The following is a 230,686-nucleotide window of genomic DNA, read 5'->3' as shown; positions in this document are numbered from 1 at the left end:
AGCTTTTATCCGTTGAGCGACGACCCTTCCATTCGGAATCGCCGGATCACTATGTCCTGCTTTCGCACCTGCTCGACCCGTCAGTCTCGCAGTTAAGCTCTCTTATGCCATTGCACTCTGCGGTTGATTTCCATCCAACCTGAGAGAACCTTTGAACGCCTCCGTTACTCTTTCGGAGGCGACCGCCCCAGTCAAACTGCCCACCTAGCACTGTTTCCGTGGCTGCAAACCACAGATTAGAATTTCGACATTGAATGGTTGGTATTCCACCGACAACTCCAATACAGCTAGCGCCATATCTTCATAGTTTCCCAACTATCCTATACATGCAATGCCAAAACCCAATACCAAGCTACAGTAAAGCTCCATGGGGTCTTTCCGTCCTACTGTAGGTAACCGGTATCTTCACCGGTAGTACAATTTCACCAGGCCTCCCGTCAAGACAGCGCTCAAATCATTACACCATTCGTGCAGGTCGGAACTTACCCGACAAGGAATTTCGCTACCTTAGGACCGTTATAGTTACGGCCGCCGTTCACCGGGGCTTCAATTCGGAGCTCTCACTCCTCCTCTTAACCTTCCGGCACTGGGCAGGTGTCAGCCCATATACATCGCCTTACAGCTTAGCATAGACCTGTGTTTTTGTTAAACAGTTGCTTGAGCCTCTTCACTGCGACCCCCAAATGCTTCATAATGCGTAATTACTAACATCCAGGGGCACCCCTTCTCCCAAAGTTACGGGGCAATTTTGCAGAGTTCCTTAACGAGAGTTAGCCTGTCCGCCTTAGATTTCTCATCCTGACCACCTGTGTCGGTTTCGGGTACGGGCAGTTATACCTTAACGTTAGAAGCTTTTCTCGGCAGCGTGGGATTTGTGCATTCATCTTACGACTATATATCACACCTCAAGTCTAATCTAGCGGATTTTCCTACTAGACCACTCTACATGCTTTTACGGGAACTTCCGTTCTCCCGCGCACATACCCTTCTGCGTCCCTCCATCACAAAATATAACTGGCACAGAAATATTAATCTGTTTTCCATTCGCCTACGCATTTTAGCCTCGGCTTAGGTCCCGGCTTACTCAGGGAAGACAAGCTTTACCCTGAAAACCTTGGTCTTCCGGCGAGGGGGATTCTCGCCCCCTTTCTCGCTACTTATTCCTGCATTCTCACTTCTGATACCTCCAGAGTTGCTTACGCTTCTCCTTCAACGGCCTACAGAACGCTCTCCTACCAATTGCTTGCGCAATTCCACAGCTTCGGTTTATAACTTAGCCCCGTTACATTGTCGGCGCAGAGACTCTCGACCAGTGAGCTATTACGCACTCTTTAAAGGTATGGCTGCTTCTAAGCCAACCTCCTGGTTGTTTGTGAATCTCCACCTCCTTTCCCACTTAGTTATAATTAGGGACCTTAGCTGGTGGTCTGGGTTGTTTCCCTTTTGACAATGGAAGTTAATTCCCATAGTCTCACTCCTGAGCTTTGAATTATGGTATTCGGAGTTTGATTGAATTCAGTAAGCAATATGCCCCCTAGTTCATTCAGTGCTCTACCCCCATAATTAAACACTCAAGGCTGCACCTAAATGCATTTCGGAGAGAACGAGCTATCTCCTAGTTCGATTGGCTTTTCACCCCTAAACCTACCTCATCTCCCAACTTTTCAACGGCGGTGAGTTCGGGCCTCCACTGTGTCTTACCACAGCTTCACCCTGGACAGGCTTAGATCACCAGGTTTCGCGTCTACGCCCAGCGACTATGTCGCCCTATTCAGACTCGGTTTCCCTTCGGCTCCGTTATACTTAACCTCGCCACTGAACGTAACTCGCAGGATCATTCTCCAAAAGGCACGCCATCACTCCGAAGAGCTCTGACCGCTTGTAAGCACACAGTTTCAGGTTCTATTTCACTCCCCTCCCGGGGTTCTTTTCACCTTTCCCTCACGGTACTATACGCTATCGGTTAGTAAGAGTATTTAGCCTTACGAGATATGGTCCTCGCAGATTCACACAGAATTCCTCGTGTTCCATGTTACTTGGGAGAGAACATACATTCTAATGAGTTTACCTGTACAGGATTATCACCTTCTACGATCTAGCTTTCCAACTAGTTCCAGTTCGGTCATTAGATATGTTGAATATCTTACAGTTCTTCAAACGTTCTTCCCACAACCCCATATAAGCAACGGCTGTATCCTTGACACTTATATGGTTTAGGCTCATCCCCGTTCGCTCGCCGCTACTTGGGGAATCGTTTTTACTTTCTTTTCCTCGAGTTACTTAGATGTTTCAGTTCACTCGGTACCCTCTTTCGTGCTAAGACTCCATCTTAGCAGATTGCTCCATTCGGAAATCTTGGGGTTGGCGCTCGTTTGCAGCTAACCCAAGCTTATCGCAGCTTACCACGTCCTTCATCGGCTCTTACTACCTAGGCATTCCCTGTGTGCCCTTAATTATTTTAACCTATTTTGTTTTTGTTTAATTTGATTGACAGCTAACTCTGTTTATATAAACAAGAGTTAAAATTGTATTTTATCTACTATATAGTTTCCAATGTCCATTTGATAAGTTATCCAGCGCTTAATACGCTGCAAGAACATTATCAATAGAATAGAGAAAGAGAAATGATCTCCTTAGAAAGGAGGTGATCCATCCGCACGTTCCCGTACGGATACCTTGTTACGACTTCACCCCAATCGCTAATCACACCCTCGGAACATCCCTCCTTACGGTTAGGCCTGTTACTTCAGGTGCAACCAACTCTCGTGGTGTGACGGGCGGTGTGTACAAGACCCGAGAACGTATTCACCGCAACATAGCTGATTTGCGATTACTAGCGATTCCAACTTCATGTACTCGAGTTGCAGAGTACAATCCGAACTAAGAATAGTTTTATGAGATTAGCTTACCCTCGCAGGTTTGCAGCTCTCTGTACTACCCATTGTAGCACGTGTGTAGCCCAGCGTATAAGGGGCATGATGACTTGACGTCATCCCCACCTTCCTCCTGCTCATCGCAGGCAGTCTCGCATGAGTCCCCAACTTAATGATGGTAACATACGAAAGGGGTTGCGCTCGTTGCGGGACTTAACCCAACATCTCACGACACGAGCTGACGACAGCCATGCACCACCTGTCACCAAGTTCCTCCGAAGAGGCACGAAAACATCTCTGTTAACTTCTTGGGATGTCAAACGCTGGTAAGGTTCCTCGCGTTGCGTCGAATTAAACCACATGCTCCACCGCTTGTGCGGGTCCCCGTCAATTCCTTTGAGTTTCATACTTGCGTACGTACTCCCCAGGCGGATTACTTATCGCGTTAGCTTGGGCGCTGAGGTTCGACCCCCAACACCTAGTAATCATCGTTTACGGCGTGGACTACCAGGGTATCTAATCCTGTTTGCTACCCACGCTTTCGCGCTTTAGCGTCAGTATCTGTCCAGTAGGCTGGCTTCCCCATCGGCATTCCTACAAATATCTACGAATTTCACCTCTACACTTGTAGTTCCGCCTACCTCTCCAGTACTCTAGTTTAGCAGTTTCCAACGCAATACGGGGTTGAGCCCCGCATTTTCACATCAGACTTACTAAGCCGCCTAGACGCGCTTTACGCCCAATAAATCCGGATAACGCTTGCGACATACGTATTACCGCGGCTGCTGGCACGTATTTAGCCGTCGCTTCTTCTGTTGGTACCGTCACTGACTTCTTCCCAACTGAAAGCACTTTACATTCCGAAAAACTTCTTCGTGCACACAGAATTGCTGGATCAGACTTTTGGTCCATTGTCCAATATTCCCCACTGCTGCCTCCCGTAGGAGTAAGGGCCGTGTCTCAGTCCCCTTGTGGCCGTTCACCCTCTCAGGCCGGCTACCCATCATCGTCTTGGTGAGCCGTTACCTCACCAACTAACTAATGGGACGCAAAGCTCTCTCACAGCGCATATAGCTTTCATAATCAGATCATGCGACCCAATCATAATATCCGGTATTAGCATTCGTTTCCAAATGTTGTCCCAGTCTGTAAGGCAAGTTCTTTACGCGTTACTCACCCGTCCGCCACCTTCACCCGAAGGATCAAGTAGACTTGCATGTGTTAAGCATTCTGTCAGCGTTCATCCTGAGCCAGGATCAAACTCTTCGTTCAATCTATTTACTCAGTTTTTTAACTGATTGTTTACACCTATTTATTGTTTGTTGATTTTTTCTTCTTTCTCTATTCTGTTGTTAATGTCCTTATTTTCTTTATTTAATTTATTTCTTCTTTTGTTCCGCTTTCCTGCGGCACATTGATTATAATATCACAAATACTATTTTCAGTCAACAACTTTTTTTCAATTATTTTCAAATATTTTTTCTTTATCTTTAAACCCTGCTAATAACAGTAAGTTTCAGCAATAATTTTTTTTAAAATCTAATTATTTTTTTGTCCTTCACTGATTATTTCAAAAAATAATTTAGAATTTTTTTATAAATTATCAAAAAATATTTATTTTATAAAAATCTGGTGTTGGAAATCTAAAATATACTATTAGTGAAAAAATTTAAAAATATAAAATTAAATCAAATAAAAAATCTACTACTACTTTTTTTAAAATTCTAAAAAAAATTAGTACTTAAATAATTTTACTAGTAGTAGTTTAATTATTAGTATTAATTAATAGTCTTATTAGAGTCGACATTGTCGAGTGGTTCGACTCGAGATTTTCGAGTAGTTCAGCTCGAAACTTTCGAGGGGATATAAAAAAATATTTACTAAACTTACAACTCGTCCCAGAAAAGTTTATGAGGATTAAAGTCGAAAAAATAAAAGGCTGCAAAAATCAGTTAATAAATCACTAATTTTTAACAGCCTCAACAATTTTTTAAATTTTTCTAGTATATTCTTTCAACCATTTTTTTTCTTCTTCACTCAAGAATGGGGAAATTTTTTCAAATACTATTTGATGATAATTATTCAAAAATTCTTTTTCCTCTTCATTCAAAAGTTCAGTAACTACCCCATCTAAATCCAATGGAGCATAAGTCATTGTTTCAAAAGTCATAAATTGACCAAAATCTGTTTTTTCAGCATTTCTCACTATCAATTCATTTTCGAGTCTAATTCCATGTGAACCTTGAATATATACTCCAGGTTCATTTGTTACTGTCATTCCTGCTTCCAGCACTTGAGGATTATACTGCCATCTTATACTATGAGGTCCCTCATGTACATTCAGAAGAAATCCAACTCCATGCCCAGTTCCACATTTGTAATCTATTCCTCTTGACCATACTGGTCTTCTAGCCAATATATCTAAATTTGTTCCTGTAATTCCATACATAAATTTAATCATTGAAAGTGACAGCATTCCTTTTAGTACCAAAGTAAAATGTTCTTTCACTTCCCCACTGCATTCTCCCAATACAAAAGTTCTAGTTATATCTGTAGTTCCATCTATGTATTGTCCTCCCGAATCTACTAAAAGAAGATTTCTTGGTGCAAGTTGACTGTTAGAATCTTTATTGGCACTATAGTGCATCATAGCAGCATTTGCTTCATATGCTGAAATTGTATTAAAACTTGGTTCCTTATAATCAGCCCATTCTTTTCTAAAGGATTCTAGTTTTTCAGCTGCACTCATTTCTGTTATTTCTTGACCTCCAATATTTTTTTTAAGCCAATACATAAATTTTGTAACTGCAACTCCGTCTTTTATATGAGCATTTTTAAGATTTTCTAATTCTATGTCATTTTTACAAGCTTTCATAAGAGTACTTGGATTTGGTTTATCTAATATTTCAGTTTCTGCTGGAATACTATTATAAATAAGATAATTTACTTTAGCTGTATCTAAAAGAACTACATCATTTTTTGCTATAGTTTTCACATCTTCATATATAGAAAAATAATCTTTTAATTGGATATTTTTATCAATAAAATATTTTTCAACCTCTTCTGTTATTTTATTTTTATCTATATACAATACAGCTTCTTCAATAGAAATCATAGCATATGATAGAGAAACAGGATTATTTTTCACATCTCTCCCTCTCATATTAAAAAGCCATGCTATATCATCAAGAGAAGTTAATATATGCTTATTAGTATTCAAATTTGACATTTTTTTTCTTACTCTTTCAATCTTACTTTCAAAACTTTCACCACAATATTTTTCAGCTAGTATAAAGACATCTGACTTTGGAAGAGCTGGTCTGTCACTCCACATCTCTCCTATCAAATCATATCTATCTTCTATTTTTATTTCTTTTTTTCCAAATCCAGTTTTTATATCAAATACATTTTTTCCTGATAAAACTTTTCCATCAAATCCTAGACATTGACCGTTTTTAAGATTTTTTCCTATGTATTCAATGTATGTTGGAACATTCTCTTCTCCCATTTTAAAAAGAGTTATTGTACTTTCTTTAAGCTGTTTCTCAGCCTGTATAAAATATCTTCCATCAGTCCAAAGCCCAGCTTCATTTTCTGTTACTACTATTGTTCCAGCTGATCCTGTAAATCCTGATATAAACTCCCTAGATTTAAAATATTCTCCTACATACTCACTTTGATGGTAATCTGAAGAAGGAACAACATACACATCTATTCCTCTTTTCTTCATCAATTCTCTCAGTTTAATGATTCTTTCTCTTATAATGCTCAAAAAATTCACCTCTGTTTAATATTTTTTTATTCAACAGTAACAGATTTTGCAAGATTTCTTGGTTTATCAACATCCAAACCTTTTGCTACTGCTGTGTAATATGACAACAGTTGCAATGGGATCATAGATAATAATGGAGCTACCATATTATCTATGTCATCTATAAGTATCACTCTGTCAGATACATCTAAAATTTCTTTATAATCTGCCTTTGTAACAGAAATAACAAAGGCTCCTCTTGCTTTCAGCTCTTTGATATTAGATGCTACTTTTTCCACCATATCTCTTTGAGTTGAAACCACTACAATCATAGTTCCTTCTTCAATAAGTGCTATTGGCCCATGCTTTAATTCTCCAGCTGGAAAAGCTTCAGTATGAATATAAGTTATCTCTTTCATTTTTAGAGATCCCTCTCTTGTTATTTTTTCATCTATTCCTCTTCCAATATAGAAGCCATTTTTCTTATCTTTTATCTCTTGAGCTATTTTTTCTATCTTTTCTTTATTAAAGAACATTTTTCCTATTTTTTCACTTAAACTATAAATTTTATCCAAGTAACTGTCATATTCTTCTAAAGTTACTCTTTTACATTTAAATGCTACATAAAGTGCAAGAAGATAAAATGTCACTACTTGTGTTGTATAGGCTTTTGTTGAAGCTACTGATATTTCAGGTCCAGCAACAGTATACAATACTATATCTGCTTCTCTTGAAATAGTTGATCCAACTACATTTGTTATTGCCAGAGTTTTTGCTCCCTTGCTCCTAGCCAATTTCAATGCCATAAGAGTATCAAGAGTTTCTCCAGACTGACTTATAAATATAACAAGATTCTCTTCATTTAAAAAAGGATCACTATATCTAAATTCAGATGCAATATCCACGTTTGTTTTTATTTTTGCCATTTTTTTAAAGAAATATGCTGCCTGCAATCCAGCATGATAAGCTGTTCCACATGCAATTATATCAATTTCTTTAATTTTTTCAAAATCAATTTTTTCAAATGCTTTTCCAAAGTCTACTTTTCCATCTGGTTTTATATAGACTTCCAGAGTTCTTTCTACAACAGCAGGCTGTTCCTCAATTTCTTTCAGCATAAAATGGGGATATCCATTTTTACTTGCTTGTTCCATATCCCATTCTATCTTAGTAACTTCTTTTGTTATAGGTTTTCCAGCTTTATCAAAAACAGTTACCTTACCTTCTTCTATAACAGCTATTTCATCATTTTCTAAGAAAATAACATCTCTTGTATATTTTAAAATAGCTGGAACATCTGATGCAATAAAATTTTTATCCTTTCCTAAACCTATAATTAAAGGACTCTCTTTTCTAGTACAAATGATTTTATCAGGCTGCTCTTCATGTATTATACCTAAAGCATAACTTCCTCTTATTTTATCCCTTACTTTCATTATTGTTTCTAACAAATCTCCTGTATAAAGATAAGAAAAAAGTTGTGCTGCTACTTCACTGTCAGTATCAGAAGAAAAAACGTATCCTTTCTCTATAAGTTCATCTTTTAATACAGCATAATTTTCTATTATTCCGTTATGAACTACTGCTACTTTTTTATCACAACTGCAGTGAGGGTGCGAATTGACATCTGTTGGTACTCCATGAGTAGCCCATCTAGTATGTCCTATTCCCACATTTGAATAATGTCCTGCACCTTTAAGTGATTCCTTGAGATTATCCAGCTTTCCACTTTTCTTCTCTACAAAAAGATGTCCTTTTTCAATGATTGCAAGCCCAGCAGAGTCGTACCCTCTGTATTCAAGTTTGCTCAATCCATCAAGTATTACTTCTACTGCCTTTTCATCATTTCCTACATATCCGATAATTCCACACATATGCAACCTCCTATTTAATTTAAAATGTCCATAGGAGACTTGTTACAGTTACCTCTTTGTTCCATAAGTTGCCCTATAGCTTTGTTAGTAACGGTTGTAACCACCTCTGAGAAACCCGCCGAAATTTCGATTATCTCAGTCCTCGTCAACTTTTATAAAAAGTTCTGGCGCTTGTCTTACATTAGTCCCCTTGTCAGATTATTATATTATAAATAAAGGGGCTGGTCAACTCTTTTATTGACCAGTCCCCTATAAATACTCTCAAATTTTATTTTTTTATCTGTTATTACTTAGCATCTTTAGCTTTTTTCAACTCTTCAGCCAGTAATGGAGCTATTTTGTTAGCATCTCCAACAATTCCTAAGTCTGCAACATTGAATATAGGTGCATCTTTATCTTTGTTTATAGCTACTATATATTCAGACTCTTCCATTCCTGCAACGTGTTGGATTGCTCCAGAAATTCCACATGCGAAGTAAATGTCAGGTCTAACTGTTTTACCAGTTTGTCCAACTTGTCTGTCATGCTCGATATATCCAGCATCAACAGCTGCTCTTGAAGCAGATACAGTTGCACCAATTTCTTTAGCTACAGATTCTAATGCAGCAAAGTTCTCAGCTGAACCGATTCCTCTTCCTCCAGATACAAGTATTTTAGCTTCAGAAATATCTACTTTATTAGCAGTTTCTTTAACTATTTGAACAACTTTAACTTTCATTTTAGAAGTATCTAAAGATACAGAGAAGTTCTCTATTTCTCCTTCTCTTCCTTCTACTCTTGGAGCTTTTTGCATTACTCCTGGTCTAACTGTAGACATTTGAGGTCTATGATCAGGACAAACAATAGTTGCCATTAAGTTTCCTCCAAATGCAGGTCTTGTCATTTCCAATCCTTTAGTTTCTTCAGAAATTTCAAGTTTTGTACAGTCAGCTGTAAGTCCTGTAGCCATTCTTGAAGATACTCTAGGTGCTAAATCTCTTCCTAAAGTAGTAGCTCCAAATAGAACGATTTCAGGTTTTTTAGCATCAATTATAGCTTTAAATACTTGAGTATAAGCTTCAGTATCATAAACTTCTAATCTAGCTTGATCAACTACAACAACTTTGTCAGCTCCATATTCAACTAGAGTTTTTGCTAATCCTGCAACATTATACCCTATTAAAGCAGCTGTTACTGGTACATTTAATACTCCAGCTAATTCTTTAGCTTTTCCAATTAATTCTAAACCAACAGTTTGAATTACCCCATCTCTTTGTTCTGCAAATACTAATATTCCTTTATAATCACTTAAATTCATTATCCTATCTCCTTTTCCTAAGGTTCATTTGTTAAATAACAAATTTTTCTTTTAATTTTTCAACAATTAAGTTTACTGCTTCTTTTGCTTCTAATTCAAATACTTTACCAGCTTGTTTAGCTCCTTTAGTAAATGATTTTTTAACTTTAGTAGGTGATCCATTTAATCCAATGATTGCTGGATCTATTGTTATATTATCAAAAGTCCAAGTTTCAACTGGTTTATCAAAAGCTTCAACAATTCCTCCAACTCTCATATATCTAGGTTGGTTAGCTTCTGATAATACAGTAACTAGAGCAGGTAATTGAACATTTACTAAGTAATATCCATCTTCCACAACTCTTTTAATTGTTAATGAATTGTCTTCTGTATTATATTGCATATCTTTTACATAAGATACTTGAGGTAATCCTAGGTGTTCAGCTATTTGTGGTCCTACTTGTGCAGTATCTCCATCAATAGCTTGTCTTCCTGCGATTATTAGGTCAGCTTCTATATTTCTTAAAGCAGCTGCAATAGTATTAGAAGTAGCTAGAGTATCTGCTCCTCCAAATTTTCTATCTGTTAAAAGGATAGCTCTATCTACACCCATTGCATATGCTTCTCTTAGGATAGCTTCTGCTTGAGGAGGTCCCATTGTGATAACTGTTACATGAGCTCCATATTTATCTTTAAGTTTTAAAGCTTCTTCCAATCCACCTTTATCATCTGGGTTCATGATACTAGGAACTCCATCTCTGATTAGTGTCCCTTTTACTGGATCTAATTTGATCTCAGTTGTGTCTGGAACTTGTTTTATACAAACTACTATTTTCATCTTCCATCCTCCATATATTAATTCATATACTTTTTTCTCTATTGGTTAATTATTTTAAAAGATTTCCTGCTATTACCATTCTTTGAACTTCTGAAGTTCCTTCATATATCTCAGTGATTTTAGCATCTCTCATCATTCTTTCTACTGGATATTCTCTAGTGTATCCATATCCTCCATGTAGTTGAACTGCTTTAGTAGTAACTTCCATAGCAGTTTCAGCTGCAAATAGTTTAGCTCTTGCTGCATCTACTGTGTATGGTAGGTTGTTGCTTTCTCTCCATGCTGCTTTGTAAACTAAAAGTCTTGAAGCTTCTATTTTAACTTCTAAGTCAGCTAATTGGAATTGAGTGTTTTGGAATTTAGCAATAGCTCTTCCGAATTGTTTTCTCTCTTTTACATATCCAACAGTTTCATCTAAAGCACCTTGAGCAATTCCTAATGCTTGAGAAGCAATTCCTATTCTTCCTCCATCAAGAGTCATCATAGCAATTTTGAATCCTTTTCCAACTTCTCCTAGTAGGTTTGATTTAGGGATTCTTACATTTTCAAATATCAATTCACAAGTTGATGATCCTTTGATTCCAAGTTTCTTTTCTTTTTTACCTATAGAGAATCCTGGAGTTCCTGTTTCTAATATGAAAGCTGAAATTCCTTTTAATCCTTTTGATCTGTCAGTCATTCCAAATATAACATAAACATCTGCATATCCTGCATTTGTTATGAATATTTTAGAACCATTGATAACCCATTCATTTGTAGTTTCATCTAAAACTGCAGTAGTTTGTTGTCCAGCAGCATCTGTTCCAGCATTTGGCTCAGTTAATCCAAAAGCTCCTAACCATTCTCCGCTTGCTAGTTTAGGAATATATTTTTGTTTTTGCTCTTCAGTACCAAAGTGTAATATTGGCCAAGTTCCTAGTGAAGTATGTGCAGATACAATAACTCCAGTAGTTCCACAAACTCTTGAAAGTTCTTCTACTGCCATTGCATACATTACATTATCTCCACCTGCTCCACCATATTGTTTTGGAATAGGGATTCCCATTAACCCGATTTCAGCCATTTTTTTAACTGTTTCAACTGGGAATCTTTCTTCTTCATCTACTTCAGCAGCTAAAGGTTTTACCTCTTTTTCAGCAAATTCTCTTATCATTTGTCTGAAAAGTTCATGTGTCTTAGGTATATTAAATTCCATTATCTTAATCCTCCTACTAGTCTTTGTTATCTAACTATTTTTTCATTATTTTTGCTTGACCTTTTAATACTTCTTTACCATCTTGATTTGTACATACTGTTGATAATATTACTCTGTTTTTTTCTGGAATCAACTCTATAATCTCAGCAGTCGCTGTGATAGTGTCTCCAAAATAAACTGGTGCTGTGAACATTAGTTCTTGCCCCATGTAGATACTCCCCTCACCTGGGAGTTTTGTTCCTAATACGGCAGATACTAGACCTGCAGTTAGCATTCCATGTGCTATCCTGTGTTTGAAAATAGTTTTTTTTGCGTGTTCTTCATTTAAGTGAGCTGGATTTATATCCAACGTAATACCTGCATAAAGAATAACATCAGCCTCTGTAATTGTTTTTGTTACTTGAGCCTTCATACCTATTTTCAAATCTCCGAAATTCATATCCCCTCCAATCCATCATTCATAAATTTCTTTGATTAATAAAAAAACAGTAGATATAAATATATTATATAGATATAAATATATTTTATTATAGCACTTTTTCAAAAAAAAATTAACCAAATATTTTTAGTTCAGTTTTGTTCGGAAAATGTACTATCTTGTTTTATATGTATCTAATGCTTTTTTTACATACACACAACCTGTCAATTGTACTCTATTATAAGTTATACCAATATTTCAACTCAAAGTCAAGAGCTAGGGAGCACTTTATGTTTTTTTGTTCATTTTTTGCGTTATAATTATTAAAAAATAATCAAATCATAAAAAACACTCTTTCTTATTCTCCACTTTAAAAAAATATATTTAAAGAATATAATCGTCAGATAGAAATTTAAATGAACAATGGTCTCTCACTTATTAAAATTATAAGATAAAATAGTATTTAAAATTATAATACTAGTCCCATTTTTTCCGCTTTAAATATTTTCCCATCCATAGTTTTCAATTCATTTGAAATCAATGGTTTAAATTCCATCTGTCCTAATATATCTTTTTCTATATCTATACCAGGTGCTATTTCTATCAATGTTAATCCTTCTGGTTTTAGTTCAAAAACTGCTCTTTCTGTTACATACTTTACTTTCTTTTTATTTTCTTTTGCTAGTTTTCCACTGAAAGTAATTTGTTCAACATTTTTTACAAATTTTTTAATTTTTCCCTCTTGAAGAATTTTTAAATTTCCATCAGCTATTTCTAACTTTAATCCACCTGCTGTAAATGTTCCACAGAAAACTACCTCTTTAGCATTTTGTGTAATATTTATAAATCCTCCACATCCAGCTATTTTAGGTCCAAATTTTGATACATTTATATTTCCATCTCCATCACATTGTGCCAAACCTAAAAATGCCATATCCAATCCTCCTCCATCATAGAAATCAAATTGGTAAGGCTGATCTACTATACATATTGGATTTAAAGATGCTCCAAAATTAAGTCCTCCTGCTGGAGTTCCACCAATAGCTCCTGGTTCTACTGTTGGAGTAAAATACTCTTCTTGTCCCTCTTCATTAAGTACAGCAGCTATTACTTCTGGCATTCCTATTCCATAATTTATTATTTTCTTTTCCCTAGAAAGCAGCATTGCACATCTTCTTGATACTACTTTTCTCTCATCTAATGGTACAGGCTCTACTTTTTGTGGTTTATCAGATATTATCCTAGTCACATATCCAAGATTAAAATCTTCTGCTAATGTTTGTTTGTGATTTTCAGGATTTTCTGCCACTACTACATAATCTACAAGTATTCCTGGGATTTTTACATTTTTAGGTTGAATTACCCCATTTTCTACTTTTTTCTTTACTTGAACAATTATTTTTCCACCAGCATTTTTTACAGCCATTGCTATTGATAATGTTTCTAATGTCAATGGTTCTTCTTCAAATGAAATATTTCCATCTTCATCTGATGAAGTTCCTTTTAAAATACCAAAATTTGGCTTTTGTCCATGAAAAAATAATACTTCTCTTCCATTCAATTTTAATTTTTCAACAATATCCTTTGTTGTGATACTATTAAGTTTTCCTCCTTGGATTTCTGGGTCCACAAATGTCCCTAATCCAACATGAGAGATAGTCCCTGGTTTTCCAGCTGCCATATCTCTAAACATTTGAGCAATTACTCCTTGTGGCAGGTTATATCCCTGCATATCATTGTTATTTACCAGTTGTGCCAGACCTGGAGCTAATCCCCAGTGCCCACCTATAGCTTTTTTTATCATTCCTTTATGAGCAAAATGATTCAGACCTTTTGTTTTTCCGTCACCAAATCCAGCAGCAAACATAAGATTAAGATTTTTTGGTGTACCTTCTTCCAAAAAAGATTTTTCCATCTCTATAAATATCTCTTCTGGACTTCCTATCCCTACAAAACCACATACCAGTAATAACGAATCATCTTTTATTATTCTGGCAGCTTGAGATGCTTTAATAAACTCAGCCATTTAACTCACTCCTTCTATAATTACAAAAATACCTATCAGAATATTTTTGTATTCTTTTTTAGAACTAAGTCATGCCATTTCATACATCAGATATGATTCTAATTTGTTAGTAGGATTATAGTACACACTTATCGGAAAAGTCAATAGATGTATCCAAAAATAAATTGCTATTCTTTTTATAAATATTTTTTTCTTCACTGGAGAGAATTTTTTATTTTATAAAATTATGTTATAATACTTGAGTTGTGGATAACTTTTATATATTATTCTTTTTTCTTTTATGAATTTAATTCATACAGCATATGATAAAAAAGTATTTAATTTTCTGCCCTCAGAGAGGTATACTCTAAGTATAAATAAAACTATAAAAATCTAAATTTTAATTATTTGAAAAAGGAGGGGATTCTTATTAATATAAAACTTTTGAATTACTTTGTAGAGATAGCTAGACAGGAAAGCTTTACAAACGCTTCTAAAAAGTTATATATATGCCAATCTGCTTTAAGTAAGGCTATAAAAACTTTTGAAAATGAATTAGATATTATTTTAATTGACAGAACATCCAAAAGCTTCAAACTAACTCCAGAGGGACAGCTTCTTTATGAAAATGGTACTATTGCTTTAAAAGTTATCAATGAACAGCTTACTAAGCTGCAAGATAGTATAAGTCTGGAAAAAGGAAATATTAAAGTGGGAGTACCTCCAGTAATAAGTACTATATATTTTACATCTACTATTCAAGAATTTAGAAATATGTATAAGAATATCAATCTAAGCGTTATTGAAGCTGGAGCTAATACTGTTAAAGATAAAGTTGAAAAAGGAGAGATAGATATTGGTGTTGTTATTCTTCCTTTCTCCTCTCAAGATTTTAATATAACTCCTGTATTTATGTCAGACAATGTTGTTGTTGTCCACAAAAAGCACCCTTTAGCTTCTAAAAAAGAAGTTGCTATGGCAGAAATAAAGGATGAACCTCTCATCATCTTAAATGAAACATATATGCTCCATGACAGAATAAAAGCTTTATGTTCTAAGGCAGGGTTTGAACCAAACATCATTTGCACTAGCTCACAATGGGATTTCATTGCGGAAATGGTGGCTCTCAATCAGGGAATAAGCATACTTCCTAGACCTATACTTAGTAAATTCCACTCTAAAAATATTAGACTTTTAACCATTAAAGAACCTGAATTTCCATGGAATGTAGCACTTATTGTAAGAAAAGATAAATATGTATCCAAAGCTATAAAACTTTTTATAGAGTTTGTAAAAAATATAGATTTATAATTTCATTTAACCCCCTTAATTTCATTTTTATAACTTTGTATGATTTTTTTTCATACAGCAAATGAAATTCTAGTATTTTACTTTGATGATTTATTAGAATATAATTTTAGCATAAAACTATCAGACCATTTTGTATATTAATTATAAGTTTTGTTCTAATTTGTTGCTTTAAAAAATCATGAAGAGTAAAAAAAATTTAGGGAGGAAAATATATGCTGGGTATACTTTTAGGTTTATTATTATTAGTTTTTCTTTCATATAAGGGATATTCTATTATATGGGTAGCTCCACTTTCAGCTATCGTTGTTGCTTTATATGGATTTGGATTTAATGGACAAGTTTTACTGGAGTCATATACTGAAAATTATATGGGTTCTTTAGCTGGATTTACTAAATCATGGTTTCCTCTGTTCTTTCTAGGAGCAGTTTTTGGAAAAATGATGGATGTCACTGGAGCAGCTCGTGCAGTTGCACATCTCCTTGTAAAATTTGTTGGAGCTAAAAGAGCTCTCCTTGGAGTTGTTGTAAGTTGTGCTGTTCTTACTTATGGAGGAGTAAGCCTTTTTGTTGTAGTATTTGCTATATACCCACTTGCTATATCTCTTTTTAGAGAAGCTGATCTGCCAAGAAAACTGATCCCTGGTGCTATTGCACTTGGTGCATTTACTTTCACTATGACAGCTTTTCCAGGAAGTCCTCAATTAAATAATATAATTGCTGGAAGATATTTCAATACTACACCTTATGCTGCTCCTATTATGGGAATAGTTGCTGGATTAATAATGCTTATATGTGGATATTTATATCTATATTGGAAACAGGAAAAATTAGTAAAAGCTGGAGAGCGTTTTATTGAACCATCTAACAGTGTAAAAGAAGAAGAAGGAGATCTTCCTAATGAATATCTTTCTTTAGTTCCTCTTATCACAGTAGTTCTTGTTCTTTATATACTAAGTAAAAAAGCTGGTATGGCTATAACACCAGCAAGTATTTTATCACTTTTATGTGGAAACATAATTGTTGCTCTATTAAATTTAAAAAAATCTAAATTCTTTATCAAAGCATTAAATGAAGGTGGAAATGGTTCAGTAATAGCAATACTTAATACTGCTGCTGCTGTTGGATTTGGTGGAGTAGTAAGAGCTGTTCCAGGATTCCAAGTACTTACTGATAAACTTCTTGGAATAGATGCAAGTCCTTTAATCTCAGAAGCCTTAGCTATAACTCTTCTTGCAGGAGCTACTGGTTCATCTTCAGGAGGTATGGGAATAGCTTTGGAAGCTCTTGGACCTCAATATATGGCAATAGCTGCATCTCAAGGAATAAGTGTTGAAGCTTTTCATAGAATAGCTACAATAGCTTCTGGTGGATTAGATTCACTTCCTCATTGTGGTGCTGTTATAACTCTTCTGGCAGTTACTGGTATGACTCACAAAGATTCATACAATGATATTGGAATGGTTACTTGTGTTATTCCTCTAATCGCATTGGCTGCAGCTATAATTTTAGGAATGATGGGAATAGTATAATTTAGAATTGAATACAAAATATTGATAAGAAGCAGCTGTAAATTACCTTTCAGCTGCTCTTTTTTTCTCTTCTTAAAATTCTAATTTTAATTTATAATTAAATTTGATATAATGCAATGGGAGGGAAAAACATATTATGATCACTAACGAATTTGAAACTATTATAGACCTTTTAAAAAAAGATATGAAAATAATCCAAAGAACTGATCACTTCGCTTTTTCTTTGGATTCACTTCTTATCTCAGAATTTGCATCTATTACTAAAAATATTAATAATATTGTGGATTTAGGAACTGGAAATGGAGCTATTCCACTTTTTCTTTCTAAAAAAACCAAAGCAAAAATAACAGGAATTGAAATACAGGAAATATCAAGTGACCTTGCAAGAAGAAATGTAAAACTTAATAACCTTGAAGATCAAATTACTATTATTAATGATGACATGAAAAACTGGAGAAAATATTTCACTACCCATACTCTAGATATGGTAGTTTCAAATCCTCCATTTTTTAAATTTAACGGCAACGAAGAACTTTTAAATGACCTTACACAATTAACACTGGCAAGACATGAAATATCTATTACACTTGATACTCTTATAGAAACTGCTGCTGGTTTATTAAAAGATAAGGGATATTTTGTTCTTGTTCATAGAGTAGACAGACTTATTGAAATAATCGAACTTATGAAAAAACATCTTATTGAACCTAAGAGAATTCAGTTTTGTCACTCTAAAAATGATAAAGAGGGAAAAATATTATTACTAGAAGGAATCAAATATGGCAAGCCTGGACTTAGAATACTGCCCCCATTATTCACTCATGATAGCAATGGACAATATTCTTCTGAAGTTTTAGAAATGTTTAAATAATTTATATTTTCATTCTTGGGGAGGAAGATTTTATGAATGAAAACAAGGTTCTCGTATTAGCTAACTTAGTAGGGAAAATAGCATTACAAAGTGGTGCTGAAACTTATAGAGTGGAAGATATAATAAATAGAATATGCAGGCATTATGGGCTGAATGCTCAATGTTTTGTTTCTATAACTTGTATTATTACCTCTGTAAGAAACTACAAAGGAGAACTTTTCTGTTCTGTGGAAAGAGTTCCAAACAGAACAACTAATTTAAATAAAGTTCATAGTATAAATCAATTAGTAAGAGATATAAAAAAATACTCTTTTGATGATTTTGCTAAAAATATAAATATAATAGATAAAGAAGTTCCTTATAAAAAATATATGTATTTTTTAGCTTACTGTTTTGGAGCTTTTTCTTTTGCACTTCTTTTTAAAGGAAAATTTAATGATGCCTGCTGTGCTTTTATAAGTGGAGGTCTTATATTTGTAATATCAGATTTTGCTACAAAGCTTCAGTCAAATAGTTTCTTCATAAATACTTTGGGAGGATTTATTTGTACAATCTGCTCTTATCTTTCATATAAAATTGGTTTCACAGATACAGTTTCCTATTCAATCATTGGTGCTATCATGCTCCTTGTTCCTGGAATAGCCCTCACAAATGCTATAAGAGATCTAGTAGCTGGAGATCTTCTTTCAGGAATATCTCGTGCTGTAGAAGCCTTTCTGGTAGGAGCAGCTTTAGCTATAGGCACTGGATTTGCACTATTTATTCTTGTAAGATTTGGGGGTATATAAAATGCTGTTAGAAATTTTATGGGCTGCTGCAAGTACTTTTGCTTTTGGTATTATATTCAATCTTAAAGGAAAAAAATTATTCTGTGCAAGTGCTGGCGGAGCATTAGGCTGGGCTGTATATATTTTCTTTAAATATAATGGAAGTTCTATTCCAGCATCATTTTTATATTCTTCTATTGCTATTACTATTTATTCTGAGATAATTGCCAGATTTTTAAAAACACCTGTTACTTCTACTTTAATAGCCAGTCTTATCCCACTGGTACCTGGAAGCGGAGTGTATTTTACAATGTCTTATTTAGTTGAAAATAAGATAGAAGAAGCTGTAGCAAAGGGAACTGAAACTATTCTTATTACAGTTGCTATTACAGTTGGAATAGTATTAGTTTCTACTTTTTCTCAAATATATTATAAAATAAGGAGATATAATAAAATAAAGAAAAAAATAAATTTGAGAAATTCTGTAAAATTAAAAAAGCAAATAAATAAGTTCTAATAAAAAAAGAAGCTCTGCCAAAATTTTTCTATCAAGCAAGCTTCTTTTTTATATTTTAATTAAACTCTATATTGAATATAAAAAACCCTCTCTCCTTTTCAAATTTCATACTATATTTGAGCTGAAGAAGTTCTAAAATATTTTTTACAATAGAAAGCCCTAATCCTGTTCCACCATATTTTCTATTTCTTGAAGAATCTATTTTATAAAAAGGCTGAAAAATTTTCTCAAATTTTTCTTCTGAAATATCATCTGCACTATTTGAAATCTTTAAATTTTTATTTTTATAGCTTATTTCTATTATCCCTCTGCAGTCTGTATATGTAATTGCATTAGTTAAAAGATTATTCAATATAATTGAGAGTTTTCCTAAGTCTTCTATAATTATTCCATCTTCCATATTTATAGTAAGACTTATCTTCCTTTCTTCTATATCAAGTCTATACTTATTTAAAATCCCCTCTATAAACTCTTTTATTTTTATCTCTTTTTTTTCTATTTCAAAGAAATTAGCTTCATATCTACGATAAGAATTTAAATCTTTAATCATCTTATTAAGGTGAATACCTTCATCAAACATAACTGAATATATTTTTTCTATTTCTTTAGGATCTCTAATCATTTTATCTTGAAGCATTTCAATATATCCATTTATAATAGCAATAGGAGTTTTAAGTTCATGACTTATTGAATTCATAAGATTTTCATTGGTCTCAAGTTCTTTTTTTAATTGTTTATTTACTGTATTAAGTTCATCTATATTATTTTTTAAGGCCTGTGCCATAGTGTTTATATTTTTCCCAATTCTTGTAAGTTCATCATCACTTTTAAATTCAATAGTTTTTGAAAAATCAAGATTTGATATTTTTTTTGATACTTCCTCTAAAAGTATTATAGGACCTGACATTTTTTTGGAAATAAAATATGCCAGTATAAGTACAACTGGAATAATAAGAAGTGTCACATAAAAATATGCAGATAAAATTATACGGTTTATTACTTCAGGTATTACCATTAATGATGATATCAAAATATATTTCTCTTTATCTACTTTCTTGATAATATATATATTATTTAAAAGATGTGTTTTTTTTACATATCTTACAGCAATTTCATTAATATGCATACTTTCTAAATCAATTTTAAGATCTCTATTATTTAGATATTCAAAAACATAAGTTTTTGGTTTATCAATTGATAAGTCTACAATATCAACTTTTATATTTTCTGTTTGTTCTATTTTTTTCTTATATTCATCTGAAAACGAATTTATATTTACAAATTCAGTTATTTCTTTCAATTCCCTAGCTTTTTCATTTTTAATATAATCATTAACATACAAAGTATGAAATCCATATATTATAAAAAGAGGCATATATGTGACTATAACAAGTATTAAAAATATCTTATAGAAAATCTTCTTCATAAATAATCATATTCCTTTTCTTTATTTTATTTCAAATTTATAACCAACACTTCTTATAGTTTTAATATATTCTCCTCCAATTTTTTTCCTGAGATTTTTTATATGAACATCTATTGTTCTATCATTTCCAACAAAACCATATCCCCATATCTCTGTAAGCATTTTTTCTCTGCTTAAAGCTATATTTTTATTTTTTATAAAGTACATTAGTATTTCATATTCTTTAGGAGCAAGATCTAAATTTTTTCCTTCTTTAGTTACATTATGAGAAACATCATTTATTTTAAGTTTTCCTATTTCTATTTCATTACTATTATTAATAATAGTTTTATTTTTTAAAACTGTCTTTACTCTTGCTAAAAATACTTTATTGCTAAAAGGTTTTGTTATATAGTCGTCTGCTCCTATTTCAAAACCAAATACTTCATCATTCTCATTATCCCTTGCTGTTATGATTATCACTGGAACAGAGCTATATTCTTTTATTTCACGGCATATACTCCACCCATCTTTTTTAGGAAGCATTATATCTAATACTACAAGATCAAAAGGCTTCTCATAAAAAATCTTCATTGCCTCTTCTCCATCAGCTGCTTCTGTTACTTCATATCCCGCTGTCAGCAGATATACCTTTAAAATATTTCTTATTTCTTTCTCATCTTCTACTATCAGAATCTTTTTCACAATTCCTCCATCAACCAAAAAAGTCTTGTTTCCTAATTATATCATATAAAAAAATTATTAAAAAGCTAATACTTGCTATTTTATTTTTAAATAAAATAAAAACCGATTCCTGAATTTCAGCAGAAATCGGTTTTCTTATTAATCATCTTTCATATAATGAAAGTTATTTTATTAGAATGTAGTTGTAAATCCTACTACAGCAACTGGCTGCCATCTCCAATCTTGTGCATCACTTTCATATTTATAACCATTTGTGTATTCTGCTCCTAGAGATACATAAGTTTTAAATGAATCAGTTACATTGTATGAAGTAATTATTTGAGGCCAAGCATATAATCTATATTTTGAATCTTCATATGTTGTTTTATCTGCTGTGACATTAAAGTTATTATCTCTATATTCTCTTGCAAGAACATTTTCTGAATTCCAAGAATATGGATCAAATCCACCTTCAAAATAGAAATCTACATTAAGTTTTCCATTTGAATATAAGTTAGTAGTATTATATAAGTATGCCTCTACATCTACTCCAAAGTTATCATCTACTGTGCTGTTTGTTCCAGTTTTTTGGTCTTTTCCATAGAAATGTTGAGTTGCGTATACATTAAATTCAAATGAGAATCCTAATGGAAATTCGTGCATTGTATATAAGTCTACACCTAATTGATTGTCATAATCATCATTGTTTGCAGCCCAAGTATATCCATATTTTGGAGCTACTACAAAGTCTGTAGTTTTTACAAAATCATTATTGAACATATAGTCAGCAAAATTGAATCTTGCTTGGTATTGTAATTCTTGAGAATCATCATCTTGTCCATTATCTTGATAATGAATTCTTGAAGTAAGGTTTACTTTAGAATCTCCTAAATTTCCATGATTATAGAAATATCTGAATCTTGCTTCTGTTCCATTCATTCCTTTATCTTCATCATTTCCTGTTGAATTCCAGCTGTTATAATCTCTTATTCTGTATTCCAAAGCTTGGTTTTCAGTCATGTTAATTTTACCTTTTAATTCAACTCTTCCATAGTTATTATTTTTTCCATCATTCTTATAGTTCAACTCTTCAGCATCACCATAATATTTATAATGTAAATTTACATAACCATTTGGTCTGAATACTTCAGGTTTATCTCTGTAGACAATAACTTCTTTTTCTACAACTTGTACTGGTGCTTCCTCTGTTACAACTGGAGCAGGTACAATTTCTTTAGCTTGAGCCATTGCTGCTACTGCTAAAAATGCACTAACTAATAATAAAGATTTTTTCATAAAAATACCCCCTGTACTTTTTTATATTAAATTATATATGCCTATTAGCATAATAATAATTTACTTAAGGCAGTTATCATCTGGGAAGTTCATCACTGCCTCACCTTTAAACCAAGAAAAATTAGCACTATAACTTTTTCTTTTATAGTGATAATATAATATGGAATTATGAATAAATTGTGAATGAAATATATTTTTTTATACATATTCTTTCACTATAGCAACATTATAAAAACATAAAATTGGAAAAATAAAATTTTATTTTACCATAATATATCAATATTTTTCTCACTTTGAGAATATATATTATATGAATTTTCTCTTATTTTATATTTAAATAGTACTTACTTTAGTTTCTTATTTTGAGAATGTTTTTCTCACTTTGAGAATTAAATTTTCATTCCCTTTCATAAAAAAGTCATATATATAAACTTTTAGTTTGTTTTTAGAATGTTTTATCCTATTTTTTCATTGGCACAAAAAATGCTTATTTAATATATCAAATCAATAAAAATCTATTGGAGGTTTGTTATGAAGCCTATTATAGTAATAAGTGCATCTTATAATTTAAAAAATTCAGAAAAAAAATATTTTCTTCATGATAGTTATGTTAAAGCTATTAGAGCAGCTGGTGGAATACCTCTTTTAATTCCTATTACAGCTGATGTAGAAGAAATAAAAAAATATATATATATCTGTGATGGTCTTATTCTTCCTGGTGGAGAAGATGTTTCTCCTATATTTTTAAAAGAAAATCCCATTAGAAAAATTGGAATGATATCATTAGAGCGAGATTCATTTGAATTTGAACTCTTAAAAGAAGCTAAAATACAAAATAAACCCGTTTTAGGAATATGTAAAGGATGTCAACTAATTGCTCTGGACAGTGGTGGAAAAATATATCAAGATATATATTCTCAATGTGAACAAACATTTGAACATAGCCAGTCTGAATCCCAATTAAGTGAATTTTTTCATACAGTATTACTAGAAAAAGATAGTTTTTTATATAAAATTTTTGGTAAAGAAAAAATATGGGTTAACTCTTGGCACCATCAAGCAGTGAAATCTGTTGGAAATAAATTAAAAATAATTTCTAAAGCAGAAGATGGAATAATTGAAGGTATTGAATCAACAGAGCAAATGATTTTTGGTGTTCAATGGCATCCAGAACTTTTATTTGAAAAATATCCAGAACAACTACTGATTTACAAGTATTTTATAAAAACATGCAAAAAAAATCTGAATTGATTTAAAATAAATAAGGGAGGATTTTGTTATGGAAATATTGAATGTGGTTGTTGGTTGGTTATGGGGAGCTCCTGCAATTATTTTACTTTTCTCAGTAGGGCTTCTTTATGCTGTAAAAACAAGATTTTTACAATTTAGAAAATTAGGATATATTTTAAAAAAGACTGGAGGAGCTATTTTTCAAAAAAGTTCAGGACATGGTACTCTTTCACCATTTCAAGCTGCAGCTACAGCTATATCAGGAAGTGTTGGAACTGGTAATATGGCTGGTGTTGCTGCTGCGATAGTTTCTGGAGGTCCTGGAGCTGTTTTTTGGATGTGGATTATTGCTCTTCTTGGAATGCTTACAAAATTAGTTGAATGTACTTTAGCTGTTTTCTTTCGTGAAAAAGATGACAAAGGAAATTTCTATGGTGGACCTATGTTTTATATGGTTAAGGGAATAAGTCCAAAATGGAAGCCTATAGCTGTTTTCTTTGCTATAACAATAATAACTGGAGGTCTTGGAACTGCTGCTTTTCTACAGCCATATACAATCGCTGAATCCTTGAAAAATATGTTTGGAATACCTGCATGGATCTCCGTAACAGTAGCTGCTGTTGGCACTGGTATGGTTATTCTTGGAGGATTTAAATCAATAGGACGTTTCTGTGAAAAAATGGGAACTTTTATGTGTGTTATTTATATAGCAGCTGGATTAACTTGTCTTGCATTAAACTTTAGAAATATTCCTGCTGCTTTTGGATTAATATTCAATCATGCTTTTTCAAGTTTTCAGCCAGTAGCTGGTGGTGCATTTGGAATTGCAGTTACTAAAGCTATGAAATTTGGAGCAGCACGTGGTACTTTCTCTAATGAAGCTGGAGCTGGTAGTTCTCCTATGGTTCACTCAACTGCAACAACTGACCATCCTTTTAAACAAGGTATGTGGGGGGCATTTGAAGTATTTGTAGATACTATTTGTGTATGTTCAATGACTGCTTTAGTAATTTTAACAAGTGGTATTGATATTTGGGGAAGTGGTTTAACAGGTATAAATTTAACAATGGCTGCTTTTGAAAGTGCCCTTGGAACAAATGGTATATATCTTGTAGGGTTAAGTTTATGCCTATTTGCTTTTTCATCTATGTGTGGATGGGAATTCGAATATGAAACATCTATTGTATATCTCTTTGGCAACAAACATATAAAATTATGGCGCCTTTTGTGGTTAGTTCCTTCATTTCTTGCATTATTACAAACACATGAAAGTGTATGGGCTGTTGTAGATCTTTGTTCTGGTCTTTGGGTTCTTCCCAATGTAACTGCATTATTATGCTTAAGTGGAGCATTTATGGTAATATATAAAGATTATGAAGATAAATATTTCAATAAAACAAAACCTCTTGGAGGAAAAATAGAATATAATGGAAATTACTTTGATTGTTCAGCTGAACTTACTAATCAGCAAGCATTAGATGAAATAAAAAAATAATTTCAGAATTATAAAATGGCAGATTTAATATCTGCCATCTTGTTATTTTTTATTCTTTTTATAGTGATGCATAACTGCTTTTTTCATAATAATGTCTGTCATTACCTATGATAAATAAAACTGTTCTGTCCTTTATAGAATCTATAACATCTCTCGAAATGGTAGTAGGTATAGCTGGACATCCTTCACTTCTTCCAAGAAATCCATATTTTTCTATAAAATCAGGCTCTGCATAATCTGCTCCATGAACAACTATATTTCTGCTAAGAGCATTTGAATTTATTCCAGCTTCTAACCCCTTTAATCTCAATGAATATCCATTACTTCCAACATATGAATCATTAGTCATATAAAATCCCAATGAACTCATATATGAATTTTTATTATTTGAAAAATTAAGAGCTGAAGTTAATCCAGAATTTTTTCCATGTGTTACATATGTACTGTAGGCAACTTTTCTTTTATTAAGATCCAACACAAAAAATCTTTCAACATTTGATGGTTTTGTATAATCTACTATTGTAAGAAGTCCTTCTCTTTTATCTGGTATCTGCATGTAACCTTTATATGCTTTTCTGAAAATTGTGTACTCAACTTTTTGATTTAAATTTAAATCACTATACATTTTTTTTATATATCCTTCCTCAAGGTTTCTTTCTGCTCCAAAAGACAAAGTGCTAAACAAAGTTAACGCTAACAAAACTTTTTTTATCATAAATATACACTGTCCTCCTAGAAAAATTTTTTATATATAGAAAGTTTACATTGAAATTATATTTTTTTTCCGTTAAAATGTCAATAGAAATAAATATATAGAAAGGAGTTTTTTATGTATTTGAAAAAATTAAAAATTGTCAATTGGCAGTGTATAGAATATACAAAATTAGATTTTGAGAATCTTATGCTTTTTATAGGCCCAGCCAATAATGGAAAATCTAGCATTATGTCTTCTATAATGTTTTTTTTAGGCTATCGTAATTTAAGAACAAAAGATATACGAAATCAAAATATTCCCTTGGAACTAGAAGGGAGTTTTTCTAACTTCTCAAGAAAAACTTTCAAAGAATTAAATAATTATATATACAATAAAGAATTAAAAATAAGAATAATTAAATATCCTAATCGTGAAACTCAATATAAGATAGTTAAAAATAGAGAATGGAGTGAAATAGATTATGAAACATATATAAATATTGTTTCCAATATCCCTATTCTCTTTATTCCACCTTTTGCAGAGCAGGAACAAGCAGAACATTTTATCACTTCTTTTTTAAACATTTTGAAAAAAAGAAATATAGACGAAAAATTTGTATTAAAAGAAATGAAAAATCTCTCTGACACGTTAATGGCTGAATATGTAAGTAAGGGATTATACAGAACATTATTATTTGAATTATTCAGAGCATTAGCTACTGAATCTAAAAAAATTGAAACAAGTATAATAGGAAATACCATGATATTCTTTGAAGAACCTGAATTATATCTTCACCCTCAGGCAGAAAAAGAATTATATGATTGTTTTATTGCTCTCAGCAAATTAGGAGTACAACTATATATTTCTACACACTCAAGTAATTTTATAAGTTTAAAGCATTATAAATCCATATGTATTATAAGAAACAGCAACAATGGTAGCAGAGCTTTTCAATTTAAAGGAAGACTTTTCTCTGGGGATGAAGTAAAATACTTTAATATGAACTATTGGATAAACCCTGATCGAAGTGAACTCTTCTTTGCTAAAAAAGTCATTTTAGTAGAAGGACAAACAGACAAAATCGTTCTTGGATATCTTTCTAAAAAATTAGGAATTTATAAATATGACTATTCTATTCTTGAATGTGGTAGCAAAAGTATCATTCCACAATTTATAAAGCTTTTGAATGCTTTTAAGTTACCATATATTGCTGTTTATGATAAAGATAACCATTTTTGGAGAACTGAATTAGAAATAGAAAATTCAAATATAAAAAATCACTCTATTCAAAAAAGTATCAATTATGACTTTGGTAATTTTATAGAATTTGATAATGATATAGAAGAGGAACTTTATAGTGAAAAAAGAGAAAGAAAAAACTATAAAAACAAACCTTTTAACGCACTTAAAACAGTTTCTGAAGAAAACTATATAGTACCAGTTCAATTAGAACAGAAAATAAGAAAAATATTTAGTTAAAGAAAATATCTTGGGGGGATCATATGGCTAGCTTAATTTTTCGTAAAAAGAAAAAGAAACGTACTTTACCAAAAATTATTTTAATTATTATAATAGGAATCATATTTTTTAAAGTGAAAGTAGATAAAGAAGTTGGAAAAGAATTAGATAGTTTTAATAATGTAAAAATTTATTTTAACGGATTCCCAACAAAATCTTTTGGAAGAAACCTTTCTGAGGATAGTTATAATATTGGAATGAAATATCAATGTGTTGAATTTATAAAAAGATACTATTTTGAATATTATAACCATAAAATGCCTGATACTTATGGAAATGCTAAAGATTTTTATAATGCCGAATTAAAAGATGGAGATATGAATGTTAAAAGAGGATTACTGCAGTTTTCTAATCCTAGTTTCAAAAAACCTTCTGTTGGAGATATAGTAATATTTAAACCATACATTTTAAATCCTTATGGTCATGTTGCTATAATATCTAATGTTGAAGATGATAATATTGAAATTGTTCAACAAAATGTTTGGAAAAAAACTAGAGAAAAATTTAAACTTACTTATGAAAATAATAAGTGGTCTATAAACTCTAAAAGAATTATTGGAAGATTATCTCTTCCTGAATAAACAAAGATTGAGCCTGACAAAATAATTGAGTCAGGCTCTTTTTATTAAAAAACGTTTTATTTTAGTTTTATTTATTTTATTTTTTAACTTTTAATAAGTAAATAGTTCATTTTTTTATTTTTTTATTAAAATTAAAAAAAATAGTTTACTAACCAATATGCCTATTTATCGCTAATTGTAAAGTAGTTTACTTTTAAGTTTATTAAAATATACAAAGAGTTTAAAATTTGATGCTTTTCTATCTATAAATAAAAAAATAAATCTTATATAATTCAAGTATCAAACTCTTATAAAGCTTTAGGAGGTAAAAATTGAAAAGAAATAATAAAATTGCAATTTTAAATCTTTTAATTACAAAGAAAAAAATAACAAGAAATGAGTTAGCTGAAATCTTAGGAATATCAAGAATGGCTGTGAGTAAGCTTGTAAAATCTCTCATAGAAAGAAAATATATTGTTGAAACTGATACTGTTGATACTCCTAAAACAGGCAAAAAACCAAAATATCTCTACATAAATTTAGACAAATTTCAAAATATAATGGCCATTTATTTTGGATTAAGTAGTGTAACTATATCTATTGCAGATATTTATGGAAAAATTTTAACAACAGAATCAATTTCTATTGGCTCTAAAACAGATGTATTAAATACTACACTAAAAAAAGTAAGTGAAATATTAAAAAAATATAAAATTATGCTCATAAGTATAGGAATGAATGGAATAGTTGATTCTTTTAGAGGGATAGCAGAAATCTCTACATATTACCATTGGAAAAATTTGAATTTAAAAGAGATATTTGAAAAAAATTTCAATATAACAACTATAATTGAAAATGGAGTAAATCTTATTGCTTTATCTCAATCTAAAATTTATGAAAACCAAAAAGATTTTGTAATACTTAATATTGAAAACGGCGTTGGTTCCACTATATCAAAGTATGATCCAGTTTCTAATAAAAGAAGCTTTGAACTTAAAGAAATAGGTCATATTCCTTTTGATTATTCTGAATCTTCTCTTTTATGTGTTTGTGGAAATAAAGGATGTCTTGAAACTGTCATGGCTAACTGGAGAATAGAGGAAAAAGTCTACACTAAAACTGGTAAACATTTTTCTTATGACAAAATAATTGAAGAAGCTAACAAGAATAAATCTTTTTTTAGAGATGAGATATTAACTTTATTAAGACCTCTTTCTTATATAATTTTATGGATAAACAATCTTATAACGCCTGAAAAAATTATTATCACAGGTAAAATTACATTTATTGATGATTTCTTTTGGAAAGAACTAAAAAGAATATTAAAAAATAATTCTCTGGATAAAACAAAAGAAATAATTATAGAGAGATCTGATTATAATGATAACCTGATAATAAAAGGAGCGATCCAATATGGAATTGAAAATATAACAAATTCACTATTCTTTGAAAGTATGTTTAAAGGAGAAAGTAATGAATAATAAACCTAATATTATTTTAATAACTGCTGACCAGCTTAGAGCTGATACATTAGGTTATATGAATAAAAAAATAAAAACACCTGTATTAGATTCTCTAGCTGATGAAGGATATATTTTTACAAATTCATTTTGTACAAGTCCAGTGTGTACTCCTTCAAGAGCTGCTATATTCACAGGAAGATACCCAATGAATACAGGAGCATGGAATATTGGTACATGTCTTGATGAAAATGAAACTACTTTAGCAGATATTCTAAAAGTCTATAATTATTATAATGTAGCTGTTGGAAAAATGCATTTAAGACCACAACTTAAAGATTTTAATAATAATTTTGAAGATGTGGATTTCAGAGATAGAAACAGAATAAAAGATAATACTTATTATGGATTTGACAAAACTTTTATAACTGAAGATGATAAACAAGGAAAATATCTAGACTATATAAAAGCAAAAGGATATGATCTTGCTGTTGGTAAAGGCGAAGATGGCATAAATCCCCTTCCAGAAGAAATGAATCAAACTTATTGGATAGGTATGAAAAGTTGCGAGGAAATAATAAATCATGATTTCAAATCTCCTCTTTTTATGTGGACAAGCTTTGTTGATCCTCATCATCCCTTTGATCCCATAGAAAAATTTGCTTCATTATATGAAAATACAATTATTGATAAACCTATTTCAAAAAATTTCCTATGTAATGGAAGACCTGAACATTTGCAAAAACAAGGAAAAAATGGATATTGGCCTGGGGGTGGAGAACAACATAACTTCTCTGATGAAAAAATAGAAGAATTTACAAAATATTATTATGCTATGATTTCTTTTATAGACCAAGAAATAGGAAAAATTCTAAAGTCCTTAGAAGAAAAAAAACAGTTAGATAATACAATAATAATTTTTACAAGTGATCATGGAGAATATATGGGGGATTATGGACTTTTACAAAAGGGTCCATTTATGTATGATAATCTAATCAAAGTTCCATTATTAATCTGGGGTAAGGGAGTTTCAAAGGGAATCTCAGATGCTGTTGTTGAAAATATCGATATTGTTCCTACCATCCTTGAATTAATAGGAAGTAATATTCCTTATGGAATTCAGGGAGAAAGTTTAAATACTTTGATTAAAAATATTTCTTCAGCTAGAAAAAAATCTTCAGCAGTTATTACATATGATGCTAGAGATAGAGGAATTATGATAAAGACATATAGGGATAAAAGATACAAATTAAATTTATTTCTCAATGAAAGTTATGGAGAACTTTATGATTTAAAAAATGATCCTTTAGAGAAAGAAAATTTATTTTTTAATGAAAATTTTAAAGAATTAAAAAGTGATCTTCTATTAAAATTCTGTTATAGAATGATGGAATGTAGTGATCCTTTATCTGAGAGAACTGCCAACTGGTAATTCTCAACATATTATTTAAGGAGGGAATATGGTTTTTACAATAGTAACATTTATATTATTCACTGCTCTTGTAGCTATAATTTCATGGTATTTAACAAAAGATGATAATCTTAATACTGAAAGTGGTTATTTTCTTGGAGGAAGAAGTTTAAGTGCAACAGTTATTGCTGGTTCTATGATGTTGACAAATCTTTCTACAGAGCAGATGGTTGGATTAAATGCTCAGGGATTTAAAAGTGGATTTTCAGTTATTGCTTGGGAATCTGGTGCATCAATTGGTATTGTTATTCTTGCCCTTTATTTTCTTCCAAAATATCTTCAAGGATCAATTACTACTGTTCCTGAATTTTTAGAAGAAAGATATGATAAAACAGTAAGAAATATTGTCAGTATATTTTTTCTGCTCACATTAGGAGTAGCATTTCTTCCTACTGTACTTTATTCTGGTTCTATTGCAATGATGAGATTATTTAATATCCCTGAACTGCTTAATATTTCTCCTGAAAGTGCTATTATTCTTTCAGTATGGATGATAGGAATTATTGGAAGTATTTATGCTATATTTGGTGGATTAAAAGCTGTAGCTGTTTCAGATACTGTCAATGGTGTAGGATTAATAATAGGAGGATTAGCTATACCTGTTCTTGGATTTATATATCTAGGTGAAGGAAGTATGATAAAAGGTATTGAATATCTATTTCAACATAATCCAGAAAAACTTAATGCTATTGGTTCAAAAGATTCTCAAGCTCCATTTGGTGCAGCAATTACTGGAATGAGAATCATGGCTGTCTATTATTGGTGTACAAATCAAGCTATAATTCAAAGAGCTTTAGGAGCAAAATCCCTGAAAGAAGGGCAGAAAGGTGTTCTTTTAACAGCTTTTCTGAAAATAATAGTCGCACCTTTAATACTTGTTGTTCCTGGAATCATTGCCTACAATATTTATGGCAATCAAATTAGTGGAGATATTGTATACCCTGTATTAGTTAATAAACTTCTTCCCAGCAAATTATCTGGTTTCTTTGGAGCAGTCTTATTTGGAGCAGTTTTGAGTTCTTTTAACTCCGCCTTAAATTCAGCTTCAACTATATTTAGTTTAAATATTTATAAACCATTATTCAATCCAAATATTTCAGAAAAAAATCTTATAAAAGTAAGCAAATACTTTGGTACTGTTTTAGCTGTTTTTTCAATGATTGTGGCTCCATTTATCTCAAAATCATCAGGAGGACTGTTTGAATTTATTCAAAAAGTTGCTGGACTTTTTAGTGTTCCTATTGCAATAATTGTATTAGTTGGTATATTTTCTAAAAAAACCAGTGCTCTAGCTGCTAAAGTTTCTATGGGCTTCTTTGTCATTGTTTATGGATATACACAATTTATCAGCCCTGTAAAAATACATTTTCTATATGTAATAGCAATTCTATTTGTTATTTGTCTTTTCCTAATGTATATTGTTGATAAAATTATTCCTCCTAAAAAGGAATATTCTCTTCCTATTAGATACGAGGTATCTGTTGAACCTTGGGAATATAGATATACAGTATCTGTAATGCTAATGTCTCTTCTAGTTTGGATATATGTTGTATTTTCAAAAATAGGTTTGCTTTCTCAAAGTGAAAATCTAAAGGGACGAATAGGAATAATAACATTTATATTTATTGTTTTAACTTATATTATCTGTATTTTTACTCGAAAAGTAGAAAAGAAAAATTAATTAAATTTTAATTAATAAAAAAAGAAGCTAACCTAGAAGTTAAAGTAAAATTTTTAAACTTACTTTTTTCTCTTAATTAGCTTCTTTTTTGCATAATTATTTAAATTCTTTTTCTAAGCATATCCAATTCATTTAATTCAGTATCTATAGTTATCTTAACAAATGAGTTAGGATTTGCTGCCTCTACCTCTTCTCCCTCTTTTCCTCTTGTAATAAGAGTCATTTTAGGAAGAGTTATCTCTCTTACATTTATTCCTGGACTTACAACTTCCAGCTTTTCTCCAACTTCTAATCTATTTCTTATAGCAAGAATATATTCATTTTCAGAAAGTTTTTTTTCTACTTTTGCCACTAATTGATGCGACTGGCTGTATGAATTTCTATCATTATAATTTTGTCCATCTACTCCTGGTCTTCCCATATAAAATCCATCTGTATACGATCTATGAGAAACAGATTCTAACTCTTCCAACCATTTAGGATTGAATTTATAGTTTCCAGAATAATAACTGTCTATAGCATCTCTATATACTTTTACACAATTAGCTACATAGTATATTCCTTTCATTCTTCCTTCTATTTTAAGTGAATCCACTCCAATATCAAGAATTTTATCTATAAATTCTATTGTGCATAAATCTTTTGAGTTAAATATATATGTTCCATGATCATCTTCAAATACAGGCATATATTCTCCAGGTCTTGTTTCTTCAACAAGAGAATATTTCCATCTGCAAGATTGAGCACAATCTCCTCTATTAGCATCTCTTCCTGTCATATAGTTGCTCAGTAGACATCTTCCAGATATTGACATACACATAGCTCCATGGATAAATACTTCAAGTTCTATATCAGGTACTTTAGCTCTTATCTCTGCTATGTTATCTAAAGATATTTCTCTTGCCAATACTACTCTTTTTGCTCCAAGATCTCTCCACATTTGTACAGAACGCCAGTTTGTATTACTTGCCTGAGTACTTACACTGATACGAAGATTTGTATTCTCTCTTACTATTTGAAATACTCCTAAATCAGCAACTATTACTCCATCTATTCCAATTTTTTCTAAAAATTTTACATAGTCAGGCAAAAGATCCAATTCATCATTATGTGGTATTATATTTAAAGTAACATATACTTTTTTTCCTAAATTATGTGCATAAGATACAGCTTCTTCTAATTCTTCATCAGAAAAATTGCTGCTCCCTGCTCTTAGGTTAAACATTTTTCCTCCTAAGAACACTGCATCAGCTCCATAATGGATAGCCATTTTAAACTTCTCCATATTTCCTACTGGAGCTAGTAATTCTACTTTTTTCACTTTATCATTCCTCTCTCAATTATTCTACTTTATTTGTATAATCCGTAAACTTTGTAAGTTCATGGAAAAATCTCAATTTAACTGTCCCTGTTGGACCATTTCTATGTTTACCAATGATTACTTCTGTTATACCTTTATCATCTGTTTCTTCATTATAGTAATCATCTCTATACAAAAACATTACCATATCAGCATCCTGCTCTATGGCTCCAGACTCTCTCAAATCTGAAAGCATAGGTCTTCTGTCTGCTCTTTGTTCTGTAGCCCGTGACAACTGTGAAAGAGCTATAATAGGTACATCAAGCTCTCTGGCTATTCCTTTAAGTGATCTTGAGATATCTGATATCTCCTGTTGTCTATTTTCTGTTTTTCCACTGCTTCCTTTTATCAGCTGTAAGTAATCAATAAGTATCATATCTAATTTCCCTGCAGCTTTTAATCTTCTGGCAATAGCTCTTATTTCAAGTACCCCTAAATTAGGTACATCTGCTATATTTATTTCTGTATTAGAAAGTTTTCCACTGGCTATTCCTAGTCTTCCCCAGTCTTCTGGTGCTAGGAATCCTGTTTTTATTTTTTGAAGACCTACTCCTGCTTCTACAGCAAGAAGTCTTTGAAGCAACTGAGAACTTGACATCTCCATACTGAATAGAAGTACTGCTTTCTCACTTTTTAATGCTGCATTAAGAGCAAGGTTAAGTGCAAAGGCAGTTTTTCCCATTGCTGGTCTGGCTGCAAGTATTACAAGGTCAGATGGCTGAAATCCACTTGTCATCTGATCAAAGTCTGTAAATCCTGACGAAATACCAATTGTAGTTCCTTTATTTGCATATACTTTTTCAAGTCTGAGAAATTCATCTGACATAGCATCTCTTATTTTCACTAAATCTTTTGATTCGCTGTTTTCTGATATCTTAAATATCATTCCCTCTGCTCTATCTAAAATACTTTCAGCTTCTTCATAACCACTGTATGTCATCTCTACTATCTTAGTTCCAACATCTCCCAATCTTCTTAATATAGCTTTTTCTTTAACTATTTTTGCATAAGCAGTGATATTAGCAGCAGTAGGAACCTCTTCTACTATATCATAGAATATCTGTTCCCCTCCTACTTCATCAAATTTTTCATTTTTTCTCAATCTATTCATTACTACAAGAGGATCAAGAGGCTCTCCTTTATTGTAAATTTCTCTCATAGTTTCATAGATTATTTTATGAGCATTTTTATAAAAATCATCAGGAGAAAGTATCTCTATTATATCACCAAATACATCTTGTTTAAGGAATATACCTCCTAAAACAGACCTTTCAGCCTCTAGGTCGCTTGGAATTTTTCTCAAATTTTCAATTTCTGGCATTTTTTCTCCTTATTTTAACAAAAAAATTATTGAGCTTTTGCTATAATTTTAACTTCAGCTTTTACATCAGTATGAAGTTTTATAACTGCAGTATGTTCACCTAAACTTTTTATATTGCATTCTATTTTTTTTCTATCAATAGCTACTCCAAAAATTTGTTCTATTGCTGCTGCAACTTCTTTATTTGTAATAGCTCCAAATAGTTTCCCATTTTCTCCAATTTTTACTCCAATTTCTATTTTTTTAGATTCAAGCTGTTTTTTCAATTCAATTGATTTTTCTTTATCTTCTTGAAGTTTCTTTTCTTCTCTTTTTTTTCTGTTTTCTATTTTTTTTAATTCTTCTTCAGTTGCTATCATACCTTTTTTATTTTTTATAAGAAAGTTATGTGCATACCCATCAGAAACTGTTATTAAATCTCCTTTTCTTCCTTGCCCTGCTACATCTTGAGTCAGTATAACTTGTATTTTTGCCATTTGATTTTCCTCCAATTATTTTTTTTCATTAAATAATACTTTATCTATCTTAAACCCTGAAACTACCCCAATCACAAAAGTTAGGAATGGGAACATTACAGAGGTAAAAATTGCTATAAAACTATTTAAAATTCTTATTTTTAATATTTTATTTAATGCTGTATAAATACTTTTTAATCCAAAGAATATAAATATTACTTTTCCTATTTCCATTAAATTATTTATATAAAAATTATCTATTTTAAATATTTTTGCTGCAAAAAATGTTGTTATATAAATTAGTACCCATCCATATGAAATTTCCCAGTTTTCATAATTTTTCTTATCTAAAGAAAAATATGTCATAAATGAACATAGCATTGAATAAGTAAATATAAGCCATAATGAATTTAATTTTATTTCTTTAAATATCACCTGAACATCTTCCATACTAAAATTTGTTCTCTGTTGATACATCTCCATTATTGTTCCTATATTAGCATCTATATCTTTTTTAACAAGGAAAAATATCCCCACCATAAATGCTGTTACCACCACTGCAGTAATAGTTATCCTGTCAAATTTCTTTACAGAATAGTTTATTTTTTCAAAATAATAATAAAAAAGTTCTATTACTATAAAAAATCCTATGTATATACTTAAAAGCATGGGGTTCATCAATATTATAAGCATAATGGCAATAATATTGATCAATACTTTTTGTCTAAAATCTAATTCTCTCATTTTTTTTATCTTATAAACTGGCAATAAGAAACTAAATATTGGCATCATAAGAGAAATCATAAATAATGCTGCTACTGCCATTCCATGAACTACAAACATTTTTCCCCCTGTTTTTATTGGTGTTTATCTCATAATCTCTCCACCAAAAAAATCTACTATTTTTTTAGTAAAATCATTTTCACCCTTGCTGATTTCTCTCTTTTTACCAACAAGTATATATTTTACTTTTATTTTTGGATTGATTATTTTCTTTACTACTTCTAAAAATACATCATCATAAGTACTTGTTTCCATTTGCTCTTTAGCAAAAGAATTTTCGCTTTCAAATCCAATAAATAATGTATCTCCCTCAATTTTATATGGCTTAGCACTTATTAAAAATGCCCCCAATGTTATTTTTTCTTTTTTAGCTTCTTCAACTATATCTTTCCACTGACTTATTACATATTCCAGTGTTATTCCTGAAAGATCAATAGTTTCTTCTGTACTTGAACTATTTTGATGTACTGTCACTGGTTTTTCAATTATTTTTTCTACTACTCTCTCTTGAACCACTGTAGCTTTAGTACTTAAAAGATTATTAATAACTACATAGCCAACCATTCTTTTATCTTCTTCATATTTAAATTTATTCAAAGAATCATAGACAGCTCCAATTATTTTTAATCCTTTATCTACTTCCAATTCTGATCTGCTCATAAGAGTTTTGCAATATTTAGCAAAATCCTTAAAGAAAAGTTCAATTTCCAAAGATTCACTCCAAAATTCATCAAGCATTTTTACAAGCTCTCTGTATTTTTTTTCTATGACATTATCTAAAAATTCCTTCATTTGCTTTACAGGAGTTACCCCAAGAACCTTTTCACATTTCTCTAAAGTTATCTCTTCATCTAAACAAGTTATCATAAGTCTTTCCAGTATAGAAGTAGCATCTCTCATACTTCCACCAGAATTTTCATAAATCAAATCAAGTACATCATCTGGTACAGAAACTCCTTCATTTTTAGATATTTCTCCAAGTTTTTCTTTCATTTCAGCTGGAGATAAAGTTTTAAAGTCATATCTCTGACATCTTGAAATGATAGTTGGAAGTATTTTATCTGCCTCTGTTGTTGCCAATATAAATATTACATGTTCAGGAGGTTCTTCCAATGTTTTCAAAAGAGCATTAAATGCTTCTTTTGTCAGCATATGTACCTCATCTATAATATATATTTTTTTCCTTCCTTTTGAAGGCTGGTAATTTATTTTTTCTTTCAATTGTCTGATTTCATCTATTCCTCTGTTAGAAGCAGCATCAATTTCAATCATGTCCATAAAACTTCCATCATTTATTGACAAACAATTTTCACATTTATTACAAGGTTCATCAGTAACACCATTTTCCAGGCAATTGACCCCTTTAGCTATTAGTCTGGCTATTGTAGTTTTCCCCACACCTCTAGGACCTGTAAAAAGATATGCATGGGAAGTTTTGCCATTTCTCAATGATGCTTTCAGAGTTTTTACTATTTCCTTTTGCCCTGCTATCTCTTCAAAATTTTTAGGTCTATATTTTCTATATAATGTTATATGCATTTCATCCTACTCCAAACCATAATTACTCATTTTTGTTCTTAAAGTATTTCTTGTTATCCCAAGTATTTCTGCTGTTTCTACTTTTTTTCCATTAGTCATTTCCAATACCTGATGGATAAGTTCTTTCTCTACTTTTGAAATGATATTCCCATAATAACCTTTCTGATTACCAGTTTTATACACTTCCATCTCTACCTTTACCCATTCTTTGAGAGCACTTGTCTGTGCATCTCCTTTTCTTTTTGTAACTTTTGTTCCCAACACATTACTTGGCAGGTCTTCTATAAGTATAGAGCCCCCTCTGCATAATGCCACAGCAGATTTAACTGCATTTTTAAGTTCATTAACATTTCCAGGCCAGTCATATCTTAATATTTTTTTCAAAGCCGGCTTACTTACACCTTTTACATTTTTATGAAGTTCTTCATTACATTCTATTAAATAATGGTCTATTATTAAAGGTATATCATCCTTTCTTTCTCTCAATGGTGGAATATTTACTTCAAGAACTTTTAATTTTCTGTATAGTTCATCAATAAATCTGCCTTGATTTATAAGTTCTTCAAGATTTTCACATGTACTGGCTACTACTCTCAAATCAATTTTTATAGGTTCTGCTCCTCCCATTCTAAAAAACTCTCCTTCTTCTAAAAAATAGAGTATTTTAGATTGTAAATCTAAGCTCAGTGATTCTACATTTCCTAAATGGAGTGTTCCCCCATTAGCTTTTTCAAGATCTCCTATTTGAGAAAAAACAGCTCCTGTAAATGCTCCTTTTTCATATCCAAACATCTTTCTTTCTAATAACTCATTCTGAAAAGAAGTACAGTTAATACTTATAAGAGGCTCATTTGACCAATCACTAAATTGATGAATAGACTTTGCTACACTTGTTTTTCCAGTTCCCTTTTCTCCCACTACTAAAACAGGTACTCTGCTACTTGCAACTTTCCCTATCATCTTGTAAAGTTCTACTATTTCTTTTGTCTGTCCTATGAGTTTATCTCCAGAACTCTTATGTTTATCCACTCTTTCAGCCAATAATTTATAATCTTTTACAGATTTTTCTATTATTTTTATAACAGTATTATTGTCTACTGGTTTTAGTATATAATCATATGCTCCAGCCTTTACACTCCCTGCAACCACTTTTAAATTAGAAGTTTCTCCAAGAATTATTATAACACCTTTTTTTTGATATTCTCCCACTTTTTTTACTAAATTAATAAGAGCTTCTTCCTGAAGATTTCTTTCTTCTATAACTATAGTTTCATACTTTTTATTTTTTAAATATTCTATAAAATCAGTTATATTTTCTGCAAAAGTTAATTCATTTTCAAAATTATTTTCTAATTCCTCTTTTAAACTTTTATCTAATCTAAACCCTAGAAGAATCAAACCATCCACCTCACAAATTAATTTTTTCCTCTTAATGTAAAGTTATATTCCAGTATAACATCGCCTTTTACGTTCATTCCATTTTTACTCAAATATATTTTCCAAGTTCTTCCTATCTCTTCTATAGCACTATTGATTTCTGGAACTCCACTTCCTTTTTCAAGGAATAAAGAATTTACATTTCCATTTTCATCAATATTCATTCTTATCTTTACTGTTCCATGAAGTCCTCTTAGCTGAGCACTTTCAGGATATACAGGTTCCCTGTTGGTATTATCCCATCTAGCAACAATATTTCCATCTTCTGTTCCAAGCCTATATCCACTTGGCAAACCTTCTACATCTCCATCTGCTTTCAATATTCTTTCAAATTCCAAGTCTTTTCCCTCTTCTGAGTTAAAGGCAAGCTTTCCATCTTCCTCAACTAAGAATTGTTCCTTTCCCTGGATATTCATATCTGAATCAGATGCTAAATCTAGTTTTTCTCCAACAAGATTATCTTTTGAAATTACCCCTTGTTTATCATCAGTTTGCCTTTTAGGAATTGTTTTTACTTTTTCTCTAACAACAGAATGGCTTATGTCATTTATTCCAGATAAAACATCTATTTCAGGACCAGATATAGATTTAGCTATATCACTTAAAGTTGGCTTCTTTTCAGGTTCTTTTGCTTTTACCTGAGTGGTAGGTTCTTTTTTTACTGTACTTTCTTTCTTGACCTGAGTTTCAACTTTTTCTGTCTTTTTTCTAGTTTCAGCTGTCAGATTTTTAGTTTTAGAGTTAGTATTTTTAGTTCCTTCCATCTTTATTCTGCTGTTATTATCATAAGAAACTAATCCAACTTTAATTTTTTTATCTACTATAGTTTCCACTGAAAGACCAGGTATAAGCAGTATGATAAGCAGGTTTAGAAGTATAGAAAGACCAAAGCTTACATAATCAACTCTTTTCATAATTCTCTCCTTATTTATTTACTGCTTGCTGTATCTATATCCAGCGAGGCTGCTCCTGCTTCTTTAGAAATAGTCATTATTTCTACTATAAATCCATAATCTAGACTTTTATCAGCACTTATTACTATATTTTTTTCCTCAGATTCCTTCAGTTTATTTTCAAGTTCTGCTTTTAAGTTATTCTTATTAACTTTAACTTTCTGATTTTTACCTTTATCTTTAAAATTCAAGACAATTTCTTTATTTTTATTTATTGCAACTTGTATTTCTTTTATATTCTTTATCTCTCTGATCGTAGACTGCGGCAGGTCTATTTTGATCCCACTGTTAATATCTTCAAAAGTAGTTGCAACCAGAAAAAATATTAATAAAAGAAACACAACATCAATAAGGGGAGTTATTTCTAATGCTAATTCTCCCTTTCCACGTCTTTTTGTTCTTTCAATTTTCATAATTTCTCCTATCTTCTGAAGTAGTTTATCAATTCTGTACTAGTTTTTTCCATATCATTTATTGTTTCATCTATTTTTTTATTAAAATAATTATAGAAAATAGTAGCAGGAATGGCTACAAAAAGTCCTCCAGCAGTAGTAAATAATGCTTCTGATATACCTTTTGCCAAAACAGAAGCATCTCCTGTTCCATGGACAGATACTGCCTGAAATGCCTTAATCATTCCTGTAACAGTTCCTAATAGTCCTAATAAAGGAGTTATATGAGCAACTAATGAAAGCATCCACATGTGTTTTTCTAAAAGAGGTACCTGTGCCATTGCACTTTCTTTTCCCTTTTCTTCCAACATTACAGGATCCTTACTGTTGCTTTTATAATATTGTATTAATATATCTTTTAAAACTCTAGCTGCTGAAGCTTTTTGATTATTAAGTAAAACTATTGCTTCCTTTACAGACCCTTTTTCTATAAGCTGTCTAAGTTCTGGATTTATTTTATTGAAACTATCTCTCTCACTTAATTTAAAATAAATAAATCTCTCTATTACTACTGCCAGTCCTATGATAGACATAGCTAAAATAAAATACATTAGAATTCCACCATTTTTAATCCAATACATATCTATTTCTCCTTTATACTCTCTTATGTAAATTTAATTAAAGTGCTATAATTAAAACTACTACTCCTAATGCTCCTATTACATATTTAAGGAATGATTTTTTCTCCACTCCTTGTGATAACTCATCTTCTAAAGCTGATTTCTCATTTTGAACTACTTTTATTTTTTGTTGTTGATTTTTAAGATTTTCTCCTGATAACTCAACTGAGCCAGAATCAATTTTTTGTCCTTTCAGCAACATTTCTTTCGTTTCTATCTCTTTCATTTCAAGCTGTTCTTTGTTTACACCAGTTACTTCTTTGTCTATTGCAGTCACACTGTCTTCTGCACTCACTACAAGGGCACTTAATAAAAATAAAGATACTACTAATTTTTTCATTTATTTTCCTCCTCTTTAAAAAAATCTGCATATTTTTCTGCTTTTTTAGCATTGATTGCTTTTAATTCTAAATAATATTTTTTACCATCTACTTTATTTTCAGCTTTTAAAGCAAAATAGATCATTTTTTCAAGAACAAATTCTTTGTATATAAGTTTTTTATCAAGAGCATAAAGTTCTCTATACAATGTTTCTGCATCTTTTTCTTTTCCCATTTTTTCACTTAACTGGGCTGCTTTTAATTTTGATACTTGAGAATACTTTCCATCATACATTACATATCCTTTTGTATAACCTCTCAAGGCTTCTTCATTTTTCTTTTCTATTTCATCAATAGATGCTATTTGGAACAATACAAGATCTTTATAGATACTATTCTCCATATTATTTACCTGTTCATAGTATTCTCTTGCTTTTTTATAATTCTTTTCAGCAAATAATTTAGAAGCTATATTTACAGAAGCATAATCTTTATATTTGCTACTTTCTAAAAGTTTTTCATATTCTTTCATTGCAGCTTCTTTGTTATTCTGTTTCTCATAAATAAGAGAATTATAATAATTTTTAGTGTCTATATTTGTAATATTCTCTATGTATTTTTTAGCTTCCTCTATATTATTTTTACTTAAATGAATATCTAATATTTTAGAAGCTGTGCTTTCTTTAACTACTTTATCCTCTGAAGTTGAAAGAAGTTCTTTATAATTTTCTAGTGCTTTATCATTATTATTTCCACTTTCATATACTTCTCCTGATAATATAAGAAGATTATCTCTCATTTTACTTCCAGGATATTTTGCAAGAAATGTCTCCTTCTCTTTTTCAAAAGTTTCATTCTCTCCTAAATTAATTAAAGTAGTGAGATACCAATAGTATGCTTTTTCTCCATACTGTCCATCTCCATATTGTTCTGCAACAAGTTTATATTCCTCTTTAGCTTTTTCAAAGTTTTTTTCAGCATAATAAGTATCTGCTATTTGAAATTTTCCATAAGCTTCAAATTCAGGAGTTGTAGAAAGTTTATTATAATACTCTCTGCTTTTTTCAAAATTATCTATTCTAAAATAACTGATAGCTAATTTATCCATTATTTCATTTTTTCCTTCTGGATTCTCTAATGTAAGATACTCTTCTCCATATTTTATAGCATCTTCATATTTTCCCCACAAGAAATAATTTCTCATCTTATTAAACTTCACCTTTGTCAGAAGTGCTGCATCAGAAGTTGTATCTGCTTCCAATTGGTTAAAAGCTGTATCTGCCTCTTCATATCTTCCCATTCCTACAAAAGCTATTCCCTTCAAATATATGTTATCTTTTGTATTTTCTGTCCCTTCATCATTAAGATATGTAAGCATTTCATCATATCTCTGTTCACTTAACAGTGAAACAATAAGATTGTTTAAAATACTGAAATCCCTATCTGAAGCCAAAAATTCTTTATATACATCTATTGCTTCTGATACTTTATTTCTTTTATAGTATGCTTCTCCTACAGAAAAATATATATTTCTTTTATATTCTTTATCATCTGGATATTTAGTCTTATACTCATTGAATCTTTTTGCAATATCATCAATATCTCCAACTTTATTATCTATAACTATTATTCTGTAAAGATTTTCTTTATTAGAATTTCTTGCATAAAGCCTTCCATAATAATCTTTTGAAAGAGCATATTCTCCAATTTCATAAGCTGAATTGGCTATCATTAAGTTAATGTTATCAGTATCTTGCTGATTTACAACAACTCTTTTTACTTCATCTCTATTTCTTACTATTTTCTTATAGTTTTTTAATCTGTAATCAATCGCGAATATATAATATATAGACTGATTATAATAAGTAGTATTTCTTAATCCTTCAAAATATTTTTGAGCTTCTTTTAATCTGTTTAATTTATATAGTGAAAATCCATATCCATACATAAGTTTTGGATCATTTGGTGTATTAGTTTTTGAATAATAACTTACAGCTTTTTCATATTCTCCTCTTGTAGCATAAAGATCTCCTATCATTCTCATTGCTTCTCCATACTCTTTAGTATTTTCAAGCATAGCAAGATATTTCTGCATAGAGTTGACATCGCCTCTATTGCTATATATCTCTATTAAGCTCAATATAGACTTTTTCCCATATGAACTCGTCTTATCTTTATTTGTAACTTTTTGAAAATATGTTACTGCATCTTCTGTTGAATTTAATTTATAATAAGCTGAACCATATAAATAATTCAAAAGAGATTGATTTTTATTTTTATCTTTTCCATTTGAATATTCATTTAAAAATATAAGAGTTCTCTTATAGTCTGCTTTATTATATGATGACATTGCCATACTCAAAACAGCTTCACTGTAATACTTTTTATTCAGTTGTATAACTCTTTGAAATAACTCTTCTGCTTTTGGATAATTTTCTTTAGCTAAATAAGTCATTCCTGAATCATACAATGCTCTTTCATAAAAATCTCCATTTTTATCTAAAGCTTCCATATAAAAGTCACTATTTTGTACATCTCCTAATGCAGTATAACTTTTCATAAGATAAAAATTAATCTCATCTTTTTCTTTTGCTTTTATATCATTATTCATTAAAATGATTTTAAAGTACTTTATAGCATTGTTATAATCTTCCTGAAGAAAGTATGTTTTTGCTATTCTATCTTGAATATTTCTTGTATATCTAGAATCAGGGTATCTTTTTAAAAAGCTCACAGACTCTGTTATGGCCATTGAGAATTTTTTCTGTTTATAAAGTTCATCCAGAAATGCAATATCTTCTCTCTCTGAGGCAGCTAAAATGATATTCGTGCTTAATAATAATGCAAGTATCAAGTGTATCTTTTTCACATTTCTCCTCCTTGAGTTTTGTATATTTCTTTTAAAAAACTCCTTATTTTTTCACTAGAAACAGTTGTATCAATACATGGTTCATTTAAAATTTTATTAAAAATCCCATAAACTTTTACAGGAAATGCATCATGTATTCCTGACATAAGATCTCTTTTACATGCTACTGCTGCTACTAAATCTGGTTTTAATTCCTTTATATGTTTCCTTGCAAGAGTTCCACCAGTAGCTATTCTCACCTCTATTGGAAATTCTTTTTTCATGCTCAAAAGTTCACCTATTACACATTGTCCACAATTCTTACAATTTTCTATATTGGAAGTTACTTTATAAGGACATGTATATTTTTGAACACAATGAGGAAGTAGAATCAACAATTTTTTTATATCCTTTTCTTTCAAAGAAGCCATTACTTTCTTATTATTGTAATTTAAAAACTTTACAGCTATATTATTTATCTCTATTTCTTTCTTTTTTCTATCTACAAATAAAAATAGCAGATAGTAAAAATCATATACTATTTTTCTAAAAAAATTACTGCTCATCTTTTTACCTCTTCAAAATTATTAAGGAAATTATATCATATTTAAATCTATATTTCAAACAATCAAAAATTAATCATTAAGAAAAAATAGAGCTAATATTTCCTATTAGCTCCCATTTAAAATTAATCTTTTAATGCCAATGGCATTACTATGTAAAGATAATTATTATCATTTTCTTTTTTTATTTTAACTGAACTATTTGAACTGATGAAATTAAGCATAATATTACTTTCTTTATTCAAGTTTTGGATAAAATCAGACAGAAATTTAGCATTAAGAGAAATTTTTATCCTATCTCCTTCATATTCTACTTCCAACTGTTCATTTATCTTTGCAATATCATTTACTCCATTTACTTTAAGATCTTTTCCTTCCAGTTCAAATGTTGCTCCATATTTTGATTCTGCATTATTTCTTACAAATATTATTATTCTTCTGAGAACTTTTAAAAATTTTTCACTATTTATAATAAGAGTTTTATTATAAGTATCATTTCCTAATATTCCTTTATAGTTAGGAAATGCTAAATCAATAACTCTACTTATTATAAGGGTATCTTCTAGTTTAAAATATACCTGCTTATTATAAAAATAGAATTTTATTTCTGTTTCTTCTATGCTTCTCAAAAGTTTAGCTAAAGCTTCAACTGTATTTAAAGGTATACTTACTCCAAGTTTGTCATTTACTTTTTCTAACTCTTTTTCTAAAAAAACAAGTCTGTAAGTATCAGTGGTTATAAATTTCAAATTATTTTCTTCACTTTCTAATCTTACACAATTTATAGAAAGATTATCACTTGAACTAGAAGCAGCAAATTTTACTTTTTCAAATATATCCGCCAATTCTACACTGTTCATTTTAAACTCTTCCTGTCTTTGAAAGAAATCAGCTTCGACAAGTATTTTAGGAAAATCTTCTGCTTCCATAAGAGAAAATTCAGAAGAAGAATCAGAACTCTCTATGAAAAGATTATTATCTCTTACACTTAAAGTCACAATTTCATCTTTTATTTCTCTTAAATACTCATCTACCAATTGATGTTGGAATACTATTTTTCCCTCTTCTGCTATCTCTTCACATCTCATTTCAGTTGTAATAGTAGTTTCAAGATTAGTTCCGCAAAAAAATAGATTTTCTCCTCTTGTTTCTATGTAAGCACAAGAAATTATAGGTTTTATTTTATTCTCGTTTATAGCTTTTTCAACTATTTTTAATCTTTTTAAAAAATCTTGTCTTTTTAATTTTACAATCACTTTTTTTCCTCCTGTTTAAGCTCCTAAAAAAGATCCCCTTTTAATTCCTTAGTGTATTTTGATCTAAGCTTTTGTAAAGTTTTTTTCTCTATCTGTCTTACTCTCTCTCTTGTTATATTAAGAGTATTTCCAATTTCTTCTAAAGTATGTATTTCATACCCATCTAAACCATATCTTAATTTTAATATTTCTTTTTCCCGTTCTTCTAGTTGATTAACCATATCCCTTACTTGCTTTCTTCCCATTTCATTAAAAATTTCTTCTTCCATAGAACAATCTTCCTGTTGAGCTAGAGTATCCTCCAAATAGATATCATCTCCTATCTGTGTGCTCAAAGACATTGGATCTTGGAAATCCATTATTATATCCTGCACTTTATCAGCTTCAATGTTCAATTCCATTGCTATCTCTTCCACTGATGGATAATTCCCTTCATCCTTTAATCTTGACATAACATAACGATTTACTTTATTTAACAGGTCATACTTATATGACGGAATTCTTATTTCTCTTCCTTTTACTATAACAGCCTTACTTATAGATTGTTTAATCCACCACACTGCATATGTTGAAAATCTAAATCCTTTTGTAATATCAAATTTTTCTATTGCATAAATAAGCCCTAAATTTCCTTCACTGATTAAATCTATAAAACTCAATCCTTTGTTTATATATCCTTTTGCAATATTAACAACTAATCTGAGATTAGATAAAATCAGCTGATTTTTAGCCTCTTCATCTCCAGCTTTAGCTTTAATTAAAAGGGTTAATTCCTCATCTTTATCTAATATTTTATATTTTCTTATATCTGCTAAATAAAGTGAAATAAGATCCTTCTCTATCATTGCCATTCCCCGCTTTTGTCAATTTTATTTTAGTAAAATTCCTCTTTCAAAGTTCTCTCCATAAGTTCTTCTACCATATTTCCAGCATTTGCATTTTTATATATAATATTGTATGTAGCTTCTAATATCGGCATTGAGATATTTAGTTTTTGAATTTGCTCATACACTGCTTTTACTGTAGGGACACCTTCAGCAACCATAGTCATCTCATTTAAAATAGTTTGTATATCTTGACCTTTTCCTAAACATTCACCAACGTGTCTGTTTCTACTGTGCTTACTTGCACATGTTACTATCAAATCTCCTATTCCACTAAGTCCTGAGAAAGTTATTTCTTTAGCACCACAAGCTTTTCCATATCTTATCATTTCAGCTATTCCTCTAGTTATCAAGGCAGCTTTTGTGTTATCTCCAAATCCCATTCCATCTGCAATTCCAGCTCCTATAGCCAAACAGTTTTTTACTGCAGCACCTAGTTCTACTCCAACCACATCTTCACTCAAATATACTCTAAATACTTTACTGTTAAAAAGTTCCTGTATCTCTGCTGCCTTTTCTTTTTCTCCAGCTGCAACTATAGTTGTTGGTATTCCTATTGCTACCTCTTCTGCATGTGTAGGTCCTGATAAAACCACTATATTTTTATGGAATTTTCCTTTTATTTCATCTTTCATTACTTCTGAAAGTCTCATTCCTGTTGTAACTTCTATTCCTTTTGCAGTATTTACAAGAAGCATATCTTCGGTTAAGTCATTTGAAAATCCTCTTATTACTCCTCTTAATACTTGCGATGGAACTGAAAAGACAACATATTTTATTCCTTCAAGAAGCCCTTCTTTCTCATATGTAACATTTAAATTATCTGGAAATTTTATTCCAGGTAAATATCTTTTATTTTCTCTTTCTTTTTGTATTTCTTCAGCTCTTTCTTTATTGAATTCCCATAAAGTAATATCATAACCTTTTCTAGCTAGTACCAATCCTAAAGCTGTCCCCCAGCTTCCTGCTCCTATGATTACTACTTTTTTCATGCCAATCACTCCTTATTTAAGCTTAAATTTATTTTCTGTTCCTTCCATAAGCCTTTTGATGTTAGTTCTATGTCTATATACTACAAAAACTCCTATTAAAGTAGTCATTATCAGAAGAGGTGTTTTCCCTATTCCATACCCTACTGGACTCAATGCTGTAAGAATTGGTAATGCTATTGCTGCTACAATTGAGCCTAAAGAAATATATCTTGTAAAATAAACCACTAAGATAAAAACTATAAGTAAAGCAAGAGTTACATTTGGTATTAAGAAAAGAAACACTCCCAAACTTGTTGCGACTCCTTTTCCTCCTTTAAAACGAAGAAAAAAAGAAAGTGAATGTCCTACAATAGTTAAAACTCCTATCAGCAACAACATATCTCCAGTTACTCCATATCTGCTGGCTATAAATGGTGGTAGAAATCCTTTCAATGCATCTGCTGCCAATACCATCAGACCATATTTAGGTCCCAGTACTCTATATGCATTTGTAGCTCCTGGATTTTTGCTTCCATGTTCTCTTATATCTATTTTTTTAAAATATTTTCCAATCCAGACACCATTTGGAAGTGCACCCATTACATAACCTAAAATTAAAAATAATATTTCTTTCATAATTTCTCTCCTATGTTTATATCTCTTCTGCATTGTACAGACTTCTATTAATTTTTAAATAGATTTTTTCTTATCTTAAATTATATCATATAAAAAAAGAAGTATAAAGCTAGAATTCAAAATTCTCTATATTTTGTACATAAAACTTCATTCTATCAAAGTTTTTAATCTTTATATTATACAAATTTATTTCAATAAAAGTCAGCTGTATATTTAATTTAAAAATATAATTAAACATATAAAAAATAGCTGCCCGTAAGCAGCCATTTTATATATTTAACTATTTTCCTTTTTTCTTAGATTTTGCAGCTTTTTTCTCAACAACTGGATTCATTTTTTCTAATAAATTTTTTCCAGCTCTAAATTTAGCAACTTTTTTAGCTTCTACTTTCATAGGTTTTTTAGTTTGTGGATTAACACAAGTTCTAGCAGCTCTTTCAGCAGCTTCGAATTTTCCAAATCCTATAAATGACACATTTTCACCTTTTACCAAAATTTCTTCAAGAGTATCTATAAAAGCTTTTGTAAGTTTGTCAGCTTCTACTTTAGTTTTTATTCCAGCTTTAGTTCCAAATAATTCTACAAATTCTTTTTTTGTCATTCCTATCACTCCCAACTATTTTATATGATATTGTGTTCCTACTACTATTACAGTAGCATTTTTTTTCAATAAACTCAATACTTTTCGTAAATTTTTTTATTTTTTTTTCATAAATATCGTTTTCAATATAAACACTAAGAAAATTACAATGATCAAATAGTTCCATATATTACCATTTTTTTCAAAATAAATATCAGATATTGTTTTGTTTTGAAGCTTAGATTGATCAAAAGGTAAATTATAAGCTGTTGCTATTCCTTTAAGGTTTAGAAGATAAAAAACTGGAATTTCATCTTTTAAAAATTTTCCTACTAACCCTCTTTTCATATTTGTATTTTTATCTAAAATTACTTTTGAATTTACTATAATATCTACACTATCTCCAATTGATAAAAGATTGCCTCCTATATTTACAAAGGCTTTTATTTTATTATTACTTTCTTTTACGAAATAATTATATCTTTCCTCTATATTTTTTTCTAAATTTTCATTATAAAAAAATTCGAGTCCATATCCTTTGTTTTTCTCTATTATTTTTTCTTTTATTTCATCTTCAAATTCTTTTCCAATATCTCTTATCCCTCCCAAAGAAAATCCTCTGCTCCTATTTTGAATCATTCCCTTAGAAAAAAGATGATTTTCCATATCAAGATATGTAAAATTTTCAATATTTCCTCCATATGTAGAAGCTCCAACTGAATTTACCATTATCGCATTCAACCCAAGAGTATCTGCTGCTGCTATTAAAGATAAGTTTAATGCAGGAAAAGAACTTGAAAGATTGGCTGCTATTGTATCTCCTTTTTTCAAGCCTTTTTCTTTAAATAGTTTTACCATAAGAGCTGCAAAATCAGGATTTGTACTTGTTCTTTTACTTTCAAGATTTCCCAGAGTAGTTGTTATTTCACTCCATTCTTCTCCAATAAGCCCAGTTTCATTAATATCAAAACTTTTATCTATCTCTATTCCTCTTCTTATTCTTTCATTTTTTATCTCTGCACTCATATTTTTCATTTTTGTAGAAGCTTCCATCATCTCTTTATAATAAGGACTTTTTACTTTTATTTCTTTACTTTTTAACCCATATTGGATAAAAATAAATAATAAAGCTACTACTGCAAGTGTTATATTATTAATCTTTTTATTCAATTAGCTCCACCTGCCTTGTAGATAACTTCTACTACAGCTTTTATAAATATTGAAAGCATCATAAGAGAAGACACAGTTCTCACTACTCCATGTTTCTCCATTTCCTGTGCCATTATTCCTGGAATTATTACTCCAATTACACTTCCACCTAAAATATAAATCTCATATTCATTTACTACATAGATATTGAAATATTTTAATATGAGCCTTATTATAAAACTTATCATAATACATAGTGCAAATTTTCTTCGTCCATAAATTATAGTGTAGTTAGATATAAACTTTACTATAAGAAAAGTTAGTATTCCAGCAGCTATAGTCATAACTATTCTTTGAGGTGTATTTATATAAAAAGCTATATATGCTGGTACAATTAAACCTCCAGGAGATATTTCTGTAATTTCATAAAATATTATACTCAATATGATACCAAATATTATTATGTCATTAGCCATCTATTATCTCCCCCTTGTTCTCCAGATAGTCTACTAATTTTTTTCCATGTCCACATATATTACCAACTGCAAAAATGAGTATTCCATCTTCTATTTCATCAAAATATTTTTCATTTTGTAATATTTCTATTTTATTTTCATCTACTTTATTTTTTAATAAGTATTTTTTAAAAAGATCTCTATTTTCTCCTGAAACTACTATTTTATCAAATTTACCTTCAACATTTTTTACAAATTTTATGTACTGCTCCCATCTGCTTACTCTATCTCCTCTGTTATTTACTAAAAGATATCTTTTATTTTTCCAGTAAGGTCTTTTAGATATTCTCTCTAAAATTATATCTGTAGAATTTGGATCATTTGCAGCCATAGCATTTACAAAAAACACTTCATGTCCCTTTTCATTTTTATATACTAAAGTTTTTAAACAACCTGGGTCTTTGTGATACTCTCTCATTCCCTCTAAGGCTTTTTCTTCACTTATCCCTATATATTTACATACCTCTACTGCTAAAGCCACATTATTAGCAAAATCAATCTCCCAGTATTGGTCTTTTTCATTTTTGTTTATAAATGCTTTAGAATTTCTTTTTTCAGCTTTTCTTTTAAAAAATTCAAAATATTTTTTATCACTTGTGAAAAAAGCTCCATTCTTTGGAATTGTGTTAGAAAGGGATTCGGCTATCTCATCTAAAGTTTTCCCCATTTCGTCAAGATGATCTTCTCTTACATTAGTAATTACTCCAATGTCAGAATCCAATATTTTATTTTCACATATATGCTGTAACTCTGGTTTTACAGCCATACATTCTAAAATCAGAACCTCTGCTCCTTCTTTATAAGCCCAATTTATTGCTTTTATCTGCTCTTTTATATTTGCTTTCCCTCTTCTATTTATTTCTTTTTCTTCTCCCAAAATAGAAATAGTCCTAGGAGATGTCCCAGTAGTTTTTGTGAATGTCTTATAGCCACCAGTACGTACTCCCGCATCTATAAGCCTGGAAACTGTTGATTTTCCCCTGATTCCATTTACATGGATGACATATTTAAAAGTTTTTCTCTGATTCATGGCTCTTTTTTTCTCAAAAAAAAGATATCCAATACAGATAAAACATAGTATAAGAATTATTTTTTCCATAATTTTACTCCATTTTTAAATATTTTAAGGTTTTCTTAAAAACAGTTTCATATTTTTCTTTTCTCACTTCTACTGTATCTTCTCTAGAACTTTCAATTGTTATTACTGAAATATTCATTTTTTCTGAAACTTCTCTATTTAAACTTCCTTTTTCTGCCCCTTGAAGAGGGATAAACCCCTCTTCAAGTAAGCTGAATATAAGTTCTGGATATTCATCTATTATATTTTCTTGAAAAATCAGGACATTTCCAATGTAAAAATTTGGATCTTTATTTTCATCATAATTGTAATAGGATTCATGATAGTCCAATATTATATTTGGTTTGTACTCTTCTATTACTTTTGTAATTTCCTGAGCTATTTTAGATGCTCTGTCATTATTATTCTGAAAAAAAGATCTGTTTAAATCCTGCATATAATATTCAGTTCTATTTCCGTTTTTTACTGCCTCTTTATTTGCTTCTGGAATTATTATAAGAGTTCCCTTTGAAATTTTATATTCTGCAAGCTCTTTAGCCATTTCTATTCCAGATATTTCATCACCATGTATTCCACCAATTACCATAACTATTGGCTTTCCCCTTCCAATTTTAAAATAATCAATTTCAGTTAATGAAACTTTTTCATTTGGATAGCATATAATAGAATTAAAAATAAATATAAACAAGATTTTTTTTATCAAATTTCTACCCCTTTTTGACTATTTTACCTCTTTCAGATATTGTCCTACACCATTTTCAAGAAGTTCAGAATAAGATGGAACTCCTCCCATTATGATTTCTTTTTCAGGTTCATTTTCACCCATTACTGTAACAAGTTGAACAACTCCTGTCAAGTGTCTTCCTACTCTTTCCTCTAAAGGATGTCCATTTTCATCATAAGGAACAAATAATCTTCCTAACTTTTGAGCTTCTACATATCTTGGATCTTTTCCTGTCAATACAAGAGCTTCATCTGTTCTTCCTCTAAGTCTTCCTTGAGCAGCATTTGCTGATTCCATAAGCACAGCATAAGTATCTGTATAATCTCCCAATTCTCTATGAGTGAGTCCCCTTAAAGATACTGGAGATGGTTCTAATCCAATTGCTATATCATCAAATTCCATATTCATAACAACTTGTGATGTTATTGGCATTGCTCTTTCATGAGATACTATAGCATTTATTACTGGATATTCAGGAGATGCTTCATGAAGATCAATAGTCATATCTATTTTATTTTTTCTTATCATTTCTGTTATTGCATAAGCCATTTTCTCTGTATAAGTTCCATCAGGTCTTCCAGGATATGCTCTATTGATATTCCTAGTTTCATTTCCTGAAAGCTGTTGTCCAGATGCTGCATGGATATATACATCAGGATCAGGCCATTGATCTAGAGGGTTAGTTGCTCTTGAACCATATCTAAACCATCTTTCTCCATATGGAGTTTTTAGGGTAAATCTTTGTGGTGATCCTTCTTGAGGGTCATTATGTGTAAGTCCACTTCCATTAGTTCTTGGAAGAATATATACAGTTCCTTTATCAACTTTCAAGTTCTCTATCATAAGTATCGCTGTCATATATCCTGAAGGTTCATTTCCATGAGTTCCTCCTAATACAAGAACACTTCCACCTTCTTCTTTTCCTTGAAGGATATAGACATCACTATCACCAGAAGTTCCTTTTAACGCTGGAAGATAATCACTTAATTTTTGCATTGAAGTTACTCCTTCCCCTTTTACTATAGGTTCTGGTTCCCTCATTTTTAAAAATTCTTTTCCTGCTAGAAATGCAACAATCAGAGAAAGAAAAATCATTGCAATTCCTGTTCCTCTATTTCCTTTCATTTTCTTTCCCCCTTATTTTATCATTAATATTCTCAATAATAGAGGAATTATAACAAGAGCTGCATTTACTTGTTTCATCAAATCTTTTTCCTCTAATAGATTTAAAACAACCATTACTAAAACATATAAAACTAAAGCTAAATATATATACATCATCATATTTTTATCACCTCATCCTAGTATATAATAGAACCTAATTGGTTAGAGAAGATTATCATAATTATAGAATAAACTATGATAACTACTGCTGGAACTGCTGCTTTTCTTAGTACAGGAGTATAATCTTTCATTCCCACTACCTGAGCTGCAAATATTCCTGCAAGTGCTGTAGGAGGCATCAAATCTCCAAGAGAAGCTATAAATGATATAGCTGAACCTGTAATAATCTGATTTTGTGATAAAAATACCATTAAGAAAGGTACTCCAAGAACTGAAGCTGCTCCAAATGATGATACGGCTCCAAATAATGGTATAGTTACAGCCATTGCAATATATATCAAAGATGGAGGAAGACTTAAACTGTTTACAACAATATATCCTCTCACTCCTGTCAATGTCATTACTTGAATAAACATTCCAACTCCCATCAGAATTCCCATTACTGGAAGAGTTTGATTAACTGCTTCTTTTGAAACTTTAAAAAAGTTTATTTTTTTACCACAGAAAAGTCCTGATATAGCACTCAATATAAATATTAAAGGCATTCCCAAACCAAATAGGCTTGGAGCAACTTTATCCATAGTCATTAAAAACATTGCTATAATGATAGGTATATACAGCTTCATTCCATATTCATCAATTGCTGTAAAATCTATTTCATTTTTTATCTCGCTATAATCTATTTTATTTACATGTTTTAGTCCAAGATACAATACTGAGAATATTGCTACTGGTACTGTCAATAATAATAGTGGAATAGTAAACCCAACATAAGGCATATCTATTCCTCCACCTATAATCATAGCTGGTACATTAACTGGAGGAGCTATCATACCTAATATTCCTCCAAGAGCTATGATAGTAGCTGTTTCTATCATAGGTATTCCTATAAGCATCAATATAGGGGCAACAATACTTCCTGCTGTCAATACAGATGCTGTTGATGATCCAGTTATCATTCCTGGAAACATTGAAATAAACATTAACAATACTAATAAAAGCCATGGTGTTTTATGAAACTTACGGATTATTGAAGCACTTAAAGCATTCAATGTCCCTATCTCTTGAATAACCTTCATAAAGATCATAGCTGTTGCTATTACAAGAATTGTATCAATATATCCAAAAGTTCCCTCAATTAAGTGTCTTACAGGAATACCTTTTCCTGCTATCAGTGTTGCTGTTATAGATGATAATACCATAGCTATACTCACTGGTAATTTCGCTGCAAAACATGCAATCATAAAGACAGCTACCATAGCTAAAAACAATATAAGTTCAAGTGACATATCTTCTTTCCCTCCTTTAAATAATAGGGGACAATGTATTGCCCCCTATTAATCAAATTATTCAAATGCTTTCTTCAAAGGTTCTACTGCATTAGTAATCTTTGGAACTGTATCCATAGGAATATTCTTTTCAGTTGACATCTTTGTAAATAAACCGTCTTTATTTCCTTCTTCTACAATGATTAAATAATCTACATTTGGTGCTGCTGCATTTACGAATTTGTCAGATAATTCTCCTCTTCTTGCTGCTCCACCAATGTGCATTCCAATTATTTTTATTCCTTTATCTCTTGCACCTTTTATTAATTTAGCAGTTCTGTCAAGTTCATCTTCAACTTTTATTCCAGCTGCTCCAAGACCTTTTGAACTTCCTCCAATAGCAAGTATTAAAGTTTTTTCATTTGTCAATCCTTCTGCTGTTATTGATTTGTCAAAGCCAGATTCTAATCCACCTTTTTTTAATAAAGCCTTTACCATTTGTACATCAGCACTTTGTCCTACTGAAGTAAGCATTATTGGTTTTTCAAATTTTGCTGCCATTGCTGCCATTGCTGTTAATACAAACATCAATACTGTTAATAATTTTTTCATTTTATTTATTCCTCCTGTATTTTATTATTTTTTCTTAATTTAATCACTTTTTATTAGAATCCAAGAGCTTTACCATCTCTTCTAGGATCTGCTCCTCCTCTAAGTTTTCCATCTTCTCCCATTGTTACACCTTGAACACATGGATATTCAAACCATTCTCCTTCTTCTACTACTGTATGTCCCATAGCCTTTAATTTTGCTATAACAGCTGGATCTATCCTTGTTTCATATACTAATTCTTGATAGTCATCATGAATTCTTGGGAAGTTTATTGCTTCTTGGATATCCATTCCATAATCAAGAACAAGACTTATTACCTGAGCTACTCCTGTTATTATTCTAGTAGACCCTGGAGCACCTAAACTCATTACTGGTTTTCCATCTTTTAATACTATTGTAGGACTCATTGAACTTAAAGGTTTTTTACCTGGTTCTACTGAGTTAGCTTTTCCATGTCCAGTATCAAAATCATCCATTTCATCATTTAAAAGTATTCCAGTTCCTTCAGCTACCACTCCTGATGCAAAAACATCATTGACAGTTTTTGTAACAGCTACTATATTTCCTTCTTTATCAACTATTGAATAATGTGTTGTATCTTTTGATTCATTCCATTTCCATGGATTTCCTGCCAAATAATCTTTAGATTTTTTCATATCCAATTTTTTTACAAGTTCTTTTGCATAATCTTTAGAAATTATTCCATCAACTGGAACATCTACAAACTCTGTATCTCCACAGAATTTTGCTCTATCAGCAAAAGCCATTTTAATTGCTTCTGAGAATAAATGATAGTATTCTGCTGATCCCGGTTTTATATTTTTCATATCATAGTTTTCTAAAATATTAAGAATTTGAATTATATGTGCTCCCCCTGATGAAGGTGGTGCTGATGTTATTATTTCATATCCTCTGTAATGTCCTACTAATGGATCACTCACTCTTATATTATAATCTTTCATATCTTCCATAGTTAGAGGTCCTCCAGCATCTTGTGCTGACTTTACTATTGCCTCTGCTATTTCTCCTTCATAAAAAGCTTTTTCTCCATTTTTCATTATTTTTCTCAAAGTATTAGCTAAATCTGGATTTTTCAATACAGATCCTACTTCAAATGGAAGCCCTCCATCTAAATATATTTCAGCTGTTTCTGGATATTGTTCTATCCTTTCAAAAGAATTTTTCATATCTCTATTTAAGACTGCTGATACTTTATATCCATTTTCTGCCAAATCAATTGCTGGTTGCATAACTTTTTCTCTTGACATAGTTCCATACTTTTCTAATGCATATAACATTCCTTTTACTTCACCTGGAACTCCTATAGATTTTCCACCAACAACTTTTTCATTTCCTATTACATTTCCATCTTTATCTTCTTTCCACATATCAGGTGTTGCATTTTTAGGTGCTATTTCTCTAAAATCTATAAATTTAGTTTCTCCAGTCTTAGCAAAACGGATTACCATAAATCCTCCTCCTCCAATTCCAGAAGATTGAGGCTCGCATATTCCTAATGCAAATCCAGCAGCAACTGCAGCATCTATTGCATTTCCACCTTGTTTTATTATCTCTACCCCTATTTTTGTTGCTTCATATTTCCCAGTTGAAACAACTCCATTTATACCTGTTGCATCTCTATCACTTCTTAAAATATTTCCTGCTGCATCATAAGGAACCCACTCTTTTGATTGTTGAACTACTGAAGCTGTCCCTTTATCTCCTAAATTTGTTTGAGTAGTTGTACATGCTGCTAATGACAATGCTAATGCTGCTATGACACTTGCAAAAAAGAATCTTTTTTTCATTATTCTTCCTCCCAATTTATTTATTTATTTTTATAAACTGCTTCTGAAACTTATTTCAGAAGCAGTTTTTATAACTTACATTTTTTATTTAAAATGCTGCTGCCTGCCCATCTCTTCTTGGATCTGCTCCACCTTGAAGAGTTTTTGTATCATAATCCATCATTACTCCATGAACTCCTCCAAAATAAGCATCATAACTATCTCTAACATTTATTTCATGTCCCATTTCTTTCAATTTATTATATGATTCATGTGATACTCTTCCTTCAAGATTCAATTTCCCAGATTGAAATTGAGCTATTCTTGGTGCATTAATAGCTTCTTGAATAGTCATTCCATGATCTATTACATTGCTTATAGTTAATGCTACTGCTGGTATAATTCTTGTAGCTCCTGGAGAACCTATTGTCATAAGTGGTCTATTTTTAGGGTCAAGAACTAAAGTAGGTGACATACTACTTAGAGGTCTTTTTCCACCTTCAATAGAGTTCTTCATATTTTTTTGAGGAACAAAATCATCCATTTCATTATTCATCATTATTCCAGTTCCAGGTACCATAACTCCAGAACCAAAGAAATAATTAATAGTTTGAGTTACTGCAACCATATTTCCTTCTTTATCCATTACAGAAAAGTGAGTTGTACTTCCACTTTCATATTTGCTAGGATCTCCAGCTTTTATATCTTTTCCAGCTTTTTCTAAATCTATTTTTTTAACAAGATCTTTTGCATATTCTTTAGATGTAAGACCTTTTAAAGGAACTTTTACATAAGCAGTATCTCCCATATATTCAGCTCTATCTGCAAAGGCTTGTCTCATACTTTCAGCCCATACATGCCAACTTTCAGGAGTATTATCTCCCATTCCTTTAAGATCATAGTTTTCAACCATATTTAAAAGTTGTACTATATGAGTTCCTCCAGAACTTGCTGGTGGGCAAGAAATAATAGTATAATCTCTATATTTTCCAACTACTGGTTCTCTCTCTTCTATTGTATAATTTTTAAGGTCTTCAACTGTCATAAGACCACCTTGCTTTTGAACTTCATCAGCTATTTTTTTAGCGATCTCACCTTCATAGAAAGCTTTTTTACCTTCTTTTGAAATCTTTGTAAGAGTTGCTGCTAAATCAGGATTCTTTATAGTATCCCCTATTTCATAAGGAAGTCCATCTTTTAAATATATTTCTGCTGCTGCATCAAATTGTGCAAGTTTCTCATAATTATCTTTTATTATACTTTCTAAATTTACAGTTACTGGAATACCTTCTTTTGCATATTTTATAGCTGGAGCCATAACATCTGCTCTTTTCATTGTTCCATATTTTTCCAATGCAGTTAAAAGTCCTGCTACTGTTCCTGGAACTCCTGAAGCTTTTCCTCCAACAGTTATTTCATCATTTACTACCTTTCCATTTTCATCAAGTACAAACATATCTGGTGTTGCTTTAGCTGGAGCCTTTTCTCTGTAATCTATGACTACTGTTTTTCCTGTCTTAGCCATTCTAATTAACATAAATCCTCCTCCACCTATTCCAGAGGCATTTGGTTCAAAAACACTGATAGCAAATGCAGTAGCTACTGCAGCATCTACAGCATTTCCGCCTTTTTTTAATACTTCTACTCCTATTTGTGATACTTCTGGTTTAGCTGCTGCTACTACTCCATTTTTTCCTTCAGCATGTCTTCCATAAAGATTTAATGGATGTGCTGCATTAGATACTGTAAAAATACTTGTCATTAAACCAACAATCACACTACCAACTTTCATAAATCTCTTCAACGAAATCATATGTTCCCCCTTTTTTATTTTTTTGTTCTATTTTAAAATGTTTTTATCTTTTTACCTACTATTAAGTATATTTCAAGATATTTGAAAAGTAAATCTTATACTCTTATTTCTCTTTTTCCTCTTTTTCCTCTCATCTTTTTTCTACTATTTTTACTTAAAATATGGTATCATTAATTTAATTTGTAATCATAATTAGAATTTAATGATTTTTAGATTTAAGGGGAATGATCATGAAAATTTTTGGGAAAAAATTTCATATTCAAATTCATAAAACAGAACTTTCATTGGGGATACTCATGGTATTAATAAGTATCGTTCTACCAAATTTTTTGTTATATAAAAATTTTGATATTTACGATTCACTAGAAAAAAGTATAGATTTCTGGGATAAAGAATATCTTCTTCATGCAGCTTTTGGATTAGTTTTTCTAAATACCATAAAAGCATTTCCAATATTTTTTTCTGTTTTCTTACTTATGGATTCTATAGATATTGAAATAAATGGAAAATTAAATAATACTTTGAAAGTCATCTTTGGAATGGTGATAATTCAAATAATTTATTTTATAATCTACAAAGTCTACTATGATATGGAGTATTATTTTGGTAAAGTATCAATACTTGAAATGATTTATCTTGCATTTCATTCAAGCAATCGTTTTAAAAATATCAATTTATTTAAAAGAAATATTGTTCTTCTTTTAGTTTTTACTGGTATTCAATGGCTTGATATTACAAAATACTTTTCTGTATTGGATTATAAATCAACTGGAGAAATATTTTTTGACTTGAAGAATATTTCATCATTAATGGAAGCTGATAACATTCTAAATTTAATTGGTTTTTTATTTTTTATACTTTTCTTTATTTTTTCTATAACTTTACTTCTTGTATTCTTTGAACAGGAAAGAAGGCAAAATATATACAAGAAAGAAAAAGATATGACAAAAGCTCTTTCAGATCTTAAATTACAAGAAGTTGAAAATAGATATCTAAAAGAAATTCAATATTTAGTTCACGATTTAAAGACTCCATTATTTTCTATGGGAACTCTTATTGAAATACTTGATATGCAGGAAGAAAATGAAAAGAAAAAAGATTATTATAATAGAATTGAAAAATCTTTAGAAAGATGTAATATAATGGTATCTGAGATTTTAAGGGATACTCATAAAAATCCGATTGATATAAATAAGGTATTTAATTTTATTCTTTCCTATCTATCTACACACAGATGTATTGAATTTTTAACTTATAATAATTACTGTACTGGAAGAAAAATAAAAGTTAATAAAATAGTTTTTTCAAGAGCCATAACTAATCTTATTATAAATTCTTATGAAGCCTTTACTGAATATGAAAATAATAAAATTGAACTTACTGTAAAAGATTATAAAAAATTTATACTTATAAAAATTGAGGACTATGGAAAGGGAATGTCTGAAAAAGAGTTAGAAAATGCTTTTATAAATGGTTTTTCAACAAAGAACTCCAGTGGAGTAGGTTTGAATTTTGTAAAAACAGTTATGGAAGAACACAAATGTAAAATATTTATTAAAAATAGAAAAAATAGAGGTATTGGAGTATATATTATTATGCATGGGGAGGTTTTAGAAAATGAAAAACAAAATTCTTATTATAGATGATTCTAAGGATATTATTTTTGCTATCTCAGAATTTTTTCTCATGAAAGATTGGGAAGTATATACTGCTCTTTCAATGGAAGAAGCTTTAAAAATAGTAAGTACTAAGGAGCTTGATATTATAATAATTGACTATCATATGCCATATATAAATGGAGTCCTTGGAGTAAAATTAATAAGGCAGATGAATGAAGATGTATCTATAATAGCTCTTACTATTGAAGGATTGGAAAATATTGCTGAAGAATTTTTTCTTGCTGGAGCTGATGATTTTGCTATAAAGCCTATTAAAGTTCTTGATTTATATTCAAGAGTAAATGTTCATCTTAACAAGAACAAAACTAAAGAGCCTTCTCCTGAAGTTTTAACAGTAAAAAAAGAAAAATATGGAGATTATAAAAAAGGTATAAGTGTAAATACTATTTCATTAATAGAAAATAAAATGAAACAGATAGATGCTTATACCACAATTGAAGAAATATCAGAAGCTACTGGTCTTGCTTCTCAGACAGTAAACAAATATATGAATTATCTTGTTGAAATAGAAATGGTTGATTTAAAAATTATTTATGGAAAAATTGGAAGACCCAGAAATGAATATTACTGGAAAAAATAAAAGAGCCCTTTAGGCTCTTTTACTATTTTTAAGCTTTTTTTCATATTTTTTCAATTCAATTAAAGCCTCTCCAGAAATAGGTAAAATACACACTATATTAATTACAGTCATTATTCCCAATCCAAAATCTGCCAAAGACCAAACAAAGAAATTTTGTTCTATTCCACCAATATAAACCATAAGAACAACTACTACATGATATACTTCTTTTACAATTGGTTTAGAACTTATAAAATTCATAGCATTTTTTCCATAATATGTAACACCTAATATTGTACTTAAAGAAAAGAAAAATAACACAACTACAGTAAATGGTATTCCTATCCATCCTATATGATTTTTTAACGATTCTTGAAAAAGAGTCATTCCAGAAAGTCCATTTACAACTTCTGTATCAGCTAATAAAATAACAAAAGCTGTTGCACTGCATATTACAAGAGTATCCACAAAAACACCTAGAGCCTGTACCATTCCCTGTTTAGCTGGCTCATCTATATCAACCACTGCTGCTGCATAGTTAGAATTTCCGCTTCCTGCCTCATTAGAAAATAAACCTCTTCTTACTCCCTGCATAATAATCCCACCAACTGCTCCACCTAAAAACTCTTTTCCTCCAAAAGCTTGGTAAAACACATTTCCAATCATTGCTGGAATTCCTGTTATATTAGTAACAATAACATAAATTACTACTATAAGATACATTATAGCCATCACAGGAACTATTTTATTAAGTGCCAATATTATTTTATCTTTTTTACTTTTTCCAAATATTATCAATCCAACAACAACAGCTAATATAACAGCTATTATTTTAGGATTAAATCCATAAGCACTAACTACTGATTCTGTTACTGAATTAGACATTACCTGTATAACTCCTATATAACATACAATAGATGCAACTACATATACAGCTCCAAGCCATTTCATATTAAGTCTTTTTTTTATTATCCAAGGAGTTCCACCTTGATATTCACCATCTTTTATTTTAGTTCTGTACATAACAGCAAGACTTGATTCAACAAAAGATGTTGATGCTCCAAGAAGAGCTACCAACCACATCCAAAAAAGTGCTCCTGGTCCTCCAATAGACACCGCTGCCACAACTCCAGATATATTCCCTGCTCCTACTCTGCAAGCTGTTCCTAAGAAAAAGGTTTCTAATGAACTGACTCCATCTCTTTTCTCATCTCCATTTCCCTTCAGTATCCTTACTATATCTCCAAATAATCTAAATTGCATAAACTTTGTTTTGAAAGTAAAATATACAGCTGTTCCTATCAACATAACAACTAATATATTTTTCCCCCACAACAAATTATTTACAAAATTGATTATTACTCTTATACTTTCCAAACTAATTTCCTCCTGACAATTTTTCTTAACTTATATATTAACATTATTTGATATAAATTAACACCTTCAAAATAAAATATTTTTTGTTCGTATTTTTTCAATAAAATCCTTTATTTTTAGTTCTATTATTATTTTTCTTATAAATAATTTGTTCGATATAAAAAAATATCATTTTAATTTCTATACTATTTTTTAATTTTTTTTCGTAATTTAAGATAGTAATTACAAATATTTATTCTTGACAAAAATCGTTCACAGTGTAAAAATATAATCGTTCATTTTTTATATAAGGTGGTGATCCAGATAAAAGAAAAAATTATATCTCTTATACATGAAAATAATATAATCAGTCAACGAAAAATATCTGAATATTTAAATATTTCTCTTGGTTCTGTCAATAAATATATTAATTCTCTTTTACATGAAGGCTATCTTATAAAAGAAAATATTTCATATAGAAAAACTAAATATATTATCACATATCTTGGAAATGAGCTTTTAAATTCCAATAATAATTCAATAAAAACTGCAGTTATTTTAGCTGCTGGAGAAACTTTAGATTTTGATAAACCTGTAGGATTTCTTGAAATATTTGATTCCACGCTTATTGAAAGAACTATAAAATTGCTGTCCAAATATAATATAGATGAAATAATAATTGCAGCTGGTTATAAAGCAGAATACTATAAAAAATTAGCTAAAAAATATCCAAATATTAAAATAGTAGAAAACAAAAAATATAAGACTACTGGAAATATGTATTCTCTATATCTTTTAAGAAAATATCTGCAGGAAGATTTTATTCTTTTGGAAGGAGACCTCATTTTTGAAGAAAATATAATCTCACTTCTGCTGAATTCTAAAGATAAGAATGTTACTATGATAGATACATCTATATCAGATAAAGAAGATTCTCTCTATGTTACTACTAAAAAAGGTGAACTCTTAAATATTTCCAAAGGTAAATACAGCCTTGAGAAGATTTCAGGTGAACTTATAGGAATCAGCAAATTAAAGTATAGTTCATATTTAAAAATGTTGGATAAGTTCACACAAATAGAAAACAAATTATTTTTTTATGAATATAGTTTTTTAGATAAAAATATTTTTTCTGATTTAAAATGTATATACTCTAAAGAAAATATTTGGGGAGAGATAGATAATCAAAAACAATATGAATACGTTAAAAATAATATAGTTAAAAGTTTATACAAAAAGGAGAAAGATTTATGAAAACAGCAGTAATACTTGTTGCAGGTATGGGAACAAGACTTAGGGGAATAACTAATGATGAAATTCCAAAACCTTTTTTAGCAATAAATGGATTGTCTCTCATTGAAAGGTCAATAGAGAAGCTCCTAGACTCAGGAATTAAAAAAATAATATTAGTAACAGGACACTTAGATTATTTCTTTGAACCTTTAAAAAAGAAATACAGCAGTGTTGTTACAATAAAAAACAATAACTATGCTAATACAAGCAGTATGGGAAGTTTCTATTGTGCTAAAGAGCTAATTGGGGATGAAGATATTCTCCTTTTAGAAGGTGATCTTATCTATGAAAAAAACTGTCTTGATATATTGGTTGCTTCCCCAGAAAAAGATACTATTCTCTTATCAGAAGACAAAAAAATGTCTGATGATTATTACTATGAGATCATAGACAATGGTATTGGAAAACTCACTTTCAATCTTTTTGAAATCAAAGGAGAGTATGGAGAACTTACTGGATTACAAAAACTATCTAATGAATTATGTCAGCTCATGTTTAAAAAATATGAAGATGAAAAAAATCTTAAATTAGGTTATGAATACTGTATGGAAAAAATAGCAAAAGAAAGAAAAATATTTTGTAAAAGAGTAGATGGTATTATCTGGTCTGAAATAGATGATGAGTTCCAGTTAAATAGAGTAATGGAAACTATTTATCCTAAACTATTAGAAAAAGGAGAAAATTAATTATGAAAAAACTATTTAAAATTTCTATACTTTTTATTCTTTCAGCATTTCTTTTTGGATGTGGAAGTAAAGAAAACAAAACTGTTTTAAATGTTTATACTGGTCTTGAAGAGGAATATCTGAACCATTATATTGAAATGTATAAAACAGATTTTCCAAATGTAGAACTAAATATAATAAGAGATTCTCAAGGAGCTATTGCTGCTAAAGTAATTGCTGAAGGAAATAACCCTGTAGCTGATGTCTTATGGGGAATGGCAAGTATAAACCTCATTGATCTTGCTAAACAAGGGAGATTAGCTGAATTAAAAAGTGAATGGCTTACAAATATTGATCCTGCCTACATTGATTCTATCAGTGAAAAACCGCAATGGACAGGGATGACTGCTTGGACTTCTGCTATTACAGCTAATAAGTATGAACTTGCAGCTAAAAATTTACCTATTCCTACATCATATATAGATCTTCTTGATGAAAAATATTCTAAAGAAATAGTTATGCCTAATCCAGCTTCTTCTGGAACTGGTTATCTTACTATATTAGGTTGGATAAGTATCTGGGGTGAAGAAAAAGCATGGGAATATATGGATCAGCTTCACAAAAATATATCTCAATACACTCATTCTGGTAGTGCTCCAGTTAAAATGGCTATGCAAGGAGAACAACTAATTGGAGTTGGAATGGACAGTGAAAGTATAAGACTTGGAAAAACTAATGAATCTATAGTCACTATTCTTCCTGCTGAAGGATATGGATGGGATATGGAAGGTATTGCTCTTGTAAAAAAAGATACAATTAAACCAGAAGCTGTTGATTTTATTAATTGGACTCTTTCTAAAAAAATGATGGAAGAATATTCTAAAAATATTGGACTAGTTTCATATAAAGGTGTAAATACTAAGCTTGAAGGTTACCCAGCAGATTTCAAAGAAAAATTAGCTAAAATAGATTTCAAATGGGCTTCAGATAATAGAGAGAGATTACTTAAAGAATGGGAAACTAGATATGGTAAAGGAGAATAAAATGCCTTATTTAGCTATAAAAAAAGTAAAAAAACAATTTAATAAAGTAGAAGTTCTAAAAGGTATTGATCTAGAAATAGAAAAAGGAGAATTTATATGTTTTCTAGGACCAAGTGGTTGCGGTAAAACAACTTTACTTCGTATAATAGCTGGACTTGAAAAACTTGATTCTGGAAGTATCTTGGTTAATGGAAAAGAAATAACTACTTTGGAACCTTCACAAAGAAATTTAAGTATGGTATTTCAGTCATATGCTCTCTTTCCCAATATGACAGTATTTGAAAATATAGAATATGGATTAAAAAATAAAGTAAAAGATAAACATGAAAGAAAAAACAAAATTATGGAAGTTCTTAAAATGGTAGGACTTGACCACATAACTTCTAAATACCCTGATGAAATGAGCGGAGGTCAACAGCAAAGAGTATCCCTTGCCAGAGCTTTAGCTCTTGAACCTAATATTTTACTACTTGATGAACCTCTTTCAGCTCTAGATGCAAAAGTAAGAGAATCTTTAAGAAAAGAAATAAGAGAAATTCAGCAGAAATTAAAAATAACCACAATTATGGTAACTCATGATCAAGAGGAAGCTCTTACAATGGGAGATAAAATTGCTATTATCAATGGTGGAGAAATTGTTCAGTTTGGAACTCCAGAAGAAATTTACAGCAAACCTAAAGATATATTTGTAGCAGATTTTATAGGAAAAATAAATTTTATCACTGATAAAAACAATGATATCTACACTATAAGACCTGAAGATGTAGAATACTTTACAGATGAAAAAGAAGAAACATATAAGGGTATTATAAAAAATATTGAGTTTAGAGGTGCTTTTTATAGAATTACACTAGAACTATTTGGAGATAATATCTATATTGATATACTATCTAAAGAAAAAGAAAAGCTGAATCTCAAAATTAATGATTCTCTATATATCAAATTAAATGAAAAAAATAGTATTTAGGAGATTTTATGAAAAAAGATAAATTTATAAAAATAGTCTTGTCTTCAGTTTTAGTTCTTTTTCTTGTTATTTCCATAATTTTTCCTATATTCAATCTTTTTATAAAAGCTTTTCAAGGAAAGAGTGGCAATTATATTGGTTTAAAAAACTTTGTTGAATATTTTAGCAGCCCAGTTACAGCGAGTTCTCTTACTAATAGTTTGGCAGTTTCTATAACTGTAACTATCTTTACAATAATTCTTGCTTTTCTTTTTTCATATGGAATAAATAGAAGTAATATGAGAGGAAAATCTCTTTTAAAAGGAATTGCTCTTTTGCCTTTATTTTCTCCAACTATGACACATGGTATTGCACTTATATATCTTTTTGGAAGGCAAGGGATTATAACAAAAGCTCTTAATCTTTCAATTTCTATATACGGATTCTGGGGAATAGTTTTTGCAGAAACTATTTTTATATTTCCAGTACTTTTTTTTATGCTCGTACTAGCTTTTGATTCAGAAGATTATAGAAAATATGAAATGGCAGAAATAATGGGAATAAGCAAATTAAAACAATTTTTTACAATAACTATTCCCAATATTAAATACACTCTAATAACTTGCTTTTTCTCTGGTTTTACTTTGAGCTTTACAGACTTTGGAGCTCCAAAAGTAGTTGGTGGAAATTATAATGTTCTTGCTACTGATATATTTAAACAGGTAATAGGACAACAAAATTTCTCTATGGGATCAGCTGTTGGAATACTCCTTATAATTCCTGCTTTTCTTGCATTTATATTTGATATTATCATCAAAAGCAAAAGCTCAAAAATAGATTCAAAGTCTACTAAATATATTATAAAAGAAAATAAAACAAGAGATATCTTTTTTAAACTTTTTAACTATATTCTAAGTTTAATTATAATATCTTTCTTTGGAATAGTTATCTTAGCCTCTCTTGTAAAAACATGGCCTTATGATATGACTTTATCTTTTAAATCATATAATTTTACAATAATGGGTGAAAGCATCTGGAAAATATTTGGCAACAGTATTCTTGTTTCAGTTTTCTCTGCAATACTTGGAACTATTTTATGCTTCCTTACAGCATATGTAGTTGAGAGAGAAAAAAATTATATTGTTATCAGAAAAATAGGATATTTTCTTTCTATCCTCCCTAATGCTCTTCCTGGACTAACAATAGGGCTTGCATATATTTTCTTCTTTAACTCTAAGAATAATATTCTGAATTTTCTATATGGAAGCTTTGGAATAATTATATTAGCAAATATAGTTCATTTTTTTGCAACACCTTTTTTGACTATAACTGCAAGATTGAAGACTTTAGACAGTGAGTATGAAACTATATCTAACATAATGGGAGTATCATGGTATAGAACTATTTTTAAAGTTATAATTCCTTTATCTATAGATTCCATCATTGAAAGTTTTTCATATTATTTTATAAATTCTATGATAACTATTTCAGCAGTTATTTTTCTTTATACAACCAAAACAAGGCTTATTTCTGTAATGATGATAAGTAAAAATGATGCTGGAGATATAGGAGCTGCTGCTGCAATATCTGTAATGATTATTCTTGTAAATATATTTTTCAAAGTAGTTTTTGATCTTTCAACAAAATATATAAGAAATAGAAGCTATAATAAAAAGAGAAAAAATTCAATAAAGAAAGAAAAGCAAGGAGAAAATTTACTTTTAACTGGTAAGGAAGTTCTTGAAAAATTGAATAAAATTTCTCAAAAAACGGGAGTAAAATATTGGCTTGAATTTGGAACTCTTCTAGGAAAAATTAGAGAAAATAATTTTATAGGACATGATATTAACTTTGACATTGGAATAATGAAAGAGGAACTTATTCCTAAGTTCATAATAGATATAGAGAGTGTAGGGTTTAAAAGAATTTCTTCATTAAGTCTAAAAAATGAAGGACTTAAAAACATCAAGTATGAGTATAAAGGAATTGAAATAGAGATATTCCTTTTTGATAGAGAAAATGATAAAGTCGTATGCTATCTTGAAGATAAAAATGGAATTATTTCAGCATATAAGCTTTCAAATTCTACATTGAAAGAAATTAAATTTATGGGAATAGATACTTACATTCCAAGAAATTCTTTAAAAAGACTTCTTGAAATATATGGAAAAAATTTCAATATCTCAGATCCTGACTGGAAAGAAGAAATGAGTCCTAGCAGATACATCTCTGAAAAAATCAAAGACATATAATTAATTGAATTTTACATTGGTATAAAACATTAGAAATTTTAAAAATTTTTTAATATTTTATACCTTTTTATTTTAAAAGAAAAAACTGACAAGAAGAAAAACTCCAAGTCAGTTTTTTTATAAACAAGTTATTTTGAATTTGTAACAATCTCTTTAAAATCCCATTTCCTTTAATTCAGAAACAAGCTGTACATAAAATTCTATTACATCAAATCCTTTATAATCCTGTCTTTTCAAATCTATAATATCTCCATGAGATATTCCTCTATGATATCTATTTCTTATAACCCCTTTAAAATTTCCCCACTTGGCAGAAGAAATACTTACCAAACCATCATTTTCTTCATCTACTTTCTTGATAAAACAATATGGTATAGTAAGCAAAACATCACTTAAACAATCTTTCATTACAGATATATAACTTTGATAATAAACTTCTGGAGAATCTATTACTTTTTCATTAAACTCCTTACTGTTATAAGTAGTGAATTGATGAATTGCTCCATAAAAATCTGGATTTTTATCTCCCAACTTTTTAAACATACTATCATAGAACTTAGCAACTCTTCTATGCAATTTTTCAGGCAGTCTGCACATTTTATCGACAAAAAGACACCCTCTATGTGGAGTACTTATAGTTGTAAGGGAAGCTGTATACTTATCCATCCCCAATATACTTATAGCATATCTTGAATCCAATCCACCTTTAGAATGTGCTATTATATTTACTTTTTCGCACCCTGTTCTCTCTATTACTTCTAATATTTTTTTCTTAATATCCTCTCCATTGTATTCAATAGTCCCAAAAGCTTCTTGATTTCCGTAATAAATAGATGCTCCATACTTTATCAATTCTCTTGGAATACGACCCCAATAATTAAAGTGCCTAAAATCTCTGAATCCTACTCCATGTACAAGTATTATAGGATATTTAGTCTTGCACATATCTGATTCTGCTCTTGTTTCCCTCAAAGAAACTTTATAACATTCAAATTCATACTCCCATTTTATAATTCTCAAAATATAGCAAAGAACTAAAATATTTATTATTGGTATCCAAATAGTAAGTATCAGTAGAACTCTCTTTCTAAAACTTAACCATTTTGAAGTAAAAAATATTCGAATAATTCCATTAAGAAAAAGAAAAAAATTTATTCCTAGAGCATATATTCCATTGAGCCATAATATTTCACTATTAGCTATTTTTTCTCTCAACAAAGGATATAGAAATATAATTATACATATTTGAGTTAAAAAACCATAAAAAGAATAAAAACATAAAATTCTCCCACCTATCATTATTCTCAATCGTTTTCTTGTATATTCTTCTTTTTTATATGGAAAAATATTAATATACATCCATAGAATAAATACTATTAAACTAATTAAGACTGACAGCAAAATATTTCCGTCATTCTTATAATAAAAATATATGAGCAAAGGAATATTAGCAGCAGCAGGTATGTAAAAAATCATAAATAATTTTTTTATCAAATGTTGTATCATCTTTTCCTCTTCTCCCCTTTCAATTTTAAAAAAGAGGATGACATAAAAGCTAGATTAAACTTTAGAAATAAAAAATTCTAAAATTATATTTCTGCCTGCAAGTCATCCTCTGGTAATAACTATTATTTTTTTATAATCTCTTCAGTAATATCTTTAGCATAATAAAAAGGATATTTTTCGTTAAAAAATTTCTCTCCTAAAATTTGAGTTTCCTTAATAAATCTTTTTATAAGATCATATTCTCCAGTAGTTTCAGTAGAAGTTTCAACTATTTGTAATTTTTTTACTCCTTCATCAGGCAATCCTTTTAATATTTCAATAATTTCATCTTTAGTATTCATATTGAGCCATTTCTTTATTTCAGGATTATTTTCCACTTCTAAAAAAATACTATAATACATATACCCCTCCATATTTAATATTATTTTATGAGCCCCAGTTCAGTCATCCATATAGGATTTTCTGTTTCCCATGAAGCTTCATTATGTCCACCTTCTACCATTAGATGAGGAAATACCTGAACTCCTTTAAAAGTCAATATTCTGCTTATAATAAGATTTTTTTCAGATTCTACAGCTAACTGTTTTTTAGAATGTACTTCATATCTTCCCCAACTGATATAAAATTTTGTAGCTGGATTTACTTCTGCTGCTGAAAGTTCTTCTACTAATTTTTTAAATATATGATCATAAAAAGGGGAAAGACAAGCTCCCATAGAAAATATATCTGATCTCACAGCAGTTCCATAGACTGACATAAGACCTCCCATAGAGCTTCCTCCAAGACCAGTAAATTCTCTTTCAGGCAGTGTTGGAAAATTAGCATCTATCATTGGTTTTAGAGAATCAGCCATCCAATCTATTAATATTTTACCATATCCTTTGACAGTTCCAAAATATTTATCTTTAAAAGAATAAGGAGAAAATTCCCAAAGTCTCTTATTTCCTTCATGGTTGCATTCTAATCCTACAACTATCATTCTTATATTGGAATTATCCAAGAAATCTTTTATTCCCCAAGATTTTCCATAAGTTGCTTCTGAGTCAAAAAATAGATTGTGTCCATCAAACATATACATTACAGGAAATCTTTCCCCTTCTTTGATATTATCTGGAATATATATATGTAAAAATCTCTTCAAACCAAAAGGTTCAATAAAAATTTCATGTTTTAAAACCATGGTAAGCTCCTTTAGTAAACTATAGTACTATATCTAAAAAATATGGAAACTGTATTCTCCACCAAGGCCAGTCATGATCTACATCATATCCCCAAAAATCTGTCCATACTGGTACTTGTAGACGTTTAAAACTTTCTTTTAAACTATTGGTATCCTCTATACATTCTTTTTCCCATCTTCCTTGTCCACAGCAAAGAATTATTTTTGAGTTTCTATACATATTTAAATAATAATGATTCCATGGCATATTTTTCATATAATCAACTGGAGAGTTATTATAAATTACCTCATGGTTGTAATTTGGAAAAAAGTATCCTGCATGATAAAGTCCGCTCATGGCAATCACACCATCAAAAATATCTGGACGACGAAGGAAAAAGTTCAATGCATGATAAGCTCCCATACTGCATCCTGTTGTTAAAAATTTTCCTCTGTAATATTCTCCAGAAGTATCTCCATGAATTTCTCTAAATCTTGGAACAGCCTCTTCAGTTATATAATTGAACCATTTTTCATGCTGCATTATTCTCCAATGATAATCTCCACCTATTTGAGACCAGCTTTCCCAGTCAATTCCATCTACACAAAAAAGTTGTAATTTTCCCTCTTCAATAAATTTTGAAGAAGCATCTACCATTCCAAAATTAAAAAAATCATAAAATCTTCCATCTTGCGCAGGAAAAACTATACAAGGTTTTCCACTATGTCCATATACTGTAAATTCCATTTCTCTTTCCAGTATATGGCTATATTCTTTATAATAAGCAGTATGCATATTCTGTATCCTCCTACATTTTAATATTTTTTCAAATAAAAATCAATAAATTCAAAACATTCCTGCAAATCACAGAATCTTGCAGTAAGCATATCATTTCCCATAGCTACTGAAAATATCTCTGGCATTCTTTCTTTCATTACTATATTATCTTTATATTTAGCCAATGTTTCCTCTTTACTGTAAACATATCTGTGAACATCTCTTCTAGCTGCATATACACAATTATATGGTCTAGATTCTGTATCAAAATATCCTTGATTATATGCTACCATATTTGCCCATATTTGATAAACATCTATATCATTTGCAAAATTCATCATATCAGGAGTATATCCACCTGGTGGACGCATATTTACTTCAAGCCCTATTATATCTCCTTTTTTCCCAAGCCCTTTTTTATCTTCTGAAAGTCTGAAAAATTCACAATGAAAGAAACGACTATTAGTATCAAAAGCTTGTACTACTTTTCTTCCTGCTTCCTTTAAATCTTCTGGAATATCTTTATAGGAATAATACATTACATCTGCCTGTTCATTTACTATATCCATTATTGGAATAGGATATGCATGGGCAGTTTCAAATATTATCTCTTTATCTCTTCCAGCTATTCCATCATATGACAGAAGCTCTCCATTTACATATTCTTCCATAATATATTCAACTGGAGGAAGATCCCTATAGAAATATCCCAATTCTATATCATTTATCAATTTATATGTAGCTGCTGCTCCTACACCATTATTAGGTTTTACAACTACTGGATATCCCACTTTCTCTATAAATGCTTTTCCTTCCTCATAATTAGTTACAATATGATAACGTGCACTTGGTACTCCTGCTTTCTCATAAAATTTCTTCATTACACTCTTATATTTTATTCCAGCTATCTTATCATTTTTAAGTCCTGTATTAATATTAAAATCTGTACGAAGCTGTGCATCTCTTAAAAGCCAGTATTCATTATTAGACTCTAACCAGTCTATACGCCCATATTTATATGCAAAATATGCGCATGCACGATATACTTCATCATAATTTTCCAGTGAAGATACTTTATAGTACTCATTTAAAGAACCTCTCAATTCATCTGTTAAACTATAATATTCCTCTTCTCCTATTGCTAGAGTATTTACTCCATTATTTTTCAATCCTCTGCAAAAATTCCAATAATTTTTTGGAAAGTTTGGTGAAATAAAAATAAAATTCATACAGCTCCCCCCTTTTATTAAACATAAAAAATATTTTCTTTACATACTACCACAACAGTTGTTTATAATCAAATAAAATATTCTTAGAACTTAAAAAAGTTTATATTTTTTATAAAATAGAGCAAAATTTACTCAATATTCATTTCAGAAATGAAATACTCTATCTTTTAAGTATAAAAAATAAAAGTATAATAGAAAAAGGTGATCCCCAATAAAGAAGTATTGTTACAGCGAGCGGCATAGTCATTGTGGCTGTGCTACTCTTGTAGTTGGAGCATACAAAGTGGTCTTGCCGTTCCTGCCCCATTCTTGAGATGTGTCCCGACATTGGTACGCTCTCCCATATATCCGAAAGATTGGAAATCACACTGAAAAACGCACTATGTCCACACTCTCGGATTTGTGGTATAATAAAAGAAACAAAGCAACAAATCTACGTTTTTAGGAGGAAAAAATATATGGGTGCTTGGAATTATGCTGTGTTTGATGATGATACTGCATATGATGCTTTAGATGACCTTAAAGCATCAGCAAAAATTATTACTGATATGGAAAAATACTTTGATGAGGTTATACAGGCAAAATATGTTGGTTATGACGAAGCACATTATGCTTTGGTGTCAGCTGCAGTTATTGACAGTGTTATAAATGACATTCATCATAGATGCGATGAAAATGATTATTTTGAATGGACAAAATCACTAAAGCATCTTGATTTTTCTCCCATCAAACAAAAAGCAGTAAAAGCTATTGACACTGTTCTTTCCAACAACTCTGAATTAAGAGAATTATGGGAAGAAAATTTGGAACTGTATGAGGCATGGAGAGAGGATAAACTTTCAATACAAGAAAGACTTCGGCAGTGAATGGGCATTTAGTACCTCTAATTGGTAATAAAACACAGATTCCATTTATTAAGCAGACAAGGAGGAACAGCATGGCTTTAACAATCCAAGAACGCCTAAAAAACCTGTGTGTGGAGCATGGGTTGATGGCTGAAACAGCTTGCAGAACAGATCCTCCTTTTAAGTCTGCGCTGAGCAGCTATGAAGTGGATGACTTCATGGACATCAGTCACTATGCCCTTATCAAACTGGAGAAGTTTTATGGCGTGACCGCCGACTATCTGCAGGGATTGACAACTCACCCAAACGCAAATCTTACCGCCCTGCTCTGTGAACTGGTTGTACACCCGGATTTTATGAAGCTGCGCTACAACAACCTAGCAGAGAAAAAAACAATGGCTGACCCAAATTGTCCAAAAATCTGAGCTGGTGAAAAGCTATGTGCTGCCACAAAGAGGTAAGAAAAAGTAGAGAGCAACAAATCGGAATATGGTAGACATTAAAGGATATGGGAGGTGAATGGCTTGAGTTATACTCTTTTCAGTAAAGAAGTGACAAGATGGTTAAAAGACAATGGGCTTCCTTGGCGAGGAACGGCCTATGATAGCGATGAAGTCACGCAGGCAAGGTTAGACGCTTGGCAAATTGGTACAAAACAAATATTTGAACAATGGATAATTGAGAAGCATTATAAGGAACTCATATCTTGTGCCCACAGTGGCTGGTATAAAGACAGTGTGTTTTTTGAGCCATTAGCGGAGCATTTTGTTGACAATAATCTATTTGAACAGTTGAGATTTCTTTGTGAACGAGGGATTAGATTTGAAGTTGAAAATATGTTGTCTGTTATGCGATTTGAGCAAGAAGAACAACACTATATTGATATTTTACGCATTAAAGCGTTCGATTTAGAGAGCTATGCTTCATCAAGAGATTATGCCCCATTGGGAGAGATAGCTAAATATAGAAGGCGGGCATTGGATAAAATAATTCGTTATATGACTTATCTTGAAGGTGTCAATGCACCATCGGAATATAATAAACTAGTACAAGAATTGCAAGAAAGTATCATTGACTTAAATGTAAAGAAAAGCAATTTGAAAAAGTTTAAGTACAAGTTGGTAGATGGGAATACAAAAGGTGAAAATAAGTAAGCAATTACGCATTAAATGAGTCCTACAGCTTCCCATTTGTTGGAGGATGGACGAGGGGCGAGAGCTTCCATTACACCCTGTCTATTGATGAAAATAGCCTGTTTTCCTGTCGTTTCAAATGCTGTGACCCTCTCAATGCAAAAGATGGGCTTATCAGCTTACCGCTAATAGCCCGTCTTTTACTGTCACATTCCGCTTGCTGACTGCCCAATCTAAATGTTCCTCAATACTTCCTTATTAGGTGTCAGCCTTTAGAATGCCTCTTTTATTCTCACATGAAATAATTAACTTTTATATTTCTAATTTTAAATTTTTACCTTATTAAAAGTTACTCCGCCTTCTAAAACTCTTGTATTTGTATAACCATAATATTTTAAACGATTTTGAATAAGATATGCTTTTCTTCCTCTATTACATACTAACAGCAATCTATCATCTAAATCATACCCTTCAAGTTTTCCATTTACTTCAGTTAATTCTAAATAAGGTGCTCCTTCTATTGTTGGAACAGTACATGAATCAAATACAGTATACCCAGTTCCATTGCCATCTAAATATTCAGCTGGTGCTATACTTTCTAATACTCCATTTATTTTATTAAAAAGAACATTTGCTGTGTGAACTATTGGATGTATTGCTGTAGAAAATGGTGGTGCATATGCAAGATCTAAATCTTCTATATCATGAAGTGTTCCTCTCATAGACATAGCAGTCACTATTACATCTACTACTTTATCCACTGCTCCTGTACCAAAAACTTGTACTCCAAGTATTTTTAATGTTTTTCTATCAGCAATAAGTTTTATTATAAAATTTGATGCTCCGGCATAATAATGAGCTTTATCATCTTCAACAGTTACTACACTTACAACATCAAATCCCATTTCTCTAGCAGCAGTTTCTGTGAGCCCTGTTCTTCCAACATTTAATCCTGGAAGTTTTGCTACAGCAGTTCCAAGAACTCCTTTAAATTTTATTTTTTTACCACTTAAATTCTGAGCTATGATACGTCCTTCTATATTGGCTGAAGATCCCATTGGAGACCATACTAATTTATCTGTAAGTATATTTTTTACTGAAACACAATCTCCTGCTGCATATATATTTTCATCATTTGTTTGAAAATATTCATTTACTTTTATTGTTTTGTTAGGTAAAAGTTCTATTCCAGTATCTGCTAAAAATTCAGTATTTGGACGAATTCCAACAGACATAATGACTGCATCCACTTCCATAGCTTTTTTTGAAGTTTGTATCTTTTCTACCCTTTCAGTTCCTTCTATTAATTCTAATTTAGTTTCAGTAAAAACCATTATTCCATGATCTGTTAAATAATCTTCTGCATATTCAGCAAATTCTTTATCAAATCCTGTAAGAATATGAGGAGCCATCTCTATAACAGATACTTTTATATTTTGGAGAGCTAAATTTTCAGCAACTTCCAATCCTATATATCCTCCACCTATTACAGCTGCCTTTTTTATTTTTCCAGCTTCTATATCAGCTCTTAAATTAATAGCATCATCTGGAGTTCTCATAAAATAAACTCCTGGAAGATCCAATCCTTTTATTGGAGGTTTCACAGGACTTGCTCCTGTAGCTATAACTAGTTTATCATATGAATATTCAATCTCTTTATTTAGCTTTAAATCTTTCGCTTTTATTATTTTTTTCTCTCTGTCCAAACCAATAACTTCAATTTCTGTATGAACTTCAGCATCAGTAAGTTTAGAAAATTTCTCAGGAGTATTTACAATAAGTTGTTCTTTATTTTTTATTACATTTCCAACATAATAAGGTAATCCACATCCAGCATAAGATATTTCTTTACTTTTAGTCAAAATAATTACCTCATTACTACGATCTTCTCTTTTCAATTTTGCAGCTACTTTAGTTCCTGCTGCTACTCCACCTACTACTATTACTTTCATATCTAACATCCTCCTTAATTATTTAAGTTAAATGAATCTATAATTTAAAATAAATGTTCATAAGTCTCTATATTAGATATTATATCACTTATTAGAAAAAAATAAATATATTACTGAAATATAATATCAACAATATTATATTGTAAAAATATTAAGCAAAATTCCCTGCTAAACTTTTTATTCCTATAAGTATAAGAATAGTTCCTCCTAAATATTGAGCTTTACTTTCCAACAAAGTTCCAAACTTTGTTCCTAAAATTACTCCTAGACCTGAAATTATAAAAGTAATTATCCCAATTTCAGAAGAAGACAGCCAAATATTAAAATCATTCAAAAAGGAAAAAGTAAATCCTATTGCTAATGCATCAATGCTTGTAGCTACTCCTAATACTAAAAGAGTTTTTGAACTACATCCTTCATCTGTACAGCAATTATCCTCTTTTCTAGCTTCTCTTATCATATTAAAGCCTAAATATCCCAAAATAATAAATGCTATTATATTACTATATTGAGAAACTTTTCCACTAAAAATACTTCCTACATAAAACCCTATTATTGGCATAATTGTTTGAAATATTCCAAAAGTAAATGCTATTTTTACTGTTTTTGCTATTTTTACTTTTCCCATAATAAGTCCTTGACATAAAGAAATGGCAAAAGCATCCATTGAAAGACCCACTCCGATCAAAAAAATCTGAAAAAATCCCAATCCAAACACCTCGTATTTTAAATTTTATAACCTTTTTATTTTACCATAATACTTATAGAAATTAAATATAAAAAATATTTTTTTCACTATACCCAATTGACTTTATAGAATTAAAGTTTCTATTCTAATCATAGTTGGATTTATGGCTAAATATCCTAAAATTGAAGAAAATATGAGATTAGGAAGTGTTATTACAATGATACTTCCATATTTTATGGTATTCTTAGTGGCTTGGATCCCCTTACTCATATTGAACTTGGAGCACATATGTTTATGTAATAAATAATAACTTAAAATTTCTTTCTATTTTGAGATACTTTTCCAAAACAGAAAGTTTTTTAATTATTTATTAAATATATCTAATTTCTTTTTTTCAAAAAAATAAGTATTTTTTTGAAATTATCTGTCAAAAAAATATAGCATTTAGCTTGAAAATGGTATATAATATTTTTATATGAACATGTTTAAAATGGTTAAATTTGAACATGCAATAAATATTATAGAGAAGGACAATTTTAGTCTTTCTCTTTTTTAAAAAATTTTAGGAAGGGAAGGTAATCTATGAAAGAAATTTTTGAAATAAGATGGCATGGAAGAGGTGGACAAGGAGCCAAAACAGCTTCTTTACTTTTGGCAGATGCAGCATTCAGTGGTGGAATGTTCGTTCAAGGGTTCCCAGAGTATGGACCTGAGAGAATGGGAGCTCCTATTACCGCTTACAATCGTATCTCTAAAGATAGAGTTACTGTTCACTCTAATATCTATGAACCTGATTTTGTAGTTGTTGTTGATGAAACTCTTATTGAAAGTGTAGATGTTACTAAAGGTCTTAAAGAGGATGGAGCTATTATTATCAATAGTTCTAAGCCTGCTTCTGAATTTAAATCTCTTTTAAAAGGATACAAAGGAAGAGTATGTACTTGTGATGCAAGAACTATTTCTGAGGAAACTCTTGGGAAAAACTTCCCTAACACTCCTATGCTTGGAGCAGTTGTAAAAGTAAGTGGAGTTATGGAAGAAAAAGCTTTCCTAGAAGCAATGGAAAACTCTTTTGCGCACAAATTTGCAAGTAAACCAGAAGTACTAAAAGGAAATATGGCTGCATTAGTACGTTCTATGAATGAGGTGAAAGAATAATGAAAAATAAAGCTGGTGTACCAATTACTGAAGATATTAGCTGGAGAGATATAACTCCTGGTGGAGTAGTTTATGAAGCTGGAAGTGCTCAGCACTTCAGAACAGGGGACTGGAGATCAATGAAACCAGTTCTTTTGAGAGATAAATGTATTGACTGTCTTCTATGTGTTCCTTGCTGCCCAGATTCAGCAATACCTGTAAAAGATGGAAAAAGATTAGAGTTTGATATGGATCATTGCAAAGGATGTGGAATTTGTGTTAAAGCATGTCCATTCAAAGCAATAGAATTGATAAAAGAGTAGTTCGGAGGTAGAATTAATGAGTATAAGAGAAAGAATGTCAGGAAACGAAGCTATTGCAATAGCAATGAGACAAATAAATCCAGATGTAGTACCTGCTTTTCCAATCACTCCATCAACAGAGATACCACAATATTTCTCTCAATATGTTGCTGATGGATCAGTAGACAGTGAATTTATTCCAGTAGAATCAGAGCACAGCGCTATGTCGGCTGCAATGGGATCACAAGCAGCAGGAGCTAGAACTATGACTGCTACTTCATCATGCGGACTTGCATTGATGTGGGAAATGCTTTATGTTGTAGCTTCTGCAAGACTTCCTGTAACTTTAGCATGTGTTAACAGAGCTCTTACAGGACCTATCAATATCAATGCAGACCATAGTGATTCTATGGGTGCAAGAGATGCTGGATGGATTCAGCTATACAGTGAAACAAATCAAGAAGCTTATGACAATATGCTTCAAGCTAACAGAATAGGAGAACATCCAGATGTTCAACTTCCTGTTATGGTATGTCAAGATGGATTCATCACAAGCCATGCTGTTGAAAATATAGAATTATTAGAAGACGACAAAGCTAAAGCTTTTGTTGGAGAATACAACCCAGAAGATTATCTTCTAAATGCTAAAAGACCTACAGCAGTAGGACCATATGATATTGTTTCTTACTATATGGAACATAAAGTAAGCCAAGCTCATGCTATGATGAATGCTAAAAAAGTAATTCTTGAAGTAGCAGCAGAATATGAAAAACTTACTGGAAGAAAATATGGACTGTTTGAAGAATATAAATTAGATGATGCAGAAGTTGCAATAGTGGTTATCAACTCAACTGCTGGAACAGCTAAAGCAGCTATAGAAGAAATGAGAAAAGAAGGTAAAAAAGTTGGACTTCTAAAAATCAGAGTATTCAGACCATTCCCAATGGAAGAAATAGCACAAGCGCTTAAAAATGTAAAAATGGTAGCAGTAATGGATAAATGCGAAGGATTCTCAGCAGCTGGAGGACCAGTATTTGCAGAGGTAAGATCAGCTCTTTATGACTGCAGCCCAAGACCAAAAATGATCAACTATGTATATGGACTTGGAGGAAGAGATATAACTGTAAATCATATAAAAGAGATCTTTAATACTCTATTGGCAGAGAAAGATCAAGAAGTAAAAGATACATATAGACATTTTGGTGTAAGAGGGTAGGAGGAAAGGAATATGGCATATAATTTCAAAAAAGAAATGGAAAAACCTGAAAGACTTACTGGAGGACACAGAATGTGTGCAGGGTGTGGAGCACCAGTAGCAGTAAGAGGAGTATTAAGAGCATTAAAAGAGGAAGATGAGGCAGTAATATGCAGTGCAACAAGCTGTCTTGAAGTATCAACTTTCCTTTATCCATATACAGCATGGAAAGATTCATTTATTCACTCAGCATTTGAAAATGCAGCAGCAACAATAAGTGGAGCCCAGACAGCATACAAAGTATTAAAGAAAAAAGGAAAAATAGATGAATCATATAAATTCATAGCTTTTGGAGGAGATGGAGGAACTTATGATATAGGATTCCAATCACTTTCAGGAGCAATGGAAAGAGGACATGATATGGTTTATGTATGTTATGACAATGAAGCATATATGAATACAGGTATCCAAAGATCATCAGCAACACCTATAGGAGCAGATACAACTACAACTCCAATAGGAAAAGAAAGCGCAGGAAAACCACAGGGAAGAAAAGATCTTACAGATGTAATATCAGCCCACAATGTGGCATATGTTGCTCAAACAACATTTATAGGAAACTTCAAAGACCTTCATGAGAAAGCAGAAAAAGCAATCTATACAGAGGGAGCAGCATTCCTAAACATATTAGCACCATGCCCAAGAGGATGGAGATATGAAGGTGAAGACCTGATGGAAATGTGTAAACTGGCAGTAGAAACTTGCTACTGGCCACTATTTGAAGTAATAGATGGAGAATGGAAATTAAGCTACAGACCAAAAGTAAAACTGCCTGTAGAAGAATTCTTGAAAAAACAAGGAAGATTCAAGCATCTATTTAAACCACAAAACAGACATATCATAGATAGAATCCAAAAAGATGTGGATTTGAAATGGGAAAGACTTCTTAAAAGATGTGGAGAGGAACTTTAATTACCTATAAAATTTAATGTAAAAGTGGGACTTAATGTCCCACTCATTTTTTGTATAAAAAAATTGTCAGAGGAGCACCTTAATTTATGAATATAAGAGTTTTAAGTTCCAGTTATTTAGGAGTAGAACCTTTTTTAGTAGAAGCTGAAGTAGATATCAGCAGTGGACTTCCATTTTTTTCAATAGTAGGTTTAGGAGACACTGCCATCTCAGAAAGTAAAGATAGAGTAAGAACTGCATTAAAAAATAGTGATTTCAAAATGGAACCTAAAAAAATAATAGTAAATCTTTCCCCAGCTGGAATAAAAAAAGAAGGAGCTCAATTTGATCTTCCTATAGCTGTTGGTATAATGGTAGCTATGGGATTTGTAAGAGATAGAAATTCTACATTAGATAATTATCTTTTTCTAGGAGAACTTTCTCTAGATGGAAAAATCAGAGGAGTAAAAGGAATAATAAATACAATGATTCTGGTAAAAGAAAAAGGATACAAAGGTGTAGTTATTCCAGAGGATAATGTACAGGAAGCTTCTCTTATCAAAGGGATAGATATTGTCCCTGTTTCAACCTTGAGAGAAGTTGCTGATTTTATTTCTAAAGGTCAAATTAAATCTTTAAATATAAAACCATTCCTTGAAGAAAAAGATTATAGTATAGATTTCTCAGAAGTAAAGGGGCAAGCACTAGGAAAAAGAGGATTAGAAATTGCTGCTGCTGGTGGACACAATATAATATTAATAGGAAGTCCTGGTTCTGGAAAATCTATGCTTGCTAAAAGAATGATAACTATTCTCCCATCAATGAGTGAAGAAGAAATAATTGAATCTACAAAAATATACAGTGTTGCTGGTGAGCTTAACAGTAAAAAACCAATAATTAATCAAAGACCTTTTCGTTCTCCTCATCACACAAGTTCACTTACTTCAATTATAGGTGGAGGAAAAAGAATAAAACCTGGTGAAATAAGTTTGGCATCTAATGGTGTCTTACTACTAGATGAACTTGCAGAATTTCCAAGAAGTGTTTTAGAAAGTTTAAGGCAGCCTTTGGAAGATGGTTTAGTTTCCATTACAAGAGCTCAATACAGAGTTGAATTTTTAAGTAAATTTCAGCTTCTTGCTACAAGTAATCCATGTTTTTGTGGGAATTATTATGAAGGTGCTTCATGCACCTGTACTCAACATGAAGTAAATAAATATATGAAAAAACTTTCTGGTCCTATCATGGATAGGATTGATATTCATATTGAAATGAGAAGACTGTCAGAAGATGAACTAATGAATTCAGCTGAAGCAGAAAATTCAAATACTATAAAAGAAAGAGTGATGAAAGCTCGAGAAATTCAAAGAAAAAGATATAATAGTGATCTTTTAAATGGAAATCTGGGACAAAAAGAAATAAAAAAATATTGTAAGATTGCAGATGAAGACAAAGAATATTTTAAAAATGCTATGAGAATAATGGAAATATCTGCAAGAGGTTATGATAAAATTCTGAAAGTAGCAAGAACCATTGCTGATCTAGAAGGTTGTAAAGACATAAAAAAATATCATTTAATGGAAGCAGTTTCCTTTAGAAAAAAATAAATTTCACATTTCAAAATCGTAAGTAATTTTAAATAATTATTTACGATTTTTTTTATTATCCCTTTCATATAAAATAGTATTTTTAACGATAAAAATACTATAATTATACACTTCTCTATTTTTCATAAAAAAATATTTGATATTATTTTTTAATTTTTATAGACCGAATTTTAGACTATTTTTACATTATTAAATCAATTCATTCTAAATTTTTGTTGACTTTTTTATTTTTTTATGTTTATAATCTGATTATAAAACTTGTCGACAAGAAATGTAGGGGAATAAATTTATTAAGGAGGATATCATATGGTTGTTTTTGTAGCATTGTTGCTTATATGTTCAATGATGTATTTGTTGTTAAAAAATAAAGTATCACCTATTGTTGCCTTTGTGTGTTTGCCTATCATTTCTGCTGTAATTCTAATTTTAACTGGAACTTTTACTGGTCCAGGTGGGGAAGCAATCCCCCTTGGCGTTCAACTTAATACCATGGTTGACTGGTGCTCTGGTGGAGTAAAAACGACAATGAGTAATGCTACTCTTTTTATCTTTTCAATTATTTATTTTGGAATAATGAGTGATGCGGGTATGTTTGATCCTATTGTAAAAGGCCTTGTTAAAATTGCTGGTAAAAGTCCTGTAATGATATATCTTACAACTGCATTAATTGCTTTAGTTTCACAGTTAGATGGTGCTACTGCCACTACTTATTTAATAACTATTCCAGCAATGCTTCCAATATTTAAAAAATTAAAACTTAATATTTTAGGAATGCTTACTGTTATTGGAATTGTTACTGGTTCATGGAATATGGTTCCTTGGGGTGGAACTATAATTCGTACTGCTACAACAATTACAAATCTTGGAATTCCTGTTACTCCTCAAGAACTTTGGAAAATGATTCTTCCAATAGAAATTTTAGGAATGTTTCTTGGAATAGGATTAGGAGTACTTTTTGGAATTCAAGATAAAAAAAGATTAATAAAAGAATATGGAGCAGACTATTTTGATAAAGCAGTTACTGAAGAACCTGTTATTTCACAAGAAATAACTGATTTAAAACGTCCTAAACTTTTACCTTTAAATTTACTTTTAACTGCTGTAATTATAATAATTATGATAGTAAATTCAAAAATACCTAGTTATCTAGTATTTTTAATTGCCACAGCTATAGCCTTGGTAATTAATTACAAAGGATTAAAAATTCAAAACGAAAGAGTTCAAGCTCATGCTCCTACTGCTGTAGGAACTGCAGCTACATTCTTAGCAGCTGGTATTTTCTTGGGTATTTTTAAAGAAACTGGTATGACAATTGCTCTTGCCAATGTTGTTTTAGACAACCTTCCTAATGTTTTCCTTCCTCAAATTGGACGTGTATTTGGAGCTTTAGGATCTGCAATAGGAATTATATTAAGTCCAGATCTGTATTACTATTCGTTACTACCAGTAGTTGGAGAAGTAGTAAAAGCACTAGGTGGAAGTCCTATAAAAGTAGGTCTTGCTATGCTTATTGGAGAAAATGTAGGAGTAGTTATTTCACCATGTATCCCAACAACATTTTTAGCAATTGGCCTTGCAGGAGTGGAACTTAAAGATCATATAAAATTCTCTTTAAAATATTTTATAGCTGTATCAACTATTATGGTTCTTGCAGCAATAATGATTGGAGTAGCATAAATAAACTTGGAACAAATTTTAGGAGGCATAATAAATGGAAAAAGGAGCACTTAGCAATATTGTAGTTTTAGATTTAACTCGTGTTTTAGCTGGTCCATATTGTACTGCAATGCTGGCTGATATGGGAGCTGAAGTTATAAAAATAGAAATTCCTGGAAAAGGTGATGATACAAGAGGAATGGGACCTTTTAAAAATGGGGAAAGTATGTATTATGCAAATATAAACAGAAACAAACACGGTGTAACTCTTAATTTAAAATCTGAAGAAGGAAAATCTATATTTAAAGAACTTGTAAAAAAAGCAGATGTTGTAGTTGAAAACTATCGTCCAGGTGTAATGGATAAATTAGGACTTGGATATGAAGTTTTAAAAGAAGTTAATCCTCAAATTATATATGCAGCTGTTTCAGGATTCGGATTTTATGGTTCTTATCATGAAAGACCTGGTTATGATATTATTGCTCAGGCTATGGGTGGACTTATGAGTATTACAGGTCCTGAAAATGGTACTCCTACAAGGGCAGGAAATGCCATGGGAGATGTACTTGGAGGAATGAATCTAACAATTGGAATCTTAGCAGCTTTGAATGCAAGACAAATTATAAAAAAAGGACAGAGAGTTGATGTTTCTCTTGTAGATTCTGTTGTATCTGCTTTAGAAACTGGTACACAAAGGTATTTTGTAAATAATGAAATTCCCAAATTATTAGGAAATAGATACGCTGCTGTTTCTCCATATGATTCTTTTAAATCAAAAGATGGAATGTTTGTTATAGGATGTGGAAATCAAAAACTCTTTACCCTTCTTTGCAATCAAGTACTTAATAGACCTGATTTACTTGAAAATCCGCTGTTTCTTACAAATCATTTAAGATGTGAGAATCATGCTTCTTTAAAAACAGAAATTGAAAAATGGTCTGCAACTGTTACTTCAAAAGAAGCAGTAGACATGATTCTTGCTGCAGGAGTTCCTGCTGCTCCTATTTTAAATCTTAAAGATATTTCTGAAGATAAACATATTGCAGAAGAAAGGGAGATGTTTGTCACTATAGAGCATCCAATAATAGGAACTATGAGAGTAAATGGAAATCCTATAAAGCTTATGGATACTATGCCAAAAATAAGAACTTGTGCCCCTCTTCTTGGTCAACATACAGAAGAAATATATAAAAAAATGTTAAATATGTCTGAAGAAGAGATAAAAAATTATCAAGAAAAAGGAATTATGTAATTTATCTGAATAGGAGGTACTCAAATGAATTTACCTGAAAAAGTCCAAATTGTTGAAGTAGGACCTCGTGATGGCTTTCAAAATATAAAAACTTTCATTGAAACTAAACATAAATTAGAAATAATAGACTCATTAGAAGAAGCAGGATGTAATAAAATAGAAATCACTTCATTTGTAAACCCAAAATGGATCCCGCAAATGATAGATTCTAAAGAAATATGTGAAACTTGTGTCAAAAAAAATAAAAGAAAGTATGAGGTTATTGTTCTTTGTCCAAATAAAAAAGGTGTGGAAAATGCTATTTCTTCTGGAGCAGAAGTTATTTCTGTAGTTATTTCTGTAAGTGAAGCTCATAATAAAGCAAATGTAAATCGTACTGTAGAAGAAAGTTTTAAAGAATTAGAAGAAATGGTATATAAATATCCTAATGTGAAGTTTCGTTTAGACCTTGCCACAGTATTTGGTTGCCCTTTTGGTGAAGAAATAAAACCTGAAAGAGTTTCTGAACTTATAGAAAGAGCAAAAAAAATAGGAGTCAAAGAAATAATGCTTGCGGATACTGTTGGATTAGGTAACCCTGTATTAGTTGAAAAGATATTAAAACAAGTAAAAGAACAAGTAGGAACTGAAAACATTATTTTACACATTCATGATACTCGTGGAATGGGATTGGCAAATATGCTTGTTGCATTGCAATTAGGATATTCTATTTTTGAAACTTCTATTGGAGGATTAGGAGGATGTCCCTTTGCTCCTGGTGCAGCAGGAAATGTTGCTACAGAAGATTTTGTTAATATGTTAAATGGAATGGGAATTAATCATAACATACAGCTTGAAAAACTATATAATACTTTAGAACTGCTTAATCAATATGTTGATGTAAAGCTTAATAACAGTCATATGTATTCAGTTTATAAGTCTAAATGTTCTTTATAAATTATTGTTAGAAAAAGGAGAATATTTTATGGGAAAAAATAGTAAAGTTTTAATTTTAACTGGAAATACTGGAAGTGGAAAAACTGAGTTTTCTATTCAATATTCTCTTTTTTTAGCAAAACAGAAGAAAAAAATAAATTTAGTTGATTTAGATGTAATAAATGTTTATTATCGTTCACGGGAAAATAAAGAAATGTTAGAAAAATTAGGAATAAAAATCTGGGGTTCTTCAAATTTTGATTATAATGGAAGCGATCTCCCAGCAATAAGTTATGGCTTTGAATCTCTTTTAAATGAAAAAAAGGAAAATGTTGTTGTAGACCTTGCTGGAAGTATCAATGGTTTAAAACTTTTAACAGCATTAAAAAATAAAAATTTTATATATGATATGTGGTTAATTTGTAATATATACCGGGAAGAAACTGATAGTGAAGAAAAAATTATTCATTTAATCAAAGAATATGAAAATTTTTCTAGTTTTAAAATAACAGGTATTATTAACAACTCAAATCTTTTAGAATATTCAACAGAAGAAGATCTTATAGCAGCAGAAAAAATTATTCTTAATGTAAGTCATAAATTGAATATCCCTGTCATTTATACTGTTCTTTTACAAAAAGATAAAGATGTTCAAAAAAAACTGCAAAATAAAAATATATTTTACATAGATAAGCTTTTTAATAGAAAAAGCTGGATGAAATAAAATGGTTTATAGATTACCTTTATTAATCTAAATCTTACATAAGGAGGTTATGATATATAAATATCATAAAAAAAATTATGACTAAAATTAATCTGAACTTTAAAATTGATATTTGTAAAGGCTGTGGTTTATGTGTTGAAGTCTGCCCTTTAAAAATATTAGAACTTGATGAAAATACAGTCAATTCCAAAGGATATCATCCTGCCTATGAAGCTCAAAAAAATAAATGTATAGGTTGTAAAAGTTGTGCTTTAATGTGTCCTGACTCTGTTATAACTATTGAAAAGTTCTAAAATACTTGCAACGAAAGGAAGGTGTAAAATGAAAAAAAAATTGATGAAAGGATCAGAAGTTTTAGGAGCTTCAGCTATCAAAGCTGGATGTTTACATTTTTTTGGTTATCCAATAACTCCTCAAAATGAAATTCCTGAATATATGTCAAAAGAACTTCCTAAAATAGAAGGAGGAGTTTTTGTTCAAGCAGAATCTGAAGTAGCCGCAATCAATATGGTTTATGGCTCTGCATCTACTGGAGTAAGATGTATGACTTCCTCTTCCTCACCTGGAATAGCCTTAAAACAGGAAGGGATTGCATACTGTTGTGGAGCTGAACTTCCTTGTGTAATTGGAAGTGTAAGTAGGGGAGGGCCTGGTTTAGGAAGTATACAACCTGCTCAATCAGATTATTTTCAAGCTACAAGAGGTGGGGGAAATGGAGATTATCATGTCATAGTATATGCTCCTTATAATCTTCAAGAACTTTCTGACCTAACACAAAAAGCTTTTTATATAGCTGATAAATATAGAAATCCTGTGATGCTCCTATTAGATGGAACTATAGCTCAAATGATGGAAGGAGTAGAAATTAAAGATATTACTTTCCCTTCAATCGACAAGTCCAGCTGGACTATCACAGGAAAAAAAGGCAGAAAAGATCATCATATAATTACTTCTATTTATTTAGACACTGATACTTGCGAAAATCATAATCAAAAATTATTTAAAAAATATGATGAAATTGAAAAAAATGAAACTGAGGTTGAACTCTATTTAGTAGATGATGCTGAAATAATCATTGCATCTTATGGAACATCTGCTCGTATAGTTAAAAATGCTATAAATGATTTAAGAAAAAAAGGGATAAAAGCTGGACTGATACGCCCTATTACTTTATGGCCTTTCCCATATGCTGCCTTTAAAAATATTTCTGAATCTTGTAAAGCTGTTATGTCAATTGAACTTAGTATGGGTCAAATGATTCAAGATGTAAAAATTGGAGTTGCTGGCAAATATGAAGTAGGTTTCTATGGGAGATGTGGAGGAAATTTATTTGACAGTGAAGAAGTGGCTAATGCTATAGAAAAATACTATAAAGAGGTGAAATAACATGGGGGAAATTATTTTTAAAAGAACTAAGGGGCTTACAGAGAAAGAAACTCATTATTGTCCTGGATGTACCCATGGAATTGCTCATCGTCTTGTTGCAGAAGTCTTAGAAGAGATGAATGAGCTGGATAGTTCTGTGTGTGTATCTTCAGTTGGATGTTCTGTATTAAGTTATGAATACTTTAATATAGATGCTGTAGAAGCTGCTCATGGAAGAGCTCCAGCCGTTGCCACTGGAATAAAAAGATCAATTTCTGATAAAAATACCCTTGTTTTTACTTATCAAGGAGATGGAGATCTTGCCAGTATTGGTTTAGGAGAAACAATGAGTGCTGCTGTAAGAGGAGAGAATATTACTATAATTTTTATGAATAACGCTATCTATGGAATGACTGGTGGACAAATGGCTCCAACTACTTTGGAAGGACAAAAAACTACAACTTCTCCTTATGGAAGAGATCCTAAAACAGCTGGATTGCCAATTAAAATGTGTGAAGTTTTAGCTCAAATTCCTTCAGCTACCTATATAGAGAGAGTTACTCTAACTACTCCTGCAAATGTTATTAAAGCAAAAAAAGCAATCTCTAATGCTTTTAAATGCCAAAAAGAAGGAAAAGGATTTTCTCTAATTGAAATTGTAGGAACATGTAATGTGGGATGGGGATTATCTCCTAAAGATGCTATTGAATGGTGTAAAAATGAAATGCTACATTATTTTCCTCTGGGAATTTACAAAGATGTACGAGGTGAGAGATAATTATGAAAAAGAAAATAATTTTTGCAGGATTTGGTGGTCAAGGAGTTCTGACACTAGGTCAAATAATAGCTCTTATACAAATGAATCGTGGATTAAATGTAACATGGATTCCTTCCTATGGAGCAGAAATGCGTGGAGGAACTGCTAACTGTTCAGTAATTTATTCAGATGAACCAATTGGTTCTCCTATAATTAAACATGGAATAGATATTCTTATAGCAATGAATGAAGTATCCTTACATAAGTTTGAAAATGAAGTAATTCCTGGAGGAATGATAATGATTGAATCTTCCATAGTAAAAAATAAAACTACTTCTAGAAAGGATGTAAATGTCTGCTATATTCCTGCTACTGATCTAGCTACTGAATTAGGAAATATGAAAGTTTTAAATACAGTAATGCTTGGAGCATTTGCAAAGGTTACAAATGATTTTACTAAAGAGGAAGCTTTTGAAACTTTAAAAGAAAAACTTCATGGAAAAGAAAAATTATTTATTCTGAACGAAAAAGCTATTAACATTGGATTTGAAAAAGTCAAACAATAAAAATATTTATTGTCATAATATCCTTACCCTTAAATATTGATAATAGTCTGCTGTATAAGCAGGCTATTATTTTTATATAGAATTTAAAATTCTAGATTATTTTTCTTCCTTTATGCTATACATAGATTTTTTTAGTGTATTATTTAAAAGTTTTATGTTAATATATGTAATATAAAAATAAAATCATCAATAGGGAATGGAGACTTGGGTATGGAAATTTTTAAATTTGATAGATATGAAAATGAAAATAATCGTGATTTTATATACCGTTCTCTTAGAGAAAGTATTATTAGAGCTACTATAAAACCTGGTGAAGCAATCAGTGAGCCTAAATTACAGCAAATATTTAATGTAAGCAGAAGCCCTATCAGAGAAGCTATTTCGGTATTGGATCATGAAGGTTTGGTTGAAGTGCAACCTAAAAAAAAGACACGTGTTGTTCTTATTGATTATCAACAGATAATAGAAAGTAGGTTTCTAAGATGCATCGCAGAAAAAGAGGTTTTAGTTAATATGTGCGCTACAAAAGATACTAAACCCTTAGCTGATAAACTTGATAAAATATTAGATGAGGCTGAAAATAAATATAAAAATAGCAAAAATTTTCGCACTGTAATTTTTGACTATGATAATATGTTCCACTCAGCTATATTTGAATACAATGGATTTAGTTTTGTTTGGAAAATACTTCGTTTAAACAATATTCAATATAACCGTTTTTTAAATCTTTATCTTGAGGAACAGCTTTATGGAGAATTTTTTATAAAAGATCATAGAGAAGTTGCTGAAAATATAAGAAATAAAGCAGTTGATAAACTAGTATCATATACACAGCAAAACTATGAAAGAGTTGAAGGATATCTAAAAAAATTAGTTCTTATTCACCCTGATTATTTTACTAACACTCAAAGTTAAAAAGAAGGCAGTTAAAACTTTTATAAATTTTAACTGCCTTTTTCTTATTTTATTATATTGAAGTCTTTGTCTAATAAATGTTTTAATCTTAGTTTACCACTTTTCAATTCTATAACTTCTGCATACTGTGCTCTTTGAAATCTATTTCCAGTTCCCTCCTGAAATAAATATGAATTAACACCTATATCTATAGTAGAATCATTTTGATGAAACTGAATAGAAAGTTCATTATCAGATGATGGAAGATATTCTTTACTAACTTCCATGAATTCAGCTACTTTCAAATTATTTAGCCTAACTCTTATATATCCTTTTCTTAAATTTCTTGCTTCTCCTCTGGCTGACTCTGTAATATCATAATTAAGAATCATATAATCTCCCTGTATTAAAGAACGAGGATCAACAGGAGCTGTTTTTATATAGAAAGTTTTTTGTTTTAAATTTCTCTCCTCTTTTACTACTGAATACCCAAAAGCTATCATCAATAATAAGAGATTAAGTACTACAAGTATTTTTTTCATAGCTCTTCCCCCCTCTCCATTGCTTTACAGGTAATTTTAGATAAAATGAGAAATCCAAGAAATAATAAAGCCCCACTTTTTATCATAAGATAAGATTTTTCAAGAAGTGTTATATGAAGGCTATAGTAATAAAATGATATTTCTCCTCCTAAAAATATTACTGCTGCTCCTATCATATATTTTTCATCTCTGTACATATATAATAAAATCAGCATTATTCCTAAGTTTACTCCATACGCACCCAAACAGAAGAAACTTAAAAACCCTACTAATACAGCTATAATAAAAAATGCAAAATAGTTTTTTCCAGCAAATATTTTATAGAGCAGTCCTAATGCTATTGCAAGTATTATTCCATTAACTATATATGGGTCATAATAATTATATCTAAAAAGTGTACTGCTAACTACTATCGCTTGAATAAAAGCAGTGATCTCTGCTCCTCTAGTTATTCTTTTTATTCTTTCCGTTTTTGCTATTTTCATTTTTTCATTACAACTAGATACCAAGATAAAAATGAGTGGTATCACAAGTATCAATGTTTTTGAATACTCCTTTGTCCCTGGAAAAATCATTATTAATCCAGAAATTACTGCTGGAACAATCAAGAAATCTAAGATTTTGGAGTGTCTTAAAATATAGAATCCTCCATATATCATCCAACCTATTCCAACTATTGTTGTTGTTGATAATCTCATTCTCTCTTGAAGATACACAAGAATTAAAGTCAACCCAGATACGAATGTTATTATTTCATTTTTTTCTTCTTTAAATTTTAAAACCTTTGGAAGAAAGCAAGATGCTGCAAGAAGAAGTGCTCCTGCTACAAGAATTGCCTCTTCTCCAAGACTAAAGAAAGACATCAATAATGAGAAAAATGCTATTGTCAATATTACTAAAATTACTTTGAAAAAATTTAAAATAACTCTTACTGAATTTGAAGACAGATAATTTTTAGTAATAATTCTAATGCTTCCTATAATAAGGCATATTATCAAGAAAATTCCAATAATACCTGAGCCCACCCCAGATATTTCTCTTATTATATAAGAAGAGATAACAAAAGTCATTGAAACTATACTTATAATATTTAATCCTTGCTTCCTTATTTTTTTTCCAAGCAGAAAAAGCAATCCTATAAATACAATATATATCAATAAATACAATGGTCCATATAAATCAAAGCTTCTGTAATATCCCATACCTAAAACCTTCCAGAATATTCCTGCTGTCATTAAAGTGGTTGAAGAAAAAGCAAGGATATAGAAAAACCAGTTTTTTACTTCTATTAACATTTTTTTTATCACAACAATATAAATAAGAAAGAAAAATAAAATAATTATAGATCCTGTAATACATATCATTGTAAAATTCCCATACAATCTCATATAAAGCATTCCACTTATTGTAAAAACTGTTACATTCAGAGTCCAAAGAGGATAAAATTTTTCTATAAAAGAAAAAATCAGTATAAATATCCCCCAATTTCTAAACAGTGTATATGGATCAGCTCCTGTTTGATATATCTGTCCAAATACAGCAAATAATGTCCCTATAAAAAATGATGATGAAAAAAGTGAAAGTTCTCTATATGATTTTTTATTTTGAAAAATAAACCAACCAATTATTCCCAATAGAATCAAAGCCATTGGAATAGACATCTTAGTAAAATTTCCTATTTTATTCCAGTTATATGCAATAAAACATGATATCCCTGTAATAATAAATAATATAGAAAAATATAAAAAAGAATTTTTTAACTTATCAAGCATATTGATTACCTCCTACTAAAAACAGGAAAATTTATATTTTAGATATATTATACTATGCAAAAAGCAGACTTCAAAGTTTTACTTTAGAGTCTGCCTTAAATCGTTATTTTATTTACTCATTAAAATTATAGAGCTTCTTGGCTTTACAAGATATTTTTTATCAATTAAAGCTTTTGTATCTTCTCTGAAATTTTCTTTTTCTGTTTTTGAAGTATCAACTAACAGATGCCATTCCTTATTTTGGAGCACTGGAAGCTCAAATGTCAGTTCTCCATGATAAGAATTTAAAGCTATATAAAATGATGTATCTGTTTCAATATCATGTAAAACAAATGCTATACTTAAGGAATAATATGAATAATCTGGTGTATTAAGTTTTACTCCATGAAGAGCAACATCACAATTTTTACATTCAGTAAGTTCCAAATAATTTTTCTTTCTAAAAACAGAATATTTTTTACGAACTTTTATCATATTTTTTACAAAATTATTTATTTCAGAAAATTTTTTTCCTCTTTCCCAATCTACCCATGTAGAACGATTATTTTGACAATAAGCATTATTATTTCCAAACTGGGTTCTTCCCATTTCATCTCCCATAAGAAGCATAGGTACTCCTTGTGAAATGAAAAGTATCAAAAACATATTTTTAATCTGTCTTTTTCTCATTTCCAAAATAGCAGGATCGTCAGTTCCACCTTCTACACCATAATTATATGAGTTGTTATTGTTTTCTCCATCATTATTATTTTCTCCATTGCTGAGATTATGTTTGTTATTATAGCTAACAAGATCCCACATGGTAAAACCATCATGACAGGTAACAAAATTTATATTACTCATAGGTCCTCTGTTATTTCTTTTAAAAATATCAGGACTTCCAAATATTCTTTTTAATAATTCAGGGATCAATCCAAACTCACCCTTTATAAATTTTCTGACAACATCTCTGTATTTCCCATTCCATTCACTCCAACCAGCTGGCATATCTCCTACATAATAACCACCTAAATCCCAACTTTCTGAAATTAATTTACAATGTGATAAAATAGGATCCTGTACTAATTCATTCAAGAGGGAAACTTCATTCCATTGTCCATCTTCTCCCCTTCCAAGAATTGATGCCAAATCGAACCTAAATCCATCTACTCCCATATCAAGATACCAATATCTCAAAGAATCTATAATAATATCTTTTACTACTTTGTTATTACAATTAAAAGTATTTCCACATCCTGAATAATTTTTGTATTGAGTATCTTTATTTTCAAGCATATAAAAAGTTTTATTATCCATTGCCTTAAAGTTATATATTTTTCCTCCATTACCACCTTCAGCAGTATGATTATATACTACATCTAAAATTACTTCTATTCCATGGTCATGAAGAGCTTTTACCAATTCTTTAAATTCAACTACTTCATTACTTGAATCTAAAGTTTGATCTTTAGAAAACTTTTTAGTTGGTGCAAAGAAATTTATAGGATTATACCCCCATACATTCTTTAACTTTGCTCCATTTGCCATACCAGTATTTCCAGTATAATCATCCCATTCATACACTGGAAGAAACTCTACAGCAGTTATTCCTAAATCTTTTAAATATGGTATTTTTTCAATAAATCCACTATAAGTTCCTGGAAACTCTACCATAGAATTAAAATTTTGAGTAAAAAGTTTTATATGTACTTCATATATAATTGTATCTTCTAATTCTGTATTTAAATGCTTCGTGCCTGTACGCCCTCTTTTTACAGTTATACCCTTTCTTCTTGAATAATTTTTATTATTTGTATAAGATAATGCATAGGGGTCTAATAGTTCAGGAGAGTCATCTAATTTCCAAGTATATAAAGTTTTAGCTGGAATATCTTTTAAGTATATATGCCAGATATTCCCTGTCTTATTTATAGTTGGATCTAAAACAAAACTCTTTTTGGGAGTCAGATCTGAACCTGAACTATAAATATTTAAAACTACTTTCTTTTTATTTTTAGCAAATATAGCAAAATTAATTCCTTCATTTTCTACGGTTACCCCTAATTTAGGAACCCCAACTTCCCAAACACACATATGTTCTCCTTTTTAATTTTTTCTTCTATATAATAAATTATATAATGTGGCTAGATAAAAGTCAATTATAGATCAAAATCCCTATTTTTTCAAAGTTAGATTATATTTTAATAATATTTATGGTAAAATATATTAAGCAAAAAATAAAATTTCTTTAAACTCAAGGGGGAATAAATGAAAAAACTTATAAAGATATTTATAATAGCAGCAGTTGCCCTTAATTTAGTTTCTAATCTATATTCTGCTGAAAATTATCAAAATAAAATATTAAAATATGTAAACAAAGAGAGAAAAGCTCAAAAACTTACACCTCTTGTTATGAATAAAAAATTAAATAAAATAGCAGTTATAAAAGCTGCTGATATGGCTAAAGAAGAAAAACTTTCTCATGACAGCAAAAGATTTGGCATGACTTTCAATCTGATAAAGAAAGAAAATATAAAGTTTAAGTCTGCTGCTGAAAATATAGCAAGATGGCATGATACTCCAGAATTTGTCATGGAAAGATGGATGAAATCCAAAGGACATAGGGATAATATTCTAAATAAAAACTATAATGAAATAGGAATTGGAAAAGCTGTAGACAAGGATGGAAAAAATTACTGGGTGCAGATATTTATTGAAAGAAGGAAATAATGTTATGTTTTTCCATTTAAATATTATATTGACTTTTCTTGTAGAAAACTCTATAATTGTGGAATAAAACTTAATTCTAAAACCTTTTGCTTTTTATATAATGAATTAGATTTAAATACCGATTTAACGTAATAAAATACATATTTTGTCTAGTTTATCTATTTCGTTTTTTCAATATTAAAATTCTATTTGCTAAAAACATTATTTAAAGACCAAAAATCAAATTTGAACATGATTTTATCATGATAACAATATGTGAGGGAATAATGAGGATATTATCATTTATATATTATTTAATAACTTCTTTTAGAAACTTTCTCTATGACAAGGGAATACTTCCTGCAAAAAAAATCTCTGATGTTGAAGTGATATGTATAGGAAATATAACAGTTGGTGGAACAGGAAAAACTCCAGCAGTTCAATATTTTACTAAAAAACTTCAAAAAATGGGAAGAAAAGTAGCAGTTGTTTCCAGAGGATATAGAGGAAAAAGAAAAAGAGAACCTCTCTTAGTCAGTGATGGTCGAGAGATATTTGCTACTACAAGAGAAAGTGGAGATGAACCTTTCATACATGCTCTTAATTTAAAAGTGCCTGTTATTGTAAGTTCAAACAGATATAAGGGATGTCTTTTTGCCAAAAAACATTTTGGAGTGGATACTATAGTCCTTGATGACGGTTTCCAACATAGAAAACTTTCAAGAGATAGAGATATAGTCCTTATAGATGCAACAAATCCTTTTGGATGGGGAGAGCTGCTTCCTAAAGGTATGTTGAGAGAAGATTTTAAAAAGGCTGCCAAGAGAGCCAGTGAATTTATAATAACAAAATCTGATCTTGTAAGTGACAGAGAAGTAGAAAGAATAAAAAAATATTTAAGAAAAAAATTAGAAAAAGAGGTTTCGACAGCTAAGCATGGAGTAACCTCACTTTGTGATTTAAAAGGAAATCCTAAGCCACTCTTTTGGATAAAAGGAAAAAGAGTTCTATTATTTTCTGGTTTAGCTAATCCATTAAATTTTGAAAAAACAGTTATATCCTTAGAACCTTCTTATATAGAAAGAGTCGATTTTATGGATCACCATAATTTTAAAAAAAGAGATCTTGAACTTATACAAAAAAGAGCAGATAGTATGCAAGCTTCTTTTATTATAACTACTGAAAAAGATCTTGTAAAATTACCTAGAGATTTAAATATAGAAAATCTTTTTGTATTGAAAATAGAATTTACAGTTTTGGAAGACAACAGTCTCAAAGATATTGGAGGAAAAACAGATAATGAGTAATGATAAGATACTTACAATAATAAAGGAAAAGAATAAGAATGAAATAATTAATATGCTTAAAACAGATGGAAAAATAAAAACACTTTCATTTTTTGCTGAAGTATTAGATAAAAGAGCTTATTTTACATTAGATAGTGAAGGGACAATTAAAAGAAAAAAATTAAATTACATTATTCCAATATTTGCTTTTTCTGATGATTTCAATTATTTAGCTGATTCTATAATTAATTTTTCTGATTTAAAAGAAAGAGAAAAAATAAGTGATATAAACAGACTTTCAAATATAGAAGTTTCTAAACTTAAAGAAAAATTAATGAAAACTTTAGTTAATGGAAATTTAGATTTTTCAAAAAAATATGGAAAAGAACTTTTTTTAAGAGATAGAGAAGAATTTTATAAAATTGTTTTAGAATTTAGCCTTTTAGGAGATATGAAAAGTTTAAAACCTCTTTTAATTCTTTCTTTCAAAAAGCTTTTTGAAAATGCAGAGTATGAGGAAAATGTATTTTTTCTTTTAATTTCTTATCTCACTAAATATAGAGATAATTTTTATTTCTATGAAAATTGTGAAAAAGATGACAACTTTGTTGAAGTTAAAAACTTAAAAGAAAGTATAATTCTTAATAAAAATCTTTTAGAAAGTATGGAAGGACTTGAAGTTCTTTCTACGTTAAAAGCATTGGAAATGTATGATTTTAAAAATTTTGATAAATTTTTATCAAAAATAAATGATGAAATCAGAATGTTAAAAAGTCTGACTGTCTTAGATGAAACCGCAAAAAAATTATCAGCAGCTTTTTTATAAAGGGGGAAACGATGTTAGAGTACTTCAATAATAAACTCATAACTACAATAGAAGGAAAGCATTCTAAAGAGGAAGTATTAAAAATATTAGTAGATCTTATCAGGGAAAATACTGATGCCTTAAATAATGAAACTGATTTTTATGATAATATTCTGGCCAGAGAAGAAATCGGAAGTACTGGAATAGGTATGGGAATCGCTCTGCCTCATGCTAGATGTGAAAATATAAAAAAAATTGTTGTTGCTGTGGGACTTTTAAAAGAAAGTGTGAATTTTAATTCTCTTGATGGAGAAAATGTAAAACTTGTAGTTTTAGTAGGAGCTCCTAAAAAATCTGCTAAAGAATACTTAACTCTTGTTTCTAATTTAGTAAGAGCTTTTAGAAACCCTAAAACAAGAACATCTATTTTTGAAGCTGCTGATAAACAAGAACTTATTGGTATACTTGCGGAGCTGAAAAAGTGAAAATAGGTATATATGGAGGAAGTTTTAATCCTGTTCATAATGGACATTTAAATATAGTGAAATATATTCTTAACCAATTAAAACTCGATAAAATTATTGTTATTCCTGTAGGAAAACCATCTCACAGAGCAGATAATCTGGAATCTGCTGCATCAAGAATTGAGATGTGCAGAGCAGCTTTTGAAAATATTCATAATGTAGAAGTTTCAGAAATAGAAATTGCTAAAGATAAAACATCATATACAATAAATACATTAAAAAAAATTATACAAATTTATGGTAATAAAAATGAATTTTATGAAATAATAGGTGAAGATTCTGCTTTTCATTTTAAGGAATGGAAAAATTATGAGGAAATACTTCAATTAAGCAAAGTTGTTGTTCTTAGAAGAAAAGGATATATTGGAGAAATTCAGCATGAAAATATGCTTTATCTTGAAAGTCCTTTTTTCAACGTTTCTTCTACTGAAATAAGAGAAAAAATTAAAAATAAAATAGATATTACTAATCTTGTTCCTGAAAAAGTAAAAAAAATTATAGAAGAAAATAATTTATATAAGTAATTTTTATCTTGAAAGGAGAATAATGAAACTATTTGTTATATCAGATATTCATGGATCATTATATTATTTAAAAAAAGTTATGAAAATATTTGAAAAAGAGAAATATGATAAAATACTTATCCTTGGGGATGAGCTTTATCATGGTCCTAGAAATCCTCTTCCTCAAGGTTATTCCCCTAAGGAAGTAATAGAAATATTAAATAAATATAAAGATAAAATAATTGCTGTAAGAGGAAACTGTGACAGTGAAGTAGATCAAATGGTACTTAACTATCCTATCATGAGTGATTATAATATTTTATTTTGGAATAATAGAAAGATAATAATGACTCATGGACATATATTCAATAAGGACAACACTCCTCCTATGGAGAATGGTGATATCCTTTTATATGGTCATTTTCATATTCCTATGGCAGAAGAAATAAATGAAAAAATATTTTTAAACCCTGGCTCTATATCTCTACCTAAAGAAAATTTTGAAAATAGTTATGGAATTTTTCAAGATGATTATTTCATTATAAAAAATCTTGAAGAAAAAATTATAAAAAAATTTGAAATTTGATTTTTGTTAAATAAGACTTAACAGAGTTAACAACAGAGAGGTTTTGACACTGTCACATCCCTTTCTGTTTTTTTATTTTTTGTATTTTTTATAGTGTGCACAATAAAAAAGGGTTGAAATATTTTAAAAACTGTGGTAAATATAATATTAACAACAAATATTATTAACTACACTTTTAAATAGTGAACACTATATAAAAGGAGGAAAAACTTTGATACTAACCGAAAGACAAAAAGAGATTATAGATATTGTAAAAAAATATCAACCAATTACTGGAAAAGAAATTGGGGAAAGGCTATATTTGACAAGATCAGCTTTAAGAACCGACTTTTCAATACTTACTGGAATGAAAATATTGGAATCTAAACCTAAAATTGGATACAGTTACATTGAAAAAAAAGATTCTGAAAAAGTAAAAGACATCATGGGCCCTTCTATTACTGTAGACACTAATCTTTCAGTTTATGAAACTATACTTAATATATTTTCCAAAGATGTGGGAACTATTTTCATAACTGATCAAGGTTCACTGGTAGGAGTTGTTTCAAGAAAGGATCTTTTAAAGATTGCTATTGGAAGAACTGATATAGAGAAAATTCCAATAAATATCATAATGACCCGAATGCCGAATATAATTTATGCAGAAGAAAATGAATCAATTCTTGAAAGTGTAAAAAAACTTATTAAGCATCAGATAGATTCTCTCCCTGTAGTAAGAATCGAAGAAAAAGGTGGAAAAAAAATCTATCATACTGTAGGACGTTTGACTAAAACTAATATAGCAAAATTATTCATGGAAACTTTATCTAAGAATTAAGGAGGAAAAATGAAAAAAGTTTATGCATTTAATGAAGGTGGTAAGGATTTAATAAACATATTAGGTGGAAAAGGTGGTAACCTTTCTGAAATGAAAAAAATAGGCCTTCCTATACCAGAAGGTATTATTGTTTCTACTACTGCATGTAAAGAATTTTTTAAAGATGGAAAGAAAATTACAAAAGAGCTGGAGAGTGAAATTCTAGAAAAATTAGAATATTTACAAGAAGTAACTGGAAAAAGATTTGAAGGTGAAAATCCTCTATTAGTATCTGTTAGATCAGGTGCTCCTGTTTCTATGCCAGGTATGATGGACACTATATTAAATCTTGGAATGAATGATAATACAGCAGAAAAAATGATAGCTATATTCAAAGATAAAGTTTTTGTTTATGAATTATATAGTAGATTTATTCAAATGTTCTCTGACATAGTAATGGGAATCGAAAAAGAACATTTCTTTAAATTAAAAGAAGAGTTTTTTGCTGAAAGAAAAGACGAAGATAAAATAGAAACATATAAAATGATAATTAAAGCATCTAAAGAGTTATACAAAAAAGAAACTGGAAAAGATTTTCCTGAATCACCAAAAGAACAATTATTTATGGCAGTAAATGCTATATTTAATTCTTGGGAAAATGACAGAGCTATCCTTTATAGAAAAATAAATGGAATAGATGATGCTATGGGTACTGCTGTTGTAATTCAAGAGATGGTGTTTGGTAATCTTAATGAAATATCTGGTACAGGTGTTGCTTTCTCTAGAAACCCTTCTAATGGTGACAAAGAAGTATTTGGTGAATATTTGTTAAAAGCTCAGGGAGAAGATATTGTTGCTGGTATAAGAACTCCTGAACCTATATCTAAATTAAAAGAACAGCTTCCTGAAATATATGATCAGTTTATTAAACTTGCTAAAGTTTTAGAAGATCATAACAAAGATATGCAAGATATTGAGTTCACTATTGAAAATGGGAAACTATATCTTCTTCAAACAAGAAATGGTAAAAGAAGTCCTTATGCAGCTGTAAAAATTGCTGTTGATATGGTTAATGAAGGAATCATTACTAAAGAAGAAGCTATAATGAAAGTTGACCCTAGTGTACTTCCTCAATTATTACATGGAAACTTCGACCCAGAAGCTACTAAAACTGCTGTACTTCTTGGAAAAGGACTTCCTGGATCAGCTGGAGTGGCAATAGGAAGAGTAATGTTCGCTTCTGAAAGAGTTGAAACTAGAGCACTTTCTATCCTTGTAAGAGAAGAAACTTCTCCTGAAGATATTAAAGGTATCAGTCTTGCACAGGGAATTGTAACTGTAAAAGGTGGAGCTACATCTCATGGAGCGGTTGTTGCAAGAGGAATGGGTAAATGTTGTGTTACTGGATGCGGAGAAATTCAAATCAATGACATAAAAAGAGAAATGTATATTGGTGGATACACAGTTAAAGAGGGAGATTTCATCTCTATAAGTGGATACACTGGTGAAATTTTCTTAGGTAAAGTAAAACTTACTGAACCACAATTTGATGATAATCTTAAAGAATTTGTTTCTTGGTGTAAAGAAATAAAAAGAATGGGTGTAAGAATGAATGCTGATACTCCTGCTGATGCCTTCTTAGGAAAAGGATTTGGAGCAGAGGGAATCGGACTTTGCAGAACTGAGCATATGTTCTTCCAAAAAGATAAGATCTGGACTATCAGAGGAATGATTATGAGTGATAATCCTGAAGAAAGAGCAGAAGCTTTGAAAAAAATGCTGGAAATGCAGAGAGAAGACTTCTATAACATTTTCAAAATAGTTGGAGATGAAATAGTAATAGTTAGACTTCTTGATCCACCTCTACATGAGTTCTTGCCAAAAGAACCAAAAGATAAAGAAAAAATGGCTGAGATATTAAATCTTCCTCTAATAGAAATTGAGAGAAGAATAAGAAATATGAAAGATGAAAACCCAATGTTAGGACATAGAGGATGTAGACTTGCTGTTACTTATCCTGAAATCTACAATACTCAGGCTAGAGCAATAATTGAAGCTGCTATTCAATGTGAAAAAGAAGGAATAAAAGTTAAACCTGAAATCATGATTCCTCTTATCATAGGTGTTGGAGAACTTAAATTTATCAAAGGTAATATCAAAGCTGAAATAGATAAAGTTTTTGAAGAGCAAGGAATGAAAGTAGAATATAAAATAGGAACAATGATGGAAACTCCAAGAGCTTGTCTTCTTGCAGATGAAATAGCTGGTGAAGCTGAATTCTTCTCATTTGGAACTAATGACCTTACTCAAACTACAATGGGTCTTTCTAGAGATGACTCTGTTAAATTCATGGATGAATATCATGAGCATGGAATTTTCAAACTTGAACCATTTGCATCTATTGATGTAAGAGGAGTTGGAAAACTTGTTAAACTTGGTGTTGAATTAGGTAAAAAAGCTAATCCTGAGCTTGAAATTGGTATATGTGGAGAACATGGTGGAGATCCTAAGAGTATTAACTTCTTTGAAGAAACTGGACTTGACTATGTAAGCTGTTCTCCATTTAGAGTACTTGTAGCTATTGTGGCTGCTGCTCAAAGCTATATCAAAAGCAAAAAATAGAAAATTTATTCAGTAAAGGGGATAACATATGAGTGGATTAGAAAAAGAAATAGCAGAACAAGAAAAAAAATATTTGACTCTTCTTTCTACTAAATTTAAAAATATTGGAGAAACTGCTACTGAAATAATCAACCTCCAGGCAATAATGAATCTGCCTAAAGGAACAGAGCATTTTCTTACAGATATCCATGGAGAGTATGAAGCTTTTAATCATGTGTTGAAAAACGGATCTGGTGCAGTAAGACAAAAAATAGATGAGGTGTTCGGGGACGACCTGAACATCTTTGAAAAAAAAGAATTGGCTACTGTCATATATTATCCTAAAGAGAAGATAGAATTTCTTGCAAAAGAGCTTAAAAATATGGATAAATGGTATAAGACTATCATATACCGTTTAATTGAAGTATGCAGTGTTGTATCTTCAAAATATACAAGTTCTAAAGTAAGAAAAGCTATGCCTAAAGATTTCTCATATATCATTCAGGAAATAATATATGAAAGAAAGGAACTCAAAAATAAAAGAGAATATATAGCAAATATTATTGATACTATCATTTCAATAGGAAGAGCTAAGGATTTCGTAATAGCTGTTTCCAATCTAATTCAAAGACTTATAATAGATAGGCTCCATATAGTTGGAGATATATACGATAGAGGACCTAGTCCTCATCTCATAATGGATACTCTTATAGATTATCATAATGTGGATATTCAATGGGGAAACCATGACATTCTTTGGATGGGTGCAGGTCTTGGGAGCAAGGCCTGTATCGCCAATGTCATAAGGATATGTGCAAGATATGGAAATAATGACATTTTAGAAGATGGATATGGAATAAATCTTCTTCCTCTTGCAGCTTTTGCCATGGAAAAATATGCAAATGATCCTTGTGAATATTTTAAAATCAAAACGAATAAAACTACTCCTTTAAAAGCTCAAATACATAAAGCTATTACTGTTATACAGATGAAAATAGAGGGAAATGTAATAGAGAGAAATCCAGAATTTGAAATGAGTCATAGAAATATGTTTAGGAAAACTGATTTTCAAAAAGGTACTGTAGTAATTGGTGGAACAGAATATGAGTTAAGAGATAAAAATTTTCCAACTGTTGATATTAACAACCCTTTAAAATTAACTCCAGAAGAAAGTGAAATTATGGAAAACCTTAGACTTGCTTTCTTGAGAAGTGAAAAGTTACAAAGGCATATCAGATTTCTTTTTGCTAAGGGAAGTATCTATCTAAGATGTAATTCCAACCTTCTTTATCATGGATGTATTCCATTAACTGAAGATGGCAAATTAGAAACAGTCAATGTGAGAGGTCAAAAAGTTAAAGGAAGAAAGTATTTAGATCTTGCTGAAAAAATATGTAGAGAAGCATATTTTAACAGAGCCAATAGTGCCAAAGAAAAATTAAATTGTGATTATGTATGGTATATGTGGTGTGGTAAAAATTCACCTATGTTTGGTAAAGATTCTATGAAAACTTTTGAAAGATATTTTATAGAGGATAAGGCTACTCATACTGAAAAGAAAAATAACTACTATACTTTCTATAATGAGGAAGCAACTTGTAATATGTTACTGGAAGAATTCGATTTGAATCCTAAAATTTCTCATATAGTAAATGGGCATGTCCCTGTAAAAGTAAAAAAAGGTGAATCTCCTATAAAAGCAAATGGAAAACTGTATATTATAGATGGCGGTTTTTCAAGAGCTTATCAGCCTGAAACAGGTATTGCAGGATATACTCTAATATACAATTCATATGGATTGAAATTAGTTTCTCATGCACCTTTTGAATCAACAGAAAAAGCTATAAAGGAAGGAAAAGATATAATCTCTTCCAGCCGTATAGTTAACACTAGTCAGAATAGAATAAGAGTTAAAGATACAGATATAGGTAAGGAGCTGCAAAATCAGATTAATGATTTGAAAAAGCTACTGAATGCCTACAGAAAAGGAATAATAAAGAGTAATGATGAATAAAGCATTAAAAATTTTTAATGCTTTATTCATTTTATTTTAACTAACTAGTGTTATATTACATATGTTATATAATAAATTCGTGGGAGGAAAAATGAGAAAAAAATTAGTTATACTTGCACTAACTGCTGTATTGGGGACAGGAGCTTACGCTGCATCAATTGACCATATTCAGACTTATACCCCTGAATATTTAGGTAACCAAGCACAAAACGGTATGATTAACAATGTTTCAGTTTACTATAACCCTGCTGGTCTTATGCAATTAGAAAGAGGAGCATATTTTCATGCTGGAATGCAGATTGCATTTGGTACTGAAGAAATGAAATATAAAGGAAAAACTTATGAAGCCGATTTATTCCAACCTATTCCAAACTTTGCATTATATAGTGTAAGAGATGAGAGAGCTATATTCTGGACATTTGGTGCAATAGGTGGAGGTGGAGATCTTGAGTATAAAGATGGAGTTGCAGGAATTGCTGTAGTTCCAGATATTATTGGAAGTACTTCTCCTCTGAATAGTTTATTGCCAAATACTAAAGATATAGGATCTTCAGCTGAAGGAACAAATATGTATGTACAAAATACTTTAGGTAGAGCTTGGATGATAAATGATAAACTATCTATGTCTATAGCTGCAAGAGCTGTATTAGGAATGAGAAATCTTAAAGGAGATTTAAATGTATCTCATGGTAATACTAATTTTAACAATGGACTTCTTCATGCTGATATTGATTCTGAAAGAACTGCCTGGGGATTTGGGGGACAGATTGGATTCAACTATAAAGCTTCTGACAGATTAAATCTAGCTTTAAGATATGATACAAGAATAAAAATGAATTTTAAAGCTTCTGGCACAGAAAATAAAGCTGACCTAAATTTTTCTACTCTTAATCCCTCATTTCCTAATTTAGGAAATCTTGGTTTTTCTGATTTTTATCCTGAATATGCTGATGGAGCAAAATATAGAAGAGATTTACCCGCTATTTTAGCAGCTGGTGCTTCATATAAAGTAACTGACAGATGGACTATGGCTCTAAGTGGAAACTACTATTTTAATAAAGATGCTAAAATGGATAAAACTAAAGGAAGTACTGTTCTAGCTACTCTTGGTTCTAAACACTTTGACCCTGAATATGATAATGGTTGGGAAATTGCAGTTGGAACAGAATATAAGCTGACTGATAAATGGACTTGGATAGGAAGTGTCAACTATGCCGATACTGGAGCTAAAAAAAATTCATATGATGATATAGAATATGCTTTAAACTCTATCATGGTAGGTACAGGATTAAAGTATAAACCAAATGATACCATGGAATGGGTGGCTACAGTTTCTCACTTCTTCTATGATGGAAAAACTGGTAACTATGTAGAAAAATACCCTGGTAAAACACAAGTTGTTGAACAAAAATATGATAAGAGCATAAGTGCTGTTGGACTAGGATTTACTAAGAAATTTTAATTAAAAATGGAGGAGGAATACAGTGCCTAAAAAAGCCATATTTACAAAAGAACAAATATTTAAGAAAGCCTTTGAGGTGTTCAAGCAGAATGGATTGGAAGCTATAACTGCTAGAAATCTGGCAAAATCTCTGAATTCCTCTCCAGCTCCAATATACAGTTTTTATACTTCATTGGATATCTTAAAAAAAGATCTGATAAATAAAGCTAAAGATGTATTCATGGAATATGTAAAAAAGCCTAATACAGAATATATATTTCTCAATATAGGAATAGGTGTATGTATGTTTGCAAGAGAGGAAAAACAGCTTTTCCATACGATTTTCCTAAAAGACAGTTCATACAGTGGACTTGTGAGAGAATTTAGAGATCTGATAAAAGTTGAAATGTCTAAAGACAGCAGATTTGATAAACTGGATGAAGAGTTTAAGACAAAACTTTTCCTAGACTGCTGGATGTATGCTCATGGTTTTTCTACATTGATAGCTACTAATTATTTCAAAGATGTATCAGATGACTTTATAAAAGAAAGACTGGTAGAGGGAGCAGCAACTATGCTGTATAAAAGATTGAGAGATTACAGTAAAAAAAATTAAATTAATGCAAAAGAGGATAGTGAAGGTTAGATTAACTTTTCACTTATCCTCTTTTTATATTACTTATTTACAACATTTTTGGAATTTCCTTCTAAATATGATTTTAAATTATCAAAGCAGATATCCATTATATTTTGTCTTGATTCTATAGCTGCCCATGCTATATGAGGTGTTACATTTATCCCTTCACAGTTTGCCATTGGATCATTTAAAGCAGGAGGCTCATTGCTCAGGACATCTACTCCAGCTGCATATACTTTTCCTTTTTTGACAGCTTCTGCAAGGTCTTCTCCATTTACTAATGGTCCTCTTGATGTATTAATTATTATTACCCCATCCTTCATCTTCTCTATATTTTCTCTGCAGATAAGATTTTTAGTTTCTGGCAGAAGAGGACAATGAAGAGTAATTATATCTGATGTTTTAAAAATTTCATCAAGAGATAAATTAATTACATCTGGATGAGTATTTTTATCATAAACAGCTACATCCATTCCAAAAGCTTTTGCTATATTTCCTACCTCTTTACCAATATTCCCATAACCTATTATTCCTATTCTTTTTCCATTTAATCCAATAATTGGTTTATACCAGTAGCACCATTCTATATTATTTGCCCATTCTCCTCTTTTTACTGACTCACTATGAAGAGCAACATTATTAGTTATCTCCAGTATATGAGCAAATGTCATTTGTGCCACTCCACTTGATCCATAATTAGGGGTATTTGTTACTATTATTCCTAATTCTTTTGCTGCTTCTATATCTATAATATTATATCCTGCTGCTGTTACAGCTATATGCTTTAAATTAGGAAGCTGCAGCATTCTTTCTCTGTCAAAAGGAACTTTATTAGTAATTACAATTTCGGCATCTCCTATCCTTTTCAGTACTTCCTCCTGTGGAGTTCTGTCATATATTGTTACATCCCCCAGCTCTTTGAACATATCCCAAGAAAGATCACCAGGATTTTCTGTGTACCCATCTAAAATAACGATTTTCATAATTTCCTCCTTAAAAAGTTCTGATTATTAATTTATATCCTATTCATGTAAAAATTTCAAATATAATTTTAATTTAATGTGATTTAGTCACAGACAAATTTTAAAATATGGTGTATAATTAAAACATAAATAAGAAAAAATATATTAAAGGAGGAAATGGTATGGCAATTTTACATATAACAAAAGAAAATTTTGAAAAAGAGGTTTTAAAATCAGAAGTGCCTGTATTAGTTGATTTCTGGGCAGCTTGGTGTGGACCTTGTAAAGCTTTGGGACCTATCCTTGAAGAAGTAGAAAGTGAATTAGCTCCAGGAGTAAAAATAGCTAAAATAAATATAGATGAACAAGAAGAATTAGCTGCTCAATTTAGAGTAATGAGTATCCCTACATTATTACTTTTCAAAAATGGACAGCCAGTTGAAAAGTCTGTAGGACTTGTATCAAAAGATAAAGTTATTGAATTAGGAAAAAAATAATATAATCAAAAAGGAGGTACAATGCCTCCTTTTTTTATTTTAGCTTTTCTAATTTACTTTTGTCTTTTATAATAATACTTCCTCTGGACAAAGATACTATTCCTTCTGTCTGAAAATATTTCAGCATACGAGAAACAACCTCTCTTGCACTTCCAAGATTTTTAGCAATATATTCATGAGTAAAATTAAGAATTTCGCTTCCTTTTTCCTTACTCTGCTCTAAAAGAAAAAGAGCCAGTCTTTTATCAAAACTCATAAAAAGTATCTGCTCCATTGCCCACATAGTTTCAGAGAAATGACAATTTATTATATCATTGCTGAAGCTTTCTACTTGTATATTATTATTTTTCAGTTCTTTAAATGCAGAAGAACTTATAAGAAATACTTCACTGTCTACCTCAGCATCCACCATAACACTAAATGTAATATTTTTTAAAATACATGATGCAGTTAAAAGACATGTTTCCCCTGCTCCCAATCTATACAAGGTAACTTCTCTTCCTTCTGGAGAGAGAATATATACTCTTAATTCACCTGTCTTTATTAAAAGAACTCCTGTACATTCTGTAGAATCATGAATAGTACTTCCAGCCTTATATAATTTTAATTCTGTATTGTTCTTTACAAGTTTTTTTTCAGAAGAAGAAAGCTCCTTCCAAAATGGAAATGACTCAGAAAAAAATCTTTCATTTTCTGAATTAATCATTTTTCCCTCCTAATTTGTTTTTGGCTAAATTCAGATATATATTTGCAATTTTTTAAAATAGTTTCAATATCTTTTATCACTATATCAAATTTTTTCTCATCTATACTGCTTTTATCTACCATTGGATAAAGTGCTGTTCTTTTGACAAAATCTATTATATCTACTACTTTGATATAATCTACTTCATCATTTTCTTTTAATATATTTTTTATAAATTTTAAACAAACTCCATAAGCTATACTCACATTTATCTCTGCTCCTTTTACTGAAACTGCATAAGGAGATTTAATTATAATAGAGTGAAGTGTTATCATAAGTTCTTTAAGTTTACTTTTCTCTTTTTCATAGTATTCTCTTCTGGTGCTCATTTACTTTATGCCCCCTGAATTTTACTTTGTTTTATATTATATCATATTTTTAGATTAACTCAAAAAAGATATTAATAACAAAGAAATATATATTAAAAAAATATAATTATATGAACAAAAATATATTAATTATATTATTTTAATTAAAATAATATAATTGACATTAGAAAAAAATATAGTATACTTCTTTTGAAATAAACAAAGTGTTATTTTGACCAAAATAATGTCCAAAATATAGGGGGTAAAAATGAGTAAAAAAACTATTGAAGATGTTGCAAAAAATATCTGGGAATATGCTGAAATAAGATTTAAGGAATATAAATCAGCAGAAGAATTAGCTCAATATGCCAGAGAAGCAGGATTTCAAGTTGAAATGGGTGTAGGAGGATTAGAAACTGCTTTTAAAGCTACTTATGGCAATGGACATCCTGTGATAGCAATTCTTGGGGAATATGATGCTCTTCAAGGACTCTCACAAGCTGAAGATTCTACTCACAAAGAAAAAGGGAAGCAGGAAATGAATGGTCATGGATGTGGACATCATTTATTAGGTGCTGGTGCCCTTTATGGAGCAGAAATAGTAAAAAATTATTTAAAAGAAAATAATTTAAATGGAACTATTGTATTTTATGGTTGTCCTGCTGAAGAGGGAGGTTCAGGAAAAACATGGATGATGAAGAATGGAGCTTTTGAAGGTGTAGACTTAGCTCTTACATGGCATCCATTTCCATATAATGGAGTTTTTTCTCTAGCTACATTGGCAAATTATCAGGTTTATTTCAGATTTGAAGGAAGAGGTTCTCATGCTGCAGCAAGTCCTCAGCTTGGAAGAAGTGCTCTTGATGCTGTAGAGTTGATGAATGTAGGAGCTAACTATTTAAGAGAACATGTAATACAAGAAGCAAGATTCCACTATGCTGTGACTAATACTGGTGGAATATCTCCAAATGTTGTACAGCCTGATGCTGAAGTATTATATCTTATAAGAGCTCCAAAATTAAATCAAGTGGAAGATATATTTCAAAGAATATGTAACATTGCAAGAGGAGCTGCCTTAATGACAGAAACTAAAGTAAAAATGGTTTTTGACAGAGGAACTAATGAATACAAAGGAAATAAAGAGATAGAAAAAATAATGTTCAAAAATTTGAAAAAATTTGAAAATATAGAATACACTGAAGAAGAACTTGCTTATGCTAAAAAATTTAAAGATACCCTTTCTGAAAAAGAAATAACTTCTGAATTTGGATGGATAGAAAAAGCTAGTGGAAAAGAGTGGAAAAATATTAAAGATATGATGTTAAATGAATACATTTTTAAAGGAAATATTCCTTATGATGAAAACTTCAATTATCTTTTATCAGGTTCTACTGATGTAGGAGATGTAAGTAAAAAAATGCCTACAGGGCAGATATTCACAGCATGTTATGCCCTTGGGACTCCTTCTCATTCTTGGCAGATGGTAGCTCAAGGAAAAAATAGTATTGCTATGAAAGGAATGAAATATGCAGGGCAGGTACTAGGTCAAACTGCTATTGATATTTTTGAAAATCCTGATCTTTATGAAAAAATTAAAAAAGAATTTGATGAAAATTACGAGGAATATGTTTCACCTTTAAAGTATGATAAAGTGCCAATAGAACTATAAAATTTAAAAAGGGGGGTTATAATGCAGCAAATATTTTATGTATTATGTTATTTAAGTTTTCTTCTTATCCTAGGAGTTTTTATTAAATCTAAAGTAAAAATATTCCAAAATCTCTTTATTCCTGCTTCTGTTATAGGAGGATTTATTGGATTGATATTTGGTCCAGAAGTTTTAGGAAGAGTATTTTCTTTCTCTCTTCCTGCTGCCTGGTTAAAAGAGATGGCTCTTCTTCCTGGATTGTTAATAGTTCCAGTAGTTGCTGCAGTTCCTTTAGGGCTGGAATTCAAAGGTAGCAATGGAAAAGGCGTGGTAAGAGATGTAGGGATAATGGGAGGAATACTTTTTATTGTAACGTTTTTGCAAGAGATAGTAGGATATTTTGTAAATTTTGTGTGTACAAGATTTTTCAATATTGATTTGTATGGTTCTTTTGGAGTTGAATTGAATGCTGGATTCTCTGGAGGACATGGAACAGCTGGTATGATAGGAAGAACTCTCCAAGAAATGAATATGGAATACTGGGCTTTAGCACAAGGGATTGCTACTACTACTGCTACTTTTGGCCTTATTGGAGGAATATTATTTGGAATATTTCTAATCAATAGAGCATGCCGTAAAGGAGAAACTTCTCTTTTAAGAAAGCCTTCTGATATACCTATGGAATTAAAAAGAGGTTACTATACAGATATCAGCAAACAAGCAAGTATTGGAAGAGAAACTATGCTTTCTTCATCAATTGATGTTCTTGCTTTTCATGTGGCAATAATATTTTCAGTATGTGGGGTTTCATATATAATTCTTACACTTGTAAAAAAATATAAAATTCCTGTACTTTCATCATTTTCTGTTTGGGCATTTGCAATGGTAATAATGATACTTGTATGGAAGGTAATTAAAAAATGGGGCTTAGAATGGTGTGTTGATACTAAAGTTAAAAGTAAAATAACAAGTATGCTTACTGAATTTGCAGTTGTAAGTGCTGTGGCTACTCTTCCTTTAAGAGCAGTATTTTCATACTTTATTCCAATAATGGCAATGATGATACTTGGATTCATAGCTACATGGTGGTGTATAAAATACTTCTCATATAAATATTATAAAGGAAACTATGCTTTTGAAAGAGCAGTTGCAATGCTTGGAACTTGTCTTGGAGTATTTCTTACTGGTCTTTTGTTATTAAGGATATGTGATCCAGAATTTTCTACACCTGTACTAGGAGATTATTCACTTGGATTCTCTCTTACAGCATTAATGGGACCAATCCTTATGGTAACATGTATCACTCTCAGTCTGGCTTATGGTCCTCTGATTCCTGTATTATTGAATCTTGGACTAATAATAATATTCTTTGGAATCATAGTTGGACTGGACAAAAAAGGAAAGACCGCATGATAAAAATTGGAGTAATTTCTCCTGAAAATTCTCTTCCTTTTATAAAGAAAGGAATAAATAAATCAGATAAATATTGTGTAGAATACTTTATCTATGAAAAATTAGAAGAAACTGTGGATATCTATAAAAAAAATTTCCACAAATTTGATGTTTTCCTTACAAGTGGTGAATTGGGAAAGACATTTCTTGAGGGAAAATTAAAAAAAATTATTAAACCTATATATTCTCTAGAAATAAAAAGAGAGGAGCTTTATCAAATACTTTTTAAAATTCTGAAAAATAAACATGATATAGATTTTTCAAAAGTATATATTGATTTTATAGATAAAAGCAACAAAGATTTTTATTTTAAAAATATATTTGATGGGGATGAGCCTTTTACTACTGAATTCAATATTGAAGATCCTATTCTTTATGAAAGAATACTCCATAATCATTTTATTCTCCATAAAGAAAAGAAAATACAGCTTTCTATTACCAGACTAAGTAATCTAACAGAAAAACTTGAAAAGGAAAAAATTCCATTTATATTTCTTTTTCCTTCTGAAGATAATATAAAAGATACCATAGAACATATGATATCTGAAATAAAAATAGCAGGGTTAGATGATAAAAAAATAGTGGTTGGAAAATTAAAACATTTTGATACCAACAAAAATTATAAATCTATATTAGAAAAATATGTTAAAAATTCAATAATTTATGAACTAGGAAATGAAATCGAGATAATAATGATTAAAAAAGATTTCACTGATTTTACAGAAAATCTATCTGGAAAAATTTTTTCAACAATAGGTATGATAACAGTAGGCTGGGGATGTGGGGATAGTATCTCAGAAGCTAGACTGAATGCAGAAAAAGCCTATGAAAAAAGTGAAATATATGGGGAAGAAATCAGTTATTTTCTTGAAAAAGGAAAGTTTACAGCTTTAAAAAGATTAAGAAAAAAAGATGTCAGGGATTTTGGAATATATGAAAAATTAAGAAAATTAAATATTTCCAAAGCTCTCTTTGAAACCCTTTTAAAAATCTATGAAAAAAATATCTGGATAACAGCAGAAGAGCTAGCTGAATATATCGGGCTCAGCAGAAGAACTGCCAGCAGAATATTGACAAAACTTAGAGAAAATAATTTAGCTGATATGACTTTAGAAGAAGGTTCTATTGGAAGACCTTCTAAAAAATATAAATTAAATTTTTAATAACTTTAAATGAGAATGTTCTGAATATTAAACAGTTCAGAACATTCTTATTTTTTATTTATGGATAAACTATTCTATGTTATAATATTTCATATAATAAGATACTTACAGAATAATTTTGGAGGGAAATGTGAATACTAATAAATTGCAGCTTGAATTAAACCAAAAATTAGAAAATAAAAATAAATTTTTCGATTTTATAAAAAAATTGATACTTAAGGATAAACACACTTCCCTATTAGACATAATTGACAGTAATCTTTTTAAACAGCTTGAAATAATATATGGAGATAAATTTATAAAAATATTAACTAAAATATGGGAAGATACTTTAAATTTCACTTATGAATCAGATCCTCTAAAACCTGCTTTTAGAGATGCTAAAAATACAGAACTTTATCTTTATCCTGCAATATCTAAACTTTGGAATCTTTTGAAATTATGGAATGATAAATTTAACATTTTAAATTTTATCATATCAAAAAGTGTTCCTCATGGCTGTACTCTTGAGGACATAATAGCCTATGAAATTGATAATGGCAATGAAAAGCTTTTATCTCTTTTATCAGAATATATTGAGGAAAGTAATTCTGATATTACAAATGATATAGTGAGAGGAATAGTAAAAAGTTCTGACTCTTCTCTTCAATTAAAATTATTTGCTCTTATCCTCAATGAAGATATACTCCCTGAATTAAAAAAATCTATTCTATTGAATGCTTCATGTGGAAATATTGAAGCCTTTAAAATCTTAATAAGTTTTATTCTTGAAAATGGTTTATACTCTTCTAATGAAGTTGTAGACTCTATATACGGCTGGACTGGTGTTAAATTAATATTTTTATATACTGAAGAAATAAAATTATTTTTTACTACAATAAATGATGTTCTTACTGATGGAAGTAAAAAAAATATAATCTATTCTTATGGAAACGAATCAGAATATATATTTTTTTCTTTATGGGCTGAAGGTTTAAAAGATTTTTCTTTGATGAAGGAAAAACTGTTTCTTTTAAACAAAAGTAGAAATAATACAGAAGTTTTAAATGCTCTTCACTATCTTTATTTAGTAGGAACTGAAGATGAGAGAATGGAAGCTGCTGTATACAGATTAAAAAAGAAAATAGAACCTCTATATGCTTATTATGTTATTCAAAACTATATAACCTCAGTTACTTATCCAAAACAACAAATAGTTCTAAAATTTTCAATTAAAGAGCAAAGAGATGCAACAATTCTCTCTGAAAATATGTTTTTACAGGATAAGGCATCTTTAGAACAGCACTTTGAAGCACTTTATAATTTAGCAATTGATATGAATCAATATATATACTCTTATGAAAAACCATTTTGCTGGTCTGAATATATAAAAGATCCCAATACTATATTTTATAAGCTTTTTGATATTATCGCTTATGATGGATTTTCTGAAGAAAAAATTGATAGATTATGTGATATTGTAATGCATTCAACTGATGAAACAATTTATTTCTTTTTCATTAATTTTGTAAAAGAAGGAAGAAGTGAAAGACAAAAACAATTCATTCTTTTTCTTTTAAAAGAGGGATCTTCTCTCTTAAAAGAAAGAGCAGTATTTACTATAAAAAAGTCTAAAAGGAATCTTACTTCTGAAGAAAAAGAAGTTATTATAAATATCTTCAGTACTCCTTTAAGAACTTCACATAGAGTATTTATTGCCACACATATTCTAGGATTTCAAAAAGATTTAATGATGGAAATTGTAAGTGAAATTGTTCTTACTAGAAATGATTCTCTAAAAAAAATTGCAGCTGAAATATTTTTAAAACGTCTTCGTAATGACAACACTTTCAATTCTTATCTTCAAGAATATAAGAGAAAAAAAGATGCTATTCTAAATAGAAAAAAAATAAATAATAATCATGAATTTAAAGATTATGAAGAAGCAACTGAAAAAGAAAAAAATTTCTTAAAAAGATTAGCAAGAAAAGGTGGATTTGGAATATATAATTCACAAAAAACACCCTTTCTTTTTGATCCATCAAGTGTAATTACTAGTGAAATTTCTTCCATTAAAGAATTTTTTAATATAGATTTAAAAAAATGGGAAGCTGAATTAAATAATTTTTCATCTAGGAATTTTTCAAAAATTTTTTCATTAAAGAATCTATTGGAGATAGATTTTGCCTTAAATTTTGAAAATTTTTTTGACTTAAATCCTAAATCAGTTGATGATGATTCTTCTGCTTTTTACTTTTTAATGTCTAATAACTTTAATTTAAAAAAAATGAAAAAAATTTCTGCTCTCACAAGAAAAAAAGATATTACTTCTGAAAAAATATTAGAAAAAATGAATAAACTCTATTCTAAGTTTGATTCTAAAGAAATATTTAATGTAAAAATGGATATAATAAATTGTTTCTTTAAAACTTTGTCTGAAGAAGATTTCCAAAATATTCAAATACTTCATTTTATGGAAGCCTTATTTGATCTTATATCTGAAAAAGATTTGAAAAATATAAATATGTTCAGAGTCTTTTTCTATAGTTATTACATTTTTTCTCATACTGTTGAGCTTTATGAAACAAAAAGATTAAATATAACTCATTTCTTAAGAGCTTTTGATATGAAGCTTATTTCAACAGATGGGGTATATAAAGAGCTTATTGAAAAAGAAAATAGCTTTAATCTGCTTTCAGATTTTTTTGATATGTCTCCTGAAGAAAGAAGAAAATATTCTTTTGACCCTAATGCAAAAACAAAAATAATTTCAACCATAGTAAAATCTGAAATAAGCAGAAAAAATGAAATAAGAAAAAGTGATCTCACTCATCTAGTTCCTGCAATAAAAGAGATAAAAGGAGCTTCTCTCCTTTTCTCTATATTAGAATTGATGGAATATGAAAGAATTGATATTTCAACTAGTTTTTCATCAAAACCTTCATCTAAAAAAGACACTTTAAATTATTTTTTATCTATCTCATCTCCACTTAAAAACGATACAGTGGAAACTATAAGAGAGCTGGCTTCTTTATTAGATAATCCTTATTCACTTAAAAAATCTCTATTATTTACAGCAGTTCATTTTCCTAAATGGAGACCATTGTTATCTGAATATCTTAATTATCCATATTTAGATGAAGTATACTGGTTTTTCAAAGCTCATTTAAATTATGAAAAAAATCTTGAGAATAGAATGAATATTTTAAAGTATACTTCTATAAGACCTGAAGAGTTTGAAAAAGGAAGATTTGATATAAATTGGTTTAAACAACTTCAAAATTTATTAGGAGAATTAGAGTTCGAACAAATTTATGACTCTTATAAAAACAGTCTTCCAAAATCTGAAGTTTTAGAAAGATTTGTAGCCTCTTTAGCTGGTATTTTTAACTTTAAAGATATTGATTCTTTAGAAAAGGAGATAAAAAAACAGAATAAAAAAGCTTTGCTTTGCTATTCTCTTCTCCCTTATGGAAAAATTTTAGATAAATCTATTGAAAATGTTTATGATACTATAAGATATCATGCTAAAACTGATGATTTGATGACAAGAACTCAGTCTGAAATAACTAATATTGCATTAAACAATTTTTTAGACAACATTGGATTCTCTTCAAGAATATTTTTAGAATTGAAATTGGATAAAGAACATCAGCCATTATTGAGAAATTTTACAAAAGATGATGGTATCACTGCAGCATATATTACTTTTATTCCTCCAGATAAACTTGTTTTAAAAAAATATAATGCTGGAGAATTACAGAGTTTTCAAAGGGAAAAATATATAATGAAGGCTTATGAAGCTGTTAGAAACTATAATATCCTTATAAAAGATTTAATAGAATATCTAAAATATGCTATGAATACGAGAAAAGAATTAATACATTCTGAAATATTTTCTTTAGGCAAAAATCCTCTTACATCTTTTATTACAAAAAATATTATATTTGAAATAGATAAGCATAATTATGGATTTACACGTGCTAACTCTTTTCTCACATTGGAAGGTAAAATGATTTCTATTTTAAAATCAAATAAAGTTAAAATAGCTCATCCTATGGAAATGCCTCGAGAAATTTTAAAAAATTTCAAAAATTATTTTAAAGAAAACGGTATTGTCCAAGAGTTCAAACAGCTTGATATAGAAGTATACAAACTAAAAAACAAAGATACTTATAAAAAAGAGATAAGTCATTTTCTTGACAAATACCTTTGTTATAATACTATATATGAATTTCTTATTAATAATAGATGGGAAAAAATTAATGAAAATATTTTTATTAAACCATATCCTCAAGATAATCTGGCTATTAAATTAGAAATCGGGTATTCTACTTCTAAGGATGATAATAAAACAGCATATATTTCATCTGTAGATTTTCTTAATATTAAAGAAAATAAAGCTGAACCATTCTCAAAAATACCTAACAGAATTTTATCAGATATTTTATATGATTTAAATCATATTTCTGCCCATACTGATAATAAAAAATTAAAATAATATGGAGATAAAATATGACAAAAAAAATTTTGATAGTAGAAGATGAAAAAAATTTAATTAAAGTAATAGAAGATACTTTACTGGAAGAATCTTTTCTTACTTATAAAGCATTAGATGGAGAAACTGCTCTAGATATGTTTTATGAACATAATCCTGATCTTATATTACTTGATATAAATCTTCCTAAGATGAATGGATGGGAAGTCTGCCAGAACATAAGAAAAGAATCAAATATTCCTATAATAATGATGACTGCAAGAGATTCTGAAATTGATGAGTTAAAAGGTTTGAGTATTGGAGCTGATGATTATATAACAAAACCTTTTAGTTTAAAAGTTTTAAGTGTAAAAATTAAAAAAATGCTTAAAATAGATGAAAACAGCTCTTATAAATTTAATGATCTTTCTTTTGATTTTAGAAGTGGAGAACTTACAGTAAATGGTGAAAGTATTGAACTCACAAGAAGAGAAATTCAATTTTTAGAATACCTCATAAAAAATAAAGGAATAATTTTTTCCAGAGATGTTCTTTTAAATGAAGTCTGGGGATTTGATTTTGAAGGTGATGACAGAGTGGTGGACACTTTAGTAAAAAGGCTTAGAAAAAAGCTTGGAAACTATAGTGAGATGATTAAGACTGTAAGAGGAATGGGGTACATATTTGATGAAAATAAAAGTTAATTTTTTCCAAAAAATTTTTATCTTTTCAATTTTTATAGTTATATTTACTGTTTTAACTGGATATATCCTCAATATATTTTTCTTGGATGATTTCTATGTATATAGAAAAAAAGAAAAAATGATGGAAGCAGTTAATATTTCTAAATCTTTTATAAATGATGATGAGATTTTCAAAGAATATGCAGAAGACCTCAGAGATAAGGAAGGTATAGATATAGCCATAATTAAAAGAAATAATATGCATAAAATGATGAGAGGTAAAAGAGAAGATATGCATAATAATTCACTTCCTCCTACGGGTTTTAATGTTACAAATATTTCAAGAACAAATATAAAGCTCCTTGTATATAATGAAGTACTCCCTGATGGGCGTATACTTGGTTTAAGAACTTCTCTGTCTGTTATGAGTGCACACAAGCATGAAATGTATATATTTAATTTGCTTACTACTATAACATCAGTACTTCTAAGTATGGTAATAGGAAGAGTTTTTTCTAAACAGATAACTAAAAATATCAAAAAACTAAATAGAGTAGCTGGAAAAATATCTCTGCTGGATTTTTCTGAAAAAACTGAAATTAAAAGTGGAGATGAAATAGGAGAATTAAGTCAAAGCATTGATAAAATGTCTGATAATCTTTCTCTTTCCATTGAAAATTTAAAAGCTTTTGCTTCTAATGCTTCACATGAATTAAGAACACCCATTACAGTTATAAGCACTTATGCACAAGCTCTTATTAATGGAATAGTTAAGACTGATCAGGAAAAATCTCAGTACTATAGAGCAATAGCAAAAGAAAGTATGGATATGAATGAACTAGTTGGAAATCTTCTCACTATTTCAAGACTTTCTTCTCCAGGAATAAAATTAGAAATGAAAGAAATTGTAATTCTGGAGATTTTAAAACAAAGTATTGAAAAATATGAAATGCTTGAATTAGAAAAAGATATAGAATGGGATATAGAAATCAAAGATCAAAAAGTTTTCTGTGATATAAAAATATTTAAAATAGCTTTTGATAATATTATTCAAAATGCCTTAAAATATTCTAAAGAAAATAACATCATCTCTGTCTATGAAGATAATGGAAAAATATGTATTGAAAACAGTATAGCTGGAGAAAGTACTGGAGATATTTCCAAACTATGGGAACCCTTTTCCCGTGGGAGCAATGCTAATGAATTAAGTATAGAAGGAAATGGATTGGGACTTTCTATTGTAAAAAAAATTATGGAGTTAAATAAAATTGCCTGTGGTATAAATTTAAAGAATAAAAAATTTACTTTTTGGTTTGACATATTGAGGTCATAATCACATGATATTATTTTCTTACATAAAGATAAACAAAATACATGGAGGATGATAAATATGAAAAAATTTACAATAGTAGGAATTATGTTATTAGCTTTAGGAGCTACTGCATTTGCAAGAGGACACCAAAACTGGGATGGAAATAATATGATGAAAAGAGGACATCACTCTGGTTCATACTGTGGTGGTATTGGAACTAATCAAAATGGATTTAAGAGAAGTCCTGAAATGGAAAGATCAAGACTTGTTATGGATGAAAAAAGATTAGAAATCAGAAAAGAACTTATCAAAGATAAACCTGATTGGAACAAAGTTGAGAAACTAAATACAGAAATTGCAAATGAACAAGGAAGAATGAGAACAGCAGCAATGAGAACAAGAGTTGAATACGACCAAAATCTTGTAAACAAACCACAATAATTAAGATAAAAATAATAACTTCCAACCATTAAAAAATATCAAGGGGCTCAAAAACATTTTGAGTCTCTTTTTCATTTCTTTAATTAATTGTTCTCTTTACTTTCACTATCATAATAGGTTAAAATATAAAAATAATACTTGAAAAAAATAAATCAGATATAGGACAGGGGGAAACAAAAAATGAAATTAGTTGTATCAGATCTAGACGGAACTCTTTTAAATATGGAAAGTCAGATCACTGATTATACAAAAACAGCTGTAAAAAAACTAGTCAATAATGGTGTTGAGTTCGCTATAGCTACTGGAAGAGGAAGAGCCTCTGCTATAAGATTGAAAAAAGATATAGGATTAGATATTTATCTTATCTGTAACAATGGTGCCAACATATATGATAAAGAAGAAAAAAGTATATTTGAAAAAATTATTGATAAAAAAACATCTCAAGAAATAATAAAACTTTTAAGAGAAAGAAAAATAGCATATAATGGATTTATTGATGATGATTTCTACCGAGATGAATATGATAAAAATGATTACAGCAGAAGACTTGACTTTGTAGAACACATTCTTGGTGATATTGAAGATTGTCCTGCCCTTCATAAAATAATAATAGTAGAAGATGCTGATATCATTCTTAAAGTAAACAAAGAGCTGAGAGAAAAATTTTCTGATGTAGTTGAAATAACTATTTCTGATCCTGAATGTATTGATATAGTTCCTAAGGAGTGCAGTAAAGGAAATGCACTTAAAGTTATAGCTCAACAGCTTGGAATAGATATGAATAAAATCATGGCTTTTGGTGATGGAGAAAATGATCTTGATATGCTTAGAAAAGTTGGTCATCCAGTAGTTATGGAAAATGCTCAGGAAATAGTAAAAAGGGAGATAAATAATACTGCACCTAAAAATATTGAAAATGGTGTAGCTTTATATTTAGAAAAGTTTTTTAAACTTTAAAACAAAATATCAGGGGGGAATAAAATGCTGGGAAATATTGTAAATACAGCTGCTGTCATTCTTGGAAGCCTACTTGGTATGTGGCTGAAAAAAGGTATTCCTGACAGAATAAAAGATATAATAATGACTTCTATGGGACTTTCCATATTAACTTTAGGAATTAAAGATGGAATAAACTTTGATAATGGTATGCTCATAATATTATTTATGGTTATTGGTGGAATCATTGGAGAACTTTTGAGAATAGATGAAAGACTTACTATGCTTGGCGTTTATTTAGAAAAAAGATTTTCTAAAAATGGTGGAAATGATATAGTTAAGGGTTTTGTTACCACCAGTATTATGTTTAATGTAGGAGCAATGGCTATTGTTGGTTCTATAAAAAGTGGACTTTCTGGTAATAATGAAATCCTCTTCATAAAAGCACTTCTTGATGGAGTTGCCTCACTTATTTTTTCATCAAAATATGGAATAGGAGTTTTATTCTCTGCAGTTACTGTATTTGTATATCAAGGGTCCATATTTCTTTTTGCTTTTTTTATAAAAAGTGGATTAGATGATGCTGTCATCAATCAGATATCTGTTGTGGGAGGTCTTATGATGATAGGGTTAGGAATAAATCTTTTATTCAATAAAGATATAAAAATAGGAAATCTTATGCCAGCATTATTCATTCCTATTATATATAAAGTTATCATATCATTTTTTTAGTACTACAATAAAAAAATATTGACACATGAAAAAAAAAGTAGTACTATTAATACCATAAACAAAAATTCAATTGAAAAAGGAGATATTTTATGTTAAGCAACACTTTAAAAAAAGTCATAATATATATACATACACTACTCATATCATGATTTAAAGGGTTGATTTTTCACATAATATTTCTTATGTTAATCAAGCCTGTTTTCAGTATACAAAATACAAAGAGGCTTGGGATTAAAAAGGGGTTAAAGCTTAGGCCTATTCTATATTTATAGACCTAAGCTTTTTTATTAAATTTTTTTAAGGGGGAGAAAATGAAAAAAATATTTTTTATCTTTCTGGTGATGTTGGGACTCATAGGATGTTCTGATAAAGCAGAAAAAACAGCAGGAACTGAAAAACCTAAAAAGGAACAAGTTTTAAGAGTCGGATTAAATGGAAAACCAAAAGGTGTTGATCCACACATGTATTCAGAAGTAATTGGGGGAATAATGTCTCAACAGATTTTTAACAGTCTGGTAGAGATAGATGAAAATGGAAACATAGTTCCTGAATTAGCTGAAAGCTGGGAATTTAAAGATCCTACTACACTTATATTCAAATTGCAAAAAGGAGTTAAATTTCACAATGGTGATGAATTAAAAGCTTCAGATGTGGTATTCAGTATTAATAGAATGAAAAATAAACCAGCAAGTATGGTTATGGTTGATCCTATTTCAGGAGTAGAGGCACTTGATGACTATACTGTAAAAATTACTCTGTCAAAACCTTTCTCATCAATATTGTATAATCTTGCTCATCCAAGAACTTCTATATTGAATGAGAGAAGTGTAAAAGAACAAAATGATGATCTTTCTATAGCTGGTATTGGAACTGGACCTTTCAAGCTTATTGAATGGGGAACTGGGGAACAGATTACTTTAGAATCTTTCAAAGATCATTTCCAAGGAGCACCTAAATTTGACAAGCTTCTAGTTAAAACTATAACAGAAAATACTGCGAGAGCTATGGCACTAGAAGCAAAAGATATAGACATTGCTTATACAGTTGCACCTATTGATTTAGAAAATCTTAAAAATAATCCTGATTTAGTAATTATAAGTAAACCTGTAGTTCTTACTGAAGCAATTACATTTAACTTTGATAAAGAAAAATTCCATAACAAAGCTCTTAGAGAAGCTATTGCTATGGCTATAGATAAAAAGGGGATTATAGATGCCATCTATAATGGTCTTGCTATTGAAGCAAACTCACCAGTTAGTAATGTGGCTTTTGGATATTCAGATAAAGTAACTGGTCTTCCTAGGGATATGGAAAAAGCTAAACAGATAGTTGAAGAAAATGGTTTAACTGGAACTAAATTAAAAATAATAACTAATGATAATCCATCAAGAGTACAAGTAGCACAAATTATTCAATCAAATCTTAAAGAAATAGGATTAGAACTTGAAATAGAAGTTGTAGCATGGGCTACTTATCTTCAAGATCTTGCTAATGCAAACTTTGAGATGAAACTTGGGGGTTGGAGCGGAGGAACTGGAGATTCTGATAATATCCTTTTCCCACTATATCACAGTAGTTCAGCTGGAGCAGCTGGTAACCATGGAAGATATAAAAATCCTGAACTTGATAAATATATAGAAGCTGGAAGAGCTACTTCTGACCCAGCAGAAAGAAAACATAACTATGAAATAGCTCAACAAATGATTCAAGATGATATTGCTTGTGTCCCACTTTATTATTCAATGGATAATATGGTTATGAGAAAAAATATCAAAAACTTTAAATTTAGATCTACATATTTCCATGTTATAAAAGACATTGAATTTTAATTAAATAAAAAATGCGATTAAGGGGGAAAATTTATGACGAACGCAGGTTACATGTTTTTATTTTTATTTTTAACGGTACTATTCTTTGCAATAGGTGACTTTTTAGGAGTTTTTACAAAAGCTAAGCTTTCATCAGTTTTTGTTGCAATGTTTTTATTCTTAGTAGGATTTATGACTAAAATGATTCCAGCTGATATGATTCAAAAAGCAGGTTTATCTCAATCAGCTGCTTGGAGTGCTCCTTTACTTATTTTCCATATGGGAACTATGATCAATATAAAAGAACTTATTGATGAATGGAGAACTGTAGTTATGGCTATTATTTCCATGATAGTTGGAATTATTGCTGTCTTTGCTGTTGTTCCTCTGGTAGGAAAAGAAGCTGCTGTTGTTTCTATTCCTATTATCAATGGTGGAATTATTGCTACTCAAATAATGACTGGTGCTGCTATGGAAAAAGGATTCCAAACTGTTGCTGCACTTGGTACTTTGGTATATGCTATTCAAAAATTTGTTGGAACTCCTCCTGCGTCATATTTTGGTATGAGAGAAGGAAGAAAAGTTCTTGAGCAATTCAGAGCAGGAAAAATTCAAGCTGCAACTGATGAAAAAAAAGCTCCTGTTAAAGAAGCTAGAATAACTTTTGCTAAAAAGAATGAAAAATATTTTACTTCTTTTACTTGCATGGCTATTGCTGCTGCTGCTGCTTTCATTTCAAGACTAGTTCAGGAAAAAACTGGACTTAATGCAAGTATCACTGCACTTTTATTAGGAACTATACTTTCATACAGTGGAGCTGTTCCTAATGCTATTCTTGATAAAGCAAAAGTTTCTGGATTCCTTTCATTTGCTGTTTTTGCAAGTTTGATTCCATCTCTTGCTAAAATATCTTTTGGAGATCTTACTACTTTAGGATTCCAATTATTAATAATCTTTGCTGCATTTGTTGTAGGAACATATCTACTTATTTATTTACTTCCTACATGGAAAATAGTTGGATCAAGAGATCTTGCAATGGGTATTGCAATGGCACAACTTCTTGGATTCCCAGCTACTTATCTTATTGCTAATGAAATAGCTACTGCTCTTACAGATGATGAAGAGGAAAAAAATGCTATACTTAAAAGAATAATTCCAGCATATGTTGTTGCAGGACTTGCTTCAGTAACCACTATTTCTATAATTATTGCAGGAATATTTGTTGAGCTTCTTTAATAAAAACATATCTTCATATAAACTTTAAAATTAATCTCTAGGAGGAATAAGATGTTAAAATTTGATTCTACTATTTATCCATATCCATCAAGAAGAAATGTGATGTATGCTAAAAATGGTATGGTGGCAACTGGATCTCCACTTGCTGCACAGGCTGGACTTGAAATACTAAAAAAAGGAGGAAACGCAATCGATGCTGCTATTGCCACTGCTGCTGCTCTTACTGTTGTAGAGCCTACAGGTAATGGAATAGGTGGAGATGGATTTGCTATCCTTAGTGTAAATAATAAAATGTATGGACTTAATGCCAGCGGTCCTTCACCAAAGCTTATTGAAGCTCAAGACCTTTTAAACAAAGGATTGAAAGAGATGCCTAAATATGGATTTATTCCTGTAAATGTACCTGGAATACCTAAAGCTTGGGCAGAATTAAGCAAGAAATTTGGAAAACTTCCTTTAAGTGAAGTTGTAGCTCCAGCTGTAAAGTTAGCAAGAGAAGGGTATGCTGTACCTGTAAATGTTGCTAAACTTTGGAAGAAAGCAGCTGTTAACTTTGGAAAAGAAGAGGGAGAAGAATTTAAACCTTGGTTTGATACTTTTACTCAAGATGGAAAATGTCCTGAGATAGGAGATATAGTAAGACTTCCTGATCATGCAGATACTTTGGAAATGATAGGTGATACTTATGCAGATGCTTTCTACAAAGGAGAGCTTGCAGATAAAATAGATGCATTCTCTAAAAAATATAATGGATACCTTAGAAAAGATGACTTAGAGGAGTTTGAAGCAGAATGGGTAGAACCTATTTCTGTAAAATATCATGGATATGATGTTTATGAACTTCCACCAAATGGACATGGAATAAGCGCTCTTATGGCACTTAATATTCTTGATAGATTCCAGTTTGAAGCGAGAGAAACAGTAAGATCATATCATACAATGATAGAAGCAATGAAACTTGCATTTGTAGATGTACAAAAATATGTAGCTGATCCTAGATTTATGAAAGTAACAGTTGAGCAGCTGCTATCTAAAGCATATGCAGAGGATAGAGCAAAACTTATAGGAAATACAGCAATAATGCCAGAAGCAGGAGATCCATTCTGTGGAGGAACTGTATATCTTGCAGCAGCAGATAATGAAGGAAATATGATATCATATATTCAAAGCAACTATATGGGATTTGGTTCTGGAATGGTAGTACCAGGAACAGGAATAGCTCTTCATAACAGAGGAAATAACTTTAACCTTGACCTTGAAAGTGCAAACTGTGTAGGACCAGCAAAAAGACCATATCATACAATAATTCCTGGATTCCTTGGAAAAGATGGAAAAGCTGTAGGCCCATTTGGAGTAATGGGAGGATTTATGCAGCCGCAAGGACATGTACAGGTAGTAACTAATACAGTAGATTTCCTAATGAATCCACAGGCAGCATTAGATGCACCAAGATGGCAATGGGTAGGAAAGAAAAATATAGAACTTGAACATGGAGTTCCTGAGCATATAGCATATGAGCTTGCGGCTATGGGACATGATATAAAAGTTCTTTATGATCCACTTATGATGGGAAGAGGAGAGATCATCTGGAGAATGGAAAATGGAGTTCTTGTAGGAGGAACTGAACCTAGAACAGATGGACATATTGCTTTATACTAAAATAAAATTTTAATAAGAAAATGGTGACAAATTAATTTATCTTTTTGTCACCATTTTTTATATTATCAACACTTGTATAAGTAAAATTAAAACTTTTTACAATATTTTATATTATCCTAACTGTTAAACTCCTGCCTGACTTTTTATATATTCCTTCTCTTCCTTAGTACGAAGAAGTCCAAACTGTATTGTAATAATTACTGCTAAAAGTAAGAAGTAACAATAGAAATTATACTTAACAACTTCAAGTGGATTCAATGCTGCATAGAATCCAGATAATGTCAGCATACCTCCAGCATGTGGAGCAAGTCCATGAACTGCACAGGCAAATATATCCATCAAACTTGCATTACGTTTAGGAGAAATATGATGCTCATCTGCAATATCTTTTGCTATAGGTGCTGTTATCATTATTGCAATTGTATTATTAATAAGTGCAAAGTCCAATATTCCTGCCATAGCTCCAATACAATATTCCGCCCCTTTACGAGTTTTAACATTTCTGCGAAGTACTTTTATAAGCCATTCAATTCCTCCATATTCCTCAATCAATCCAATAAGACCTCTTAAAAGCATTGCCACTATTGCAGTAGACATCATTCCAGACATTCCTGTCCCAATAGACTGAACAAATGTTATCATTGTCATAGTTCCAGCAAACATACCAACAATTCCTGCAAAGAATGTTCCTGAAACAAGAACAACAAATACATCCATTCCCTTAACTGCTGCTGCTATTACATAAATATAAGGCAAAATAAGCAATATATTATATGGAAGTGTTTCTGAACTTATTGTTACATGACTTCCCACCATATAGTAAAGTATTGCAGAAACTATAGCTGCAGGTAAAGCAATAGTAAAGTTCATTTTAAATTTATCTTTCATTTCACATCCAGCACCTTTAGTTGCTGCTATGGTTGTATCTGAAATAATAGATAAGTTATCTCCAAATAATGCTCCACTATAAACAGCTCCAAAAAACATTGGAATACTTGTTCCTGTTGTTTCTGCAATTGCTAAAGCAATTGGAGCTATTGCAACAAGAGTCCCTGAAGATGTTCCAATAGCAGTTGCAACAAGTGATGAAATTATAAATATTCCTGGAAGCACAAAGCTTGTTGGTATAAAAGAAAGCCCCATATTTACAACACTAGCTACTCCCCCCATTTGTTTTGCAACCCCTGCAAAAGCTCCTGCAACCAAGAAAATCATACACATCATTACTACACCATCATTACCTGCTGCAACGCAAAACTTTTTCATTTTAGTTTCGAAAGGCATCTGTCTATACATTAAACAGGCTACTATAATTCCAATAAATATTGCAGCATGACGTGGAAATAGATTCCATGCATTACTTACACCAGTTATTGTAAAATAGCATCCACTTCCCAAGTAAAGAATAAGGAAAACCAACATAGGAATAAAAGCAGAACCCCCTAATTTCTTTTCTTTCATAAATATCTCTCCTTTTATATGTTTTATATAATTCTTTTACTTTGTTAGAAAATTTTGAACATAAACTTTCTATTTACCATTTGTCTATTATATAAGCAACTCTTATGCCAAAATTTATTAGATTTCTCAATTAAAGAAGAAATTAAAAATTAAATTAAAATCAACAATCTATTTTTTTCCAAAAATATATAACTGTATCTTCAAAAATAAGGATTATAAAAATATAAATTGGAGTAATAAGGATATAAATAGGATAAAATAAAATTAAACAGGATATTTAACCTGTATAATAAAATACCCTTGACATGTTATTTTTTCCCACTTATAATACAGTTGAACATAAACTTAAATATTTGCCTTAATATTTTTTTAAAGGCGGATGATTATAATGAAAATAGAAAATTTAAAAAAAGCTAATGTTGGGTATACTAATACTCCTCTTGAATTTATGGAAAAACTTTCTAAAAAACTTGGCAAAGGAAACTTATATATTAAACGTGATGATATGTCTGGACTTGCTTTAGGAGGAAACAAAACCAGAAAGCTTGAATATCTGGTTCAGTATGCTATTGATAATGGATATACAGCACTTATGACATTTGGTGGTGTTCAAACAAATCATGGAAGGCTTACTGTTGCAGCAGCTGTGAAATATGGACTAAAACCTATTTTGGTTTTAAAAGGTAAGAAACCTGATTATCTGTCAGGAAATCTTTTGCTTGATAGATTGATGGGAGCAGATATTTATTTTGTTGATTACTCATCTGCTGAAAATCTGCCAAAAGATGAACGTCACTTTGCTGAAAAAAAATTCTTACAGGAATGTGCAGATAAAATTGTAAAAAAATATGAAATGCAGGGAGAAAAAATATTGAGCATTCCTGTAGGAGGTCAAGGAGTTATTGGCTCTGCAGGATATGCAATGTTTGTCCCTGAAATCATGAAACAGATGAAAGAGCAGGATATCACTGCTAAATATCTTGTATGTGGCTATGGTTCAACAGGTACCTTTGCTGGTTTATGGGCTGGAGCAAAATATTTCAATGCTCCTTTTGAGGTTATTGGTATTCCAATAGAACCTGATTATACTCCTATAGAAGATACTGCAAAATCAATCAATGAAATCAGTAAATTCTTTGATATGGGATTCACATGTAAAAAAGAAGATATTCATCTCGAAATAGGTAATGAGGCAATTCCTTATGGGGGTACTAATTACAATGAACCTGATATAGAAACTCAAAAAAATATAGAACTTATGGCTTCTACTGAAGCAATTATACTTGACCCTTGCTATACTGGAAAAGTTTTCAGAGGATTTGTGGATTTAATAGAAAAAGAAATAATTCCAGCAAATGAAAATGCTGTATTACTTCATTCTGGAGGTGCTCCTGGTTTATTTGGAAAAGAACATTGTGATTCTTTACAAAAATTATTATGGTCAGATGAAGAAAAAGATCATGTGACAGTTATGAAATTATAAGGGGTGTTGCTATGTATAAACTAATTAAAAATGGTTTAATTTATGATGGAACACTGGAAAATAAACCTTTTATTGGAGATATTCTCATTAAAGATAATATTATTGAAAAAATAGATAAAGATATAGAGTTTGAAAATGCTGAAATCATAAATGCGAAAAATAAAATTGTCACTCCAGGATTTATTGATATTCACAGACATTGTGACTTAGCAATTTTCAAGGAAGATTTTGGAAAAATTGAACTAGCTCAAGGAATAACCACTATTGGAACTGGTGTCTGTGGCTTTTCCTTTGCTCCATATACAGAAAAATCTAAAGGTTTATACGATTATTCTGTCCCAACACATGGCTATCCAGTTAAGGATACAAAATATTCAAAATTAAGTGACTACATCAGTGACTTGAAGTCTATAGACAAACCTGTTAATATTTCAACACTGCAAGGTACTGGAGCTGTGAGGCTTGCAGTAAAAGGATATGATACTTCTCCTTTTACTGAAACAGAAATGCTTAAAGCTCAGGAATATATAAAAGAAGCTGTTGATCTTGGAATAAAGGGGGTTTCATCTGGTTTAGTATATCTCCCTGAAGTCTATAATACTACTGAAGAAATGAAAAGGCTTTTTGCTCCATGCAAAGGAAAAAATATGATTTACATGCCTCATATGCGTGATGAAGCTTCCAAGCTTGTAGAAGCAGTTAAAGAAAGTATTGAGATTGCACAGGAAAATGATATGGCTCTTCATATAAGTCATTTAAAAGCATTGGGACCAGAAAACTGGAATACAATACTTACTAAAGCAATTAATTTAATAGAAAATGCTCAAAAGAATGGAATGGATATTACAGTGGATTTTTATCCTTATCATGGAACAGCCACTACATTAGCAGCAATTCTTCCAGTTTCTTTTCTTGATAGAAATTTTGATGATATTTTAAAAAATATTACCTCAAAAGAAAGCATGGAAAAGATGCGTTATTGCTATCAAAATCCAGGTCCAAATGATGAGAATATCAACCCTGATTTTCGTTGGTCACATTCTATGATCAGTAGTCTTTCTAAAATAGAAAATAAAAAATATATAGGAAAAACTATTCATCAATGTACTGTTGAATCTGGCTTTAAAGATGAGATAGAATTTATATCTTGTTTACTTGAAAGTGAAAATGGAAAAGTAGGAATTGTTGGTTTTAATATTTCTCCAGATGACATCATAAAAATTGCTAAACTTCCTTACTCAATTGTAATTTCAGATGCTTTGTATGATGAGAGTGATACTCCTCATCCTAGAAAAATGGCTGCTTTTACTCATTTTCTTAAATACTATATTAAAGATTTAAAAATTCTTTCATTACAAGAAGGTATACATAAAATTACACAAATGCCTGCTAAAAGGCTAGGTTATGAAAAACGTGGAGTCTTAGCTGAAGGAAATTTTGCTGACATACTTATTTTTGATATTGATAAACTTGGAGATAATGCAACTTTTGACAATTCTAATCATCTTTCTACAGGAATGAATTATGTCCTTGTTAATGGAGAAATTACATGGAAAGATGAAAAGTTAATTGGAAAATATGGAGAAGTTCTTCATTAAGATGGGGAGGATATACTAATGAAAAAATCAATAGGTATAATTTCTAAAGCTAGTTCTATTGCCAACTTTTATAAAGATATCTTATCTCAGGTTTTTACTGATAATATTGATATATATACTTACAGTATTGAAGAAAAAACTTTGAGAATGATTCATAACTGTGATTTATATCTTTTATCAGCTACTAGTGATGATATTAAAAAAAATAAATGGGCAGAACCATTTTTACCTCCAGAATCTAAAACTGTTAGAGCTGATATTGTTTTCTCCAAAAAGGCAGTTGATATTTTAAGAAAATATCCTATTGGTACAAAAGCATTAATAGTAAATCAGAATAAACATATGACAATGGAAAGTCTATCTCAGTTAACTCATCTGGGAATATCCAACATCGAATTTTTTCTCTACTATCCCAAAATGAAAAAAGTACCTCCAGTTGATCTTGCTTTTGCTACTGGTGAAAAGGAACTTATTCCAGCTAAAATAACTAATTGTGTAGATTTAGGATGCAGAAAATTATCAATCAATACTATTTATGAAATAGCTCTAAAATTAAATCTTAATTTTGTATTAAAGGGTAGAGAGTTTGAAAACTATGTCAATTCTTTGGCTGTAAAAGATTATTCCCTTCAAAAGATTTCATACAACAATCTTACTACTGAATTGAAACTTGAGGCTATACTTAACTCCTTAGATTCAGGAGTAATTGTTATGGATGAAAAAAATGATATTTCTATGATAAATGAAACAGCAAAAAATCTTTTACAACTTAATTCTAATATTATTGGAAAATCTATCAAAGAAGTTTTTCCGTGGCTTACAACTGACCCTTTACCTGTACTTATTGATGAAAATTCAAAGCTTATCAAAATAGAAAATAATGAGATCAGTGTGTCTATAATGCCCCTCCTTTTAAAAAATCAAATTCTTGGTAATTTTGTTTTATTAGAAAAATTTGATATTTCTGAAAAAAAGCAAAATGCTTTGCGGATTCAAAAAATCAAAAAAAAATCTTATGCTAGATTTACATTTGATGATATTATTGGAACAAGTCCTGCTATCCAGTCAATAAAAGAAATAGCTATACGAATGGCTGCTAATAATGGCTCTATAATTCTCGAAGGAGATAGTGGTGTAGGAAAAGAAATGTTTGCTCAGGCTATCCACAATGCTTCTCCCAGAAAAAATGCAGCTTTTGTTGCAATAAATTGTGCTGCTCTTCCTGAAACCCTTCTGGAAAGTGAACTTTTTGGATATACTGAAGGTTCTTTTACAGGAGCAAAAAAAGGAGGAAAAATTGGACTTTTTGAATTTGCAAATGGAGGAACATTATTCTTAGATGAAATTGAATCAATGAGCCCTATGATGCAGGTAAAATTATTGAGAGTTTTACAAGAAAAAGAAATAGTTAAAATAGGAGCTACAGAACCAATCAGTATAGATGTAAGAATAATCTCATCTACCAATGAAAATATAGTTGAAAAAATTATGCAGTCAAAATTCAGAAAAGATTTATATTATCGTTTAAATGTAATCCCAATTCGCATTCCATCATTGAAAGAACGAAAAGAGGATATTTTTTCACTTATCAAATACTTTCAAAATGAATTAAATACAAGCTTTGAATTAACTGATACAGTTAAATCTATATTTTTAAATTATCCATGGCAGGGTAATGTGAGAGAACTGCGAAATTTAATTGAATATTTTTCTTGTTTAAATATTCCTAAGATAGATTATTCTCATTTGCCAGAAGCATTTCAAAACAGCTTAATCCAAAATCATATAAAAGTAAATGTTAAAAAATCAGGAAACAGCAGTTCCAATTTAAAACTTCTTCCTCAAGAACTGGCTGTTTTACAAGTCTTAGAAAATCGTTATTCATATGGAAAAGGATTTGGAAGAAAAGGAATTATAAAAGCATGTGAAGAAATAGGCTGTCTTATCACTGAGCATGAAGTTCGTGAAATATTAAAAAAATTTCAAAAAGAAAAATATGTAAAAGTAAATAAGGGAAGAAGTGGAACTTATTTAACTGAAAAAGGAAATAGCATTATTAAAAAAATAATTTCATCCAATTAATAATAAAATATACTCACCCAAAATCTTAGACAACTAAGCTAGAGAGTGTTTTTATTTTGAGATTCATATTTTTTCAATTATATATACAAAAATAAACTGCACCTTTCTTCTTACCATCTAAGATTTCAGGTGCAGTTCATTTTTAATTTTTATTTTCTGTATGCTGTTTTTTGTAGAGGAAGAGAAGTTCTAAACTCTCCATCATACTTAAAATAAGCATTTTGAACAGCTGGTGCTGTAGGGATAACAACTATTTCTCCTACACCCTTTGCTCCATAAGCTAATTCTGCTCTATTTTTTTCTACTATTACAGCTTCAATTTCTGGAGTATTTGTAGCTCTGAATAATCCAAGAGTTCCAAATTTTACTTTAGGTACTCCTTTTTCCACAGGCATAATTTCAGTAAGTCCATATCCAAGTCCCATAACTACTCCACCTTCTATCTGTCCTTCTAAAGCTTTTGGATTGATAGCACGGCCTACATCATGAGCTGCGGTCACTTTCTGAACTTTTCCATTTTCATCCAATATCACTATTTGAGTAGCATATCCATAAGCCACATGACTTACAGGATTAGGCTTATCTGATCCCATTTTATCTGTAATTCCTGAATACTGTCCTTCATAATCCCAGCCTTCTAGTTCTTCCAATGTTTTTGTTTCAAGCTGTTTCTTTAGTTCAAGAGAAGCTACCCTTGTTGCCTCCCCTGTAAATACTGTCTGCCTTGAAGCTGTTGTCGTTCCACTGTTAGGAGTTATTCCCGTGTCTGGAGAATCAACTACTACCTTATCTGCTGTAAGTCCTGTAGTTTCACACAACATCTGCAGACAAACTGTTGCCATTCCCTGCCCTATGCAAGCTGCTGATGTTCTTATTCTTACTTTTCCCTTTTCTATAGTAAGTCTGCATTTTCCAATGTCTGGAAGTCCTACTCCTACTCCTGCATTTTTCATTGCACATGCAATTCCTACTATCTTATTATTAAAATATTCATCCTTTACAGCTTCAAGAGTTTCTACCAGAGCTGTTCCCTCATCAGCTATCTGTCCATTTGGAAGTACCTGTCCTGGTCTGATAGCGTTTCTGTATCTTATTTCCCATGGAGAAAGTCCTGTAAGTTCTGCCAGCTGATTTATATTTGCCTCTATAGCGAAAGCTGATTGGGTAACTCCAAATCCTCTGAATGCTCCTCCTACAGGATTATTTGTATAAACAGCTATTCCTTCTATATCAATATTCTGATAATTATATGGTCCAGCTGCATGAGTACAGGCTCTTTGCAGTACAGGACCTCCCAATGAAGCATAAGCTCCTGTATCAGCATATATCTTACATTTCATTCCTGTAAGTATACCATTTTCATCACAGCATGTAGTCATTTCTATTTTCATAGGATGTCTTTTAGTACTTATATTTATGCTTTCCTGTCTACTCAAAGTTACCTGAACAGGTTTTTTCAAAACATATGCAAGAAGAGCTGCATGATGTTGTACAGACATATCTTCTTTTCCACCAAATCCTCCACCTACATATGCTGATTTTACTCTTACCTGATCTCTTTCCAATCCTAGAAGTCTTGCTATTTCTCTTTGTTCATCATATACTGATTGGCTGGAAGTATGTATTTCTATACCTCCATTTCCATATGGCATAGCAAGAGCTGACTCAGGCTCCAAATAAGCATGTTCTGTTGCAGGTGTTTCATATACATTTGTTACCTTATATTTTGAATTTAACAGAGCCCCTTCATAATCCCCTCTTTTCAATACCTCTCTTACCAAAACATTATTAGGTTTAGAATGGATAAGAGGAGCTCCGTCAGCCATGGCATCTTCTATTGTGAACAATCCCTCAAGTTCTTCATACTCTACTTTTACAAGTTTTTTAGCTTCTTCCAATATTTTCTTATCTTTGGCAGCAACCAATGCTACTGCATCACCAATATATCTTGTTATACCTCCAACTGGTATGAGGGCATCCCAGTCAGAGATAAATTCCAAATGTCCTATATTATTTTTTCCTGGAACATCTGCTGCTGTGAGTACACCAAGAACTCCATCTAATTTCAAAGCTTCACTGTAGTCGATAGACAGTACCTTTGCTCTAGGATATTTTGTTCTCACTGCACTTCCATAGTACATTCCATCTTCTTTGTAGTCCTCAGCATATTTTGCTGTTCCTAATGTTTTTACAGCTCCATCTACCCTTGGTACATGTGTTCCTACTAAGCCTGCACACTGTGTTTCTGGAACTTCTTTATTTTCTCTGAACAATTCTGCTGCTAAAAGTATTGCTTCCTCTATCTTAACATATCCTGTACATCTGCAGATATTTCCAACCAGAGCTTTTTTTACTTCCTCTCTGGTAGGAGCAAGTGTCTTTAGAAAAAGACTTTTTGCTGCTATAACCATTCCTGGAATACAAAATCCACACTGCACTGCTCCACACTCAGTGAAAGCATAGGCAAAAACTGATTTATCTCTTTCTGAAAACCCTTCTATAGTTCCTATCTCTTTACCATCTATTTTCTTAGTGGTAAATATACATGATTTCATTGCCTTTCCATCTATAAGTACTGTACAAGTACCACAGGCACCTTCTTTACATCCATTTTTCACTGAAATAAGTCCCAAATCGTCCCTAAGGAAGTCTAATAAATTTTTATCTTGGGAAGTTTCTATCTTCTGCCCATTTACTATAAAAGTGTATACCTCTCCCATATTTCCCTCCATTATTTTTATCTAGCTATATCCATAGCTTTTGTAGGACATTTAGAAACGCATACTCCGCATCCAAAACATTTATCCTTATTAATAACAGCTTTTTTCTCAATTATTTCTATTGCTTTATATCCACACACAGTTTTACAGACTCCACATCCTATACATTTATCTGCTGATACAACTGGAGGATTTGTAATATAGTTAGCTTTTTCTCTTTCAGCTAAGTATTTTATTGTTACTCCTCTTATTTCATCTAAAGAATTATATCCATGTTTATCAAGCCACTCATTTGTTTCTTTTGCTATTCTTCCAAAAGCTTTAGGTCCTTCAATTATTCCCTGAGTACATACTTGAACTGCTGCTGCTCCTGCCATTACCATCTCTATAACATCTGCTCCACAAGTAACTCCACCTACACCAAATACTGGGATTTTTACTGCTTTTGCAAGTTCATATACAACTCTTAATGCTATTGGTTTTATAGCTGCCCCTGACATCCAACCATACCCTGTTGCACTTCCCATAAATGGTTTTCCAGTTTCTATATCTATTGACAGACAAGGACCTACTGAGTTAATAGCTACTAATCCATCTGCTCCATTTTCTTCTAAAATTCTTCCTACTTCTCCTAAATTCTCTACTCCTGGAGATACTTTCATAAATACTGGTTTTTTAGTAAGTTCCTTTGCTGCTCTCAATGTATTCAGCATAGGAGTAAGATCTCTTCCTACATAATGACTTGAAATTTCATAAGCATCTGCATATTTATCAAGCATAGGTATAAGGGTTCTAATATCAGATTCTACATATCCCATTCCTATTATTAATGGTTCATTATTCACTTTACATTTTTCATATTCTTCTGCCACCCAATGTTCCACTGAAAGCTCAGACCATAATTCTGTATTAAGAAATAGTTTCCCTTTAAAATCATGCATACATGGTTTTGGCACATTTGCTGGAACTGCTGATACAGTTTTTGCAACTACTCCTGCTGCTCCATTTTCTACACATGCTCTACATGCTTCTGCATCTTTTGAAGGTGGTCCTGCTGCCACTATCACTGGATTCTCATATTCTAAACCTGCTATTTTAACTCTTATATCTGCCATTTTTCCTCCTAAAATTACATTTTAATTTTTATATTTTAATTTTTTTATTTTCTCTAATTTTTTACTTTTCTATTCTTTACTTCCTAATTCTTTCTTACTTTTCGCTCTTCCCTAGTTCATTAAAAACTATATTCAGTATCAATACTGAAAGACATCCTAAAGTTACAGGACTTTGAAAAAGAATTTTTCCCCATCCTGGAAAATGTTTAAAAAACTCTGGTACTGCTATTGGTATAAGAGCTATTCCTATACTAGCAGCAACTATCATAAGATTTTTATTTCCATTGTAGTTTACTTCTCCCAGTCTTTTTATTCCATTAGCTGCAACTATACCAAACATTATTATTCCTGCTCCCCCTAATACTGGTTCTGGAATAGATGTAAGTATATTTATAAGTTTAGGAAAAAAGCTCACTGCCAGAAGCATTACTCCTGCTGCTGTTCCTACAAAACGGCTTGATACTCCTGTTATTGCAGCTATTCCTACATTCTGACCAAAAAGTGAGTGTGGAAATGTATTAAATATTCCACCTAATACTGAAGAAAGTCCATGGGCTCTCAATCCAGCTACCAGTCTTCCTTCATCTTTTTCATCAACCTTACAAATATTACTTAGATTCAGCTGATTTCCAGTTGCATCTGTCATAATTACCAACTGTACCAAAAACAATGACAGTACTGCTGTTATATCAAACTTTGGCATACCAAAATACAATGGTGTATTGAGATTAAAAATTCCTACTTCAGAAACATTTGAAAAGTCTACCATGCCCATAGGGATAGCTATTAATGTCCCTGCAATTATTCCCAAAAGAATAGCTATATTTCCTAGAAATCCCTTTGATATTTTTTGAATTCCCACTATTATTATCAAAGTTATTCCAGCCAGAAGAATATTTTTAAAGTTTCCAAAATTCTCTGCTGAAGGATTTCCTCCTCCTATCCATTTTATAGCTACAGGTATAAGAGATAATCCCATACATGTAACTACTACTCCTGATACAAGAGGTGGAAAAAATTTCAATAATTTTCCAAATACTGGAGCTACAACTATACAGAATACTCCTGAAATAATAGTTGCTCCCATCATCACCTGTATTCCCATTACAGGATCTGCATCTCTATAGGCAACTCCTACAGCTGAAAGAGCTGCTACTCCTGCAAAACTCACTCCTTCCACCATTGGAAGTTTTGAACCTATATTTTTTCCAATACCTAAGGTCTGTATGATAGTTCCCAATCCTGCCATCATAAAAGATGCTGCTACCAATATACTGATTTGATCATATGTCATTCCTAAAGAATTTCCTAAAATGATAGGAACTGCCATAGCTCCTGCACACATTGCTGCTATATGCTGCATTCCAAAAAGAAAAAGCTCTTTTGGGCTCAGCATCACATCTGTCAAGCTAATTTGTCCTATATTTGCTGTTTTGATGTCCATCATTAAAATACCCCCAACCCATAATTTATATTACATTCTATTCCATAATTTCTGTGCTGTTTCCCTTGAATGTCCAAATATTCTTTTTTCATCTGCTGTAAATAATTTTCTATCTTTCATTATTATTTTTCCATTAATTATAGTTGTCACAACACTTCTTCCCATCATTCCAAAAAGTATGTGTCCATTAATATTATTTCCATCCATTGGAGTAAGAGGATCATAATCTACTACTATAACATCAGCCAAAGCTCCTGGTTTGATTATTCCAATAGCTCCTTTGAAATATTTTTCAGCTATTTTTCTATTATTTTCAAACAGTGCTGCTGGTACTTCTCCCCATGCAGCTGATGGATCTTTCTTTTCATGTTTATGTAATATATTAGCTACTTTCATAGACTCAAACATATCACTTGTATATCCATCTGTTCCTATTCCTATATTTATTCCTTTAGCGAACATTTCCAAAAATGGTGAACATCCTACTGCATTTCCCATATTAGATTCTGCATTATGTACCACATTTGTTTCAGTATCTCTAAGGATATTCATTTCATTTTCATCTACATGTATACAGTGAACTGTTATGGTTTTATCTCCAAGAATATTGAAATCTCTCAATCTTTCAACTACTCTCTTATTATATTTTTTCAATGAATCTTCCAAATCAGCTTTTCCCTCTGCTGTATGTACATGATATCCAGCATTAAGTCCTTCCATTTCTTTATTACATCTTTTTAAAGTTGCATCTGACAGTGTGAAAGAAGCATGAAGTCCAAACATTCCTTTTATCATATTTTGAGAATCTGTGTTATATTTTTTTATAAAGTCTATATTCTCCTTTATTCCCTCTTCCATTATTTCTATTCCATCTCTATCAGAAACTTCATAACAAAGGCATGTTCTTACTCCTAATTTATTTGCTGCCTCTGCTATCGTTTCCAGACTTCCAGTTATAGAATAAGGACTTGCATGATGATCAAATACTGTTGTTACTCCATTTTTTATACAATCTATATATGTTGTAAGAGCACTGTATTCAACATCTTCCAGATTTAGTTTCTTATCCAGTTTCCACCAAAGATTTTCAAGTATCTCTACAAAATCTTTTGAAGGCTTTCCATTAGATTTCATTCCTCTAGCAAATGCACTGTAAATGTGATGATGAGTATTTATCAGTCCAGGCATTATTATTTTTCCTTTGACATCTTCAATTTCTTCAGTGGGATATTTTTTCATCATATCTTCAGTATTACCTAAATCTACTATTTTTTCTCCCCTTATAACTATACTTCCATTTTCTATGTATGGTCTTTCAATATCCTGAGTTATTATTCTTCCATTGATTAATATCAAAATATTCCCTCCTGTTTTATTTACTTGTTAACTTTAAAAGCAATATGTATGCCAATACTATAAAAATATACAAATTCCTTCACAGCCACTTTATTTTTCAATATTAATATAAAAATCATTTAAATTTTATAAAATTTAATCAATAAATTCTTTCTCATTATCATAATGATAAAAAATAAATATCATTTTGATAAACTTCCGTTTCAGTTTTTTAAGTTATATGGTATAATTGTTTAAAACGATCATTATAATTGAATGATCTTTTATGGAGGTCCTAGATGTCTAAACTGAAAAACATAGAAAATCATGTGAAAAAATATGCCAATATAATAGCTAATGTCATTGAGGCAGAAGTAGAAATAGTTGATGCTGATCTTGTAAGAATAGCTGGAACTGGTTTATTTCAAGATAAAAATAATGAAATAGTAAGTGGTGTTGTATATAAAGAAGTAATTAAAACTAAAAAAAGCCTTTTGATTACTGAGCCAAGAAAACATAATCTTTGCAAAAAATGTGATTATAAAAAAGAATGTAAAGAAAAACTTGAGCTCTCTTCTCCTATATTATATAAGGAAGAAGTAATTGGTGTAATTGGTCTTATCTGTACTACAGATCCACAAAAGAACAAAGTTCTCAACAACCTTGACTCTTATCTTAAATTTCTTGAACAAATAGGAGATTTTATATCTGGAAAAGTATATGAATATCAAAATGAAATAAAAACTCAGGAAGTAAATGATATTTTTAAGCAAATATTAAATAATATGGATAAATGTGTCCTTTCTTTAGATGCTAATAATTATATTGTCAATGCAAATAAATCTGCAATGAAAACTTTGAAATTAGGAGCAGATTATATCTCTAAGCAGGTAAATATTGTATCTAAAAAACTCACTATTCTGGGAAAAGATATATTTGAAATAACAATTGATGATAAATACTTCAATATGGTAGGAGTTTCTATCCCAATATCTTCAATAAATGAAAAAGTTTATACTATATTTATCTTTGATAATGTAAATACTGATATTCCAAAAAGTACAAAGGGAAACAATGAATCATCAGCTTTAGATGCTATAATTGGGGAATCCGAAGTTATGCAAAGTTTGAAAAATAAAATAAGAAAAGTGGCAGATACTAAATCTACTGTCCTTATCACTGGAAAAAGTGGAACGGGGAAAGAATTAGTAGCCAGAGCCATTCATGACAGTGGTGAAAGAAGAAACAGACCTTTTATAGCAATCAACTGCGGTGCTATTCCTGACTCTCTTTTAGAAAGTGAACTCTTTGGTTATGTAAAAGGTGCATTTAGCGGTGCCAGTTCAGAAGGTAGAGTAGGAAAGTTTGAACTTGCAAATACTGGGGATATATTCTTGGATGAAATTGGAGAAATGCCTTACTCTCTCCAGGTAAAACTTTTAAGAGTATTGCAGGAAAGGACCCTAGTAAGAATAGGATCAAATAAACTTATTAATCTTGATCTTAGAGTAATAGCTGCTACCAATATGGATTTAAAAAAAATGGTAGAGGAAAATAAATTCAGAGAAGATCTTTATTATAGATTAAATGTAATTCCTATTGAAATTCCTCCTCTTTGTGAAAGAGAATATGATCTTTTCCTTATTATTGATAAGCTTATAGAAAAATACAACAACATTTTCAATAAATATGTTCATACAATAGATGATGATGTAAAAGAAATATTAAAAAATTATTCATGGCCTGGAAATGTCAGAGAACTTGAAAACATAATAGAGTTCATGGTAAATATGGCTGATGATTCAGGAAGAATAACTAAGAATATGCTTTATGATAATATTTTAAAAACTAAGCAGAATATAAAAAATGATAAACCTATATCTTTAAATGATAGTGAAGATATATGTACTATTGAAGAAATGGAAAAAATTCTTATAAAAAAAGCTTTAGATTTATATAAAGATGATTCAAATTGTAAAAATAAAGCTGCCAACAAACTTGGAATAGGAATTGCTACTCTTTATAGAAAAATAGATAAATATAAATTAAATGAGGAGTAAATATTCTAAAGGATGGCTAAAAAGCTAGATTAAATTTTAGAAGTTTTAAAATTATACCTCTGCTTCTGTGTCATCCTATTTTTTAATTATAATATTTAAATTACTATAAAATTTTTCCCTTAATTAGCATACTATATTTATTATCATTATGATATTGAAATTATCAGAATGATAATATTTTTTTTAATAATCAAATTTTTATATAAAAAATCACTTTTTCTTTAGAAATAAATACTTTTAAAAAATTTTGGTTCTGGCATAAAAATTGCTTATTATATAGTTAAAATAAAAAATAATATATTGAGGAGGATTTTAAAGTGGAATTATTAAAATGGGTACATAATAAAAAAAGCAGAGATGCTGAATATAAAAAATCTGAACTTTCAGGATTTAGCTCTGAAGAAATGAGAGAGGTTTACGACTTTCATAAAAGTCTCCCTGACTATTGTGCTACTCCTTTAGTTGATTTGAAAACTCTTGCTTCATACTATGGAGTTAAAAAAGTATGGCTGAAAGACGAATCTAAAAGATTTGGACTTAATGCTTTCAAAGTACTTGGAGGTTCATATGCTATTGGTAAATATCTTAGTAAAAAACTTAATAGAGATATGAAGGATCTTCCTTTTAATGTTCTTATCTCTGATGAAGTAAAAAAACAGCTTGGAGATGTTACTTTTGTTACTGCTACTGATGGTAATCATGGTAGAGGTGTAGCATGGATGGCTGCAAGACTTAGGCAGAAATCTGTTGTATATATGCCTAAAGGTTCTGCTCAAATGAGATTTGATGCAATAGCCAGAGAAGGAGCAGATGTAAGTATAACTGATCTTAACTATGATGATGCTGTAAGACTTGCTAACAAAGGTGCGCAGGATCATGGTTGGATAATGGTACAAGATACTGCATGGGACGGATATGAAGAGATACCTCTATGGATAATGCAGGGATATTCAACAATAATAAATGAGGTTGTAGAACAGCTTGAAGCAGCTAAAGAAGAAAAACCGACTCATGTATTTCTCCAAGCTGGAGTAGGATCATTTGCAGGAGCAGTACAGGGATATTTAGCTCATCTTTATGGAGATGACAGACCAGTAACAGTTATTTGTGAACCTCATGGAGCTAACTGCATATATAAATCTATGGAAGCTGATGATGGAAATCCTCATAATGTAACTGGAGATCTTACTACTATAATGGCTGGCCTTGCTTGTGGAGAGCCAAATACTATCAGCTGGAAAATATTAAGAGATAATGCAGATTTCTCTGTGTCATGTGATGACCAGGTTGCAGCTAGAGGAATGAGAGTACTTTCAAGTCCTCTTGGAAATGATGCAAGAGTTATCTCTGGAGAATCTGGAGCTGTAGGGTTAGGACTGTTTACTATTCTTTCAGAAAAGAAAGAAGAATACAAAGAACTTATGAATGAACTTAAAATTGATGAAAACTCAAGAATATTATGTATCAGCACTGAAGGAGATACAGATGTAGAAGGGTTCAAAAATGTGGTGTGGAATGGAGCTTATCCAAATAAATAATATTTTAAATAAAAAATTCAGGAGGAATTTAAATGTTGACTAATGAAAGAAAAGAACAGATAGTAGAAGTACTTCAAAACCTTATTCAAAGAAGAAGTTATTCAGGAGAAGAGAAAGAAGTAGCAGAATATATTAAAAAGTTATGTCTTGAAGTAGGATATGATACTGTACATATAGATAAATATGGAAATGTTATTGGTTCTGTAAAGGGAAAATATGAAGGACCAAAAGTACTTATGGATGGTCATATAGATACTGTTCCAGTAGATGAGGAAAAATGGACTAAGAAGCCTTTTGCTGGAAATATAGAAGATGGCAAACTATATGGTAGAGGAACTACTGATATGAAGGGTGCTGTGTGCGCAATGCTTTTAGCAGGGGCATATTTAGCTCAAGACCTAAAAAAAGAATTCGCTGGAGAAATATTCATAGCTGGTGTAGTTCATGAAGAGTGTTTTGAAGGAGTAGCAGCAAGAGAAATCAGCAAATATGTAAAACCTGATTATGTAATAATAGGAGAAGCTTCTCAGCTTAACCTTAAAATAGGGCAAAGAGGAAGAGGGGAAATAGTAGTAGAAACTTTTGGAAAACCAGCTCACTCAGCTAACCCTGAAAAAGGAATAAATGCAGTATATAAAATGATGAAGATAATTGAAAATATTCAAAAACTTCCAATGACTCATCATGATACATTAGGATATGGAATACTTGAATTAACAGATGTAAAATCATCTCCATACCCAGGAGCATCAGTAGTACCTGATTACTGCAGAGCAACTTATGACAGAAGACTTTTAGTAGGAGAAACTCCTGAAAGTGTACTAGCACCTATTCAAAAACTATTAGATGAAATGTCAAAAGAAGATGACACTCTCAAAGCAAAAGTATCATATGCAAAAGGAGTGGAAAAATGCTGGACAGGAGCAACAATAGAAGGAGAAAGATTCTTCCCAGGATGGCTGTTTGAAGAAAAAGATGAATATGTACAAAAAGCATTGAAAGCTTTAAAAGAAATAGGACAGACTCCTACAATCACTCATTATAATTTCTGTACAAATGGATCTCATTATGCAGGAGAAGCAGGAATAAAAACAATAGGATATGGACCATCAAGAGAAAACTTAGCACATACAATAGATGAATACATAGAACTAGATAGTCTATATAATGTAACTGAAGGATATTATGCAATTTTAAAAGCTTATTTAACAAAATAGATTCTATTTTCTTTAAGAAGGAGTATTTTTATGCTGTTGATAAAAAATGGAAATATATTAATAGGAAACAAAATTGAGAAGCTAGACATTTTAATAGAAAATGAAAAAATAAAAAAAATAGATAAAAATATTTCTAAAGATATTTGTGATAATATATTTGATGCTGAAGGAAAATATATTATTCCTGGTGGAGTTGATGTTCATACTCATTTTAATATTGATGTAGGGATAATGTCAGCTGATGATTTTTATTCTGGAAGTGCAGCGGCAGCTTTTGGTGGAACAACAACTATTGTGGACCACCCAGGATTTGGTCCAAAGGGATGTGGACTGGATTATCAGATAGATAAATATTTGAAAGATGCTGAAAATTCTAATATTGATTATTCTTTTCATGGGGTAGTACAGGAAGTATACAGTGATATATTTTCACAGATGGAAGATTTGAAAAAAAGAGGCATCAACAGTGTCAAAATATATATGACATATGCTTATAAGATGACTGATGATGATGTTTTAAGAATGTTTGAATATGCTAAAAAATTAGATATGGTTGTATGTGTACATTCTGAAGATGATAAAGGAATAGAATTCTTAAGAGGTAAGTTTACTAAAGAAAATAAACTTTCTCCTATATATCATGCTGAATCAAGACCTGATTTTATTGAAGGATGTTCTGTATACAAGCTTCTCTCTTATGCTGAAATAACTGGTTTTGAAAAATTGTATCTGGTGCATATTTCATCAAGAGAATCAATGGAAATAATTGAAGATTTCAGAAGAAGAGGAGTAAAATTTTTTGTAGAATCTTGTCCTCAATATCTTTTCCTTACAGAAGAAAAATATGAAGAGAAAAATGCTCTTGACTATATACTAAGCCCTCCTTTAAGAAAAAAAGAGGATACTGAATATATGAAAAAAGCTTTAATAAACAACAAGATAGATGTTATAGCAACTGACCACTGCTCTTTTACTTTAGAGGACAAATTAAAAGGAAAAAATGATTTTAAGCTATGTCCCAATGGTATTCCTGGAGTAGAAGAGAGAATACTTCTGCTGTTTAATGAAGTTATTAACGGAAGACTTTCTGTAGAGATATTTTTAAAAACAGTCTGTGAAAATCCAGCTAAAATCTTTGGATTGTTCCCTAAAAAAGGTATATTAGAAAAAGGTAGTGATGCTGATATAGTAATATTTGATAAAAAAGATTCAAAAATAGAAAATATGCATACTGCTGCTGGATATAGCTGCTATGAAGATTTTCCTCTTTCAGTAGTAATAGACACTGTTATCTTGAGAGGAGATATAATAATAAGAAACAATAAACTTATTAAGAAATCATCAGGTAAGTTTATAAAAAGAATATAAAATCTAGGAGGAAAAATTAATGAAAAAAATAATTCACACTGAAAAAGCACCTGCTGCTTTAGGACCATACTCACAAGCTATTGAAGTTAATGGAACTCTTTATGTATCTGGACAAATTCCATTTGTTCCTGAAACAATGACTCTAGTTTCTGACTGTGTAAAAGCTCAAACTAAACAATCTCTAGAAAATATTAAAGCTATACTTGAAGCTGCTGGATATACTTTTAAAGATGTAGTAAGAGCTGGAGTATTTATTAAAGATATGAATGATTTCGCAGCTGTAAATGAAGTTTATGCTGAATATCTTGGAGATGTAAAACCTGCAAGAGCATGTGTAGAAGTTGCTAGACTTCCAAAAGATGTAAAAGTTGAAATAGAAGTTATTGCTGTAAAATAGTGATATATGATTAAAATGGGGAGAAATTCAACAGTTGGATTTCCTCCATTTTTTTATTATTTCATTGACAAACAAAAAAAATGTTATATAATTAGATTAGAAAAAAGTATATAAGCTCTTTATAGGTTTTTAAAAAATAATTAATTTAAAATATAATTACTGGAGTTGAATCAATTATGATAAATAATAATTGTATATATATTTTAGGTGTTTCTAAAACAAACTTTGATAATGCTATAACTAAAAATTACAATATGTTATTTGTTGGGTTTCTTCTTGATAAAAATACAAATGAAATAGTTGATGTAGAAGTAACAATGATTCTAGAATTAAGTAATAGATTTATCAAATCTTTACTCATAGGAAAAAATTTTATAAAAGATCAAGATGTTATTATTAAAGAATTTGAAAATAAATATTTTGGAAGATCACAAAAAGCACTTATTATAGCTTATAAAGACGCTTTAAAAAAATATGAAAATATTCATTGAGAATTTTATACACTTACTTGTTCACGCAAATGAGGTCCGAAATTCCACCTGTAAATTGTACTAGGTTGGATTTTGGATTTTTTTATTTTTATAAGGGGGAATGCTCTATGTATGATTTAGTAATTTTAAATGGGAAAGTTTTTAGTGGCAGTGATGGGATTATTAAAAAAGCAAATATTGGTATTACCAATGACAAAATTTCTATCATAACTGAATTACCTATTACAGGTAAAAAAATCATTGATGCTTCTAATAAATACGTATCTCCTGGTTTTATTGATATTCATGGACATTCTGATCTTATTCCTTTATTAGGGAGAAATTATAATAGTAAACTTTATCAGGGGGTTACTACTGAAATAAATGGAAACTGCGGAATTGGTCCTGTTCCTTCTTCAAAAGAAACTGTAGAACTTACAAGAAAATATATGAATGATAATCTTTCTGTAACAAACAGAAATTTTGATTTTGAAAATATCAATTCACTCAGCAAATTAAAAAATTTAATGAAAGATTATCCTTTCAATATAAATCAAGGATATCTTATTGGAGGGGGTGCTGTTAGAATAGCTGTCATGGGATTTGATGACAGAGAAGCCTCTTTTGAAGAAATAAAAAAAATGCAGCTTCTTTTAGAAGAAGAATTAAAATCTGGTGCATATGGAATTTCCTTTGGACTTATTTATCCACCTGGTTCCTTTACTTATACTAAAGAAATAATAGAAATGCTGAAAGTTATAAAAAAATATGACAAAATAGCTGTTTTTCATATGAGAAATGAAGGAGAAAAGATTCTGGAATCAGTTAAAGAAATCCTTCTTATTGCTAAAGAAAGCGGTGCAAAAGTTGAAATATCTCATTTTAAAATAATGTATAAACCACTATGGAATACTTCTGATAAATTGATAGAAATGTTAGATGAAGCTAGAAAAAATGGCATTCAAATATCTTTTGACCAATATCCTTATATTGCTTCTGCTACAAGCTTATTTGTACTTATCCCTTCTAACTTATTTGTAGTTGGACTGGAAGCTATGATTGAAGGATTAGATATTAATGATAAATCTCTTCTTGGTCAAATTAATGATAAAATAGAAAAAAGAGGTGGAGCTGATAGGGTTGTTGTAGCTTCTGTTATAGAAAAATTTAAAGAGGCTGAAGGAAAAAATCTATTAGAAATAAGTAAAATGTGGAACATTTCTCCAGAACAGTGTGTTGTCAAACTTATAAAAGAATCTACTGGAAAAATCAGTGCTATTTATTTCTCAATGAGTGAAAATGATGTAGAAAATATAATGAAGCAAAAGTATGGAATAATAGCAAGTGATGGGTATTCTTATCCAGTAGAAACTCCAGAAGGATTTGGTTTTCCTCATCCTAGAAATTTTGGTACTTTTCCAAAATTTTTAGAAATAGTAAGAGAACAAAATATTCTTTCTCTTGAAGATGCTCTTAAAAAAATAACATTACTTCCATCTAAAGTCTTTAATATAAAGAATAGAGGTATAATTAAAGAGGAAGCTTTTGCTGATATAACTATATTTGATTTTGAAAAAGTAAAAGATAACTCTACTTTTACTAATCCTTTTGAAAAGCCTTCTGGAATAGAATATGTAATAGTTAATGGAAAAATAACTGTAGCAAATGGAATTTACAATCAAGTAACTAATGGAAAAATAATTTAATTAGGAGGAGATTTTATGGGAAGCTGGTCACTTATTGATTCACCATCACTTTTGGGATTAATCCCTCTTGTTCTTTATCTATTTCTTGTTTTCAGAGGTTATAAAGCCACTACTGCTGTTGCTGTTGGATTAACTGCTGGATGTATACTCACTGGTCAGTCTATTTCAAGCATTTCTACTATGATTGCTAAAGCTACTGGTTCTTTCCTTGGAATAATAGGACTTATAATCATGTTAGGAAGTGGACTTGGTTATGTAATGACAAAAAGTGGAGTTGCTAAAACAATTGTTTATTGGATTGTAAACAAAATAGGAGTAAATAGTGAGAAAAAAGGTATAGTTGTTACTATGATCTGTTCTCTTGTAATAGTTGCTTTGCTAGGCACACTAGCAGGTGGTAATGCTATAATTGCTCCAATTATAATACCAGTTGTTGCTGCTGTTGGAATTACTCCAAGTACTGTAGGAGTGATATTTCAGGCAATGGGAGAAACTGGTTTAATTTGGGGACCTTTTACTCCACCTGTTATAGGTCTTATGGCTATTACTGGATTATCATATGGAAAAATGATGATCTGGGCTGCTATTCCTTATGGAATTATTTGGATAATAGTTACATATTTTGTAGCACAAAGAATACAAAAAAGTACTAAAGCAAAAGGAGAAAAATATGAAAATATAGAAGTAGTGGAAGAATTTACTCCTAGCGCTGCTCAAAAACGAACTACTGTTATTTTCCTTGTAAGTTTTCTTTTATTTATAATATATGGAATAATTACTAAACAGGGAACTAATTATGTAATACTTTTTATTATCCTTCTTGCTCTTATTTTAGGTATATCTTCAAAAATGAAATTAGATGCAATAATTGGAGAAATGGCACAGGGAATGGGAAAAATGACAGAAATGTATTTACTATTTATACTTCTTGAACCTTTTATTAATTTGATAGTTGTAAGTGGTGGGTTTGAAGCCCTTTCTAAATTCTTATTGAACATTTTTCCTAATCCTAATTCTTTAACTGTTATGATGATGGGAAGTTTAGTAGGAGGATTTGGAGTAGATGGTGCTGTTGTTGCTCAGCTTAAAATCACAAATGATCTGTTTATAGACCTTGTAAACAGAATAGGATTGCCTATGGAAATGTGGGCTATTGCTCTTATTGCAGCTTCAAGAATAACTACAAATGTTTATCCTACTGCTAACATGGTTGGACAAATGGGAATAGCACGTTCAAAAAATATTAAAGCTATGCTTATTTCAGGCTGGTGTGTTTCTATGATTATTCTTGTATATATTTTCCTTTGGTCTTTTATTGGACAAAAAATTTTCTTTTAATTTATAGCTAAAAAAATGAGAATGACTAAAAACTAAAGTAAATCTTAGAAATAAGTCATTCTCCTTTTTTATTCATACACCTTCATCATATCTTTTATCATTTTTATAAGTTTTTCTCGTACTTCTGCTGGTTCCAGACATTCACATCTATTTCCATAACTAAGAAGTTCCTCATAATCAAAATCATCATCTACAAAGGGAAAGTCAACTATCATTTTATTTTCATTGCAATAAATTATTCTATCTTCTTCACATCTTTCAAGTATCCTTTCTTTTAGAGAAATATCAGCAAGAAGTTTTATATTTATTATCCTTTTTTCTATCCAGTTCATTTCCAAATCCTTTATATCAAATTTTCTTAAAGAAAACGTTTCTTCAAGTACTTTCAAATGAGAAATCCTTGCCAGTTTAAAAAGCCGAAAGTCATTTCTTAAAATACAATAACTATTCATATACCATTTTTCCTCTTTCCATAAAAGCTGATAAGGTTCTACTTTTCTTTTTGAACTTCTTCCATTTCCATCTAAATAATGGAACTCGAGATATTTTCTTTCATTTAAAGCTTCTTTTATTTTATTAAGATTACTTTGGAGCTTCTTATTCCCGCTCCATGTAGTCAAATCAATTATTATCTGCCCTGATTTCAGCTTTATCTCCTGAATATGCTCTTCTGGAATAAGGCTTTGTAATTTTGTAAGCACTTTATTTAATTCAACATTGGAAACTGATGAAGATATACTTCCTAATCCTGTCATAAGGGTAGTTATATCTTCTTTAGTAAAAAATTTTTTATCTATTTTATATTTTTCTAAAATACCAATACCTCCATTGACACCAGCATAAGTAACAATGGGTATTCCTGCTGCCTGTATTGCTTCTATATCCCTATAAATAGTCCTTGGAGTTACTTCAAACATCTCAGCTAATTTAGCTGCACTTATTTTATTTTGCTCAAGAAGTACTATTACAATAGAAAGGAGTCTGTCAATTTTCAAATTTTATCACTTCCTAAATTTTATTTTTAAACTATGACATACTGATGTCAGCTTTTTAATGCTATACTTAAGTAACAATAGATCTATTGAAACAAAAAATTTATGGAGGTAAAAAATGGATTTGCTTAAAGAATTTTATGAAATAATGGAAAAACAGGTTGATATTGCATTAGCTACAAGTGTAAATGATATACCAAATGTCAGAATAGTAAGTTTTTATTTCTGTCCAGATAAAAATATTCTATATTTTGGTACTTTTAAAGATGAAGTAAAAACAAAAGAATTTGAAAAAAACAATAAAGTATCTTTTACAACTATTCCAAAAGAAAGTGAAAAATTTGTACGTACAAATTGTGGAATAGTTAAAAAAAGTGATCTCTCTATGTCTGATTTTGAACAGGTAATTTGTGAAAAAATACCTGATTACAAAGAAATAATAGATAACTTTGCAGATAAACTTGTCTTATATGAAATTTCTTTTAAAGAAGCTACTATCACAATGGAATATGAAGAATACAAAATAACTCTATAAGAAAATAAGGAGAAGATTTAAAAACAATTATTTGGTTTTTATCTTCTCTTTAATATTTTTATTAAAGCATTCTTCCAATAACAGAAACTATAATTCCTACAGCAAAAGCTATCCAGTTATATTTTATATATTTAAAAAATTTTAATTTACTCAGTTTCAAAAATATTATATTAAAAAGAATAAATATAGCAATATATACAACCACAGTCGCCCAACCTAATGCCATGTATGTTTTTATTTCTGATTCTAGTATTTCATAATTTCCTATAGCCTTTCCATTAATAGTTCTAAATGAAAGTTCCATCCAAGGCTGCAGAATAAACCCCAGTACTAAATTTATCATATTACTTATTATTAAAATAAATATCCACATATAATCATCCCCTTGATATTGTTCCTCCCTTCTCTATTTTACACTAAAATAAAAGGAGAACCAATAACTTTTGATTCTCCTTTTTTATTATAATGGATATTTTTTTGTTTTAAAGATATTCTACAATAAAAAATTTTTTTTATTTATAGCAGATATGTCTGTTTTTTACTACTTGTTTCCCTTCTTTAAATACATCCTTCACATGATTTATTCCAAAATTATAGAATATATAATTTAGGTTATTTGTATCAAATATTACAAAATCTGCCTTTTTTCCAATTTCAAGACTCCCTATACTGTCTTCTCTTTTTACTGCCCTTGCTCCATTAAGAGTTACAGCTTTAAATATTTCAGGTGGAGTCATTCTAAGTTGGGAAGAGCATATCTGCATTACCAGCTGCATATTTTCACAAGGACATGAACCTGGATTATAATCAGTTGAAACAGCTACATTCACTCCTTCATTAATCATCTTTCTTACTGGAGCATAGGCTTTTCCTAGATTAAAAGATGTAGCAGGAAGAATATCAGCAATTACACCATTTTTTTCCAAACTTTTTATTCCTTCATCACTTACTGCCATAAGATGCTCTGAAGAAACAGCTCCAACCTCTCCTGCTAGCTCTCCTCCACCAAGAGATACTATTTCATCAGCATGTATTTTCAACATAAACCCCTGTTTTTTAGCTTCATTCAATATTTTTCTGCTTTCTTCTACTGAAAATACTTCATCTTCACAAAAAATATCACAAAATTCTGCAAGTTTCTTTTCCTTTATTACAGGAAACATTTTTATTATTTCTTCAATATAACCTTCTGTATTTCCTTTAAATTCTTCTGGTATAGCATGTGCCCCCATAAATGTTGAAACTATATCAATAGGGTGTTTTTCATCAAGCTTTTTATTTACTTCCAATTGCTTTATTTCATTTTCCAAATCAAGTCCATATCCACTTTTTGCTTCTACTGTAGTTACTCCAAAACAAAGCATTCTGTCTAACACTTCATATGCTTTATCAAAAAGTTCATATCTTGTAGCCTTTCTTGTAGCCTTTACTGTACTGAGAATTCCACCACCATTTCTCAATATTTCAAGATAAGGCACTCCTTTTAATTTCATAGGAAGTTCATTTTCTCTAGACCCATAATGTACAAGATGTGTGTGTGAATCTATTATTCCAGGAGTTACTACTTTTCCTTCTGCATCTATAACTCTTGTCCATTCTGATTTTAAATTTTGGGGAACATCTCCTATTCCAATTTGAAGTATTTTTCCATCTTCTACAGCCAGATAAGCATTTTTTAATATTTCTATATTTTCCATAGTATTACCAAAGTCTTTTTTGTCTAATTCTCTGGAAGTTACCAGAGTTCCAATATTATATAATAGCAAATCTGCTTTCATTTTTTCCTCCACCTTGTATGACTTTCTATTTTATTTTTTCAGCAACAAGTTTTTTTATTAATTCATCACTGGCTATATATGGAAGTGTAATATGATCTGTTCCTTTATTATTGTTGTTATACTCAATTACTGTTTCTATTGAATGAGGATTTCTAGCCCATGCTCTTCTTGCTACGCCTCCCATTACGTCCCAAGGCATTGCCTGCATAAGTATTTCGTCTACCCTATGACTCCCATCAAGAACCATTCCAAATCCTCCATTGATAGATTTTCCTATTCCCACTCCTCCACCATTATGAAGAGCTATCATAGTCATTCCTCTTGCTGCATTTCCTGCAAAACATTGAGTTGCCATATCTGCCATTATATTACTTCCATCTTTTATATTTGATGTTTCTCTAAATGGTGAGTCAGTTCCTGATACATCATGATGATCTCTTCCCAGCATAACTGGTCCTATTTCTCCATTTCTTACCATTTCATTAAATTTTAAAGCTACTCTTGTTCTGCTCATTGCATCTTGATAGAATATTCTTGCCTGTGTTCCCACTACAAGTCCATTTTTATCAGCATCTTTTATCCACATATAATTATCTCTGTCTTGGTATCTTCTTTCTGGATCTACAAGTTCAAGAGCTGCATGGTCAGTTTTTAATAAATCTTCTTTTTTACCAGACAAACATACCCATCTGAATGGTCCATACCCATAGTCAAATAATTCTGGTCCTAATATATCCTCTACATATGAAGGGAATATAAATCCACCTTTATCATCTCTCCCATTCTTAGAAATTTCTTTAACTCCTATATCATATATAGCTTTAAGGAAACTGTTTCCATAATCAAAGAAATATACTCCTTTAGATGTAAGCTTCTTGATAACTTCATAGTGTCTTCTTAATGTTTTATCTATAAGTTTATTAAAAGTTTCTCTGTCCTCAGCCAGTAATCTTGTTCTTTCTTCAAAAGTTATTCCTGCTGGACAGTATCCTCCATCATACACAGCATGACAAGATGTTTGATCTGAAAGAAGATCTATATGCACATTATTCTTATCTGCATACTCAAGAAGATCAACAATATTTCCATGAAATGCTATTGCATATGGAACTTTAGCTTCCTGTTTTTTCTTTGCTATGTTAAATGCTTCTTCTGGAGTCCAAGCTATTTTATCTACCCACCCTTGTTCAAGTCTTGTATGAATTCTAGAAATATCTACTTCTGCTACTATTCCTACCCCTTTAGCTATTACAGTGGCTTTCCCTTGAGCTCCGCTCATTCCTCCAAGTCCAGAAGTAACAAATAGTTTTCCTGTAAGATCTCCATCTTTAGGCACTCCACAGAAAAGTCTTGCAGCATTAAGTATTGTTGAATAAGTTCCATGAACTATTCCTTGAGGTCCAATATACATCCATCCCCCAGCAGTCATCTGTCCATAGTTAGCTACTCCAATAGCTGCTGCTCTTGCCCAGTTATCATAATCATCAAATGCTCCAACCATAAGCGCATTAGTTATAATAGCTCTTGGTGCATATGGATTTGATCTGAATAATCCTGTAGGGTGTCCTGACGCTACTACCAAAGTCTGATCTTGAGTAAGATTTTCAAGATATTTTTTTATAAGCCTGTACTGCATCCAGTTTTGACATACCTGTCCTGTTTCTCCATAAGTTACTAATTCATAAGGATAAAGTGCTATTTCAAAGTCTAAATTATTGTCTATCATTACCTGCATGGCTTTAGCTTCTGTACATCTTCCTGTATATTCATCTATAGGTTTTCCATAAATTCTTCCCTCTGGTCTGAATCTATATCCATATATTCTTCCATGCTCCATCAATTCATTTAAAAATTCTGGTGCCAGCATTTCATGATACTCTTCTGGTATATACCTCAAAGCATTTTTTAATGCTAGTTCAATTTCATCCTTCTCCAGATGAACCACCCTTTTAGGAGCTCTTCTTATCTTTAAGTCCATTTCAGGCATTTTTTCTGGTATATCCTGAGCTGTCAGTTTTATTGTCATTGCATTAAATATATCTTTGTTTTTCATTTTACATCCCCCTTATATCTTTAATTCCCCTATAACTTTTTCTACATTTTCTACTATGCTATTTCTTTCAATTAATTCTTCCACTGCATTAATATCAAGATTCATCACTCTATCTTTATCATAATATGATACTGATTCTCTCACTACAGTATAGGCTTTTTCAGTTCCAATTCCTAGAACTTTATTTACTTTTTTAAGATCAATTCCCTGACAAGCTGATAATATTTCCATAGCTATCACTTTTCTTGCATTTTTCAATATTTCTCCTGCTTTTCTTGCTGCTATAGTTCCCATAGATACATGATCTTCCTGATTTGCTGATGAAGGTATAGAATCCACAGAAGCTGGATGAGCCAAAACTTTATTCTCAGATACAAGAGATGCAGCACTATATTGTACTATCATAAACCCTGAATTTACTCCTCCATTCTCAACTAGAAATGCTGGAAGTCCACAATTAAGATGAGGATTTACAAGTCTTTCTATTCTTCTTTCAGAAACATTTGCCATTTCTGATATTGCTATTCCTAAGAAGTCAAATGGAAGTGCCATAGGCTGTCCATGAAAGTTTCCTCCTGAAATAACATCATCAGTGTCACAGAAAATTATTGGATTATCAGTTACTGCATCCATTTCTATTTCCACTTTTTCTCTTATATATTCAAGTGCATCTTTACTAGCTCCATGTATTTGAGGTATACATCTCAATGTATATGGGTCTTGAGTTCTCATTTTTCCTTGTTTAGTTGTACATTTACTTTCCTTAAGAATATTTCTGAAATTTTCAGCAGTTCTTATCTGCCCTTGATGTCCTCTCACTTCATGAACTCTAGGATCAAATGCACAAGTTATTCCATTCAAAGCTTCCATAGTAAGTGCCCCAGCTATATCCAAATGTTTCATAAGATTGATTGCATCATATGTTACATGAGCCCCAATTGATGTCATTACCTGTGTCCCATTAATAAGTGCTAGTCCCTCTTTTGACGAAAGCTCTTCAAGAACAGGAACTCCAGCTTTTTCCATAGCCTCTGCTCCATCTAAAAGTTCTCCATTTACATATGCTTTTCCCATTCCAAGCATTACCAATACCATATGTGATAATGGTGCCAAATCTCCTGAAGCTCCCAATGATCCTTTTTCTGGAATAAATGGAGTTATATCTTTATTAAGCATATCCACTAATGTATCTAAAACTATTTTTCTTACTCCTGAATATCCCTTTGATAAATTTACTACTCTAAGAAGCATTATTCCTTTTGCCATATCTACTGGAAGAGGATTTCCAACTCCACATGAATGACTCATTATTAGATTTTTTTGAAGCAATCCAGTCTGCTCTTCTGAAATAACTGTATCAGAAAATTTTCCAAATCCTGTTGTTATTCCATAAGATACCTTCTTTTCTTTTACATATCTATCTACAAGCTCTCTAGCTTCTGCTACCTTTTTATATGCTTCTTTTGAGATTTCTACCTTATATCCTTTTCTTGTAACATTAATCAGATCTTCTAATGTAAGTCTTCTATCTCCTATTACCAATCTCATTAAAAATCGCCTCCTAAGTTATTTTATATCTATTTTTTAAAATATTAAACTTCCTATAAATCCTGCTATAAATAATGGTATACAGAAATGTAAAAATGTTGCCATACAGGTATTTCTTATATGTTCATGCTGTCCATCTGCATTTAATCCTGATGTTGGTCCCAACGTTGAATCTGAAGCTGGTGATCCTGCATCTCCTATGATGGAAGCTGCTGTAATTAAAACTATCATGGCTGCTGGAGAATATCCCATTTCTATTGTAAGAGGAACATAGATTGTAGCAAGTATAGGTACAGTTCCAAAAGATGTCCCAATCCCCATTGTAATAAAAAGACCTACTGTAAGCATTGCTAAAGAAGCAATTACTTTATTTCCTCCACATATTCCAACTACTCCTGTAACAAGAGTTTCTATGGCTCCAGTTTCTCTGATTACTCTCCCATATCCCGCTGCTACAAGCATGATAAATGCTATCAGTCCCATTATGAGCAATCCATCATTTAAAACACTATCTAATTCATTCCATTTTACTACTTTAAAAATTATCATTATACCAAGAGCTGCCAAAGCTCCTAATGGAAGAGAACCACTATATAGTTGTATCCCAAAAGCTGTTAGTGCTGCAATCAAAGTTATCCAGTGTTTTTTTTCCATTTTTTCACTGTCTATTTCTTCCATTCCTTTTAAAGGAAGATCTTGATATTCTCTATCCTTTCTGTAAGTGATAAATATTGCTGTAAGTAATCCTATAACCATAGCTAATCCTAATATCCATGTAGATCTCCAGACTTCTCCAAGTTCTATATTATAGCCATTGGCTGATATCTGATCTTTTACTATTGTATGAAATATCAATCCAAATCCTACTGGTAAAACAACATATGGAGTTTTTAATCCAAATGTCAGCGAACATGCCATTGCCCTTCTGTCCAACTTCAGTTTGTTCATTAACTTTAATAAAGGTGGAATTAATATAGGAATAAATGCTATGTGGACTGGTATAAGATTTTGTGAGAAACAAGCTAAACCTGCTATTAATAAAAGAAGTACCTGTTTTCTTCCACTTACTATACCTGCTATTTTTTTAGAAATTATACTGGCTACTCCTGTACTGTTTATGGCTACTGCCAATGTTCCAAGCAAGAGATAGCTGAGTGCAGTTTCAGAGTTCCCTCCCATACCACTTATCAAAATTTTCATAGTTCCAGGCATTCCTATCCCAGAAGTTATTCCTGCTATCAAAGCCGCTATGAGCATAGAAAAAATTACATTTAATTTTAATAAACAAAGAATTATCATAGTTAAAACGGAAAGTATTACTGGATTAAGCAGCATAAAAAAACCTCCTAAGTTATAAAATCTTATTTTACATGTTAGAATAATCTTAATGAAATATCAATTTTCCTTCTTAATATTGTTTTGTGATATCGCGACATAAAATAAAACTTGAACCTAGGTTTTTATAAAAAACTTTATTTCAAATTATTAAAAACATTTTAATAATTTGTTAAAATAAAATAATAATTTTTTGATTTTTTCAAAAATAATTATTAAAAACATTTTAATAATATTTTATCTAATAATAGATTAGCATGTTAATTTATTAAAAGTCTAATATAATAAATATATAATCTAATATACAATTTTTATAACATGTTTTATTTCTACTTTTTTATTCCTTTATTTATACATTAAATTTTATTTTTATTCATAAATTTTAAAAAACATTTTTGAGGCTCTATAATATAAATATGGGCAGAGAAAATTCCCTGCCCATGCTTCTTTACTTATTTTTTATTGGGTTATTAACTGGCCAGCAAGGTTTTTCATTTGATAAAACTTTAACAATTTCAGAAGCTGCCTGTACTGCCATGAGTATCATGCACTCTTCTGTATTTGAAGCCATATGTGGAGTGACAATTACATTCTCCATTGATAAGAGTGGATTATCTTTTGATGGTGGCTCTTGTTCAAATACATCTAAAAATGCTCCAGCAATATTCTGTTTTTCTAATGTTTCAATAAGTTCTTTCTCATTTACTACTTCTCCACGAGCACAGTTTATAAGATAAGCTGATTTTTTCATATTATCAAATTCTTTCTTACCTACACATCCAATATTTTCTTTAATAAGAGGCATATGCAATGATATAATATCTGCTTCTTTAAATATATTTTCCCAATCACAAATAGCTACATAGTCAGGACAATTTTCTTCTGATAAAAATGGGTCATAAGCAAGTATTTCCATTTCTAATCCATGAAAAGCTTTATAAGCTACTTTTCTTCCTATACGACCAAATCCAACAACTCCCAATTTTTTCCCTGCTAAATCTATTCCTTTATGATTATTTTTAAAGAAAAAATCTCCATCTTTTATCTTTTTATTCATTAAAAAGATTCTTTTAGAAATTGACAAGATAGCTCCCAATACAAACTCTGCTACTGTATTAGTGGTAGAATCTGGTGCATTAGTCACCCAAATTCCTAGTTTAGCTGCTGCTTCTAAATCAACATTATTGTATCCTGCACCATGCCTTGCTACAATTTTTAAATTTTTACCTGCTTTTAGTACCGCTTCTGTACATGGAGCTGTTCTTAACAAAATAGCTTCACAATCTACTACATCCTTTATCAGGTCTTCTTCTGTTGCTCCTGAACCATATTTTACTTCAAAGCCTGAGTTTTTTAGTATCTCTACTCCCTCTTTTGCCACTGCTTGTGGTATTAATACTTTATATGACATTTACTTCACCCTTACTATAGCTTTTTTTAGATTTTATTATTTGAAGAGCATATATTGTTCCTAGACACACAAGTCCAAATATGTCTGATTTAATTCCTGGCATCATTGTAGCAACACTTCCTAAAAGAACAACTATTGTTTTTGGCCAAGATAAATTTCCTTTAAAGTATCTTTGAACTGCTGTTGCCAATCCATAAGCTCCTATTAAGGCACTTATAATAGCAAGAATAATTTCTCCATTTGTCCCTTTTCCAAGTAGTGCTGGATTCAGGCAGAACATAAATGGCATTAGGAATCCTGCCAAACTGAGACGCCATGCTACAAATCCTGTCTTCATGGCATCTCCATTTGCAATTCCAGCTGCTGTATACGCTGCTACTGCCACTGGTGGAGTAACATTCGCCATGATTCCAAAATAAAATACAAAGAAGTGAGCAGCAATCTTAGCTATTCCAAGATTTTCCAATGCTGGAACAATCAAAGTAGCTAGTAAAACATAAGCTGCTGATGTAGGCATTCCCATTCCCAATATTACAGATGTCACCATAGTAAGAACTAGCAACAGCATTACATTTCCTTGAGATAAACTTATAAGAAGAGAAGATAATTTATACCCTATCCCTGTAAGCATAAGCATTCCAACTATTATACCAGCAGTACCTGTTGTAAGAGCAACACTTACCATTCCTTTTGATGACCCCGCAATAAGATGCAGTATTTCAGAAACAGATCTTTTTTTCCCTGGATATACCAGCATTATTATAACCAAAAATATTATAGAAAAGAAAGCTGATTTCTGAGCTGAATATCTTACTCCAACTAATAGAAACACCAGCAGTACTAATGGCATCAAAAGAAGCCATCCTTTTTTCAGCTCTTCCATAAAATTAGGCAATTCATCTTTATTTTGTCCTTTTAAATCCTTTTTCAATGCTTCTAAATCAATCATTATAAATAGTGCAATATAGAATAAGATTGCTGGAATTATAGCAGCTGTCAACACCTCTTGATATGAACCAATATAATCAGCCATAATAAAGGCTGCAGCTCCCATAACTGGTGGCATAAGTTGTCCTCCACTAGATGCAGCAGTTTCTACAGCACCAGAAAATTCTGGATCAAATCCACTTTTCTTCATTAAGGGAATAGTAAATGAACCTGTTCCCACAACATTTGCTACAGCACTTCCAGAGATAGTTCCAAACAAACTGCTGGCAACTACTGCTACCTTAGCTGGTCCTCCTCTAAATCCTCCAAGCAGTGACTGAGTCAATCTTATAAATATATCCCCTGCTCCTGAAGCTTCCAAAACCCCTGCAAATATTACAAAGATAGATACATATATTGAAGAAACCCCTAAAGGTGTATTAAATATTCCATTTGTTCCCTTAAACAAAACCTCTGTAATTCTTATCCATGTATATCCTCTGTGTGCAATACTTCTAGGAAGATTAGGTCCAAAAAGTGCATACAGAATACATAAAATAGCTATTATAGGCATTGCTGCTCCAACTGTTTTCCATGTAAAAGAAAGTAATAGAATTAAAAGGATTGTTGCCAATACAATTTCTAAACTAGACATAGTTCCACTTGATTTCCACATGGTATCTGCTATAGAATATGAATATAGCCCAATAACTGACACTACAGCAATTATTCCAATAGAAATTACATTTTTTATTTTCTCATTTTTCATATTTAATAGATTATAACATAATGGTACTAACATCATACTAAGTGCCAAATGTACTACTCTATGCTGATAAGATGGCAATGCTCCAAAATATGAAGTATATATATGAAATAATGCTAGTGCTAACCCAATTATAAAAAACAATATTTTACTGAATTGACTATTTTTGTTTTTCCCCTCCATTTTTACACCCCTTTATATACTTTAATTCATAATCCCTTTTTCTTTCAGATATTTTATAACTCCTGGATGCATTTCTACCAATCCTTCTAACCCTCTAGTAGCATTCTCAATGTTCCACTCATTACATTGAGGATAAGCTGCCACTAATAGCTCATTGTTTTCAAATAAAGCTTTTGCCATATTATAAATATCTTCTTCTGGCATATCTCTGTAAGTTATTAAAATACTTGCACTTCCAAAAGTATATTCTATTTCTTCATCTTGTCCATTATATACATTAGCAGCTATTTTAGCTGGAATATAATATGGGCATTCTGTCATTATTTTATCAAAATATTCTTTTTCTAATCCTAGCAAACGAATAGGTCTTGAAGCTGCTGCTGTTGTAACTGGTGAAGCAGGTAAAGTACTCATTATACATACTGCATCTACATTTCCATCTGTTAAAGCCTCTGCCCCATCCCCATGAGATAGATACTCTGGTTTCCAATCTTTATTTATTTCATATCCATAAGCATCCATTATAGTTTTCATTGCATCTCCAGCAACACTTCCTGCAGGACCTACAGCTATTTTCTTTCCTTTCAAATCTTTAAAACTTTTTATTTTCCCATCTCTTAGTGTATATACCTGTAATGTTGTCATATGTCCACCCATTACACCTCTTAGATCATCTTTATCTATTTTTTTACCTTCAAAACTTCCCTTACCTTCCAATGCAAGAGCCAATACATCTGAAGCTGTCATAGCTAACTCCACATTTTTATTTCTAGCCAGTAAAATATTCTCTGATGAGCCTCCAGTTATTTCTATATTAGCAGAAACATTTGAATCATTTTTATTTATGATATCAGACATTGCTGTTCCAATAATAGAAAAAGCTCCCCCTGCACTTGATGTGGCAATAGAAATATATTTCACCCCAGCTGCATATGTAGATATTCCCAATACTAACAATAAAACAAAACTGCTAACGACCTTTGAAACTTTAAAGTTTTTCATAAAATACCTCCACTTTCATTAGATAATATAACTGTTATAACACTTATGTTAAATAAAATTTGATAACCATTTAAACCCATTTTTACAAATTTGCTATTATCAATTCTAAAGAATCATTCACATGTACTCTCATTAATTTTTCTGCTTCATCAGGATTTCCTTTTGCAATAGTATCAATTAAATATCTATGCCAATATCTTGGATAAGTAGCCTTAGGTGCATTTGTTCCTATTGCTTTACATAAAATCCAGAACATATTTATTTTTTTTAAAGTATTTATCAACAAACTATTTCCTGTAAATTCAGTAAGTTTTGCATGAAATAAAATGTGAGAATTTCTGCTATCAAAAACTGTTTCTGCAGTATAGGGTATAGTATCTAATTCTGTAGCTATTATCATTAATTCTTCACACTGTTCTTTAGTCATAGTCTTAGATAATATTCTTGCTGATTGACATTCTATTGCTTCTCTAAGCTGATAATTTTCTATAATTTTTTCTTTTGTTGGAACTATAACATAAGATCCCCATTGAGGTTTTGATTCAACCAAATAGTTTTCTTCCAATTTTTTTAAAGCTTCTATTACAGGAATTACACTAACTCCTGCTACTTCTGCCATTTTTCTCCTTGATAATTTCATTCCAGGAGAAAATTCTCCATCTAAAATTTTTTGTGAAATTATTCTATAAGCTATATCTGATGCGGTTTGGAAATTCTCTTCTACCACTATACTCACTCCTTTGGTTATTTTCGAAATTACTGTTATAACACTATAAACAATATATTTCATATCTATATTTAGTACAAATGCACTTATTGTAAAACGAAACTAACTATTTTAATGAATTGTATCATAGTTTAAAATCTATGAATATATTCCATGTACTAAAATTATTAAATAAAATATATTATATATAACAAAAAAATTTTAACATTCCTCATTTAGATTAAATAAGAGAAAGTTTATTCTTTAAAATAATGGGACAGAAAAAATTCTCTGCCCCATTATTTATAAAATTTCTATTCTTTTTATATTTCTTCATTAAATTTTTGTTTTAATGCTTTTCCTTGTTTAAATACTATTTTATTCATTTTTGGTATTTTTTCTATTTTTTTCTTCTTTTAATGCAAGTTTAAAAAGGTCTAATAATACTTCAGTGTTAGTTTTTTTTGTTTCATCTGTTTGGCTACATAATTTTTTTAACTTTCTTTTTATAAAACTATATTCCTCTTTTGTAAAATGGCATCCATATATTCTATAATCTTTTGTATTCATCTTTTTCCCTTTTTTATCTCCAATATTTTTTATTTTATAACTTCAAACATTTTTATTATTTCTTCCTGTTTCCCCATATCTATTTCCAATTCTTTTTTAGCCTCTCCATATTTTCTTGCTAATTCTTGATATTGATCTTTATAAAATTTATTATCTTTCACACTTATTATTCTCTTTTCTTTTTCTGAAATCTCTGCATACATTTTTCTTTGAGCTGCCAGAGTTTTTTCAGCTTCTTCAGCCTCTGCTTTTCTTTGATTATACATAGCTCTTTCTTCAGCTTCTAACTGTTGAAGATTAAGTTCAAGCTGTTCAAATGTTGACATTACATCTGTTGCTGAATATGATACTGCTGATACTGCTAAAATACATCCTATTAATATTTTTTTCATTTTTCCCCCTAGTTTCTTTCCTCTTCTGGTTTTATATACTCTTTTAATATATTATTTATTTTATATTTTTCAACTATTTCATTTATTACTTTTACTTTTTCTTCTCCAAGTTTCTGATTGAATAAAGCTTGTTGAAGTTGTGGATATATTTCCACTGTATTTTTATCCTTCAATACCTCAGTATTGTTTTTATATATTTCTAATAGTTCATAATCATATATTTGAACTGATTTTTGTGCTATTGAATTAAGATAAAATTCAACTTCTATATTTATTTTCATTTCTTCAAGATATTTTTTTTCTTCTTCTGTATATTTTTTCTTTTCCATTTCTGCAAGAATAGCCTTTCTTACTAAAAGTTGAGCTATTCCATCTTTATTTCCACCTAATTTTTCTATCTCTTCCTTAGTTAATTTAATTTGCATACTTTCTCCTTAGTTAAATACTTTTAAAAAATATTATTTATTTTTCTCTTCCATAGTTTTATATATTTCTTTTATTAACTGCTCTTTTTCTTCCTTTGTATATTTTTTCTTTTTCATTTCTTCAATTACTGTTTTAAGAAATGCTTTATTTGATTTTTTCTTGTTTTCTTCAGAAATATTATATTTCTCAAATAGATACAAAATTATTTTTTTATTTGTTTTATATTTATTTTTTAATTTAGCAAGACCTTCTTTTATTATATTAAATTCTTCATTACTTACTCTTATACCTAAGATAACATCTTTTTTATTTCCACTTCCTAAAGGTCTACCTCTTCTTTCTGTCTTTTCTTCCATATTCTTTCCACCTTTAGTTTAATAAACTGTCCCTTTTCAGGGACAGCTTTCCTAAATTAAAATTTATAATTGAATCTCATTCCATATTTAATTGATGAACCTTTTCTACTTCCCTCATCTGCTGCTTCCACTTCAAATGTTACTCCCATGTAGTTAGCTTTTTCTACTGTAAGTCCGGCTTTTCCTGTTAATTTTCCTTCCCTCTCTTCTGGAGTTATCAAGCTGTAATATCCCTCTTCTCCATTTTTAAGTCTTGCTTTATTACCATCATAGTTATCTCCAAATTCATATGCATATTTTACATCTGCTGTTACTTTTACTGATATATCATTTCCTGCATAGATTCTTTGAGATGCTTTCACTCCTGCTCCTACCTGTGTACTTAAGTAGTCATTATCTTTAATCTGTACTTCAAGTCCACCTTTACTTCCAGCGCTTTCTTTAAAGTCATCTACTTTTCCATATTCTAAATCTAAATCAGCATATACATCCAACTGTCTAGACAAGTCTGTATAGATTACTTTTGTAAGTCTGTTATCAAGTGCTACAGAGTAAGTATTGTACTCTCCCTTATTCTCATAAGTTTCTTGAAGATTAAGCTTTCTCTTAGCAATATGTCTGTTATATCCAAGTTCTATTCTTGACAGCCATGATACTTTATGCTCTTCACTTAGATTTTTAACTCTATGTGTTCCTACTCTCAATGAGTATACATCTTCTTTTGATCCACCATCATCAAAATCAAATTTTGATCCAGTAAATCCTAATGTATATCCATACTTGCTTCCATATTCTGTTCCTTCTTTTTCTTTCATATAAAGAAGCCCCATTACTTTGTAATCATAGTCATCTATTCCTAATGTAGAATCTTTATAGTTTCCATCAGTATAGATAACACTGTATTTGCTGCTGTCTTTAGTCAGATTATATGAAGATTCAAGTTCATAGAATGAATTATCAAAAGCTCTGTTGATATCCTGCATTCTTCCTTGAATAGTTGCATAAATATCTCCTCTTGTTTCAGCTAGTTTTAATGATGCTTCTCTTTCAAACTGATCTGATGGCAGCCCTTCCAAGTACTTATTCAATCCTTTTAAGATATCAGCATCTTTTCCTACTCCCCCACTATTTTTCAGAATATTATCCAATCCTTTATCCAATGCATCAAATTGTTCTCCTACTGTAATATCTGCATATGGTCTTTTAGCTATAACAAGGTTTCCATTATCTGTTACTTTTGCAATAAATAGAGGAGAGGTTACAGGAGTCAATTTATTTCCTGTTATTGTTCCCATTGCAGTATTAACAAAACCTTCTATCTCATATGAAATTCCATTTCCTGTTGTTGCAAAGTTAGGAAGAATTCTTACCTCTCCACTTACACTGTTTGCATTAAACAAAGGTGTTCCTGTTGTTACATCTACAAGTGCTCCATTTACTACTATATTACCTGCTGTTGAAAGTGTTCCTCCAATAGATACATATTTATCATTAATTGTTATTGTTCCATTTGATTCAATTTTTACACTTCCTACTTCAGCATTAGATAAACCTACATTTGCTCCTGGAGTTCCACTTCCTCCTGAAATAATAATTATATTTCCATAGTTATTTACTGCTCCTGGTCCTTCTATTCCTATTCCATTTTTTAAATAAATAGTTCCACTATTAGCAAATGTTGCTCCTTGTCCTATGAGCATTCCAATACCTTCATTAACAGTTATTGTTCCTGCATTCTCTATTCTAGCCCCTGAATATGCTGCCATTCCTACTGTTGTTGCTGTACAAGGATCTGGGGTTAATGTACTTCCTAATATGATATTTCCTCCAACAGCATTTACAGCTACTGCTCCATCTCTTACAAGGATTCCTACCCCTCCACCATCAACACTGATAGTTCCAGTATTTTTAATCTTTGTTTCAGTTCCTTCTCCATACATTCCTACTGAGTGGTCATAATTTACAGTTATATTTCCTGTATTATTTACAGTAGTTCCAGCTGTTGCATACATTCCTATTGAGTTAAGATGATTTTCTACCTTATCATGATCACCTTTTACATCTGTAGCTCCTACTGTTATATTTCCTGTATTATTTATTATGTTTGCTCCACTTGAATAAATTCCTACTGCTGCTGTTCCCAGATTCATATCAGCACCATTATTGATTGTTGCTATTTGTTCTTTTTCTTGCTTCACAAAGATTCCATACCCATTATTTCCTACAGTCCAGTTATTCATTGATGTAGTTGTTATAGTTCCTGTCCCATTCAGTTTATAGATTCCTACTGAGCCTGTATCTCCTTTGTTAGTTCCTTTGTCTGCAATAGTCATATCCCCTGTATATGTTACATTTCCATTTCCTTCACTTACTATTCCTATACTTGTATTTGTGCCAACTCCTATGTCTCCTGTTATTGACGCATTCATTCCTTTAGCGTATATTCCTACAGAATTGTTATTCCCAAGACCTATTGTTGCCATATTTAGGTTGATATTCCCAGTTCCAGAACCATAGATACCTACTCCATTATCTCCTACAGTCATAGTTGTTCCATTTTGACTAATATTTTCAGTCATAGTTGTTCCATAGATTCCTATACTGTTACTTCCTACTAAAAGATTTCCTGTAGTTCCTGTATGTGAACCTCCTTTTAAAGAAACTCCTATTGATGAATTTTTAAGTGAACTAGCTGCGCCAACTAGTATATTTCCAGTTACATTAATTGTGCTGTTTTCTCCATATATACCAATATTGCTGTCTCCATTTCCTACTGCAATTCCTCCTGATGTTACATTAAGAGTAGAACCTCCTTTTACCATTACTCCTACCTGATTACTTTCAGAAGTTCCAATATTAATTCCAGTAGCTGTAGTTCCTGTTGATTTATTTAATACTGTTCCTATTGTATAGCTTCCTGTTTGTGTTACTGTTGGCAGTGTTCCTATATTTCCTGCAGCCTCATAATAGACTCCCACAGAATATTTTGCTTGATTAGAGCTTGTTTCAGAAATACCAGCTTGAACTACAATACTTAAACCTGTAAATGATGGTGCTGCATTTTTTATATATGCTCCTATTCCGCCATTCTTAACTGTTATAGTTGAACTTCCATTAGCAGTCACACTTCCACTATCTGCTACTATTCCTATTTGATTATCTGCTGTAATATCTCCTGTGAAAGTCAAAGCAGCTCCTTTAGAGTACATATATATTCCATCTGTTCCTACTGAAATATTTCCTGCATTTGCAACTGTAACTGTTGTTCCAGCTCCATCAGAATATACTCCTATTCCTCTATTTCCAGTTGTAATAGTTGCTGTTCCTGCAACAGTTACATTAGAACCTGCATTCACAACTATTCCAATTGCACTCTTAGTATCACTTGAAGTTCCAATTGAAATAATTCCATCTATTAGAGAAGCTGTTCCATTTGTTGTTAATATTCCTACACTTTCATCTCCTAGAGTAATACTTCCTGCATTTATATTTACTGAATTAACTCCATCAAGAACCAATCCTGTGTTTCCTTTTCCTCCTGTTGAAGTTATGTTATTTGATACAATTCCACTTGTTGCACCTTTTAGATATACTCCTATTCCATCTGTTCCTGTTATTTTCATATTATCATTTTGGACTGATGTAAGAACTCCATTATAATTAGAATAAATTCCTATTCCACTACTTCCTACACTGATATTTCCAGTATTTACTACATTAGCTATATCTGTATATATTCCAATAGAAGGAGCAAAAGGAGATACGCTTGCTTTTCCACTAACAATAATAGTTCCTCCATTATTTATTGTAATTGCGCCTGTTGGATCACTTGTTCCTTTTATAGCTGCCAGTCCTATTCCGCCTGATACAGCTGTAATATTTCCAGTATTGCTTATACTCTTAGCTGTTGTAGTTCCATTATCATATATTCCAAGAAATCCTGTTCCGCCTGAACTTATATTTAAATTTCCAGATGAATTTAAGTCTCCATTTACTGTTGCTGCAACAGAACCTGGACCTGTTGCAGTTGTATTATTTCCAAGATTAAGAGTTCCTCCATTGTTATAAATTCCTATTCCACCTACAAGGAAATTGAATGTAAGGTTTCCTGTTGTTCCAAGGTTAGCAGTTCCTCCATCTATATATACTCCTGTTCCCCCATTTATATTGAATTCACTTATTCCAGTTGTAAGAGTAGTTCCAGCATCTACATAGATTCCTATTCCACCTGTTGTATTTATAGTTCCATTATGAGTAAGATTTATTCCTGGGGTAGTTCCATCTAAATAAATTCCTACTCCATCTTGAGCACTTACAGTTACATTACTCATTGTATATGTCCCTACTGCACTGTTTAAAAGAATTCCAATTGAACTATTTGTTGAATTTGTACCTGTTGTTATATCAACACCATTAAATGATACTGTATTATCTAATACATATGCCCCTACAGAACCCTGTCCTGTTGTTATATTTCCTGATATTACTGTTCCTCTTTTAGCTGCAACTCCTACTGCTCCTGTTCCTACAACATTTACTGCAAAGTCTATCTTAGCATTCTCTCCAAATACTCCTACTCCTCCTGAACCTATATTCAAAGTTCCAGCAGTAATTTTATAAGCATCTGTATCTTTTAGATAGATTCCTACTGCATTTGATGTGATACTTCCTCCTGTTCCATCAAAGCTGTTTCCTCCACCATCTACATATACTCCTGTTCCTCCTGTAGCAACTATACTTCCTGTATTTTTTCCTGAACTTGCTCCATCACCTTTTATATACATTCCAAGATTATTTCCTACAGTTATTGTATTCTTATTTTCTACAGAAGCTGTATCTGATGCTGTATCAGTTTTAGCTACCATTCCTGCTGATGATATTCCTGTAGCCCCAATTAAATTAATAGTTCCATTATTTACTCCACTTCCTTTTCCTGTATATATACCTATGTTGTCTGTTCCTGTCATAGTTATGTCTCCATTTGAAGTCAGTGCTGAGTTTTCTCCTACATATGAAGCTATATTATTATTTAATCCTGTAGATGTTATATTTTTAGTATTTACAAGATTTATTCCATCTGCTGCATATATTCCTATACTTTTATTTCCTGCAAGCTCAATTTCAGATTCATTTGTTATAGTTTTTAAAGCTGTTCCCTTACTGTAGTATACTCCTATGTTCTCAGCTGCTGCTGTATTATTTACAGTGATTTTTCCTCCTGATGCATAAGCTCCATCAGTAAGATACATTCCTGTTCCTTCATCTGTATTTGTATTAAGAGCTAGTTCTCCTGCACCTATTGTTACAGCTCCTCCGCTTCCATATACTCCTACTGCTCCTACTCCTGATGCCCCTACGATAGTTACAGTTCCCGCTATAGTTGATCCATCTTCAATAAACACTCCTGTAGTTTTTTCTCCTGCTGCTGTTACATTTGCATTTACATTTAAAGTATTATTCCCCTTTGAGTAAATACCTATTGCTCCATTTACAACATTTAATTGCCCTGTTGTATTACTTGTAAATGTACTTCCAGTACCTTCATTTTGAAGATAAATTCCTACAGTCTTATTTCCTGTTGTTGTTAAAGTTCCACCATCTACTGTTACTACTTTACCTGCTTCTATTCCAACTGTTGTACCTTTACCATAAATATAGATATTTTTATTTTCATTATTATTTTTAAAAGTCAAATTATCTTTAAACTTTACTGCTGCATTTTCAGCAAAAACTCCTACACTTGATTTTCCATTAAATACTATAGTATTTCCTACATCAAGCTCTGTAACAGCACCTGATTTTACATAGATACCTATTGTTTTATCTACATTTAGATTTATTTTTCCTTTATTTGTTGCTTTACTACCTGCTCCTTCTGCATACATCCCTATTTGAGAAACATCGTTTACATTTATAACCCCACCTGTACCATTAAGAATATTGGCAGTTTTTGTATACATACCTACTGCACCTGTTTTTCCAGATGTAAGATCAATATTTCCTGTATTTGTACCTGTCTGAGTTGAATTTCCTTTTACAAAAATACCTACCCCTTCTTTACCTACATTTAAAGTTCCAGAAGAAGTGACATTCATATTTTCAACATATATAGCAGTTCCTTTATCAAGAGCCGAAGCATTTACTGCTACACCTATAGTTTTACTTTCTGTCCCTGAATCCCCTTTATAGAAGATACCAGTTTTCCCACTAGTATCTGCTTCTCCAACACTGTTTAAAACAATATTAGTAACTGTAGTTGCAATAGTTGATGTTCCATCAATTATAACTCCTATTCCATTTGAACTAAGATTTAAAGTCCCAAGATTTGTTATTTCACTTTTTTTAGTTGCATATATAGCTACTCCACCATTTCCTACTGTTATATTACCAGTATTTGAAATTTTAGCTTTTTTTCCATATATACCTATAGCTGCAGAATCTCCTGAATTTCCAACTGTTATATTTGCTGTATTGCTTACATTTGCATCTGCATTTGTTCCAGAAGGATTATTATTATATGCATATATACCAATACTTCCCTCTCCATCAAGTGTTATATTTTTACTATTAGTTATATCAATTTTCCCCTGATCTTGTGCTGATGAGCCATATTCAGCTACTACTACTGTTCCATCAACAGTTTCTCTATATGCCATTCCAAGAATTCCAATAGATTCTTTTCCTCCTACTTCAATATCCCCATTATTGGAAACTTTGCTTCCATTTACTGCATAAATACCTACTGCCTTATCATTTACTGTATTATTTTCTTTTTCAACTTTTATCAAGCTAGTTCCATCTATATTTACAACTCCATAGTTTATAAAAGCTCCTATTGCTCCTGCACCTGCTCCATCTCTATCAGCTATAATAGTTGAATTAACTAAATTTATTCCTGCTTCTGCATTAGAAGCAGCTAATTTACTTGAATTCATTTCTAATCCAACTACTTGATTATTAAATTTAGAAGCCTGAGTATTATTAAGAACTGCAGAAACAGTACTGTTTGTAGCTGTGGCTACAAGTCTTTGCCCCAAGAATCTATTATAGTAGAAATTCCCATCTTTCTGTTCTTGAGTTTCACCAGCTGCCCCTATTCCAGTTTTATCTAAATTTCCAATAATAATTGTTCCACCATCAACAGCTGCAGTTTTATATTTATCAATTCCCTCTCCTGCAACTATAAGAGATGAAAGACTTGTTCCTCCCAAAGCTGATCCAAGAGCTGTGGTTATACTAGCCTCCAAATTATTTGTATTTAATCCTGTTGCATTTTTTAAATTAAATACAACAACATCATTAGATTCTACATGTATTCTTGAATTTGAATCTAATGTGATTGGAGAGGTTGCTCCAAGGGTAAGATCAAATGCTGTAGATTTTCCTTTTAGAATAATATTAGAATTACTTAAATTTATTTTTCCTACTCCATCTGAATAAACAGCATATCCTGAACCATTGAATTCTACTGTCCCTCCTGATAAATCTATATTAGAGTTTGTTCCTATAGAGGCTGCTGCTGTTGAACCATCAGTTACTTTTATATAGTTATTTTTAGCATTAATAACTCCACCTTCTGCTGCCATTAATCCAAATCCAACATATCTGTCTGCATCAGTTAACTTTGCCCCAGTTATATTTATATTGGCTTCAATAGCAGGTGATACTCTAGTTATTGTGATAGTTGTTCCTGCTCCTTTTGCAAAGGCAGCTCCTGTATCGTTCTTATCTGCAGCTGTAGGATTATCTCCTATCTTTGAAACTACATTTAATTCCTTTGCTATAATTTTAGCTCCATTTTCCCCATAAACAACTACTGAATCTTCTATATCTGCAGTATTTATTTTATTTACTTGAACAGTTTTTCCAGCTGCTGTAGAATAAACAGCCATATTTCCTATACCACCTGACAATGTTATATCTCCAGATGATGTTATGTCTCCCTTATCAGTATATATTCCTATATTACTCTTTCCACCATAGATTGTAATATTTCCTGTTCCAAGAGAAAAAATTCCAGTTGTATGTCCACCATAAAATCCAATATTAGATTTAGTTTCTGTTCCTATTTTTATCTCATGGTTTTTTAATGCTTTTGCAAATTTAGAAGAAATACCAACATTTCCCTCTATTAAAGCAGAAACTTGTCCTAATATAGTGTTATTTCCTGTTCCTATTGTACTTTGACCAATATTAGTAACATTTGTATCGCTTACTCCAATATTTATTTTCAGCTCACTATTAGTTCCATTAAGGTTAAAACCACTTGTAAGAAAATAAGCTCCTATATTATTATCACCATATATTTCTAAAGGTTTATCCATAAATAAAGTTGATCCACCATCTGAAGATCCATTAATGTATAATCCTACATTATTTCCTCCATTAATTACTAATTTTCCATAATTCAAAAAATTTATTTCATGATTTGTTCCTGATCTATTAGGAGCAAATATAGCACTTGTCTTTCCATTAATTATCATAGTTCCTGAGTTTACACTTGTAAAAGTACGATAGCCACTATTCTCACTTCCATAGGCTAGCAAAGCAATTCTTGAACTATTTGCTAATGTTTGAATTGTTCCATAATTCTGAAAAACAGTAGCACGGTTATTAGAAGAATCAGCATGTCCATCAGCTTCATAACCATTGATATAATCTCCTGATAAGTTCCATGTTCCATAGTTAGCTCCATACATAATTTTAGTTGCTGTAAGCGAACCATTACCATCAGTATTTCCAGCATTAGTATGGTTATGATATGGATAAATATTACTTGCAATATAGTTATATTCAGCAGTTGTTATTGTTTGAGCTGAACTTCCGTTTTTTAGAGTATTTAATGCTGTAGCATTATCTCCATGAACATCATTTTTTAATAAGGCCCTTCTGTTTGAGCCAGCTCCTTCCCAGTTTATAGTAACTGCACTTCCCATTCTTATAATAGGTGCACCACACCACTTATAAAATCCTACACTTGAAGTTGCTGTTCCATTTACCACATCTCTTGTATCTCCAGCATCTGAAGTATAATTTGTTGTTCCATTAGTAGTAGTTGTTGTTCCTGCATAGTTAGTAATATAAATATTATCTATAGATGAAGCACTCCTTGCAGAGAAAGTTCCTCCTGTTAAGTTAATTTGATTGATTGGCCCTAGATCTCCATCAGATTTCCAGTACCAAGCATTATCTCCAGTTCCTGTTGTACTAGAACCTATTATCATATCAGGTATATCAGGTATTATTACAGTTGGAGTTTCTGGTGCTGTTGGTGCTGTTACTGTAGTTGGTTCAAATCCTCCTGGTGCTGTTGGTGTATTTACTTCTATCCTTTTTTCTGCAGGTGCTGCTATTGTTGGTATTGATGGTGGTGTTACTGTTATTTTATCAACTGCTAATGGAGTTGATACATTTACACTTAAATTTCCTGGTGCTGTTGGTGGTGCTACCACTGGTGCTGTTACTGTTGATATTGACGGCATTGTAGGACTTACTGTTCCAGGTAATGCTCCAAGACTTACCACTGGTGCTGACACATTTACTGATACATTTGGATTAATTGAAGGAAGTTCAGGTTCAACAGGTTTAATATTAGCTCCAACTTCTATTGTTTCTCTAAATACTTCATTATCAACTACTACCCCATTTCCAGCCATCACTTTATCTTTTCCAACATTTCCTGTAGATTTTAATAAACTTTCTCCACTTGTTATTCCATAATGTTTATTAACAGCATCTATAGTTTCTTTAAATTCTTTCTCTGTTCTATCTTTCATTTTTCCATTATCTAAATATTGATAACTAAAAAAAACTTGTGTACTTGGAATTAGAGGTTTAGAATAAAAATCTCCCTTTCTTACAAGTTCTACAAAGTCTGAATTATATTCTTTTATAAGTCTTTCATTTTCTGCTATTTTTCTTTTTATTTCTTCACGCTCTGTTTGTATTCTAGTTAAAAGATCTCCTCTAGTTTCCTGTATCTCCTCTGCTGTTATTCCTTCACCAAAAGATATTCCTCCTGTTATCATGAAGGCTATCAAAAGTGAAAGAGAATAACTAACTTTTCTTTTTAAAAATCTTTTTAAAGATTTTTCAATATCATTTTTTCTCATACATCTTCTCCCCTTTAGTTTCCTGCTTTTACTTTTTGTTCCATTTTGTCTAATCTAGTTAAATATTCTTTTAACTTTTCATTCTCTAATAAAAGTAATTCAATTTCATTATTATTTGAATTAAATTTGTCATATACTTCATCAAATTTTTGTCCTAAAAATATCCTATTTTCATTAGCTTCTATCCCCAAAGATTCTTCAAGTTTTATAATTTCCTCTTCTTCAACTTTTAAAAATGCTATTCTCTCTTTTCCTATTTCAAAAGCTGCTCCAGCTGCCGCTATTCTAGCTTCAGGACTATTTTCACTTCTGAATACCTTCTCTTCAAGAGATTCATTCATATCTCTTTTTATTTCTTCAATTATTTTTTTCCCCTTTTTCTCTTTGTTTTTTTCTTCTACTATTCTTGCTTTCTCTTCTTCTTTTTTTGCTTTTTCAGCTTCCTCAATAGCTTTTTGTTTAGCCTTTTCCTCAGCTTGAATTTCTTTTCTTATCTGTTCTAAAACTTTCATCCCTTCTTTTTCATTTATTTCCTGTGAATAAAGAACAGATCCTAAACTAGATAAAAGAAAAACTCCTATCATTATTTTTCTCATAAATCCTCCCTTTGTTTCATTCTTAAATATCTTTAATTTAAAATTTTTATTTCACTAATATAATGACTAGATTTATTTATTGTTGCCATTAAATATCCTTTCACTTCATCTATAAATATTTTTTCTACTTTCCCTTCATATATTTCACCATTTGTACATACTTTTAAACTCCTTTTACTTTTTTCAAAAGAATTTATACATATAATATTTTCTCGAAATAAAATAGCCTCTCTGACAAATGGTTGAAGAATAGCATATTCAGAAAATATTTTTCTAATTTTTTCAGAATCATTTTTTCCATTTATTTTTTTACTTAATTCTTCATAATAAATTTTGTTTGTCTTATTTAAATTAAATTGGAGATACTCATTTTTGTTAAACTGAATATCGCAATAACAATTTAAATTTTCTCTTGAGAATTTCAACAAAATTTCATTACAAAGTTTCTCTTTAGTGATATCAAAATGTTTTTGATCCTCCTTTAAAGTCTTTAATACGAACTCAGGAACTGCAACTTTAATTTTTTCTTTCAAAATTTTCCTCCCAGATCATAAAATAAAACTTATTTTCAAAATGAAACTTTTAAAGTTTTAATATTATTATTATACTGCATATTACAGTTTTTAATAATACAGGTAAATCCTAATTTTTAAGTTCTATTTTATGTATATTTTTTTTATATTTTTATCTGTAATAAATAGTTTGTTACAGCTTATATATTTATAATGTTATAGGTTATTATCAAATATTTTGTTGTCTTTTTTAGAGAATACTTTTTAGAAAATTAGTTCTTATTTTTTCAAACAAGACATATTACATCAGCATATAAAAAATCGATTATTTTCTATAATTCTATAAAATTTTATCAATATAAAAAGTATATTTTTATATTTGTTTTTTATATATTTGTAAAATACAACAGATAATATCACGCAATTTACACTTTTACAACACAATAAATTTGTATTTTTTATGCTTGATAAAATAAATTCGATTGTATTCAATATATTTTTTATTAAAACCTAATAAATTTATTTAATTTTATTTTTTCAATTTCAGGTTTTAATAAAATCTGCTTAGTACTATACATTTGGTAAAAACAAACTCAAATTTTTAAGTTGAATATAGTAATTTTTTAAGTAAATTTTATAAAAAAGTTTCTAGAAAATTTTTATATGATAAGCCTAAACTTACTAAAAAGATATTTTATAGATAACAAAAAGAAAATATTCTAGCATTTTATTACATATCAGAAATTGTGAAATATATGAGAATATAAAAAAGAATAGAAAAAAATTAAAATAAATTTAGAATGTTAAAACAAAATATTCATTTTATAATAAAAATCATTTAAAGTATGCCTTTTTTTAGAAATAAAAAGATGATATAATAAATATATTATTTTATATATTCAACTCATAAAAATCATAAATATTTAAGGAGGAAATCATGAGAATAAGTATCATAATGTTTGGAATCATTTTTATGCTGATTTCTACATTTTCTTATGCCTGTACAGGAATAACTATAAAAACTAATGATGATAAAATGATTCAAGCCAGAACAATAGAGTATGGAGAGGGAGATTTGAATAGTAAGATCGTCATATCACCTAAAGAAAAAGAGTTTCAATCTTTAACTTCTGATGGAAAAATGAATGGACACAAATGGAAAGCAAAATATGGATTTGTTGGAATTGCTATTATCTCAGATTTATTTATTGGAGAAGGTATCAATGAAGCTGGACTCAATGCAGGACTTTTTTATTTTCCACATTATGGAAGCCTTACAAAATACAATGAAAAAATTTCAAAAGAATCTGTAACAGATATGCAGCTAGTAACCTGGATACTTTCCAATTTTTCAACTGTTGATGAAGTAAAAGAAGGATTAAAAAAAATTAAAGTGGTAAATATAGGAAATGATAAAAATGGTCTTCCTCTGCCTACAGCACACTGGAGAATTGCAGATGCTTCTGGTAAAAATATAGTTCTTGAAATAATTAATAATGGAGAGGTTAAGATATATGATAATGAAATAGGAGTTTTAACAAATTCCCCTGATTATGAATGGCATTTAAAAAATTTAAATAATTATATCAATCTTTATTCAGGAAATGCAAAAGATTATACTATGAACAATCACAAAATATTTTCATTTGGAGCTGGAACAGGAGCTTTAGGATTACCAGGAGATGTAACACCTCCTTCTAGATTCATCAGAGCTTTTTATTATTTAAATACAATGAAACCTGCAAATACTTCCCTAGAAGGAATACAAGAAGCTTTTCATATTTTAAATAATTTTGATATTCCTATTGGAGCTGAATATCCTTCAGAATATAAAAAAGATATTCCTGATAATCTTTTAACTGCAACTCAATGGACATCAGTATGCAGTTTAAATGATAAAGAAATTTACTATAAAACTATGTCTAACAGTCAAATAAGAAAGATAGATTTGAAAAAAATAGATTTTTCAAAGACAAAATATCAGATACTCCCTTTAGATAAAAGCTTTGAAGAAAGTATTTCAGAAATAGATATAAAATAATTTTTTAAACAAAAAATATTTTTTAAATATTTTAATTTATAAAACAAAAGAGGCAGGAATAATTCCTGCCTCTTGCTTTAATTGCTTTACTATATTTTTGTTGCTCTGATTTTTACTATTTCTTAGAGTAAACTATTATTATTCTCTTGCTAGAAAATTTTCTATTTTTCTCTGCTCCTATTTATTTACTCTCTCTCCATCTTTCCAATCTTCCTGAAGAATTATTTTCCCTGATGGATCATATACTTTTATTGTTCCATCTGCCTTTCCATCTTTAAATATTCCCTCTATTTTTATTGCTCCATCTTCATAATATTGAGTCTGCTTTCCATCTTGTTTTCCATTCTTCCAGCTGCTCTCCATCATTTTTTTTCCATCTGGATATTTAACTGTTACTTTTCCTGTAAATGGCTTTTCAGCTCCCTTTTCATAGAAAACTCCATTTTTATTTTCCAATAGAGAAAGGTCTATTTCTTTGGAATTATTTCCACAGCTTATTATTAATAGAGCTGCCACTAATATTAATATTTTTTTCATTTATATCTCCTTTTGTGCAAAGTACAACTGCAGGTAAGTAATTACCTGCAGCTGCTGGGATTTAGTTATGATAAAACTTTACTTTTATAATTAGAATTTGTATCCTGCACCTATTGTTGCTCCAAATGTTTCTCTGTCTTCATTATCAAACTTATAGTTTAATCCACCATTATAGAAGAATCCATTATCTTTTTCTACTTCAGCTCCTATATTAATTTTTAGAGTATTTTCTCCTAAGTTTCCTCCTAGTACATCAAATCTTTCTCCCTTAGTTCCATCTGTTCCAACAAAGTTTCCTTTAAATTTATTATCAGTATCTCCCATACTTCTTGTATAGCTGATTCCTGCTAATAGATTCATTTTTCCACTTTCTAGTTTTACAGTTTTTACTAGGTCTACTCCTACTTCTGTATCAAATGTTGTTGCTTCTACTTTTTCCATTTCAAAGTGTTTGTCTTTTGCAGATTCTTGAGTCAATCTTGTTAATGCTAATTTTAATTTTGGTTCTACTGTTACATCATTTCCAGCATTTATTATATATTTTCCTTGAGCATATCCACTGAATGCTTTTGAATCATATTTATCTCCTGTAGAAACCATTACATTATTATCAGCATCTATTTTATCTAATTGATATCCTAATCCTGCTGTTAATTTGAAATTATTTACATCTTGTTTTCCATATACTCCAAAATAGAAAGCATCTCCATCTGCGCTTGCATTTTTCATATCAAGTTCTTGTTTACTTCCTGAGAAAGCAAATCCTACTGATGACTTTTCAGAAATTCCATATTCCAATGTTCCTAAAAGACCTGCTGTTTTTGTTTCTACACCAAAATCTCTTATTACTCCAGTTCTGTCATACTCAGTTCTGCTGAACAACATTTTACCTTGAGCTGTCCATCTTCCTTCCTCTGGTTTTCCACCTAATGATAATACTGCATCTTCATTCATTCTCAAAGTATCCATAGCCATTTTTACTGTTTCTGAGTACACATTATTTGAATAAATATTATCTAACTGAGCTTCTCTTTCATCTAGGTCTTGACTAAGTACAGTATTTACTACAAAAGCTTTGTTAGAAATATCAGATAATATTTTATTATTTACATTATCTAATTTATATGTTAAAGTTCCATTATTATATGAATAGAAATCACTATTTGTAGTAAAGTTAATCTCATTTGCTAAATTTACATTGTTACCTAAGGCTAATGTCACTGTTTGTTTGTCTATATTTGAAGTAAGATATTCAACTGTTCCAGTTCCAGTTACGTTTACATTTTTAGAATTTCCAAATAGATTATTTCCATCATTATCCACTTCAGCTTTAAGTACTCCATTCTCAGCAATAGTTACTGTTGTTCCAGTAAAAGTATTATTAAAAGTACTTGATGATTGTGCATTTCCTATTATTGCTGAATCTGCTGAATATGTAACTGTTGCATTTTTTGGTACATTATCAGTGGCTGTTGCTATATTATTTGCTAAAGAGAAAGCCATCCTTGCCACTGGAACAGGAGTAGTTCCTATATTAATTGTTGTAGCTCCAGTTATTTTTCCAGCTATTTTAGTCTCTCCAGCTGTTACAGCCATTGATTTAGTTTCAATATTTCCTGTTATTGCTGTTGTTCCTGCTAGTTCTAGTTCTTTAGCTTTAACATTTCCTGTTATTACTGTTGCATCTGTTCCTGTTGTTTTTAATGTTCCATTGTCAGTATTAACTCCTATATTTCCATTGAAGCTTGTTCCCTCTAATGTTAAAGTTGATTCTGTATTCTCAAATGTTACTGCTGTTCCTTCTTTATCTCCATTTACTGTTCCGCCTGTAATTACTAAGTCAGCTTTACTCTCTCCACCTATTGCTAGACTTCCAGTAGCATCTAGGTTAGTTGTAGTTCCTTTTATTTCTACAGGTGCAGAGTCATCTCCATTTGCAATAGTGGCAGTTCCTGTAACATTTAAAGATCCTACTTCGATAGCTGTATCAGAACCACTAATTGTAGTATTATCTTTAATAACTATACTGCTTTCTGGGTTCCCAGCTTCATTTATATCACCTGTATTTACATCACCACTAATTTGAGCATCATTTTCTTTTTCTATTGCTATTCCATTTTTATCTACAAGCATTCCAGAGTTAATATAGTTTCCAGCAAATAGAGTTGAAATATCAAATCCTTTTAATTCTTCAGCTGTTTTATCTGTTATTTTTATTTTACCAGTATTTTTAGCTGTTCCATTTGCATTTGCAATAGCAATATTTCCAGAAGTATTCTCTGTTCCTAACCCTAATGCAATTGTTCCATTATTTGTAGCAGTTCCTCTAACAACAGAGATTCCTACTCCATTAGTTGTTCCTTCTTTTAATGTGATTGTTCCATCATTTGTGAAAGTTGTTGTTGCTCCATCTACTTTTACACCTGTAACACCCTCTCCAGAAACTATAATGTTTCCTTCTTTTGTATTTATTGCTTCTTTTGCAGCATTTATTTCTCCACTAGTGATAAGTTGTAATCCTATTCCTTTATCCCCATTTACTTCAACAGTTCCATTATTTTCAAAATATCCATATTTACCTTTAAAATTATTTGCATTTTCCTGTCCATTAGAAAGTACAACTCCTACACCACCAAAAGAATTTACAAGAATTGTTCCATTGTTATATCCCCATGTATGTTCATTAAGTTTTAATCCGTGTATCTCAATATACATATCTCCATTTGTACTTTGGTATTTTCCTTTTAATTCTTCCTGTTGTTTTGTTAAATCAATAGTTACTTTTCCATTATTAATTACTTTTCCAGGAGTTTCAGTGCCTGGTACTGATGTTGAATATATTCCTGTATTATAGTAATAAGGCTTACCCCAACCAGCAGTTTCCTCCAAATGATTTACTAGAATCTCTCCATCTTTAGCATTTTCTATATATGTTTTATTATATTTTAGTCTATCTCCATTATATATTCCTCGAGATGAAGCTGTGATTTTTCCATTATTTATTATTCTTATTTCTCTAACATTATAACCAGTACCACTACCTACATCCGGATAGTCATCTTCTACCCCTATTCCTATTTTTCCAAATATATGCCCTTTGTTTGTTAAAATATTGCTTCCAGCCGTAATAGTAACATCCCAGCTAATTCCATCTTTATTATTTAATTCAACTGTTGTTCCTTTTGAATGTATTTCTCCTCTTAATGTAATATCACTATTATTAGTTCTTACAAAAGTTTCATTATCAGATGTATTATTTATTGTTAAATCATCTGTGTTATTGTCAATATTTATTGTTCTTGTTCCACCACCAGCAAAAGAGAACTCTCCATTTATTTTTGAATTATCTTTTAGGTTTATAACAATATTACCTAATTGTCTGTTATCAGCATCTGACTTTATAAGTCCATTAATTATTCCGCTGTTTGTGAAAGTTGTTGTATAATCTTTACCAGCAGATAAATCAACTGCACAATTATATGTTGGATGTCCTGTTTTAGTTATTGTTCCAGAATTTGTAAAAGAAGTATTACCTTGAAAACTATTTACAATAACTGTTGGTCTCCAAAAACGATCATTTTCTTCTTCTAAAGAAGAGTTATTATTTATTAAAGTTGCTTCACTAATTACCTCTGTAATACCATTTTTATCTTCTCCAACTATATTTAATAAAGTCATTCCTTCACTTGTTGAAAGATTTGTACCTTTATCCAGTGTTGTTTTTCCTTTACTAACTGTTATAAGACGTTCAATGGCTGAAGGCTTTTCTTCACCAAATTTAAATTCATATATAACCCCTTTAAATCCTGTATTATCTTTTAACATTAATCCATATTGATTATTCATTACCTTTTCAGTTATTGCAGTTGAAAAGTTCTCATTAGTGTATTCTTTAGTTACTGTAGCCTCTCTTCCAAATGCTACTGTACCTGCTATCAAAAACCCTACAACTGTAGCTGTGGTTATTGATACCTTTTCTTTTAGACATCTCTTTAGAGATTTCTCTACCTCATTAAAATTGCTAATCATAACTATATTCCTCCCATTATTTTATTTTAACTGCACTTTTTGTCAGACTACTTTACTTCATCCCAGTTTCATCTGATAAGTTACAGTTATTTACTTTTTCTGTAAAATTATTTTTTACTCTGAATTTCACTACTGTTCTTTCTTTTGTCATGCAGAGATTATTTTGATAAATATCATATATTTTCTTGGTTTAAGTTCTTTCATTTCAAAAGTTCCTAAATTTTTTATTATTACTTTTTTTCCTGTGTAAGTCCTGCAAAAACTACTTTTCAAAAAAGTTCTAATTTTTCTTTTGATTCATACATACTTTTTAAATTTCTTCTTTTTTTATAGATTTTAAAAAATTTTACCTCTGTCATAATAACCTCTATTCCATATAAAAACAAGCATTCAAAAAAGTGTTCTTCTTTATGTATAAAAGAGAACTTTTCGTAATTTTTTTATTTTTTTTAAAATCATCTTAAATGCAAAGTTTCCACCTCATATTTTTTAGAATTAAAGGTTTTTATTTAAATAAAAATTGCTTATTTTATTTTTTTATGATATATATAATTATATAGAAATAAAGATTATTTTAGACAAAGTAAAATTTTATAAGAGTTCGCCTTTATACATAAAGGAGAACTCTTGTTTTTTATTTTCATTTTTTATATTTTTTCACTTTTATTTTTACTATTAATTCTTTCTTTTTTTAATAATAAAATAAAAAATATAGCTGCAGAATAAATTTTAACTGCTTTATATAATTTGCAATTTATAATGAATAACTTTATATAATAATAGGAGAACTATATAATTTGATAGATAACTTAAAATATAAAAAATTCTGAATATAAAATAAAAAAGAACCCTTTTTTAAAAGTAATATAATTCTCTTTAGGTAGTCATAAAAAAACATATATAATAGTGTTGTAATATCTAACTAAGAGGGGTTTTTATATCTAAAATTAATAACAAATATTCTAAAAAATTCATATTTTTCAGTACACAAAGATAAAAAAAATCTATATTTCTTAAATATAACTAGGAATAGATGAAAAAACAATAAAAAACAACATTTATAAGTTGAAAAATAGAAAATGTAACGATAAAAAAAATTGATGCTTAGTATTTAAATATGTTACAATAAATATATATTAGTTTTTATCTAAAATAAATTCTTACAGGAGGAAAATATGAAAAGTACAAAAATAATATTTACATTAATATTAGTATCTTTATTTAAAATAGCAGGAGCAGAACCCTTGCATTCTCCTAAGTTAAAACCAATAGACTTGACATCTATAAATTTAATAAACCCAAATTTGAAAAAACATGAATTAGATAAAGTTTTAGATATGGCAAATAAAGAACAACAAAAAAAGATAAAAAAAATAGAAATTGATATAGAAGAAATAGAGTTAAAAATTAAAAGAATTTTTTTAGAAAAACCTGTAAATTGGGAGAAAATCCAAGAAGAAAATGAAAAAATAGCTCTTCTTGAAGCAAAACTAAAAACAAATATTCAAAAAGTGCTTTATGAAAAATTAGAAGATGAAAAATCTGTTAAAAAACTAGAAGACGAAAAACCAAAAGTGTGAAAAAAACTTTAAATCATAACTTTTAATGATAAAAAATTATTGATTTCTAAAATATTAGTATTTTATAATAAAAATAGCCTCCTATGATTTTTAACTTTATCATAGAAGGCTATTCTAATAACTCTTTATTTTTTTATAACTTCTTTTATTTCTTTTAATTTCTCTTTATCTTTTTCTACCTTTTCTTTTACCTTGCTTTTTACTTTTTCTGTTTTTTCTTTTAAGTCTTTCTTTATCTCCTCAGTTGTATTCTTTACATCTTCTTTGAGATAATCAGCTCCTTCTTTTATATCTTTTTTCTTTTCAGAAACTTTCTCTTTTGTTGCCTCTTTTAAATCATCTTTAGTTTTCTTCACTACTTTTTTTACTTCTTTTAAATCTTCTTTTAAATCCTCATTTATTTTTTTCATAATTTCCACCTCCATGTTTTTGATTATTAATATAGTTCTAGGTCAAATTTATCTTTCCTTTTTTATATTTTTTTCTTAATTATAAAAAAGAGAACCTCATAGTAATTTTTTAGGTTCTCTTTTTTCACAGCTTAATTTATTCTATTTATTTAAAAAATCTACTGCCAGTTGTGAAAGGGCTTTTGCACTTATTTTCAAGTGCTTTTCATCCCACAACAATCTTGGATGATGAAGCATAGACTCAATATCCTCCTGAGTATCTCTCACTCCCACTAAGAAAAAATTAGAAGGTACTTTTTTTCCAAAATAAGAAAAGTCCTCTGAACCCATTAATGGTTCTTTCATTACTATTATATTTTCCTCTCCTACTACTTTTCCTAATGTTTCCTTTGAAAACTCAAACATCTCATGATCATTTTTTACTGCTGGATACATTCTTTTTACATCAAATATATAAGAAGCTCCATAAGAACTTGTGATTCCTTTTATAATACCTTCCATTCTTTCCACAATCTCATTCGTCAGTTCTTCATCAAATGTTCTTATTGTTCCCTTTATAGTTAATTTATCAGGAATTACATTATATGTTTCTCCTGCCTTTATACTGCAGCAAGATAAAACTGCTGGCTTAAGTGTAGATATATTTCTGCTTATTATATTTTGAAAATTAGTTACTATCTGACTTCCTATTATAATAGGATCAACTGTTTTTTCTGGCTGTGAACCATGCCCTCCTACTCCTTGTATCATAATATCAAAAGAAGTTGTGTGTGACATCATATCCCCATCTTTCACTAATATCTGCCCTGCTTTATATGCTGGCCAGATATGACATCCAAATGCTGCATCTACTTTTGGGTTTTCAAGTATGCCAGCTTTAATCATAGGGTCTGCTCCTCCTGGTCCTTCTTCTGCTGGCTGAAATACAAGCTTTATATTACCTGCTATTTCATCTTTTAATTCATTTAGTATCATTGCTGCTCCTAAAAGCCCTGCTGCATGTCCATCATGTCCACATGCATGCATATTTCCTGCTATTTCAGATTTAAATTCACATCTGCTCTCTTCATCAATAGGAAGTGCATCTATATCTGCTCTCAGTAAAACTGTTTTTCCCTCTTTTTTTCCCTTTATCAATCCCACTATTCCTGTTACAGCTATCTCACTTTCATACGGAATTCCAATTCTTTCCAATTCTTTTTTTATTATTTCTGCTGTTTTGAATTCTTTAAATCCAAGTTCTGGTACTTTATGAAGCTCTCTTCTCATCTCCATTATTCTTTCCAGATGCTTTTCTGCTAACTGTTCAATTTTTTCTTTCATTCTATTTCCTCCTGATATATTAGTATTATAGTCCAAATGGAAGTCCACAAGTAAAGAAAACTGCAAGAAGAACAATACTTGCTATAAGTGTTATTATTGAATAAGGAATCATATTTGCTATTAAAGTTCCTATTCCAAAGTTTTTATCATATTTTCTTGCTACTGCTAATACCAATGGAAGATATGGGAACAACGGCGACAGCATATTTGTTGAAGCATCCCCTATTCTATATGCCATCTGTGTAAGTGCTGGATCATATCCCAACAGCATAAACATTGGCACAAATACTGGTGAAAGAATAGCCCATTTAGCAGAAGCACTTCCTATAAATATATTTATAAAGGCCACTAAAAGAATATATGCCACAAGAAGAGGCATTCCTGCAAGTCCCAGACTTTTTATTCCATCTGCACCTTTTATTGCCATAATTATTCCTAAATTACTTTTTGAAAAAAAACTTAAAAATTGAGCTGATACAAAAACTATAAATATATATCCACCCATTTCTCCTAAAGTCTGAGATATCATTTTTACAACATCTTTATCACTTTTTATCTTTCCAGTAATTTTTCCAAAAACAAGTCCTGGTATAAAAAATGCTAATGCCATTATAGGAATAAGTCCTCCCATCAATGGAGATTTTGTTGATACAAGAGAACCTGCAGCATCTTTCAAAAAAGCTCCTTTTCCTACTGCTAAAAATATAATCAGCATCATATACAAAGCAAAGGAAATTCCTGCATATCTAAGCCCCTTTTTTTCAACCTCCAGCATTTCCTTTTCTTCATTTTCTCCCTGCTTTTTCTCTGGAACAGGAAATCTAGGTTCTACAAATTTTACTGTTACCCATGCAATAACAAACATTTGAAGTATAGAATTTGTTATATTAAAGTAAAGAGTCATTGCAGGACTTTTAGTAAATGTTGAAGATAAAAGCTGTGCTGCTGGTATAGTAAAAGATGTAAGAAGTATATCATTTAAACTTACAAACAATCCTGAGCAAAATCCTATGGCTGCTCCAGCAAATGATAAAAGCATTCCTACTATTGGATTTTTTCCAAGATTAAGGAATATTAATGCTGCTAAAGGAGGAAGCACTATAAATCCAGCATCTCCTACTCCTGTAAATATCAGTCCCATTAATATAACTGTAAAATATATCAGATTGCTTGGTACTTTTTTTACTACAACAGTAAGAAGACATTCTAAAAAGCCACTTTTATCAGCAAGTCCTATTCCTATCATTGCTACAAGTACAACTCCTAAAGGTGGATATGTCTGAAATACCATTACCATGCTCATAAGCATTTGTTTGAGATTTTCTTTGCTCAATAGATTTTCTGCTATTATCATATTGTGAGTAAGAGGATGTTCCACTGCTACCCCAACCTTACTACATATAAAAGATATTATTAAAATTGCTATACATAAAATTAAAAATATTGATACTGGATCTGGAAGCTTATTTCCAATCACTTCAAAATAATTTAAAATTTTATCCAGAGTTTTTACCTCTGAATTTTTTCCATTTTTTTCAACTTTCCCCACTTACTTTCCTCCTTGTTGTGCTAAATTTCTCAGTATTTTCCTCAGAAAACATACAATTTTATTTTTAAAAAATATTTTTTTGAAACATTTTTATCATATGTTAAAATATACTATTCTAACACGAAAAACTCAAATATATTAAATATATAACTCTAATTTTCCTATCATAAAATCCATTTTCAAAATAAAATGCTAAATTTAAAAACTATTATTTTGTTTTTACAGACAAATATTATATAATAACTTATAACAAATTTTTAACGGGGGAATATAAAGGGGGAGTCACTATGTATCAAAAAAACATTAAAGAGAACAATGAAAACAAAATATTTGAATACGTTTTCAACTCTAATCACAATTTTGTTATCAACGAAATTGCTGAAAAAATGGATATGAGTTTTCCAACAGTAAAAAGAATAATAACTTTTTTTCTGGAAAAAAACATTGTAATTGAAGAAGACAAAGTAGGTAGTGGAGTAGGAAGAAAAGCCAGAGAATATTCCTTTAATGATTTTTTCTGCCATTCTGTAGGGGTACAGATTTCAGAAGAAAAAATTAAAATTATACTTACTAATGCTAAAGGAATTGTAATAAAAAAACATTCTAAAACATTTCAAAAAAGCAATGTATCTGTTACAGAAGTTCTTATGGATGAATTAGAATTTTTCCTCAGCAGACTGTCTAAATCTATTTTTAAAAGTATTATTGGAATTGGAATATCTGTTCCAGGCATAGTAAATGAAGAGGGAAAATTTATAGAGTTTAATTCTAAAAACAAGACTAATATCTCTATAATAGAAAAAATTACAAAAAGATTTGATATTCCTGTTCTTGTAGAAAATGAATCAAATCTTTCTGCAATTGCTGAAGCTTTTTTAAGTGAAAATTCACTTTTATCAAATTTTACAGCTCTTACTCTTAATGACTATGTTGGAATAAGTTCTTTTACTAAAGAAAAAAATCAAAATGATTTTCACTTTAAAGCTGGAAGAATGCATCATATGATAGTAAATCCAGAAGGAAGATCTTGCAGCTGTGCTTCAAAAGGATGTTGGGGAGCATATGTTTCAAACAAAGCTTTAGTTGAAGAATTCCATAAAGTATTTAAGAAAATAAAGAAATATGAGAATATTTTCCAAGAGGAATATCTGGAAACTGAAGAAGGTAAAAAAATATTAGATGAATACATCAAATATCTTGCTATTGGTATAAAAAATTTGTTATTTTTTTCTAACCCCGAAAAACTTATAATATCAGGTAAGATATGTCTTCAGCAAAAATATATTAAAGAAAAACTTTTAGAAGAAATATACACTGATCATATTTTCTATCGTGGAAAAGAAACTATAATGTTCTCTTCTTTCGAAGAAAATTCAAGTCTTATTGGAGCTGCTATATTTCCAATAGTAGATTCATTATTTTAAAACATTGAGGCTGTGCAAATTAGTGACTTATAAACTAATTTGCACAGCCTCTTTCTATATTATAGATTTTTACTAATTTATACTTTGATATTTATTTTTAAGCAGTAATAAAGAAGTAAATGATTTTTTATTTATCCAAACCATTTTTAAGAAATAAAGTGTTGCTCATAACTTTAAATACTTTTACTCTTTAGATTTTCACTTTTCTCTACCTTTATCTTTGAGTATTTGAAAATTTAAATTAAAAAGATATAAATGTGTTTCAAGAAAATTGTCATATTATAAAAAATTAAAAAGTTTGGGTTGATTTACTCAAAAAAATTTTTAGTATTTTATCCCTTTTTTATTATCAACCTTATTTTATTCCATCTATCATTTTAATTTTTTTTATTATGGAAACAGGAAGAATAACTTTATATTTTTCTATAAGTTTAAAGACATCTTTTAAAGGAATATGCTCTATATCACGATCTCCAAACTCCTGATTTTCTCCATTAGTTGTAAATAAATATGTTTTTAGCTTTACCTTTACTTTTTTCATCATATTATCAAAATCTTCTAAATTTATTGTATCATTTTCACTTTTAACTATAATGGCAAATCTTTCTCCCTCTTTATTAATCATTTCAAAATCTACAAAATTATATTTACTGCATTTTTTGCTAGGTGCAGGAAAAAGATTTCTTGTCAATTGAAGATATGCTGTCAGTACTTTCTTTATATCATTGCCTCCAAATATAGTTGACCATTTCCCAAGAAATATTTTTCCAGATCTATTTAATATTTTATTATTTAGAGGACTATTTACAAATTCTTTTGTAATTTCTAATAATATTTTATTTTGGCTTTTATATACAGTTTTTAATTCTTTTACCATCTTTTTTACATATTCATATTCTTCTGCTGTAAAACGACTTCCAAGTATTCTATATTTTCTCACTTCATCAACTGGTTTTCTGTTCTTTTTTCCTGCTATTTGAGATTTAGTTTTTGTTTTTGTACTTGTTTTTGTTTTAGAATTAGTATTTATTTTTGAAGAAGCTTTGCTTTTTGATTTAGTTTCTGCTTTCTCTGTTTTTTTAGCTTTATCCACCATATATTACCATTCCTTTTATAGTTTTAAATAAGTTCTTTACCTCATTTTTTCTTATTTTTATCAGCTACATGTTTCTCATAAAATTCAAGAAGTTTTACTATAACTCCTCCATTGGTTTTATACTTTTTTTTCAAAATTTTAAAATATTTTTCCATAAATTCGTAATCTTCTTTTTTATATTTACTATCCATGAAACGATATTTTTTTGTTTTTCCCTTCTTTTTTACTGCTTCCTTCTTGGCAATTTTTTCTGTCTTCATGATCCTCCTTCTTCAAGAACCTTTCTATCTCTATTATTTTTTATTATATTTTTTATATTAATGTTCTCAATATCGTAAATGATATTTGTTAGTATTTTCTTTTTTTATTATTTAAACCTTTTTGTTTTTATTGTAACATATATTTTTCTTTTAGAAAATTTATTTTTTAACAATATTTTTCTATTTATTATAGTATATCTTTATTAAAATATTCTATTCTGTTAAAGGATAACCTTTATTTAATATTTATTTTTATAATATTTCTTAAAATAAAACTATTTTTTCAATAATCTTTTTAATAAATAATATTGCCTATTTTCTTCATCTATTCTTTGGGTTTATAAATTTTATCCACTGCTCTTTCTATAATAGAAAGGTATTTAATTATTTATATTATAGTTATCTAATTTTATATACACAATATAAAACAGCCATTGTCTTTTATTATATCACATTTTATAAAAAAAAACTTCTATATTTTGGCATTTTTTTCCTTTTTAGAGAATATTTTCTCTTTATAACCTTTGGTTTTTTGCCAATATTTTCTGATAGTCTTTTCTGTTTTCTTTTCATCCTCTTAAATCTTAAAAAAATGATTTATAATAAATATGATTACAAAATAAAAAAACATTCTCTTTATAAAAACATCTATTTTTTAAAGGAAATACAATAATACACTTGTAATATGTAATATATGAAAAATAAGGAGGAATCAATCATGAAAAAAATATCAATTTTTACATTAGCACTTTTAACTACAGTTTTATTAGCAAGTTGTGGTGAAAAAACTATAGAAAGTGCTAAAAATGAAGCCAATCAAAAAGTGGAAGAGGTTAAGACTGAAACTGATAAAAAAGTAGAGGAAGTTAAAACTGAAGCTAATAAAAAAATCGAGGAAACTAAAGAAAATGTTTCTGAAAAAACTGATAAAGTTGAGCAGAAAATCGAGGAAACTAAAGATGCTGCTTCTAAAAAAGCTGAGGAAATAAAAACTGAAGCTAGTGAAAAAGCTGAAACTCTAAAAAATGAGGCTGTTCAGAAAGTGGAAGAAACTAAAGAGGCCGCTTCTAAAAAAACTGAAGCTTTAAAATCTGAAACTGATAAAAAAGTAGAAGAAGCTAAAACAGCTGTTAAAGAAACTGCTGAGAAAGCTGATCAAAAAGTAGAAGAAACTAAAGATGCTGCTTCTAAAAAATTAGATGAACTAAAAGAAAAAGCTCTCCAAAAAACTGAAGAATCTCTTAACAAAACTGTTGATGCTGAAACAGCAAGTCAATCTTAAAAACTAATAAAATAAATAATGAGGATGATTAAAAAACATCCTCATTTTTATTATTCTTCCCCAATATCTTTTATATAAATGCATATCCTTTGAGTTCCTCTTCTTCCTTTTCTATACAAGCTAGAGATTTATCAATCCATAATTCCATCCACTCAAAAAACTTCATACTTTTTCCAGTTTTTTCACTTGTTAAAGGATAGGTTCCTGCATCATTAGCAAAATCAAAATACCATACATTTCCATATTCTTCTCCTTTTACTACAAGAACACTATACATTCCACATCCTTCATGTGCCAGAAAAATAATTCCTCTTACAGATTTTTCATATATCTCATTCAGAAATTGTTCCTGTTCCTCTTCATTTTCATCACCCATCTCATCCATTGTTTCATATACTTCAACCAATTTTAAAGGTTTATCATATGTATATGGAAATTCCATAGATAAATCTGTTAAGTTATTATCATTATCTTCTAATTCAAGGAGTCCATAAAACGGTCCTGCTCCTCCATTTCCTATATTTTTTAAATATTCTCTATATTCACTTGGCAAAGTTAGTTGATTTTTCGCTTCAAAATTTTGAATTTCTTCCTCTGTAAGCTTTGAGTTTATTATATATTCATGTGATTCTGAACCAAAAATAGAAAAATCTTTATCTAATTCTATCAATTTTTTTAATTTTTCCTCAATACTTTTACATTCCATATTTTCCTCCTTTTACTTTAATATATTTACTTAAGTATACCATATCTGATTTTTTTATTCTTGTAATTTCTTTTGTTGATTCCATATAGTAAAAAATAAAATGCCTATTAGGCAAATTTTATTTTTTATAAATTATCTTACAATTTTAGAAAGAAATCACTTCTGAGAAAATAATATGATTGACTGCCCTTTGCAAAACAAAGTATAATCTTATAAAGCACTGATTGGAGGTATGATTATGGCATATAGTTTTAAATATGGATTCAGAGAAAGTTTGGTTCTTCAAAATGAAGTTTTAAAATCAGAAAAAGAACTTCAGGAATACGAATTAGAAAATATATTCTATGAACTGGAAAAGTTTTTTAATCTTAACTTTTTAGAGTTAGAAGAAATAAAAGATGAATATTATGTTGGTGATGTTATTGAATTACTATCAAAAGTAAAATCTCAAAAAATCTATTTTTCTCAGGAATATGCAGGTTATAAAACTCTGAAGGAAAAAAGAAAGTGCCTCTTAGATAATATCAAAATATTACTGGATGTGGAAGATGCAAAAGACAATTTGATCATAGAATAAGGAGGAATAATTTAATGATAAAAAAATACTGGTTCTTATTACTGATTATCATCATAGGCAGTACAGCATATGGGGAAGACAGCAACTCTCTATACCAATTAGAAAAGTTAAAATATGAAATTGAAAAAGAGCAGTACAAAGGTGAATACGTTATTACTGGCAGACTTAACGACATTATTGGAGAGGGAACAGTCAATTTAAACCCAGAATTTTTCACAATGAATTTCGCTCTAAAAACTGAAGAAAGCTCAGTAGCCTTTGGAAATGACAAAGAGAATAAAATAAAAGCTTCTGAAGAAAATGCTAAAACTATTAAAGAATTTAAAGATTATCTTATCTCAATTGGAGTAAAACCAGAAAATATAACAACAACTAGATACACTTCTAATACTGCTTCTAAATCAGTGGTATCTCAATCAGCAAGTGTTAACCATGAGATAAAAGTAAAATTTGATATTTCAACAGATGTTGGAGCAGTTCTAAAAAAAATTGAACCTACTGATATAAGATATATTGGTGATATAGTTTATGGAGTATCAGAAAAGACTAAAAAAGAGGCAAAATTAAAAGCTTATGAAATAGCTATGGAAGATGCTGTCAATCAGGCTAAAATACTTACTAAAACTGGAAACAGCCAGCTTGGAGATCTTAGAAATATTTATGAAAATAAAGGTGCCTCTGTTAACAGAGTTGAAAACAGAATTGCAAACTTCAATATGAGGGCTAAAAACACTGAATCAATGAGTAAAAGCGAAGCTCCTATTCCTATTTCAGTAGCTCAGGATTTTAAAATTTCTGTAACTTTAGTTTGCTCTTTTGACATGATAAAAAAAATAAAATAACTAAAAAAGTGAATAAACTAAAATATAATATTTAGTATTATAATAAAAGGCAGTTTAAAATTTTCTAACTGCCTTTTTGTGATTATTCATTAGCTGATTCATATACATATAAAGAAAAGCGTTCCCCATTTATTATCTGTATTCCAACATACATAGGTTCATTCTCATTATCATAAGCTATACTTTTGACAAAAAGCATCGAGGAATTTCTTTTTACATTTAACAAATCTGCTTCTTTTTGATTTGCTTTGCATATCTCTATTCTTTTTTCAGAAGTGGAAACTGCTACTGAAGTTCTTAATTTCTTTTTTATAAATTCAAACAATGAATTATCATCAAATTTTTCTCCTAAAAGAAAAGAATATTTTGGAGAAAAATAGTTGTTTTCAATGGCTATTGGTTCATTATCAGCATATCTAACTCTTGAAATAAATACAATTTGTGTTCCTGCTGGGATCTCCAACATTTTAGAAATCTTTTCATCAGGAATAATAAGTTTATTTTCCAGTGTCTTAGCTCCTGGTACTACTCCCATTTGATGACACATATCACTAAAACTTTGTAATTTTTTCATGTTTCTTGTATATTTAGGCTTACTGATAAAAGTCCCTTTTCCTTGCTTTCTTTCTACAAGTCCTTTTTTTATCAAGGCTCCAATAGCATTACGTACAGTGATTATACTTACTCCATATTCTTTAGCCATTTCATTTTCTGATTTTAACTTTTCACCAGGAAGAAATACTCTATTATTTATATTTTCTTCTATATTATTCATCAACTGAACATACAGTGGTGTTACAGCCTGTGCATCTAACATATATTTCCCTTCCTTTGTTTTTACCATATCTATAATTTAAAACGTACTTATATTATATAATAATACTTCAAAAAAAGAAATAACCTATTTTTTAATTTAATAGCTAACTTTATGGAAAAAATATTATTTTAAAGATAACTTTCCTTTTTTATTCAGAAAAAGAAATAACCTATTTTTTAATTTAATAGCTAACTTTATGGAAAAAATATTATTTTAAAGATAACTTTCCTTTTTTATTCAGAAAAAGAAATTCCATATCCAAAAGCTCCTCTTTTCATACAAATTTTTGAAGCAAACTCCACCCCTTTTTCCATTGCTTTTTTTATAGATAAACTATTATAAGAATTTTCTATAATATCCTCAGTTATAGATAAAAGAAATGCTGAGGCAAAAGAATCTCCAGCTCCTAAAGTATCTATAGCTTCCACTAATTTTGAGCTTTGAAAATAAAACTTTTCTCCATCATATACCACTGCTCCTAAACTCCCTCTTGTTGCTATTACTAGTTTACATCCATAAGAAAAAATCTTTTTACATATTTTTTTTACCTCATCTTCTTTAGTAGAACCACAAGAAAGAAAAGCATATGTTATAAACGGAGCTACTTCTTCTATCAATTCTAATTGATTCCAACGATTAGAAAAATCATAAGAAACTGCGATTCCCAATTCTTTTAACTTGGGCAACTGTGAATTGAAATAACTATTATTACTTGTATGAACAAGAGAAAATTCTTTTATATACTTTATATCTTCTCCATCTAATTGAATAGGATATTTATTTAATACTCCTCCCTTATTACTATTTAGAAAAACTCTGTCTCCATTTACTAAATTAACTCTAGCATAGCCATTTTCTCCTTCATATTGACGGCATCTACTGTGCTCAACTTGTAGTTCATCCAATGTTTTTATAATATGTGCTGCTACTTTATCACTGCCAAATACTCCCATATATGATGAATTTGCTCCTAGCATTTTTGTATAGACTGAAAAATTTAGTGCCTGACCTCCTGGATACATTATCCCTGAATGAATATATTTATCACAAACATTATCTCCAATTCCTAATACTTTTACCATAAAAATATCCTCCTTAAAACTCATTATATAACATTATATCATTGTTGATTTTATTATATAGGAGAGAAAATTTTAAGTCAATTTTTTTTATTTTAAATATACGTTTATAATTTTTAATGTTCTTTTTATTAACTTTAACTATAATTTTAAAACTAATTTTAAATTATTTTCAATATTTTCAAAAAAATTCTTGACATTTATTTTTATATATTTTATTATAATGTTATAATATGTTATATAATGAATTTTACAAAGGAGGATTTTATGAAAGCTGAAGTATTTTCTTTTGAGGGTGAAGGAATTAATTGTATCTACAACAATAAAAAATGGGTGGTATGTATTAAAAATTGGAAACCTAATAACGATATAAAAAATATTCAATATCTTGAAGTACATTATAAAACTGATGAGCAATTTATTCTTTTAAAAGGAAATGCAATCTTACTTGCAGCAACCAGAGAAAATAATTCATTTCAAATAGATATAATCAAAATGGAACCAATGAAAGTGTATAATATTCCACAAGGAACATGGTTTAATACTATTACAGAAAAAGATACAAAACTTATCTATGTACAAGATGCTGGAACTAATGGTGAACCTGGTAATAGTGAGTATATAAATATGACAGAAAAAGAACTGACTGACTTAAGAAAAAGGACTGAAGAATTATTAAAAAACTAGAAAAAATAAAAAAATAAAATTTAAAAATAGTTACAAATTGAGGAGGAGTATCAAGATGGAAGCATCAAAAGTAAAAGAAATAATAAGTGAAATTAAAACAAAAATGGATAAAGCTGGTGGATTGAAACATGTATATTTTATAGCATGTGGTGGATCCAAAGCAGCTATCTTTCCTGGACTTTACCTATTACAGAGTGAAGCAAAAACATTTGGAGCCACAACATATACTAGTAATGAATTTGTTCACGCTACACCTAAGGAACTAGATGAAAGATGTATAGCAGTTATATGTTCATTAAAAGCTACCCCTGAAACTGTTGAAGCAGTAAAAACAGCAAATGCTGCTGGAGCAGTTACAATTTCTATGACTGGTTCTTCAAAAACAGGAATGGCTGAAGTGGGACAATATGTAGTTGTTTATTCTAATGGAGACAATCAAATTTACAGCGATTCAAATCAATCGAATTCTTTAAGAATAGGATTTGAAATTCTAAAACAATTTGAAAATTATGAAAATTATAATGCTGCAATGAAGGCTTATGATTATATTGATCAAATAATTGCTGAGGCTAAGGAAAAAGTATTGTTAGAAGCTCAAAAATGGGCTAAAAAAAATAAAGATTGTCCCATATTCTATGTATTGGCTTCTGGCTCTAACTATGGGGTCGCTTATTCAATGACTTTCTGCCATTTTATGGAAATGCAGTGGAAACATGCTATTTGTATTCATACTGGTGAATATTTTCATGGACCATTTGAAACAACAACCAAAGAACTTCCTATGATCTTACTTATGAGTGAGGGACGTACTCGAGCTTTAGATGAAAGATGCAGAACATTCTTAGAAAAATATGCTGAAAACTTTATAGTAATTGACCCAAGAGAACTTGGAATTAATAAAATAGATAGCAGTGTAGTAGAATTTTTTAATCCAGTAATAATGATTCCAATTGAACGTCATTATGTAGCTCAAATGGCTGAAATAAGAAATCATTCTATGGATGAAAGAAGATATATGTGGAAAGTAGAATATTAATTTAAATAAATTTATAATTTAAATCTAGATTTTAAAATAAAAATTGCTGCAGCAATACAATTAGCTAATTAATAAAATTATAAAAAAGGGAATACAATATAAAATATAAAAAAGGAGAATTATATGGGATTTGATGCATATACACTATTAGTTGATTTTATGTTAGCAAGTATCTTTCTTTTTGCTGCAAAATTTTTAAGGGAAAGGATCAAATTTTTACAAAGTATGTTTGTACCTGTCAGCCTTTTAGGTGGATTTTTAGGGTTGGCTTTTGGACAAAATGGATTTAATATTATTCAATTTTCTGATAAATTTGGTTCATATGCTGGATTACTTATCATAGCAGTATTTGTTTCTATTGGTTTAAGAGGGTTCAATTTTTCAAAAGGTGGATTTAAAACAAATATAGATAGAATTGGAAGCTATTATTGTTTCAGGAATATTGGGTGGGCTTTCCAATACGCAATGCCAATAGTCTTTTCTATGTTATTTTTAAAATTTTTAGTTCCTGAACTTAATCCTGCATTTGGTATGTTGATACCTGCTGGATTCCAAGGAGGACATGGAACGGCTGCAGCTCTTGGGGCAACTCTTGAATCATTAGGATGGGCTGATGCACAAGATCTTGCTATGACATCTGCAACTATGGGAATACTTATGGGAATTTTTGGTGGAATTATTCTTATTAAACTTGGAACAAAAAAGCATTATACAAAATATGTAACAGATTTTACAGAATTGCCTGTTGATATGAAAACTGGGCTTATTGAACCTAATAAAAGAGAACCTATGGGAATGGAAACTGTATCTCCAATGGCAATTGATCCTTTAGCATGGCATTTAATGATAGTTTTAATTCCTACTGGAATCGGATATCTGCTTACAAATTGGATACAAAATATAACAGGACTTGGGGTTCCTAGTTTCTCAGTAGGGTTCCTAGTTTCTCAGTAGGGTTCCTTGTAGCAATAATCTTCCATTTCATTTTAAAAGGAATGGGTGCTGAAAAATATGTGGATACTAAAGTTATTTCAAGAATAGGAAGCTGCTGTACAGATTTTCTTGTATTCTTTGGTGTAGCTTCTATTAAAATACCTGTTGTTATTGAATATGCTGTTCCATTTGGATTGCTTATGATTTTTGGAATGATATGGGTAGTATTCCATTTCACAGTATTAGCTCCAAGATTACTGAAACAAGAATGGTTTGAAAGAGGAATATATGTCTATGGTTATTCTACAGGAGTAACTGCAATAGGTATGGCCTTGCTTCGTATAGTTGATCCCGAAAATAAAAGCTGTACTCTGGATGATGCTGCAATAATAACTCCATTAGAATCAATTATTGAAATTTTTGCCTTAGCTACAATACCTGTAGCTTGTGTTCAAGGAAACTGGTTAATAGCAGTAATCCCTGTTCTGTTGTATTTGGCTGCTCTTATTATTATACCTTTTATTTTCAAATGGTGGCATCCCCATCCAAAAGCAGTATATGATGAATCACAAGATGCTTAACTTTTAAATTAATAAGAGAGAGTTCAATTTTAACAGCTTTGACTCTCTCTTTTATTATAAATTATGGAGGAAATTATGAATTGGATAAAAGAAATGTTTAAAGTTAAAAAACCTATAATTGCATTATTACATTTGCGTGCTCTCCCCGGAGATCCTCTTTTTTCAGAAGAAAGTTCTATGGAGAAAATTATTGAACAAGCTAGATTTGAATTAGTTTCCCTTCAAGAAGGAGGAGTAGATGGTATTCTCATAGCTAATGAATTTAGTCTTCCTTATGAAAAAAATGTTTCTTATGTTACTGTGGCTGCTATGGGAAGAATAATTGGAGAACTAAAAAAAGATATTTTGATTCCTTTTGGTGTAAATATTGTTTCTAATCCTCTTGCAACTATTGATCTAGCTGCTGCAACTGGAGCTGATTTTGTAAGAAGTACATTCACTGGAGCATATGTTGGAGAAAATGGAATAACTGATACAAATATACCTGAAACATTAAGAAGAAAAAAAGCTCTTGGATTAAACAAATTAAAACTCTTTTATAAAGTAAATCCTGAATCAGATATTTATTTAGCTGAACGCAGCATAGAAAAAACAACTAAATCTCTTATTTTTCATTGCTTTCCTGATGGTTTATGTGTTTCAGGAAATTCTGCAGGGGTTGAGACAGATTCTTCCTTAATTACAAGAGTAAAAAGTGTAGTAAATAATACTCCTGTTTTTTGTAATACAGGTTGTACAAAAGAGAACATAATTGAAAAACTTTCTTATTCTGATGGAGCTTGTGTGGGTACAGCCTTTAAAAAAGAAGGTAAATTTGAAAACTTTATTGAAAAGAAAAGAGTAAGAGAATTTATGGAAGTTGTTTTTGAATATCGTAAAACTCTGTAAGGATGGTATTATATGACAGAAGAAAAATATTTTATTGGAATAGATATTGGAACTTTTTCAAGTAAAGGTGTTATTATAAACAGTAAAGGGGAAATTATTATTTCCAGCCAAACTTCTCATGAAATGGAAAATCCAAAACAAAATTATTTTGAACATGATGCAGAAAAAGTTTGGTGGTATGATTTTTGTAAAATTTCAAATGAACTACTCAATAGAAGCAAAATAGATAAAACTAAAATTTCTGGAGTGGGAGCAAGCACACTTGGTGCTGACTGTCTCCCTGTTGATAAAAAATGTAATCCTTTAAGAAAAGCCATTCTCTATGGAATAGATGCTAGATGTCAAGCTGAAATAGATGAAATAACACAAATGTATGGTAATGAAAAAATAGACAAACTTTTTGGACGTCCTGTATGCTCTGGAGATGTTGTTGCAAAAATACTTTGGATTAAAAATAATGAACCTGAGATTTATAAAAATACTTATAAATTTCTAACTGGTTCCTCCTATATTACGGCTAAATTGACTGACAACTATATAATAGACAGTTTTTTAGGAATTGCATCTTTTAGACCTCTTTATTACACTGATGGAAATATTAATAATGATATTTGCAAAGATTTTTGCCTACCAGAACAGCTTGCTCAAGGAAAGCTTGTAACAGAAATAGCTGGATATGTAACTTTAAAAGCTGAATTTGAAACTGGTATTCCTGCTGGAACTCCAGTAATAACAGGAACTGGAGATTCAGCAGCAGAAGCTATAAGTGTAGGAGTTCTAGAAGCTGGAGATATGATGATTCAGTTAGGTTCATCTGTTTTTATTTATCTCTGTACAGAACAGCTAATCAAAGATACTCGAGTACGAGGAAATAACTTTCTTATTCCTGAAACTTATAGTGTTGCAGCTGGTACAAATAATTGTGGCACATTATTGAATTGGTATAAAGAACAAATATTTGATATTTTTACTCAAGAAAAAAATGGAAGAAATGTTTTTGAATTTTTAATGGATGGTATAGATAAAATTCCTCCTGGAAGTGATGGATTAATAACACTTCCATACTTTGCTGGAGAAAGAACTCCTATAAATAATCCCAAAGCTAAAGGAGTATTATTTGGTTTAACATTAAATCATACTAAAAAACATCTTTATCGTTCAATGCTGGAATCAATTGGCTATTCAATTGGACAGCATATAGATATATTTAAAGAAAATAATTTAAAACTAAATAAAATAATGATTGCAGGAGGAGGAACAAAAAATACCCAATGGATGCAGATGATATCTAATATTATTAATGAACCTCTTTACTTGATGAAAGAATCTATAGGTGCTTCTTATGGAGATGCTTTAATGGCTGGAATAGGAACAGGGCATTTTAAAAATTTCAAAGAATTAAAAAGTATAATAAAAATAGAAAAAATATTTTATCCAGATATTAAAGTTCATAAAAAATATAGGAAATATCGAAAAATTTATGATAACCTCTATAGCAAAACTAAAACTTTAATGGAATAAATTTAATATTTTATTCAAAAATATCATAATTTAAAATTCTATATAAGAAAGGCTGAGAGGATTTTAACCCTTCCAGCCTTATAAACTATTTAAAAATTACTAATTAAGAAATAATAAATATATAGAATTATTTATTTTGTCTAATATTTTTTAGACCATTGCTTTTACTTTATCTTCTTACAATTCTATCAGCTACCATGGCAGCCCTTTTGTTTTCAAGAACATCATGCACTCTCACTATATCTGCTCCTTTTTCTATTCCTATTACAGTTGTGGCAATAGTTCCTTCCACTCTCTGATCTACAGGAGCATCATTTAATATAGTTCCAATAAATCTCTTTCTTGAAGCTCCCAAAAGTATCCTTCCCATATCTCTTAATTCTTCCATTCTGCCTAAAACCTCTAAATTTAAATTTATATCCTTTCCAAAGCCTATCCCTGGGTCAAGTATTATTTTCTTTCTGTCTATCTCATACTTATCTGCTATTTCATATGTTCTCTTAAAAAATTTTCTCATACTTAAAATTATATCTTCCTCATATACCTTATTATTTTGATTGTGCATAGCTATGAGAGGAACATCATATTTCTTTACAAGAGCAGCCATTTCTCCCTTATCATACTGCAATCCCCATATATCATTGACTATATGTGCTCCAGCTTTCAATGCTGCTTCTGCCACTTTATGCTTATATGTATCTATAGAAATCACTGTATCAAGTTCAGAACTTATCTTTTCTATAACTGGAACTACCCTTGCTATTTCCTCTTCCTCAGATATCTGCTCATGTCCTGGTCTTGTTGACTCACCGCCTATGTCTATTATATCTGCTCCATCTTTTATTAATTTTTCAGCCTGTTTTACAGCTATCTCTATATTATTGTATTTCCCTCCATCTGAAAAAGAATCTGGTGTTACATTAAGTATTCCCATTATTAAAGTTCTTTTTCCAAGTTCAATTTTTTTATCTCTGCATTTTAGTAACATTTTTCTCCTTTCTTTTAAATGTTTTTTAAAATAATTTTCCCTCTGCATATAGATTTTAATATACAAAGAAAATAAAAACAAGAAAATACTAAAAAAAATTCTTGACATAGCAAGTAATTAATTATATAATCAAAATATAATAATTACAAATTAAAAGTAATTACAAAATAAAGTAATTCAAATTAATTAAGGAGGAAGAAAATTATGTCGTTAATTGGAAAAAAAGTATCAGAATTTAAAACAATGGCCTACCATATGGGAGACTTTAAAGAAATAACTAATGAATCTATGAAGGGGAAATGGGCAGCTGTAGTATTTTATCCAGCAGACTTTACATTTGTATGTCCTACAGAGCTTGAGGATCTGGCAGAACATTATGAGCAATTTAAAGCTGAGGGATGTGAAGTATATTCAGTTTCTACAGATACTCACTTCGTACATAAAGCATGGCATGATACATCAGATAGAATAAAAAAAGTTCAGTATCCTATGCTTGCTGATCCTACTGGAAAATTAGCTAGAGATTTTGAAGTTATGATAGAAGAAGAAGGTTTAGCTTTAAGAGGAAGCTTTATCATCAATCCAGAAGGAGTTATCGTTGCTTATGAAGTACATGATAATGGTATTGGAAGAGAAGCTGGAGAACTACTTAGAAAACTTCAAGCTGCTAAATTTGTAGCTGAGCATGGAGAAGTTTGTCCTGCAAAATGGAAGCCTGGTAGTGACACTATAAAACCAACTATTGACCTTGTTGGAAAACTTTAAAAATATAAAAGAGGAAGACTGATAGAGATTTATTCAGAAGTCTCCTCTTTTTTTAGATATAATTTTTTAATATATAGAAAGGAAAAAATATGGAAAAAATTTATGATTTAATAGTAATAGGCGGAGGTCCTTCTGGATTATCTGCAGGTATATATGCTGGAAGAGCCATGTTAGATGTTCTTATCATAGAAAAGGATAAAGCTGGGGGACAAATATGTCTAACTAATGAAATAGTTAATTATCCTGGAATAACTGAAATATCAGGAAGTGAATTTGGAACTCAGCTGAAAAAACAAGCTGAAAACTTTGGAGTGGAATTTGTTTCTGATGAAGTAAAAGATATGGATTTTTCCCAAGATATAAAAACTATAAAAACATCTTCTGGTGAATATAAAGCTCTTTCAGTGGTCCTTGCTACTGGTGCTTCTCCTAGAAAGCTAAATTTCCCAGGAGAAGAAGAATATACTGGAAGAGGTGTAGCATATTGTGCTACTTGTGATGGAGAATTTTTTACTGGAATGGAAGTTTTTGTGGTAGGAGCTGGCTTTGCTGCTGCTGAAGAAGCTATATTTCTTACAAAATATGCTACAAAAGTTACTATAATTGCAAGAGAACCTGAATTTACTTGTGCTAAATCAATAGCTGAAAAGGTTTTAAATCACCCTAAAATAGAAGTGAGATTCAACACTGAACTCCTTGAAGCTAAAGGAGATATCCAGTTAAGAAGTGCTGTGTTCAAAAACAATGTAACTGGAGAAATATCTGAGTATAAAGCTAAAGATGGAAAATCTTTTGGAATATTTATCTTTGTAGGATATGAGCCTCAAAGCAAACTTTTCAAAAATCATATAGAGCTTGATCAATATGGATTTATTCCTACTGATGAAGATTTACAAACTAATGTAAAAGGTGTATATGCAGCTGGAGATATCAGACCTAAAAAGCTTAGACAACTTGTAACTGCTGTATCAGATGGTGCTGTTGCTGCTGTAAATATTGAAAAATATGTACATGATTTGAGAGAAAAACTTGGATTAGCAAAAGAGGAGAAAGAAAATGAAAATACTTCTCAAGCTCAAATTAAAGATGTAGAATTACTTGACAGCAGTCTGAAAGAACAGCTTGGAGATATTGTTTCAAGATTTGAAAACAATATTGAGCTTGTTGTTATAAAAGATTCTGCTGTGGAAAAATCTTCAATGATTGAAGCTATGGTGAAAGAAATATCTTCTGTTTCTGATAAATTGAAATTCAGCTCTTTTGAAAAAGGTGAAAATCCTGAACTTGAAAAGAAAATAAAAGCAGATAGATTCCCAACAATAGCTATTTTAGATAAAAATAGAGATTTCTCTGGAATAAAATTCTCATCTCTTCCAAGTGGACATGAACTGAACTCTTTTATTCTTGCTATGTATAATATAGCTGGACCAGGACAGAAAATATCTGATAATACTATGAAGAATATTCAGAATATCTCTTCCCCTGTAAATATAAAAATAGGTATATCACTCAGCTGTACTAAGTGCCCAGAAACTGTTCAGGCAGCACAGAAGATAGCTATAGAAAACAAGAATGTAAATGTTGAAGTTATTGATGTATTCACATTCCCAGACTTCAAAGAAAAATATGATATTATGAGTGTTCCAGCTATGATAATCAATGACAAAGATATCTTCTTTGGACAGAAAAATATAGATGAAGTAATTGAAGTATTAAAATAAATGATATTTAAAAAGAGCAATCTGAATAAGACTGCTCTTTTTAAATTTTATCTAACTAACCAACCACCATCTACTGCTAATATATGTCCATTTACATAATCTGAAGCTCTGCTTGCTAAAAATACTATTGCTCCCATTAGATCAGATGGTTCTGCCCATTTGTCTGCTGGTATTCTACTTAGTATTTCAGCATTTCTTTTTTCATCTGCTCTTATAGGTGCTGTATTTGCTGTTTTTATATACCCAGGAGCTATTGCATTTACCTGAATATTTTTACAAGCAAGTTCATTAGCAAAAGCCTTAGTCAAACCAGCAACTCCATGCTTACTTGCAGTATATGGAGGTACAAATTTTCCACCTTGAAATGAAAGCATTGAAGCTACATTTATTATTTTCCCACTTTCTTGAGCTGCCATTATTTTAGCTACATCCTGACTCATATAGTAAACTGCATTCAGATTAATGTTCATTACAGCTTCCCAGTCAGAATCTTTATATTCCAGCAAAGGAGCTCTTCTTATAGTTCCAGCATTATTTACTAAAACATCTATTTTCCCATAGACTCTTATACATTCCTCTACTGCTGCACTAACTTGGGCTCTATCTGTTAAATCTGCTTGAAAAAAATGAATTTTTCTCCCTTCAGTTTCCACAAGTTTTCTTGTTTCTTCCCATTCTTTATCATAAGTGGTAACAAAGAGATCTGCTCCTGCTTTAGCAAATGCTACAACATATGCCTGTCCAAGCCCTGTGTTTCCCCCTGTTACAATCACTACTTTTCCTTTCAATGAGAAAAAGTCCATTGAAAATTCACTTAACATTTTCTGCCTCCTAATAAAATATATATTCTGCCTTTATCTTATATCTTCCATTGCTACATGATCCATATCTGTAAATGTTTGATTTTCTCCTACCATTCCCCAGATAAATGTATAGCTTGCTGTTCCTACGCCACTATGAATTGACCAAGATGGTGATATTACTGCTTCTTCATTTTTCATTACAATGTGTCTTGTTTCTTTTGGTTCTCCCATTAAATGAAATATTCTTGTATCTTCCTTCATATCAAAATAAAAATATACTTCCATTCTTCTATCATGAGTATGAGTTGGCATACTATTCCATACTGACCCATCTTCCAGCATTGTCATTCCCATAACTAATTGGCAAGATTGACATACATCTGGGTGAATATATTGATTTATTGTTCTTTTATTTGAAGTTTCTATACTTCCTAGCTTTACTTTTCTAGCATCTTCTAAACTTATTTTTACTGTTGGATATTTATGGTGTGCAGGTGCTGAGTTTAGATAAAATTTTGCAGGATTTTCACAGTCTACAGATTTAAAGAATACTTCTTTAGTACCCATGCTTACATACATAGCATCTTTATTATTCAATGAAAATTCTTCTCCATCTAAAACAACTACTCCAGCTCCTCCTACATTGATAATTCCAAGTTCTCTTCTTTCTAAGAAAAAGTTAGAACCTAATTCCTTGCTTCCTTCCAGTTTTAATACATCTTCATGAGGACAAACTCCTCCTACTATAATTCTGTCTATATGAGAATATACTAATTTTATATTATCTGCTGCAAATAAATCTTCTATTAAGTATTCCTCCCTCAATCTCTCTGTATCATAATGTTTTGCATCTTTATTACTTGAAGCATAACGAATTTCCATTTCTCCTCCTAAAATTATATTGACCTAAATCTTATTATTTTATTAATCCAAACATTTGTGGTAATACCAATGAAAATCCTGGTATAAAAGTTACCAAAAATAATATAAGGATTGTTACTGTATAAAATGGCAGCAGCCATTTAAATACCTCTTCAATACTAACTCGCCCTACCTTGCATCCTGTAAATAAAATTGGTCCAACTGGTGGTGTTATTGTTCCTATACATAGATTAAATACCAACATTATTCCAAAATGAACAGGTGTCATTCCAAATTTTTCTACTATTGGTAAAAATATTGGAGTAAATATTAAAACTGCAGGTGTAGGATCCATAAATGTTCCTATTACCAGAAGTATTATATTCATAATTATTAATATTATTACTTTGCTGTCAGTTACCCCTAAAAGCAGTTCAGCTATCTTTTGAGGGATATTTGCAAAAGCCATTACCCATGACATTATAGATGATACTCCTATCATAAATATTACTATTGCTGTCATTTGAGCAGAACTTAAAAATATTTTAGGCAAATCACTAAGTTTCATTTCTCTATATATCAAAGAAAGAATCAATGAATATACAACAGCTATTGCTGAACCTTCTGTTGCTGTAAAAACCCCTTTTAAAATCCCACCTATTACAATTATTATTAATAATAAGCTTGGAACAGCATCTAATATTGTTTTTACTACTTGTTTTACATTTATATTTCCTTCTGATTTATATTTTAACTTTTTAGCCATAATTCCAGCAACTGCCATTACTCCCAATCCCCATAGTATTCCAGGGAGATACCCTGCTATAAATAGAGCTGAAATTGAAACGCTCCCTGCTACTGTTGAATATACAATCAATGTATTGCTTGGAGGAATTAGCATTCCTGTTGGAGCTGAAGATATATTTACTGCTGAACTAAATCTTTTATCATATCCTTCTTTTTCTTCTATTGGAGAAATTGTTCCCCCTACTGCTGCAGCTGCAGCTACTCCTGAACCACTTATAGCCCCAAAAAGCATATTTGCAACAACATTAGCCTGGGCCAGCGGCCCATAGAATCTTCTTCCAAAAAGTTTTGCACAATTAATAAGTCTTATTGCAATTCCACCAGTATTCATTATATTTCCAGCTAGAATAAAAAATGGAATTGCCAATAATGAAAAAGAATTAGTTCCTATAAATACTCTTTGAGCAGATGTTACCATTGCCCCATCAAATGGCAGTATAACCAGCATAGCTATTGTTGAAGAAAGTCCTATACTTATACTTATTGGAACTCCTATTGCTAAAAAGATAACTAGTGAAACAAATATAAATACTCCTATTTGCAAAGCTAAATCCATAATTTCTCCTTTTTTATTCTTCCTCTTTATTAAAAATTATTTTCTTAATATTATATATTACATAGAAGACTATAAAGATTCCACTAATTGGAATTGCAGAATAAATAATCCCTATTGGCATTTGCAATACTGCATCTACCTGTGCCATTTGCTTCAAAGAAGAAAAATAACCTCCATATATCATTACTCCCAAAACAAATATTGATATTATTATTTCTTGAATAACATCAATTATTCTTTTTATATTTTCAGGTGCCATATCTCTTATAAAAGAAATCTGCATATGCTCTCTTTTTCCAAAAACGTAAGCTGATCCATACATTACTAGCCAAACAAATAGATACTGAGATGTCTGTTCTGTAAAAACACTGGGTTTATTAAAAACATATCTAGTTATAACCTGCCATGTTACCAACAGTGTCATTATTCCCATTATCGCAATACAAAAAATTTCTATAATCTTATCAAGAACATTTTTTATTCTTTTCATCATTTTATCTCCTTACTTAAATAAGATTATTTTGCTAATTCTCTTACTTTAGCATATATCTCTTTAGTCAGTTCAGAAGAATTAGCCACTTCTTCCTGTAAAGGTTTTACCCTTTCTTGAAATGGTTTAATATCTACTTCAATAAATTTTGCTCCATTTTCTATTGCAATTTTTTTAGCTGCTTCTACATTTTCATTCCATACTTCAAATTCATTTTCAATAGTTTGTTTCATTAAATCATCAAATATTTTTCTATTTTCTGAAGACATTCCATTATATAATTTTTCATTAATAATAATTAAATCTGGAACCATCAAATGATTAGTATAAGAAAAATAAGGTGCTATTTCATAGTGTTTTAAATCTACATAAGTTACTTCATTATTTTCTCCACCTTCTATAACTCCCTGCTGAACTGCTGTATAAACTTCTCCCTGTCCCATAGGAGTTCCTATTCCTCCCATATAATCTATCATTTTCTTCATTGTATCTGACTGCATTACTCTAAATTTATATCCTTTTAAATCTTCTGGTTTCATCATTGGTTTATCTGTATAAAGACATCTAGCTCCTGCTGTAAATGCCCCTATTACCTCAAATCCGCTTGAAGAAACAGATTTAAATAATGGTTCTAATACATCTGATAAAAAAACTTTTTTTTGATGCTCTAAATTATCATATAAATATGGCAGCCCTATAACACTAAAATCTTTATTAAAACTTTCAACAACTGGATTCCCTACTACTGACATTTGAATAACTCCATTTTGCACCAGTTCAGCTGTTGCTCTTTGATCTCCCAATAAAGCATTTGGAGATATTTCTAATTTATAAGCTCCTTTTGTCTGTTCTTCCAATTGATTGCTGAATTTTGTTAATGCTTTATATTGAGGATGGTTTTCTGATTGATTAAAAGCAACTTTTAAAACTTGAGTTTTAACTTTTTCTTCAGCTGCAGTTTCTTTTTCCTTTGAACATCCAATAAACATCCCTATAAGCAGCAAACTTCCTGCAAATAATATTTTTTTCATTTGTGAGCCCCCTCTGAATTTATTTCTCAGTTTTGTTCTTATTTACGAACAAGTTCGTAAATAAGTATAAATAAAATATACATTAAGTTTTTTAATAAGTCAAGTATTATTTTTATTTTTTTTCATCATATTACGAATTTTAAGTTCTATAAAAACACAAAAATTCTATATGAGTTTTTAGACTTTAAATTTTAATAGCTTTTTCTTATTTTTTTTGTTAAGATATTAAATAGAATTATTTTTAAGAAAGAAGGAAAAGATGGAAACTTTATTACATAATCCTACAGAGAGGGTCACTAATATTTTAAAAATTATAGCTAAAAATTCTGACAAATTAAATTTTTCAAGCATTTCAAAATTAACTAATATGCCTAAAAGTACCTTATCTCCAATTTTAAAAACTTTAGTTGAACTTGAATTTCTAGTTTTAGATCCTATTTCTCAAACTTATTCTATTGGTTTAGCTACTTTTCAGATAGGACAAGCTTATTTAGAAAATGTAAATGGTCTTGAAATTATAAAATCCCATATGAGATCAATAGTTGCTCAATGTAATGAAACTTGTCAAATAGGAATAAATCATAATAATGAAGTTCTTTATTTAACAAAAGTTGAATGTTCCCTTCCTATAAAATTAATGTCCTCTATTGGAAGAAATCTTCCTTTATATTGTACAGGACTTGGAAGAGTACTTCTTTGTGAGTATTCAGAAGATGAGATAAGAAATTTATATTCCAATGGAATGAATCAATTTACAGAAAATACTGTCACAGATATAGAAGAACTGCTTGAAATTGTAAAAAAAGCTAAAATTAATAAATTTGCTGAAGAATTTGGAGAGGTTACTTCTGATGCATGCTGCATAGCTGTTCCTATAATGATAAATAATAAAATAAATGCTGCTATGGGTGTCAGTCTGCCAATTTTTAGAGCTAATCAAGAAGATATTTTAAAAATAAAAAATCTTTTAAAAGAACATTCATTATTAATTTCAAAAGAATTAGAAAATTTAAATATAAAAAGTATTATTTAATATAAAAAATAGAAATCTTTTATAGATTTCTACCAACTTTTACTTTAATAGAAAAAGCTGACATGAAAAACTTCAAGTCAGCTTTTTTAATGATAATAATCGAACTATTCTAAGCTTGGAACAGCTCTCTTTTTTATTTTAACTCAATATTTCATTTTCCTTCTCATCTTTGGCTTCATCTAAAGCTCTCTTCAGATTAAAAATGCTTTTTCTCTCTAAAGGATGAACTACATTTGGAGCTATTTCACATAATGGATCAAGAACAAAGCTTCTGTCACACATCCATGGGTGAGGTACGGCTAGATCATCATCTTCTATTATCTCTTTATCAAAAAGGAGTATATCAATATCAATAATTCTAGGTCCCCATTTTTTTATTCTCTTTCTTCCCATCTCTTCTTCTATTTCCAAAAGTTTTTCTAAAAGCTCATGAGGGGATAGAAGTGTTTTTACTTCAAGACAGGCATTGAGAAAATCATCCTGTTCCATTACTCCAAAAGGTTCTGTTTCAATGATAGTACTTATTTTTGTAACACTTGTATTTTTAAGTTCTTTTATCTTTTCTACAGCAGTAAGAAGATTTTGTTTCTTATCTCCCATATTTGAGCCAATAGAAAGATATACAGTATGTCTTTTTCTTGTTATTTCTACAGCTACATTTTCAAAATGCATCTGCAAAGGTGCCCAAGGTTTCTTCACTGTTACTTTTACTTCAGAAATCAAAGGATATTTACTTAATATCATCTCTGCTATATCTTCAGCACAAGTTTCAATTAAATCTATGCTTTTCCCAGTAAATATTTCTCCTATATCATTAGCTACAAGTCCATAATGAGTAGACTTTTTCAAATTACCAGTCTTCCCAGCTTCTCTTGTTGATGTTGTCATCTCTGCTGAAACAAGAAACTTCTGCCCCAGTTTCTTTTCTTCTGGAAATACTCCATGATATGCTATGAATTCAAGGTTGTTGATATATATTTTATCCATGACATTCTCCATAAAATTTTATTTTAGCAGTGAAAGAATTTCCATTCTTCTCACAGCATCATCTTCAAATACCCCTCTGTAAGAAGTGGTTATTATCTCACTGTTTACTCTCTTTTCTCCCCTCATAGTCATACACATATGCTTAGCTTTTATGACTATCATTACCCCTTGACAATTAAGAGTCTCATATATTGCATCAGCTATTTGAGCTCCTAATCTTTCTTGTATTTGAGGCCTTTTAGAAAGTATATCTATTACTTTTATTATATCACCAAATCCAACTATTTTTCCATTTGGAATATATGCAATATCTATTTTCCCAAATATAGGTAGAAAATGATGTTCACACATAGAATAGAAGTCTATATTTTTTTCTACTATGAGATCATTCTTTTCCACTTCAAATGTTCTTTTAAGCACATCTTCAGGATTTTGAAGCAATCCAGAAAAAAGCTCTCCATAACTTTGTGCCACTCTTTTTGGTGTATCTTCCAATCCTTCTCTTTTTGCATTTTCTCCTAAAGCATCTAGTATATCTCTAAAAGCATTTTCTATCTTATCTATATCTATTTTTTTCATTTTTCTCCTTTGAAATTATAGATCCAATTTCAAATCTCCATCTTTTATCCAATTTTTCTTTCTCATAAAATTAGCTATGAGAAGTGTAAGTACAGCTGGAAGAATAAAATGAAGCATTAGGATCCCTATATAAAGAGATGCTCCTCCTCTTCCTAACCCTTCCATAGTAGAAAGAGTACCAAATTGTCCTACTAACCCACTTGTTCCCATTCCTGCTGCTATTGGAATATTTTGATATTTCAATATTACAGTTGATACTGGTCCTAATATAGCTGAAGCCAATGTAGGAGGTATCCATATTTTCCAGTTTTTAACTATGTTCCCTATTTGCAGCATAGATGTTCCCAGTCCTTGAGCTACAAGACCTCCCCATCCATTTTCCTTAAAACTCATCACTGCAAATCCTACCATCTGTGCTGAACAACCTACTGTGGAAGCTCCTGCTGCCAATCCACTCAGCCCTACCATCATACATAGTGCTGCACTGCTAATAGGAAGTGTCAATGCTATCCCTACTACTACTGATACTATTATTCCCATATAGAATGGCTGAAGCTCTGTTGCATACATTATGAAAGCTCCAAATGCCTCCATAAATCTTGCTACTCCAGGACCTACATAATATACAACTAATGCTCCTGTAAGAATAGTAACTGCTGGAGTCACTATTATATCTATTTTTGTTTCTTTAGATACCATTTTTCCAAATTCTGCTCCAACTACTGCTCCTATGAAAGCTCCTACTGGTCCTCCATAAATAGCTCCTGCTGCTCCAGTTATTGTAGATGAAAACAATACAAGATGAGGTGCTTGAAGTCCATAGGCAACTGCTACTCCAATAGCTGGCCCTGTCATATCTCTTGCTATTTTCCAGATAACATCTGTAAGAAAAGTTATTCCCAATTTTCCACCTATTGTATTAAGTATCGTTCCTATTAGAAGTGTTGAAAAAAGTCCCAAAGCCATGTGGCTAAAAGCATCTATACAGTATCTTTTTACTGTTATCTCAATATTTTTCCTTTTAAAAAAATTTTTTAATGATTCCACTTTCTTCCCCTTTATATTCTTTATGAGAAGAGCCTGATTTCTCAGGCTCTTCAAGTATTTTATTATCTTTCTTCTATCTGATTAAGATCAGCCATTTTTATAAACAGATCAGCTAGGAATTTAAGTTGAGAAAGTCTGTTATTTTTAACATCCTCATCTTTATCCATTACCATTACTTCATTAAAGTATCTATTGATGATATCTTTTCCAGAAACTATAGCTTGAAGATATCTATTATAGTCTTTATTATTCAAAGCATCTATTACTTTTGAATTTAATTCCAATGAGAAATTATATAGTTCAGTTTCTATTGGCTCTTTAAACAAGTCTTGATTTATAATACCTTTTTCATGATCTTTAGAAATATTTCCAACTCTTTTCAATACTGGAAGAAGTGTTTTAAATACTTCTTCTTTAACAAAAGACTCTAAAGTTTTTATTTTTTCAAGAGCTTCTACAGCATTATCACTATCAGTATTAAGAACTGCTGTAACTATGTCTTTACTGTATTTCATTTCAGTAAATATATTCATTTCTCTTTGTTTAAAGAATTCTAGTACTTCTGCAAGTACAGTTTCTCTATCTCTTTTTAATACTCCACATCCTTGAAGAGCGTCTAGTGTTTTTTCAGTTAAAGCTTTTAAAGAAATATCCAATCCTGAATTAAGTATTACATTTACTATTCCAAGAGCCGCTCTTCTCAGAGCAAATGGGTCTTTAGATCCACTTGGTATAACTCCTACACCAAAACATCCCACTAATGTATCTATTCTGTCAGATATTCCTGCTACTATTCCTTCTAATTCTGTAGGAAGATTATCTCCTTGAAATCTTGGGTAATAGTGTTCTTTTATACCAAGAGAAACTTTTTCTCCCTCTCCAGATTTCAGTGCATAGTCTGCTCCCATAAATCCTTGAAGTTTAGTAAATTCCTTTTCTCCTATCATATTAGAAACAAGGTCAGCTTTAGCCAGTAATACAGTTCTTAAAATACTGTCTTTTCTGTCATTATATCCAAGAGTATCTATTAAATATTTAGCTATTTCAGTTGCTCTTTCTATTTTAGAATAGATAGTTCCAAGATCTTTTTGGAATACTACTGTTTTTAATTTTTCTACATTGTCAGCAAGAGGTGATTTTAAATCTTCCTGATAGAAGAATCTAGCATCAGCAAGTCTTGCAGATAATACTTTTTCATTTCCTTTTCTTACTTGTTCAGAAGTTTCTACACCATTTCTAACAACTACAAATTTAGGCAGAAGTTTTCCATTTGAATCAAGTATAGGGAAATATCTTTGATGTACTTCCATTGATATTATAAGTACTTCCTGTGGTACTTCCAAGAAATCTGAGTTAAAGCTTCCAACTATAGGACATGGATATTCTATTAGATTAGTTACTTCATCTAAAAGCTCATCTTCTATAAGTACTTGTTCTCCAGAGTTTGTGCAATTTTCATTGATAAGCTTTTTAATAAGAGCTTTTCTTTCTTCAATGTCTATTATTACATTATTTTCTCTTATTTTTTCAAAATATTCATCTATGGTATTTACTTCAAACTCTTTCCCAAAGAATCTATGTCCTCTAGATTTATTTCCACTTTCCATTCCTTCAATTTCAAATTTTACCACTTCGTTATCACAAAGTGCTAAGAACCATTGTACAGGTCTTGCAAATCTTAATTTTTTATCTGACCAAGTCATAGATTTTTGGAAGTTTAATTCTAATACAAGACTTTTTAATATTTCAGGAAGAAGCTCTTTAGTTTCTTTTCCTTTCATAAATTTTCTTGCAGCTATATATTCACCTTTTGGAGTGCTTACTATTTCAAGATCTTCTGCTTCTATTCCTTGTGATTTAGCAAATCCAAGCCCTGCTCTTGATATTTCTCCATTACTTCCATAAGCTACATTTTTAGCTGGTCCCATATTAACTATATTTAGATCTTCCTGTTGTTCCCCTAATTCGTGAACATCTAAAACCAATCTTCTAGGAGTTCCATAAGTTTTTATATCTTTAAAGCTAATTCTTCCATCTTTAAGTTTTGCTTCTAAATTATTTTTTAAATCTTTCAATGCCTGATTTAGAAACCTTGCAGGCAGTTCTTCCATTCCAATTTCAAATAGTAATCTCAATGTTCTTCCTCCTCTTCCATTTCAATCCACTCTAATAAAATAATTTTCTCAAAAATCAACTATTTTTTTAAAAGAGGGTAACCTAGATCCTTTCTATTTTGTACATAAACCTCAGCACATCTTCTTGCTAAGTTTCTAACTCTTAAGATGTAAGCCATTCTCTCAGTTGTAGATATAGCTCCTCTTGAATCTAAAACGTTGAATGTATGAGAGCATTTTAATACATAATCATAAGCTGGCAGAACCAATCCTGCATCTAAAATTTTAGCTGCTTCTTTTTCATATTCATCAAACCATTTGAAATGACTTTCTAAGTCTGCTAATTCAAATGAATATTTTGAGTTTTCATATTCAAACTGGAATCTCATATCTCCATATTTTACTCCAGGTGCCCATTCAAGATCGTATACATTTTCTTTATTTTGGATATAAAGAGCAAGTCTTTCTAATCCATAAGTTATTTCTACAGGTATAGGATCTAATTCTAATCCTCCTACTTGTTGGAAATATGTAAACTGAGTAACTTCCATACCATCAAGCCATACTTCCCAACCAAGTCCCCAAGCTCCAAGAGTTGGTGATTCCCAGTCATCTTCAACAAAACGAATATCATGTTTTTCAGGGTCAATTCCCAATACTCTTAAACTTTCAAGATAAAGTTCCTGAATATTTAATGGAGATGGCTTCATTATAACCTGAAATTGATGATGTTGATAAACTCTGTTAGGGTTTTCTCCATATCTTCCATCTTTTGGTCTTCTTGATGGCTCTACATAAGCAACATTCCATGGTTCAGGTCCTAAAGACATTAAGAATGTGTTAGGGTTAAATGTTCCTGCACCTTTTTCGATGTCATAAGGATTTCCTAATACGCATCCTTTAGAACTCCAGTATTTTTGAAGAGCAAAAATTATCTCTTGAAATGTCATTTTTAATCCTCCTCTATTTTTTCTTCTTTTTTTCTGCAAAAAAGTAATCTAGAAGTATCAATACAACTCCTATATTTATCCATACATCAGCTAGATTGAAAACAAAAGACCAAATACCTCTAAAGTCTATCATATCAATGACAAATCCTCTCCATATTCTATCTATCATATTTCCTATTGCTCCAGCCAAAACAAAAGTAAATCCTAATTTTTCTAATAAAGACATTTTATTTCTGCCCTTATACAAATAATATGCAATAGCTACAATTGCTATAACTGTAGCTATGCTTATTATATCAAGCTTCCCTTGAAACATTCCAAAGGCTATCCCTCTATTTTTCACATATGTAAAGTGGAAAAAATCAGTCAGTACACCAATAGTATCTCCCTCAAAAAAGTTCTTATCCACAATGTATTTAGATATTTGGTCTAATAGAACCAGTATAAAGACTAAAATTATATAGATCATATTTTCTCCTAGCTATTCTTTAGTACGCTTGCACATCTTGGACAAAGAGTTGGATGTTCAGGGTCTTTTCCAAGTTCAGTAGAATATTTCCAGCATCTTTCACACTTTTCTCCATCAGCATGAAGTACTTTGATGTAAAGATCTTGAGCCTCTTCTCCTCTTACAAAAGTATCATCTACATTTTCTGCAATTTCTACTTCTGAAACGATAAGAGCAAGTTCAAGTTTCTCTCTATTTTCAACTAAGAACTTTTGTACTTCTGCATCTGTTGAATGAAGTATCACTTTAGCATCCAGTGAATTTCCAATTATTCTATTTTCTCCTTGTCTTGCTTTTTCAAGTATTTTATTAGCTTCTTTTCTTACTTTAATTATCTCTACCCATTTATTTTCTATCTCTGGATTTAGATATTGATCATTTTCTTCATACCAGTCTGTCAATAAAACTGATTCACTGTCTTTCAATACTTCTGGTAAAGTTTCCCATATTTCTTCTGAAGTGAATGAAAGTATAGGAGTTATCATCTTAGTAAGAGTAACTAAAATTTCTGTCATAACAGTTTGAGCTGCTCTTCTCTCTATTGAATTAGTTCCTTCAGTGTATAATCTATCTTTTATTATGTCAAGATAAAATGCAGACATATCTATTCCAGCAAAATAATGAATCTCTTGAAAAAGATTGTAAAATTCATATCTATCATAATTTTCAGTAACTTTTCTTTTTAATATCTCTAACTTATTTAATGCCCATTTGTCTATTTCCATTAGTTGCTCATATGGAACTTTATCTGTATTAGGATCAAAGTCATTGCTGTTTCCTAATATATATCTTGCTGTATTTCTTACTCTTCTGTAAGCTTCAGCCATTTGTTTTAAGATATTGTCAGATATTTTTACATCTTCTCTGTAATCTACTGAAGCACACCATAATCTAAGTATATCTGCTCCATATAGTTTTATTACATCAGATGGAACTACTGTATTTCCAACTGATTTAGACATTTTCTTACCTTCTCCATCATTTACAAATCCGTGAGTCAGTATCTTTTTGAATGGAGCATCATGTGTAGAACCTATAGAAGTCAGAAGTGATGTCTGGAACCATCCTCTGTGCTGGTCTGATCCTTCTAAATACATATCTGCTGGTCTATGTAAAAGATCTCCTCTTGTTTCAAGCACTGCTCTATGAGATACTCCTGAGTCAAACCAAACGTCCATAATATTTGTTTCTTTTCTAAGTTCTAAACCTTTAAGTTCATATTTTTCCATCAGTTCTTCACCAATAAGTTCTTCAGCTGTATATTTAAGCCAAGCTGCTGTTCCCTCTTTTTTAACTATTTCAACTACTCTTGCAAGTATTTCTTTATTGAATATCTCTTTTCCATTTGCTTCATTAAAGAATACTGGAATTGGCACTCCCCATACTCTTTGTCTTGAGATACACCAGTCAGGTCTTGTTTCAAGCATAGAACCAATTCTGTTTCTTCCCCATGCTGGTATGAATTCTACATCATCTAAGGCTTTTAAAGCTCTCTCTCTTATATCTGATCCTTCTACATTTACGAACCATTGCTCAGTAGCTCTGAATATAACAGGAGTTTTTGATCTCCAGTCATGTGGATAAGAGTGTTCTATCATTTTTAATTTCATTAAATGCCCTGATTTTTCTAAGTGAGCACAAATTGCTTTATTAGCTTGTGCATAGAATAATCCAGCAAACTCTCCTGCTTCCTCTGTTAGTACTCCTTTATTATTGATTGGAGAAATAACTGGAAGTCCATATCTAGTTCCTACTACATAGTCATCTTGTCCATGCCCAGGGGCTGTATGAACACAACCTGTTCCTGCATCAGCAGTTACATGAGTACCAAGTATAATCATTCCTGTTCTATCAAGGAATGGATGCTGATATGTAGTTCTTTCTAAATCTTTTCCTTGGAATTCTTTTATTAATTCAAACTGCTCAAGATCCATTTCAGTAAATGCTTTTTCTGCAAGATCTTTTCCTAATATCAGATTTCCTTTTTCAGTTTTATATACACCATACTCAAAATCTGGATTTAAACTTATAGCAACATTTGCAGGCAAAGTCCAAGGAGTAGTTGTCCATATTACTACCCATGCTTCTTCAGTAAGTCCTAATCTTTCTAAAAGATCAGCGTTAGCCTTCATTCTTACATATATTGAAGGTGATGATACATTTTTATATTCTATCTCTGCTTCTGCAAGAGCTGTTTCTGTTACTGGTGACCAGTATATAGGTTTCAACCCTTTGAATATATATCCATTTTCATAAAGCTCTCCAAATACTTCTAATTGTTTTGCTTCATATTCAGGATTTAATGTAAGATATGGATTTTCCCAATCTCCTAATATTCCTAATCTAACAAATCCTTCTTTTTGGATTCCAACCCATTTTTTAGCATATTCAGCACATAATTCTCTGATTTCTACTGCTGACATCTCTTTTGCTTTTGAACCCAATTTCTCTGTAACTTTTAATTCAATAGGAAGTCCATGTGTATCCCATCCAGGTACATATGGTACTTTGTACCCTCTCAATCTTTTATATTTCAAGATTATATCTTTAAGAATTTTATTCAAAGCATGCCCTATGTGAATTTCACCATTTGCATATGGCGGTCCATCATGCAGAATGAAAGTTTGAGTGCCTTTCTTCAAGCCTTTTGAATAAATATCCTTTTCCTGCCACATTTTTATAAATTTTGGTTCCTTGTTCGGAAGATTAGCTTTCATTTGAAAGCTCGTCTTCGGAAGGTTCAATGTAGCACCATAATCTTTTTCGCTCATTGTTAAATCTCCTCCTTATATACATTTAAAGTTATTTTTACATCTGTTCCCTCATCTATCTTAGATGAGAATTTGATTACTCCATGATGATCTTTTATAATTCTCTGTACTATTGCAAGCCCTAATCCTGGAGTATTTTCATTAAAACTTATAAATGGATCAAATACATTAGAAAGCTGTTCTTCAGTCATACCTATTCCATTATCTATTATATTTATCCTTATTTTATCTATATTTTTATCTTTTGTTACAATTAAATTAATTTTTTTACTACTTGTATTTTTATTTATAACAGCTTGCTTAGCATTTTTTATTAACTCATGGAAAACCTTTTCAAGCTGCTTTTTATCTCCCATTATCTTTCCATTATAGTTAATAAACATAGAAAGAGTTATATTATTTGCCTCTAAATCAGGCTGCATTTTTTCTGTAACATCATATAAAAATTTCTCAAATTCTATTACTTCCATATTATTTTCATAACTCTTAGAATATTCTTTCAATATAGCATTTTCATGTTTTATTTTAATCACTTCTTCTCTAATAGAATTTATTCCATTTCTAAGACAACTATTATTATAGTCGCATTCTGCCATTCTTTCAACAATAGAAATTACTTTTTTCAAAGAATCTTCTCTTCTGCCAAAAAATCTATCTGCAAGTTTTCCAATAGTAGCAGTTCTTTCATAGTCTATTTTTTCTTCTTCCAGCATTTTATTTCCAATTCTAATAGAAGTATTTATACATAACAATGTCATAAGTTCTGCTTCTTCCTGAGAAATTACATTATCTTTTCCAAAATAATCTACAAGAATACATCCATAATTTCTAGATTCACTGTATATAGGAAATATCAGGAAATTATTAATTCCCAAACTTTTAAACAAGTCATTTCCAAGATTATATTTATATCCTTTATCATTATGATAAATAATTCTTTTCTCTTTCAAAGCTTTTCCTAAAAGATTGTCATCTTTAAATGGAATCTTAATAAGAGCAACTAATTTAGTTAAAGTGCTTATTTGGAATTCAAATCCATCACTTTCCTCTTTTTCAGTTTTCATCATATTAGTTTTTACTACATTATTTACATGAGAACATTCTCCCACAAGAGTATCTATCTCTCTGCTATATCTGAAATACATAGCTCTGCTGTAACCTAGTCCCATTTCAGAAGTAAATGCTGCCTGCAGACTTCGTACAGTTAGAGTTATGTCATCTTCTATCTGCAATCCCATAAGTATTTTTTCAATAGCATCAATTCTATTAAGATTTTCCTGCAGTTTTATATTTTTTTCCTTCATCATTTTTTCATTATTTCTAATGCTTTCAGCCATCTGTTCAAAAGATTTAGAAAGTGTTCTTATTTCTTCAACATCTTCATTTTTCAATGTAAAATCATAATTTCCTTTGCTTATCCCTTCAGCAGCATCTATAATTTCATTAAGAGGAGACAAAAGTTCATAGAATATACGTGCACAAATAGTTGTACTTGTAACTATAAGTCCTACTACTATCAGTAATATTGAAAAAGAAACTTTAACTTTTGTTTTAAGTATACTTTCTCCTGAGAGAGCTATTCCTATATTTCCTATATATTGTTTATTATAATTATGGATATTATACATTGATAGATAATATGAATTATTATTTATAGTTTTTCTTCCATAAAAATAGTCATACTCTAAATTTAGCTTTTTCTTAAAAAATCTTTCACCTTTTTTCAGATCCATATCCCCTAATTGATATGTATTATCAACTACAAGAAATATTTTATCTTCATCAGTCAAACCTACAAAATTTCTAAGTTCATTTAAAACATTATCATTTATAGGCATAGTCATTACTATAAACTTTTTCTTATCATTATTATTTCTTTCAGAAGAAAAAGGTAAAAGTATTCTTGCATATATATCCTTCCCAACTTTTGAAAAATAATAATTACTCATTTCGCTTTCACTTCTTGAAAGATTCCTTTCAAGTATATGTCTGCTTCTTTCATCTATTCTGAAGTAATCTTTTCCATTTCCTGATTCTCCCAATGTAGTTCCATCAGCAGAAACTATTGTAATTAAACTTTCAGAATACATCTTGAGATTTTTCTTTGTAAGCTGATTTCTTATGAGTTTAGCTACTGTATTATATGTAAGTGTGTTATTCAGATTTTTTCCTGCAAGTACATTTATATTTCTGGATACTTGAAAAAGATCATCTTTTGCATTTATAATAGCAGCATTATACCCTCTACTCAAAAGAATTATTTTATCTCTTCCTGAATCCACTATTTTTTTTTCAAGACTTTCAAAAGAAATGAAAATCAGAAAAAGAGCAATAGTAACAGAAGTTATCATTATTGCTATATCATTATAAAATATTATTTTAATAAGAAGAGAATTCTTTTTTATTCTCATCAATTAAATCTCCTTTTTAGTTAATGCAACTCTTTCCCTTTCTTTATCTATATCTTTAATCCTTACTTTTATAATTTGTCCCACTGAAAGAACTTTGCTTGGATCATCTATGAATTTATTAGATATTTCAGAAATATGAAGCAGTGCATCATTCTTTAGCCCAATATCCACAAAAGCCCCGAATTTAACAACGTTTCTTACTGTTCCTTCTATTTCCATTCCTACTTGTAAATTTTCTATTTTAAGTATATCTGATTTTAATAAAGGTTTTTCAAAACTATCTCTAGGATCTCTCCTATCTCTAATAAGAGATTGGTATATATCCTTTACAGTTTCTACTCCATATTCTTTTTCTTTTGCAAATGAAGTATAGTCAAAAGATTTAAGCTTTTCTCTTGCACCATTTAAATCTTCTCTATAGTTTTCCAATGTAAATCCTACTTTTTCCAATATTTCTTTTGCTATATGATATGATTCTGGGTGAATTATTGTATTATCAAGGACATTTTCCCCATCAGGTATAACAAGGAATCCAGCCATTTGCTCATAAGCTTTTGCTCCTACTCCCTTTACCTTTAGAAGTTGTTTTCTATTTCCAAAGTTTCCATTCTCTTTTCTGTAATCAACAATATTTTTTGCTATATTCTTTTTTATTCCTGATATATGAGATAACAACGCCCAAGAAGCAGTATTAAGATTAGCTCCTACATTATTTACCACATAAGTTATTACAGAATCAAGTGATTCATCAAGACGTCCTTGATTAACATCATGCTGATACATTCCTACACCTATTGATTTAGGATCTATTTTTACAAGTTCAGCAAGTGGATCCTGTACTCTTCTACCAATTGAAATAGCCCCTCTTACTGTAACATCTAAATCAGGAAATTCTTCTGCTGCTATTTTAGATGCAGAATATATTGAGGCTCCTGCTTCATTTGCTATAAGGTACTTTGCAGAAAGATGGTTTTTCTTTATTACATCAGCAACAAAACTTTCTGTTTCTCTTGAAGCAGTTCCATTTCCTATAACAATTATATCTATTTCATATTTTTTTACATAATCTACTATTCTTTTTTCAGCATCAGCTAACTGTTTTGGAGAGTGCATTTCTTCAACAAGGAAGAAAACATCTTTTTCTCTGTAAAAACCATTTTTATCTATTACTGCCACTTTACACCCTGTTCTATATCCTGGATCAAGAGCCAGTACGCTTTTCTCTTTCAGAGGTGCCTGCATTAAAAGATTTTTAAGATTTTCTTTAAATACAGCTATTGCTTCAAGTTCAGCTTTGTCAGTAAGTATATTTCTTACTTCTCTTTCTATTGATGGAAGAATAAGTCTGTCTAAAGAATCTCCTATTATTTTAAGATAAGTTTCCTTTAGATTCTTATTAAGAAAATCTCTAAGAATAAGAGTTTCTACTCTGCTTCTGCTCATTTCATCAAGAGTTACAGAAACTGAAAGAATATCTTCCTTTTCTCCTCTATTTACAGCAAGGATTCTATGTGGAGGCATTTTTGATACAGGTTCTCTGTATTCATAATAATCTCCATATACTTTTTTTACATCTAGCTCTTTAGCTTTTTTTGTTTCTTTTGTAACTAAAATTCCAGATTTAAGCATTATCTCTCTGATCTGCTCTCTATATACTGGAGTTTCAGATATATTTTGAGCAATTATAAGCATAGCCCCTTCTACAGCATCCTCTGCTGCTGGAACTTCTTCTGTTATAAATTCATGAGCTTTTTCCATTACTTTTTCCATAGATGGAAGCTTCATCATTTCATCAGCAAGAGGTTCTAATCCTCTTTCTTTAGCTATATCTGCTTTAGTTTTTCTTTTCTTTCTATAAGGGAAGTATATATCTTCTACTTCTTGAAGTTTTTCAGCAGCTTCAATACTTTTTTGTATCTCTTCAGTAAGTTTTCCCTGCTCTTCAATTAATCTGATTACCTCTTCTTTTCTTTTTTCTAGATTTCTAAGATAAGTTACAGTTTCAAGTATTTTTCCTATTTCTATCTCATCTAAATTTTCAGTCACTTCTTTTCTATATCTTGAAATGAAGGGTACTGTTGCTCCTTCATCTAAAAGCTGCATTGTATTAGTAACTTGAGATATTTTTAGACCTAAGTTTTTGGCTACTACATTATATATTTTTTCCATATTTCCCCTTCTTAAAATTATTATAAATTTTCACACGAATTTCTCTATATTATACCAAATCTTTTAATTATTGTCTAACTAAAGATTAGAAAAAGAGGCTCTACACCTTGGTATAAAGCCTCCCTTTATAATATTTTTAGACTATTTTCTTTTAGTTTCTTCGAATTTTGTCCATACTCCAGCCTTAACTAAAATTGATTTTACAGTTCTAGTAGGTTGTGCTCCATTGCTTAGGAATTTAATGATTTCCTCTTCTTTTAATACTACTCTAGAATCTTCTAATGGGAAATAGTTTCCTAAGTAAGCGATAGCCTGCCCATCTCTTTTTGATAAAGCTTCCATAGCTACGATTCTATAAGAAGGTCTTTTTTTGTCTCCTAATCTTGTAAGTCTTAATTTTAACATTGTTTCACATCTCCTTTTATTTCTTTGAATTTTATTTATTTTTTAAAAAGGGAATTTTCCTCCCTTTCCACCTTTCATTCCAGGGAACTGTGGCATTTTTCCACCACTAAACATCTTCATCATGCCTTTCATCTGCTCAAACTGTTTTAAGAGTCTGTTGATATCAGCAACTTCTGTACCACTTCCTAAAGCTATTCTTTTCTTTCTGTTTGCTTTAAGTATATCAGGTTTCTTTCTTTCCTCTTTAGTCATTGATTGAATTATCGCTTCTACTTTTTTCATTTCTTTTTCAGCAGGAGCTAAATCTCCAATCTGTCCCATTCCTGGTATCATTTTCAAGATACTTCCAAGAGAACCTAATTTTTTTATATTTTGAAGCTGTTTCAAGAAGTCATTTAAGTCAAACTTCTGTGTTCTTATCTTCTCTTCCAGCGACTTTGCATCTTCTTCATCTATAGCACTTTGTGCCTTTTCAACTAATGATACTACATCTCCCATTCCTAAGATTCTTGATACAAGTCTTTCTGGATGGAAAAGTTCTATATCGTCTATTCTTTCTCCAACTCCTACAAATTTAATAGGCTTACCTACAACAGATTTTATAGAAAGGGCTGCTCCTCCTCTTGTATCTCCATCTAGTTTTGTAAGTACTATTCCATCTATACTAAGTACATTGTTGAAAGATTCTGCCAGATTAACAGCATCCTGTCCTATCATAGCATCTACTACCAATAATATTTCCTGAGGTCTTACAGCTTTCTTTATATTTCTAAGTTCATCCATAAGTTTTTCATCTATATGAAGTCTTCCAGCTGTATCTATTATCATGTATGTTGAGTTCAATTCTTTTGCCCTAGCCAGTCCATGTTCACAGATAGCTACTGCATCTTTATTGTCCTCTTCTGCATATACAGGAACATCTATCTGTTCTCCTAATACCTGAAGCTGTTTTATAGCTGCTGGTCTGTATACATCAGCCCCTACCATCAAAACAGATTCACCCTGTTTCTTCAAATAGTTAGCTAATTTTGCTGCAAAAGTAGTTTTTCCTGCCCCTTGTAATCCAGAAAGCATCAATACAGTGGGATTTCTTACTCCCTTAGTAAGTCTTGAATTTGTTCCTCCAAGAAGTTCAACAAGCTCATCATTAACAACTTTGATAAACTGCTGACCTGGATTTATACCTTTCAATACATCTGTTCCCACAGATTTTTCAAGTATCTTATTTGTAAAATCCTTTACAACTTTGTAATTGACGTCAGCTTCCAGTAATGACATTCTTACTTCTTTCAAAGCTTCTTTTATATTACTTTCACTTAGTTTTCCATGACCTCTTACTTTTTTAAAAATTTCCTGAAATCTAGAACCTAAATTATCTAACATATCCACCTCTACCTAAAATAGCTTTTCAATTATATCGTTCAATTTTTCTTTTTTGAAATCTTTTTTTAGTTCCAAAAGTTCTTGATAAACCTGTTTTTCTCTTTCATGAAAACCTAGTTTTTCTTCATAATCTTTCAATAATTTGATCCCTCTTTTGATATTATCATAAACAGCCTGTCTGCTCACATCATTATTTTTAGCAATCTCAGACAGCGAAAGATCATCTTCAAAATGATTTATAAGATATTCTCTCTGTTTGTCACTAAGAAGATTTTTATAATAATCTAAAAGAGTTGAAACTTCTAAAAACTCATCTAACTCCATCATATCACCAATGTATTATATAAAATTTTATAATTTATGTCAAGTGTTTTTTCTTTACATTATTATTTTTTGTAAGTTATAGAAAAGAGGTTGATTAAAGTTCTAAAATTCTCTTCTGAATCAACCTCTTCTATAGATATAATATTAAATTTCTCTTATATGAATATTTTGTGTTCTGTCTGGTCCTACTGATACAACACTTACAGGACATCCCAAGAACTCTTCCATTCTCTTAATATATTTCTTACAATTTTCTGGAAGCTCATCATAATTTTTCATTTGAGTAATATCTTCTTTCCATCCTGGTAATTCTTCATATACAGGAATTGCTCTGCTCAATATTTCTGTAGATGCTGGAACAGATGTATATCTTTTACCATCTATATCATATGCTACACATATTTTTACAGTATCAAGTCCGCTAAGAACATCTATCTTAGTAATAACTATATCTGTAAGTCCATTGATATCTACAGCATATTTTCCTACTACAAGGTCTAACCATCCACATCTTCTAGGTCTTCCAGTAGTTGCTCCATATTCAAATCCAGTCTTTCTTAACTGTTCTCCAAGTTCATCTGTAAGCTCAGTTACAAATGGTCCTTCTCCAACTCTTGTTGTATATGCTTTCATTACCCCTATACCTTTAGTTATTTTTCTAGGAGATACTCCTGCTCCTGTAGTTACTCCTCCAGTAGTAGGTGAAGATGATGTAACATATGGGTATGTTCCATAGTTAATATCAAGCATCATAGCTTGTGCTCCTTCAAAAAGAACTAATTTATCATCATCTAAAGCTTTATTTATTTCAGGAATAGAATCTATTATTCTATGTTTAAGTCTATCCGCATACCCTCTATATTCTTCAAGAATAGCATCAAATGACAAAGGCTCTGCTCCATATATTTTAGTAAATACTAAATTTTTAGCTTCAAGACCTCTTTTTAATTTATCTGCAAAAATATTCATATCTAAAAGATCTACTGCTCTTATTCCTACTCTGTTGATTTTATCAGCATAGCAAGGTCCAATCCCTCTTTTAGTAGTTCCTATTTTATGCTCTCCACTGTTTTCTTCACACAGTTCATCCATTCTTACATGATAAGGCATTATTATATGAGCTCTGTCACTAATAAATAGGTGATCTACCTTTGCTCCTTTAGCTTCAAGTGTATCCAATTCTTGTAATAAAACTTTAGGGTCAATAACAACTCCTGGTCCTATTATACATTTTCCATTTCCATGAAGCATTCCAGATGGTAATAAATGTAATACAAATTTTTCTCCATTTACTACTACTGTATGTCCTGCATTATTTCCACCTTGAAATCTAACTACATAATCAGCTTTGTTTGCCAAAACGTCTATTATTTTTCCTTTTCCTTCATCTCCCCATTGGGTACCAACTACTACATATCCTGCCATATAGACCTCCTATTACGGTTATTTTGTTTTTTCTATCTCAATATAATTGATGTTTTTGTTATGCTTGCATAAAAACAGCTGTTCAAATTCAGTTTTAATATTATCTGCCGCTTTTTCACTATTATGAAGATCTGGTGTATGATATATTACTTCATATCCATCTATTATATTTACAAGATCAATGACATCTTGATAATATTTATCATGGTCAGTCTTAAAGAAAAATTTCCCACCTTTTTTTAACACTACATCAAGTATTTTAAAGAAACTTTCCTGTACTACTCTATTCTTTTCATTTTCTTCCCATGGATCAGGAAAATTTACATATACTCCTTCTATTTCATTTTCAGCAATAAGAGAAAGTACCTCTTCTCCTCTTCTTCTCAAAAATAAAACATTTTTAGAGTTATCTCTTTTTACTTTAGTTGCAGAAAGTACAAGCCTCTTGAATCTAAGTTCAAGCCCTATATGGTTTCTTTCTGGATATCTCATTGCCATACCTTGAGCAAAGTTTCCACTTCCAGAACCTATCTCAAGATAAACAGGATTATCATTTTTAAAAAACTCTTTCCATCTTCCCTTGTATGAATCCATGATTTCTTTATCAAAAATAATATACTCTGGATAGTCAAGAAGTCTTAATATATATGGATTATAATTTTTTCTTGGATTTTTGAAAAAATGTTTCCATAAATCATCTTTTATGCTATCGTTTACCATTAATCCTCCACTTCTAAAAGTTTATCTATTTTTTTTAAAATTTTATCAGCTGTTCTGCTGTTTTCTTTAAAAAAAGCCTCTATATTTTTTTTATACATATCAGTATTTTTTTCTATTTTATTTATAGCTTCCAAAAACTCATCTATATTTTCCACTTTATAACCTATGTTTTTCTTTAATATTTCTTTTGAAATATCCTTTACATTTTGCAGGTATGGTCCAAATATTGGTGTCTTTTCATAGAAAAGCGGCTCTAAAAGACTATGTCCTCCTATATCTACAAGCGTTCCTCCAACAAATGCTATATCAGCAATTGAGTATAACTTTCTCAATACTCCAATTTTATCCACAAGTATTATATCAGTTTTTTCAAAATTGTCACTATCTATTTTGCTATATTTCTTGTATGTCAATCCCTCTTTTTTTATCAATTCCTCTATTACAGGGACTCTTTCAATATGTCTTGGCACTAGTATAAGTATTGTGTTTGTAAGTTTCTTGAACACTTCAAGAATGACTTCATTCTCTCCAGTTCTTGTACTTC

General features: G+C 30.4%; 192 protein-coding genes, 2 rRNA genes and 1 pseudogene (2 of these 195 cut by a window edge). 87 read left to right on the top strand and 108 right to left on the bottom strand.

Features of this window, described 5'->3' with window-relative positions; genetic code table 11:
* The 9 genes from E0E45_RS01785 to E0E45_RS01745 all read right to left on the bottom strand — a co-directional run.
* Window positions 1-2,464, bottom strand: a 23S ribosomal RNA gene (locus E0E45_RS01785); it reaches 447 nt to the left of the window's first position.
* A 173-nt stretch (window positions 2,465-2,637) separates the two neighbouring features.
* Window positions 2,638-4,145: ribosomal RNA gene (locus E0E45_RS01780) — 16S ribosomal RNA — on the bottom strand.
* The 16S and 23S rRNA genes sit together here, the layout of an rRNA operon.
* A 718-nt stretch (window positions 4,146-4,863) precedes the next feature.
* Window positions 4,864-6,645, bottom strand: a complete 1,782-nt coding sequence (locus E0E45_RS01775; RefSeq protein WP_130889570.1) for an aminopeptidase P family protein — start codon at window positions 6,643-6,645, stop codon at window positions 4,864-4,866.
* A gap of 26 nt (window positions 6,646-6,671) precedes the next feature.
* The gene (glmS, locus tag E0E45_RS01770; protein WP_130889569.1) at window positions 6,672-8,498 is read right to left on the bottom strand and encodes a glutamine--fructose-6-phosphate transaminase (isomerizing); all 1,827 of its coding nucleotides are present in this window, start codon (window positions 8,496-8,498) and stop codon (window positions 6,672-6,674) included.
* A 286-nt stretch (window positions 8,499-8,784) separates the two neighbouring features.
* The gene (locus E0E45_RS01765; RefSeq protein WP_130889568.1) at window positions 8,785-9,795 is read right to left on the bottom strand and encodes an electron transfer flavoprotein subunit alpha/FixB family protein; all 1,011 of its coding nucleotides are present in this window, start codon (window positions 9,793-9,795) and stop codon (window positions 8,785-8,787) included.
* A gap of 31 nt (window positions 9,796-9,826) precedes the next feature.
* Complete coding sequence (locus tag E0E45_RS01760; RefSeq protein WP_005978087.1) at window positions 9,827-10,612, bottom strand: electron transfer flavoprotein subunit beta/FixA family protein; 786 nt, start codon at window positions 10,610-10,612, stop codon at window positions 9,827-9,829.
* Window positions 10,613-10,661: 49 nt separating this feature from the next.
* Window positions 10,662-11,807: an acyl-CoA dehydrogenase gene (locus E0E45_RS01755; RefSeq protein ID WP_130889567.1), complete on the bottom strand. Its 1,146-nt coding sequence runs from the start codon at window positions 11,805-11,807 to the stop codon at window positions 10,662-10,664.
* A 34-nt stretch (window positions 11,808-11,841) separates the two neighbouring features.
* Window positions 11,842-12,246, bottom strand: a complete 405-nt coding sequence (locus tag E0E45_RS01750) for a MaoC family dehydratase (protein ID WP_130889566.1) — start codon at window positions 12,244-12,246, stop codon at window positions 11,842-11,844.
* Window positions 12,247-12,694: 448 nt separating this feature from the next.
* On the bottom strand, window positions 12,695-14,251 hold the full coding sequence (locus tag E0E45_RS01745; RefSeq protein ID WP_130889565.1) for an acyl CoA:acetate/3-ketoacid CoA transferase: 1,557 nt from the start codon (window positions 14,249-14,251) through the stop codon (window positions 12,695-12,697).
* Between the two features lie 423 nt (window positions 14,252-14,674).
* Here E0E45_RS01745 and E0E45_RS01740 point away from each other — a divergent pair, with 423 nt between their 5' ends.
* From E0E45_RS01740 to E0E45_RS01720, 5 genes are all read left to right on the top strand, one after another.
* Entirely contained in the window at window positions 14,675-15,541 is an 867-nt protein-coding gene (locus tag E0E45_RS01740; RefSeq protein WP_130889564.1) for a LysR family transcriptional regulator, read from the top strand.
* Window positions 15,542-15,753: 212 nt separating this feature from the next.
* Window positions 15,754-17,070 carry a GntP family permease gene (locus E0E45_RS01735; RefSeq protein ID WP_130889563.1) on the top strand — a complete coding sequence of 439 codons (1,317 nt, stop codon included), beginning with the start codon at window positions 15,754-15,756 and terminating at the stop codon, window positions 17,068-17,070.
* Between the two features lie 136 nt (window positions 17,071-17,206).
* Window positions 17,207-17,941: a tRNA1(Val) (adenine(37)-N6)-methyltransferase gene (locus E0E45_RS01730; protein ID WP_130889562.1), complete on the top strand. Its 735-nt coding sequence runs from the start codon at window positions 17,207-17,209 to the stop codon at window positions 17,939-17,941.
* 32 nt (window positions 17,942-17,973) lie between these two features.
* Window positions 17,974-18,729 carry a threonine/serine ThrE exporter family protein gene (locus E0E45_RS01725; RefSeq protein ID WP_130889561.1) on the top strand — a complete coding sequence of 252 codons (756 nt, stop codon included), beginning with the start codon at window positions 17,974-17,976 and terminating at the stop codon, window positions 18,727-18,729.
* Window position 18,730: 1 nt separating this feature from the next.
* Window positions 18,731-19,225 carry a threonine/serine exporter family protein gene (locus tag E0E45_RS01720; RefSeq protein ID WP_130889560.1) on the top strand — a complete coding sequence of 165 codons (495 nt, stop codon included), beginning with the start codon at window positions 18,731-18,733 and terminating at the stop codon, window positions 19,223-19,225.
* Window positions 19,226-19,280: 55 nt separating this feature from the next.
* On the opposite strand, the gene E0E45_RS01715 is transcribed toward E0E45_RS01720, so the two are convergent.
* The 3 genes from E0E45_RS01715 to E0E45_RS01705 all read right to left on the bottom strand — a co-directional run bounded on the left by E0E45_RS01715 (window position 19,281) and on the right by E0E45_RS01705 (window position 22,610).
* A complete protein-coding gene (locus E0E45_RS01715) occupies window positions 19,281-20,651 on the bottom strand; it encodes a sensor histidine kinase (protein WP_130889559.1) in 1,371 nt (456 codons plus the stop codon).
* Window positions 20,652-20,672: 21 nt separating this feature from the next.
* On the bottom strand, window positions 20,673-21,335 hold the full coding sequence (locus E0E45_RS01710; protein WP_130889558.1) for a response regulator transcription factor: 663 nt from the start codon (window positions 21,333-21,335) through the stop codon (window positions 20,673-20,675).
* Window positions 21,336-21,506: 171 nt separating this feature from the next.
* Window positions 21,507-22,610 (bottom strand): hypothetical protein, encoded by a 1,104-nt coding sequence (locus E0E45_RS01705; RefSeq protein ID WP_130889557.1) that lies wholly within the window; start codon window positions 22,608-22,610, stop codon window positions 21,507-21,509.
* 531 nt (window positions 22,611-23,141) lie between these two features.
* Between E0E45_RS01705 and E0E45_RS01700 the strand changes: the two genes are divergently transcribed.
* Both E0E45_RS01700 and E0E45_RS01695 read left to right on the top strand, forming a co-directional pair.
* Complete coding sequence (locus E0E45_RS01700) at window positions 23,142-23,861, top strand: gamma-glutamyl-gamma-aminobutyrate hydrolase family protein (RefSeq protein ID WP_130889556.1); 720 nt, start codon at window positions 23,142-23,144, stop codon at window positions 23,859-23,861.
* 28 nt (window positions 23,862-23,889) lie between these two features.
* Window positions 23,890-25,335, top strand: a complete 1,446-nt coding sequence (locus E0E45_RS01695) for an alanine/glycine:cation symporter family protein (RefSeq protein ID WP_130889555.1) — start codon at window positions 23,890-23,892, stop codon at window positions 25,333-25,335.
* 58 nt (window positions 25,336-25,393) lie between these two features.
* On the opposite strand, the gene E0E45_RS01690 is transcribed toward E0E45_RS01695, so the two are convergent.
* On the bottom strand, window positions 25,394-26,050 hold the full coding sequence (locus E0E45_RS01690; RefSeq protein ID WP_130889554.1) for a murein L,D-transpeptidase catalytic domain family protein: 657 nt from the start codon (window positions 26,048-26,050) through the stop codon (window positions 25,394-25,396).
* A gap of 114 nt (window positions 26,051-26,164) precedes the next feature.
* Here E0E45_RS01690 and E0E45_RS01685 point away from each other — a divergent pair, with 114 nt between their 5' ends.
* From E0E45_RS01685 to E0E45_RS01665, 5 genes are all read left to right on the top strand, one after another.
* Window positions 26,165-27,508: an ATP-dependent nuclease gene (locus E0E45_RS01685; RefSeq protein ID WP_130889553.1), complete on the top strand. Its 1,344-nt coding sequence runs from the start codon at window positions 26,165-26,167 to the stop codon at window positions 27,506-27,508.
* A 23-nt stretch (window positions 27,509-27,531) separates the two neighbouring features.
* A complete protein-coding gene (locus E0E45_RS01680; protein ID WP_130889552.1) occupies window positions 27,532-28,128 on the top strand; it encodes a CHAP domain-containing protein in 597 nt (198 codons plus the stop codon).
* Between the two features lie 311 nt (window positions 28,129-28,439).
* The gene (locus tag E0E45_RS01675; protein WP_130889551.1) at window positions 28,440-29,588 is read left to right on the top strand and encodes an ROK family transcriptional regulator; all 1,149 of its coding nucleotides are present in this window, start codon (window positions 28,440-28,442) and stop codon (window positions 29,586-29,588) included.
* Window positions 29,581-30,999 (top strand): sulfatase, encoded by a 1,419-nt coding sequence (locus E0E45_RS01670; protein ID WP_130889550.1) that lies wholly within the window; start codon window positions 29,581-29,583, stop codon window positions 30,997-30,999. Before E0E45_RS01675 ends, E0E45_RS01670 begins: the two co-directional genes overlap by 8 nt.
* A 28-nt stretch (window positions 31,000-31,027) precedes the next feature.
* On the top strand, window positions 31,028-32,719 hold the full coding sequence (locus E0E45_RS01665) for a solute:sodium symporter family transporter (protein ID WP_130889549.1): 1,692 nt from the start codon (window positions 31,028-31,030) through the stop codon (window positions 32,717-32,719).
* A 100-nt stretch (window positions 32,720-32,819) separates the two neighbouring features.
* Here the strand turns inward: E0E45_RS01665 and E0E45_RS01660 are convergent, their stop codons facing one another.
* The 27 genes from E0E45_RS01660 to ggt (E0E45_RS01535) form a co-directional block, all read right to left on the bottom strand.
* Window positions 32,820-34,040 carry a peptidase U32 family protein gene (locus E0E45_RS01660; protein ID WP_147391518.1) on the bottom strand — a complete coding sequence of 407 codons (1,221 nt, stop codon included), beginning with the start codon at window positions 34,038-34,040 and terminating at the stop codon, window positions 32,820-32,822.
* Between the two features lie 19 nt (window positions 34,041-34,059).
* Window positions 34,060-35,400: a replicative DNA helicase gene (gene dnaB / locus E0E45_RS01655; RefSeq protein ID WP_130889548.1), complete on the bottom strand. Its 1,341-nt coding sequence runs from the start codon at window positions 35,398-35,400 to the stop codon at window positions 34,060-34,062.
* A gap of 26 nt (window positions 35,401-35,426) precedes the next feature.
* Window positions 35,427-35,876, bottom strand: a complete 450-nt coding sequence (gene rplI, locus E0E45_RS01650; RefSeq protein WP_130889547.1) for a 50S ribosomal protein L9 — start codon at window positions 35,874-35,876, stop codon at window positions 35,427-35,429.
* Window positions 35,877-35,891: 15 nt separating this feature from the next.
* The gene (locus tag E0E45_RS01645) at window positions 35,892-36,698 is read right to left on the bottom strand and encodes a hypothetical protein (RefSeq protein ID WP_130889546.1); all 807 of its coding nucleotides are present in this window, start codon (window positions 36,696-36,698) and stop codon (window positions 35,892-35,894) included.
* Window positions 36,699-36,722: 24 nt separating this feature from the next.
* Entirely contained in the window at window positions 36,723-38,177 is a 1,455-nt protein-coding gene (dnaX, locus tag E0E45_RS01640) for a DNA polymerase III subunit gamma/tau (RefSeq protein WP_130889545.1), read from the bottom strand.
* Between the two features lie 6 nt (window positions 38,178-38,183).
* On the bottom strand, window positions 38,184-39,575 hold the full coding sequence (locus E0E45_RS01635) for a sigma-54-dependent transcriptional regulator (protein WP_130889544.1): 1,392 nt from the start codon (window positions 39,573-39,575) through the stop codon (window positions 38,184-38,186).
* Between the two features lie 17 nt (window positions 39,576-39,592).
* The gene (locus E0E45_RS01630; protein WP_130889543.1) at window positions 39,593-40,528 is read right to left on the bottom strand and encodes an energy transducer TonB; all 936 of its coding nucleotides are present in this window, start codon (window positions 40,526-40,528) and stop codon (window positions 39,593-39,595) included.
* Between the two features lie 14 nt (window positions 40,529-40,542).
* Window positions 40,543-40,980 (bottom strand): ExbD/TolR family protein, encoded by a 438-nt coding sequence (locus E0E45_RS01625; RefSeq protein ID WP_130889542.1) that lies wholly within the window; start codon window positions 40,978-40,980, stop codon window positions 40,543-40,545.
* An 8-nt stretch (window positions 40,981-40,988) separates the two neighbouring features.
* Window positions 40,989-41,600: a MotA/TolQ/ExbB proton channel family protein gene (locus E0E45_RS01620; RefSeq protein ID WP_005978154.1), complete on the bottom strand. Its 612-nt coding sequence runs from the start codon at window positions 41,598-41,600 to the stop codon at window positions 40,989-40,991.
* Between the two features lie 37 nt (window positions 41,601-41,637).
* The gene (locus E0E45_RS01615) at window positions 41,638-41,979 is read right to left on the bottom strand and encodes a hypothetical protein (protein WP_130889541.1); all 342 of its coding nucleotides are present in this window, start codon (window positions 41,977-41,979) and stop codon (window positions 41,638-41,640) included.
* The gene (locus tag E0E45_RS01610) at window positions 41,976-44,828 is read right to left on the bottom strand and encodes a tetratricopeptide repeat protein (protein ID WP_130889540.1); all 2,853 of its coding nucleotides are present in this window, start codon (window positions 44,826-44,828) and stop codon (window positions 41,976-41,978) included. Before E0E45_RS01610 ends, E0E45_RS01615 begins: the two co-directional genes overlap by 4 nt.
* Window positions 44,825-45,373 (bottom strand): DUF116 domain-containing protein, encoded by a 549-nt coding sequence (locus tag E0E45_RS01605; RefSeq protein ID WP_130889539.1) that lies wholly within the window; start codon window positions 45,371-45,373, stop codon window positions 44,825-44,827. Before E0E45_RS01605 ends, E0E45_RS01610 begins: the two co-directional genes overlap by 4 nt.
* Before the next feature lie 122 nt (window positions 45,374-45,495).
* Window positions 45,496-46,626 (bottom strand): DNA polymerase III subunit beta, encoded by a 1,131-nt coding sequence (dnaN, locus tag E0E45_RS01600; protein ID WP_130889538.1) that lies wholly within the window; start codon window positions 46,624-46,626, stop codon window positions 45,496-45,498.
* Window positions 46,627-46,649: 23 nt separating this feature from the next.
* A complete protein-coding gene (locus E0E45_RS01595; RefSeq protein WP_130889537.1) occupies window positions 46,650-47,471 on the bottom strand; it encodes a sigma-70 family RNA polymerase sigma factor in 822 nt (273 codons plus the stop codon).
* Window positions 47,472-47,500: 29 nt separating this feature from the next.
* On the bottom strand, window positions 47,501-48,502 hold the full coding sequence (locus E0E45_RS01590; protein ID WP_130889536.1) for an NAD(P)H-dependent glycerol-3-phosphate dehydrogenase: 1,002 nt from the start codon (window positions 48,500-48,502) through the stop codon (window positions 47,501-47,503).
* A 12-nt stretch (window positions 48,503-48,514) separates the two neighbouring features.
* Window positions 48,515-49,117 carry a glycerol-3-phosphate 1-O-acyltransferase PlsY gene (gene plsY / locus E0E45_RS01585; protein WP_130889535.1) on the bottom strand — a complete coding sequence of 201 codons (603 nt, stop codon included), beginning with the start codon at window positions 49,115-49,117 and terminating at the stop codon, window positions 48,515-48,517.
* A gap of 280 nt (window positions 49,118-49,397) precedes the next feature.
* Window positions 49,398-49,718 (bottom strand): HU family DNA-binding protein, encoded by a 321-nt coding sequence (locus E0E45_RS01580; protein ID WP_005946734.1) that lies wholly within the window; start codon window positions 49,716-49,718, stop codon window positions 49,398-49,400.
* Between the two features lie 96 nt (window positions 49,719-49,814).
* The gene (gene pgsW / locus E0E45_RS01575; RefSeq protein ID WP_130889534.1) at window positions 49,815-50,867 is read right to left on the bottom strand and encodes a poly-gamma-glutamate system protein; all 1,053 of its coding nucleotides are present in this window, start codon (window positions 50,865-50,867) and stop codon (window positions 49,815-49,817) included.
* Window positions 50,864-51,322: a poly-gamma-glutamate biosynthesis protein PgsC gene (pgsC, locus tag E0E45_RS01570; protein WP_130889533.1), complete on the bottom strand. Its 459-nt coding sequence runs from the start codon at window positions 51,320-51,322 to the stop codon at window positions 50,864-50,866. Before pgsC ends, pgsW begins: the two co-directional genes overlap by 4 nt.
* Window positions 51,315-52,460 (bottom strand): poly-gamma-glutamate synthase PgsB, encoded by a 1,146-nt coding sequence (gene pgsB, locus E0E45_RS01565; RefSeq protein WP_130889532.1) that lies wholly within the window; start codon window positions 52,458-52,460, stop codon window positions 51,315-51,317. Before pgsB ends, pgsC begins: the two co-directional genes overlap by 8 nt.
* Window positions 52,461-52,464: 4 nt before the next feature.
* On the bottom strand, window positions 52,465-53,142 hold the full coding sequence (locus E0E45_RS01560; RefSeq protein WP_130889531.1) for a M99 family carboxypeptidase catalytic domain-containing protein: 678 nt from the start codon (window positions 53,140-53,142) through the stop codon (window positions 52,465-52,467).
* An 18-nt stretch (window positions 53,143-53,160) separates the two neighbouring features.
* Complete coding sequence (locus E0E45_RS01555) at window positions 53,161-54,288, bottom strand: succinylglutamate desuccinylase/aspartoacylase family protein (protein ID WP_130889530.1); 1,128 nt, start codon at window positions 54,286-54,288, stop codon at window positions 53,161-53,163.
* A 12-nt stretch (window positions 54,289-54,300) separates the two neighbouring features.
* Window positions 54,301-54,447, bottom strand: coding sequence for a hypothetical protein (locus E0E45_RS17525; protein WP_005978189.1), 147 nt, complete (start codon window positions 54,445-54,447; stop codon window positions 54,301-54,303).
* Window positions 54,448-54,464: 17 nt separating this feature from the next.
* Window positions 54,465-55,736 (bottom strand): TRAP transporter large permease subunit, encoded by a 1,272-nt coding sequence (locus E0E45_RS01550; protein ID WP_096403765.1) that lies wholly within the window; start codon window positions 55,734-55,736, stop codon window positions 54,465-54,467.
* A gap of 57 nt (window positions 55,737-55,793) precedes the next feature.
* A complete protein-coding gene (locus E0E45_RS01545; RefSeq protein ID WP_130889529.1) occupies window positions 55,794-56,327 on the bottom strand; it encodes a DUF6305 family protein in 534 nt (177 codons plus the stop codon).
* A 53-nt stretch (window positions 56,328-56,380) separates the two neighbouring features.
* Window positions 56,381-58,135 (bottom strand): gamma-glutamyltransferase, encoded by a 1,755-nt coding sequence (gene ggt, locus E0E45_RS01540; protein ID WP_130889528.1) that lies wholly within the window; start codon window positions 58,133-58,135, stop codon window positions 56,381-56,383.
* A gap of 88 nt (window positions 58,136-58,223) precedes the next feature.
* On the bottom strand, window positions 58,224-59,927 hold the full coding sequence (gene ggt / locus E0E45_RS01535; protein ID WP_130889527.1) for a gamma-glutamyltransferase: 1,704 nt from the start codon (window positions 59,925-59,927) through the stop codon (window positions 58,224-58,226).
* Between the two features lie 230 nt (window positions 59,928-60,157).
* Between ggt (E0E45_RS01535) and E0E45_RS01530 the strand changes: the two genes are divergently transcribed.
* Both E0E45_RS01530 and E0E45_RS01525 read left to right on the top strand, forming a co-directional pair.
* Complete coding sequence (locus E0E45_RS01530) at window positions 60,158-61,573, top strand: sensor histidine kinase (protein ID WP_130889526.1); 1,416 nt, start codon at window positions 60,158-60,160, stop codon at window positions 61,571-61,573.
* Complete coding sequence (locus E0E45_RS01525; protein WP_130889525.1) at window positions 61,545-62,186, top strand: response regulator; 642 nt, start codon at window positions 61,545-61,547, stop codon at window positions 62,184-62,186. The genes E0E45_RS01530 and E0E45_RS01525 overlap by 29 nt, the downstream gene beginning before the upstream one ends.
* A 9-nt stretch (window positions 62,187-62,195) precedes the next feature.
* Here E0E45_RS01525 and E0E45_RS01520 read toward each other — a convergent pair whose 3' ends face one another.
* Window positions 62,196-63,542 (bottom strand): alanine/glycine:cation symporter family protein, encoded by a 1,347-nt coding sequence (locus E0E45_RS01520; protein WP_130889524.1) that lies wholly within the window; start codon window positions 63,540-63,542, stop codon window positions 62,196-62,198.
* Between the two features lie 291 nt (window positions 63,543-63,833).
* Between E0E45_RS01520 and E0E45_RS01515 the strand changes: the two genes are divergently transcribed.
* The 5 genes from E0E45_RS01515 to E0E45_RS01495 are packed head-to-tail and all read left to right on the top strand — an operon-like array spanning window position 63,834 to window position 69,720.
* On the top strand, window positions 63,834-64,775 hold the full coding sequence (locus E0E45_RS01515; RefSeq protein WP_232044035.1) for an NTP transferase domain-containing protein: 942 nt from the start codon (window positions 63,834-63,836) through the stop codon (window positions 64,773-64,775).
* Window positions 64,772-65,500, top strand: a complete 729-nt coding sequence (locus tag E0E45_RS01510; RefSeq protein WP_130889522.1) for a phosphocholine cytidylyltransferase family protein — start codon at window positions 64,772-64,774, stop codon at window positions 65,498-65,500. Before E0E45_RS01515 ends, E0E45_RS01510 begins: the two co-directional genes overlap by 4 nt.
* A 2-nt stretch (window positions 65,501-65,502) precedes the next feature.
* Window positions 65,503-66,522 carry an extracellular solute-binding protein gene (locus tag E0E45_RS01505; RefSeq protein WP_232044034.1) on the top strand — a complete coding sequence of 340 codons (1,020 nt, stop codon included), beginning with the start codon at window positions 65,503-65,505 and terminating at the stop codon, window positions 66,520-66,522.
* Window position 66,523: 1 nt separating this feature from the next.
* Window positions 66,524-67,489, top strand: coding sequence for an ABC transporter ATP-binding protein (locus E0E45_RS01500; protein WP_130889520.1), 966 nt, complete (start codon window positions 66,524-66,526; stop codon window positions 67,487-67,489).
* A gap of 8 nt (window positions 67,490-67,497) precedes the next feature.
* A complete protein-coding gene (locus E0E45_RS01495) occupies window positions 67,498-69,720 on the top strand; it encodes a putative 2-aminoethylphosphonate ABC transporter permease subunit (RefSeq protein ID WP_130889519.1) in 2,223 nt (740 codons plus the stop codon).
* A gap of 153 nt (window positions 69,721-69,873) precedes the next feature.
* Here E0E45_RS01495 and E0E45_RS01490 read toward each other — a convergent pair whose 3' ends face one another.
* The 6 genes from E0E45_RS01490 to E0E45_RS17520 form a co-directional block, all read right to left on the bottom strand.
* A complete protein-coding gene (locus E0E45_RS01490) occupies window positions 69,874-71,226 on the bottom strand; it encodes an esterase/lipase family protein (RefSeq protein WP_130889518.1) in 1,353 nt (450 codons plus the stop codon).
* A 122-nt stretch (window positions 71,227-71,348) separates the two neighbouring features.
* A complete protein-coding gene (locus tag E0E45_RS01485; protein ID WP_130889517.1) occupies window positions 71,349-71,627 on the bottom strand; it encodes a hypothetical protein in 279 nt (92 codons plus the stop codon).
* A 20-nt stretch (window positions 71,628-71,647) separates the two neighbouring features.
* A complete protein-coding gene (locus E0E45_RS01480; RefSeq protein WP_130889516.1) occupies window positions 71,648-72,406 on the bottom strand; it encodes an alpha/beta hydrolase-fold protein in 759 nt (252 codons plus the stop codon).
* Between the two features lie 19 nt (window positions 72,407-72,425).
* A complete protein-coding gene (locus E0E45_RS01475) occupies window positions 72,426-73,181 on the bottom strand; it encodes an esterase family protein (protein WP_130889515.1) in 756 nt (251 codons plus the stop codon).
* Between the two features lie 20 nt (window positions 73,182-73,201).
* Entirely contained in the window at window positions 73,202-74,392 is a 1,191-nt protein-coding gene (locus E0E45_RS01470; protein ID WP_130889514.1) for an ATP-grasp domain-containing protein, read from the bottom strand.
* A 160-nt stretch (window positions 74,393-74,552) separates the two neighbouring features.
* Window positions 74,553-74,720, bottom strand: coding sequence for a hypothetical protein (locus E0E45_RS17520; protein ID WP_172604128.1), 168 nt, complete (start codon window positions 74,718-74,720; stop codon window positions 74,553-74,555).
* Window positions 74,721-74,850: 130 nt separating this feature from the next.
* Between E0E45_RS17520 and E0E45_RS01465 the strand changes: the two genes are divergently transcribed.
* The 3 genes and pseudogenes from E0E45_RS01465 (at window position 74,851) to E0E45_RS01455 (ending at window position 76,391) form a co-directional block, all read left to right on the top strand.
* Window positions 74,851-75,258, top strand: coding sequence for a DUF4259 domain-containing protein (locus E0E45_RS01465; protein ID WP_130889513.1), 408 nt, complete (start codon window positions 74,851-74,853; stop codon window positions 75,256-75,258).
* A gap of 71 nt (window positions 75,259-75,329) precedes the next feature.
* Window positions 75,330-75,602, top strand: a pseudogene (locus E0E45_RS01460) (transcriptional regulator); the annotation flags it as partial.
* Between the two features lie 159 nt (window positions 75,603-75,761).
* Window positions 75,762-76,391, top strand: coding sequence for a hypothetical protein (locus E0E45_RS01455; RefSeq protein ID WP_130889512.1), 630 nt, complete (start codon window positions 75,762-75,764; stop codon window positions 76,389-76,391).
* A gap of 305 nt (window positions 76,392-76,696) precedes the next feature.
* Here E0E45_RS01455 and E0E45_RS01450 read toward each other — a convergent pair whose 3' ends face one another.
* Both E0E45_RS01450 and E0E45_RS01445 read right to left on the bottom strand, forming a co-directional pair.
* A complete protein-coding gene (locus tag E0E45_RS01450; RefSeq protein ID WP_130889511.1) occupies window positions 76,697-78,322 on the bottom strand; it encodes an FAD-dependent oxidoreductase in 1,626 nt (541 codons plus the stop codon).
* Window positions 78,323-78,473: 151 nt separating this feature from the next.
* Window positions 78,474-78,989, bottom strand: a complete 516-nt coding sequence (locus E0E45_RS01445) for a manganese efflux pump MntP family protein (RefSeq protein WP_232044033.1) — start codon at window positions 78,987-78,989, stop codon at window positions 78,474-78,476.
* Window positions 78,990-79,592: 603 nt separating this feature from the next.
* Here E0E45_RS01445 and E0E45_RS01435 point away from each other — a divergent pair.
* The 14 genes from E0E45_RS01435 (at window position 79,593) to E0E45_RS01370 (ending at window position 92,352) form a co-directional block, all read left to right on the top strand.
* The gene (locus E0E45_RS01435; protein ID WP_130889508.1) at window positions 79,593-80,168 is read left to right on the top strand and encodes a 2-oxoacid:acceptor oxidoreductase family protein; all 576 of its coding nucleotides are present in this window, start codon (window positions 79,593-79,595) and stop codon (window positions 80,166-80,168) included.
* The gene (locus tag E0E45_RS01430; protein WP_130889507.1) at window positions 80,168-80,470 is read left to right on the top strand and encodes a 4Fe-4S binding protein; all 303 of its coding nucleotides are present in this window, start codon (window positions 80,168-80,170) and stop codon (window positions 80,468-80,470) included. Before E0E45_RS01435 ends, E0E45_RS01430 begins: the two co-directional genes overlap by 1 nt.
* A gap of 16 nt (window positions 80,471-80,486) precedes the next feature.
* Entirely contained in the window at window positions 80,487-81,665 is a 1,179-nt protein-coding gene (gene porA, locus E0E45_RS01425) for a pyruvate ferredoxin oxidoreductase (protein ID WP_130889506.1), read from the top strand.
* Window positions 81,666-81,677: 12 nt separating this feature from the next.
* Entirely contained in the window at window positions 81,678-82,616 is a 939-nt protein-coding gene (locus tag E0E45_RS01420) for a thiamine pyrophosphate-dependent enzyme (protein WP_005978271.1), read from the top strand.
* Window positions 82,617-82,702: 86 nt separating this feature from the next.
* Window positions 82,703-84,202, top strand: a complete 1,500-nt coding sequence (locus tag E0E45_RS01415; protein ID WP_130889505.1) for a YifB family Mg chelatase-like AAA ATPase — start codon at window positions 82,703-82,705, stop codon at window positions 84,200-84,202.
* Between the two features lie 306 nt (window positions 84,203-84,508).
* A complete protein-coding gene (locus tag E0E45_RS01410) occupies window positions 84,509-85,879 on the top strand; it encodes an SLC13 family permease (RefSeq protein ID WP_130889504.1) in 1,371 nt (456 codons plus the stop codon).
* A 34-nt stretch (window positions 85,880-85,913) separates the two neighbouring features.
* Complete coding sequence (locus tag E0E45_RS01405) at window positions 85,914-87,110, top strand: CaiB/BaiF CoA transferase family protein (RefSeq protein WP_130889503.1); 1,197 nt, start codon at window positions 85,914-85,916, stop codon at window positions 87,108-87,110.
* A 24-nt stretch (window positions 87,111-87,134) separates the two neighbouring features.
* Entirely contained in the window at window positions 87,135-88,046 is a 912-nt protein-coding gene (locus E0E45_RS01400) for a hydroxymethylglutaryl-CoA lyase (protein WP_130889502.1), read from the top strand.
* 28 nt (window positions 88,047-88,074) lie between these two features.
* Window positions 88,075-88,749, top strand: coding sequence for a hypothetical protein (locus tag E0E45_RS01395; protein WP_130889501.1), 675 nt, complete (start codon window positions 88,075-88,077; stop codon window positions 88,747-88,749).
* Between the two features lie 77 nt (window positions 88,750-88,826).
* Window positions 88,827-89,042 carry a 4Fe-4S dicluster domain-containing protein gene (locus tag E0E45_RS01390; protein ID WP_130889500.1) on the top strand — a complete coding sequence of 72 codons (216 nt, stop codon included), beginning with the start codon at window positions 88,827-88,829 and terminating at the stop codon, window positions 89,040-89,042.
* A 28-nt stretch (window positions 89,043-89,070) separates the two neighbouring features.
* Entirely contained in the window at window positions 89,071-90,135 is a 1,065-nt protein-coding gene (locus E0E45_RS01385) for a 3-methyl-2-oxobutanoate dehydrogenase subunit VorB (protein WP_130889499.1), read from the top strand.
* A gap of 1 nt (window position 90,136) precedes the next feature.
* Complete coding sequence (locus tag E0E45_RS01380) at window positions 90,137-90,892, top strand: thiamine pyrophosphate-dependent enzyme (RefSeq protein WP_130889498.1); 756 nt, start codon at window positions 90,137-90,139, stop codon at window positions 90,890-90,892.
* A gap of 2 nt (window positions 90,893-90,894) precedes the next feature.
* Complete coding sequence (locus tag E0E45_RS01375; RefSeq protein WP_130889497.1) at window positions 90,895-91,437, top strand: 2-oxoacid:acceptor oxidoreductase family protein; 543 nt, start codon at window positions 90,895-90,897, stop codon at window positions 91,435-91,437.
* Between the two features lie 210 nt (window positions 91,438-91,647).
* Window positions 91,648-92,352 (top strand): GntR family transcriptional regulator, encoded by a 705-nt coding sequence (locus E0E45_RS01370; RefSeq protein WP_130889496.1) that lies wholly within the window; start codon window positions 91,648-91,650, stop codon window positions 92,350-92,352.
* Between the two features lie 44 nt (window positions 92,353-92,396).
* Here the strand turns inward: E0E45_RS01370 and E0E45_RS01365 are convergent, their stop codons facing one another.
* The 3 genes from E0E45_RS01365 to E0E45_RS01355 all read right to left on the bottom strand — a co-directional run bounded on the left by E0E45_RS01365 (window position 92,397) and on the right by E0E45_RS01355 (window position 96,718).
* Window positions 92,397-92,873, bottom strand: a complete 477-nt coding sequence (locus tag E0E45_RS01365) for a GDYXXLXY domain-containing protein (protein WP_130889495.1) — start codon at window positions 92,871-92,873, stop codon at window positions 92,397-92,399.
* Window positions 92,870-94,645 (bottom strand): DUF4401 domain-containing protein, encoded by a 1,776-nt coding sequence (locus E0E45_RS01360; RefSeq protein WP_130889494.1) that lies wholly within the window; start codon window positions 94,643-94,645, stop codon window positions 92,870-92,872. The genes E0E45_RS01365 and E0E45_RS01360 overlap by 4 nt, the downstream gene beginning before the upstream one ends.
* Window positions 94,646-94,753: 108 nt before the next feature.
* Window positions 94,754-96,718: a glycogen debranching protein gene (locus E0E45_RS01355; protein WP_130889493.1), complete on the bottom strand. Its 1,965-nt coding sequence runs from the start codon at window positions 96,716-96,718 to the stop codon at window positions 94,754-94,756.
* A gap of 174 nt (window positions 96,719-96,892) precedes the next feature.
* Here E0E45_RS01355 and E0E45_RS01350 point away from each other — a divergent pair, with 174 nt between their 5' ends.
* From E0E45_RS01350 to E0E45_RS01300, 11 genes are all read left to right on the top strand, one after another.
* Window positions 96,893-97,354, top strand: coding sequence for a CAP domain-containing protein (locus tag E0E45_RS01350; RefSeq protein ID WP_130889492.1), 462 nt, complete (start codon window positions 96,893-96,895; stop codon window positions 97,352-97,354).
* 266 nt (window positions 97,355-97,620) lie between these two features.
* Window positions 97,621-98,640, top strand: a complete 1,020-nt coding sequence (gene lpxK / locus E0E45_RS01345; RefSeq protein ID WP_130889491.1) for a tetraacyldisaccharide 4'-kinase — start codon at window positions 97,621-97,623, stop codon at window positions 98,638-98,640.
* Window positions 98,633-99,445, top strand: a complete 813-nt coding sequence (locus tag E0E45_RS01340; protein ID WP_130889490.1) for a hypothetical protein — start codon at window positions 98,633-98,635, stop codon at window positions 99,443-99,445. The genes lpxK and E0E45_RS01340 overlap by 8 nt, the downstream gene beginning before the upstream one ends.
* An 11-nt stretch (window positions 99,446-99,456) precedes the next feature.
* Window positions 99,457-99,909, top strand: coding sequence for a PTS sugar transporter subunit IIA (locus E0E45_RS01335; RefSeq protein WP_130889489.1), 453 nt, complete (start codon window positions 99,457-99,459; stop codon window positions 99,907-99,909).
* Window positions 99,906-100,472, top strand: coding sequence for a nicotinate-nucleotide adenylyltransferase (gene nadD / locus E0E45_RS01330; RefSeq protein ID WP_130889488.1), 567 nt, complete (start codon window positions 99,906-99,908; stop codon window positions 100,470-100,472). The genes E0E45_RS01335 and nadD overlap by 4 nt, the downstream gene beginning before the upstream one ends.
* A gap of 22 nt (window positions 100,473-100,494) precedes the next feature.
* Window positions 100,495-101,037, top strand: a complete 543-nt coding sequence (yfcE, locus tag E0E45_RS01325; RefSeq protein ID WP_130889487.1) for a phosphodiesterase — start codon at window positions 100,495-100,497, stop codon at window positions 101,035-101,037.
* 211 nt (window positions 101,038-101,248) lie between these two features.
* Window positions 101,249-101,854: a CBS domain-containing protein gene (locus E0E45_RS01320; RefSeq protein ID WP_130889486.1), complete on the top strand. Its 606-nt coding sequence runs from the start codon at window positions 101,249-101,251 to the stop codon at window positions 101,852-101,854.
* Window positions 101,855-101,863: 9 nt separating this feature from the next.
* Complete coding sequence (gene ppdK / locus E0E45_RS01315; RefSeq protein WP_130889485.1) at window positions 101,864-104,455, top strand: pyruvate, phosphate dikinase; 2,592 nt, start codon at window positions 101,864-101,866, stop codon at window positions 104,453-104,455.
* Window positions 104,456-104,483: 28 nt separating this feature from the next.
* Window positions 104,484-106,448: a fructose-1,6-bisphosphatase gene (locus tag E0E45_RS01310; RefSeq protein WP_130889484.1), complete on the top strand. Its 1,965-nt coding sequence runs from the start codon at window positions 104,484-104,486 to the stop codon at window positions 106,446-106,448.
* Window positions 106,449-106,539: 91 nt separating this feature from the next.
* Window positions 106,540-107,910, top strand: a complete 1,371-nt coding sequence (locus E0E45_RS01305) for an OmpP1/FadL family transporter (protein ID WP_130889483.1) — start codon at window positions 106,540-106,542, stop codon at window positions 107,908-107,910.
* Between the two features lie 22 nt (window positions 107,911-107,932).
* Window positions 107,933-108,505, top strand: a complete 573-nt coding sequence (locus tag E0E45_RS01300; RefSeq protein ID WP_130889482.1) for a TetR/AcrR family transcriptional regulator — start codon at window positions 107,933-107,935, stop codon at window positions 108,503-108,505.
* A gap of 59 nt (window positions 108,506-108,564) precedes the next feature.
* Here E0E45_RS01300 and E0E45_RS01295 read toward each other — a convergent pair whose 3' ends face one another.
* The gene (locus E0E45_RS01295; protein ID WP_130889481.1) at window positions 108,565-109,509 is read right to left on the bottom strand and encodes a D-2-hydroxyacid dehydrogenase; all 945 of its coding nucleotides are present in this window, start codon (window positions 109,507-109,509) and stop codon (window positions 108,565-108,567) included.
* A gap of 161 nt (window positions 109,510-109,670) precedes the next feature.
* On the opposite strand from E0E45_RS01295, the gene trxA reads away from it, so the two are divergent.
* The gene (trxA, locus tag E0E45_RS01290) at window positions 109,671-109,985 is read left to right on the top strand and encodes a thioredoxin (protein ID WP_130889480.1); all 315 of its coding nucleotides are present in this window, start codon (window positions 109,671-109,673) and stop codon (window positions 109,983-109,985) included.
* Between the two features lie 34 nt (window positions 109,986-110,019).
* Here trxA and E0E45_RS01285 read toward each other — a convergent pair whose 3' ends face one another.
* Together E0E45_RS01285 and E0E45_RS01280 are read right to left on the bottom strand one after the other, a co-directional pair.
* The gene (locus E0E45_RS01285; protein WP_130889479.1) at window positions 110,020-110,691 is read right to left on the bottom strand and encodes a Crp/Fnr family transcriptional regulator; all 672 of its coding nucleotides are present in this window, start codon (window positions 110,689-110,691) and stop codon (window positions 110,020-110,022) included.
* Window positions 110,688-111,059 (bottom strand): hypothetical protein, encoded by a 372-nt coding sequence (locus E0E45_RS01280; protein WP_130889478.1) that lies wholly within the window; start codon window positions 111,057-111,059, stop codon window positions 110,688-110,690. Before E0E45_RS01280 ends, E0E45_RS01285 begins: the two co-directional genes overlap by 4 nt.
* A 247-nt stretch (window positions 111,060-111,306) precedes the next feature.
* On the opposite strand from E0E45_RS01280, the gene E0E45_RS01275 reads away from it, so the two are divergent.
* The 12 genes from E0E45_RS01275 (at window position 111,307) to ggt (E0E45_RS01220) (ending at window position 128,564) form a co-directional block, all read left to right on the top strand.
* A complete protein-coding gene (locus E0E45_RS01275) occupies window positions 111,307-112,707 on the top strand; it encodes an amidohydrolase (protein ID WP_130889477.1) in 1,401 nt (466 codons plus the stop codon).
* Between the two features lie 21 nt (window positions 112,708-112,728).
* A complete protein-coding gene (locus tag E0E45_RS01270; RefSeq protein ID WP_130889476.1) occupies window positions 112,729-114,099 on the top strand; it encodes a sodium/glutamate symporter in 1,371 nt (456 codons plus the stop codon).
* A complete protein-coding gene (locus E0E45_RS01265; RefSeq protein ID WP_130889475.1) occupies window positions 114,096-115,301 on the top strand; it encodes a helix-turn-helix domain-containing protein in 1,206 nt (401 codons plus the stop codon). The genes E0E45_RS01270 and E0E45_RS01265 overlap by 4 nt, the downstream gene beginning before the upstream one ends.
* A 130-nt stretch (window positions 115,302-115,431) precedes the next feature.
* Window positions 115,432-119,781: a DUF5724 domain-containing protein gene (locus E0E45_RS01260; protein ID WP_130889474.1), complete on the top strand. Its 4,350-nt coding sequence runs from the start codon at window positions 115,432-115,434 to the stop codon at window positions 119,779-119,781.
* Window positions 119,782-119,795: 14 nt separating this feature from the next.
* Window positions 119,796-120,461: a response regulator transcription factor gene (locus E0E45_RS01255; RefSeq protein WP_130889473.1), complete on the top strand. Its 666-nt coding sequence runs from the start codon at window positions 119,796-119,798 to the stop codon at window positions 120,459-120,461.
* Window positions 120,445-121,773: a HAMP domain-containing sensor histidine kinase gene (locus tag E0E45_RS01250; RefSeq protein ID WP_130889472.1), complete on the top strand. Its 1,329-nt coding sequence runs from the start codon at window positions 120,445-120,447 to the stop codon at window positions 121,771-121,773. Before E0E45_RS01255 ends, E0E45_RS01250 begins: the two co-directional genes overlap by 17 nt.
* Window positions 121,774-121,830: 57 nt before the next feature.
* Window positions 121,831-122,193, top strand: coding sequence for a hypothetical protein (locus E0E45_RS01245; protein WP_130889471.1), 363 nt, complete (start codon window positions 121,831-121,833; stop codon window positions 122,191-122,193).
* 180 nt (window positions 122,194-122,373) lie between these two features.
* The gene (locus E0E45_RS01240) at window positions 122,374-123,150 is read left to right on the top strand and encodes a Cof-type HAD-IIB family hydrolase (protein ID WP_130889470.1); all 777 of its coding nucleotides are present in this window, start codon (window positions 122,374-122,376) and stop codon (window positions 123,148-123,150) included.
* Window positions 123,151-123,174: 24 nt separating this feature from the next.
* Window positions 123,175-123,861 carry a DUF554 domain-containing protein gene (locus E0E45_RS01235; protein WP_130889469.1) on the top strand — a complete coding sequence of 229 codons (687 nt, stop codon included), beginning with the start codon at window positions 123,175-123,177 and terminating at the stop codon, window positions 123,859-123,861.
* Window positions 123,862-124,172: 311 nt separating this feature from the next.
* The gene (locus E0E45_RS01230; RefSeq protein ID WP_130889468.1) at window positions 124,173-125,690 is read left to right on the top strand and encodes an ABC transporter substrate-binding protein; all 1,518 of its coding nucleotides are present in this window, start codon (window positions 124,173-124,175) and stop codon (window positions 125,688-125,690) included.
* 33 nt (window positions 125,691-125,723) lie between these two features.
* Entirely contained in the window at window positions 125,724-126,905 is a 1,182-nt protein-coding gene (locus tag E0E45_RS01225) for a hypothetical protein (RefSeq protein WP_130889467.1), read from the top strand.
* A gap of 51 nt (window positions 126,906-126,956) precedes the next feature.
* Window positions 126,957-128,564 carry a gamma-glutamyltransferase gene (gene ggt / locus E0E45_RS01220; protein WP_130889466.1) on the top strand — a complete coding sequence of 536 codons (1,608 nt, stop codon included), beginning with the start codon at window positions 126,957-126,959 and terminating at the stop codon, window positions 128,562-128,564.
* A 123-nt stretch (window positions 128,565-128,687) separates the two neighbouring features.
* Here the strand turns inward: ggt (E0E45_RS01220) and E0E45_RS01215 are convergent, their stop codons facing one another.
* Window positions 128,688-130,025, bottom strand: coding sequence for a Na+/H+ antiporter NhaC family protein (locus E0E45_RS01215; RefSeq protein WP_130889465.1), 1,338 nt, complete (start codon window positions 130,023-130,025; stop codon window positions 128,688-128,690).
* Between the two features lie 388 nt (window positions 130,026-130,413).
* Here E0E45_RS01215 and E0E45_RS01210 point away from each other — a divergent pair, with 388 nt between their 5' ends.
* From E0E45_RS01210 to E0E45_RS01200, 3 genes are read left to right on the top strand one after another with little or no spacing between them, the layout of a single operon-like run.
* The gene (locus tag E0E45_RS01210; RefSeq protein ID WP_172604127.1) at window positions 130,414-131,508 is read left to right on the top strand and encodes a 1-aminocyclopropane-1-carboxylate deaminase/D-cysteine desulfhydrase; all 1,095 of its coding nucleotides are present in this window, start codon (window positions 130,414-130,416) and stop codon (window positions 131,506-131,508) included.
* 11 nt (window positions 131,509-131,519) lie between these two features.
* The gene (locus E0E45_RS01205) at window positions 131,520-133,106 is read left to right on the top strand and encodes an N-acyl-D-amino-acid deacylase family protein (RefSeq protein WP_130889463.1); all 1,587 of its coding nucleotides are present in this window, start codon (window positions 131,520-131,522) and stop codon (window positions 133,104-133,106) included.
* An 18-nt stretch (window positions 133,107-133,124) separates the two neighbouring features.
* Window positions 133,125-135,188 carry a sigma-54 interaction domain-containing protein gene (locus tag E0E45_RS01200; RefSeq protein WP_130889462.1) on the top strand — a complete coding sequence of 688 codons (2,064 nt, stop codon included), beginning with the start codon at window positions 133,125-133,127 and terminating at the stop codon, window positions 135,186-135,188.
* A 149-nt stretch (window positions 135,189-135,337) separates the two neighbouring features.
* Here E0E45_RS01200 and xdh read toward each other — a convergent pair whose 3' ends face one another.
* From xdh to ssnA, 4 genes are all read right to left on the bottom strand, one after another.
* Window positions 135,338-137,908 carry a selenium-dependent xanthine dehydrogenase gene (gene xdh, locus E0E45_RS01195; RefSeq protein WP_130889461.1) on the bottom strand — a complete coding sequence of 857 codons (2,571 nt, stop codon included), beginning with the start codon at window positions 137,906-137,908 and terminating at the stop codon, window positions 135,338-135,340.
* A 17-nt stretch (window positions 137,909-137,925) separates the two neighbouring features.
* A complete protein-coding gene (locus tag E0E45_RS01190; RefSeq protein WP_130889460.1) occupies window positions 137,926-139,023 on the bottom strand; it encodes a 4Fe-4S binding protein in 1,098 nt (365 codons plus the stop codon).
* Between the two features lie 94 nt (window positions 139,024-139,117).
* Entirely contained in the window at window positions 139,118-140,470 is a 1,353-nt protein-coding gene (locus E0E45_RS01185) for a nucleobase:cation symporter-2 family protein (RefSeq protein WP_130889459.1), read from the bottom strand.
* Between the two features lie 27 nt (window positions 140,471-140,497).
* Complete coding sequence (gene ssnA / locus E0E45_RS01180; RefSeq protein WP_130889458.1) at window positions 140,498-141,823, bottom strand: putative aminohydrolase SsnA; 1,326 nt, start codon at window positions 141,821-141,823, stop codon at window positions 140,498-140,500.
* A gap of 278 nt (window positions 141,824-142,101) precedes the next feature.
* Here ssnA and E0E45_RS01175 point away from each other — a divergent pair, with 278 nt between their 5' ends.
* The 8 genes from E0E45_RS01175 to E0E45_RS01140 all read left to right on the top strand — a co-directional run bounded on the left by E0E45_RS01175 (window position 142,102) and on the right by E0E45_RS01140 (window position 151,896).
* Window positions 142,102-143,862, top strand: a complete 1,761-nt coding sequence (locus tag E0E45_RS01175; RefSeq protein WP_130889457.1) for a sigma-54 interaction domain-containing protein — start codon at window positions 142,102-142,104, stop codon at window positions 143,860-143,862.
* Window positions 143,863-144,179: 317 nt separating this feature from the next.
* Window positions 144,180-145,400, top strand: a complete 1,221-nt coding sequence (gene dpaL / locus E0E45_RS01170) for a diaminopropionate ammonia-lyase (RefSeq protein WP_130889456.1) — start codon at window positions 144,180-144,182, stop codon at window positions 145,398-145,400.
* Window positions 145,401-145,432: 32 nt separating this feature from the next.
* The gene (locus E0E45_RS01165; protein WP_130889455.1) at window positions 145,433-146,617 is read left to right on the top strand and encodes a YgeY family selenium metabolism-linked hydrolase; all 1,185 of its coding nucleotides are present in this window, start codon (window positions 145,433-145,435) and stop codon (window positions 146,615-146,617) included.
* A 30-nt stretch (window positions 146,618-146,647) separates the two neighbouring features.
* The gene (gene hydA / locus E0E45_RS01160; RefSeq protein WP_130889454.1) at window positions 146,648-147,985 is read left to right on the top strand and encodes a dihydropyrimidinase; all 1,338 of its coding nucleotides are present in this window, start codon (window positions 146,648-146,650) and stop codon (window positions 147,983-147,985) included.
* A gap of 19 nt (window positions 147,986-148,004) precedes the next feature.
* A complete protein-coding gene (locus E0E45_RS01155; protein ID WP_005949528.1) occupies window positions 148,005-148,382 on the top strand; it encodes a RidA family protein in 378 nt (125 codons plus the stop codon).
* Between the two features lie 176 nt (window positions 148,383-148,558).
* Window positions 148,559-148,873: a DUF3870 domain-containing protein gene (locus tag E0E45_RS01150; protein ID WP_130889453.1), complete on the top strand. Its 315-nt coding sequence runs from the start codon at window positions 148,559-148,561 to the stop codon at window positions 148,871-148,873.
* Between the two features lie 107 nt (window positions 148,874-148,980).
* Complete coding sequence (locus E0E45_RS01145; RefSeq protein WP_130889452.1) at window positions 148,981-150,558, top strand: N-acyl-D-amino-acid deacylase family protein; 1,578 nt, start codon at window positions 148,981-148,983, stop codon at window positions 150,556-150,558.
* A 15-nt stretch (window positions 150,559-150,573) separates the two neighbouring features.
* Complete coding sequence (locus tag E0E45_RS01140) at window positions 150,574-151,896, top strand: TRAP transporter large permease subunit (RefSeq protein ID WP_130889451.1); 1,323 nt, start codon at window positions 150,574-150,576, stop codon at window positions 151,894-151,896.
* A gap of 68 nt (window positions 151,897-151,964) precedes the next feature.
* Here E0E45_RS01140 and E0E45_RS01135 read toward each other — a convergent pair whose 3' ends face one another.
* On the bottom strand, window positions 151,965-152,891 hold the full coding sequence (locus E0E45_RS01135) for a helix-turn-helix transcriptional regulator (RefSeq protein WP_130889450.1): 927 nt from the start codon (window positions 152,889-152,891) through the stop codon (window positions 151,965-151,967).
* Window positions 152,892-153,006: 115 nt separating this feature from the next.
* On the opposite strand from E0E45_RS01135, the gene E0E45_RS01130 reads away from it, so the two are divergent.
* Window positions 153,007-153,423, top strand: coding sequence for a pyridoxamine 5'-phosphate oxidase family protein (locus E0E45_RS01130; RefSeq protein WP_130889449.1), 417 nt, complete (start codon window positions 153,007-153,009; stop codon window positions 153,421-153,423).
* 61 nt (window positions 153,424-153,484) lie between these two features.
* Here the strand turns inward: E0E45_RS01130 and E0E45_RS01125 are convergent, their stop codons facing one another.
* The 16 genes from E0E45_RS01125 to E0E45_RS01045 form a co-directional block, all read right to left on the bottom strand.
* Window positions 153,485-153,796, bottom strand: a complete 312-nt coding sequence (locus tag E0E45_RS01125; RefSeq protein WP_232044032.1) for a hypothetical protein — start codon at window positions 153,794-153,796, stop codon at window positions 153,485-153,487.
* A gap of 139 nt (window positions 153,797-153,935) precedes the next feature.
* Window positions 153,936-155,201, bottom strand: coding sequence for an imidazolonepropionase (gene hutI, locus E0E45_RS01120; protein WP_130889448.1), 1,266 nt, complete (start codon window positions 155,199-155,201; stop codon window positions 153,936-153,938).
* A gap of 25 nt (window positions 155,202-155,226) precedes the next feature.
* Window positions 155,227-157,254, bottom strand: a complete 2,028-nt coding sequence (locus E0E45_RS01115) for a urocanate hydratase (protein WP_130889447.1) — start codon at window positions 157,252-157,254, stop codon at window positions 155,227-155,229.
* A gap of 12 nt (window positions 157,255-157,266) precedes the next feature.
* Complete coding sequence (gene hutH / locus E0E45_RS01110; RefSeq protein ID WP_130889446.1) at window positions 157,267-158,802, bottom strand: histidine ammonia-lyase; 1,536 nt, start codon at window positions 158,800-158,802, stop codon at window positions 157,267-157,269.
* A 36-nt stretch (window positions 158,803-158,838) separates the two neighbouring features.
* Window positions 158,839-160,137, bottom strand: a complete 1,299-nt coding sequence (locus E0E45_RS01105) for a Na+/H+ antiporter family protein (RefSeq protein WP_130889445.1) — start codon at window positions 160,135-160,137, stop codon at window positions 158,839-158,841.
* A gap of 448 nt (window positions 160,138-160,585) precedes the next feature.
* The gene (locus tag E0E45_RS01100; RefSeq protein ID WP_130889444.1) at window positions 160,586-161,548 is read right to left on the bottom strand and encodes a hydroxyacid dehydrogenase; all 963 of its coding nucleotides are present in this window, start codon (window positions 161,546-161,548) and stop codon (window positions 160,586-160,588) included.
* Entirely contained in the window at window positions 161,538-163,424 is a 1,887-nt protein-coding gene (locus E0E45_RS01095; RefSeq protein ID WP_130889443.1) for a TRAP transporter permease, read from the bottom strand. Before E0E45_RS01095 ends, E0E45_RS01100 begins: the two co-directional genes overlap by 11 nt.
* A gap of 21 nt (window positions 163,425-163,445) precedes the next feature.
* Window positions 163,446-164,426 (bottom strand): TAXI family TRAP transporter solute-binding subunit, encoded by a 981-nt coding sequence (locus E0E45_RS01090; RefSeq protein ID WP_130889442.1) that lies wholly within the window; start codon window positions 164,424-164,426, stop codon window positions 163,446-163,448.
* Between the two features lie 82 nt (window positions 164,427-164,508).
* Window positions 164,509-165,216: a GntR family transcriptional regulator gene (locus E0E45_RS01085; RefSeq protein WP_232044031.1), complete on the bottom strand. Its 708-nt coding sequence runs from the start codon at window positions 165,214-165,216 to the stop codon at window positions 164,509-164,511.
* Between the two features lie 294 nt (window positions 165,217-165,510).
* The gene (locus tag E0E45_RS01075; RefSeq protein ID WP_130889440.1) at window positions 165,511-165,702 is read right to left on the bottom strand and encodes a hypothetical protein; all 192 of its coding nucleotides are present in this window, start codon (window positions 165,700-165,702) and stop codon (window positions 165,511-165,513) included.
* A 29-nt stretch (window positions 165,703-165,731) separates the two neighbouring features.
* Window positions 165,732-166,094, bottom strand: coding sequence for an adhesion protein FadA (locus E0E45_RS01070; protein ID WP_130889439.1), 363 nt, complete (start codon window positions 166,092-166,094; stop codon window positions 165,732-165,734).
* An 8-nt stretch (window positions 166,095-166,102) separates the two neighbouring features.
* A complete protein-coding gene (locus E0E45_RS01065) occupies window positions 166,103-166,519 on the bottom strand; it encodes a hypothetical protein (protein ID WP_130889438.1) in 417 nt (138 codons plus the stop codon).
* A 33-nt stretch (window positions 166,520-166,552) separates the two neighbouring features.
* Entirely contained in the window at window positions 166,553-166,876 is a 324-nt protein-coding gene (locus tag E0E45_RS01060; RefSeq protein WP_130889437.1) for a hypothetical protein, read from the bottom strand.
* Between the two features lie 56 nt (window positions 166,877-166,932).
* On the bottom strand, window positions 166,933-176,988 hold the full coding sequence (locus E0E45_RS01055) for an autotransporter-associated N-terminal domain-containing protein (RefSeq protein WP_130889436.1): 10,056 nt from the start codon (window positions 176,986-176,988) through the stop codon (window positions 166,933-166,935).
* 14 nt (window positions 176,989-177,002) lie between these two features.
* Window positions 177,003-177,584: a hypothetical protein gene (locus E0E45_RS01050; RefSeq protein WP_130889435.1), complete on the bottom strand. Its 582-nt coding sequence runs from the start codon at window positions 177,582-177,584 to the stop codon at window positions 177,003-177,005.
* A gap of 32 nt (window positions 177,585-177,616) precedes the next feature.
* A complete protein-coding gene (locus E0E45_RS01045) occupies window positions 177,617-178,117 on the bottom strand; it encodes a hypothetical protein (RefSeq protein ID WP_130889434.1) in 501 nt (166 codons plus the stop codon).
* 916 nt (window positions 178,118-179,033) lie between these two features.
* Between E0E45_RS01045 and E0E45_RS01040 the strand changes: the two genes are divergently transcribed.
* On the top strand, window positions 179,034-180,137 hold the full coding sequence (locus E0E45_RS01040; protein WP_130889433.1) for a linear amide C-N hydrolase: 1,104 nt from the start codon (window positions 179,034-179,036) through the stop codon (window positions 180,135-180,137).
* Between the two features lie 177 nt (window positions 180,138-180,314).
* Here E0E45_RS01040 and E0E45_RS01035 read toward each other — a convergent pair whose 3' ends face one another.
* Together E0E45_RS01035 and E0E45_RS01030 are read right to left on the bottom strand one after the other, a co-directional pair.
* Window positions 180,315-180,674, bottom strand: a complete 360-nt coding sequence (locus E0E45_RS01035) for a toxin-antitoxin system YwqK family antitoxin (RefSeq protein WP_130889432.1) — start codon at window positions 180,672-180,674, stop codon at window positions 180,315-180,317.
* 90 nt (window positions 180,675-180,764) lie between these two features.
* Complete coding sequence (locus E0E45_RS01030; protein ID WP_130889431.1) at window positions 180,765-184,703, bottom strand: autotransporter outer membrane beta-barrel domain-containing protein; 3,939 nt, start codon at window positions 184,701-184,703, stop codon at window positions 180,765-180,767.
* Between the two features lie 1,175 nt (window positions 184,704-185,878).
* On the opposite strand from E0E45_RS01030, the gene E0E45_RS01020 reads away from it, so the two are divergent.
* Window positions 185,879-186,283, top strand: a complete 405-nt coding sequence (locus E0E45_RS01020) for a hypothetical protein (RefSeq protein ID WP_130889430.1) — start codon at window positions 185,879-185,881, stop codon at window positions 186,281-186,283.
* 125 nt (window positions 186,284-186,408) lie between these two features.
* Here E0E45_RS01020 and E0E45_RS01015 read toward each other — a convergent pair whose 3' ends face one another.
* From E0E45_RS01015 to E0E45_RS01005, 3 genes are all read right to left on the bottom strand, one after another.
* A complete protein-coding gene (locus E0E45_RS01015; protein WP_130889429.1) occupies window positions 186,409-186,693 on the bottom strand; it encodes a hypothetical protein in 285 nt (94 codons plus the stop codon).
* Between the two features lie 141 nt (window positions 186,694-186,834).
* The gene (locus tag E0E45_RS01010) at window positions 186,835-188,016 is read right to left on the bottom strand and encodes a M20 metallopeptidase family protein (RefSeq protein ID WP_130889428.1); all 1,182 of its coding nucleotides are present in this window, start codon (window positions 188,014-188,016) and stop codon (window positions 186,835-186,837) included.
* Between the two features lie 25 nt (window positions 188,017-188,041).
* Window positions 188,042-189,565, bottom strand: coding sequence for an AbgT family transporter (locus E0E45_RS01005; RefSeq protein WP_130889427.1), 1,524 nt, complete (start codon window positions 189,563-189,565; stop codon window positions 188,042-188,044).
* A gap of 287 nt (window positions 189,566-189,852) precedes the next feature.
* Here E0E45_RS01005 and E0E45_RS01000 point away from each other — a divergent pair, with 287 nt between their 5' ends.
* Window positions 189,853-190,989: an ROK family protein gene (locus E0E45_RS01000; protein WP_130889426.1), complete on the top strand. Its 1,137-nt coding sequence runs from the start codon at window positions 189,853-189,855 to the stop codon at window positions 190,987-190,989.
* Window positions 190,990-191,344: 355 nt separating this feature from the next.
* Here E0E45_RS01000 and E0E45_RS00995 read toward each other — a convergent pair whose 3' ends face one another.
* Both E0E45_RS00995 and E0E45_RS00990 read right to left on the bottom strand, forming a co-directional pair.
* The gene (locus E0E45_RS00995; protein WP_130889425.1) at window positions 191,345-192,085 is read right to left on the bottom strand and encodes a hypothetical protein; all 741 of its coding nucleotides are present in this window, start codon (window positions 192,083-192,085) and stop codon (window positions 191,345-191,347) included.
* Between the two features lie 41 nt (window positions 192,086-192,126).
* Window positions 192,127-192,345 carry a hypothetical protein gene (locus E0E45_RS00990; RefSeq protein ID WP_130889424.1) on the bottom strand — a complete coding sequence of 73 codons (219 nt, stop codon included), beginning with the start codon at window positions 192,343-192,345 and terminating at the stop codon, window positions 192,127-192,129.
* Window positions 192,346-193,063: 718 nt separating this feature from the next.
* Between E0E45_RS00990 and E0E45_RS00985 the strand changes: the two genes are divergently transcribed.
* Complete coding sequence (locus E0E45_RS00985; protein ID WP_130889423.1) at window positions 193,064-193,627, top strand: hypothetical protein; 564 nt, start codon at window positions 193,064-193,066, stop codon at window positions 193,625-193,627.
* Between the two features lie 70 nt (window positions 193,628-193,697).
* Here E0E45_RS00985 and E0E45_RS00980 read toward each other — a convergent pair whose 3' ends face one another.
* The gene (locus tag E0E45_RS00980; RefSeq protein WP_130889422.1) at window positions 193,698-194,333 is read right to left on the bottom strand and encodes an SMI1/KNR4 family protein; all 636 of its coding nucleotides are present in this window, start codon (window positions 194,331-194,333) and stop codon (window positions 193,698-193,700) included.
* A 238-nt stretch (window positions 194,334-194,571) separates the two neighbouring features.
* On the opposite strand from E0E45_RS00980, the gene E0E45_RS00975 reads away from it, so the two are divergent.
* Window positions 194,572-194,910, top strand: a complete 339-nt coding sequence (locus E0E45_RS00975; protein ID WP_130889421.1) for a hypothetical protein — start codon at window positions 194,572-194,574, stop codon at window positions 194,908-194,910.
* 14 nt (window positions 194,911-194,924) lie between these two features.
* The gene (locus tag E0E45_RS00970) at window positions 194,925-195,752 is read left to right on the top strand and encodes an SIMPL domain-containing protein (RefSeq protein ID WP_130889420.1); all 828 of its coding nucleotides are present in this window, start codon (window positions 194,925-194,927) and stop codon (window positions 195,750-195,752) included.
* A gap of 82 nt (window positions 195,753-195,834) precedes the next feature.
* On the opposite strand, the gene E0E45_RS00965 is transcribed toward E0E45_RS00970, so the two are convergent.
* Both E0E45_RS00965 and E0E45_RS00960 read right to left on the bottom strand, forming a co-directional pair.
* Window positions 195,835-196,596, bottom strand: a complete 762-nt coding sequence (locus tag E0E45_RS00965; RefSeq protein WP_232044030.1) for a GntR family transcriptional regulator — start codon at window positions 196,594-196,596, stop codon at window positions 195,835-195,837.
* A 206-nt stretch (window positions 196,597-196,802) separates the two neighbouring features.
* Window positions 196,803-197,651 carry a fructoselysine 6-kinase gene (locus E0E45_RS00960; protein WP_130889418.1) on the bottom strand — a complete coding sequence of 283 codons (849 nt, stop codon included), beginning with the start codon at window positions 197,649-197,651 and terminating at the stop codon, window positions 196,803-196,805.
* Between the two features lie 264 nt (window positions 197,652-197,915).
* On the opposite strand from E0E45_RS00960, the gene E0E45_RS00955 reads away from it, so the two are divergent.
* From E0E45_RS00955 to E0E45_RS00935, 6 genes are all read left to right on the top strand, one after another.
* Window positions 197,916-198,335, top strand: a complete 420-nt coding sequence (locus E0E45_RS00955) for a cupin (protein WP_130889417.1) — start codon at window positions 197,916-197,918, stop codon at window positions 198,333-198,335.
* Between the two features lie 55 nt (window positions 198,336-198,390).
* Window positions 198,391-199,371: an SIS domain-containing protein gene (locus E0E45_RS00950; RefSeq protein ID WP_130889416.1), complete on the top strand. Its 981-nt coding sequence runs from the start codon at window positions 198,391-198,393 to the stop codon at window positions 199,369-199,371.
* Between the two features lie 123 nt (window positions 199,372-199,494).
* On the top strand, window positions 199,495-200,325 hold the full coding sequence (locus E0E45_RS17760; RefSeq protein ID WP_197730047.1) for a sodium/glutamate symporter: 831 nt from the start codon (window positions 199,495-199,497) through the stop codon (window positions 200,323-200,325).
* Window positions 200,326-200,366: 41 nt separating this feature from the next.
* The gene (locus E0E45_RS17755; protein WP_232044029.1) at window positions 200,367-200,885 is read left to right on the top strand and encodes a hypothetical protein; all 519 of its coding nucleotides are present in this window, start codon (window positions 200,367-200,369) and stop codon (window positions 200,883-200,885) included.
* 75 nt (window positions 200,886-200,960) lie between these two features.
* Window positions 200,961-201,773 carry a BtpA/SgcQ family protein gene (locus E0E45_RS00940; protein ID WP_130889415.1) on the top strand — a complete coding sequence of 271 codons (813 nt, stop codon included), beginning with the start codon at window positions 200,961-200,963 and terminating at the stop codon, window positions 201,771-201,773.
* 12 nt (window positions 201,774-201,785) lie between these two features.
* On the top strand, window positions 201,786-203,294 hold the full coding sequence (locus E0E45_RS00935; protein WP_130889414.1) for an FGGY-family carbohydrate kinase: 1,509 nt from the start codon (window positions 201,786-201,788) through the stop codon (window positions 203,292-203,294).
* A gap of 169 nt (window positions 203,295-203,463) precedes the next feature.
* Here the strand turns inward: E0E45_RS00935 and folP are convergent, their stop codons facing one another.
* Entirely contained in the window at window positions 203,464-204,282 is an 819-nt protein-coding gene (gene folP, locus E0E45_RS00930) for a dihydropteroate synthase (protein ID WP_130889413.1), read from the bottom strand.
* Between the two features lie 204 nt (window positions 204,283-204,486).
* On the opposite strand from folP, the gene ahpC reads away from it, so the two are divergent.
* On the top strand, window positions 204,487-205,047 hold the full coding sequence (gene ahpC / locus E0E45_RS00925) for an alkyl hydroperoxide reductase subunit C (RefSeq protein ID WP_005949472.1): 561 nt from the start codon (window positions 204,487-204,489) through the stop codon (window positions 205,045-205,047).
* Between the two features lie 89 nt (window positions 205,048-205,136).
* A complete protein-coding gene (locus tag E0E45_RS00920; RefSeq protein WP_130889412.1) occupies window positions 205,137-206,768 on the top strand; it encodes an FAD-dependent oxidoreductase in 1,632 nt (543 codons plus the stop codon).
* A gap of 47 nt (window positions 206,769-206,815) precedes the next feature.
* Here E0E45_RS00920 and kduD read toward each other — a convergent pair whose 3' ends face one another.
* The 5 genes from kduD to E0E45_RS00895 are packed head-to-tail and all read right to left on the bottom strand — an operon-like array spanning window position 206,816 to window position 211,316.
* A complete protein-coding gene (gene kduD, locus E0E45_RS00915) occupies window positions 206,816-207,589 on the bottom strand; it encodes a 2-dehydro-3-deoxy-D-gluconate 5-dehydrogenase KduD (RefSeq protein ID WP_130889411.1) in 774 nt (257 codons plus the stop codon).
* 33 nt (window positions 207,590-207,622) lie between these two features.
* Window positions 207,623-208,453 (bottom strand): 5-dehydro-4-deoxy-D-glucuronate isomerase, encoded by an 831-nt coding sequence (kduI, locus tag E0E45_RS00910; RefSeq protein WP_130889410.1) that lies wholly within the window; start codon window positions 208,451-208,453, stop codon window positions 207,623-207,625.
* Window positions 208,454-208,487: 34 nt separating this feature from the next.
* The gene (locus tag E0E45_RS00905) at window positions 208,488-209,795 is read right to left on the bottom strand and encodes a TRAP transporter large permease (protein WP_130889409.1); all 1,308 of its coding nucleotides are present in this window, start codon (window positions 209,793-209,795) and stop codon (window positions 208,488-208,490) included.
* Between the two features lie 13 nt (window positions 209,796-209,808).
* Entirely contained in the window at window positions 209,809-210,285 is a 477-nt protein-coding gene (locus E0E45_RS00900) for a TRAP transporter small permease (protein ID WP_130889408.1), read from the bottom strand.
* 26 nt (window positions 210,286-210,311) lie between these two features.
* Entirely contained in the window at window positions 210,312-211,316 is a 1,005-nt protein-coding gene (locus E0E45_RS00895) for a TRAP transporter substrate-binding protein (protein WP_130889407.1), read from the bottom strand.
* Window positions 211,317-211,575: 259 nt separating this feature from the next.
* On the opposite strand from E0E45_RS00895, the gene E0E45_RS00890 reads away from it, so the two are divergent.
* On the top strand, window positions 211,576-212,349 hold the full coding sequence (locus tag E0E45_RS00890; protein WP_130889406.1) for an IclR family transcriptional regulator: 774 nt from the start codon (window positions 211,576-211,578) through the stop codon (window positions 212,347-212,349).
* A 138-nt stretch (window positions 212,350-212,487) separates the two neighbouring features.
* On the opposite strand, the gene folK is transcribed toward E0E45_RS00890, so the two are convergent.
* The 15 genes from folK to E0E45_RS00815 all read right to left on the bottom strand — a co-directional run.
* Window positions 212,488-213,336, bottom strand: coding sequence for a 2-amino-4-hydroxy-6-hydroxymethyldihydropteridine diphosphokinase (gene folK, locus E0E45_RS00885; RefSeq protein WP_130889405.1), 849 nt, complete (start codon window positions 213,334-213,336; stop codon window positions 212,488-212,490).
* A gap of 18 nt (window positions 213,337-213,354) precedes the next feature.
* Window positions 213,355-213,906: a GTP cyclohydrolase I FolE gene (gene folE, locus E0E45_RS00880; RefSeq protein ID WP_172604214.1), complete on the bottom strand. Its 552-nt coding sequence runs from the start codon at window positions 213,904-213,906 to the stop codon at window positions 213,355-213,357.
* A 24-nt stretch (window positions 213,907-213,930) separates the two neighbouring features.
* Entirely contained in the window at window positions 213,931-214,962 is a 1,032-nt protein-coding gene (locus tag E0E45_RS00875) for a PTS transporter subunit IIC (RefSeq protein WP_130889403.1), read from the bottom strand.
* A 62-nt stretch (window positions 214,963-215,024) separates the two neighbouring features.
* Window positions 215,025-217,097 (bottom strand): glycine--tRNA ligase subunit beta, encoded by a 2,073-nt coding sequence (glyS, locus tag E0E45_RS00870; RefSeq protein ID WP_130889402.1) that lies wholly within the window; start codon window positions 217,095-217,097, stop codon window positions 215,025-215,027.
* A gap of 59 nt (window positions 217,098-217,156) precedes the next feature.
* Window positions 217,157-218,026: a glycine--tRNA ligase subunit alpha gene (glyQ, locus tag E0E45_RS00865; RefSeq protein WP_130889401.1), complete on the bottom strand. Its 870-nt coding sequence runs from the start codon at window positions 218,024-218,026 to the stop codon at window positions 217,157-217,159.
* 13 nt (window positions 218,027-218,039) lie between these two features.
* Entirely contained in the window at window positions 218,040-218,495 is a 456-nt protein-coding gene (gene lspA / locus E0E45_RS00860; protein WP_130889400.1) for a signal peptidase II, read from the bottom strand.
* 8 nt (window positions 218,496-218,503) lie between these two features.
* Window positions 218,504-221,305: an isoleucine--tRNA ligase gene (gene ileS, locus E0E45_RS00855; protein ID WP_130889399.1), complete on the bottom strand. Its 2,802-nt coding sequence runs from the start codon at window positions 221,303-221,305 to the stop codon at window positions 218,504-218,506.
* 2 nt (window positions 221,306-221,307) lie between these two features.
* Complete coding sequence (locus tag E0E45_RS00850; protein WP_130889398.1) at window positions 221,308-223,716, bottom strand: sensor histidine kinase; 2,409 nt, start codon at window positions 223,714-223,716, stop codon at window positions 221,308-221,310.
* Window positions 223,717-223,719: 3 nt separating this feature from the next.
* Window positions 223,720-225,885, bottom strand: coding sequence for a Tex family protein (locus E0E45_RS00845; RefSeq protein ID WP_130889397.1), 2,166 nt, complete (start codon window positions 225,883-225,885; stop codon window positions 223,720-223,722).
* A gap of 141 nt (window positions 225,886-226,026) precedes the next feature.
* Window positions 226,027-226,290: a 30S ribosomal protein S16 gene (gene rpsP, locus E0E45_RS00840; protein WP_130889396.1), complete on the bottom strand. Its 264-nt coding sequence runs from the start codon at window positions 226,288-226,290 to the stop codon at window positions 226,027-226,029.
* 42 nt (window positions 226,291-226,332) lie between these two features.
* Entirely contained in the window at window positions 226,333-227,673 is a 1,341-nt protein-coding gene (ffh, locus tag E0E45_RS00835; RefSeq protein ID WP_130889395.1) for a signal recognition particle protein, read from the bottom strand.
* A 12-nt stretch (window positions 227,674-227,685) separates the two neighbouring features.
* On the bottom strand, window positions 227,686-227,997 hold the full coding sequence (gene ylxM, locus E0E45_RS00830; protein ID WP_172604126.1) for a YlxM family DNA-binding protein: 312 nt from the start codon (window positions 227,995-227,997) through the stop codon (window positions 227,686-227,688).
* Window positions 227,998-228,141: 144 nt separating this feature from the next.
* Window positions 228,142-229,422, bottom strand: coding sequence for an adenylosuccinate synthase (locus E0E45_RS00825; RefSeq protein WP_130889393.1), 1,281 nt, complete (start codon window positions 229,420-229,422; stop codon window positions 228,142-228,144).
* 18 nt (window positions 229,423-229,440) lie between these two features.
* Window positions 229,441-230,142 carry a tRNA (guanosine(46)-N7)-methyltransferase TrmB gene (trmB, locus tag E0E45_RS00820; RefSeq protein ID WP_130889392.1) on the bottom strand — a complete coding sequence of 234 codons (702 nt, stop codon included), beginning with the start codon at window positions 230,140-230,142 and terminating at the stop codon, window positions 229,441-229,443.
* A protein-coding gene (locus E0E45_RS00815) for a 3-deoxy-D-manno-octulosonic acid transferase (protein WP_130889391.1) crosses the window boundary here: on the bottom strand, window positions 230,142-230,686 show its 3' end. The gene runs 697 nt beyond the window's last position; only the last 545 of its 1,242 coding nucleotides appear in the window; the start codon falls outside the window, past its right edge; the stop codon is at window positions 230,142-230,144. Before E0E45_RS00815 ends, trmB begins: the two co-directional genes overlap by 1 nt.

The sequence above is a fragment of the Fusobacterium ulcerans ATCC 49185 genome, assembly GCF_900683735.1.
Lineage (GTDB): Bacteria > Fusobacteriota > Fusobacteriia > Fusobacteriales > Fusobacteriaceae > Fusobacterium_A > Fusobacterium_A ulcerans_A.
This window is presented reverse-complemented; position numbering and strand designations above follow the sequence as displayed.

Coding starts and splice junctions, on each gene's coding strand:
- glmS (WP_130889569.1), bottom strand. CDS start 8,498: ATGTGTGGAATTATCGGATATGTAGGAAATGATGAAAAGGCAGTAGAA.
- E0E45_RS01765 (WP_130889568.1), bottom strand. CDS start 9,795: ATGAATTTAAGTGATTATAAAGGAATATTAGTATTTGCAGAACAAAGA.
- E0E45_RS01760 (WP_005978087.1), bottom strand. CDS start 10,612: ATGAAAATAGTAGTTTGTATAAAACAAGTTCCAGACACAACTGAGATC.
- E0E45_RS01755 (WP_130889567.1), bottom strand. CDS start 11,807: ATGGAATTTAATATACCTAAGACACATGAACTTTTCAGACAAATGATA.
- E0E45_RS01750 (WP_130889566.1), bottom strand. CDS start 12,246: ATGAATTTCGGAGATTTGAAAATAGGTATGAAGGCTCAAGTAACAAAA.
- E0E45_RS01745 (WP_130889565.1), bottom strand. CDS start 14,251: ATGGCTGAGTTTATTAAAGCATCTCAAGCTGCCAGAATAATAAAAGAT.
- E0E45_RS01735 (WP_130889563.1), top strand. CDS start 15,754: ATGCTGGGTATACTTTTAGGTTTATTATTATTAGTTTTTCTTTCATAT.
- E0E45_RS01730 (WP_130889562.1), top strand. CDS start 17,207: ATGATCACTAACGAATTTGAAACTATTATAGACCTTTTAAAAAAAGAT.
- E0E45_RS01725 (WP_130889561.1), top strand. CDS start 17,974: ATGAATGAAAACAAGGTTCTCGTATTAGCTAACTTAGTAGGGAAAATA.
- E0E45_RS01720 (WP_130889560.1), top strand. CDS start 18,731: ATGCTGTTAGAAATTTTATGGGCTGCTGCAAGTACTTTTGCTTTTGGT.
- E0E45_RS01715 (WP_130889559.1), bottom strand. CDS start 20,651: ATGAAGAAGATTTTCTATAAGATATTTTTAATACTTGTTATAGTCACA.
- E0E45_RS01705 (WP_130889557.1), bottom strand. CDS start 22,610: ATGAAAAAATCTTTATTATTAGTTAGTGCATTTTTAGCAGTAGCAGCA.
- E0E45_RS01700 (WP_130889556.1), top strand. CDS start 23,142: ATGAAGCCTATTATAGTAATAAGTGCATCTTATAATTTAAAAAATTCA.
- E0E45_RS01695 (WP_130889555.1), top strand. CDS start 23,890: ATGGAAATATTGAATGTGGTTGTTGGTTGGTTATGGGGAGCTCCTGCA.
- E0E45_RS01690 (WP_130889554.1), bottom strand. CDS start 26,050: ATGATAAAAAAAGTTTTGTTAGCGTTAACTTTGTTTAGCACTTTGTCT.
- E0E45_RS01685 (WP_130889553.1), top strand. CDS start 26,165: ATGTATTTGAAAAAATTAAAAATTGTCAATTGGCAGTGTATAGAATAT.
- E0E45_RS01680 (WP_130889552.1), top strand. CDS start 27,532: ATGGCTAGCTTAATTTTTCGTAAAAAGAAAAAGAAACGTACTTTACCA.
- E0E45_RS01670 (WP_130889550.1), top strand. CDS start 29,581: ATGAATAATAAACCTAATATTATTTTAATAACTGCTGACCAGCTTAGA.
- E0E45_RS01665 (WP_130889549.1), top strand. CDS start 31,028: ATGGTTTTTACAATAGTAACATTTATATTATTCACTGCTCTTGTAGCT.
- dnaB (WP_130889548.1), bottom strand. CDS start 35,400: ATGCCAGAAATTGAAAATTTGAGAAAAATTCCAAGCGACCTAGAGGCT.
- rplI (WP_130889547.1), bottom strand. CDS start 35,876: ATGGCAAAAATACAAGTTATACTGACTCAAGATGTAGCAGGGCAAGGA.
- E0E45_RS01645 (WP_130889546.1), bottom strand. CDS start 36,698: ATGTTTGTAGTTCATGGAATGGCAGTAGCAGCATTATTTATGATTTCT.
- dnaX (WP_130889545.1), bottom strand. CDS start 38,177: ATGCATATAACATTATATAGAAAATATAGACCTAAAAATTTTGAAGAG.
- E0E45_RS01630 (WP_130889543.1), bottom strand. CDS start 40,528: ATGAAAAGAGTTGATTATGTAAGCTTTGGTCTTTCTATACTTCTAAAC.
- E0E45_RS01625 (WP_130889542.1), bottom strand. CDS start 40,980: ATGAAAATTGAAAGAACAAAAAGACGTGGAAAGGGAGAATTAGCATTA.
- E0E45_RS01620 (WP_005978154.1), bottom strand. CDS start 41,600: ATGTATTGGATTAAAAATGGTGGAATTCTAATGTATTTTATTTTAGCT.
- E0E45_RS01615 (WP_130889541.1), bottom strand. CDS start 41,979: ATGAAAAAATTAGTAGTATCTTTATTTTTATTAAGTGCCCTTGTAGTG.
- E0E45_RS01605 (WP_130889539.1), bottom strand. CDS start 45,373: ATGAGCAGTAATTTTTTTAGAAAAATAGTATATGATTTTTACTATCTG.
- E0E45_RS01595 (WP_130889537.1), bottom strand. CDS start 47,471: ATGATAGAGAAGGATCTTATTTCACTTTATTTAGCAGATATAAGAAAA.
- E0E45_RS01590 (WP_130889536.1), bottom strand. CDS start 48,502: ATGAAAAAAGTAGTAATCATAGGAGCAGGAAGCTGGGGGACAGCTTTA.
- plsY (WP_130889535.1), bottom strand. CDS start 49,117: ATGAAAGAAATATTATTTTTAATTTTAGGTTATGTAATGGGTGCACTT.
- E0E45_RS01580 (WP_005946734.1), bottom strand. CDS start 49,718: ATGACAAAAAAAGAATTTGTAGAATTATTTGGAACTAAAGCTGGAATA.
- pgsC (WP_130889533.1), bottom strand. CDS start 51,322: ATGGCTAATGACATAATAATATTTGGTATCATATTGAGTATAATATTT.
- pgsB (WP_130889532.1), bottom strand. CDS start 52,460: ATGGAAAAAATAATTCTTATACTATGTTTTATCTGTATTGGATATCTT.
- E0E45_RS01555 (WP_130889530.1), bottom strand. CDS start 54,288: ATGAAAGGAAATAGAGGAACAGGAATTGCAATGATTTTTCTTTCTCTG.
- E0E45_RS17525 (WP_005978189.1), bottom strand. CDS start 54,447: ATGATGATGTATATATATTTAGCTTTAGTTTTATATGTTTTAGTAATG.
- E0E45_RS01550 (WP_096403765.1), bottom strand. CDS start 55,736: ATGTCACTTGAACTTATATTGTTTTTAGCTATGGTAGCTGTCTTTATG.
- E0E45_RS01545 (WP_130889529.1), bottom strand. CDS start 56,327: ATGAAAAAATTATTAACAGTATTGATGTTTGTATTAACAGCAATGGCA.
- ggt (WP_130889528.1), bottom strand. CDS start 58,135: ATGAAAAAAAGATTCTTTTTTGCAAGTGTCATAGCAGCATTAGCATTG.
- ggt (WP_130889527.1), bottom strand. CDS start 59,927: ATGATTTCGTTGAAGAGATTTATGAAAGTTGGTAGTGTGATTGTTGGT.
- E0E45_RS01530 (WP_130889526.1), top strand. CDS start 60,158: ATGAAAATTTTTGGGAAAAAATTTCATATTCAAATTCATAAAACAGAA.
- E0E45_RS01525 (WP_130889525.1), top strand. CDS start 61,545: ATGAAAAACAAAATTCTTATTATAGATGATTCTAAGGATATTATTTTT.
- E0E45_RS01510 (WP_130889522.1), top strand. CDS start 64,772: ATGAAAACAGCAGTAATACTTGTTGCAGGTATGGGAACAAGACTTAGG.
- E0E45_RS01505 (WP_232044034.1), top strand. CDS start 65,503: ATGAAAAAACTATTTAAAATTTCTATACTTTTTATTCTTTCAGCATTT.
- E0E45_RS01500 (WP_130889520.1), top strand. CDS start 66,524: ATGCCTTATTTAGCTATAAAAAAAGTAAAAAAACAATTTAATAAAGTA.
- E0E45_RS01495 (WP_130889519.1), top strand. CDS start 67,498: ATGAAAAAAGATAAATTTATAAAAATAGTCTTGTCTTCAGTTTTAGTT.
- E0E45_RS01490 (WP_130889518.1), bottom strand. CDS start 71,226: ATGATACAACATTTGATAAAAAAATTATTTATGATTTTTTACATACCT.
- E0E45_RS01485 (WP_130889517.1), bottom strand. CDS start 71,627: ATGTATTATAGTATTTTTTTAGAAGTGGAAAATAATCCTGAAATAAAG.
- E0E45_RS01480 (WP_130889516.1), bottom strand. CDS start 72,406: ATGGTTTTAAAACATGAAATTTTTATTGAACCTTTTGGTTTGAAGAGA.
- E0E45_RS01475 (WP_130889515.1), bottom strand. CDS start 73,181: ATGCATACTGCTTATTATAAAGAATATAGCCATATACTGGAAAGAGAA.
- E0E45_RS01470 (WP_130889514.1), bottom strand. CDS start 74,392: ATGAATTTTATTTTTATTTCACCAAACTTTCCAAAAAATTATTGGAAT.
- E0E45_RS17520 (WP_172604128.1), bottom strand. CDS start 74,720: ATGTCGGGACACATCTCAAGAATGGGGCAGGAACGGCAAGACCACTTT.
- E0E45_RS01465 (WP_130889513.1), top strand. CDS start 74,851: ATGGGTGCTTGGAATTATGCTGTGTTTGATGATGATACTGCATATGAT.
- E0E45_RS01450 (WP_130889511.1), bottom strand. CDS start 78,322: ATGAAAGTAATAGTAGTAGGTGGAGTAGCAGCAGGAACTAAAGTAGCT.
- E0E45_RS01445 (WP_232044033.1), bottom strand. CDS start 78,989: ATGGATGCTTTTGCCATTTCTTTATGTCAAGGACTTATTATGGGAAAA.
- E0E45_RS01435 (WP_130889508.1), top strand. CDS start 79,593: ATGAAAGAAATTTTTGAAATAAGATGGCATGGAAGAGGTGGACAAGGA.
- E0E45_RS01430 (WP_130889507.1), top strand. CDS start 80,168: ATGAAAAATAAAGCTGGTGTACCAATTACTGAAGATATTAGCTGGAGA.
- porA (WP_130889506.1), top strand. CDS start 80,487: ATGAGTATAAGAGAAAGAATGTCAGGAAACGAAGCTATTGCAATAGCA.
- E0E45_RS01420 (WP_005978271.1), top strand. CDS start 81,678: ATGGCATATAATTTCAAAAAAGAAATGGAAAAACCTGAAAGACTTACT.
- E0E45_RS01415 (WP_130889505.1), top strand. CDS start 82,703: ATGAATATAAGAGTTTTAAGTTCCAGTTATTTAGGAGTAGAACCTTTT.
- E0E45_RS01410 (WP_130889504.1), top strand. CDS start 84,509: ATGGTTGTTTTTGTAGCATTGTTGCTTATATGTTCAATGATGTATTTG.
- E0E45_RS01405 (WP_130889503.1), top strand. CDS start 85,914: ATGGAAAAAGGAGCACTTAGCAATATTGTAGTTTTAGATTTAACTCGT.
- E0E45_RS01400 (WP_130889502.1), top strand. CDS start 87,135: ATGAATTTACCTGAAAAAGTCCAAATTGTTGAAGTAGGACCTCGTGAT.
- E0E45_RS01395 (WP_130889501.1), top strand. CDS start 88,075: ATGGGAAAAAATAGTAAAGTTTTAATTTTAACTGGAAATACTGGAAGT.
- E0E45_RS01390 (WP_130889500.1), top strand. CDS start 88,827: ATGACTAAAATTAATCTGAACTTTAAAATTGATATTTGTAAAGGCTGT.
- E0E45_RS01385 (WP_130889499.1), top strand. CDS start 89,071: ATGAAAAAAAAATTGATGAAAGGATCAGAAGTTTTAGGAGCTTCAGCT.
- E0E45_RS01380 (WP_130889498.1), top strand. CDS start 90,137: ATGGGGGAAATTATTTTTAAAAGAACTAAGGGGCTTACAGAGAAAGAA.
- E0E45_RS01375 (WP_130889497.1), top strand. CDS start 90,895: ATGAAAAAGAAAATAATTTTTGCAGGATTTGGTGGTCAAGGAGTTCTG.
- E0E45_RS01370 (WP_130889496.1), top strand. CDS start 91,648: ATGGAAATTTTTAAATTTGATAGATATGAAAATGAAAATAATCGTGAT.
- E0E45_RS01365 (WP_130889495.1), bottom strand. CDS start 92,873: ATGAAAAAAATACTTGTAGTACTTAATCTCTTATTATTGATGATAGCT.
- E0E45_RS01360 (WP_130889494.1), bottom strand. CDS start 94,645: ATGCTTGATAAGTTAAAAAATTCTTTTTTATATTTTTCTATATTATTT.
- E0E45_RS01355 (WP_130889493.1), bottom strand. CDS start 96,718: ATGTGTGTTTGGGAAGTTGGGGTTCCTAAATTAGGGGTAACCGTAGAA.
- E0E45_RS01350 (WP_130889492.1), top strand. CDS start 96,893: ATGAAAAAACTTATAAAGATATTTATAATAGCAGCAGTTGCCCTTAAT.
- lpxK (WP_130889491.1), top strand. CDS start 97,621: ATGAGGATATTATCATTTATATATTATTTAATAACTTCTTTTAGAAAC.
- E0E45_RS01340 (WP_130889490.1), top strand. CDS start 98,633: ATGAGTAATGATAAGATACTTACAATAATAAAGGAAAAGAATAAGAAT.
- E0E45_RS01335 (WP_130889489.1), top strand. CDS start 99,457: ATGTTAGAGTACTTCAATAATAAACTCATAACTACAATAGAAGGAAAG.
- yfcE (WP_130889487.1), top strand. CDS start 100,495: ATGAAACTATTTGTTATATCAGATATTCATGGATCATTATATTATTTA.
- ppdK (WP_130889485.1), top strand. CDS start 101,864: ATGAAAAAAGTTTATGCATTTAATGAAGGTGGTAAGGATTTAATAAAC.
- E0E45_RS01310 (WP_130889484.1), top strand. CDS start 104,484: ATGAGTGGATTAGAAAAAGAAATAGCAGAACAAGAAAAAAAATATTTG.
- E0E45_RS01305 (WP_130889483.1), top strand. CDS start 106,540: ATGAGAAAAAAATTAGTTATACTTGCACTAACTGCTGTATTGGGGACA.
- E0E45_RS01295 (WP_130889481.1), bottom strand. CDS start 109,509: ATGAAAATCGTTATTTTAGATGGGTACACAGAAAATCCTGGTGATCTT.
- trxA (WP_130889480.1), top strand. CDS start 109,671: ATGGCAATTTTACATATAACAAAAGAAAATTTTGAAAAAGAGGTTTTA.
- E0E45_RS01285 (WP_130889479.1), bottom strand. CDS start 110,691: ATGATTAATTCAGAAAATGAAAGATTTTTTTCTGAGTCATTTCCATTT.
- E0E45_RS01280 (WP_130889478.1), bottom strand. CDS start 111,059: ATGAGCACCAGAAGAGAATACTATGAAAAAGAGAAAAGTAAACTTAAA.
- E0E45_RS01275 (WP_130889477.1), top strand. CDS start 111,307: ATGAGTAAAAAAACTATTGAAGATGTTGCAAAAAATATCTGGGAATAT.
- E0E45_RS01270 (WP_130889476.1), top strand. CDS start 112,729: ATGCAGCAAATATTTTATGTATTATGTTATTTAAGTTTTCTTCTTATC.
- E0E45_RS01265 (WP_130889475.1), top strand. CDS start 114,096: ATGATAAAAATTGGAGTAATTTCTCCTGAAAATTCTCTTCCTTTTATA.
- E0E45_RS01255 (WP_130889473.1), top strand. CDS start 119,796: ATGACAAAAAAAATTTTGATAGTAGAAGATGAAAAAAATTTAATTAAA.
- E0E45_RS01250 (WP_130889472.1), top strand. CDS start 120,445: ATGAAAATAAAAGTTAATTTTTTCCAAAAAATTTTTATCTTTTCAATT.
- E0E45_RS01245 (WP_130889471.1), top strand. CDS start 121,831: ATGAAAAAATTTACAATAGTAGGAATTATGTTATTAGCTTTAGGAGCT.
- E0E45_RS01240 (WP_130889470.1), top strand. CDS start 122,374: ATGAAATTAGTTGTATCAGATCTAGACGGAACTCTTTTAAATATGGAA.
- E0E45_RS01235 (WP_130889469.1), top strand. CDS start 123,175: ATGCTGGGAAATATTGTAAATACAGCTGCTGTCATTCTTGGAAGCCTA.
- E0E45_RS01230 (WP_130889468.1), top strand. CDS start 124,173: ATGAAAAAAATATTTTTTATCTTTCTGGTGATGTTGGGACTCATAGGA.
- E0E45_RS01225 (WP_130889467.1), top strand. CDS start 125,724: ATGACGAACGCAGGTTACATGTTTTTATTTTTATTTTTAACGGTACTA.
- ggt (WP_130889466.1), top strand. CDS start 126,957: ATGTTAAAATTTGATTCTACTATTTATCCATATCCATCAAGAAGAAAT.
- E0E45_RS01215 (WP_130889465.1), bottom strand. CDS start 130,025: ATGAAAGAAAAGAAATTAGGGGGTTCTGCTTTTATTCCTATGTTGGTT.
- E0E45_RS01210 (WP_172604127.1), top strand. CDS start 130,414: ATGAAAATAGAAAATTTAAAAAAAGCTAATGTTGGGTATACTAATACT.
- E0E45_RS01205 (WP_130889463.1), top strand. CDS start 131,520: ATGTATAAACTAATTAAAAATGGTTTAATTTATGATGGAACACTGGAA.
- E0E45_RS01200 (WP_130889462.1), top strand. CDS start 133,125: ATGAAAAAATCAATAGGTATAATTTCTAAAGCTAGTTCTATTGCCAAC.
- xdh (WP_130889461.1), bottom strand. CDS start 137,908: ATGGGAGAGGTATACACTTTTATAGTAAATGGGCAGAAGATAGAAACT.
- E0E45_RS01190 (WP_130889460.1), bottom strand. CDS start 139,023: ATGGCAGATATAAGAGTTAAAATAGCAGGTTTAGAATATGAGAATCCA.
- E0E45_RS01185 (WP_130889459.1), bottom strand. CDS start 140,470: ATGATGGACATCAAAACAGCAAATATAGGACAAATTAGCTTGACAGAT.
- E0E45_RS01175 (WP_130889457.1), top strand. CDS start 142,102: ATGTCTAAACTGAAAAACATAGAAAATCATGTGAAAAAATATGCCAAT.
- E0E45_RS01165 (WP_130889455.1), top strand. CDS start 145,433: ATGTTGACTAATGAAAGAAAAGAACAGATAGTAGAAGTACTTCAAAAC.
- hydA (WP_130889454.1), top strand. CDS start 146,648: ATGCTGTTGATAAAAAATGGAAATATATTAATAGGAAACAAAATTGAG.
- E0E45_RS01155 (WP_005949528.1), top strand. CDS start 148,005: ATGAAAAAAATAATTCACACTGAAAAAGCACCTGCTGCTTTAGGACCA.
- E0E45_RS01150 (WP_130889453.1), top strand. CDS start 148,559: ATGATAAATAATAATTGTATATATATTTTAGGTGTTTCTAAAACAAAC.
- E0E45_RS01145 (WP_130889452.1), top strand. CDS start 148,981: ATGTATGATTTAGTAATTTTAAATGGGAAAGTTTTTAGTGGCAGTGAT.
- E0E45_RS01140 (WP_130889451.1), top strand. CDS start 150,574: ATGGGAAGCTGGTCACTTATTGATTCACCATCACTTTTGGGATTAATC.
- E0E45_RS01130 (WP_130889449.1), top strand. CDS start 153,007: ATGGATTTGCTTAAAGAATTTTATGAAATAATGGAAAAACAGGTTGAT.
- E0E45_RS01125 (WP_232044032.1), bottom strand. CDS start 153,796: ATGTGGATATTTATTTTAATAATAAGTAATATGATAAATTTAGTACTG.
- hutI (WP_130889448.1), bottom strand. CDS start 155,201: ATGAAAGCAGATTTGCTATTATATAATATTGGAACTCTGGTAACTTCC.
- E0E45_RS01115 (WP_130889447.1), bottom strand. CDS start 157,254: ATGAAAAACAAAGATATATTTAATGCAATGACAATAAAACTGACAGCT.
- hutH (WP_130889446.1), bottom strand. CDS start 158,802: ATGAGATTGGTAATAGGAGATAGAAGACTTACATTAGAAGATCTGATT.
- E0E45_RS01105 (WP_130889445.1), bottom strand. CDS start 160,137: ATGCTGCTTAATCCAGTAATACTTTCCGTTTTAACTATGATAATTCTT.
- E0E45_RS01100 (WP_130889444.1), bottom strand. CDS start 161,548: ATGTCATATAAAGTATTAATACCACAAGCAGTGGCAAAAGAGGGAGTA.
- E0E45_RS01095 (WP_130889443.1), bottom strand. CDS start 163,424: ATGGAGGGGAAAAACAAAAATAGTCAATTCAGTAAAATATTGTTTTTT.
- E0E45_RS01090 (WP_130889442.1), bottom strand. CDS start 164,426: ATGAAAAACTTTAAAGTTTCAAAGGTCGTTAGCAGTTTTGTTTTATTG.
- E0E45_RS01085 (WP_232044031.1), bottom strand. CDS start 165,216: ATGAAATATATTGTTTATAGTGTTATAACAGTAATTTCGAAAATAACC.
- E0E45_RS01075 (WP_130889440.1), bottom strand. CDS start 165,702: ATGAATACAAAAGATTATAGAATATATGGATGCCATTTTACAAAAGAG.
- E0E45_RS01070 (WP_130889439.1), bottom strand. CDS start 166,094: ATGAAAAAAATATTAATAGGATGTATTTTAGCAGTATCAGCAGTATCA.
- E0E45_RS01065 (WP_130889438.1), bottom strand. CDS start 166,519: ATGCAAATTAAATTAACTAAGGAAGAGATAGAAAAATTAGGTGGAAAT.
- E0E45_RS01060 (WP_130889437.1), bottom strand. CDS start 166,876: ATGGAAGAAAAGACAGAAAGAAGAGGTAGACCTTTAGGAAGTGGAAAT.
- E0E45_RS01055 (WP_130889436.1), bottom strand. CDS start 176,988: ATGAGAAAAAATGATATTGAAAAATCTTTAAAAAGATTTTTAAAAAGA.
- E0E45_RS01050 (WP_130889435.1), bottom strand. CDS start 177,584: ATGAGAAAAATAATGATAGGAGTTTTTCTTTTATCTAGTTTAGGATCT.
- E0E45_RS01040 (WP_130889433.1), top strand. CDS start 179,034: ATGAGAATAAGTATCATAATGTTTGGAATCATTTTTATGCTGATTTCT.
- E0E45_RS01035 (WP_130889432.1), bottom strand. CDS start 180,674: ATGAAAAAAATATTAATATTAGTGGCAGCTCTATTAATAATAAGCTGT.
- E0E45_RS01030 (WP_130889431.1), bottom strand. CDS start 184,703: ATGATTAGCAATTTTAATGAGGTAGAGAAATCTCTAAAGAGATGTCTA.
- E0E45_RS01020 (WP_130889430.1), top strand. CDS start 185,879: ATGAAAAGTACAAAAATAATATTTACATTAATATTAGTATCTTTATTT.
- E0E45_RS01015 (WP_130889429.1), bottom strand. CDS start 186,693: ATGAAAAAAATAAATGAGGATTTAAAAGAAGATTTAAAAGAAGTAAAA.
- E0E45_RS01010 (WP_130889428.1), bottom strand. CDS start 188,016: ATGAAAGAAAAAATTGAACAGTTAGCAGAAAAGCATCTGGAAAGAATA.
- E0E45_RS01000 (WP_130889426.1), top strand. CDS start 189,853: ATGTATCAAAAAAACATTAAAGAGAACAATGAAAACAAAATATTTGAA.
- E0E45_RS00995 (WP_130889425.1), bottom strand. CDS start 192,085: ATGGTGGATAAAGCTAAAAAAACAGAGAAAGCAGAAACTAAATCAAAA.
- E0E45_RS00990 (WP_130889424.1), bottom strand. CDS start 192,345: ATGAAGACAGAAAAAATTGCCAAGAAGGAAGCAGTAAAAAAGAAGGGA.
- E0E45_RS00985 (WP_130889423.1), top strand. CDS start 193,064: ATGAAAAAAATATCAATTTTTACATTAGCACTTTTAACTACAGTTTTA.
- E0E45_RS00980 (WP_130889422.1), bottom strand. CDS start 194,333: ATGGAATGTAAAAGTATTGAGGAAAAATTAAAAAAATTGATAGAATTA.
- E0E45_RS00975 (WP_130889421.1), top strand. CDS start 194,572: ATGGCATATAGTTTTAAATATGGATTCAGAGAAAGTTTGGTTCTTCAA.
- E0E45_RS00970 (WP_130889420.1), top strand. CDS start 194,925: ATGATAAAAAAATACTGGTTCTTATTACTGATTATCATCATAGGCAGT.
- E0E45_RS00965 (WP_232044030.1), bottom strand. CDS start 196,596: ATGGTAAAAACAAAGGAAGGGAAATATATGTTAGATGCACAGGCTGTA.
- E0E45_RS00960 (WP_130889418.1), bottom strand. CDS start 197,651: ATGGTAAAAGTATTAGGAATTGGAGATAATGTTTGTGATAAATATATT.
- E0E45_RS00955 (WP_130889417.1), top strand. CDS start 197,916: ATGAAAGCTGAAGTATTTTCTTTTGAGGGTGAAGGAATTAATTGTATC.
- E0E45_RS00950 (WP_130889416.1), top strand. CDS start 198,391: ATGGAAGCATCAAAAGTAAAAGAAATAATAAGTGAAATTAAAACAAAA.
- E0E45_RS17760 (WP_197730047.1), top strand. CDS start 199,495: ATGGGATTTGATGCATATACACTATTAGTTGATTTTATGTTAGCAAGT.
- E0E45_RS17755 (WP_232044029.1), top strand. CDS start 200,367: ATGGGTGCTGAAAAATATGTGGATACTAAAGTTATTTCAAGAATAGGA.
- E0E45_RS00940 (WP_130889415.1), top strand. CDS start 200,961: ATGAATTGGATAAAAGAAATGTTTAAAGTTAAAAAACCTATAATTGCA.
- E0E45_RS00935 (WP_130889414.1), top strand. CDS start 201,786: ATGACAGAAGAAAAATATTTTATTGGAATAGATATTGGAACTTTTTCA.
- folP (WP_130889413.1), bottom strand. CDS start 204,282: ATGTTACTAAAATGCAGAGATAAAAAAATTGAACTTGGAAAAAGAACT.
- ahpC (WP_005949472.1), top strand. CDS start 204,487: ATGTCGTTAATTGGAAAAAAAGTATCAGAATTTAAAACAATGGCCTAC.
- E0E45_RS00920 (WP_130889412.1), top strand. CDS start 205,137: ATGGAAAAAATTTATGATTTAATAGTAATAGGCGGAGGTCCTTCTGGA.
- kduD (WP_130889411.1), bottom strand. CDS start 207,589: ATGTTAAGTGAATTTTCAATGGACTTTTTCTCATTGAAAGGAAAAGTA.
- kduI (WP_130889410.1), bottom strand. CDS start 208,453: ATGGAAATTCGTTATGCTTCAAGTAATAAAGATGCAAAACATTATGAT.
- E0E45_RS00905 (WP_130889409.1), bottom strand. CDS start 209,795: ATGGATTTAGCTTTGCAAATAGGAGTATTTATATTTGTTTCACTAGTT.
- E0E45_RS00900 (WP_130889408.1), bottom strand. CDS start 210,285: ATGAAAAGAATAAAAAATGTTCTTGATAAGATTATAGAAATTTTTTGT.
- E0E45_RS00895 (WP_130889407.1), bottom strand. CDS start 211,316: ATGAAAAAAATATTATTTGCAGGAAGTTTGCTGCTTATAGGGATGTTT.
- E0E45_RS00890 (WP_130889406.1), top strand. CDS start 211,576: ATGGAAACTTTATTACATAATCCTACAGAGAGGGTCACTAATATTTTA.
- folK (WP_130889405.1), bottom strand. CDS start 213,336: ATGGATAAAATATATATCAACAACCTTGAATTCATAGCATATCATGGA.
- glyQ (WP_130889401.1), bottom strand. CDS start 218,026: ATGACATTTCAAGAGATAATTTTTGCTCTTCAAAAATACTGGAGTTCT.
- lspA (WP_130889400.1), bottom strand. CDS start 218,495: ATGATCTATATAATTTTAGTCTTTATACTGGTTCTATTAGACCAAATA.
- ileS (WP_130889399.1), bottom strand. CDS start 221,305: ATGAGCGAAAAAGATTATGGTGCTACATTGAACCTTCCGAAGACGAGC.
- E0E45_RS00850 (WP_130889398.1), bottom strand. CDS start 223,716: ATGAGAATAAAAAAGAATTCTCTTCTTATTAAAATAATATTTTATAAT.
- E0E45_RS00845 (WP_130889397.1), bottom strand. CDS start 225,885: ATGGAAAAAATATATAATGTAGTAGCCAAAAACTTAGGTCTAAAAATA.
- rpsP (WP_130889396.1), bottom strand. CDS start 226,290: ATGTTAAAATTAAGACTTACAAGATTAGGAGACAAAAAAAGACCTTCT.
- ffh (WP_130889395.1), bottom strand. CDS start 227,673: ATGTTAGATAATTTAGGTTCTAGATTTCAGGAAATTTTTAAAAAAGTA.
- ylxM (WP_172604126.1), bottom strand. CDS start 227,997: ATGGAGTTAGATGAGTTTTTAGAAGTTTCAACTCTTTTAGATTATTAT.
- E0E45_RS00825 (WP_130889393.1), bottom strand. CDS start 229,422: ATGGCAGGATATGTAGTAGTTGGTACCCAATGGGGAGATGAAGGAAAA.
- trmB (WP_130889392.1), bottom strand. CDS start 230,142: ATGGTAAACGATAGCATAAAAGATGATTTATGGAAACATTTTTTCAAA.